General features: G+C 45.5%; 192 protein-coding genes (2 of these 192 cut by a window edge). 96 read left to right on the top strand and 96 right to left on the bottom strand.

Annotated features, from left to right (window positions below; genetic code table 11):
- Together L0660_RS03770 and L0660_RS03765 are read left to right on the top strand one after the other, a co-directional pair.
- Positions 1–1,227: the 3' portion of an ABC transporter permease gene (locus tag L0660_RS03770; protein ID WP_235158240.1), read on the top strand. It extends 1,167 nt beyond the left edge of the window; the window shows 1,227 of its 2,394 coding nt (coding positions 1,168–2,394); the start codon falls outside the window, past its left edge; the stop codon is at positions 1,225–1,227.
- Between the two features lie 122 nt (positions 1,228–1,349).
- On the top strand, positions 1,350–3,755 hold the full coding sequence (locus L0660_RS03765) for an ABC transporter permease (RefSeq protein WP_235158239.1): 2,406 nt from the start codon (positions 1,350–1,352) through the stop codon (positions 3,753–3,755).
- Here the strand turns inward: L0660_RS03765 and L0660_RS03760 are convergent.
- The 4 genes from L0660_RS03760 to L0660_RS03745 all read right to left on the bottom strand — a co-directional run bounded on the left by L0660_RS03760 (position 3,720) and on the right by L0660_RS03745 (position 5,962).
- Positions 3,720–3,992, bottom strand: a complete 273-nt coding sequence (locus tag L0660_RS03760; RefSeq protein WP_235158238.1) for a hypothetical protein — start codon at positions 3,990–3,992, stop codon at positions 3,720–3,722. The genes L0660_RS03765 and L0660_RS03760 overlap by 36 nt on opposite strands.
- A gap of 99 nt (positions 3,993–4,091) precedes the next feature.
- Positions 4,092–4,436, bottom strand: a complete 345-nt coding sequence (locus L0660_RS03755; protein ID WP_235158237.1) for a DUF5615 family PIN-like protein — start codon at positions 4,434–4,436, stop codon at positions 4,092–4,094.
- Entirely contained in the window at positions 4,433–4,663 is a 231-nt protein-coding gene (locus L0660_RS03750) for a DUF433 domain-containing protein (protein ID WP_233795624.1), read from the bottom strand. The genes L0660_RS03755 and L0660_RS03750 overlap by 4 nt, the downstream gene beginning before the upstream one ends.
- 54 nt (positions 4,664–4,717) lie before the next feature.
- Entirely contained in the window at positions 4,718–5,962 is a 1,245-nt protein-coding gene (locus tag L0660_RS03745) for an MFS transporter (RefSeq protein ID WP_235158236.1), read from the bottom strand.
- A gap of 143 nt (positions 5,963–6,105) precedes the next feature.
- Between L0660_RS03745 and L0660_RS03740 the strand changes: the two genes are divergently transcribed.
- From L0660_RS03740 to L0660_RS03695, 10 genes are all read left to right on the top strand, one after another.
- Positions 6,106–6,567 (top strand): hypothetical protein, encoded by a 462-nt coding sequence (locus L0660_RS03740; protein WP_235158235.1) that lies wholly within the window; start codon positions 6,106–6,108, stop codon positions 6,565–6,567.
- 85 nt (positions 6,568–6,652) lie between these two features.
- Positions 6,653–7,537, top strand: coding sequence for a winged helix-turn-helix domain-containing protein (locus L0660_RS03735; protein WP_235158234.1), 885 nt, complete (start codon positions 6,653–6,655; stop codon positions 7,535–7,537).
- Positions 7,538–7,581: 44 nt separating this feature from the next.
- Positions 7,582–7,929, top strand: a complete 348-nt coding sequence (locus L0660_RS03730) for a hypothetical protein (protein ID WP_235158233.1) — start codon at positions 7,582–7,584, stop codon at positions 7,927–7,929.
- Positions 7,923–9,062: an ABC transporter permease gene (locus L0660_RS03725; RefSeq protein ID WP_235158232.1), complete on the top strand. Its 1,140-nt coding sequence runs from the start codon at positions 7,923–7,925 to the stop codon at positions 9,060–9,062. Before L0660_RS03730 ends, L0660_RS03725 begins: the two co-directional genes overlap by 7 nt.
- 232 nt (positions 9,063–9,294) lie before the next feature.
- Positions 9,295–9,957 carry an ABC transporter ATP-binding protein gene (locus L0660_RS03720; RefSeq protein ID WP_233795619.1) on the top strand — a complete coding sequence of 221 codons (663 nt, stop codon included), beginning with the start codon at positions 9,295–9,297 and terminating at the stop codon, positions 9,955–9,957.
- Positions 9,958–9,972: 15 nt separating this feature from the next.
- Entirely contained in the window at positions 9,973–11,283 is a 1,311-nt protein-coding gene (locus tag L0660_RS03715) for a TolC family protein (protein ID WP_235158231.1), read from the top strand.
- Positions 11,284–11,442: 159 nt separating this feature from the next.
- Positions 11,443–12,096, top strand: a complete 654-nt coding sequence (locus L0660_RS03710) for an outer membrane beta-barrel protein (protein WP_235158230.1) — start codon at positions 11,443–11,445, stop codon at positions 12,094–12,096.
- An 8-nt stretch (positions 12,097–12,104) separates the two neighbouring features.
- Positions 12,105–12,785: an outer membrane beta-barrel protein gene (locus L0660_RS03705; RefSeq protein WP_235158229.1), complete on the top strand. Its 681-nt coding sequence runs from the start codon at positions 12,105–12,107 to the stop codon at positions 12,783–12,785.
- An 89-nt stretch (positions 12,786–12,874) separates the two neighbouring features.
- Positions 12,875–13,570, top strand: a complete 696-nt coding sequence (locus L0660_RS03700; protein ID WP_235158228.1) for a GDSL-type esterase/lipase family protein — start codon at positions 12,875–12,877, stop codon at positions 13,568–13,570.
- Between the two features lie 131 nt (positions 13,571–13,701).
- A complete protein-coding gene (locus tag L0660_RS03695) occupies positions 13,702–15,048 on the top strand; it encodes an FGGY-family carbohydrate kinase (protein WP_235158227.1) in 1,347 nt (448 codons plus the stop codon).
- Between the two features lie 4 nt (positions 15,049–15,052).
- Here L0660_RS03695 and recG read toward each other — a convergent pair whose 3' ends face one another.
- On the bottom strand, positions 15,053–17,173 hold the full coding sequence (gene recG / locus L0660_RS03690; protein ID WP_235158226.1) for an ATP-dependent DNA helicase RecG: 2,121 nt from the start codon (positions 17,171–17,173) through the stop codon (positions 15,053–15,055).
- A 180-nt stretch (positions 17,174–17,353) separates the two neighbouring features.
- Here recG and L0660_RS03685 point away from each other — a divergent pair, with 180 nt between their 5' ends.
- Positions 17,354–17,854, top strand: coding sequence for a DUF2911 domain-containing protein (locus L0660_RS03685; RefSeq protein ID WP_233795612.1), 501 nt, complete (start codon positions 17,354–17,356; stop codon positions 17,852–17,854).
- A 102-nt stretch (positions 17,855–17,956) separates the two neighbouring features.
- Here L0660_RS03685 and L0660_RS03680 read toward each other — a convergent pair whose 3' ends face one another.
- The 6 genes from L0660_RS03680 to L0660_RS03655 all read right to left on the bottom strand — a co-directional run bounded on the left by L0660_RS03680 (position 17,957) and on the right by L0660_RS03655 (position 22,696).
- Complete coding sequence (locus tag L0660_RS03680; RefSeq protein WP_235158225.1) at positions 17,957–18,946, bottom strand: hypothetical protein; 990 nt, start codon at positions 18,944–18,946, stop codon at positions 17,957–17,959.
- A 220-nt stretch (positions 18,947–19,166) separates the two neighbouring features.
- Entirely contained in the window at positions 19,167–19,463 is a 297-nt protein-coding gene (locus L0660_RS03675) for a transcriptional regulator (RefSeq protein WP_235158224.1), read from the bottom strand.
- A 38-nt stretch (positions 19,464–19,501) separates the two neighbouring features.
- A complete protein-coding gene (locus L0660_RS26190; RefSeq protein WP_310589621.1) occupies positions 19,502–20,617 on the bottom strand; it encodes a hypothetical protein in 1,116 nt (371 codons plus the stop codon).
- Between the two features lie 24 nt (positions 20,618–20,641).
- A complete protein-coding gene (locus L0660_RS03665) occupies positions 20,642–21,016 on the bottom strand; it encodes a diacylglycerol kinase family protein (protein WP_233795610.1) in 375 nt (124 codons plus the stop codon).
- 107 nt (positions 21,017–21,123) lie between these two features.
- Positions 21,124–22,032, bottom strand: coding sequence for an SMP-30/gluconolactonase/LRE family protein (locus tag L0660_RS03660; RefSeq protein WP_235158223.1), 909 nt, complete (start codon positions 22,030–22,032; stop codon positions 21,124–21,126).
- Between the two features lie 19 nt (positions 22,033–22,051).
- The gene (locus L0660_RS03655; RefSeq protein ID WP_235158222.1) at positions 22,052–22,696 is read right to left on the bottom strand and encodes a thioredoxin family protein; all 645 of its coding nucleotides are present in this window, start codon (positions 22,694–22,696) and stop codon (positions 22,052–22,054) included.
- Between the two features lie 268 nt (positions 22,697–22,964).
- Here L0660_RS03655 and rplU point away from each other — a divergent pair, with 268 nt between their 5' ends.
- From rplU to L0660_RS03625, 6 genes are all read left to right on the top strand, one after another.
- On the top strand, positions 22,965–23,276 hold the full coding sequence (rplU, locus tag L0660_RS03650; protein WP_026632321.1) for a 50S ribosomal protein L21: 312 nt from the start codon (positions 22,965–22,967) through the stop codon (positions 23,274–23,276).
- A gap of 42 nt (positions 23,277–23,318) precedes the next feature.
- Positions 23,319–23,612: a 50S ribosomal protein L27 gene (rpmA, locus tag L0660_RS03645; protein WP_233795607.1), complete on the top strand. Its 294-nt coding sequence runs from the start codon at positions 23,319–23,321 to the stop codon at positions 23,610–23,612.
- A 157-nt stretch (positions 23,613–23,769) separates the two neighbouring features.
- Entirely contained in the window at positions 23,770–24,366 is a 597-nt protein-coding gene (locus L0660_RS03640) for a NifU family protein (protein WP_026632319.1), read from the top strand.
- Positions 24,367–24,446: 80 nt separating this feature from the next.
- Positions 24,447–25,538: a hypothetical protein gene (locus tag L0660_RS03635; protein ID WP_235158221.1), complete on the top strand. Its 1,092-nt coding sequence runs from the start codon at positions 24,447–24,449 to the stop codon at positions 25,536–25,538.
- 30 nt (positions 25,539–25,568) lie between these two features.
- Positions 25,569–26,615 carry a ferredoxin--NADP reductase gene (locus L0660_RS03630; RefSeq protein WP_235158220.1) on the top strand — a complete coding sequence of 349 codons (1,047 nt, stop codon included), beginning with the start codon at positions 25,569–25,571 and terminating at the stop codon, positions 26,613–26,615.
- 443 nt (positions 26,616–27,058) lie between these two features.
- A complete protein-coding gene (locus L0660_RS03625) occupies positions 27,059–28,120 on the top strand; it encodes a LacI family DNA-binding transcriptional regulator (RefSeq protein WP_026632316.1) in 1,062 nt (353 codons plus the stop codon).
- A gap of 39 nt (positions 28,121–28,159) precedes the next feature.
- On the opposite strand, the gene L0660_RS03620 is transcribed toward L0660_RS03625, so the two are convergent.
- Genes L0660_RS03620 through rbfA form a run of 3 tightly spaced genes read right to left on the bottom strand, consistent with a single transcriptional unit; the run spans position 28,160 to position 32,455 of the window.
- On the bottom strand, positions 28,160–30,937 hold the full coding sequence (locus tag L0660_RS03620) for a M1 family metallopeptidase (protein ID WP_235158219.1): 2,778 nt from the start codon (positions 30,935–30,937) through the stop codon (positions 28,160–28,162).
- Positions 30,829–32,055, bottom strand: coding sequence for an FtsX-like permease family protein (locus tag L0660_RS03615; RefSeq protein ID WP_233795602.1), 1,227 nt, complete (start codon positions 32,053–32,055; stop codon positions 30,829–30,831). Before L0660_RS03615 ends, L0660_RS03620 begins: the two co-directional genes overlap by 109 nt.
- Positions 32,056–32,071: 16 nt before the next feature.
- Positions 32,072–32,455 (bottom strand): 30S ribosome-binding factor RbfA, encoded by a 384-nt coding sequence (gene rbfA / locus L0660_RS03610; RefSeq protein WP_026632313.1) that lies wholly within the window; start codon positions 32,453–32,455, stop codon positions 32,072–32,074.
- A 101-nt stretch (positions 32,456–32,556) separates the two neighbouring features.
- On the opposite strand from rbfA, the gene L0660_RS03605 reads away from it, so the two are divergent.
- Entirely contained in the window at positions 32,557–33,969 is a 1,413-nt protein-coding gene (locus L0660_RS03605) for a hypothetical protein (protein WP_235158218.1), read from the top strand.
- On the opposite strand, the gene rpiB is transcribed toward L0660_RS03605, so the two are convergent.
- Complete coding sequence (rpiB, locus tag L0660_RS03600) at positions 33,966–34,397, bottom strand: ribose 5-phosphate isomerase B (RefSeq protein ID WP_235158217.1); 432 nt, start codon at positions 34,395–34,397, stop codon at positions 33,966–33,968. The two genes, L0660_RS03605 and rpiB, sit on opposite strands and share 4 nt — an antisense overlap.
- Positions 34,398–34,532: 135 nt before the next feature.
- On the opposite strand from rpiB, the gene L0660_RS03595 reads away from it, so the two are divergent.
- The gene (locus L0660_RS03595) at positions 34,533–35,252 is read left to right on the top strand and encodes a TIGR00730 family Rossman fold protein (RefSeq protein ID WP_235158502.1); all 720 of its coding nucleotides are present in this window, start codon (positions 34,533–34,535) and stop codon (positions 35,250–35,252) included.
- A 33-nt stretch (positions 35,253–35,285) separates the two neighbouring features.
- On the opposite strand, the gene L0660_RS03590 is transcribed toward L0660_RS03595, so the two are convergent.
- The 3 genes from L0660_RS03590 to L0660_RS03580 all read right to left on the bottom strand — a co-directional run bounded on the left by L0660_RS03590 (position 35,286) and on the right by L0660_RS03580 (position 37,410).
- On the bottom strand, positions 35,286–36,263 hold the full coding sequence (locus L0660_RS03590) for a ComEA family DNA-binding protein (RefSeq protein WP_235158216.1): 978 nt from the start codon (positions 36,261–36,263) through the stop codon (positions 35,286–35,288).
- 104 nt (positions 36,264–36,367) lie between these two features.
- Positions 36,368–36,928, bottom strand: coding sequence for a DUF4097 family beta strand repeat-containing protein (locus L0660_RS03585; RefSeq protein WP_235158215.1), 561 nt, complete (start codon positions 36,926–36,928; stop codon positions 36,368–36,370).
- Positions 36,925–37,410 (bottom strand): hypothetical protein, encoded by a 486-nt coding sequence (locus L0660_RS03580; protein ID WP_235158214.1) that lies wholly within the window; start codon positions 37,408–37,410, stop codon positions 36,925–36,927. The genes L0660_RS03585 and L0660_RS03580 overlap by 4 nt, the downstream gene beginning before the upstream one ends.
- 103 nt (positions 37,411–37,513) lie before the next feature.
- Here L0660_RS03580 and L0660_RS03575 point away from each other — a divergent pair, with 103 nt between their 5' ends.
- Positions 37,514–37,744, top strand: a complete 231-nt coding sequence (locus L0660_RS03575; RefSeq protein WP_235158213.1) for a hypothetical protein — start codon at positions 37,514–37,516, stop codon at positions 37,742–37,744.
- Between the two features lie 26 nt (positions 37,745–37,770).
- On the opposite strand, the gene L0660_RS03570 is transcribed toward L0660_RS03575, so the two are convergent.
- From L0660_RS03570 to L0660_RS03560, 3 genes are all read right to left on the bottom strand, one after another.
- Positions 37,771–39,120, bottom strand: a complete 1,350-nt coding sequence (locus tag L0660_RS03570; protein WP_235158212.1) for a GH1 family beta-glucosidase — start codon at positions 39,118–39,120, stop codon at positions 37,771–37,773.
- 101 nt (positions 39,121–39,221) lie between these two features.
- Complete coding sequence (locus L0660_RS03565; RefSeq protein WP_235158211.1) at positions 39,222–41,201, bottom strand: T9SS type A sorting domain-containing protein; 1,980 nt, start codon at positions 41,199–41,201, stop codon at positions 39,222–39,224.
- Positions 41,202–42,088: 887 nt separating this feature from the next.
- The gene (locus L0660_RS03560; protein ID WP_233795595.1) at positions 42,089–42,658 is read right to left on the bottom strand and encodes an RNA polymerase sigma factor; all 570 of its coding nucleotides are present in this window, start codon (positions 42,656–42,658) and stop codon (positions 42,089–42,091) included.
- 175 nt (positions 42,659–42,833) lie between these two features.
- Between L0660_RS03560 and L0660_RS03555 the strand changes: the two genes are divergently transcribed.
- Positions 42,834–44,123 carry a hypothetical protein gene (locus L0660_RS03555; protein WP_235158210.1) on the top strand — a complete coding sequence of 430 codons (1,290 nt, stop codon included), beginning with the start codon at positions 42,834–42,836 and terminating at the stop codon, positions 44,121–44,123.
- Positions 44,124–44,182: 59 nt separating this feature from the next.
- Here the strand turns inward: L0660_RS03555 and L0660_RS03550 are convergent, their stop codons facing one another.
- From L0660_RS03550 to L0660_RS03435, 25 genes are all read right to left on the bottom strand, one after another.
- Positions 44,183–45,391 (bottom strand): hypothetical protein, encoded by a 1,209-nt coding sequence (locus L0660_RS03550; protein WP_235158209.1) that lies wholly within the window; start codon positions 45,389–45,391, stop codon positions 44,183–44,185.
- Positions 45,392–45,499: 108 nt separating this feature from the next.
- The gene (locus L0660_RS03545) at positions 45,500–45,787 is read right to left on the bottom strand and encodes a hypothetical protein (protein WP_026632302.1); all 288 of its coding nucleotides are present in this window, start codon (positions 45,785–45,787) and stop codon (positions 45,500–45,502) included.
- A 57-nt stretch (positions 45,788–45,844) separates the two neighbouring features.
- Positions 45,845–48,244, bottom strand: coding sequence for an ABC transporter permease (locus L0660_RS03540; RefSeq protein WP_235158208.1), 2,400 nt, complete (start codon positions 48,242–48,244; stop codon positions 45,845–45,847).
- Positions 48,245–48,393: 149 nt separating this feature from the next.
- Complete coding sequence (locus L0660_RS03535; protein WP_235158207.1) at positions 48,394–49,896, bottom strand: capsule assembly Wzi family protein; 1,503 nt, start codon at positions 49,894–49,896, stop codon at positions 48,394–48,396.
- A 100-nt stretch (positions 49,897–49,996) separates the two neighbouring features.
- Positions 49,997–52,411 (bottom strand): ABC transporter permease, encoded by a 2,415-nt coding sequence (locus tag L0660_RS03530; protein WP_235158206.1) that lies wholly within the window; start codon positions 52,409–52,411, stop codon positions 49,997–49,999.
- A gap of 33 nt (positions 52,412–52,444) precedes the next feature.
- On the bottom strand, positions 52,445–54,823 hold the full coding sequence (locus L0660_RS03525; protein ID WP_235158205.1) for an FtsX-like permease family protein: 2,379 nt from the start codon (positions 54,821–54,823) through the stop codon (positions 52,445–52,447).
- Positions 54,824–54,866: 43 nt separating this feature from the next.
- Positions 54,867–57,248 carry an ABC transporter permease gene (locus tag L0660_RS03520; protein ID WP_235158204.1) on the bottom strand — a complete coding sequence of 794 codons (2,382 nt, stop codon included), beginning with the start codon at positions 57,246–57,248 and terminating at the stop codon, positions 54,867–54,869.
- Between the two features lie 184 nt (positions 57,249–57,432).
- Positions 57,433–57,843 (bottom strand): hypothetical protein, encoded by a 411-nt coding sequence (locus tag L0660_RS03515; RefSeq protein ID WP_235158203.1) that lies wholly within the window; start codon positions 57,841–57,843, stop codon positions 57,433–57,435.
- A gap of 116 nt (positions 57,844–57,959) precedes the next feature.
- Positions 57,960–60,392 carry an ABC transporter permease gene (locus tag L0660_RS03510; RefSeq protein WP_235158202.1) on the bottom strand — a complete coding sequence of 811 codons (2,433 nt, stop codon included), beginning with the start codon at positions 60,390–60,392 and terminating at the stop codon, positions 57,960–57,962.
- 27 nt (positions 60,393–60,419) lie between these two features.
- Positions 60,420–62,795, bottom strand: coding sequence for an ABC transporter permease (locus L0660_RS03505; RefSeq protein ID WP_235158201.1), 2,376 nt, complete (start codon positions 62,793–62,795; stop codon positions 60,420–60,422).
- Between the two features lie 12 nt (positions 62,796–62,807).
- Positions 62,808–65,219, bottom strand: a complete 2,412-nt coding sequence (locus tag L0660_RS03500; protein ID WP_235158200.1) for an ABC transporter permease — start codon at positions 65,217–65,219, stop codon at positions 62,808–62,810.
- A gap of 28 nt (positions 65,220–65,247) precedes the next feature.
- Positions 65,248–67,650 carry an ABC transporter permease gene (locus L0660_RS03495; RefSeq protein WP_235158199.1) on the bottom strand — a complete coding sequence of 801 codons (2,403 nt, stop codon included), beginning with the start codon at positions 67,648–67,650 and terminating at the stop codon, positions 65,248–65,250.
- Positions 67,651–67,821: 171 nt separating this feature from the next.
- Positions 67,822–70,257 carry an outer membrane beta-barrel family protein gene (locus L0660_RS03490; RefSeq protein ID WP_235158198.1) on the bottom strand — a complete coding sequence of 812 codons (2,436 nt, stop codon included), beginning with the start codon at positions 70,255–70,257 and terminating at the stop codon, positions 67,822–67,824.
- 318 nt (positions 70,258–70,575) lie between these two features.
- A complete protein-coding gene (locus L0660_RS03485) occupies positions 70,576–70,947 on the bottom strand; it encodes a hypothetical protein (protein WP_233795582.1) in 372 nt (123 codons plus the stop codon).
- Positions 70,948–71,265: 318 nt separating this feature from the next.
- Positions 71,266–73,644, bottom strand: coding sequence for an ABC transporter permease (locus tag L0660_RS03480; RefSeq protein WP_235158197.1), 2,379 nt, complete (start codon positions 73,642–73,644; stop codon positions 71,266–71,268).
- Between the two features lie 25 nt (positions 73,645–73,669).
- Positions 73,670–76,084, bottom strand: coding sequence for an ABC transporter permease (locus L0660_RS03475; protein WP_235158196.1), 2,415 nt, complete (start codon positions 76,082–76,084; stop codon positions 73,670–73,672).
- A 53-nt stretch (positions 76,085–76,137) separates the two neighbouring features.
- Positions 76,138–78,558, bottom strand: a complete 2,421-nt coding sequence (locus L0660_RS03470; RefSeq protein WP_235158195.1) for an ABC transporter permease — start codon at positions 78,556–78,558, stop codon at positions 76,138–76,140.
- A 25-nt stretch (positions 78,559–78,583) separates the two neighbouring features.
- Positions 78,584–81,040, bottom strand: coding sequence for an ABC transporter permease (locus L0660_RS03465; protein WP_235158194.1), 2,457 nt, complete (start codon positions 81,038–81,040; stop codon positions 78,584–78,586).
- Between the two features lie 242 nt (positions 81,041–81,282).
- Positions 81,283–81,633, bottom strand: a complete 351-nt coding sequence (locus tag L0660_RS26275; RefSeq protein WP_409013382.1) for a DUF5615 family PIN-like protein — start codon at positions 81,631–81,633, stop codon at positions 81,283–81,285.
- Positions 81,634–81,647: 14 nt separating this feature from the next.
- A complete protein-coding gene (locus tag L0660_RS03460; protein WP_233795576.1) occupies positions 81,648–81,875 on the bottom strand; it encodes a DUF433 domain-containing protein in 228 nt (75 codons plus the stop codon).
- Between the two features lie 64 nt (positions 81,876–81,939).
- Positions 81,940–84,324 (bottom strand): ABC transporter permease, encoded by a 2,385-nt coding sequence (locus L0660_RS03455; protein ID WP_235158193.1) that lies wholly within the window; start codon positions 84,322–84,324, stop codon positions 81,940–81,942.
- A gap of 42 nt (positions 84,325–84,366) precedes the next feature.
- Positions 84,367–86,796, bottom strand: coding sequence for an ABC transporter permease (locus L0660_RS03450; RefSeq protein WP_235158192.1), 2,430 nt, complete (start codon positions 86,794–86,796; stop codon positions 84,367–84,369).
- Between the two features lie 11 nt (positions 86,797–86,807).
- Positions 86,808–87,221: a DUF1129 domain-containing protein gene (locus L0660_RS03445; protein ID WP_235158190.1), complete on the bottom strand. Its 414-nt coding sequence runs from the start codon at positions 87,219–87,221 to the stop codon at positions 86,808–86,810.
- A gap of 10 nt (positions 87,222–87,231) precedes the next feature.
- Entirely contained in the window at positions 87,232–87,909 is a 678-nt protein-coding gene (locus L0660_RS03440) for an ABC transporter ATP-binding protein (RefSeq protein ID WP_026632278.1), read from the bottom strand.
- 87 nt (positions 87,910–87,996) lie between these two features.
- Positions 87,997–89,244 (bottom strand): efflux RND transporter periplasmic adaptor subunit, encoded by a 1,248-nt coding sequence (locus tag L0660_RS03435; RefSeq protein ID WP_233796328.1) that lies wholly within the window; start codon positions 89,242–89,244, stop codon positions 87,997–87,999.
- Between the two features lie 361 nt (positions 89,245–89,605).
- Between L0660_RS03435 and L0660_RS03430 the strand changes: the two genes are divergently transcribed.
- Both L0660_RS03430 and L0660_RS03425 read left to right on the top strand, forming a co-directional pair.
- On the top strand, positions 89,606–90,973 hold the full coding sequence (locus L0660_RS03430; protein ID WP_235158188.1) for a sigma-54 dependent transcriptional regulator: 1,368 nt from the start codon (positions 89,606–89,608) through the stop codon (positions 90,971–90,973).
- A gap of 63 nt (positions 90,974–91,036) precedes the next feature.
- Positions 91,037–92,986, top strand: coding sequence for a glycoside hydrolase family 127 protein (locus L0660_RS03425; protein WP_235158180.1), 1,950 nt, complete (start codon positions 91,037–91,039; stop codon positions 92,984–92,986).
- 76 nt (positions 92,987–93,062) lie between these two features.
- On the opposite strand, the gene L0660_RS03420 is transcribed toward L0660_RS03425, so the two are convergent.
- Positions 93,063–93,986 carry an LEA type 2 family protein gene (locus tag L0660_RS03420; RefSeq protein WP_233795570.1) on the bottom strand — a complete coding sequence of 308 codons (924 nt, stop codon included), beginning with the start codon at positions 93,984–93,986 and terminating at the stop codon, positions 93,063–93,065.
- Between the two features lie 256 nt (positions 93,987–94,242).
- Between L0660_RS03420 and L0660_RS03415 the strand changes: the two genes are divergently transcribed.
- Positions 94,243–94,782 carry a ferritin-like domain-containing protein gene (locus L0660_RS03415; protein WP_233795569.1) on the top strand — a complete coding sequence of 180 codons (540 nt, stop codon included), beginning with the start codon at positions 94,243–94,245 and terminating at the stop codon, positions 94,780–94,782.
- A gap of 113 nt (positions 94,783–94,895) precedes the next feature.
- Here L0660_RS03415 and L0660_RS03410 read toward each other — a convergent pair whose 3' ends face one another.
- The 4 genes from L0660_RS03410 to thiD all read right to left on the bottom strand — a co-directional run bounded on the left by L0660_RS03410 (position 94,896) and on the right by thiD (position 99,279).
- On the bottom strand, positions 94,896–95,396 hold the full coding sequence (locus L0660_RS03410) for a pyridoxamine 5'-phosphate oxidase family protein (RefSeq protein ID WP_233795568.1): 501 nt from the start codon (positions 95,394–95,396) through the stop codon (positions 94,896–94,898).
- A gap of 67 nt (positions 95,397–95,463) precedes the next feature.
- The gene (locus tag L0660_RS03405; protein WP_233795567.1) at positions 95,464–95,739 is read right to left on the bottom strand and encodes a 2TM domain-containing protein; all 276 of its coding nucleotides are present in this window, start codon (positions 95,737–95,739) and stop codon (positions 95,464–95,466) included.
- Positions 95,740–95,902: 163 nt separating this feature from the next.
- On the bottom strand, positions 95,903–98,221 hold the full coding sequence (locus L0660_RS03400; protein WP_235158179.1) for a TonB-dependent receptor: 2,319 nt from the start codon (positions 98,219–98,221) through the stop codon (positions 95,903–95,905).
- Between the two features lie 194 nt (positions 98,222–98,415).
- On the bottom strand, positions 98,416–99,279 hold the full coding sequence (gene thiD / locus L0660_RS03395) for a bifunctional hydroxymethylpyrimidine kinase/phosphomethylpyrimidine kinase (RefSeq protein ID WP_235158177.1): 864 nt from the start codon (positions 99,277–99,279) through the stop codon (positions 98,416–98,418).
- Positions 99,280–99,359: 80 nt separating this feature from the next.
- Between thiD and hxpB the strand changes: the two genes are divergently transcribed.
- Positions 99,360–100,034 (top strand): hexitol phosphatase HxpB, encoded by a 675-nt coding sequence (hxpB, locus tag L0660_RS03390; protein WP_233795562.1) that lies wholly within the window; start codon positions 99,360–99,362, stop codon positions 100,032–100,034.
- A 27-nt stretch (positions 100,035–100,061) separates the two neighbouring features.
- Positions 100,062–101,402: a PAS domain-containing sensor histidine kinase gene (locus L0660_RS03385; protein ID WP_235158163.1), complete on the top strand. Its 1,341-nt coding sequence runs from the start codon at positions 100,062–100,064 to the stop codon at positions 101,400–101,402.
- On the opposite strand, the gene L0660_RS03380 is transcribed toward L0660_RS03385, so the two are convergent.
- Positions 101,399–103,084 carry an amino acid permease gene (locus L0660_RS03380; protein WP_235158148.1) on the bottom strand — a complete coding sequence of 562 codons (1,686 nt, stop codon included), beginning with the start codon at positions 103,082–103,084 and terminating at the stop codon, positions 101,399–101,401. The genes L0660_RS03385 and L0660_RS03380 overlap by 4 nt on opposite strands.
- A 206-nt stretch (positions 103,085–103,290) precedes the next feature.
- On the opposite strand from L0660_RS03380, the gene L0660_RS03375 reads away from it, so the two are divergent.
- The 7 genes from L0660_RS03375 to L0660_RS03345 all read left to right on the top strand — a co-directional run bounded on the left by L0660_RS03375 (position 103,291) and on the right by L0660_RS03345 (position 109,766).
- Positions 103,291–104,076, top strand: a complete 786-nt coding sequence (locus L0660_RS03375) for a phosphatidylinositol-specific phospholipase C/glycerophosphodiester phosphodiesterase family protein (protein ID WP_233795559.1) — start codon at positions 103,291–103,293, stop codon at positions 104,074–104,076.
- A gap of 109 nt (positions 104,077–104,185) precedes the next feature.
- Complete coding sequence (eat, locus tag L0660_RS03370; protein ID WP_235158146.1) at positions 104,186–105,520, top strand: ethanolamine permease; 1,335 nt, start codon at positions 104,186–104,188, stop codon at positions 105,518–105,520.
- 193 nt (positions 105,521–105,713) lie between these two features.
- Positions 105,714–106,448, top strand: coding sequence for a LytTR family DNA-binding domain-containing protein (locus L0660_RS03365; RefSeq protein ID WP_233795557.1), 735 nt, complete (start codon positions 105,714–105,716; stop codon positions 106,446–106,448).
- 422 nt (positions 106,449–106,870) lie between these two features.
- Positions 106,871–107,359, top strand: a complete 489-nt coding sequence (locus L0660_RS03360) for a DinB family protein (RefSeq protein WP_235158144.1) — start codon at positions 106,871–106,873, stop codon at positions 107,357–107,359.
- Positions 107,347–108,048 carry an NRDE family protein gene (locus L0660_RS03355; protein WP_235158141.1) on the top strand — a complete coding sequence of 234 codons (702 nt, stop codon included), beginning with the start codon at positions 107,347–107,349 and terminating at the stop codon, positions 108,046–108,048. Before L0660_RS03360 ends, L0660_RS03355 begins: the two co-directional genes overlap by 13 nt.
- Positions 108,049–108,066: 18 nt before the next feature.
- Positions 108,067–109,110: a hypothetical protein gene (locus tag L0660_RS03350; protein WP_235158133.1), complete on the top strand. Its 1,044-nt coding sequence runs from the start codon at positions 108,067–108,069 to the stop codon at positions 109,108–109,110.
- A gap of 5 nt (positions 109,111–109,115) precedes the next feature.
- Complete coding sequence (locus L0660_RS03345) at positions 109,116–109,766, top strand: hypothetical protein (RefSeq protein WP_235158131.1); 651 nt, start codon at positions 109,116–109,118, stop codon at positions 109,764–109,766.
- On the opposite strand, the gene L0660_RS03340 is transcribed toward L0660_RS03345, so the two are convergent.
- From L0660_RS03340 to greA, 5 genes are all read right to left on the bottom strand, one after another.
- Positions 109,757–111,025, bottom strand: a complete 1,269-nt coding sequence (locus L0660_RS03340) for an exo-beta-N-acetylmuramidase NamZ domain-containing protein (protein ID WP_235158130.1) — start codon at positions 111,023–111,025, stop codon at positions 109,757–109,759. The two genes, L0660_RS03345 and L0660_RS03340, sit on opposite strands and share 10 nt — an antisense overlap.
- Positions 111,026–111,042: 17 nt before the next feature.
- On the bottom strand, positions 111,043–112,095 hold the full coding sequence (locus tag L0660_RS03335) for a PA0069 family radical SAM protein (RefSeq protein ID WP_235158128.1): 1,053 nt from the start codon (positions 112,093–112,095) through the stop codon (positions 111,043–111,045).
- A gap of 59 nt (positions 112,096–112,154) precedes the next feature.
- Positions 112,155–113,225 carry a M20/M25/M40 family metallo-hydrolase gene (locus L0660_RS03330; protein ID WP_235158119.1) on the bottom strand — a complete coding sequence of 357 codons (1,071 nt, stop codon included), beginning with the start codon at positions 113,223–113,225 and terminating at the stop codon, positions 112,155–112,157.
- Between the two features lie 54 nt (positions 113,226–113,279).
- Positions 113,280–113,612: a hypothetical protein gene (locus tag L0660_RS03325; protein ID WP_235158112.1), complete on the bottom strand. Its 333-nt coding sequence runs from the start codon at positions 113,610–113,612 to the stop codon at positions 113,280–113,282.
- A gap of 97 nt (positions 113,613–113,709) precedes the next feature.
- Positions 113,710–114,192: a transcription elongation factor GreA gene (gene greA / locus L0660_RS03320; protein WP_026630790.1), complete on the bottom strand. Its 483-nt coding sequence runs from the start codon at positions 114,190–114,192 to the stop codon at positions 113,710–113,712.
- A gap of 232 nt (positions 114,193–114,424) precedes the next feature.
- Here greA and fmt point away from each other — a divergent pair, with 232 nt between their 5' ends.
- From fmt to L0660_RS03300, 4 genes are all read left to right on the top strand, one after another.
- Positions 114,425–115,345, top strand: coding sequence for a methionyl-tRNA formyltransferase (gene fmt, locus L0660_RS03315; protein WP_255712137.1), 921 nt, complete (start codon positions 114,425–114,427; stop codon positions 115,343–115,345).
- A gap of 45 nt (positions 115,346–115,390) precedes the next feature.
- Positions 115,391–115,852, top strand: a complete 462-nt coding sequence (tnpA, locus tag L0660_RS03310) for an IS200/IS605 family transposase (RefSeq protein WP_235158108.1) — start codon at positions 115,391–115,393, stop codon at positions 115,850–115,852.
- A gap of 653 nt (positions 115,853–116,505) precedes the next feature.
- On the top strand, positions 116,506–117,003 hold the full coding sequence (locus L0660_RS03305; protein ID WP_235158090.1) for a dihydrofolate reductase: 498 nt from the start codon (positions 116,506–116,508) through the stop codon (positions 117,001–117,003).
- Positions 117,004–117,044: 41 nt separating this feature from the next.
- Positions 117,045–117,833, top strand: a complete 789-nt coding sequence (locus tag L0660_RS03300; protein ID WP_084439634.1) for an alpha/beta hydrolase — start codon at positions 117,045–117,047, stop codon at positions 117,831–117,833.
- A gap of 93 nt (positions 117,834–117,926) precedes the next feature.
- On the opposite strand, the gene hslU is transcribed toward L0660_RS03300, so the two are convergent.
- Positions 117,927–119,324 carry an ATP-dependent protease ATPase subunit HslU gene (gene hslU / locus L0660_RS03295; RefSeq protein ID WP_233795546.1) on the bottom strand — a complete coding sequence of 466 codons (1,398 nt, stop codon included), beginning with the start codon at positions 119,322–119,324 and terminating at the stop codon, positions 117,927–117,929.
- Between the two features lie 222 nt (positions 119,325–119,546).
- Between hslU and L0660_RS03290 the strand changes: the two genes are divergently transcribed.
- From L0660_RS03290 to L0660_RS03270, 5 genes are all read left to right on the top strand, one after another.
- A complete protein-coding gene (locus tag L0660_RS03290; RefSeq protein ID WP_235158088.1) occupies positions 119,547–121,829 on the top strand; it encodes a GH92 family glycosyl hydrolase in 2,283 nt (760 codons plus the stop codon).
- A 124-nt stretch (positions 121,830–121,953) separates the two neighbouring features.
- Positions 121,954–122,949 (top strand): aldo/keto reductase, encoded by a 996-nt coding sequence (locus tag L0660_RS03285; protein ID WP_235158080.1) that lies wholly within the window; start codon positions 121,954–121,956, stop codon positions 122,947–122,949.
- Positions 122,950–123,031: 82 nt separating this feature from the next.
- The gene (locus L0660_RS03280; RefSeq protein ID WP_235158071.1) at positions 123,032–124,198 is read left to right on the top strand and encodes a PQQ-dependent sugar dehydrogenase; all 1,167 of its coding nucleotides are present in this window, start codon (positions 123,032–123,034) and stop codon (positions 124,196–124,198) included.
- Positions 124,198–124,605, top strand: coding sequence for a cytochrome c (locus L0660_RS03275; RefSeq protein ID WP_233795542.1), 408 nt, complete (start codon positions 124,198–124,200; stop codon positions 124,603–124,605). The genes L0660_RS03280 and L0660_RS03275 overlap by 1 nt, the downstream gene beginning before the upstream one ends.
- A gap of 193 nt (positions 124,606–124,798) precedes the next feature.
- Positions 124,799–127,177 (top strand): TonB-dependent siderophore receptor, encoded by a 2,379-nt coding sequence (locus L0660_RS03270; protein WP_235158069.1) that lies wholly within the window; start codon positions 124,799–124,801, stop codon positions 127,175–127,177.
- A gap of 65 nt (positions 127,178–127,242) precedes the next feature.
- Here L0660_RS03270 and L0660_RS03265 read toward each other — a convergent pair whose 3' ends face one another.
- Positions 127,243–128,703, bottom strand: coding sequence for a gluconokinase (locus tag L0660_RS03265; protein ID WP_235158067.1), 1,461 nt, complete (start codon positions 128,701–128,703; stop codon positions 127,243–127,245).
- Positions 128,704–128,861: 158 nt separating this feature from the next.
- On the opposite strand from L0660_RS03265, the gene L0660_RS03260 reads away from it, so the two are divergent.
- A complete protein-coding gene (locus L0660_RS03260) occupies positions 128,862–129,053 on the top strand; it encodes a hypothetical protein (protein ID WP_235158064.1) in 192 nt (63 codons plus the stop codon).
- Between the two features lie 55 nt (positions 129,054–129,108).
- Here the strand turns inward: L0660_RS03260 and L0660_RS03255 are convergent, their stop codons facing one another.
- A complete protein-coding gene (locus L0660_RS03255; RefSeq protein ID WP_235158061.1) occupies positions 129,109–130,338 on the bottom strand; it encodes a metallophosphoesterase in 1,230 nt (409 codons plus the stop codon).
- A gap of 92 nt (positions 130,339–130,430) precedes the next feature.
- On the opposite strand from L0660_RS03255, the gene L0660_RS03250 reads away from it, so the two are divergent.
- Positions 130,431–130,946, top strand: a complete 516-nt coding sequence (locus tag L0660_RS03250) for a DinB family protein (protein WP_233795537.1) — start codon at positions 130,431–130,433, stop codon at positions 130,944–130,946.
- 42 nt (positions 130,947–130,988) lie between these two features.
- Here the strand turns inward: L0660_RS03250 and L0660_RS03245 are convergent, their stop codons facing one another.
- Complete coding sequence (locus L0660_RS03245) at positions 130,989–131,975, bottom strand: glycosyltransferase family 2 protein (protein WP_235158059.1); 987 nt, start codon at positions 131,973–131,975, stop codon at positions 130,989–130,991.
- Positions 131,976–132,185: 210 nt separating this feature from the next.
- Here L0660_RS03245 and pgeF point away from each other — a divergent pair, with 210 nt between their 5' ends.
- Complete coding sequence (gene pgeF / locus L0660_RS03240) at positions 132,186–132,962, top strand: peptidoglycan editing factor PgeF (RefSeq protein WP_235158056.1); 777 nt, start codon at positions 132,186–132,188, stop codon at positions 132,960–132,962.
- Positions 132,963–133,016: 54 nt separating this feature from the next.
- Here pgeF and L0660_RS03235 read toward each other — a convergent pair whose 3' ends face one another.
- The 3 genes from L0660_RS03235 to L0660_RS03225 all read right to left on the bottom strand — a co-directional run bounded on the left by L0660_RS03235 (position 133,017) and on the right by L0660_RS03225 (position 134,847).
- Positions 133,017–133,442 carry a histone H1/H5 family protein, HCT subfamily gene (locus L0660_RS03235; RefSeq protein WP_235158034.1) on the bottom strand — a complete coding sequence of 142 codons (426 nt, stop codon included), beginning with the start codon at positions 133,440–133,442 and terminating at the stop codon, positions 133,017–133,019.
- Between the two features lie 138 nt (positions 133,443–133,580).
- The gene (locus L0660_RS03230) at positions 133,581–134,123 is read right to left on the bottom strand and encodes an RNA methyltransferase (protein WP_235158024.1); all 543 of its coding nucleotides are present in this window, start codon (positions 134,121–134,123) and stop codon (positions 133,581–133,583) included.
- A 103-nt stretch (positions 134,124–134,226) separates the two neighbouring features.
- Positions 134,227–134,847, bottom strand: a complete 621-nt coding sequence (locus L0660_RS03225; protein ID WP_233795532.1) for a response regulator transcription factor — start codon at positions 134,845–134,847, stop codon at positions 134,227–134,229.
- Between the two features lie 595 nt (positions 134,848–135,442).
- Here L0660_RS03225 and L0660_RS03220 point away from each other — a divergent pair.
- Positions 135,443–135,700, top strand: a complete 258-nt coding sequence (locus L0660_RS03220) for a hypothetical protein (protein WP_235158017.1) — start codon at positions 135,443–135,445, stop codon at positions 135,698–135,700.
- A 20-nt stretch (positions 135,701–135,720) separates the two neighbouring features.
- Positions 135,721–136,047: a GNAT family N-acetyltransferase gene (locus tag L0660_RS03215; RefSeq protein WP_235158015.1), complete on the top strand. Its 327-nt coding sequence runs from the start codon at positions 135,721–135,723 to the stop codon at positions 136,045–136,047.
- Here the strand turns inward: L0660_RS03215 and L0660_RS03210 are convergent, their stop codons facing one another.
- Entirely contained in the window at positions 136,048–136,692 is a 645-nt protein-coding gene (locus L0660_RS03210) for an FkbM family methyltransferase (protein WP_235158013.1), read from the bottom strand. It abuts the gene before it with no gap.
- Positions 136,689–137,822, bottom strand: coding sequence for a non-hydrolyzing UDP-N-acetylglucosamine 2-epimerase (gene wecB, locus L0660_RS03205; protein ID WP_235158011.1), 1,134 nt, complete (start codon positions 137,820–137,822; stop codon positions 136,689–136,691). The genes L0660_RS03210 and wecB overlap by 4 nt, the downstream gene beginning before the upstream one ends.
- A 124-nt stretch (positions 137,823–137,946) precedes the next feature.
- Here wecB and L0660_RS03200 point away from each other — a divergent pair, with 124 nt between their 5' ends.
- The 5 genes from L0660_RS03200 (at position 137,947) to L0660_RS03180 (ending at position 142,450) form a co-directional block, all read left to right on the top strand.
- Entirely contained in the window at positions 137,947–139,467 is a 1,521-nt protein-coding gene (locus L0660_RS03200; protein WP_235158009.1) for a lipopolysaccharide biosynthesis protein, read from the top strand.
- A gap of 41 nt (positions 139,468–139,508) precedes the next feature.
- Complete coding sequence (locus tag L0660_RS03195; RefSeq protein WP_235158007.1) at positions 139,509–140,123, top strand: methyltransferase domain-containing protein; 615 nt, start codon at positions 139,509–139,511, stop codon at positions 140,121–140,123.
- A 2-nt stretch (positions 140,124–140,125) separates the two neighbouring features.
- Entirely contained in the window at positions 140,126–141,028 is a 903-nt protein-coding gene (locus L0660_RS03190; RefSeq protein WP_235158005.1) for a glycosyltransferase, read from the top strand.
- A gap of 15 nt (positions 141,029–141,043) precedes the next feature.
- Complete coding sequence (locus tag L0660_RS03185) at positions 141,044–141,850, top strand: FkbM family methyltransferase (RefSeq protein WP_235158003.1); 807 nt, start codon at positions 141,044–141,046, stop codon at positions 141,848–141,850.
- A gap of 99 nt (positions 141,851–141,949) precedes the next feature.
- Positions 141,950–142,450: an ORF6N domain-containing protein gene (locus L0660_RS03180; protein WP_235157996.1), complete on the top strand. Its 501-nt coding sequence runs from the start codon at positions 141,950–141,952 to the stop codon at positions 142,448–142,450.
- A 5-nt stretch (positions 142,451–142,455) separates the two neighbouring features.
- Here L0660_RS03180 and L0660_RS03175 read toward each other — a convergent pair whose 3' ends face one another.
- Entirely contained in the window at positions 142,456–143,364 is a 909-nt protein-coding gene (locus L0660_RS03175) for a class I SAM-dependent methyltransferase (protein ID WP_235157988.1), read from the bottom strand.
- Positions 143,365–143,499: 135 nt separating this feature from the next.
- On the opposite strand from L0660_RS03175, the gene L0660_RS03170 reads away from it, so the two are divergent.
- From L0660_RS03170 to L0660_RS03155, 4 genes are all read left to right on the top strand, one after another.
- Positions 143,500–144,753: a glycosyltransferase family 4 protein gene (locus L0660_RS03170; protein WP_235157980.1), complete on the top strand. Its 1,254-nt coding sequence runs from the start codon at positions 143,500–143,502 to the stop codon at positions 144,751–144,753.
- Positions 144,746–145,522 carry a glycosyltransferase family 2 protein gene (locus L0660_RS03165; protein WP_235157978.1) on the top strand — a complete coding sequence of 259 codons (777 nt, stop codon included), beginning with the start codon at positions 144,746–144,748 and terminating at the stop codon, positions 145,520–145,522. The genes L0660_RS03170 and L0660_RS03165 overlap by 8 nt, the downstream gene beginning before the upstream one ends.
- A gap of 130 nt (positions 145,523–145,652) precedes the next feature.
- Entirely contained in the window at positions 145,653–148,745 is a 3,093-nt protein-coding gene (locus tag L0660_RS03160; protein WP_235157976.1) for a TonB-dependent receptor, read from the top strand.
- 28 nt (positions 148,746–148,773) lie between these two features.
- On the top strand, positions 148,774–150,150 hold the full coding sequence (locus tag L0660_RS03155; protein WP_235157973.1) for a RagB/SusD family nutrient uptake outer membrane protein: 1,377 nt from the start codon (positions 148,774–148,776) through the stop codon (positions 150,148–150,150).
- Positions 150,151–150,249: 99 nt separating this feature from the next.
- Here the strand turns inward: L0660_RS03155 and L0660_RS03150 are convergent, their stop codons facing one another.
- The 5 genes from L0660_RS03150 to L0660_RS03130 form a co-directional block, all read right to left on the bottom strand.
- Positions 150,250–151,554 carry a DUF4302 domain-containing protein gene (locus L0660_RS03150; protein ID WP_233795519.1) on the bottom strand — a complete coding sequence of 435 codons (1,305 nt, stop codon included), beginning with the start codon at positions 151,552–151,554 and terminating at the stop codon, positions 150,250–150,252.
- A 22-nt stretch (positions 151,555–151,576) separates the two neighbouring features.
- The gene (locus tag L0660_RS03145) at positions 151,577–152,503 is read right to left on the bottom strand and encodes a putative zinc-binding metallopeptidase (RefSeq protein ID WP_235157968.1); all 927 of its coding nucleotides are present in this window, start codon (positions 152,501–152,503) and stop codon (positions 151,577–151,579) included.
- Between the two features lie 18 nt (positions 152,504–152,521).
- Complete coding sequence (locus L0660_RS03140; protein WP_235157966.1) at positions 152,522–153,994, bottom strand: RagB/SusD family nutrient uptake outer membrane protein; 1,473 nt, start codon at positions 153,992–153,994, stop codon at positions 152,522–152,524.
- A 44-nt stretch (positions 153,995–154,038) separates the two neighbouring features.
- Positions 154,039–157,395, bottom strand: coding sequence for a SusC/RagA family TonB-linked outer membrane protein (locus L0660_RS03135; RefSeq protein WP_235157954.1), 3,357 nt, complete (start codon positions 157,393–157,395; stop codon positions 154,039–154,041).
- Between the two features lie 194 nt (positions 157,396–157,589).
- The gene (locus tag L0660_RS03130; RefSeq protein WP_235157939.1) at positions 157,590–158,168 is read right to left on the bottom strand and encodes a bifunctional precorrin-2 dehydrogenase/sirohydrochlorin ferrochelatase; all 579 of its coding nucleotides are present in this window, start codon (positions 158,166–158,168) and stop codon (positions 157,590–157,592) included.
- Between the two features lie 108 nt (positions 158,169–158,276).
- On the opposite strand from L0660_RS03130, the gene L0660_RS03125 reads away from it, so the two are divergent.
- A complete protein-coding gene (locus L0660_RS03125) occupies positions 158,277–160,232 on the top strand; it encodes an ABC-F family ATP-binding cassette domain-containing protein (RefSeq protein WP_235157936.1) in 1,956 nt (651 codons plus the stop codon).
- Between the two features lie 50 nt (positions 160,233–160,282).
- Here the strand turns inward: L0660_RS03125 and L0660_RS03120 are convergent, their stop codons facing one another.
- The gene (locus L0660_RS03120; RefSeq protein ID WP_235157933.1) at positions 160,283–160,876 is read right to left on the bottom strand and encodes a Uma2 family endonuclease; all 594 of its coding nucleotides are present in this window, start codon (positions 160,874–160,876) and stop codon (positions 160,283–160,285) included.
- Positions 160,877–161,054: 178 nt separating this feature from the next.
- Between L0660_RS03120 and L0660_RS03115 the strand changes: the two genes are divergently transcribed.
- Positions 161,055–162,263 carry a DUF5103 domain-containing protein gene (locus L0660_RS03115; protein ID WP_235157930.1) on the top strand — a complete coding sequence of 403 codons (1,209 nt, stop codon included), beginning with the start codon at positions 161,055–161,057 and terminating at the stop codon, positions 162,261–162,263.
- A gap of 56 nt (positions 162,264–162,319) precedes the next feature.
- Here the strand turns inward: L0660_RS03115 and ychF are convergent, their stop codons facing one another.
- Positions 162,320–163,420, bottom strand: coding sequence for a redox-regulated ATPase YchF (gene ychF, locus L0660_RS03110; RefSeq protein ID WP_235157928.1), 1,101 nt, complete (start codon positions 163,418–163,420; stop codon positions 162,320–162,322).
- 158 nt (positions 163,421–163,578) lie between these two features.
- A complete protein-coding gene (locus tag L0660_RS03105; protein WP_082213641.1) occupies positions 163,579–163,926 on the bottom strand; it encodes a DUF3276 family protein in 348 nt (115 codons plus the stop codon).
- 239 nt (positions 163,927–164,165) lie between these two features.
- Here L0660_RS03105 and L0660_RS03100 point away from each other — a divergent pair, with 239 nt between their 5' ends.
- Genes L0660_RS03100 through L0660_RS03090 form a run of 3 tightly spaced genes read left to right on the top strand, consistent with a single transcriptional unit; the run spans position 164,166 to position 166,742 of the window.
- Positions 164,166–164,618, top strand: a complete 453-nt coding sequence (locus tag L0660_RS03100) for a septal ring lytic transglycosylase RlpA family protein (protein ID WP_235157919.1) — start codon at positions 164,166–164,168, stop codon at positions 164,616–164,618.
- A gap of 12 nt (positions 164,619–164,630) precedes the next feature.
- A complete protein-coding gene (locus tag L0660_RS03095; RefSeq protein ID WP_233795509.1) occupies positions 164,631–165,545 on the top strand; it encodes a DUF58 domain-containing protein in 915 nt (304 codons plus the stop codon).
- A 48-nt stretch (positions 165,546–165,593) separates the two neighbouring features.
- Positions 165,594–166,742 (top strand): hypothetical protein, encoded by a 1,149-nt coding sequence (locus tag L0660_RS03090; RefSeq protein ID WP_235157909.1) that lies wholly within the window; start codon positions 165,594–165,596, stop codon positions 166,740–166,742.
- Between the two features lie 24 nt (positions 166,743–166,766).
- Here L0660_RS03090 and radA read toward each other — a convergent pair whose 3' ends face one another.
- Entirely contained in the window at positions 166,767–168,140 is a 1,374-nt protein-coding gene (gene radA / locus L0660_RS03085; RefSeq protein WP_082213645.1) for a DNA repair protein RadA, read from the bottom strand.
- Between the two features lie 167 nt (positions 168,141–168,307).
- On the opposite strand from radA, the gene L0660_RS03080 reads away from it, so the two are divergent.
- The gene (locus L0660_RS03080) at positions 168,308–169,027 is read left to right on the top strand and encodes a porin family protein (protein ID WP_235157898.1); all 720 of its coding nucleotides are present in this window, start codon (positions 168,308–168,310) and stop codon (positions 169,025–169,027) included.
- A gap of 189 nt (positions 169,028–169,216) precedes the next feature.
- Here the strand turns inward: L0660_RS03080 and L0660_RS03075 are convergent, their stop codons facing one another.
- Positions 169,217–169,615, bottom strand: coding sequence for a LytTR family DNA-binding domain-containing protein (locus L0660_RS03075; RefSeq protein ID WP_233795505.1), 399 nt, complete (start codon positions 169,613–169,615; stop codon positions 169,217–169,219).
- A 298-nt stretch (positions 169,616–169,913) separates the two neighbouring features.
- Here L0660_RS03075 and pheS point away from each other — a divergent pair, with 298 nt between their 5' ends.
- On the top strand, positions 169,914–170,954 hold the full coding sequence (gene pheS / locus L0660_RS03070; RefSeq protein ID WP_235157894.1) for a phenylalanine--tRNA ligase subunit alpha: 1,041 nt from the start codon (positions 169,914–169,916) through the stop codon (positions 170,952–170,954).
- 73 nt (positions 170,955–171,027) lie between these two features.
- On the opposite strand, the gene L0660_RS03065 is transcribed toward pheS, so the two are convergent.
- On the bottom strand, positions 171,028–171,759 hold the full coding sequence (locus L0660_RS03065) for an esterase family protein (RefSeq protein WP_235157873.1): 732 nt from the start codon (positions 171,757–171,759) through the stop codon (positions 171,028–171,030).
- A 117-nt stretch (positions 171,760–171,876) separates the two neighbouring features.
- Positions 171,877–173,307: a circularly permuted type 2 ATP-grasp protein gene (locus tag L0660_RS03060; RefSeq protein WP_233795502.1), complete on the bottom strand. Its 1,431-nt coding sequence runs from the start codon at positions 173,305–173,307 to the stop codon at positions 171,877–171,879.
- A gap of 234 nt (positions 173,308–173,541) precedes the next feature.
- Here L0660_RS03060 and L0660_RS03055 point away from each other — a divergent pair, with 234 nt between their 5' ends.
- The 3 genes from L0660_RS03055 (at position 173,542) to L0660_RS03045 (ending at position 178,196) form a co-directional block, all read left to right on the top strand.
- Positions 173,542–175,089, top strand: a complete 1,548-nt coding sequence (locus L0660_RS03055; protein ID WP_235157870.1) for a DUF5723 family protein — start codon at positions 173,542–173,544, stop codon at positions 175,087–175,089.
- A gap of 73 nt (positions 175,090–175,162) precedes the next feature.
- Positions 175,163–175,555 (top strand): peptide-methionine (R)-S-oxide reductase MsrB, encoded by a 393-nt coding sequence (gene msrB / locus L0660_RS03050; RefSeq protein ID WP_233795500.1) that lies wholly within the window; start codon positions 175,163–175,165, stop codon positions 175,553–175,555.
- An 82-nt stretch (positions 175,556–175,637) separates the two neighbouring features.
- Complete coding sequence (locus L0660_RS03045; RefSeq protein ID WP_409013379.1) at positions 175,638–178,196, top strand: penicillin-binding protein 1A; 2,559 nt, start codon at positions 175,638–175,640, stop codon at positions 178,194–178,196.
- Between the two features lie 55 nt (positions 178,197–178,251).
- On the opposite strand, the gene L0660_RS03040 is transcribed toward L0660_RS03045, so the two are convergent.
- A complete protein-coding gene (locus L0660_RS03040; protein WP_235157849.1) occupies positions 178,252–180,030 on the bottom strand; it encodes an ABC transporter ATP-binding protein in 1,779 nt (592 codons plus the stop codon).
- A 168-nt stretch (positions 180,031–180,198) separates the two neighbouring features.
- Here L0660_RS03040 and L0660_RS03035 point away from each other — a divergent pair, with 168 nt between their 5' ends.
- The 20 genes from L0660_RS03035 (at position 180,199) to L0660_RS02940 (ending at position 199,866) form a co-directional block, all read left to right on the top strand.
- Positions 180,199–181,122 carry an AraC family transcriptional regulator gene (locus tag L0660_RS03035; RefSeq protein ID WP_235157847.1) on the top strand — a complete coding sequence of 308 codons (924 nt, stop codon included), beginning with the start codon at positions 180,199–180,201 and terminating at the stop codon, positions 181,120–181,122.
- 92 nt (positions 181,123–181,214) lie between these two features.
- Positions 181,215–182,597, top strand: coding sequence for a glycosyl hydrolase (locus L0660_RS03030; protein WP_235157845.1), 1,383 nt, complete (start codon positions 181,215–181,217; stop codon positions 182,595–182,597).
- A gap of 6 nt (positions 182,598–182,603) precedes the next feature.
- Complete coding sequence (locus L0660_RS03025; RefSeq protein ID WP_235157842.1) at positions 182,604–183,428, top strand: sugar phosphate isomerase/epimerase; 825 nt, start codon at positions 182,604–182,606, stop codon at positions 183,426–183,428.
- A 9-nt stretch (positions 183,429–183,437) separates the two neighbouring features.
- The gene (locus tag L0660_RS03020; protein ID WP_233795494.1) at positions 183,438–184,583 is read left to right on the top strand and encodes a Gfo/Idh/MocA family protein; all 1,146 of its coding nucleotides are present in this window, start codon (positions 183,438–183,440) and stop codon (positions 184,581–184,583) included.
- Entirely contained in the window at positions 184,580–185,350 is a 771-nt protein-coding gene (locus tag L0660_RS03015; RefSeq protein ID WP_235157834.1) for a 3-ketoacyl-ACP reductase, read from the top strand. The genes L0660_RS03020 and L0660_RS03015 overlap by 4 nt, the downstream gene beginning before the upstream one ends.
- A 24-nt stretch (positions 185,351–185,374) precedes the next feature.
- A complete protein-coding gene (locus L0660_RS03010) occupies positions 185,375–186,616 on the top strand; it encodes an MFS transporter (protein WP_235157832.1) in 1,242 nt (413 codons plus the stop codon).
- A gap of 285 nt (positions 186,617–186,901) precedes the next feature.
- Positions 186,902–187,282 (top strand): hypothetical protein, encoded by a 381-nt coding sequence (locus L0660_RS03005; RefSeq protein WP_233795491.1) that lies wholly within the window; start codon positions 186,902–186,904, stop codon positions 187,280–187,282.
- Between the two features lie 167 nt (positions 187,283–187,449).
- The gene (locus tag L0660_RS03000; RefSeq protein ID WP_235157831.1) at positions 187,450–187,791 is read left to right on the top strand and encodes a type II toxin-antitoxin system HigB family toxin; all 342 of its coding nucleotides are present in this window, start codon (positions 187,450–187,452) and stop codon (positions 187,789–187,791) included.
- Positions 187,761–188,363 (top strand): transcriptional regulator, encoded by a 603-nt coding sequence (locus L0660_RS02995; protein WP_233795489.1) that lies wholly within the window; start codon positions 187,761–187,763, stop codon positions 188,361–188,363. Before L0660_RS03000 ends, L0660_RS02995 begins: the two co-directional genes overlap by 31 nt.
- 105 nt (positions 188,364–188,468) lie before the next feature.
- Complete coding sequence (locus L0660_RS02990; RefSeq protein WP_235157829.1) at positions 188,469–189,581, top strand: Gfo/Idh/MocA family protein; 1,113 nt, start codon at positions 188,469–188,471, stop codon at positions 189,579–189,581.
- A 21-nt stretch (positions 189,582–189,602) separates the two neighbouring features.
- Positions 189,603–190,598, top strand: coding sequence for a glycosyl hydrolase family 18 protein (locus tag L0660_RS02985; RefSeq protein WP_235157826.1), 996 nt, complete (start codon positions 189,603–189,605; stop codon positions 190,596–190,598).
- A 49-nt stretch (positions 190,599–190,647) separates the two neighbouring features.
- Positions 190,648–190,986, top strand: a complete 339-nt coding sequence (locus tag L0660_RS02980; protein ID WP_235157818.1) for a type II toxin-antitoxin system RelE/ParE family toxin — start codon at positions 190,648–190,650, stop codon at positions 190,984–190,986.
- 1 nt (position 190,987) lies between these two features.
- Positions 190,988–191,287 (top strand): helix-turn-helix domain-containing protein, encoded by a 300-nt coding sequence (locus L0660_RS02975; protein WP_233795485.1) that lies wholly within the window; start codon positions 190,988–190,990, stop codon positions 191,285–191,287.
- 50 nt (positions 191,288–191,337) lie between these two features.
- Positions 191,338–192,258 carry an SMP-30/gluconolactonase/LRE family protein gene (locus L0660_RS02970; protein ID WP_235157816.1) on the top strand — a complete coding sequence of 307 codons (921 nt, stop codon included), beginning with the start codon at positions 191,338–191,340 and terminating at the stop codon, positions 192,256–192,258.
- 70 nt (positions 192,259–192,328) lie between these two features.
- Complete coding sequence (locus L0660_RS02965; protein WP_235157814.1) at positions 192,329–194,383, top strand: M3 family metallopeptidase; 2,055 nt, start codon at positions 192,329–192,331, stop codon at positions 194,381–194,383.
- A 136-nt stretch (positions 194,384–194,519) separates the two neighbouring features.
- On the top strand, positions 194,520–196,928 hold the full coding sequence (locus L0660_RS02960; protein WP_233796327.1) for a TonB-dependent receptor: 2,409 nt from the start codon (positions 194,520–194,522) through the stop codon (positions 196,926–196,928).
- Between the two features lie 10 nt (positions 196,929–196,938).
- Positions 196,939–197,889 (top strand): DUF4249 domain-containing protein, encoded by a 951-nt coding sequence (locus L0660_RS02955; protein ID WP_235157812.1) that lies wholly within the window; start codon positions 196,939–196,941, stop codon positions 197,887–197,889.
- 302 nt (positions 197,890–198,191) lie between these two features.
- Complete coding sequence (locus tag L0660_RS02950) at positions 198,192–198,605, top strand: hypothetical protein (RefSeq protein ID WP_233795481.1); 414 nt, start codon at positions 198,192–198,194, stop codon at positions 198,603–198,605.
- 96 nt (positions 198,606–198,701) lie between these two features.
- Positions 198,702–199,394 (top strand): DUF421 domain-containing protein, encoded by a 693-nt coding sequence (locus L0660_RS02945; protein ID WP_235157810.1) that lies wholly within the window; start codon positions 198,702–198,704, stop codon positions 199,392–199,394.
- Positions 199,395–199,464: 70 nt separating this feature from the next.
- The gene (locus L0660_RS02940) at positions 199,465–199,866 is read left to right on the top strand and encodes a DUF1398 family protein (RefSeq protein WP_233795479.1); all 402 of its coding nucleotides are present in this window, start codon (positions 199,465–199,467) and stop codon (positions 199,864–199,866) included.
- Here the strand turns inward: L0660_RS02940 and L0660_RS02935 are convergent.
- Positions 199,863–200,882 carry a low specificity L-threonine aldolase gene (locus L0660_RS02935; RefSeq protein WP_235157807.1) on the bottom strand — a complete coding sequence of 340 codons (1,020 nt, stop codon included), beginning with the start codon at positions 200,880–200,882 and terminating at the stop codon, positions 199,863–199,865. The two genes, L0660_RS02940 and L0660_RS02935, sit on opposite strands and share 4 nt — an antisense overlap.
- 34 nt (positions 200,883–200,916) lie before the next feature.
- Between L0660_RS02935 and L0660_RS02930 the strand changes: the two genes are divergently transcribed.
- The gene (locus tag L0660_RS02930) at positions 200,917–201,144 is read left to right on the top strand and encodes a hypothetical protein (protein WP_310589620.1); all 228 of its coding nucleotides are present in this window, start codon (positions 200,917–200,919) and stop codon (positions 201,142–201,144) included.
- Between the two features lies 1 nt (position 201,145).
- On the opposite strand, the gene L0660_RS02925 is transcribed toward L0660_RS02930, so the two are convergent.
- Positions 201,146–202,294, bottom strand: a complete 1,149-nt coding sequence (locus L0660_RS02925; RefSeq protein ID WP_233795476.1) for an FAD-dependent oxidoreductase — start codon at positions 202,292–202,294, stop codon at positions 201,146–201,148.
- Positions 202,295–202,511: 217 nt separating this feature from the next.
- Between L0660_RS02925 and L0660_RS02920 the strand changes: the two genes are divergently transcribed.
- The gene (locus L0660_RS02920) at positions 202,512–203,357 is read left to right on the top strand and encodes an MBL fold metallo-hydrolase (protein ID WP_235157803.1); all 846 of its coding nucleotides are present in this window, start codon (positions 202,512–202,514) and stop codon (positions 203,355–203,357) included.
- Between the two features lie 4 nt (positions 203,358–203,361).
- Positions 203,362–204,120: a patatin-like phospholipase family protein gene (locus L0660_RS02915; protein ID WP_235157800.1), complete on the top strand. Its 759-nt coding sequence runs from the start codon at positions 203,362–203,364 to the stop codon at positions 204,118–204,120.
- A gap of 4 nt (positions 204,121–204,124) precedes the next feature.
- On the opposite strand, the gene L0660_RS02910 is transcribed toward L0660_RS02915, so the two are convergent.
- The 4 genes from L0660_RS02910 to L0660_RS02895 all read right to left on the bottom strand — a co-directional run bounded on the left by L0660_RS02910 (position 204,125) and on the right by L0660_RS02895 (position 214,027).
- The gene (locus L0660_RS02910; RefSeq protein ID WP_235157798.1) at positions 204,125–205,429 is read right to left on the bottom strand and encodes a vanadium-dependent haloperoxidase; all 1,305 of its coding nucleotides are present in this window, start codon (positions 205,427–205,429) and stop codon (positions 204,125–204,127) included.
- Positions 205,413–208,799, bottom strand: a complete 3,387-nt coding sequence (locus L0660_RS02905; protein ID WP_235157796.1) for a VCBS repeat-containing protein — start codon at positions 208,797–208,799, stop codon at positions 205,413–205,415. Before L0660_RS02905 ends, L0660_RS02910 begins: the two co-directional genes overlap by 17 nt.
- 96 nt (positions 208,800–208,895) lie before the next feature.
- Complete coding sequence (locus L0660_RS02900; protein ID WP_235157794.1) at positions 208,896–210,779, bottom strand: RagB/SusD family nutrient uptake outer membrane protein; 1,884 nt, start codon at positions 210,777–210,779, stop codon at positions 208,896–208,898.
- 11 nt (positions 210,780–210,790) lie between these two features.
- The gene (locus L0660_RS02895; RefSeq protein ID WP_233795470.1) at positions 210,791–214,027 is read right to left on the bottom strand and encodes a TonB-dependent receptor; all 3,237 of its coding nucleotides are present in this window, start codon (positions 214,025–214,027) and stop codon (positions 210,791–210,793) included.
- A 485-nt stretch (positions 214,028–214,512) separates the two neighbouring features.
- Between L0660_RS02895 and L0660_RS02890 the strand changes: the two genes are divergently transcribed.
- Positions 214,513–215,862, top strand: a complete 1,350-nt coding sequence (locus L0660_RS02890) for a vanadium-dependent haloperoxidase (protein ID WP_235157785.1) — start codon at positions 214,513–214,515, stop codon at positions 215,860–215,862.
- A 52-nt stretch (positions 215,863–215,914) separates the two neighbouring features.
- Here L0660_RS02890 and nadB read toward each other — a convergent pair whose 3' ends face one another.
- From nadB to L0660_RS02860, 6 genes are all read right to left on the bottom strand, one after another.
- Positions 215,915–217,492: an L-aspartate oxidase gene (gene nadB, locus L0660_RS02885; protein ID WP_235157777.1), complete on the bottom strand. Its 1,578-nt coding sequence runs from the start codon at positions 217,490–217,492 to the stop codon at positions 215,915–215,917.
- Positions 217,493–217,566: 74 nt separating this feature from the next.
- Positions 217,567–218,562 carry a quinolinate synthase NadA gene (gene nadA / locus L0660_RS02880; protein WP_235157775.1) on the bottom strand — a complete coding sequence of 332 codons (996 nt, stop codon included), beginning with the start codon at positions 218,560–218,562 and terminating at the stop codon, positions 217,567–217,569.
- A 156-nt stretch (positions 218,563–218,718) separates the two neighbouring features.
- Positions 218,719–220,140: an inorganic phosphate transporter gene (locus L0660_RS02875; protein ID WP_233795466.1), complete on the bottom strand. Its 1,422-nt coding sequence runs from the start codon at positions 220,138–220,140 to the stop codon at positions 218,719–218,721.
- Positions 220,141–220,244: 104 nt separating this feature from the next.
- Positions 220,245–221,297 (bottom strand): 23S rRNA (adenine(2503)-C(2))-methyltransferase RlmN, encoded by a 1,053-nt coding sequence (gene rlmN / locus L0660_RS02870; protein WP_235157773.1) that lies wholly within the window; start codon positions 221,295–221,297, stop codon positions 220,245–220,247.
- Between the two features lie 130 nt (positions 221,298–221,427).
- Complete coding sequence (locus L0660_RS02865; RefSeq protein WP_233795464.1) at positions 221,428–221,991, bottom strand: CvpA family protein; 564 nt, start codon at positions 221,989–221,991, stop codon at positions 221,428–221,430.
- On the bottom strand, positions 221,988–222,437 hold the full coding sequence (locus L0660_RS02860) for a GatB/YqeY domain-containing protein (protein WP_082213687.1): 450 nt from the start codon (positions 222,435–222,437) through the stop codon (positions 221,988–221,990). The genes L0660_RS02865 and L0660_RS02860 overlap by 4 nt, the downstream gene beginning before the upstream one ends.
- Positions 222,438–222,740: 303 nt before the next feature.
- On the opposite strand from L0660_RS02860, the gene L0660_RS02855 reads away from it, so the two are divergent.
- Complete coding sequence (locus L0660_RS02855) at positions 222,741–223,511, top strand: pyridoxine 5'-phosphate synthase (protein ID WP_235157762.1); 771 nt, start codon at positions 222,741–222,743, stop codon at positions 223,509–223,511.
- A gap of 49 nt (positions 223,512–223,560) precedes the next feature.
- Here L0660_RS02855 and L0660_RS02850 read toward each other — a convergent pair whose 3' ends face one another.
- On the bottom strand, positions 223,561–225,015 hold the full coding sequence (locus L0660_RS02850) for a Gfo/Idh/MocA family protein (RefSeq protein ID WP_235157759.1): 1,455 nt from the start codon (positions 225,013–225,015) through the stop codon (positions 223,561–223,563).
- A gap of 72 nt (positions 225,016–225,087) precedes the next feature.
- Positions 225,088–225,390 (bottom strand): SCP2 sterol-binding domain-containing protein, encoded by a 303-nt coding sequence (locus L0660_RS02845; protein WP_233795461.1) that lies wholly within the window; start codon positions 225,388–225,390, stop codon positions 225,088–225,090.
- Positions 225,391–225,546: 156 nt separating this feature from the next.
- Between L0660_RS02845 and L0660_RS02840 the strand changes: the two genes are divergently transcribed.
- From L0660_RS02840 to xylA, 3 genes are all read left to right on the top strand, one after another.
- Positions 225,547–226,035: a hypothetical protein gene (locus L0660_RS02840; RefSeq protein WP_233795460.1), complete on the top strand. Its 489-nt coding sequence runs from the start codon at positions 225,547–225,549 to the stop codon at positions 226,033–226,035.
- Between the two features lie 57 nt (positions 226,036–226,092).
- The gene (locus L0660_RS02835) at positions 226,093–228,210 is read left to right on the top strand and encodes a SurA N-terminal domain-containing protein (protein WP_235157743.1); all 2,118 of its coding nucleotides are present in this window, start codon (positions 226,093–226,095) and stop codon (positions 228,208–228,210) included.
- A gap of 144 nt (positions 228,211–228,354) precedes the next feature.
- Entirely contained in the window at positions 228,355–229,683 is a 1,329-nt protein-coding gene (gene xylA / locus L0660_RS02830; protein ID WP_233795458.1) for a xylose isomerase, read from the top strand.
- A 208-nt stretch (positions 229,684–229,891) separates the two neighbouring features.
- On the opposite strand, the gene L0660_RS02825 is transcribed toward xylA, so the two are convergent.
- Together L0660_RS02825 and L0660_RS02820 are read right to left on the bottom strand one after the other, a co-directional pair.
- A complete protein-coding gene (locus L0660_RS02825; RefSeq protein ID WP_235157732.1) occupies positions 229,892–230,392 on the bottom strand; it encodes a hypothetical protein in 501 nt (166 codons plus the stop codon).
- A gap of 145 nt (positions 230,393–230,537) precedes the next feature.
- Positions 230,538–230,686 carry the end of a RagB/SusD family nutrient uptake outer membrane protein gene (locus L0660_RS02820; RefSeq protein ID WP_235157729.1) on the bottom strand. The gene runs 1,357 nt beyond the window's last position, so 149 of the gene's 1,506 nt are visible here — the last part of the coding sequence; its start codon lies beyond the right edge, outside the window — the gene reads right to left on this strand; its stop codon occupies positions 230,538–230,540.

Below are 230,686 nucleotides of genomic sequence, written 5' to 3'. Positions count from 1 at the left end.
TACCCTGCCTTTATGCTGTCCGGATTTAGGCCGGTTATTGCTTTAAAAGGTCAGTTGGGCAGCCAGATCGGCGGTGCTCAGTTTCGTAAATCGCTGGTGGTTTTCCAATTTGCCGTAACCGTGATCATGATCGCTTGTTCCGGCATTGTATACCGACAATTGTATTATGTTAATCATAAAGATCTGGGGTTCAATAAGGACCAGGTTTTGACATTTCATATCGATCGCGAAGAAACCAGGAGCCAGATCAACGCGATTAAGCAGAAACTAAACCAGAGCCCGCTTATCGAAAGCGTTGCTGCTGCAAGCAATCCGTTAGGGAACAATGGGTTAAGTTCCGGCGGTTTGTTTATAGAAACCGAATCTGGTGAAATGCCCGGTTCGCCACAGGTAATCAAGCGATTTTCGGCAGATGGCGATTTTGTTAAAACATTGGAAATTAAACTTTTGCAAGGCAGAAGTTTTCACGACAACTCCCCGGCTGACCAAACCGACGCACTGCTGGTGAATGAAGCTCTGGTAAAAAAACAAGGCTGGAATGATCCGGTCGGCAAAAGGATCAGATACTTTATTGATGACAAAGGCACAACGAGGGAAGCAAAAGTGATTGGTGTGGTCGCCGATTTTCACACCTATTCTTTACAGCACAAGATTGAACCGCTGGCGATCCAGCTCCCGGCGCCATCGGACAAAGACAATGTTTACGTGCGTATCCAACGCGGAAAAACGCAGGAAGCGTTGGCTTATATCAGCAATGCTTACAAGCCTTTCGATCCCGAAGCAAAGCTTGATTTTCACTTTATCGACGAAAATTTTTCCAAACAATATCGGGCAGAACAAAAGCAGGGAAGCGTTTTGCTATCATTTGCAGTGTTGGCTGTTGTTATTGCTTGCCTGGGTTTGTTCGGGCTTGCAGCATTTGCCGCGGAAGCCAGAACTAAGGAAATTGGCGTCAGAAAAGTCCTGGGTGCCAGCGTGCAAAACGTCGTCTTGCTCCTATCGGGCGACTTCTTAAAATTGGTCGTCATCGCCATTATAATCAGCATTCCTGTGGCAGTTTATGCCATGAACGAATGGCTGAAAAGCTTTGAATATCAGGCTGGTTTATCGTGGTGGGTGTTTGCCTCGGCTGGTTTTATCGCATTGGTCATTGCGCTGCTCACAGTGAGTTTCCAGGCGCTCCGGGCTGCGCTGGTTAGTCCGGTTGAATCATTAAAAAGCGAATAACATCCGGATTAAGGGCTGGGCGGCAACCGCTGGGCGGCAAACCGCTGGGCAGCAAACCGTTAAAAATAGTTAAACGGCACCTCAGCGAAAATCAGCGCCCGAAAATTTGGCTAGTTTTGGGAATGATCCAAAATTACTTCAAAATCGCCTGGCGTAACCTGCTCAAACGCAAGTTCTATTCACTGGTAATGATCTTCGGACTGTCGGTCGGGATGACATTTACATTCCTCATTATGAGCTACGTATGGGGTGAAATGAGGGTCAACGGCGACTTGCGAAATGCGGACAATCAATACATTGTCCGCAGCAAATGGAAAAACCCGGATATGGGCATCGATATGGCGACCCTGGGTCCGCTTGGTGCAACATTAAAAGCTGATTACCCTGGTTTGGTGGCGAATTTCTACCGTTACGACGGCATTACAGTTGCCGTTTCCAAAAACGATAAACATTTCCGTGAGGAGGTGCAGACGGGTGATTCAACATTGCTTGCCATGTATGGTTTCCCGCTGTTACACGGCGATGCCAAAACTGCATTGAACCGTAGCAATTCGGTGGCCATAACCGAGGAAAAAGCATTAAAATATTTTGGCAGAACAGATGTTTTGGGTGAAACATTAACCTTGCACAATTTCATCGGCGGTAAGCAGGAATTCCAGGTTACTGCCGTTTTGAAAACGCTTGGTAATAATTCTGTGAACAATCTGTTGCCGAAGCCTGTAGAAATTTTTATTCCGCTAAGTAGCTTGGATGGCCGAAAGGGCGCCGAAGATAATTGGGATTTCCCCTACATGATCACCTATATTGAGCTGCAAAACGGCATAACGCCGAAAGACCTTCAAAAGCCTGTTGCTCAAACTCTTGCAACGCATGGATCTGCAAATACAAAGGCCAATCTGGAAGTTTATCTCACGCCTCTCAAAGAATATTACCTCGACGCAAACAATGGATTAGTTCGGAAAATGATCTACACACTTTCCGGTGTGACGCTTTTTATTTTGCTGATGGCCATTGTCAATTTCGTCAACATTTCCATTGGTAAATCCTCCTCTCGTTTGAAAGAAATTGGTGTTAGAAAAGTGCTGGGCAGCCAGAAAATACAGCTAGTCGGTCAATTTCTTGCTGAATCCGTTATTCTTGCATTAATAGCCATGCTTCTTTCGATCTTATTTTACGAAATCTCGCGCGGAGCGTTTTCGGATATTTTGGGAAAACCATTGCCGTCTTCATTGGTATTGTTCCCCTATTCACTTGTTATGCCATTGTTTTGCGCATTGATAATCGGCTTAATGGCAGGCATTTACCCGGCTTTTATACTTTCAGGCATCTCTTCAATCGACTCCATGAAGGGCAAGCTCAAATCGATCAGGGAAAATGTGCTGTTGCGACGGGGGCTTGTTGCGTCACAGTTTGTTATAGCCCTGTTTGTGTTTGCGGGCGCAGTCGTCATCGCTAAACAGGTCGATTATTTTTTCGACGAAAATCTGGGTTATAACAAAGAATCGCTTGTTTCCATTGCCGTTCCCCGCGATTGGACGCCAGAGGGGTTAGCAAAAATGGAAGCCATCCGGGACCAGCTTTCGCAATTAAAGGAAGTAAGTAATGTGAGTCTGTCCTACGAAATCCCAAACGGAAACAACGGCGGTCACACCGGGCTATACAAGTCCGGCCAGGATTCGACACAGGCCATTCACACCCAATTTGTAAGCACAGACGAAAAATATGCCGACACTTACCAGATCAAAATCCTGGCTGGAAAGTTCTTTAATGCCAAACAAGGTGCATTTCAGGCCAACCGGATCGTGCTGAACCAGACTGCTGCGAAAGCCCTGGGTTTCGCAAATCCTCAAGACGCAGTTGGCCAGCAGGTAAGGGTCCATAATGTGCCTGGCATACTGACTATTGACGGCGTTTCGGCGGATTTCAATTTCGCGTCTATGCATCAGGTTATCAAGCCATTGGGATTTTTTCACGTAAAAGAAGGAAACGCGTTCCGCTTCCTCACATTCCGCCTCAACCCGTCTAATTTGGGTGAATCCATGGCTGTTATTGAAAACAAATGGCGGGAGCTGATGCCCGATGCGCCGTTCGAATATGCATTTATGGATGACACGCTTCAAAAACTGTATCAATCCGAAATGCAGCTTAAAAAGGCATCGCAAATAGCGACCACTCTCTCTGTGGTGATTGTTTTACTCGGCGTCCTCGGCATGGTTTCACTCAATGTCGCCCGCCGAACGCGCGAACTGGGCATCCGCAAAGTCCTCGGCGCCTCGGAAATAGGCATTATCATGCTTTTTCTCAAAGAATTTTTGCTGGTAATGGCATTAGCCATGCTCATCTCCTTCCCCCTGGCATTCCTGACAATGAAACGCTGGCTGGAAACCTACGCCTACCGCATCCAGGTCGGCTGGGAACCGTTCGCCCTGGTCGGAACCGGATTTTGTCTGATTATCATTATCCTAGTCTGCCTGCAAACCACAAAAGCAGCATTAATGAATCCTGTTAAGAGCCTGCGGAGCGAGTGATGCGGGTTGGGGATTATCATCCGAAAGCATCTTATGATAATCCTGAGTTGAGTATTTTTTCTTGTCTAACACTTCTTTCAATTCTTTTTGCAATCCCTGATCAAAATAATCCATCAACATCTTCCTAACTTCAAGTTCCTCTGACTCACTAATGCCCTGTTCGAAAAGCCTTAATAAGCTAATCTGCATATCATTAAGCTTGCTACTTCCACGAAATTGTTCCGATGTTGACACCATTTCCATCCTGATTTTACCAATGCAATTTACTAAATATCGCGATTTACTGAAACAAATTTAATCCTGCTTAAAACTAATAATGGTGTGGTAATGTAATTACTAAACAGATTTAAAAACCTCATAAAGAACATATTCATCACTTTCTACAAACTCATGAATGGATTGAGTTTTTGACAGTAATATCTCAGCTAGTGCGGAGGTTGAACAGTTTCCGGTTCTTATCCAGATCACTTTGGGAGGAATGGAAAAAAGATGAAGAAGGCGGACAAAATCGTCATCAATGGTAAGAACTGCATCATAGTTATTTTCACGGGCAAACATGAAAATTTTATGATCATCTGCATTAATCAGATCCAAACTCTTCACATGCTGAACCTCACTATAACCTTCTGAAATAAGAGGCAGTAACCGATGCGAAATGTTCTGATCTACTAATAACTTCATGCAGCAACATCGTAAAAGATTTTCTTCTGCTGGTTCGCGGAGAATTCTAATGCAACCATAATATCCTCCTTTGTCAACTCCGGAAAGTCAGCAATAATATCTTCGAATGACATTCCAGAAGCGAGCCAGAGTAAAATATCCTCTACTGTAATCCGCATTTCACGGATGCACGGCTTTCCACTTCTTTTGCCTTCATCTATGCTGATAATGTTCTTATAGATATACATAACAGGATTTTATATGTTAAACAAAAATAGCAAATCTTTCCATTAGACAGCGCCCTAACTCAACCGCACCGAGAACAGATCCTTGGACCGCATATAAATGTAGCTGACGACGATGATGGTGAGGATGCCGCCGGCCATGACGGATGGGACTGTGCCGAATGCTTTGGCCATAACTCCCGATTCGAACGCGCCGAGTTCGTTGGAGGAACTTACGAAAATGCCGTTTACGGCGGCTACGCGTCCGCGCATTTCGTCCGGAGGATAAATGAGCAGGATTGTTTGTCGGACGATTACACTTACACTGTCGAAGACACCGGTGGCGAACAGGGCGGCGCAGGATAACATAAAATTGGTCGATAAGGAAAAAATAATGGTGCAAACCCCAAAACCGGCCACGGCAATGAGCATATTTCGCCAGGCATTGTGCGTAGGCGGATAGTAAGCCATGGCAAACATTGTGAGCAGCGAGCCAATGGAAGGAGCCGCCCTGAGCAATCCCAACCCTTGCGGCCCGACTTTCAAAATATCCTCTGCAAAAACGGGCAACATAGCCACCACACCGCCAAAAAGCACCGAAAAAAGATCCAGCGAAATCGCATATAACACAATCCTGGTGCGGAAAACAAACCGGAAACCTTCTTTCAGACTCTCTATAATAGGCGTAACAATCTTAGGAAATTCGGGGCGTGTTTTAATCATCCCTAACAAGATCCAGCAGACTACGAAGTTGCCGATCACAATCAGTAATGTGTTCGTAAGACCCATGTAAGCGTAAAGAAAACCGGCTATGGCCGGACCGGTAATAGATCCAGCCTGTGAAAACGAACTGCTCCAGGTGGATGAATTGTGATAGATCACCCTGGGCACCAAAAACGGTTTCAGCGAACTCGAAGCTGGTGAGTAAAAGCCTTTTGCAAAACCTATTAAGGCAAAAACAGCATATATGACGATCAAATGCTGCGTCTCCGAAAGCCTGTCATAAATAAATGGTTGAAAGGCCATGTAAAGGATCACAGAACCCAGCAGAATCACCACCAAACTAATATGCATGATCGTGATCTTGTTCTTTTGATCGGCTACATAACCCCCGAAAATGGAAGTTATAACAAAAGGAATTACCTGCGCGAGCCCAATCAATCCAAGCGCCAGCGGATCGTGGGTAAGTTTGTAAAGTTCATACGCGACAATGACTTCCTGGATTAGGATGGACGCGGAAAAGAGAAATGAATTGGATATAAAAAACCGGAAGTCGGAATACCGGAGCGCTGCGTAGGGATCTTGGGAAGAAACTGTTTTCAATTCGTTAATTAGGTGTTCATTTTGGGTAACACGAATCTTTTACATTTCGTTTACAATGTTTTACAGGCCTTTTACGGCGTCTCTTTCAGGTTGCCCTACATTTGGTTTAATCAAAAAACAGCCAACCTTTTAAGTCAAATGTTATGAAAAACAATCTCTGGAAAATCGTCGCGGCGCTGACCGTCATGTTTTCGCTTCCGCCCTCTGTTGCGTTGCCCAAGGAAACGGTGGATGGTTTTTACTGGAACCCGGTTCTGCTGAATGGCCGATCGGCAAGTTCTGCGCAACTGGCTGCCGCAAGTTCAGGTAAATTGTCGCTTGTAAAGTTTGATTCCCAATCCAGCCGGGTTACCAAAGTGCCGTTCATCATTTACCTGAAAAGAGGCGGAAGGGTCATCAATAATGATGCATATGCGCACAATAATGCGGTTCTGGAAGGTGACATTTACGAAGTTCTGAAACCCGCACAAGCCGGCGATCAGCTGATCATTGATCCCGTCGATAAAGAGGCTCAGATCGATCGGCGCGTGATCACCGTGCGCAGCGGTCAGTTGACACCGCAATTCAAATGGTTTGGTTTTTACAAAAAAGGCGATGGCTGCTGATTCGTGATGGATTATGTTAAATTTGTTTATCCTCTTTAATTCCCTTTCAATGCAACCGTTCCGAATTGCTCTGTTTCAGAATTGCATGGATTTCAGGAAAATTGTTTTCCTGGTGCTGTTCATTGAACTATGCTTTTCGGGAAATGGGGTTTTCGCAAATAATGAGCAATTCCGGTTTGCTGAAAAAGCCAATCTGGCCCTTCGGCGCACGGCGCATTTGCTGTTACTAAAAAACGGCGATTCACTGTCAACCATCCCGCCCGTAAAGCAAACTGACCCGAACACATTCTCAATCCGGATGGAGCATTTTTTTGATTATGAGGAACTTCCGGCGTTACTGAAACAGTCGCTTGAAATGCAAAACGTTAGTCGCGGCTATAATGTAATGGTGCTGAATTGTGCGGACGGAGAAGTCAAGCTCGGCTATAATTTCCTTGAACTTAACCAAAAAGACGGCGTTGCCTGCGGTGGCAGAAGACTGGAAAAAGGCTGTTACCAACTGAAAGTCAGCTTCATTCCTGAAAACAATGAGACTAAAACCGCAAGCGGAAACTGGTGGCTGCTGCCGTTTGGAAGCGCGCTGGCCGGTCTGGGTTTTATGGTTTGGAACAAAACCAGGCACAAAAAGGATTTGAGGCCCACTTCACCCGCCGCCAACATTACTATTGATACCCGGACACGCATCGGCGCTTCGCTTTTCGACATTAGTAATCAAACATTGATTTCCGGCGATGCCACACACCAGCTTACATTCCGCGAAGCGAAACTGCTCGCATTGTTTGCCAAAAACCAGAACCAGGTCCTGGATCGCGACTTTATTCTCAAATCTGTCTGGGAAGATGAAGGCGTAATCGTGGGCCGCAGCGTAGATGTGTTCGTTTCCCGGCTCCGCAAAATGCTCGCCAGCGATCCTGCTGTGAAGATTACCGCCGTCCACGGTGTTGGATACAAAATGGAGGTCTTTTCCTAAAATTCCATGTTCAAAACTTTCCTGAAAATTGCCTGCCGCCATCTGTGGCAGACGAAATTGTACGCCCTGATCAATGTCACAGGCCTGGCGATCGGCACGGCTTGTGTGTTATTAGCTGTGATTTACCTTCGATCCAGTTTGATATCGTTTCGCCTTTTCAATTTCTGCAAGTTTCATTTGATGACAAAAGCTGGCTGAATGCTTATCTGGGAACATTTGTCGTGCTTCATCCGCAGGCAAATCCGGACGAAGTGATCGGAAAATTCATCCGTATCCATGAGCTGAATGCTAAAAGCGACAAAACGGTGACGTACGGCTTGCAACGAATTACCGACATACACCTGAACCCACAGGAAATCTCGGATCAAATCCGGGAAGCGGGCATGTGCTGAATAACCGTCAGAAATTATCTTCTAATAATGTCTGGGGACGCGGCTTACTTGTGTTTCAATTCGCGATGGCTGTGGCGCTTGGCATTGCCACGGTGGTTTTTTACCGGCAAATGCAATTTATCCAAACCAAAAATCTGGGCTATAATCCGAATCAGGTTATTAAAATCGGCATCTCGGGCGTGCGGGACGTGCAGAAGATTACGCGCAGTTTTCGATTTTATTTAAAAGAAAACACTTTGATAAAAAGCATATCGCTCGCTGGCGAATTCGGTTTTCGCGACATACAGGTGAATGATCGCAAACTGCTCAGCTATATGCGCACAATCGACGAAAAATACATTGATCTCATGCAGATCAGGATTGCAAAGGGCAGGAATTTCTCAGATCAGTTCCGCTCCGATAGTGCATTTGGCGTTCTGGTGAATGAATCATTTGTGAAAGCCTCGGGCTTCAAAGATGCCGTTGGCATGCAGATCACGTCCGAACCAAATGCTGCCGAAAAGCTAACGATTGTGGGCGTTGTCAAAGACTTTCATTACGGATCATTGAAACAACGCATTCAGCCCATGGTTATGCCCATGAGCGGCCATTCCGGCGGTGACGCGCTCTGGGTCAAGGTAGAGACAGCGCAACAGACAGAAGCATTGGCCTTACTGGAACGAACATTCCAGAAAGTATTACCGGGCGCGGTTCTCAATTACCAGTTTTTGGATCAGCAAAATGCGCTGGAATATGAAACGGAAACACGCTGGCAGCAGATCATTGGTTATGCAACCGCCATTTCTATGGCTATATGCTGCATTGGATTGTTCGGACTCACGCACTTAGCAACTGCCAGACGGGCGAAAGAAATAGCGGTCCGGGTCGTTCTGGGCGCAACGGCTTCACATATAGCCCTGCTTTTTTCAGGCGATTTCCTGCGGATTGTCATCATTGCCATCCTGCTCGCCTGCCCCGTCAGCGCCTATTTACTGAACATTTGGTTGAGCGATTTTGCCTACCGGATCCACATTTCCTGGTGGATGTTTGCGGCTGTGGGAGGTGTTGCATTTGTGCTTACGCTGCTTACGGTTTCGTCCCAGGCGTTCATCTCGGCGCTCAAAAATCCGGTTCGCTCTTTACGCGCAGAGTAAACTTTTAAGGTCTTTGGAAATGCGGCGTTGGCCACGTCCGATACCGTACACATTTGTACGAATTCGGACGGTTCGGCTATATAATCAAAAATGAAACTTCTTACTATCAACAAGTTAACCTTTTGGCAAGCCTTTTTTTAGTAGGATTGGCATAAGAGACGGAGGTATATGCATTTGTTTTTAAATGTGCTTGTCTGTAATTATACCAAAAATCTCAAACCCAACATTTTTTATGATTAAGTTAGAAAAGATATCCAAATATTACCCGGCAGGTTTTGGCAAAACGTATGTGTTGCGCCACATTGATTTACACATTAAAGAAGGCGAGTTTGTATCGATCATGGGACCTTCCGGTTCCGGAAAATCGACATTACTGCATATTTTAGGGTTACTCGAAGAACCATCCGAGGGCGAATATCTTTTCCTGGACGAACCCGTTCAGAAACTGTCTGAGAAAAAGCGGACTGAACTGCACCGCCACCACATAGGATTTGTTTTCCAGGCTTATCACCTCATCGACGAACTGACTGTTTATGAGAACATTGAAACACCATTACTGTACAAAGGAACGCCAGGATCGGAGCGTAAAAGCAGGGTTGCAGAATTGCTCGACCGCTTCAATATGGTTGCCAAAAAAGACCTTTTCCCCCACCAGCTTTCCGGTGGACAGCAGCAACTAGTAGGCGTTGCCCGTGCTATTGTGCATAACCCGAAAGTGATTTTTGCAGACGAACCAACCGGCAACCTGCATTCTGAGCAATCAATCGAGATTATGGAATTATTTCAAAAACTTAACCAGGAAGATAAAGTTACCATCGTTCAGGTAACCCACTCGGAAGTCAATGCCGGTTATGGAAACCGGATTGTACGCTTAAAAGACGGGTGGTTAGCCTAGCATTATCTATTAGCCATGAAACATTTAATTTTACTTTTCTGCCTTTTACCGGTTTTCGGGAAAGCGCAATCTACGCTCAGCCTCGCTGAATGTGTGGATCTGTTGATCAAAAACAACCTTACCTACAAACAAGGAAGCCTTCAAGCGGAAGCTGCTCAGGCTCAATTGCGCCAAACGCGGTCGCAGATCCTGCCGCAAATTTCAATCACCGCGGATCAGAGCTTGAATATCGGTCGCAGCATTGACCAATATACCAATACGTATATAGACCAGGTTTATGGTTATAATGCGATTGGAACGGGTGTTAGCATTCCCATTTTTCAGGGTTTTAAATTACAAAATCAAATCCGCCAGGGAACATTGCTTAAAGAATCGGCAGTAGAGAACCGCACCGCCGTTTTGAATGCGCAAACCGTTCTTTTAATGCAGGGTTATGTGAATGTTTTGGCAACCAATGCATTGCTGGACGCTGCTAACCAGCAGGTTGAATCATCGGCTCAGCAAGTTGACCGTGTAAGCAAGCAAGTAGATGCCGGAATTATTGGATCCAACCTCTTATTTGAAATTAAAGCGCAGCTTGCCAATGACAAATTTGCCCAGGTAACAGCGCTTAACAACTACCGTACAGCCCGTCTCGCATTGTTTCAGCGGATCAACATTAGTCCTGATGATAAAGTCCAGTTCGAGGCATTGACCCCGAAAGAAACCATTCCCCAGGCAGATAACGCGACTGCTATTTATGAAGATGCGCAAAAGACATTTCCGGAGCTCCGGAGTGCGGAGTTATATCGCCAAAGCTTTGCATATCAGGTCAAAAGCATTAAAGCAGACAATTACCCATCCCTGAGTTTGGGCGGCAATATGCGGGCTTTTTATGCTTCCACCAATGCTAATCTTGATTATTTCAAACAATTGAATGCGACTCGCAACGGCTCCATTGGCGTGAGCCTGAACATCCCGATCATGGGTCGCTGGGTAACGCGTCCGCGTGTTGAGTATGCAAAAGTACAGGAACGCCTGGCGCAGAACACATTGGATGTAACCAACCAGCAACTCAGACAAGCCATTGAACTCGCCGTGCTCAATCTCAATGCCATGGCAGATAAATATGCAGCAGCAACCGGACAGGTGGAATCCTTGACCGCCAGCTTTGCAGTGGTAGAAAGTAAGCTGAATGCTGGGATTGCCAACATCTTCGAGTATTCACTTGCCAAGGCCAATCTTGCCAAAGCACAGGCCAATGCCATCCAGGCAAAATATGATTATGTCATGCAGCAGAGATTATTGCAATACTATCGTCAGGGCAACTGGACGGGCGTATTTTAAGATATAAAAGAATGTTAGGTTAAATTTGGTATCGGTAATCTTTAAGAGGCAGTGACATTCTCACTGCCTCTTTTTTTGTACTATTTGCTTAAATTAAGTTAAATAACTAATTGGTTACATAAACATTATTATCTTGCTTCAACTAACTAAACATCAGCTATGAGAAAACTTATCCTCTTCTCGTCCCTCGGGATTTTATGCCTGGTTGCCGAGGTCCGGGCGCAACTTCCGAAAGGCACCCGATATTGGGGCGCTACAATTACTTCCAATGGAGAAGCCACCACCCAGAAATCCAATGCTTACAAAGCAGATGCAAAACTCGCAAACATTTATCCGTCCCTGAGGACCGGGTGGGTTTTCAAAGAGAATACCATCTTCGGCATTGACCTGAGCCCGTCTATCAGCCTGTCGAGAACTAAAAACGATTTCTCTGGAACTGAAAGCAAATATAAATACGACGGACTGGCCGTGAATCTGACTCCTTATCTCAGAAAATACAAATCATTGAGCCCCAAATGGTTGCTATATGTTCATTCGGGAGTAAGCCTTAGTTATGTGAGAACCAAAAATACCGGTGACGAAGAATCCAGGATTAAAAATGGCTATGGTGCGGGAATCAACATTGTGCCCGGCGTTGCGTATCGGCTGACGCCGCGTTTCTGGATTGAGTCGGACGTGAGCGTTTTCAATCTTAACCTTTCGTACGTGAACTTCAACGATAGCAACAACATCAATTTTGGAACAGGGTTAAGGTCTGAAATTCAGCAGTATTTTACGTTACGCGCTGCATGGTATATCCAAAAATCTAACTAACCGACGCCATGAAAAAGCAAATATTAATCATATTGTTACTGCAAACTTTCCTCGCAACGGCAGCAATGGCCCAGCTTGAAGGAAGGAGGTTCCTGTCGGGCGGCATAGGCGTGAATTTCACGAATAACAATCCCGATTTGACCGAAGCCACGAATAATTACGGCGGAAATGTCAACATTGGCGTCGGAAAATTCACTACGCAGAATAAAGCAGTTGGCTGGAACCTGACCGGTTATCTCGGCGGAGCCAAGACCTTACGCTATGTCAACGGTCAAAATGAGTCCCATAGCGGGATCAACCAATATGGAATTGGTGTGGGGCGGTTCTGGCAGTTTTATAAGCATTTCAACGAAAAAATCGGCATCTATGTAGGCCCGAACGTAAGCGCCAACTACAATTACAGAAAAGAACGGATTGACGAACAGAACGATGTCAATGATAAAAAAACCCATGAGACAACGCTCGCATTAGGCGTGGGTGCTGGTGTATATTACAGGTTGTCGGAAAGATGGTGGCTGGATGCAAGTCTTGGATTTGCCACCCCGTTTTCGTTGGGCTACACCAAGATCAACAATGATTTTATCGGATCCAATACGAGCTCAACATCAAGTCAATTCACTTATAACCTGTCGCCGTCCTTCACTTTCCCAAGCGTCGGATTGGGGTTGCGTTATTTTTTAGCTCATTAAAAAGCTGCCCGATTTCTAACTTTTAAGACTTTTTACATTAAAAACATTGTGGATATGCCTTCTCTGGTATATCCACATTTTTTATATTAATGAAAAAATATACCCTGTTTCTCATTCTCGTTTGGCTGAGCGCTTGTCACAAGCCCAACACTGCTAACTTAGCAGAACCCTGGCAGCCCGATTACGACGTAAAAAGATCTGAGTCGTCGATTGAAGCATATGAGAAGAAGGATGCCATAAAAATGCCTGCGACCGGTGGGATCGTTTTTACCGGAAGCTCGTCATTTACCAAGTGGCAGAATGCAGCCGAAGACCTTGCACCGCTGCCTATTATCAACCGCGGTTTCGGCGGATCAACATTCCCCGAGGTAATTTATTACGCGCCCCGCAACGTATTGAAATACAATCCCAAAACAATTGTGACCTACTGCGAGAACGATATGTTCGGCAAAAAACCCAAGACGCCTGAACAGGTCAGGGACGAATACGTTACGTTTGTAAAACTCGTACGCGGCAAACTGCCTGATGTGCAGCTATATTTTGTTTCACTAAAACCTTCTCCGTCCCGGTGGGCGAAAAAGGACGATGTGATCAAGGCCAATCAGCTGATACAGGAATACATTAAGAAAGACAAAAAACACCATTATATAGATGTCTGGCCGGTAATGTTGAAAAACGGCCGGCCGGACGGGAGCATATTTGTCGGCGACAGCCTGCACATGAATGATGAGGGTTACCGCCGTTGGACTAAGGTTTTTAAGCCGATTCTGGAAAAGGCATTGTAGCGAAAATGTCTGGCCTGGCAGCTAAATCCAAAGATTTTAAAAGAACAGTAAGGGTATTGGTTTTAACGTAAAGTCACTATATTAACCGAAAAATACATTTCCGGGTAAAAAAGTGATATCGCATTCAAATAATGAAAGTAACAGCGGTTTTTGACATTGGCAGGACCAATAAGAAGTATGTACTTTTTGATGAAAAGTATCAGATTATAGATGAATTTTCAGAGTCACTTCGGGAGACAACGGACGAAGACGGGTTCCCGACCGAGGATATTGAACTGCTAACCAAGTGGGTGCAGGATCGCTGGACAGCTTTACTCGAAGATCCGAGATATGATATCAAGGCAGTAAACGTCGCCGCATATGGTGCCAGTCTGGTGCATCTGGATGCTTCTAATAAGCCGCTTACGCCATTATATTCGTATTTAAAGCCTTTTCCTGAGGATCTTTTAAAGCAATTTTACAGCAAATACGGCGACCCGACGCGGCTTTCCCTGCAAACGGGTTCTCCGGCGATGGGCATGTTAAATTCGGGCATGCAGCTCTACTGGCTCAAATACACTTACCCCGACATTTACAAGCAGATCGCTTCAACATTACATTTACCACAATACATTCTCTATCTGCTCACAGGCCGTAAAGTGAGCGATTACACTTCATTAGGCTGTCATACAGCACTCTGGAGTTTCGAAATGTGGGATTACCACGAGTGGGTGAAAGAAGAAGGAATTCACAAAAAGCTCGCGCCCGTTTTGGCGTCCTCTTCATTTATATACAGGCATAATGACAAAGGCATTCAGTCGGGATTTGGATTGCATGATAGTTCTTCTGCGTTGATTCCTTACCGCATGGCTGTTAAGAAGCCATTTGTGTTGCTGTCAACCGGAACCTGGTGTATTAATTTCAATTCATTCGCTTCCAAGCCGATGACTTCCTATCAGCTCGAACGCGATTGCATGAACTACCTGACGCCCGAGGGCAGCGGAGTGACAGCATCTCGATTGTTCTTGGGCAGGGAGCACGATTATCAGGTTGCGCGCATTGCCGAATATTTCCGCGTAGAGCCGGATTTTTACAAAACTGTTGCCTTTGATGAAGCAATCTTGAAACAAGATACGCCTCCTTTTTATACCGCTTGCATGGTCGGAAACGGGCCTTCACCTGAGCCAAGCCCACAAGACTGGCAGATCAGCGCATTTGCTTCAGCTGAAAGCGCCTATCATCATTTGATCAAAGGACTTACAGAATTGCTGTTCAAATCACTCGATCTGATCGGGATCAATGATGTACAGGCCATCTATATTGACGGGGGTTTTGCAAGAAATGAGATTTTCACGAAGCTTATCGCGCGCAATTACCCGAATCACACCGTTTACGCGACGGACCTTCCTTATGCAACGTCCTTAGGCGCTGCATTGCACGTGACAAGGCCACAGACATTCGATTTTTCAAAAGAAATTTACGAGATAGAAGCACAATGACTCACTAACTGATCCTGCTCCAATTGGTCGCCTCCTTGCCCATATGCTCAATATGCGCGCGAATGGGTTGGTTTACAGGTTGGAGCAGGTCAGGATCTGCATTCAGGATTTCCTCTGCTGATATTCTCGCTGCCTTCAAAATTTCCCCGTCCTGGGCCAGGTTGGCAACCAAAAGATCCAGAAGCCCGCTCTGCTGCGTCCCGGACAAGTCGCCCGGTCCGCGTAATTGAAGATCCACTTCCGCAATTTCAAAACCATCATTTGTCCTGCACATTGTTTCAATGCGCAGCTTGGTTTCCTTGCTGATTTTATAATCGGTGATCAGAATGCAATAGGACTGTTCAGCACCCCTTCCTACCCTGCCGCGTAACTGGTGCAATTGGGATAATCCAAATCTTTCCGCATTCTCAATGACCATTACGGATGCATTGGGCACATTAACGCCAACCTCAATCACCGTCGTCGCGACCATGATCTTTGTTTCCCCACGCACAAACCGCGCCATTTCATAATCTTTATCGGCGGATTTCATCTTCCCGTGCAGAATGCTGAGCGGCACGTCGGGAAATGCCCTTGAAACGCTTTCATAACCATCCATAAGGTCTTTCAAATCCATTTTTTCGGATTCTTCAATCAATGGATAAACCATATAGATCTGCCTTCCTTTTGCAATTTCATCTTTCAGAAAACCAAAAACAGATAACCGGTGCGCATCATAGCGGTGAACGGTCTTGATCGGTTTCCTGCCCGCCGGGAGCTCATTAATGGCTGAAATATCAAGATCGCCGTACAATGTCATTGCCAATGTCCGGGGAATGGGCGTTGCGGTCATAACAAGCATATGCGGGTTAATGCGGCTGTTCTTAGCCCATAACTTCGCACGCTGTGCCACGCCGAAACGGTGCTGCTCGTCGATAATGCACAATCCCAGGTTCTTGAATTGCACAATGTCTTCTATAAGGGCGTGCGTACCTACAATAATGTGCATCGAGCCGTCCAGCAATTGCTTGTGGATAAGCTCCCTTTCCTTCTTTTTGGTGGATCCCGTAAGCTTGCAAATGTTGACGCCTAGCGCGTCAGCGAATTTCTTTAAACCCTGATAATGCTGATCTGCCAGGATTTCCGTCGGGGCCATTAAGCACGCCTGAGCATCATTATCCAGCGCGAAAAGCATGGAAATGAATGCGACAATGGTCTTACCGGAACCCACATCGCCCTGCAAAAGGCGGTTCATTTGCCTGCCGGTTTTCAGGTCCTCATGAATTTCTGAGAGAACCCGGATCTGTGCATTGGTTAATGTAAAGGGCAAATGATTCTCGTAAAACTGCTTTACCAGATTAGTATGGCCGAAAATCATCCCGGGATATTCCGTTTTATGCAGCAGCTTGTTTTTGATCAACCGAAATTGATTGTAAAAAAGCTCCTCAAATTTCAGTCTCCTCTGGGCCTGATGCAGCCACTGTGCATTTTGCGGCAGGTGAAAGTTCCAAAGTGCATCAGCCTTCGAGACCAATCTGTATTTCTGAACGAGCGTTTCGGGAAGCGTTTCACGGATGTGCGACCTGGAAACTTCCAGCAGCGATTTCATCATCCGGCTTATCGTCCGGCTGTCGACGAATTTCCTTCGAAGCTTTTCGGTAAGCGGATAAATGGGCTGCCAAAAACCGCCACTTTCGTTTTCCGGCGTGATCAGGTCGAGCTCCGGATGAGTGATGCTCCATCTGCCGCCAAATGCAACGGGTTTTCCAAAAACAATATATTCTGTATTCGGGCGAAGATTTTTTTCGTACCAGGCAATGCTTTGAAACCAAACGAGTTCCAGTATCCCTGTGCCATCCGTAAAGTATGCCACGAGCCGCTTTTTGTTTCCTTCGCCGGTGAGGGTCCACTCGCGGAGCCTGCCCTTGATCTGCGCAGCCGGAAGCTGATCATTCAGGTTTTTAATCTGATGAAAAACGGTTCTGTCCTCATGTCGGAAGGGATAATGTTGGATGAGGTCACCAAACGTAAAAATGCCCAGTTCCTGATTCAGGAGAGCCGCTTTTTGCGGACCTACACCTTTCAAAAACTCGATTTTTGTATCAAAGAAGCGTGTTCTTACTGTTTGGTTTGCATCAGAAGTCATTATTCAAATATAGCGCGAATTCGTAAAAAACAAAGATCAGGGCTTTCGGATATGTTAATCAAAGTTAATGTGCCCGTTTCGCAACAGTTTTTGCACTACGTGGTTTGGTTCACAACTTTTGAATGGCGTATTTCGTTGGATTATTAATTTTTATCCACCTAAAATCAATTTTAATCATTTATGAAAACCACATTTTTAACGCTTTTCCTGACATTAGTTTCATTGACATGGGCAGCTGCACAAAGTCCGAGAGTGACAACCGACGGCCCTAATGTCAGCATTGCTTACGGCCAGCCTTCGAAAAAAGGAAGGGTCCTTTTTGGAAAAGAGGGAAGTGAAAGCTTGGAAAAATATGGCAAAGTATGGAGAACCGGCGCAAATGCTTCTACTGAAATCACTTTCAAAAAAGACGGCATGTTTGCCGGCAAAGCTGTGAAAGCAGGCACTTACAGCTTGTTCACAATTCCGGGAGAAAAAGAATGGTCTGTTATCCTTAACAGCGTTCTGGGCCAGTCTGGTGCTTACGACTACGAAAAAAATAAAGACAAAGATGTTTTGAAAGTGACTGTACCAAGCAAAACATATCCTACATCAGAAGAAAAACTCACCTTCAAAGTAAGCGCAACCTCGCTTGATTTTCAATGGGATAAGTCAGGGTTTTCTGTTCCTTTGAAGTTTTAATGTTTTATAGGCCTAAATAAAGATCGGGCAACTTTCAATGGAAAGTTGCCCGATCTTTATTATTCATTCCTTGCAGATAAGAATACAAGGGAATAGCTGAGTTTAATTTAACAGTTTTTCCAAAAATATCGCAGAACCCTGAGACTGATATGGTGTCTTCAATACACGCTGCTTATTATTAATCCAATAGCAAACATTAGAATAATTTTCTTTGCCAACAAGATGATTCCTCGATCCCAGCACATATTCATCTCTTCCGTTGAAAGCGATGTCGTTAGCTTGCGATAATGAATGCCCTCCATCTAGGATTGTAGTCTCACTACCCCGAATGACAACTGCTTTTTCATCTTCACCACCTAGGTATTTACTTCCTAGTAGATAAACCACATTTTCCCTAACACCGAAATTGAGTATATATGCAGTATTCCCCGTCGGTGAAATAAAGATGCCATTCTTCCAATAACCAGCTAAAAAGTACCCACCATTGGTAGGGCGGTATTCTCCAACGACATATACATCAAAAGCCGTAGTCTCAATTCCATACCCGTGGCCAAATTTATCTGATAAGAATGTCCTCTCTCCATTTTTCCAAAAGCAGGGCTTTTCTGAATCCATTCCGGAGATAAAAATATCATTTCCGCGAAACGAAATGTCGCTTGCATAACCCTTATGGTTATTTAGGAACGTCATCACGCCGTCCTTCCAAACAAATGCCCTGAAATTATCGTTATCTTCATACACTGACCCAACAAGATATAACTTGCCGTTGTACGACCCAATGGCTTGGACTTTGCCATTTCTTTTGTTATCAATTACATTGAGATTTCCATCTTCCCAGTAGCAAGGTTTTCCTTCATGTTCACCAGCAACGATTATCTTGCTATCGTGCTTCGACAAATCATATGCTATTGAATGCTTCTGATCTAGGTTATGTAATGTGTCATTTTTCCAATAGCAAGCATTCCATTTATTATTAGCGACATTGATCGCTCCGGCAATAAAGACGCTCAAGGAATCCGTGGTGACGGATTCCTCTGTACTGTTGGCCACAGAGACCGAATCTGCTTGCTTGTCAAATCTCGGAACTTTCATTTCTGAAAGTTCCTGCTTGCAAGAGTAAAAGCAAACCGAAAGACAGGCATAATACATGATGGATTTACAAGTTAACATAGCAATGTTGAAAAAGGAAAACTCAGAGATGACACCCTGTCACAGTTCCCAAGAAATACATTTTTGCTATGCAATCTAAATCCGTTTTCCCATCGGTGACTTTTAGAAAACGAACGGTAATAGAGGATAATAAATAGTATTGCTACAAATTCCCCTTAATCATATTTTCTAGTACCTGTAAATGATCCGTAAATGCTTTTTGCCCTGCTTCTGTGGCTTTATAGGTTGTCAGGGGCTTCCTGCCCAGGAACTGCTTCTGGAATTCAATGTATTTTGTTTCTTCCAATGCTTTCAAATGTGAGGCGAGATTGCCGTCCGTTAGCTGCAAAAGTTCTTTTAATTCATTGAAACTGAGCGAATCATTCACCACAAGCACAGACATCAGCCCAAGCCTAATTTTACTCTCAAAAACTTTATTAAACTTCTCTAACCACTCCATTTGTTACGGGCCTAAGGCCCCATTCTTGGCGACAAATTTTATCTGTTAAGCTCCATAAACAGCATTGCATCCCGGTTTCGAAGCCAAACTGCCTGGTCACGCTGATTGTTTGCACGCGTTGTCAGCAGCGTCGAAACAAATCCGGTGCCTAATGATATCCAAAAAAAGGTTTTCACATTATTTCTATTTCCCGAAACAAGCGAGTTCACCGACCCTATGACGCCTGCCAGGGATAAAACATAAGCAATGTTTCTTGTCCGGCGGGAGCTTTTGTAAAGTTGAAGCCCGCCTTGTGAGATGATAAACTCCTGTTTAAGCGCCCTTTGTCCTCTGTACAATACATTGTTTTTCACAAAACTATTTCCGCTTTGCAGATAAATGGTCTCCTTATCATACCATTTTTTAGCCATTACCACGGCGCTGTCGGAAACAGACTGGCCGTTGCTAACAAAGGAAAACAACAATAACGCCACGCAGATGAGGCCATTGGCAACCGTTTTGTTGCTGCTTAACTTTTCCCTTTCGTAACGGTTATACATTGTAAGGCCATAAATAATGTGAAGTACGCCAAATCCCAGCGCCCAAAAAAGCAGGGAATAGTTGGTCATGAAAAGCGTAAGGCTGCCGAGTGCGATTTCGCAGATGCCCATGTAAAAGAGCTCCGGGTAAGTGAATTTGCTCGCATTAACCAGTGCAATGCCGTAAAAAATCAATGTTGCCGGAAATACGATCCATAACATGCGATGGTAAAGTAGCATGGCCAGGCAAAAGATCCCACCTGTTAAAAGTGGTACAAGCATGCCGATCAACAATCTTTTAGAACTGCCATTCCAGACAGTTAACCCTCTTTTTCTGCCTTTACGTACAGTCAAAATAACGCCGGCAGCCAGCGACAGGATCAGGACACAAATGCCATCGGCAATCAAAAAGCGGGCAACATCTTGCTGGCTGTTATCGCCGTAAGGTGCAGCCGGTGACGCGACGGCAACGAGCCAATCGGTTTTGAATTTCACATAGCCTACCCCGGCCCCGATCAGCGCAAAAACACCAATAAACACACCGCTTAACCCGCTTAGCGACAAGAACTTTGATGACCGCTCCATCAGGTTGCGGATCTCATTCAGGGTGTGCAGAGAGTCCTCGTTCGTATTCATAGAACAGATTGTAAAAGCGTTAAATCAAAAAAGGAGCAAAAATTTCGGGACAAAAATAATCAGGCCGACCAGCACCGCGGAGATAGCCAGAAGCAGGACCGCCGCAGCAGCCGTGTCTTTTACAACCTTAATAACAGGGTGATAATCAGGCATAACGAGGTCTGCCAATTTTTCAATCGACGTGTTAAACGCCTCAGCAGCCAGCACCAGCGCAATTTGAATGATAATAATGGTCCATTCGACGGACGAAATATCGAAAAACACACCGGCTACTAAAACCAGTATGCAGGCCATTAAATGGATGCGTGCATTGTTCTCGTAGCGAAATAGATTGTAAATCCCCACACCCGCGAAGCGAAAACTGCGTGCGGCTTTAAGAAAATCTATGGGTCCGTTCATTTTGTTTGATTTCTGCGAAAATATGGAACGCAAAGTACAACAACATCAGCACGAACGAAAACGTCAATGCGTGTTTTGTGCCTTCCCTTTTGCAAAAATAAGCTCGATTATTTCTTATTAACCTCCTCAAAAGCCTTCATCATCGCCCATTCCCTTCCCGCTGTGTTTGCTTTGAAAGTTTCCAGGCAGCCACGGTCTTGCAGGGTAATGTAGCATGTTTTGCCATTTTTACCGCCGAAGCAAATGTTGGAAACCTTCTTACCAATGGTGGTAATGGTCTGGATTACTTTGCCTTCGGGAGATAGCACGGCAACTTCGCCTTTTCCATGCCTTGCAATGTAAAGATTGCCTTCAATGTCGCAGCGCATGCCGTCCATTCCGCCGTCTTCAAACTTGTGAAGGAGCTTTTTGTTAGATAAAGATCCATCTGGTGCCAGGTCGAAAACCCACACATTCCTTTGCACACTTTCGTTCACATACAACTTCTTTTCATCCGGGCTGACGTCTATTCCGTTGGTAGTCCCCATATTTTCGGCTACCAACCGCGTTTTGCCTTCGGGTGAAACGTGCCAGATCTGGCCCGTCCCCTCTTTCCAGTTCGGGTCGGAACAAAAAATGTGACCTTTTGCGGTGATAGCAAGGTCATTGGGCTGGTTCATTTTCGGTTCGTTGGCAAAGACCGAAATGTCCTTTGTGAGCAGGTTGACTTTCAGCACATTATGCCCTGTAAAATCTGCTACGAAAAAAGTGTTTTTATCCGCAAACCGGATGCCGTTGCCTGTGCTGCCCTTGGGAAGGGTTACGAAAAAGCTTGCACTTCCTTTTTTACTCATAATAGCAACTGTCCCGTCACGGGCGAAATTCACTGCATATACGTTTCCTTCACTGTCAACCGCGGGGCCTTCACAGTTGCTTGTGAATTCACCTTCGTTGGAGAATTTTTTGCTTTTCGTTTGTGCAAAAGATGTCTGAGCAAAAACGGTGCAGGAAATCAGGAGGAGCAAAAATTTATTCATGATCAAGAATTTCAAGGCACTAATTTTTCCATTTGATCGCGCAACCAACCGGCTTGGTAATGGTCGTAACGACGGGTTTTCCGGTCAAAAGATTGCTAACCGCTTCATCCGCATATAACTTGGTAACCCCGGCAGGGTCCTGCGGATTATCGTCGATCATACCAATGTAACGAACCGTGAATTTGGAGCCGTTTTTTTGTAAAATATAAACCTGCGGCGTGCGCCCTGCACCAAACGCTTTGGCAACCTGCTGCGATTCATCCACCAGGTAAGGATAACCATATCCTTTCGAGGCTGCACGCTCTTTCATTTTCTCAAATGTATCGTCCTGATGCGTTCCGGGATCGCTCGGGTTAATGGCGATGACAGGAAAGCCCTGTGCGGCAAACTTATTGTTCAATGCAATAATCCGGTCTTCGTAAGCTTTGGCAAAAGGGCAATGGTTGCTTGTAAAAATCACAATGACGCCCTTAGCATTATTGAAATCACTCAGCGAAACCATGTTGCCGTCCGTATTTTTCAATCGGAAGCTTGCTGCCGCGTCGCCTACCTGATAGCCAGCGGATTGTTTCACTTCAATGAGTGCGATTTTTTCCTCAGATGCATTTGCATCGGACGCAAATCCTACACCTAAAAACATTGCAACCCATAACCAAATTTTCATTTTCCTGTTTTTTATACGCATGCTATCATTAAGACACAAAATATGGAATAAAGTAACAGATCGGATTGTTAAGTTTTGTTAATTCAACGATTCAACGCCATGAAGGCTGGTAATCATATAAAGGTAACGGTTTGTCAAACTTTAACTATACGCACTGAAATATTTGCCGGGAAATCAGGTAACATTTGCGTTAATGCATTGTAATTCTGTACGCAAGTGTCTATCTTTGCACCTCATTTTAGAAATCAGTTTTACATAATTTATTAACATGTACGCAATCGTAGAAATCGCAGGTCAGCAATTTAAGGTTGAAAAGGGTCTCGAAATCTTCACGCATAGGCTTGAAGGTGACGTGAACGCTGCTCTTGTGTTTGACAAAGTCCTTCTGGTTGACACCGCAGGCACAGTACAGGTAGGTCTTCCAACAGTTGCAGGCGCTTCTGTTAAGGCAACTGTCCTTGAACACCTTAAAGGTGAAAAAGTGATCGTCTTCAAAAAGAAAAGACGTAAAGGTTACAAAGTTAAGAATGGTCACCGTCAGTATCTGACGAAGATCAGCATTGACGAGATCGTAGCTTAATCAGTTTTAAATAAAGAAATTATAATTAATAGTTAAGATATCATGGCACATAAGAAAGGTGTAGGTAGCTCGAGAAACGGACGTGAATCGGAAAGCAAGCGTCTGGGAGTAAAATTATTCGGTGGCCAGGTTGCCAAAGCAGGAAATATCCTGGTTCGTCAGCGTGGAACCAAGCACAATCCTGGTAACAATGTAGGCATCGGCCGTGACCATACTTTATTTGCATTGGTTGAAGGTAATGTAGTTTTCCGTAAGACGCGTCAAAACAAGTCATACGTTCACATTGAACCGCTTGCTGTTGCAGCAACTGAGGCTCCTGTTACAGCAGAAGCATAGTCAGCAAAGGTCAAGAATCTGGCATTGAAAGAACCCGAAGGATATTTAGTCCTTTGGGTTTTTTTATGTTTAAAGGAAGGCATCAAACCAAAACCCCGATTTGCTTGTTTAACCTACACAAAGTCATTTACCCGTTTAAAACATACTTACCAAGCCAATGCTAACACGCCCGGTTTTTGTATATACAGAATTAAGTCCGAACCCTAACTCGATGAAGTTTGTGCTCAACTTTGAGCTGGTGCCCGATGGACTTTCGTTTGACTATCCTTCATTGGAAGCAGCTCTGGAAGAAGGAAAAGCTTCACCACTAGCGTCTGATCTCTTTCAGTTTCCGCATGTAAAAAGAGTTTTTATCGCCAGCAATTTTGTCACGATCACCAAGGACGATGCCATAGCATGGGAAGAGGTTCTGCGTGATACAAAGCAGTTTATCAAGATATATTTCGAAGAAAACCATCCCGTTTTTGAACAACAGACAATTGATAAAAATACATTGATCGTCGATGAAAGGGATTCTGACACAGTGCAGAAAATCAAGGCAGCATTGGATCAGTATGTTCGTCCGGCTGTGGAATCGGATGGCGGCGCTATTAATTTCCATTCGTTTAATGAGGATTCGGGTGTTGTGAAGGTGTTGTTACAAGGATCCTGCAGCGGCTGCCCTTCTTCTACCCTGACATTGAAAGCGGGCATTGAAAACCTGCTTACGCGTATGGTTCCGGATGTGAAGGAAGTGGTTGCCGAAGGCGTTTAAGAACGTGAAACCCATATATAGAAACCCTGTCATTCACTGGCAGGGTTTCTTTTTTTGTGCCGTTTCACTAGTTTCGGCGTATGAAGCAAACGCTGCAAAAATTTTTGGATCAAATTGAAAGTCTGCAATCCAATGGCACCCGCTATTTTCCTGACGGGATATTTCCCGCGCACAGGGAGAATAAACTGATAGGTTACCACCGGCCGGATACGACCATCTTCTTTTCCGCGATCTCTTGCTTCACATTACAATCCATTGCGAAATATGCCGACCCGGAACTGCAAAAAACCATCGAACGGATCTGTAAGAATGTAATCAAAAATTACCCAGATTTCCAGAACAAAGACGGCCTCAAAACTTACAACTTCTGGAAAACCAGGCCGTCACGACACTTCCCGAATGGCCACATTTTTCATCGTTTTGAACATTTCCGTATTCCTGACGATGTGGATGATACAGCATTCATTTACCTCACAACCAGCCCTACAGCTAATGAACTAGCCTGGCTGAAAGAGAAACTCAAACTGCACGCCAACGGAACGAAGTTAAGCGTTCGCAATACATTTGAGGAATATAAAAGCCTAAAAGCCTACTCCACATGGTTTGGCAAAAACATGTATGTGGAATTTGACGTTTGCGTCCTCAGTAATTTAATGTATTGCATTCTCCAATACGATCTGCCTCTGAATGAGCATGATGAAGATAGCTTGCATTACATCCGCTCGGTTATAGAAACCGATCGATACATTACTATGCCGTTCCGCTGCGCGCATCAGTATCCGCGGACGCCGCTGATTATTTACCACGTCGCGCGACTGATAGCGGCCTTTGATCCGCCTGCGCTGCAGCCGGTTAAGAGCAAATTTATTGCCGATGCACAGCGAATTTTAAAAACCACCAATCACCCGATGGACAAGGTGATCATCTCTTCTTCGCTCATCCGGCTTGGTGTAAAAACCGAGCGCATTGGCATTGAAAATTTTACCAAAACCGATTTTAACGGCTTCTTTTTCTTTATAGCCGGCCTCCTTACCGCGTACGAGCACCCGATCCTTTACAAGCTCGCTATCAATCCGTTATTTCATATGCATTGGATCTGCGAAGCCCATTGCTGGACACTTCTCGCAGAATATGAGACACTTTGGAACAACACCGCACAAAATATGCGTTAAACTTTCATTCCATAACCGACGAATAACGCAATGTCCGAAGCCACGATTTCTTTGCAGGTAAAACACATTATCCAGGAAGCAACCGATACAAAGACATTCGTTTTTGAAAGAACGAACAAGCAGCCATTCACCTACAAAGCCGGCCAGTTCCTTACATTCCTGATTCCCATGCACGGGCAAGAAACCAGGCGTTCGTATTCAATGAGTTCTGCGCCTGATGTGGATGAAGACCCGGCCATAACTGTGAAGCGCGTTCCCAATGGTGAAGTATCGCGCTTCTGGATTGATACGGTTAAAGTGGGCGACCAGTTTAATGTATTGCCGGCTTCGGGCAGGTTTGTATTGGAAGAGTCCTTCGGAACGCCGCGCGACATTGTGCTCATAGCAGCTGGAAGTGGCATCACACCACTTTTTTCTATTTTAAAACAAGCCCTGGTCCAGGAAAAGGAAAGCAACATTACATTGCTATATGCCAGCAGGAACGTGCGGCATGCGCTGTTTCATGACCAGATCCGGCAATGGCAGGAAAAATTTCCGGAACGGCTGAATGTCGTCCACATTCACAGTCAGCCGCTGGACGACTGGAATGGGCTGCGCGGGCGAATTAACAACACCAGGCTCGAACAGCTGGTCAGCAAATCATTGCGTTTCCAGCCCAGGAACGCACGTTTCTTCATTTGCGGCCCTTATGAGCTGATGCGCTCGGTGGAAATAACATTGCATTTCATGGGCTTTTCGTCTTTACAGATCAGGAAGGAGAATTTCATAATTCCTGCTGTACCACCGCCCCCGCCTGTCTCCTACCCGCATGTGATCAAACTCAATTTTCGGGGTGAGGCGCATGATCTTTTTGTTCCTGCCCATACCACCGTACTGGATGCGGCCCTGGCGGCGAATATTAAGCTGCCTTACAGCTGCAAAGGCGGAAGATGTTCGACTTGTGCCGGGATATGCAGGTCCGGAAAGCTGCATATGAGTGTGAACGAAGTGCTCACAGACCGTGATTTGGAGCAAGGATGGGTCCTAACTTGCTCAGCTTATGTGGATTCCGCAGATGTTTCAATTGACATTATCTAAACCATTTCAAGCAAAAAGCGTACGAATGTGATTTCGTACGCTTTATTATGGATTTAGGATTAGCAGAAAAATGGGTAATTCTGGAAAAGGTTAAAGGTTAGGTTCTTTCAAGTGTTAAGGACGAGGAACGTAGAATATTATTTTATTTGAGATCTTCCTGACAAAATTAATTGTAAAAATGGTTAATCCAATTAAAAATCGAAAAAGTGTTCGAGCACACACGCAAAATGTGTTCTCGGGATCGTACCCGAAAGCGCAGATGTAAATGCATTTGCACTGCGTAAAACTAAACTCTATTCAGGACAATCTCAAATTTATTATAAATAAAATTTGAAAAGTATTGTGCTGGATACATTAGTTTGTTCTAAACTATTTATCCTTCAAATAAAAATTTGATATTCGTCCTGGCAACCGAAAGTGATGGATACAGACACCCCAAGAAAGTGAAAAAGAGAATCGTCAGAATAAAAGACATAGCAGAAAAGGCCCAAACGTCAAAAGGAACCGTAGACCGTGTATTGCACAACCGAGGCAGGGTTGCCGATGATGTGCGTGAGCGTATTTTGAGCATTATCAAAGAGCTTAACTATGAGCCGAATTTCATAGCACAATCACTAAAATCCCAGAAGACTTACAATTTGGCCGTCCTTATCCCCGACCCAGATGCGGATTCGTACTGGGAAGCACCGAAAATCGGGCTTGAAAAGGCGGAAAAAGAATTACGGCAATATGGCGTATACATTACCCTGTTCATTTTCAATTCGCATGAGGAACAGTCATTTATCGCAAAGGCTAAGGAAGTTTCCAAAGAGCATCCCGACGGACTTTTGATCGCACCGGTTTTTTACAAAGAAGCATTGCCTTTTTTCGAAGAATGGGCGAATCTGAATATTCCTTATGTGCTTTTTAATACGCAGATTGAGCATGTTAACCCGCTTTGCTACATTGGACAGGACTCATATAGAAGTGGCTCGCTGGCGGCAAAAATCCTGAGTTTCGGCTTGCAGTCGCCTGGGACCGTTTTGGTGGCGCACGTGAATGAAGACATTTCGAACTCTGCCCATTTGATTACAAAAGAGGCTGGATTCCGCGATTATTTCAAGGCCAGTGACGACGCTGCTTACAAGGTGATCAGCAAGGAGATCAATTTCCCGGATGGAGAAACGCTCGATGACCAGCTGGATGCGATCCTTACAGATGAACCTGAACTGAAGGCCGTTTATGTCACCAATTCCAAAGCATTCGAAGTGGCTTCCTACCTGGAAAAAAAGGCTTTAAAGCACATTAAACTGGTGGGTTATGACTTGTTAAAGCCGAACCTCAACTTCCTGGAAAAAGAGATCATTAACTTTCTGATCAACCAAAATCCGCTTGGACAAGGTTACTGGGGAATTCATCAGCTGGCCAACTTCCTTGTGTTTAAAAAGGACATTCAGCCTATCAAATTCCTGCCGCTGGACATTATCACCAAGGAAAACCTGGATTATTACCTGGATCCCCAATAAGGTTTCTCGGATCCGCAGGGTTTTGCATAGTCATGCTGCTTACAAATCGCCGAACTGGCTGTACATCTCTTTCAGCTTGGGTTCGGTTTCTTTGGCTCGGATATCCTTGCGCAAAGCCGCTACACCTTGAATGTCTGTTAGTAAGCCCAAAGCCTGGAATGCGCCAAATCTGACGAAATAAGAAGGGTTTTCGCGCGCCAGCCCTTCCAGAACCGGAATGCTTTTGCGCTGCACATCCTGCTTGGATTTGATCAGATACTTTCCAAAAACCTGCAAGAAATTATACTTCTCAGTAGGCTTCATTGCCTTCATCTTTTCTAAAAACCAGTCGAACCGCTCCGGCTGGGCGAGTCCTGCGTAATAGTTACCAACCGACGTGACAATGGCATCATTGGGACTGTTTTCAAATTGTGCCGCTATTTCATTCGCATCGGTCGGTTGCGCCATCAGATATTTTTCTATCGCCACCGAAACGACCTGGTAAGAGCTGTCACTCAATGCTTCCCTGAAAATCGAATCGCTGTTGTTATCACCGAAAGAAGCCAGTGTGATCATCGCTTCCGAACGCACTTGCGGATGTGCGTCCTGCCTTGCAGCGCTCTGGATCACCTTCTCAATGTCAGCAAAACCGTCCCCGTCATATTCCGAGAAATTACTGATCGCCATCTGACGGAATTTCCAGAAAGGATCCGTCATCGCTTTTACCAGAATTGCCCTTGCTAATGTGTCAGTAAGGTTTCCTTCCAACGAAGCCAGCGCTTCATATTTATGTAAAAACCGGTCGCTATGCGTGTATTGGAACTCCATCTCGCGTCTGTTCTTTTCATGCTCCACAACGCCGAGCAACTGCGCTTCCGCATCGAAAACAACCAGATCAGGCTTTTTAGCAGCTGGGAATTCGAGTGTTTGGTTTACCTTGTCGACTAGCACATTATACTGGCTTTTCTTACCATTGACCCAGACATCCACTTTCAGCGGAAGTCTGTAAACCGTTGTGGCCAGCGTGTCCTGGGTTTGTTTTAATTTCAAAAGAACCTTTCCCGTTGCCGCCGCGTATTCCTGCTGGATTTTAATGTTTGGGTGCCCCGGCTTATGAAACCATTGGTCAAAAAACCAGTTCAGATCTTCTCCCGTAACTTTTTCGAAAGACATTCTCAGATCATCTATCTCAGCGGTCCCGAATGCGTGGCTTTTCAAATACTGCTGAAGGGAAGCAAAAAAAGCATCATCGCCTACATAGTTGCGCAACATATGCAGGATACGGCCACCTTTGGCGTAGGAATGGCTGTCGAACATATTTTCACGATCCTTATAAAAATAGCGGATCATCGGCACTTGCTTTGTTTCGGATTCAGCCAGATATGCTTTCATTTCCTGCAAGTTCTGCCAGTCTGCTTCGTACTTTCCGTTGTTATACTCACTCCAAAGATATTCGGAGTAATTTGCAAATGACTCATTCAAAGGAAGTTGCCCCCACTCTTCGGCGGTAACATAATCCCCAAACCAGTGATGCGCCAATTCATGGGCAATAACAGCGTCCGAGTTTCCGTCCACAAGCGACCGGGCGTCATTTTGAACGCCTTCTTCATGAACCGTTGCGGTTGTATTTTCCATTGCGCCCGCCACAAAGTCCCTTACGGCAATCTGTGCGTATTTTTCCCAGGGATATTCTATTCCGAAAACGTTGGCAAAAAAGCCCATCATTTCAGGCGTACGGCCAAAGATTGCGTGTGCATTCTGTCCGTATTTTGGCTCAACGTAGTAACTCAGTTCCAATCCGTTTGGCATCATATCCTTGGCAACGACAAAGTCACCCACGGCCAGCATAGTAAGGTAAGGCGCATGTGGAAGCGTTTGTTTCCAATGGTCGGTCCGCAAACCGTTTTTGCCTTCATTCTGAGCAACTAACAAACCATTTGATAACGTTTTATAGGTGCTGTCTACAGTAATGTAAATGTCCTGGGTAAATTTTTGATTAGGTGCGTCAATGGTAGGAAACCAGCAGCTGCTTCCTTCGGTCTCACCTTGCGTCCAGATCTGTTTCGGTTTGCCTTCATCCATACCATCCGCATTGATAAAATAAAGCCCTTTGTCTGATGCGCTGTCTCCCGGCTTGTCACGCGGAACGTCATTCGGACGCGCTATGTAATCTATTTTAACAAAAACGGTGTCTTTTCTGGTGTAGCTCTGGTCCAGCTTGATCAGCAATTTTCGCTTATCATAAGTGTATTCCAGCTTTTTCTTGACTTTTCCCTGAATCTCTTCCGTGGACAATGATCCATAATCTCCGACCGTGTCCATGAGGGCGATGCCTTTTATATCAAAGCCCTTAGCATCCAGTTCCAGTATGTTTTGCGGATAAAAATGCGGCTTGAACATGAGAACGGCCGACGCCGGAACCTGCTGTTTTTCCCAGTCGAATGCGACATCAAGGCGTGTATAAAGAATATCACTTTTCCTTGGCCGCTCCGGACGGTAAGCACCCTGTGAGGAAACTGTTCCCGGATTCCTTCTTCTCAGCGTATCTGCCACCTCGGCAGCCTGTGAAGGAACGGAGAACAATAGCAATGCTGTGCAGATAACAAAGATCAAACGGCCCAAAAAAAGCCCCCTATCGTGGCTGGTAACGTCTCTTTTCAAGATGATTGTGTGGATGTATGTCAAAATGTTTTTGTTAGTATTTTTTGTTCTTTTGCTCAAATAAAATATCAGGTCGGCAGGATTCTCCCTGCTTCTGCTGCTCTCCTGGCAGGAATATACGACACCAGCATTGTTATGATAACGACGATAACGCCCGTATAGAGTATATCTTCCCATATTAATTTAACGGGATAGGCATCCACCAGTGACGTTGCCATTCCCATTGAAACAAATCCATATTTCAATTGTAATACGCATAGTAAAATTCCCCCACCCAGCCCAGCCAGCGCACCAGACAGAGCCACAATTGCTCCTTCTGCAAGAAAAATTCTCCGGATCAACCCCGGCGTGGCGCCTAATGCATAGAGCATGGAAACGTCTTTCTTTTTCTCAATAGCCAGCATGCTGAGCGAAAAGAAAATGTTGATCGCAGCTACTAAAATAATGAAAGACAAGGTTATAGCCACAAAAAGTTTTTCCAGACGGATCGCACGAAGCAAGTCTGAGTTAAGCGAATCCCTGTCTCTGACCACAAACCGGTCACCCAATTGATCCGCAATCCTCCTGCTTACCTTTCCTTCCTTGTAACCTGGCATAACCTGCACTTCCAGCGAAGATCTTTCACCTTCATATCCCATCAGCTTTTCAACCAATGCGATTGGTGCGATCACGTAATCGTCGTAACGTGTCTCTATAAAAAATATGCCGCCGGGCCTCAGCAGAAGGTGGTTAAATGCTTCTGAAGAGGTCAGGTTTAATGTTTTGGAGCCGGTTTTGGGATACATTAATTGTAATGGCGTAATAATGTCTTCCAAAGAAATGGATAAAGCATTCCTGACGCCTTCCGCGATGATGCCATACGGCGTGCCGCCCTGGCCATAAAGTTTTAATGTTCCTTCAATGATCGCCGTATCGAGCTGGCCCTGCCGCTGAAATGTGCTGTCAACGCCTTTAAGGCGCACAATGATCTGCTGGTTACCATACTGGGCAAGCGCGTTGTCTTCCACAACCTGCGTAACCAGCCTGACGCCTTCAACGGATCTGACCTTTTGAATCAACGCATTATCTGTTTTAAACCTTTTGCCTTCTGCGGGCGTGATCTTAACGTCCGCATCGAAGGTTTTGAAGATTTTCCGGTTCAGGTCCTCCATTCCATTGAAAACAGAAAGCACGACGACCATAGCCATGGTTCCAACTGCTACACCAGCCATAGCGATGCGGGCTATGACGCTGATGAAGCTGCGTTTGTTCCGGGAAAAAAAATAGCGGACAGCGATCCTGTACGAAAGATGCATTAGGCAGGAGCTTTAATCAATTGGATTCGTCGTCCTCGTCCGGTTGAGCTGGTGGAATAACAATATCCGAGAATAGCAGGTCCATTTTGGCTGCATACTCGGCAGTATCGTCCATATAGAATTGAAGATGAGGCACAATCCGAAGCTGGTGACGCACCCTTTCGCCCAGTTTCTGACGAATGAATTTGGTGTTTTCCTGAATCGTTTCCAGTAATATCGACTTATTTTTATCGGGCAAAAAACTCAGGTATGCTCTTGCAATGCTCAGATCGGGCGTGACACGCACGGCTGTAATGGTAACAAAAGAGCCATTCGTCAAATGATGTGCGTCCTTTTGAAATATCTCCCCAAGATCCTTCTGAATCTGCCTCCCTACTTTTTGTTGTCTTTTAGATTCCATGTTTCAAAAGTACAAATATCCGGACTTATTTTGTTTTTGTAGAATGCGGAGTTGTAATTTCGTGAAAGTTATTCTGATAAGATACATAATCCGCATACTTCTTGTTAAGTTTTTTTCGCGTTAACGCACGGTATCAGAGCATCAGTCTGGTCGTATTTTTCCTGCTGCTCCGGCTTCCATTTTTCCTGGGGGGTGCGCCGCTGCTTATCCCGGAACTGAGCTGGATGCTGGTAGGCGAGCAAATGGGCCGTGGATTTATGCTTTACCGCGACGTGTGGGACAATGTAAGCCCTTTTTCGGGCCTTACTTACTGGCTTATCGACACGCTTTTCGGCCGCACGCAATGGGTTTATCAGCTCGCCGCGATCACGGTTTCAGTCGTGCAGATCCTTTATTTCAACTACGTTATACATTCCCGGGAAGTTTTCCCCGAACGCACGTTCCTTCCAGGTGCTTTATATGCATTGTTCCTGAACATTTCCTTTGATATGGGCACGCTCTCGCCCATGCTGATGGCTAATACATTCCTGCTTTTCGCCTTCGGTGCCATTGTCAAGATCCTGGTAAGAAGGGAAGTAACGACCCAGGTTTTTGAAATGGGGCTTTATATCGGGATTGCCACATTGTTTTATCTGCCGGCTTCATTGTTCATGATCTGGGCATTTTTGGCGCTGTTGTTTTATACAGGTTCCACCGTGCGTCACCATTTGCTGGGGTTGTTCGGATCTTTATTCCCGTTGCTGATGGTCGTGCTGTTCTTTTATATGAACAATGGCATTGAAAGTCTTAACAGGAACCTGCTGACTTCTGTTTTTCAGGTAAAACAATATAACCTCAATGATTTTTCCTCACTGATCGCGTCGCTGTTGCTGCCGCTGGGCTTTGGGGTGATGGGTTTTATGCGGATCTTCACCACGTTGCGCTTTGTCAATTATCAAACTCGGATCCAGCAGGTGATGGCCCTCTGGTTTATCATTGCGGTGTTCACCATTCCGCTCATGCAGTTTATGGCGCCGATGCAGTTTGTGATCTTCATCCCGCCTGCTGCGTTTTTTGCAACACATTATTTTCAGAGTTTCAGAAAAAAAAGCTGGGCCGACGAGTTTCAGTTTATCACAATGGGCGCTGTGATCCTGATGATCCAATATCAGGGTTTACGCGGCATTATACCCGGAATATCCATGGGTAAGCTCGAAAATCTGCGTGCAAAACAAGCAGCGCTTCCGGAACAGATCCAGAATAAGCGCGTACTGGTGCTGGGGCAGCATTCAGGGGAATATATCAATAATTACACGGCCACGCCTTACCTCAACTGGGAACTCGCCAGCTATGATTTGCGCAACCTGGATAATTTTGACAGCGTGATACACGTCTACGACAACTTCAAAAAGGATCCGCCGGACTACGTTATCGACAAAGTGAACATTATGCCGAAACTGCTTTACCGCGTTCCGGCATTAAGAAGCCAATATGAATTAAGTCCCTGGAAAGGGATTTATCAGCGTAAGATCTAGCAGGCGATCTTATCCACCCGGGTCTGGTGACGACCACCTTCAAATTCCGTCGCCAGGAATGCGCCTACGCTTGCCAGTGCCGTTTCCAGTTCGATAAATCGAACGGGTATGCAAATAATATTTGCATCGTTATGCTGGCGGGCTAATGCTGCTAGTGGCAGGTCCCAAACCAGCGCTGCACGAATTCCCTGATGCTTGTTGGCCGTAATGCAAACGCCCTGGCCGCTGCCGCAAAGCAACACGCCTTTCTCGAACTCGCCGCTTTCAACGCCGTTAGCCACGGGATGGGCAAAATCTGCATAGTCAGCAGAATCGGCGCTGTATGTGCCGAAATCCTTCACTTCAAAACCATTCGTCGTTAACCAGTTGATAACCGGCTCCTTATATGGAAAACCCGCGTGATCCGAACCGATAGCAATTTTTCTCATTAGTTTTTTGTTAATTGTAACATTTAATGATGGTCCTACAAAGTTACGATTATCTACTTCAACAACTAAATTGAATATCTGAATATGAGTGAAGAAGCAAAGCCAACCAATGCGGAATTAATAGACGTCTCCCTGATGAACCCCGCGGTTCCCGAAGATGAAAAGCGGATCAAGGAAGCATTTGAAGACCGGAATTGGAATGAGATAAAAAGTGCAGATTCCTGGGTTGTGTTTAAAGTAATGGCCGAGTTTGTCGAAGGGTTTGACAAGCTGGCGAAGATCGGGCCTTGCGTTTCTATATTCGGGTCGGCGCGGACGCTATCCAGCAATCCGCATTACAAAACAGCCGAAGATATTGCAGCCAAGCTCGTAAGACATGGATATGGCGTAATTACGGGCGGTGGGCCCGGGATTATGGAGGCGGGTAACAAAGGTGCGCTTGAGCAAGGCGGAAAGTCGGTTGGATTAAATATAAAACTCCCTTTTGAGCAGCATAGCAACATTTATATCGATCCTGACAAGAACATTAACTTCGATTTTTTCTTTGTACGAAAGGTAATGTTTGTTAAATATTCGCAGGGATTTATTGTCATGCCGGGAGGATTTGGAACGCTGGACGAAATGTTTGAAGCGATGACGCTGATCCAGACCAAGAAGATCGGACGCTTTCCCATCGTGCTTGTAGGAAGCAGTTACTGGACCGGTCTGCTCGACTGGATTAAGGGAACAATGCTGACCGAGGGCAACATTAATCCCGAAGACATGAAACTGATCAGTGTTGTAGACACGCCGGATGAAGCCGTAAAAGTGATCGACAACTTCTACAATAAATATATGTTGAAGCCAAACTTCTAAGCACACAAGTCGCAATATTGCCAGAGCCGTATCCTATTCAAAACGAAGATACGGCTCTATTTTTTTGATCATGGCTTCATCCACAACCCGCACTTTCCGCAAATCATCCACATTCCTGAACGGCCCGTGCTGATTTCGGTAATTGATAATGATGGCAGTGACTTTCTTGTTTTTGAAATACGAATGCTTACCCAAGTCCTCGGCACTCACGCTATTGAGATTAATCTTTTTCACTGCGCTGCTGACCTTTCCATAACGGTGCAGCTCAGCCAGCGCCACAGAGTCCAGCCCGAAAATCTCTTCGTATTGATCCGCAGAATGGAATCCGCCCAGCGCATCACGGAATTTGAGGATGCGTAACGAAAGCTTGCTTCCAATCCCGCGCAGTTTCACAAGTTCGGTTGTATCCGCGGTGTTCATGTCAAATGCCGTTATGACCGTTTTCGAAGGTTTACTAAATGCTGAATAAGGTGCCTTATCGTTTCCAATATGCTTTTTTGTTCCGGCAGTGTTGTTTTCAAATGTTGGCTGAGCCGTAAAAACAATGTATTTTTCGAGCTTATGGAACAGTTCTGACGGAAGATCGTAGATATTAAGCAGGTCGTTTTTCTTTCGGAACTTGCCTCCTTTGCTTCGAAAATTTTCAATTCTTTTAGCAAGAAATGCGGGAATGCCAAGCGTTTCAAGTTGGTCAACGGAGGCCACATTAGGATCAAAATCAGACAGCTTAACCGGCTTCCCGGGTTTGCGGGCTAATGTTTTTTTAGGATAGGGTTTAAAAGACTTGCTCTTAGCCTGGCTTGCCTTCTCCAACACAACGGCCAGACTATCGAGTATTTTCACATTAACCGGCCGCTCGTTGATGTGCAGCTCAGGCAACAGGAACCTCCGGAAAAAGAAGGGTAACCACAGCAAAAGCAGGCAGAGCACCATGAGGACCAGCGCACCCCTGGCTTCTTTTCTTGAAATACCAAAATACGATTGCAGCAGAAACGCGATTTTACGAAACATTTGTCGGGACATTAATTTCCCTTTAGACGCAGCTTTCGTTTTTGGTCACAAAAAAAACTGCGAAGATGTTTTTTACACCTTCGCAGCTCTCATTTACAATATAATTACTGATTCACAGAAACACTTCCGGCGCTGGCTGAGAGCGTAACCGGAATGCCGCCGCCATTCATTTTTCCACGTACACGATCTTTTGCTGCTTCCCCATCAAAGTTTTTCAGGGCAATGTTTACTTTGTTTCCTTTCAGGTCCAGGTCTACGCCCTTATCCATCGGCATGGTCACGCGAACGCTTCCCGCTGAGCTCGACAGATCCACATAATCGCCTAGTTTAGCCATTTCCACCTCAATACTTCCCGCACTGGTGCTGGCCCGCAAGCTTCCCGATACATTAGCAAGCCTTACCGAACCGCCCGATGTGCCCGTATTCAATGTGCCTTTAATGCCATCGCCTTTTACGCTTCCGCCGCTCGTGCGTGCTTCAATGTCGCCTTCAAGGCCATTCAATGCAATGCTGCCGCCGGAGGTTTTGAGCTGGATTTTACCGGTCAATTCGGTTGCTTTAATGCTTCCTCCGCTTGTATGGAGGTCGATGTCCTTTTTGCAATTCATGACATCGATGCTGCCGCCCGAAGTCCGTCCGCGGATCAAACCGTCGAGGTCACTCACTTTCTGCTTCCGCCGCTTGTCTCGAAATTCTGCTCACCGCTTAGCGACGCTATGTGGATGCTGCCGCCGCTGGTTTTTAAGTTTGTTTGTGTATTTCTTGGGGCTGAAACTTTGAAACCAATGGAAATGCTTTTTTTATCATTCCATTTCACATTGTTTTTCCGTTTTGCAGTCGCAACAACACGGTTTCCTTCTGTCCCGATAAGAATGTCGTAGTCTTCCAGGCGGTCTTCGATGTCTTCCTTGGTCAGTTCGCTCTTGCCATTCCAATTATTGGGTCTGACATACATTTCGACTTTGAATCCGCTGTTCTGGCCGCCATTTACGGTTATTGAGCCGCCGGATGTTTCTACGGCAAGTTCTTTCAGGTTTGCGCTGCTGAAATTTTTGGTAACATAGGGCTTATCGCTATCAACCTGGGCAGAAACGGCCCCTGCTGTGAAAAGCGCAAACATTATTAAAAGTAGTTTTCTGTTTCTCATGTCTAATATGATTAGGTTTTTCTGAATGATGCTGAATCTGGCTGCAAGGTTGCATCGCCGGTATGGTTTTTGAAATAATATATTTAAATACAAAAAGACTACTATGAAAACCTTTCACATTGAAGTGGCGAATGACTCGGAAGAAGAATTGATCACTAAAATCCTCGAAAATTTACAGCAAAAAGGAATGATCCATTTCAGCGAAATTCCTGAGCATGAATCCGCTGCCAGGTCTATGCGGGCATCCGAAGACCAGGTTCACGAGATCATTGACGAAGCAGAGCTTGGCCCCTACTATTCCGAAAAGGAAGCCAAAGACATTCTAAATCTATAAGTTATGCGACCACTCCTGGTCGCATTTCACATTTTCAGAAAAGAGGCAAACCATTTGCCCGAATCCTTAACAGTGCGTTTCTGGGTCTTAAAATCCACATGCACCAGCCCAAATCGGGCTGCGTAGCCTTCTGCCCATTCAAAATTGTCCATCATTGTCCAGGCAAGGTAACCTTTCACTTTCACTCCTTCATTTTTAGCTTTCAATATAGCCGCCAGATATTCCTGATAGAATGATGTTCGCTCAGGATCTTGAACATTTTCTCCCTCAACCTCATCGTGAAAAGCGGCACCATTTTCCGAAACAATGATCTCCCGGATTCCGTCGTACGCGTCAAATTGTTTCAAAATGTGATACATTCCATCACTGCTCACTTCCCAGCCCATAGCTGTTACCGGCACATTCCTGAGTTTTGCAGGGACTTCTTTTAGCCAAACCACCGGTGCGAAATAAGAATGCTTCACCACCACACTGAAATAATTTTGTATACCAATAAAATCAAAGTCAAATTTGAGCCTTTCGGCATCGCCGGGTTGCATGTAACGTTTAATATTTCCTAAAAAACGGAACGCATCTGCCGGGTAACCCATTCCCAATGCGGGCTCAATAAAGAGTCGGTTCATCAATGCGTCGGCGCGTTTGGCAGCGCGTACGTCCCGGAAGCTCGCACTCGCCGGGTATACATATGAACATGAAATGGCTGTTCCAATGTAAGCATCTGCAACATTGCGCCTGATCACTTCCCCACCGATCGCCTGGCACATGGCCAAATGATGCACAACGGGCAAAAAGTTGCTGATACTTTTCCTTCCCGGCGCATGCAATCCCGTGGTGTAACCTAGTCCTGCAACAGCCATCGGCTCGTTGAGCACAATCCATTTTTTGACCCTGTCGCCAAATGCATTTGCACATATCGTGGCGTAGGACTCAAACCATTCCAGAATCCGTCGGTTTTTCCACCCGCCGAGATCTTCAAGTGCTTGCGGAAGGTCCCAGTGATAGAGCGTAATCCATGGAACGATATCAAGTGACAAGCATTTGTCTATCAATTTATTATAAAATAAAATCCCGGCCTCGTTCACTTCGCCGTGACCTTTCGGCAAAATGCGTGACCAGGAAATCGAAAACCTGAATTCCTTGAAACCCAATGCATGGACCAGCTCGATATCGCTTTCGAAACGGTTATAAAAATCACAAGCTATGCGTGCATCATCCCCGTTTTTAATCTTGCCTTTTATCATTGCAAATTTATCCCAGACGCACGGGCCACGGCCATCCACATCCACCGCCCCTTCGATCTGGTAAGCTGCCGTAGCGACTCCCCAGCTGAAATCCGCACCAAAATCCTGCTTATTGAAATGAATATCCGTCGTCACTGCTGCCTTTTTATATGCCGGAAAGTTAGAAACATATTACAAAAGAAAAGCCCTCCACCCGATAATTACGGATGAAGGGCTCTCAAAATATCAAGCGGCTGTTACCTCACGATCAGGATTTTGCGCGTCAGGGTTCCGTCATTGATTTTGACAAAGTATGTTCCCTGATTCAGTTTTCTAACGTCGATCGCATTAGATGCGTCAGGTAATGTGTTCAGAACCAGCACGCCACGCTGATCATAGAACTTAACACTTGAAATGGCCTGGCTGCTGTTCAATACGATGCGGTCTACCGTCGGGTTTGGATACACGCTCAATTGTGCGTCACCATCAAATTTCAGGCTTTTGATCGAACTGAAAGAGAATGTGCCATCCTGATCAACCATTCTTAACCGGTAAAGGTTGGTAGCCAGAGGGTTAGTGTGAGTATAGCTGTATGGAACCAATGATTTGCTTTCGCCTTGTGCTGCCACTATATCAAGGACCGCCCATTTCTTACCGTCACCGCTGTGCTGAACTTCAAAATGATCAGAGTTCGTTTCAGAAGTTGTTGACCAGGATAATGTGGCAACAGCCCCTTCTTTTTTCACATTAAAGGCAGACAATGTTACCGGAAGCGGAGGACCTGAGAAAGTTAAGCAACCTCCGTCAACCGCCAGATAATCTTCTGATCCGGAGCCCTGAATGCGGATTATTGTTGTACCTGATGGAATCGCACCGGCAAGAATGTATTTTTGCAAGCCATAAGGATCGCTGGTCACCAATTTATCGACCTGCTGCGTCAATGTTCCCAGCACTTTATTGGAGCCATTAAGGAAGATCATTTCGATTTTCTGATCCCTGTTCTCTTTTACCGCTGCCCAAATGCTCAATGTAACAGAATTTCCAAGGGATGATTCAAAGGCGAAATCCTGATGGAACGAACCGTTACCTGCTAAGATCAGGCTTTTCGAGCCGCAAACGGCAATGGTAGCATCTGCAAATACGTGTCCTACTGTTGTCCAGTTGGCCGTTCCTTCTTCAAAGCTGGCGTTAACCAATTTATTATCGTTACAAGTCTCGCATTGCGGTGTTGTTGGCGGCGTAAGGGTCATACACACCACGTCGAATTTGAAATAGTTACCTCCGGAAATTACATTGATCCGTACTTTGGTAGCTCCCACTGGTGCCGTTTCGGATAGGTTATATTGCTGTAACTTGTGCTCCTGCGTTACCTGATAGTTCATATGAACCAGGTTTTGAGGTGTTTCGGCAACTGGGATCAATTCGCCTGCGCTGTTATAAAATTCCAGTTTGAACTTGTGGTCCTGATTTGTGTCATGCGTTCCGCCATATACGCTTACATTTACTCTGGTTCCTGAGGTCAGGGTTACATCCTGGTAAACAGTTGCTGCACCCTCGATCAAACCGTTTTTGCTACCGCAGATGCTGTATGGATCATCCTGTCTGAAATTTCCGTTTCCGAATTTCTGCCAATCATTCGTTCCGTTTTCGAAACTTCCGTTTTTCACTGCGTTTTCAGAATCCTTGCAGCAATCAGCAGTTACCGGAGGAGGCGTGATCGACATACAGGCAACATCCACTTTGAAATATGCCCCGCTGGCGTAAAATCTGAACTGAACCTTCACAGCATTTGCAGGAACAACATCCTTCTTTAATGTGAATTTTTTCAGCTTGCCATTTCCGGTAACCTGGTAGTCCATATCAACGGTTACACGCTCATTTTCTATCTCGTTGTTGTTTTTGTCATAGAAACGAAGATAGAATTTATGCGTCTGCCTCACATCGTGCGTACCACCATACACAGTCATATTGATGGCGCTTCCACCTTGCACAGGCACATTTTGATACACATATCCCGACTGATCGATCAAGCCGTTCTTACTGCCGCATTGGTTGTATGCATTGTCAAGACGGAAATTTGTACCGTCTGACTTTTGCCAGTGGTCCAATGATTCAAAATTTCCGTTTTTAAGCGCATTATCGGAATCACTGCAGCCACAATCGCCTGTGGCATAGGCATTTCCGGCAAGTCCGAAGGTTAACAGGAGGGAACAAATGAGTAAAGTAAAATTTTTCATAACATAATTGATTTGTAGTTAATTGGCTGTAATAGCTAGACGTTTAAGTAAAATCTACGGTGCAAATGTATAGTTCAGATCAACTAAAAATATAACTTTTTTTATATTACACTGCACTTAAACTTATGTCTAGTGGGTTTTTTAAATTATTTCTATCAACCTAGGAGCAAGTATTATTACAGTGAATTTTTCAATAATTCACTTCTGATCAGCGATTTACTTTTTATACATATCAACAAGTGGTTGGAACCACACTCACTTACAGTGACGGAGCCATATATAACTATTTCAATTCTAGTCTAATTTAAACGGTATGTACTACACGTTGTCAAGAAGAGCCGATTAGAATGTGAATTAAATGTGTATAGCGGTTACAACTCCCGAGAAGCAGTTTAGTGATCCCAAAAACTTAGAATCAGGAACTAATTGACTGGCTTATAGGAGACGAACCGTTTCTACAAGAAAGGAATTGGATCGTGAGAAAAATTTCTAGTACGCGCGTTCGTAAAGGAGTCTGGAGAGAATGTGAAGCTTGTATGAGACTTGTAGCAGAAGCTAAAAATGCATTGAGAAAATTCGACAAAAAAAATTTGCGTAATTTTTTGAGTTCTACAAAATTCCCTGCCCACTTATGCCGTGTAGAATATAATGTAACGGCTAAGACAGCAAACCAGCAATGTGCCGTTAAAAAATTAACGAAGGAGATAAACAAAAGATTATGAAGCCAGTGCACTTAGATTGCTGACCGCAGGCTCATTTAAAGACATACACCAGACTTACGTCGATCCACCGCAAAATGCAGAAAATTGCATATTTACCAACCGCACACGTATTCAGGAAATTAAAAGTATAAAGCAGCGTAATGTAGAAATACTGTGAGCTTGATATTAAGCAAAGATGGGCTTCGGAGCGCAGACCTCGAAAATCTCACGCAGTTCTTGCAAAGCTTTCCGGATTCTTGACTTTACAGTTCCCAAAGGCAGGCTAAGCCGTTCTGAAACTTCTTCGTGCGTATATCCTTGGAAATAAACCATTTCAATAAGCACTTTACGCTCAGGAAGCAGGCGCTCTACGATTGAGCGAAGATCCATTGTTGCCGGAAGCGGGTTAAAAATCGTAGAGGAAATAAGATCGCCATCGCGGACAAGTTCCAGCTGGATAACGCGTTCCTTTTTCAATTCTACACGCAGCTTGTCAATGGCAGTATTACGCGCAATGTTCAGGATCCAGGTGAAAAGGGTTCCCTTCTCAGAATTGTAGTGGCCGATATTTTTCCAAATTTTCAGAAAGGTATCTTGCATCGCATCACAGGCACGTTCCTCGTCTTTCACAATCTTGACAATGATACCATATAACGCCGAAGAGTAATTATCATACAAATATTCAAAGGCACTACGATCGTTAGATTTCAGAAGGGATACAAGCGTTGCTTCTGTGTAGGTATACTTGGCATTCATGTAGATAGCTTTTTGTCTGGGTTCATGTCCGGCTATATCCGGCTCTTGTGATTTTATTAATATTGTTCCAGTTCCGTTTCCAATCAATCTGTGTAATTTACACCCAATGTGGGATCGGGACTTTACCTAACTATTCACTGCAATGACCTTAAATAGCCTTTTCATATTTGTTTTTATGTGTATAATTCTCGCCTGTTCGTCCGAAAAGCAATCGGTGAATGATGAGGAAAAGCTGCAACAAATCGGTCGGGAATATGTAACACTGGGCCTTACCATTGGCCAGTATGACCCCGATTTTGTAGATGCATATTACGGGCCGGATTCCCGGCGACCGGCAGTGGCAAAGGACACGGCTGATTTCCCGAAAGACAGTTTGACCCTCAGGATCACAGAGCTTAAAAGTCGTGTTACTGACCTGCTAACCAATACAAAAAACGACACAATTCACCACCGCGCTGAGTGGTTGGGCTCACAGCTTACGGCCTTTGAACGCCGGGTAAAGATCGTTGCTGGGGAGCGTGATGCATTTGATACAGAATCCCGGGACCTGTTTGACGCCGTTGCACCGATTTACAATGAAAAACATTTTCAGGACCTGATTGCACAAATGGACAGCATTTTGCCGGGCAAGGGTGCGCTTCCGGACCGGTTTCAGAAGTTAGCTGCGAGGTTTTTGATCCCAAAAGATAAGATTGACACGGTTTTTCAGGTTGCCATTGCGGAAGCGAGGCGACGAACCCTGCAACATTACACATTACCTGCAGGCGAGAATTTCAAGCTCGAATACGTGACGGACAAGCCCTGGTCGGGATATAACTGGTATAAGGGCAATTACCAAAGCGTGATTCAGATCAATATCAGTCAGCCTATCTTTATCCAGAGGGCCATTGACCTTGCCTGCCATGAAGGCTATCCGGGGCATCACGTGTTCAATGTGCTTTTGGAAAAAAATGTTTATTACGATCAGGGTTCGCAGGAAATTTCACTGTATCCGCTGTTCAGTCCGCAGTCGCTCATTGCCGAGGGAAGTGCTAACTATGGCATTTCCATCGCATTTCCCGGCGACTCTCAGGAACAATATTGCAAACAGATTCTGATGCCTTTGGCGAATATTGACACCACCGGCGCGCATCTTTACTTCGAAGCGCTTAAAATAAGCTCTGCCCTGAATTATGCCCGGAATGAAGTTGCCAGAGGACTTATCAATAAATCCATGAATGACAAAGATGCATTGCGCTGGTTAACAGACTATTGCCTGCTGACCGAAAAGGGTGCAACGGATTATTTGAGATTCATCAGAAAATACGGAAGCTATGTGATCAACTACAATTATGGGCAGGACCTGGTCAAAAACTACATTGAGAAAACGTCCGGCCAGGACCAGGAAAAACGCTGGAAAGCATTTGAGAAGTTATTAAGTAATCCGATGAGAGCCAGTGATCTGGTGGCGGCCGACAAAAAATAAATCAAAAGATTGCTTGTAAACCTTCCGGGTCATTATTACCCGAAAGGTTTTTATCATGGCTAGTGACTTTCGTCTGACTCAATGCCCAGGATACTCAAACGATATGGTGTTGCTGAAACTTTGATTTTCTCAACTTTGGAAAAATCTTCGGTATTGATCCGCAGCAATTCTCCGTTTTTCGGTTGGGTAATGTAGATAAACCGCGTTGTTGCTTCAAGCTGCGGCTTTTGGGTTTCATCTTTGGCAGTTGCAGGAATGACCGATCCGGTTTTCTTAACTGTATTAGTTTTTAAGTCAAAAATCTGCACTTCGCCGCTGTGCAGCAGGATCACGAGATTGATCCCTGCATAATCCACTTTTGCCTGCATAATGTCTGTAGTGGCAAGAATGGGCGTTACTGTGTTAGCAGTGATATCAATCAGATAAGCACCTTTCGCGGCAGTGTAACCGATGAATTTTCCGGCTCCCTTCGCTTCCAGTATCGAACCAAACCATGCGTCACCAAAGTCCGCAGGATGTGCAATGAGCCTTTGTTTTCCACTTGGTTCTACAACCAAAATACCACTCGAAGAGCCAAACAAGGACACCGAACCGTTAGTGGCGTTGCCGTGAATGCCTTTCGTTGCCAGCGTTGAAGCAAAAAGCGTTTTACCGGAAGCGTCGATGATTTTCACACGCTCAGGCAATGTGCCCGCTACCGAGCCGTCTTTTACTGTAATGGCATAAGTGCCGTTATCAAACTTCGTCATTGCGCCGTGGTGCGCAACATTTCCTGCATTGACAATCGTCATTTTAGCACCCGGCGTGTGGAAGTCTGCCTCTTTCGCAATGGCCAGTGTGCCGTCCCCGTCATTGAAAGTGATGACCTCATCGCTTTTGCTCTTGAAGTGCGTCGGCTTATTTCCTGTTCCGGTCAAGGCGCCGAACTTAGGGGTTCCTTTCACATCCACATGATCTCCGTGGCCTTCAAAACCAGTATCAAAAAACTGGACATAATTATTGGCACCATTAACCAAAGCACCGAAACGACCTGCCTGCGTTCCATACAAGGCTGATTTAGGAAACTGCGCTTCAAATTTTTCGACAGTCAGCTTAACAGGATCTACCAGTGAGATTTCCTTGCTGCTCTCATCATTGACCAGGATACGGATGAATTTGAATTCGCTTTGCGCGGCGGGAGTAACCGGATTTTCGTCATCCTTATCGCAGGAAGCGAGTGCGAAAACCAGTCCGATTGTGAAGAGTGTTTTGAATAAATGCTTTTTCATAAAAAAAATCTTTAAATGCAACATTGATGCAAATATAGAATCATAGGATTGAATATTGCAACAATGATGCAAATAAAGATTTTAAATATTAATTGCTTAGTTCAAGATCTATGCAATCGCCTCTCTAAGCAGGTTACGGCTCTCTTTTTTCACGAAAGTAATGGGAACGAAATCATCATTGGGAGCGCCTATATAGTAAACCGTCCAATCCGGATCGTGATGTGAAAGCATTTCGCTAATGCAGTCCGCACGATGCGCGACAGGATTTGAGCAGTCTTCCCAATAAAAAAGCTCAACACGATAAAACAAATTTTGCTTGATACCATTAATTGTTACTTCAACTTTAATCTCCTGCTTTCCTTGAAGCGGCGGGATTGGGATAGCGATATGGCTCATGATTGTTTAAGGTTAGAAATGCAACATAGCTGAGTCGTTTAGCAATGAAATTATGGGTTACTCACTTCGTAAAGACTTCACAGGGTTTGTTAATGCCGCCTTAATGCTCTGGAAACTGATCGTTAACAGCGCTACCACCACTGAAAGCGCGCCAGCCAGCGCGAAAATCCACCATTCAATGTCAATCCGATAAGCGAAGTCTTTTAACCAGGTGCTTACGGCCCACCAGGCGATGGGCGAAGCGATCAGAATGGAAGCAATAACGAGTTTTAGAAAATCCTTAGATAGCAGTGCGACGATGCCGGCCACCGAAGCGCCCATCACTTTTCGTACGCCGATCTCTTTAAACCGGCGTTCAGCCGAGTAGGAAGCAAGCCCGAACAAGCCCAGGCAGGAAACGAAAACCGCCAGTGCAGCAAGGATGCCGACAATTTCACTAACCTGGCTATCAGCCTTATATAATGTTGCGAAATGGTCGTCGAGGAAAGAATACTTAAATTCCTGCTGCGGCACAATGTTGCTCCAAATCCCTTGAATGCCCGCAATAGCACGCTTGGCATCATTGCCTTTTATACGCACCGACATCTCTCCATAACCCCAATTCTTTTGGTTAAAAAGACAAAGCGTTTCTATCTTATGGTGCAGTGAATTGAAATTAAAATCCTTCGCTACGCCAACGATCACACCCGCGGAATCCATGCCCGAGAAGCCGAAATGCTTTCCTACCAGTGTTTGAAGCGTCAGTTTAGGCTGGTCTTTTAAAAGTTCTTTGGCCAGGGACTCGTTAACAATGTAAGCCTTTGCATTATCGCCTTCATCATCCCGGAAATTCCGGCCGGCAATGATCTTGATTTTATATAAAGACAAATAATCCGGGTCAACGACCACTTGCGAAGATGCGATCTGTTTTTCCGGCCCGTCGCCATGAAAAGTTACGCCGGTCTGATGTAAATTATTGCCCAGGCGTTGCTGCGAACCGGTTACACCCGACACAAATGAGCTGGCGAGCAACTCCTGTTTGAGAGCCTGATATTTGGGCCCCGACTTGGAATCGAGCGGAATGATCACAACTTGCTCCCTGTCAAACCCCGGGTCTTTTTGCTGCATGTAACGCAATTGCTTCACGGCGAAGCCAGTGGCAATGATGAGAAAGATGGCACTCGAAAACTGTGCGATAACGAGCAGATTCCTGAAATTCGCCTTCCCGGTCCTTAATGTGCCTTTCAAAACCGCGATAGGCTGAAACGAAGACAAGAATACAGCTGGATACAAGCCGGAAAATATGCCAATCACAATGGTTCCGAGCAGGATGCCGCCCAGCAATGAAGGATTGGTAAAAAACGCGAAGTCAAGATCGCGCTGACTAAAATTACTTACGACCGGAATCAGCAACTTCACCATCGCAACTGCCAGCACCAAAGCCATAAATGTCAGCAAAATCGATTCTCCGATAAATTGGCCGGCAAGCTGAAACCGCTGCGCGCCAATGGATTTTCTGATCCCGACCTCCTTTGCTCGGCCTGTAGAGCGGGCCGTGGACAAGTTCATAAAGTTGACGCACGCTATCACGAGCACAATGATGCCTATTACAGAAAATATATACGTGTAACTACGGTCGAATTTCTGATAATTGATATAATCATGGGTGATATCTGTAGATTTGGCGTGGACATCGGAAAGCGGCTGCAAGAAAAGCTCATAATCGCTGGCGCCTTCTTTGCTCATGTGCCTGCCCAGGTAAGCAGGGAATTTCTTTTCTAATGCTGCTATATCTGCACCGGGAGCCAGTTCCAGATAGGTTACCAGCCAGTTACCACCCCAATTGTTCATGTAATCCGGACGCGTGATGGTGCTGAATGAAAATAAGGCATCGAATTGCAGGTGCGAAGTAGCCGGAACATTTTCCATGATGCCGGTTACTTTGAAGGTCAATGTATCCCCGCCATAATGGATTACCGACTTCCCGATCGGGTTTTGTTTTCCAAACAAGCTGGCAGCGCTTTTCTCGGAGAGAACCACTGTATTGGGTTCTTTCAGCACGCTTTGCTTCTGCCCTTCAAGCAGTTTAAAATCAAACATTTCCAGAAAATTAGCATCTACCCACAGTGCTTTGGGAAGCTCTGTCTTCTTTTCCTGATACAGCAATGGAACATTATCGAACTTACTGATGCGGACAAAATCCTTTATCTCGGGATATTCATTTTTGAGTGTGGGGCCCATCGGGAACATTGAAAGCGCCACTTTCTGAGGTGCCACCATGCCTTTGAACTTCTGGACTTCATCGAGCCGGTAAATGTTTTTGGAGTGGATTTTATCAAAACTAAACTCGTAAAAAACAAAAACCATAATGAGCATGCAAGCAGCCATCCCAATGGCGAGGCCGACAATGTTGATCCCGGAAAAAACCTTGTTTTTCCAGATATTGCGAAAAGCAATTTTCAGGTAGTTTTTAAGCATAGCAGAGATAGGGATAAGATTATGTCAGCAACAAACTTATGCCAAAAATTAACCAGTTGGTTATCAAATCCTTACATACAAAAAGGCGAACAAATTTGTCCGATTTCGGACAACTTTGTTCGCCTTTGAACAGCCCCTCAAATGGCCTCTTACCAGGTTCTTTTAATGCCAAAATAACCGCCCGCAGAATCGACAAACAAACTGCCGTTATCAAGTCCGAATTTTGCTGTCAGACTGGTTTTTTTCAAATGTGGAAATGCGTATTCACCAGCTAAATAGGTGGATAATTGCCCGCGAACCGGCTTGAAATTTTCGCCCGGCATCCCGAAATTCTGGCTGTACGAGACCTTCAATGTAAGCGCAAGCATATTCCCCCAGCCTCCCTGCACGCCTGCATACCAAACATTCACACGGTTGCTGGGAAAATAGCGTGAACTCGTCTTCCTTGACTGGTCCATATCCTTACCAGGCACAATAAACGGCGTGCCCACGGTCCGGTCGAAATAAGACCAGCCTTTGGAATATTGAGAATGGTTGAAATAATTATCAGCACCCTGGTAAGTGCTTCCGGGAATATAAAATGTAGATCCCGACTGGTCTTTTGTGGAAAGGAACTCGAATGTTACGCGTGACAGAGCAAAACCTGCACTATTTTGTAATGCATTCATTTTCATATTAATACCGTACAAACCATCCGGCACATTCTTAAAAAGCATACTCGATACATCTTCGAACGGATGCTGATGATACACAAACAGCTGCTTGTCGCCAACCTTAGTTTCAAACGCAAAATCATAGCTTCCCAAATGATTACCTAAACGGTAACTGTCAAAAGAACCGTAACCGTTTTTGGTAAACCAGTTTTTGGAAGTGTAAGCAAGCACCACATTGGGATAGAACTTCCAGGACGATGGCAATTCGCCGTTCACTGCCAGTTCAGGATGTTTTTTGAGCTCCTCGGAATGCCCGGCCCAAAGAACATTGTGGTTTAAACCGAAATAAAATTTACTTTTTGATGTAGGCTTTCCCAGTCGCAGATACATAAACTTCTGATGGAGCCTCACGCCCTTTATATAATCCGTATCAAACCAGCCATGCGAGAAGCCGGCGTGGACAGCGATAAAATTGCGTGTAAATTTCAAGGGAACGAACGTGATGGTTCCGATCTGAACCTTTGGAATAGGAAGGGCATTACCCGAGCCTGCATAAAACCCGGATGATAATGTCGTATCGCCCAGTCCCATCACCTCACGCCTTCTTCCCGCATAAATTTCCAGCATTTTGAACCTCGCCTTCACATGCGCTTCCGGCAACAGAACCTTAAACTGATCCTGTTCATTGTAGTTGAGGACAGGATTTACAGCAAATCCCCAATCTGTTTTTTGCGGACGGTTGGAAAGGCTGTCAAAAAATACATAGTCTTTTCGAATCGTACCCTGGATTTGTCCCGCAGGGCCGGTGTTGGGCACAATGCCGAATTGGTTGGTGCGCAGCCAAAATGGAGTCGTTTCGGGCGAGGAAATGTATGCACCGGCTTCAAGCCCTGCTTTCAAACCTAAGGGCAAAGCATTTCCGTTTTGCGCGTTCACCCGCAGACATTGAAATGTAAAAAGGCAGATTGCAATGTAAAAAATAGCCTTAAACCTGAGCATAACGCAATTATATGAAGGATTACCTTGCAAGATAAAGACGTTTGCACTAAACCTTTCTACCCAAAAATTATTTCAATGTTATTAAACGGCGTTCCCGACCCTACTCACTTTTCAATGTTTGCACCGGATCAAGCAATGCTGCGCGAATAGCCTGGTAACTAACAGTTAATAGCGTGATCACCAATGCTCCTGCGCCTGTTCCGGCAAATATCCACCCCGAAATTTCAGTGCGATAAGCATATTTCATCAACCATTCCTGCATCGCATACCGGGCAACCGGCGTAGCAATTAGAACCGAAATAATCACAAGCCGTACAAAATCCTGTGACAACATTTGCCAGAGGTTACTGACGGAAGCACCCAAAACTTTGCGGATCCCGATTTCTTTTGTCCGCTGTTCGGCCACGAAAGATGCCAGCCCAAAAAGCCCGAGGCAGGAGATAAATATTGCAAGCGATGCAAAGAAACCCGCCAGCTTGCCCATACGCTCTTCTGACCGGAATTTGGCATCGTATTCCTGGTCTGCAAATTTGTATTCAAATGGTACCGTCGGGGTCAGCTTCCTGAAAACCGCTTCGATTTTCGGTAAGGCAGTGCTGGCGCTGGCTTGATCGTTCAGCCTGATATTGACCCAATTTGGAGATCCAAACAAGAAAAAGACGCTAGGCGCCACTTTCTGGAACGGCGATTCCATTACCATGTCCTCCACAACTCCTAAAATCCTGAAATTCTTTTTGACATTACCGGTCATCCATTGGCTCTGCCAGCTTACAGTCTTCCCGACAGGCTGTCTAAAACCAAGTAACCTGGCAGCTGTCTCGTTGATAATGAAACCGGCAGAATCCGAAGCCATATTGGAAAAATTACGGCCTGCAACAAATTTCCAGTTCACAACATCTGCGTACTCGTGTGATACAGTCAACGTACTGAATCCAGGCGGGTTTTCCATTGCCATACCCTCCCAGCTGAAACCTCCGTTTGCTGACCAGACATCGGTAACCGGGCTTTGCGACAGCGCCACTTCCTTCACAACACCCGTCTGTTTCAACTCGGCGCTGATAAGTGTGGATTTTGCATAAAAATCATCTGACTTCATCTCAATCATCAGCAATCCGTCACGTGCGTACCCTACCGGACGGTTCCTGGCAAACCTTATCTGGCTATAAATGATGATGGTGCAGATCACAAGCGCTATTGAAACAGTGAACTGAATAACAACAAGCACTTTACGGGGTATGGAGGCAAATCGGCCAACGTGTATAGTGCTTCCCTTTAACACTTTCATAGGCTGGAAAGAAGCGAGGTAGAATGCGGGATAACTTCCTGCCAAAATGCCTGTTATGAGGATAAATGCAACGCTCATCAACCAAAAATAGGAGCTGCTAAATGGCAGAGCCATTGCCTTGGCAGACAGATCGTTAAACCAGGACAACGACAAATGCAACAAGAGCAGCGCTATCCCAAATGCAAGCATTACAACCAAAAACGACTCCGTAAAAAACTGGCCGATCAATTGCAAACGCAGTGAACCGATCGCCTTGCGAACGCCTACTTCTTTTGCTCGCTTTTCCGAGCGGGCCGTGCTCAGATTCATAAAATTTATACATGCTAGAAAAAGAACGAAAAAGCCGATTACGCCCACCAGCCATACAAATTGTACCGGCCCCAAGTTTACTTCGCCATTCTTAAAAGTGGAATACAAATGCCAGTCGCTCATAGGGAGTATCCACATCTGCGGGTTGGTGGCCACCTCGTTCTTCATGTTATCCATGTGCCGGATGACATTTAATTCCGAATACCTGATCGCCGCCGAAGCCTTTGCAAAATCTGTCCCTGGCTTGATTTGCACATACATCGTCAAAGCATGGTTATCCCACTGCTTTTCACTCATATAGCTGTTTCTAGCAATAAAATAATCCCAGCTTCCCAAAAACTGAACATCGTGAAACTGTGAATTAGCAGGAAAATCTGCATAAATGCCCGAGACTTTTAAAAGCAAGTCAGCATCAACCATAACCACCTTGTTCACCGGATCTTTTGCTCCAAAAAGCGCTTTCGCCGCCGACGCCGATAATATGACCGACTGCCGGTCCTGCAAGCCAGCCCGGGAGCCGCTGAGCATATCTAGGGACAACATTTCGGGACCTGCCGCAGCAATGAACTGGCCTTTTTTGCTCAGCTTCGTTTCACCCACGGTGAGAATATGCTCACTGGTATGCGTGGATGGCACAATGAACCTAAAACTCTCACTATAATTGCTCTTTAATTCTGCTACCAATGGGTAGGGCACCGATTTGGACTTTTGCAATTCACCTGCAAAAGTCTGATCTACGACAACCATACCAATGCGATCATAATTCTTGTGGTTTTTATTAAATGATAATTCATCATAGATCCACAGCCCGGCGAGCATGGCAACCGCCATCCCGATAGCCAATCCGCCTATGTTGATTGCTGAGTAACCTTTATTTTTCAGCAGATTCCTCAGTGCGATTTTCAGATAGTTTCGTAGCATGAAAGGCCTGTTTAGTGATAATCATTTCATTTATTATCTCAATGTTTGCACTGGATTCGCAAGCGCGGCTTTGATGGACTGATAGCCGACAGTAAGGCAAGCGATGGCGACGGCCATTAGTGCGGACACAGCAAAGATCCACCATTCAATGTCGATCCTGAATGCGAAATCCTGCAACCATTTGTTCATAAAATAATAGGACACCGGGCTCGCTATAATGATCGCTATGCCCACCAGGCGCAAAAAATCCATGGATAACAAGGTGGTTATGCTGGCAATGGATGCGCCCAATACTTTGCGAATCCCAATTTCTTTGGTGCGTTGTTCAATGGAGAACAGCGCCAGCCCGAAAAGTCCGAGGCAGGACAGAAATACGGATAAAAGCGCAAACATGGAGGTAAGATTGGAGGCTAACTCTTCTCTTTTGTAAAATCCTGCTATCTCTTCGTCGTAAAAACTATATTGGAACACATATTCCGGAAAGTGTTTCTGCCAGACTTTCATAATGTCCGAAATCGTCGAAGCACTTAAATTTTGCAGCTTGATCCCGGCGCTGCGGTAATGTTTTTTAGATGCGTAAATGACGGTTGGGTCAATGTTGGAATATAGATCTGCGTTGTTGAAATCGGATAAAACACCAACGATCACGCCCGTTTTATTGTCCATGTCACCCACCACCAGACGCTTGTTCAACGCTTCATCAGGCGATTTCAGCCCCAATGCTTTCACTAACTTATTATTAATCAGCAATTCATGAAGCGTATCCGATTGGATCGGGTTGCGACCTGCAATAAGCTTCAATCCGTAAGTTGCCACATAATGGTTATCCGCGCTTCTGGACCGGGCCACAAACTTTTCCCAATCTCGGTTTTCAAATTTAATGCTGCCGCCATTGCCTGCCTGCGATGAAGGCGGATTTCTAAAAAATGAGATGCTGGCGACTTCCTTGATCCTGGGAATTTCGTTGCTTAGGGCTGCAATTTTAGTAGTTCCTGTGTCGGGCAGTCCTACATGCAGTATCAGCTCTTTGTTTAAGCCCAAATCTTTATTTTTCAAATATCTGGATTGCAGAATGATCACCATTGAAACGGCGATCAAAACAAAGGAAATGCTGAATTGCACTACGACAAGCGACTTTCTCACGGAAAACGAACCCCGGTCGTTAGCAACCGCCAGACCCTTGATCGCCCGGACCGGATTAAAATTTGAGATAACAAATGCGGGATAAATGCCCGCTGCGCACACGACAAAAATTAATAGCACAAAGCTGAATGCGAGCAGCTGAAAATCGGCAAACACATTGATATCTAAATTGATTTCCAGCCAGTTACTGATCATTGGCATCAGCAACTTGGAAAGCAGAATGGCCAGAATGAATGATATGCCCGTAAACAAAGCGGCTTCATGAATAAAAAGCCAGAACACTTGCCATTGCGAAACGCCAAGCACCTTCCGGATCCCTACTTCCTTGCTTCTTTTTAAAGATTGGGCGGTTGTAATGTTAATGAAGTTGAAACAAGCAATGAGTATCAGCAGCAAACCAACTGTTGCAAGCATTATAATGGTGTAGTATTTGATTTTACCACCATAATGCATGTTGAAATGGACGTCCGAAAGTGGCTGCAAGTGATAATGGAACACATTGCTGTCCGCACCGTGAATCTTTTTCGCGAATGCGATCAGCTGTCGTTCCAAAGCTTCCTTATCCTCTTCGGAACGCAGGCTCACATACGTTTCCCGGTTGCTATCGATCCAGCCCCAGTCTTCATAGCCATATTCGGGAATCAGCTTCTTTAATGTAGGAAGTGAAACGAAGATGTCTTTTTTAAAATCAGTTTGCTCTGGAAAATCCTTGATAACGCCGGCAACTGTAACATTTTCAGCATTATTGATCCGGATCAGGCGGCCCATCGGATTTGATTTCCCAAAGTATTTTCTTGCGTAACGCTCTGTCAGGACAGCCTGTCCCGGGAGGTTCAAAACTGTTGCATTACCGGCAATAAACTGATAATCAAATATTTTAAAGAATTCAGAATCCGTGAAAGCCGCGGATGATTTTTCAAAAAACTTCCTTGAATTGTTGGCCTCCTCCATGCTGAGCGTTAATTCACGCTGAGCCAGGTAAGCGGCATGCGAAACATTTGCAAACTCCTTCCTGAGCGCTGTATGCAAAGGAAAAGCCGAGCCCTTCTCATGCTCCACGGAACCATCCTCCAAATGCAGATCAACCACCATACGGAAGATCTTATCCGCCTGCCGATGATGCTTATCAACACCTAAATGATAGGAAACCAGCTGAAAAATAATGATCGCCCCAGCCATACCAATCCCCAGACCGGTCATATTGATAGCCGAGTAAACCTTATTCTTCACCAAATTCCGCCAGGCAATGCTAAAATAATTCCGAAGCATAATAAATTAAATTCACTCATTCACTCATTCACTCATTGAATAATCATTCACTCCGAAGACTTTTCACCGGATTCATCAGCGCCGCCCTGATACTCTGGAAACTCACAGTGGCGAATGCGATGGCCGCTGATAAAAAGGCTGCAACTGCAAAGATCCACCAGTAAATGTCGGTCTTATAAGCAAAGTTTTCCAACCAGCGGTACATTCCGTAATATGCTATTGGCGAAGCGATCACAAATGCAATGAGCACCAATTTCAAAAAGTCTTTGGATAATAACCCTACAATGCTGCCGGTTGAGGCTCCCATTACTTTCCGCACGCCGATTTCCTTTGTGCGCTGCATGGTGCTGTAAGAGGCCAAGCCAAGCAATCCAAGGCATGAAATAAAGATGGCGAGGATGGCAAAATTGAAGAAAAGCTTTTCAAAACGCTCTTCACTCCTGTACTGCCGGTCGAAGAACTCGTCCATAAAATAGTAACTAAACGGACGGTTTGGCATGACCGTCTTCCATTTTTGCTCCACAGCTGCAACGGTTTCCTTAATGTTGCCTCCATCGATTTTGATGGAAACCAGCTCGCTGCCGCGTGGCTCGATGCGCATGGTCAATGGCTTAATCGTTTCCTGCAAAGACCGGAAGTGAAAATCTTTGACAACCCCCACAATCTTGCCCTCACGGCCCCATTGCTTAAACCTGCGACCAATGGCTTCTTCCGGCGAGCTGTAACCAAACAACTTTACGGCGGCTTCGTTCATCACCATTGCCTGCGTCGTATCGGTTCCAAAATCCCTTGAAAACGGACGTCCGGCAGCCATTTTCAGGCCAAATTGCGCGATATAATCAAAGTCAACGAAATACAGGTCCAGGTTTGCGATCTGTAAATCCCCGCTTTTGTTCTCAATTTCTGAGTATGCGCCCGGATTACCGCTGCCCGGCACGCTGGAAGATGTCGCTGTGGACTTTACGCCGGTAAGATCTGCCAGCGATTGCTTGAATGCATCTTTTTTGGGATCGCCCTGGGAGTTTACGATCATCATCTGGTCTTTACTAAACCCAAGATCGCGGTTTCGCATGAAATCCATCTGGATGTAAACCACAATGGTCGCAATGATCAATGCGATCGATATTGCAAATTGAATGGTTACCAACGATTTTCTTAACAAAATCCCCTTCACACTTGTCGTAAAACGACCTTTCAGTACAACTACGGGCTCGAATGAAGACAAAACCAAAGCCGGATATATCCCTGCTACGATCCCGATAATCACCGCAGCAACGAACATTCCAGCCACAAAAGGCAGGTTATCAAGAATTCCGGTGCTGATAATTTTACCGGAAAGGTTATTGAAAAGTGGGATCAATGCAGTGGAGAGCACGACGGCGAAGACAAATGCGATCAAGCACAAAAGAATGGACTCGCTGATAAACTGCCTCGCTACGAGCATCTTAGGAGCACCTACGACTTTGCGAATCCCCACTTCCTTCGCCCGCTCCACCGAACGCGCCGTAGTAAGATTCACAAAATTAATGCAGGCAATCAGCAAAATAAAGATGGCCACAACCGAGAATACGTAAACATTATTCATGCTGCCCGACTCTTCGGCGTCCCTGGTCGATTTGAGGTAAACATCGCGCAGCGGCTCCAGGAAAAGCTTATAATACATTTGCGACTCTTTCATTGTTTTCCCAGCGCGCCGTTCAAGGAATGCAGGAAACTTGCTTTCAAGCGCCGTTTTTGTCGCACCGGGCGTGAGTAACAAATAGGTTGTTGCACCAAAGTTGCCCCATTGATCGTCCAGTCCTTTATTGAAGCGCTGCGTCATGGTTGTCATCGAGAGGATCATGTCGCCTTTGATCTGCGAATTTTCGGGAATATCCTTCATTACGCCCGTTACCTTAGCTGGCAGACCCTCGCCCGAAAGCAACAATGTCTGGCCAATGGGGTCTGCGTCTCCGAAATATTTTTTGGCCGCTTTTTCTGTAAAAACAATGCTTAATTGTTCCTTTAGAGCAGTTTTAGGATCTCCTTTGATTAGTTTAAAATCAAAAACCTGGAACAGGGTTGAATCGGCGAAAAGCGTTTTTTCTTCCTGGAATTTAATATCCCCTTTTCTTACTAAAAAGCTGCCGCTGCTCACCCGCGTAAAAGCTTCCACTTCGGGGAAATCACTTTTAATGTTCGGCGCAAACGCCCACGATGTAATACCCGCATTAATAGTCTCCGAAGGCGTTTTGATATCAGTTACCAGCCTGTAAATGCGATCAGACTTGGTATTGAACGCGTCATAACTCAGTTCGAAATTCACGTAAAGAAATATCAGGAAACAGGCCGACATCCCGACCGTAAGTCCCATGATATTGATAAAAGAGAACACTTTGTGCTTCCACAAATTCCGAAAGGCAATTTTAAGGTAGTTTCTGAGCATGGTTATGGGTCGAAAAAAATTATAGAGGAAGCGCCCGCTGAGCGCTCTGAGCACAATCAAAACATATGTGCCAAATTTTACATCGAATACAACTAACTGACTAATAAATGATTATCCTTTAAAACAAAAAAATTAGCTGTCCGAAATCGGACAGCTAATTTTTAACCTGAACACAGGAAAAATCTTAGTTATAGTTGAATGCTATTTCATTTCCATAGACCACCGAGTTGTCTTCTAAAATAGCATAAGCACGGTAATAAACATTACCTCCACAAACTTCTCCGGATAACTTATGCTTAGGCCCGGGAAGAAATGGCATCGGAAAAACTTCTTTCATATCACTCTCAACAACAGGATTACCTACGCGGGGATTACCAACTCCTGTTGTAGTGTAAACGATTCCATACTCTTTCACTGTCTTCGTGCCCACATCCTTAATGTCCAGATTAAAAGTGTAACTACACTTCCAACCGTTACCCGAAGTCCATTTCAGCGTTTCCAACTGAGGCGGATTTCCAGGGAGCTCGTGATCCACACAAGCTTGCGTGAAAAGCATTAATGCAAAAATCAGGGAATAATAGAGCGTACGGCGCATATAAATAGTTGTTTGAGATAATTAAATATGACCATAATACAACAAATATTACTAAATATTGGCCAAAACTTCAATACTAAGTCCCACAGAATTATTAATCGGTCTGCAATATACGTTTAGTCACTCTTTAACGACTTAACAGGGTTCATCAATGCAGCCTTAATGCTCTGAAAACTTACCGTCGTGAATGCGATGAAAATGGCCGTTACAGCGCTGATGGCAAACATCCACCAGCTTATAGTAATCTTATATTCAAAGTCTTGCAGCCATTTATTCATAAAATACCAGGCAACGGGCGACGCAAGCACAATGGCGATAAATACCAGCAACAGGAAGTCTCTGGAAAGCAATGCGACAATGCTGGATACAGATGCACCAAGCACCTTTCGAACGCCGATTTCCTTCATGCGCTGCTGGGCCATAAATGTGGCTAGCCCAAATAATCCAAGGCATGCGATGAAGATGGAAAGCCCCGCGAAAATCTGATAGAGTAAGCTCAATTGCCGGTCCTGATTGTAAAACTCCTCAATGCTCTGATCAAAAAATTTCCCTTGTAAAGTCACCTCCGGAAACACGCGCGCATATATCTTTTCGATCTCACCAACTGCCCTTGACACGTTTTTGGTCTGGATCTTGATTCCCGCGAGCCAGTAAAATTTTGGCACAGGCATGATCATGATCGGCTTGGCGGCATCCCTTGCTGAATTAGCCTTAAAATCCTTTACGACACCAACGATAGGCTGCCATTCTCCGCCACCCATACGGATATTTTTTCCAATGGCCTCTTGCGGATCTTTAATCCCGACCTTATGCAGAAATGTTTCATTCACAACGCAGGAACCGATGGAATCGCCTGCCTGATAGGGCCCGCCAGCCGCGAATTCCATCCCGTAAGCCTGGAAATAATGATGGTCGGCAAATTTGTTGAAAACCTGAAAATCCTCGTCTTTTCCCTTATTGTCAAAAGCAAAATTGCCGGACCAGTTATCATCAGAAGAAGGAACATCGGATGAGAAGCTGACGGAAGAGATGTCAGGACTTTGCAGGAGTTCATTTCTTAATGTTTCAAAACGGGTTTGATATGCTTCGTCCAGATTCACGGAATAGACTCCTTCTTTGACAAATCCAAGATCGAGGTTGCCGATGTATTTCATCTGCGCAATGGTCACAATGGTGCCTACGACCAGAATCTGAGAAATGCCAAATTGAATGATAATAAGCGCTTTTTGTAAGGAAACACCACCCAGCGACCGGTTTGCGATCTTACTCTTAATCGCTTCTATCGGCCGGAAACCCGACATCACCACCGCCGGATAGAATCCCGCGACAAAGCTTACGATAATAGTGAGAGCGCCAATAAAAAGCCAAAGCTGCGGATTTTTTACGACGGGAAGGTCCGCAGGAACACGTGATATTTTACCAAGTAAAGGCATGCTAAGCATGGCAATAAATACTCCAAGTACGACCGCAAAACCAACTATGAGGACAGTTTCGCTTAAAAACTGCCGTATCAGTTCTGAGCGACCGCTTCCAAGCACCTTCCGCACACCAACCTCTTTTGAACGACGGACAGATTGGACAGTAGCCAGGTTGATGAAATTAATACAAGCCATTGAAATAATAAGAATTCCAATCACTACAAGCGTCCAGAGCACGTCCTTACCCATGATATGGTCGGAATAATTGACAAAACGGTCGTCATAATGCTGGTCTGCGAGCGGGCTGAGGAAGTGCTTTATCTTGAAATTATCCTTCTTGCTATTGTAATGTTTAGAAACAAATTTTACCAAAAGCTTGTCAATGCTGGCCGGTGCGACATTCTCAGGCAGAAGCACAAAAAGCTGATCATTGCTGCTTGTACCGCCCCAACTTTCGAAGCCCCCGAAGCCAAATAGCTGTGGCTGCTGTCTTTTGGATTCATAGGAAACCACCATGTCAATGGGGAAATCCGTGTTAATCGGCGGATTGGCCAGGATCCCGCCTACTTTCATCACTGTCTTGTTATTAATCTTAACGAATTGTCCTATGGCCTCTTGCCAGTTGCCAAAGTATTTTTCGGCACGCCGCTGAGAAAGCACGATCACATTCGGGTCTTTCAAAACCGATTTCGAGCCTGCTAAGAATGGAAAGTCAAAGACATCAAAGAACTCTGGAACAGTAAGTAAACCGTCATCATCCTCGTAATATTTTTTTTCGGAAGTTTGATTATTAGCATCCTTGCCTAGCACCGTGACCTGCGGTTCAAGCGTGCCATAGACCGGCACCAGCTTTTCAAATTGCGGCACGTCCACTTTTAATGCTGCGTAAAATGGCAACGGACTTCCGGGTGTATAATCGGTTTGTCCGGTGACGTAATCCGTTTGCTTTACAATCCGGTAAATGCGGTCGTATTTGCTGTGAAATTTGTCAAATCCCGACTCATAGGAATATACGACGTAAAGCAACAAACAGGCGGCCACACCCACAGACAAGCCCAAGACATTGAGAATGGTGTAGTTGCGATAACGCAGAATGGTCCGCAATGCAACTTTGAGATGATTTTTAAGCATAAGTTCCGGTTTTTGGCCAAGGCCTGCTCACTCATTTTTTAAAGATTCGACCGGGTTCATCAATGCGGCCCGGATACTTTGGAAACTAATGGTAATCAATGCAATGACAATGGCAAGGCTGCCTGCTGCTGCGAATATCCAGACAGGCATCTGAATTTTATAAGTAAAATCCTGCAACCATTTATCCATGAAGTAATAGGCAACCGGCACGGCCAGAACAATTGCAATCACAACCAGTTTTACAAAATCTTTGGACAGCAATGCGACTATTGCCGAAACGGAGGCACCGAGCACCTTACGAATGCCGATTTCCTTGGTACGGGTTTCAGCCGTAAAGGTTACCAGACCAAACAGGCCCATACAGGCAATAAAAATCGCCAATCCTGTAAAGACAGAGAACATTGTCGACATCCGGATCTCCGTTTTAAATGTCTCATTGAAAGCTTCATCCAGGAAATAATATTCGAATGGCTTTTCGTGGTCGTATTTTTTAAAAATCTTCCCTATCAATGCTACTTTATCCTGAATGTTCGCAGCCGGATCCAGGCGGGCATAGAGCACACCGTTCGACCCCGGAAAATTGAGAATGTTCGTGGTGTCGCTCACGACGATCAATTCCATGGCTTTAATGCTGTTCTGCAAGGAAGTGAAATGAAAATCCTGCACAATGCCAGCGATTTCATCCGTTTCGCCAAGCATCTGGCCGATCGGATTCCCCTTGATACCGAGCTCCTTGATAGCAGTTTCGTTCAGTAATACGTGTTTGCGGTTTTTCATCACCCCGGCCGCCGGTTCCGTTTTCCATTTCAGGCCAAGCGTTTTTACAAATTGATTATCAGTGACCATGTTCGCCAGCCCGACATCTATTTTTGTGGTGAAGTTTTTGACAAACCACATATTATAGCCCTTGAAAAGACCGGCATTGGTTACGGTAACATTCTGGACACCAACTTGTTGTTTTATTTCATCCCGCAGCGGAAAGTAACTTTTTGCAACCGTTGCCGAAAGCGGAATGCTCAGGATCTGATCTTTATATAAACCCAGCTTTTTGTTTTGCATAAATGTCAGCTGGTTTTTTACAACCAAACTGCAAATGATCAGCGCTATGGAAACCGTGAATTGAAAGACCATAAAAAACTTGCGTAAGGTAGCGCCATTATGGTTTCCTCCAAATCTTCCTTTCAAGACATCCAAAGGTGCAAACCCGGATAAAATCAACGCAGGATAACTTCCGGCCATCAATGCTGAAAATAATAACAGGATCACCAAAAAGCCTAAAAATGAAGGAGAGACAAGAAATGAGGCATCTATTTGGAGGTTAAGCAGGTCGTAAAAAGGCTGTTGCAACAGATACACAAAGATGAAGGCAAGCAAAAATGCAAGCACGCAAACCAGGACCGATTCGGCATAAAATTGACGAACGAGGCCACTCCTACCCGCGCCTATCACCTTGCGAACGCCTACTTCTTTTGCGCGCAAAGTGGCTCGGGCGGTGGTAAGGCTCATGTAGTTGAAAAGCGCCAGTGACAGGATCAGCAAAGCGACGCCTGCAAAAATGGAGATCAGTTTCGAATTGCCGGATTCATTGAAATTGTTTCCCAGATGCGTTGTAGTGAAGCTTTCCAGCACGTAAGTGGCCTCATTGTCAAATGCACCTGTGCGCATGCCTTCCCGTTTGATATTTTTCTCCACCGCCGCCACCGACTGCTCAGAATCCAGGAGCAGATAAGTGTTGAATGCACCCGCATTGTCCCAGGCGTTTTTATTATGATCATTCAGCGCAGGAAATGTCAGCGACGAGAGTATGAAATCAAAATTAAAAGTGGAGTTGGAAGGCGGATTTTCGGCAACGGCGGTGATACGCAACGGATGTTTTCCTTCGTAAATCAGTGCTTTGCCGATCGGGTCTGTTGCTCCGAAATACTTTTCAGCAGCACGCTCCGAGATGACCACGTCGAAGGGATTTTCCAGCACCGCTTTTGGATTTCCTTCTTTTAGTTTGAATGTAAAAACCCGCAGAAATGAGGGATCAGCGAACATTACATTATGCTCAAAAAAGACTTGTGACGGATTTTCTGGATTTTTAATAACCACCTTATCCACAATGGTTTTAACGCGTGCATAATCCTTTACTTGTGGATTATACTCCTTTAAAAACGGACCGAGTTTTGTCGAAAACGAATTGAACTGCAGGTCCGTGTCGCCCATTTTCACCCGCGCCAGGATCCGGTAAATTCGGTCGTGATTTGTATGAAATTTATCAAAACTAAATTCATGCATTACAAACATAAGGATCAGCACGGAAACGGCCATTCCGCCCGCCAGTCCAAAAATGTTGATAAAAGAGTAAGTCTTGTTTCTGGCAAGATTCCTCAGGGCAATTTTGAGATAGTTTTGAAGCATTGGCTTTTATATTTAGTCACTCTTCAACGATTTTACCGGGTTCATCAAAGCGGCCTTGATGCTTTGGAAACTAGTTGTGAGCAAGGCGATTGCTATGGTTGCAAGCCCAACATATACAAATGTGAAAGGACTGATTTTGATTTGGTAAGCGAAGTCAGAGAGCCATTTATTCATACCATACCAAGCAGCCGGAACCGCTATTGCGATGGCTATCAGCATTAGTTTCACAAAATCTTTCGAAAGCAACAGGACAATGCTTGCAACCGAAGCGCCCAGCACTTTTCTGACACCGATTTCCTTGGTTCTTTGCTCTGAGATAAAAGCAATTAATGCGAACAATCCCAGACATGCTATGAAAATGGTAATGCCAGAAAATAATGCAAGAATTGAAGAAATACGGTTTTCTGCCTTATACATATCATCAAATTCCTGGTCCAGGAAGTGATATTCAAATGGGCGCATCGGGAAGTTTTCTTTCCAGCTTTTCCTGAGCAGTTCTACGGCCTGCGTTGATTCGTTACCCGCAATTTTCACCATTATTTTTCCAAAATAATTGTATTCCGGAATGATGGCGATGGGACCTATTTTTTCGTGTAATGATCTGAAATGAAAGTCTTTGGCAACCGCTTTCACTGCTCCCTCCCTGCCATTCATGCTGACTAATTTGCCAATGGCCGTTTCTGCAGTCCAGCCCAGCGCTTTTACTGCGGACTCATTGAGTATAAATGCAAATTTCCTTAACGCCGCCGAATCCGCTGTTGCCTGTAAAATATCGGTGTCGTTGAAATTCTGACCGGCAACGAGCTGCATTCCGAGTGTTGGCACAAAATCCTTTTCTACCGGAATGGCAGTAATGTTCAACTGGAAATTCTGCGGTTTATCGCTGGCAGTGATGGTATAGCCACCCTGCACATTCAGCGGTGAATCATAAGAGGCGGTAACCGACTCAACAATGGGATTATTGAGCAATTCGTTTTTTATCGTCGTCAATTTCCCGGTGGAAATGCCGGTGCCCATGTTCACAACAATGATTTGCGAAGGATTCAAACCCAGATTTCTGTTCTGAATGAACTGAAGTTGCTGATTGGCAATGATCGTCCCGATGATGAAAAGGACCGAAACGGTGAACTGGAAAACAACGAGCGAGCTGCGCAAGCCGGAGCCACTATTGGTTGCAAGGATTTTCCCTTTCAGCACCTTAATAGGCTCAAAGCCGGAAAGCACCGCGGCCGGATAAAGCCCCGACAACAAAGTCACAACAACAGCCAAGCCGATCATCAGCAGGATGACGGAATAAGCCGGCCAGATGCCCAACCCCAATGCGCTTTCTGTGAGATTGCTGAGAATTGGAAAACCCAGAAAGGAAATAAGCAACCCTATCACAATCGCAAGGATCGTAATGAGGCCGCATTCAAATAAATATTGACGAAAAACCTGCATTCTGTCTGCCCCCATCACTTTCCGAACACCTACTTCCCGGGCGCGAACGACAGACCTGGCTGTAACGAGATTGATAAAATTAATGCAGGCAATAACCAGGATCAGCAAGCCGACGCCGGAAAGGATATAAACGTATTTGTAATTGCCCGAGGCCTCCAAGCCCGCAGAGACGTTGGAATAAAGGTGAATGCGGTTAAATGCTTCCAGTTCAAACCTTAGCTTTGTAGAAGGGTCCTGCGGATTATTCAGGTTTTTGGCAACATACTGATCCACCTTGGCCTGCAATGCTCCCACGTTCGCCTGTCGTTGCAGCTGCAAATAAGTGTACTCATTGGCAGCATCAAATGTTTCCGTTTTGGAGCGGGGCAATGTGCTGTAACTGCCTAACCAATTCCATTTTATATGTGAATAAGACGGAATGTCGGCAATAACGCCGGTTACCTGCATGGTCAGATTTTCGTTCATCAACACCGACTTGCCGATCGCGCTCTCATCACCAAAATATTTCCTGGCAGTGGTTTGATCTATAACCACCGAATTAGGCTGCGCCAGCGCCGTAGCCTGATCGCCTTCGGTAAATTCGGAAGGAAAAATTTTGAAATAGGAGGCGTCCGCAAAAAGGACTTTCTTCTCATTAAAGAGCTTATCATCATATTTGACAGCCACTGCTCCCCCACCGCTGTAAGGATAAAGCCGGACCGCTTCTTTGATCTCACCGAACTCGCGCGCAAAAACAGGCGCCACCGCCGTGGGTGTGACTGCAACATTCACCGGCTCGCTGTCACCGGATTGATAAAACAAATTCACCCTTACTATATCAGCACTATTGACCTGAAAGCGGTCATAACGGACTTCGTGCAGGACATAGGTGGCCAGCAAAAGGAAACAACCAATCCCCAGTGAAAGCCCTATGATGCTGACAAGAGAGTTGGTTTTGTATTTCCAGAGATTTCGAACGGCAATTTTGAAATAATTCTTAAGCATGTGTTATGTATATGATCAGGTTTAAATTTTACTCACTTTTTAATGACTTGACCGGGTTCATCAACGCGGCCTTTATGCTTTGAAAACTGATGGTAAACAGGGCAATCGCGACAGAAATAACAGCGGCAAATGCAAATACGCCCCAATGAATATTTGTATGATAAGCAAAGTCCTGCAACCAGGAATTCATGGCATACCAAGCTATGGGTGAAGCAATTACAATGGCAACCAACACCAATTTCAGAAAATCGTTGGATAGCAAAATCACAAGACTGGTGACTGACGCGCCAAGCACTTTTCGCACACCAATCTCCTTCGTCCGGATTTCCGCCATGAAGATCGACAAACCCAGTAAGCCCATGCAGGAAATGAAGATCGCTATGCCCGAAAATATACCAAAAAGCAGCTGCTGGGTTTGTTCTGTTGCGTACAAAACGCCGAATTTTTGATCCAGAAACTCATATTCAAATGGCCGGTCAGGAAACTGTTTCTGCCAAACGGACTCAATGTGAGCCAAAGCTTCTTTGATATTACCACCAGAAATATGCACCGACATCCAGCCCAACCGGTCTGTTTGTGCAAACATGGCAATAGGAGCCACTTTTTGGTGAAGTGATTCGAAATGATAATCCTTGGTAACGCCCACGATCTGGCCGCGGATCTCGCCGTAACCAAAGCGGGCACCAACAGCGTCGGCAGGATTTTTCCAGCCTAACTGCTTTACGGCAGTCTCATTCAAAATAAAACCGTTGGTCTTATCTGTCGAAAAAGCTTTCGAAAAATTCCGTCCGGCTGCCATTTCTATTTCATATGCCGGAATAAAATCTTCATCCACAGACAATGATTTCACGCCAATATCTGCCGGTGCCATGGAATCGCCTTTCATAACATAGGCCTCCCAGGAATCCAGCAAACGGCCCGAAGGAATGCGTGATGATCGTCCCACCTCCACAATGTTGCTGTTTGCCTTTAACTGCTGCTTAATGCTCTCATAGTTAATAACCGAATCACTTCCGGCACGCAATAGCACCATTTGATCTTTGGAATAGCCCAGTTTGTAATTTTTTACATATTTCATCTGATTATAAACCACCGCCGTACAAATGATCAGCACAACGGCAATCGCAAATTGTGTCACCACAAGGCCCTGACGCAGTTTTCCATTTTTCAATGCAGATGCAATGCGGCCTTTGAAAACACTTAGCGGCTGAAATGAAGTCATGAAGAATGCCGGATAACTTCCTGCTATCACGCCCGTGAATAAGGTGATAGCCAGCACAATGCTCAGGAATACAGGATCCAATAATGCATCGAAAGAAAGTTGTTTTTGTGTAAAGTCATTCAAAAACGGGAGACACATGACGACCAGCACAATGGCAAAAAACAACGACACAACGACCAGCAAAATTGATTCACTCAAAAACTGCCGCACCAGCTGGTGCCTTACCGCACCAATCACCTTCCGCATGCCCACTTCCTTGGCCCGCGTAGCGGAACGCGCGGTGGCAAGGTTCATATAGTTAATGCAGGCAATGACCAGGATGAAAATCGCGATGGCTGAAAACAGGTAAACATATTGGATATCACCATTGGATTCAATTTCTGAATCAAGGTGCGAGCGCAAATGTATGTCTGTAAGTTTTGTCAGGTTAAGAACCGAGTAAGTGGACGCTTTGGGATCAATATGGCGGTTCTGGAATGCCGGAAATGCTTTTACCAGCTTTTGGGGATCGTAATTTTTAGGTAAAAGCAAAAATGTCGAGAACGAATTATTCCCCCAGTTTGACCTTAAACCCTCAGCTCCATAAACCCGGTCGTCATTCAGTGTAGAAAAGGAAATCAATGCTTCGGGATGAAAGTGAGATTGAGATGGCAAAGACTCAAAAACACCCGTTACAGTGCAGTTAAACTGGTGTTCCAGCTTAACAGTCTTTCCGATCGGGTTTTCTTTGCCAAAATATTTCTCCGCCATCTTTTTGGAAAACATGATGGAGAAAGGATTTTCAAGCGCTTTGTCGGGGTTACCCTGGATTACCTTGAAAGAGAAAAGCTTAAAAATGTTGGCCTCGGCTGCGAAAACGTCATTTTCATTGTAAATATTCTCACCGTACTCAATCAACCCGCCCATTTCAAGCAACCGCACAACCTGCTCAACCTCAGGAAAATCCTGCTTCACCAAAGGAGCAAATGGCGGTGCTGCATGTCCCAAACGAAGCGATTCGGTGCCATCTTTGGAAAGGAATGTCCGGTTCAGGCGATAAATGCGTTCGGCATTTGCATGGAAACGGTCGTAGCTCAGCTCGTCTTTAACATAAAGAGATAAAAGCAAAAAACAAGCAAGTCCAATGGCAACTCCAGATATATTGATAAAACTGAATGTCTTGTGTTTCAGTAAGTTCCGGAGTGCGATTTTAAGATAGTTTTGAAACATGGCTATTGGGCGTTTGACCTGCACGTCAATAAATGTATGCCATCCACATAAAGTGCTGATTGTCAAAAATTTAAAGCGAAAGCAATTGTCCGATAACGGACATGGTTGTTCGCCTGTGCGCCGAGACAGACTTCTGGCTTATATCTCGGAAGTCTGTCTCAGTCAGCCACATCAATTCTGAACATCGTCGTTTCTGATGCTGCGCTTGTTTTTCTTGATGGCTTCTTTCAACCGGCCAAACTTATAATTAAGGCTTACATTGAAGTAGCGGAAGTAATCTCTCCGGTCATTAAAGGATGTAAAATTCGGCCCGGATGTTTCCGTATGGTATTTTCTGAATTTTGTAAATGGGTTGTTTGCGGCGGCGGAAAACGAGAGTTTATCCTTTATAATGTCCTTATTCACACTGAACGAGGGGCTGATCATAGAATTGGACGTGCCTTGCAAATTCACGCTTGGCCCCATACTTACCAGATTTGCATTGATACGCCAGTCTTTTTCTAACTTATAACCCGTTGAAGCTGACAGCTGATACATTACTCCGCTGTTAGTAATGGTCGCGCCGTTCACGACGCCCGTCACTTTTCCGTGTGCAATGCGCAGGTTCGCGCTGAAATTCCATTTTTTGGTGATCGGATAGTTCATATTTAAATTTCCATTAATGAGCCTGGCCCGGCCTGTATTTCCGTACGATGTGCGGGTGATTTCGGTCTCCGGATTGTACACGGCAACCGCAAAAATCAGGTCTTTAAATTGTGTAAAACCCACACCAAAATTGATAGATCCTTTTTTGGATTTGCTATAACCCAATTGCAGATCATGCACGAACGCAGGCCGGAGATCCGGATTTCCTGTTCTTTCGAAACTCGGATTGGTGCGGTCGACAAATGGATTGAGCTGATAAATACCGGGACGCTGAATGCGTTGGGTATAGCCAAAATTCACACCGACATTATCCTTAAATTTCCTGTTGATCGAAACCGAAGGAATCACATTGAAATAATTTTGCTTCACTTTCGAATCGGTAGAAACAAAGTCGGCATTGATGACGGTTTGCTCAATCCTTGCGCCTGCCTTAACGCCCCAGTTTTTGAAACTGTATTGATACGTGTTATAAGCCCCAAAAACATTCTGCGTGTTATTGAACATATTACTCATGGCGGTATTTACCACAAATGTCTTACGCTCAGCGTCGTAGGTGCTATATTGAAAATCACTCTTGTTATCCCGCATAATGCCTTTCAGGCCAGCTTCAATGTTCAGTTTTTTAATAGGATACACATAATCCACCTGAAATGTCTGCTCTGAGAAGCTCTGATCGTTGATCTGACGGTAATCGGGTGTGTCATAATTAATCCTTTCGGAGATCAGCAGGTTGCTGTTTTGGTCATTATCAAAACCATAGTAGCGATAAGACAATGTCAAAAGCCTATTTTTATCTGCTTTAAAGCCTTTTTGATAATTCAGTGCTGCGTCCATTCCCTTTCCACGACCGTCATTGAAATTTCTCACACGATAACCCTCCACCACTTCCTCATTCACGTTGATTACCGAAGTCTGATTGCCCGACCCATCAGATTTACTCCCATTGAAATTCACCTGGGCACTTAATAAATTGAGACTATCTGCCTCATAACTAATCTCATATCCGACATACCCGTTCTTATTTCCTGACCGTGTAAAATTCTCCTGAAACAAGTCTGATGGTTCCGTTCCCAATGCGGTCCGCCCCACCTGTGTACGTGTCAGCGGCGTGTCGTAGATGCTGCCGCCGGCCAGGGCTGTCATCCCAAATTTGCCCAGCTTTGCAGAAAATGTCCCGCCAAAACCAGGCCCGCCAACGCGGAAACGTTCGCTTACATTCAATGTACCATTGTAACCATTATCCAGTTTTTTGTTTGTGATAATGTTGATAATCCCTGCCAATCCTTCCGCATCGTATTTTGCTGGCGGTGTTGTGATCACTTCAATGCGTTCGATGGAAGAGGCTGGCATGCTTCGCAACACTTCTTTATAGCTGCGTTCGACCATACTGGACGGTTTCCCGTTGATCAGAATTTTGAAGTCCGCATTGCCTTTCAGGTAAATGTTCTCATCGCCATCCACTGACAGGAAAGGGACCTTACGCATCATTTCGAGCACACTGTAAACTTTGCTTTCGGGATCGGCCTGCAAATCGTAAGTAATGCGGTCAATCTCCTGTTTTACAATGGGTTTAAAAGCCGTAACCGTTACTTCTTTCAAGCCAACAGTAGCAGGGCTAATTGCTATCAATCCTAAGTCAATTGTATTTTTTAAGCTGTCGGAAAGATCAGCGGTCAGGGTTTTTGAGTGATAACCTACGCCCACAAGGACTACTGAATATTTTCCTGGTTTCAGTTTCTCAAAAGCGAAGGACCCATCGGTTTTTGTAAAATCAGCTTTCACCGCGGCATTTCCTTGCATCAGATTAACGGTTACAAAATCAAGCGGCTTTCCGCTTGCCGAGTCGGATACCGCACCGGAAATTTTACCGCCAGGTGGCAAGGACTGACCAAGAGCAGCGGAACCAGTGCACACGAGCCCGTAGATGAGGGCTGCAAGAATAGTTGAGAATAAAGTTTTCATGGCTAATTGATTATGGCTAACAGATAAAAAAAGGCATAGAAATTCCGGTAAGAGCTTTCACTCTTTTAAAATTGCCGGCACTAAATGATTTTGAAATTTGCCCTTGGCGCGCTTGACTTAATGCACACCAGGCGACACAACAAATGTATACAAAGGTACTTTGCGATGCAAGGTACTATGCTAAATTAATTTTTAGTCGTATAAAGTTGTCGTCTAGCTACTGAATTGGGATTGCCTGAAAACAAAAAGACTTGCTAAATCTCGAAGAAACAGCGTCCTTCAAAACTTAGCAAGTCAAAAAAATCAGGTAAGGTTTGATTAACCTCTTCGGTTGTAACGTCCGTTATTGTAGCTGTTCTGGTACGCAAACAGGCGTTGGCGTTGCACGGGTGTCAGCACTTCGAGGATGTCTTTTTGTTTAGCTTTTTCCAGTCTTTTTGCATTCTGAAAACTGCTGTATCGTCTGTTAGACATCAGCTCATCATAGTGGTTTTCGATCTTTTTGATCTTGTTTTCCTGCTTGCGGGTCAGCTTTACAATCTGGTCCAGCTTGTTGATTTGGTATTCCTCCAAAGCATTGTCTCCGCGCGAATTGTTCACAGCTGGAACTTCATGGCGGTAACGTTGTGCGAAGCTGTTACCAATGGTCAATGTTACTATTGTTGCGATTGCTAAGATGGTCTTTTTCATGGTTTCTAATATTAAATTGTTTGTTTATGTAGGTTAGAGGCCTATTTTCCACAAACGTTTAACGCACCAGAAAAGCAATCTGCAAACTGTAACAATTACCAGATCATCTGCCCATCCGCACCGATGAATTGCTTTTATATATTTATAAAAGCCGGGTTGAAACCCGGCGCCAGGAAATCTTTCGTGCCTGACGGCACTCGTCCTGACAAGTGCCGTCAGGCACGTACATTTTTAACCCCGGGTTTCAACCCGGGGAGGAGAGGCAGAGGCAGAGGCAGAGGCAGAGAGAGAGAGACAGAAAGAGAGAAAAAAAGAACCCTACTCGCTCCTCAGCGACTTCACGGGATTCATTAATGCGGCTTTGATGGCTTGGAAACTTACGGTCAGTAATGTGATCAGGATGGCAGTGATGGCCGAGACGGCAAAAACGACCCAGCTTAGCTCAATGTGATATTCATACTTTTTCAGCCAGTCGCTCAGGAAATACAATGCGATGGGTGATGCGATGGCGCAGGAAACGATGACCAGATAGACGAATTCTTTGGAGAGCATTGCCCACATCTGTGCAACGCTTGCGCCGAGCGCCTTTCTGATACCGATTTCCTTGGTTCTCTGCTCAGCCGTATAAGCGGCCAGACCGAATAAACCTAAGCAGGATATGAACACAGCCAGCACCGCAAAAACTCTCGCCAACTTCCCGATCCGTTCCTCAGCGCGGAATTTAGCTTCATATTCCTCGTCAGCAAACTTGAATTCAAATGGCGAATCCGGATCGTGCTTCCTGAATATGGCCTCTACTTTTTTGAGAGACTTTTCTATGGGAGCGCCAGGCAATAGCTTCACATTGATCAGGTTAGCCCATTCGTAATCCATTAAAAAGACAGTCGGGACGGCAGGCTCATAGGGAGATTGCATAACCATATCCTTAACAACGCCCACCACTTGTCTCGGTTTTCCATTAAAGCGGATCGTTTTACCAATAATATCCTTTATACCCGTCAGCTTAACAGCCGATTCATTTAATACAAATGCTGCTGTGTCTGTCGAGAATTCTCTCGAAAAATCGCGGCCTTCAATGATTTTCCAGCCAATTGTTTTTCCAAAATCATGCGTACAAGCAATGGTCCCGAACAAAGGAACAGAACCTTCTTCCATCCCTTCCCACTCAAAACCGATCTGATTGGAATAAATGCCGGTCGTAGGACTTGACGATTCACTCATTTCGTATACCACGCCGGATTTCAGCAGATCGTCACGCAATGGATAATATTTGCCAAAAAGATTTGGCGAAATATTGATCTGTAAAAGCCCTTGTCTGTCATAACCGACCGGCCTGTTTTTGGCATGCTGGATTTGCTGGAAAACGATGATCGTTCCGATAATTAATGTGATAGAAACTGTAAACTGCATTACAACCATCACTTTACGCGGCACGGCTGACCACTTACCCACTTTAAATGTGCCTTTCAAAACGGCAAGCGGATTGAACGATGACAAATAAAAGGCCGGATAACTGCCTGATATCAGGCCCGTGAATAATGAGAAAATGACCAGCATCAACCAGAACTGAATGTACTGCCAAGGAAAACTCACGTGCTTGCCGGACAAATCATTGAACGCAGGAAGCGCAACCAAAACAATAAGAATAGCGAGGATCAATGCGAAGGAAACCACCAGAAACGATTCGCTCAGGAATTGGAAGATCAGCTGGCTGCGCAATGATCCGATAGACTTTCTAATACCAACTTCTTTCGCACGTTTTTCGGACCTTGCGGTGCTTAGATTCATAAAATTGATGCAGGCCAGCAGCAGCACAAAGACGCCGATAATGCTGAATAGCCACACAAACTGGATGCCACCACCTACATTTTTGCCATTTTTAAAATCCGAATACAGGTGCCAGCGGCTCATCGGATGCAGAAAATATTGTGGTTTATCCGTTTTCGAAAAAGCATGCGGCAGTTCCACATCCCGTATTTTTAAGGACACCTTTTCAATATCTGCATGGTCCGCAACCTGCGCATAAAACTGGAAAGAATGGTTTCCCCATTGCGTTTGAGCTTCTTTTACCCAATTCTCGGCAAGCAGATAATCATTCCAGGGCAGCAGCAAGTTGAGCTCATTAAACTCAGAGTTGAAGGGAATGTCTTCATAAACGCCAGTCACTTTTACATCCTTCTTAATGTCCAGTTTAAGTGTTTTGTTCAAAGGATCTTCCTTACCAAAAAGTGCCTTCGCAACCGATTCTGAGATAACAACCGAGCCTGGCTCTTTCAATGCTGTTTTCAAATCGCCTTTCAGCATTTTCAAAGAAAGCATTTCGGGAAGGGCTGGTTGCGCCCACATACCTGGTTTGTTGATTTTTTTATCACCATTGGCCAGCAAATGCCCGAAATTCCACGATGCCATGGAGGTGTTTTTAAAATCTGCGGAGTATCTGTTGGCCATTTCCGCCACCGCCGGCAGCGACACGGCCCTTCCGCTCCCCGTTTGGCCATTAAACGTTTGACTAATGTACGCTTGCGTAAGCCGGTCGTAGTTTTTGTGATATTTATTAAATGACAGCTCATCCCATACCCAAAGTCCGATCAGCATTGCGACCGCGATGCCTACGGCCAGCCCGGCAATGTTGATGAATGAATAGATCTTGTTTTTTGAGAGATTCCGGAATGCGATTTTCAAATAGTTCTTGATCATTGCCTGTGCAGTTTTGGGTGAATCGTTACTCGCTTCTTAATGATGTAACTGGGTTCACTAAAGCTGCTTTGATGCTCTGAAAACTTATTGTTACCAATGCAATAATGACCGCCCCGATGCCAGCCACGACATATAACCAGGCACTGATCTCCACTTGATACGTATAATCTTCCAGCCAACCCTTCATTACATACCATGCAATAGGAGACGCAATGACCAATGCGATTAAGACCAATTTTATAAAATCGACCGAAAACAAACTGAAAATATTAAATGCCGACGCACCTATCGCCTTGCGAATGCCCATTTCCTTGGTGCGCGATTCAGCCATAAAAGCCACGACGCCGTATAAGCCCAGACAACCGATAAAAATGGCGATTCCTGTAAGGATTTTGAACAGGTCAAACAATTTGGACTCCTTTTCGTAAAAACTGTTCAGCGTTTCATCCAGGAATGTATAGCTGAATAAATAATCCGGGAATGTGGCTGACCAAACTTTTTCAATCCTTTCGATTTGCTTCGCATCCGCATTTTCCGACAGCTTGATGCCTAATGTGCGGTAATTGCCTCGATCGCTGGTAAGCACGCAGGGAATAATTTCACGGTGCAGACTATATGTATTAAAGTTTTTAACCACACCAACAATCGGCAGCTTATGCTCCGATCCACCGATTGTAAGCCGCTTTCCGATCGCCTCAGCCGGATTTTTGAAACCTAATTTTTTCACAAATGCCTCATTCACCACATATTCCCGCATAGTGTCCGCCGGCAAATACATGCGACCGGCAATGAGCTTCAAACCATAAGTTTTCACATAAGCCGTATCCGCAGGCCGCATAACAATCTCGTAATCAAGAAATTCAGCATCATTCTCATATTTAAAACCCGTCTGCCAATTGCTCCTCGACATCGGTGTAAAGGCACTGAAACTCATGGATTTAATCCCCGGTTCATTTGCCAGCTTAGCATACAAACCTTCCATAACGCCCGGATCCTGGCTTGGAATCTGCATACAGATAATTTCGTCTTTCTGAAAACCAAGGTCCAGTGTACGGAAGTATTTCATCTGACTGTAAGCAATCAATGTTCCGACGAGCACGATCTGAGAAATGGTAAATTGCAACACAATAAGTCCCGAACGCAAATTCGCCTGTCCGCTTCCCACCGTCCGCATTTTGCCTTTTAATGCAAGGATAGGCTGGTAACCCGACACCACCATTGCAGGATAGAAACCGGCGAGAACGGTCGTTATGATAGTCAGCACAACCAAAAATGTCATAACCGAAGCATCTGTAACGAAAACAACGCCTTCCGCCTTGATGTTCAGGATGTTGGCAACGTTGGGCAGCACAACCTGCGCCACGATCAGCGCGAGGATAACAGACAGAAAGGTAATGACCGCAGTTTCTGAAAAATATTGTCTTAATAACTGCCCCTTGGTGCTGCCTAACACTTTTCTTACGCCCACCTCTCTGGCACGTCTGAGCGCCTGCGCGGTCGCAAGATTTATGAAATTTACACAAGCCGTAATTAAAATAAACAACCCTACCAGAACCATTGCCCAGATCATTCCTTTGCTGATGGTTCTGCCGGTGTAATTGGAGGTTTTTGTATCAAAATGAATATCATTAACAGGTTGCAGGATAAACTCTTCGGTCGCCGCATCCTTTGGTTCTCTGTATTTTTTGACAAATAAAACCAGCTGCTGCTCCATTTTTTCTTCGCTCACATTTTCCGGCAGCATCATATACATTTGCCCACCGCCGTAAGTGCTTTGCCAGTCGTCCCAGTTCGTAAATGAGCCGTAATCTTTCAGCGACGCGAACGACAGCATGGTTGTGAAAGGGAAGTTTGTCGTCGCAGGCGGGTCCTGGATAATGCCGGTAACAATAAAATTCTTATGGTTTTCGACCCGGATGGTTCTTCCCATCGGATCCGCATTCCCAAAATACTTTTTCGCCTGGTTCTCAGAAAGCACCACTGTGCCCGGATTGTTCAGCGAAGTGGCAGCAGAACCTTTTAACCATTTGCAATCGAATATTTTGAAATATTCGGGATCGATAAATGAAACCGCATTATTATCCTCAGGATACTTTTTCCTGTTTGGCCCTTCGCCAATCGTTACCAGTGCGCCGCGTAAGGCATATGTGCAGGAAACCTGATTTCGGATCTCTGGAAAATCATTCCGTAGTGCTGCCAAAGCCGGAAGCGGCATTCCTGTGTTATAACCCTTGTCTACCTCCCCTTTCGTATGTTTCAGGATACGGTAAATGCGGTCCACATGCTTATGATGCCGATCAAAACTAAGCTCATACCGGACGGTAAAGAAGATCAGCAAACAACAAGCCAGCCCTAATGTAAGTCCGGTAATGTTGATCAAAGTGAAATTCCAGTTGCGCCGTAAATTTCTGAAAGAGGTGATGAGATAGTTCCTGATCATGGCTGTGTTAATGCTTTTTCAATGGAGAATGTTAAAATGCGCTATATCCTGCATCACTCGCTTTTCAGCGACTTCACCGGGTTCATCAATGCGGCTTTGATGCTTTGGAAACCTACTGTTGCCACGGCGACCATTATTGCTGCCAGACCTACTAAAACGAAGATTAATGGGTTGATTTCAATGCGATAGGCGTAATTATCAAGCCATTTCTGCATGAAGAACCAGGCCAGCGGCGTGGCAATGACAATTGCGATCAAAACCAGCTTGACGAAATCTTTGGACAACACAAAAACCAGACTCGCAATGCTGGCACCCAGCACTTTACGCACACCAATCTCCTTGGTCCGCTGCTCCATCACGATCAATGCGACGGCGAAAAGTCCCAGGCAGGAAAGAACAATTGCGATGCCCGAAGCAAGGCTGAAAACTTTCGACAAATGTCCTTCCTCGCGATACCAGGAATTGGTGTTTTCGTCCACAAATGTTCCAGTGAATTCTGTTTCGGGTGCGACTTCATTCCAAACACTTTTCAACTTATCCATGGCCATGCGCACACTCTGCGGAGTAACCCTGACCAAAATATAATTCACAGACCCCGAGCCGCCCAAATGCATGGTAATAGGCTTTTTCTCATTCTTGGAAGAATAGAGCGTAAAGTCCGGAATTACACCGATGATCTGATATTTAACACCGGCCGTATCAGTCTGAAAGTATTTGCCGACCGGATCCTTTTCCTGGATCATTTTGGCCATACTTTCCGTAATAATCACCCTATCCAGCGAGTCACTTGGAACGGCCGGGCTAAATTCACGCCCTGCCAGCAAATTGATATTTAGCACTTTGAGATAATCATAATCAACGGGGAGCCAGTCAGTTGTGACCTCTTTTTCTTTATAGGTAAATCCAATTACGCTCCTGGACGTGCTTCTGTCCTTGCCCACACCCAAGTTCACTGCGCTTCCGCTGATAGCAAGCACATTAGGATCTCCTTCAAGCTCATTACGCAGCCTCCGCAGGACTTTATTGCCATTGATCTTATTACCAACAGGAATGCTGATCACCTGCTCCTTATCAAATCCGAGCGGTTGAGTCCGCAAATGGTTAACCTGCTGAACGGCAATTATTGTGCTGCAAATCAGTAAGCTTGATAATGTAAATTGCGCGATAATCAATGAATTCCGAAGCACGCCGGGCTTTTTCAATGTTACCTTGCCCTTCAGTACTTCCACCGCATTGAACTTGGACATTTGCCAGGCCGGATAACCGCCTGCAATCAATGTTACCAGGATAAACAGTCCCAAAAGCAGCGCAATTTTGTCCGGTTCCAGCATGTAATCCAGGCTTAGCTTGCTTTGGAAAGTGGCATTGAAGGTTGGCAACAATAAAACAGCAAGTATCACACCGGTTAGGAAGCCAAAAAAGCAGATCACGGCAGCTTCTCCCCAGATCTGGAAAAACAGTTGGTTTTTCAATGCGCCAAGCGATTTGCGGACACCCACTTCCCTCGCGCGGATGAATGACCGGGCGACATTCAAGTTGATAAAATTGATACAAGCGATCAGAAGAATAAAAAAACCGATTCCCATCAGCGCATATACAAGCGCAATCGGCGCCGCCCCTCCGCCTGATATCCTTGAATCGAAACGAAGGTTTTTCAGGCTCTGGATCCTGATTGCAAAAATGTCACCCCTTTCGTCCGGCTTTGCACCCTTTCTTTTTAAACTGGTAATATTATCTGCGAAGTATTTTTCTGCAAATGGTTTCAGCCGCTTTTCAAACGCTGCCTGATCTGCATTAGGAGTCAATTTTAAATATACCCTGTGTGAATGCGCGTCCCACTGCTCCTTCGACTGTTGATATCCCCGGTCGTTTTCTGTTCGCACAAATGCATCGTACTTGATTGTCGAGTTTTCAGGGAAGTCTTTCAAAACGCCTGTAACCACATATTCTCTACGATTTTCATCCAAACCAACTTTCAACGACTTGCCCATCGGATCTTCTTTTCCAAATATGGCCTTAGCCATGTTTTCGCTGATGACAATGCTGCTCAAATCTTGCAGCGCCGTTTCCGTCGTCCCTTTTTCAAGTGGGAAAGTGAATATCTTCAGAAAATCCGGGTCCGCAAACATTACTTGTTTATCAAAATATTTCCCTTTGTATTCAAGCACATCACTGCCGTTCACCACTCTCGTAATGCTTTCTATTTCCGGAAATTCCGCTTTCAACGCGGGTGTTAGCGGAAAAGGCATCGAGCCGGAAGCCTGCGCTTTTTCCGGATCATTGGACATAAAATAGGTTTGATAAATGCGCTCTTTGTCTTTATGAAAATTATCAAATGACAACTGGAAGTAAGCCGTCAGGAACAGGAAAGCGCTGATGCAGAATGCTACGGACAAGCCTACAATATTAATAAACGCGTAACCCTTGCTTTTCCAAAGGTTACGCAGCGCGATTTTGAGATAATTTTTGAACATTTGATTATCAGGCTAATATTTATTTCTATTCACTTTTTAACGATTTAATCGGATTGGTAACTGCTGCCTTTATCGCCTGTGTGCTCACAGTGATCAAAGCGATAACAACTGCCAATGCACCTGCTGCCACAAACATCCACCACTGAATGCTAATTTTGTAAGCAAAATCCTGCAACCATTGATTCATAATGTACCAGGTCAGCGGCGTTGCAATCAGCATGGAAATGATCACCAATTTGATAAAATCACTTGAAAGCAACCCGACAATACTGCCGATTGAAGCGCCCAAAACCTTCCTTACACCAATTTCCTTGATCCTTTGCTGCGCCGCAAAAGCCGCCAAACCGAACAAACCGAGACAGGAAATCAGAATGGAAATAATCGTAAAAGAATTCACAATCCTGGCTGTACGTGCATCAGCAGCATAATTACTTTCAAAATCCTGGTCAAGGAATGTATATGTAAATGGCTCACCAGGCACAAGCGACTTCCATTTGGCTTCCATAAAGGGCAGAACCCGGCTTACATCTTTCGTGTTGACGTGGGCGATAATGTAATTATGATTTGCATCGGCACTTAAAAAAAAGGCATACGGCTCAATGGCTTTATGCAGGTCCTGATAATGAAAATCTTTCACTACACCTACAATTTCGAGCGAACTGATTGCATTATTGCCCGAATTAAAGTCCAGGTGCTGCCCAACTGCCTTTTCCAGCGGGATCGCAAACTTCCGCAATGTAGCTTCATTCACTACAATCTTATAATTGGTATCGCCCGGAAATGCGGCAGAAAACATTCGGCCTGCCGCCATTTTGAAACCCATGGTTTCCATGAAGTCGGGAGACACCCAGTTTGTTTTCACTAATCCATCTTCATTTACACTTTGTCCAGGCAGAAAAACAGACATATCACTCGGATTGAGAATACCCGGATAATAGGCTGTTCCCGAAGCGGCGGTAATTTGATTATTCTCTAAAATCTCGTTACGGAGGGCAGTATACGCTTTACGCGATTCCTCACTTCTGAACGAAATTACAATTTGTTGTTCTTTGGTAAAACCTAATGGCTGCTCCTGCATAAATTTGATTTGCCCCTGAATAACCATCGTGGCAACAACAAGGCCAATTGAGATCACAAACTGGAACACAACCAGCCCTCTACGCAATGCAGTAGCGGACACCGAATTGACAAATTTTCCCTTGATGACATCCAGCGGGTTGAAAACGGAAAGATAAAAAGCTGGATAACTCCCGGCCAGCAAGCCGGTAATGAATGCCAGAACCACAAATGAGGCAATGATTTCAGGCTTGAAGAGTTCCGATAAAGACAATGCTTTATCCGCAAGCTGATTAAAAATAGGAAGAAAGAGAACCACAAAAACAGCCGCAACAATGAGCGCGAGGAATGTGAGTACCAGGGATTCACCCAAAAACTGACCGATCAAGCCACTTTTTCCTGCACCCATTACTTTTCTCATTCCCACTTCTGCGGCACGCTTTGCCGAGCGCGCGGTCGCGAGATTCATGAAATTGATGCAGGCGATCAGCAATGTAAAGATCGCTATCGAAGCAAGGACATACAGGTAAGTGGTGCTCGTGGTGCTGGTAACAATCTTATCTATCCTGCTGAACAGGTGAATGTCTTTCACCGGAAGTAATGCAAGCTTTTTATCAAAACCAGCGATTTTCAAATCCTTACGTGCATATTTTTCGATAAATGAAGGAAGTTTCTGACTAAATTTTTCTGCGCTGGTGCCAGGCTTCAAACGCAGATAATGGTAAAACATATTGTTACTTGTAAAATTCAGATCTGGCTGCCGCAGGTAATCGCCCACCCAGCCCACTTGGAGCGAGACAAAATAATTTGCATCAATGTGCGACTTCCCTTCCTGACTTTTAAAAACGCCGGTTACCTTGAAATTCTCATTATTCCCTGACTTCCCGCCAATTTTAACCGTCTTGTTCAGCGCAGGCCCACTTCCAAAAAGCCTATGGGCAGCAGCTTCCGAAAGGACCATAGAATGCGCATCTTTCAACGACGTGTGCGGATCGCCTTCGACAAATTCGTAGGTAAAAACATCAAAGAATGTAGAGTCTGCATGAATTCCCTTGGTTTCGTAGAATGACTTTTCGCCTTGCCCCGGCTGGTTTACAGTAAATAGCGACTTGTCTTCCAGGAAATTCTGCCAAAGTCTGGTGACCTGCACCACTTCCGGAAATTCCATTTTCATAGCCTGTGCGTATGGTGCCGGACCGCGCGGGTTATCCATTTTCTCACCACTGGATTGGACATTTTCGCTGCGCAGGAGATACAGGTCGTCAATGTGTTCGTGCTGTTTGTCAAACGAAATTTCACTTTGGATGTATAGGAGCAGCAGCATGCAGCATGTCATCCCAACGGATAGTCCAAACACATTAATGGCGGAAAAGAGCTTACTTTTAAGCACATTCCGCCAGGCAATTTTCAAATAATTTTTAATCATGGCTAGTTTTCCTTAATTAATCTTGACCCCGCAAACGCGCTCATTTTCATGAGGCGAAGAGGATATTTTATTTTTCATAGCTAAATAGATATTTGAGTCTATTGAATAATTATACCACGAGTCGGATAGGCGTCGTATTACACTCATTATCAATTCATTGTATCTAATTTAAAGCAACAAAAGTGTCCGGTTTCGGACACTTTTGTTCGGTAATGGACTGGTTGGAATGTTATTATAAAAAGTCAGGCACGAAGAGGTAGGATCCGAACTTTCGCCCGCTGTTCATACAGTGTTACCAAACTGCCTTCTTCCAGGTAGAGGGAATATTGGGATAAGCACGCTACTACTGTCTCCCCAATCAAATGTGGCAGTAAACTTTGACTTCTGACTTGAAAAACACTCGGACTTGTGGCATTAGTCGCGGCTAATATCGATCCGAAATCCAGATCATTTGTAAAGACAATGTAACCGTTCAGCCGAGCATATTCAAAAATGATTTCGTCCTGATCTGTCGCTTTTCCGACCGCCGACCAATGGACTGCATGAACTTGCTTACCAGCAAAGAATTCAACCCAGTGTGGCGACAAGTTCATGTCAATCAAGATCTTCATGCAGCTTGAAAAGGCATTTCGATTTCCTCCGACCGCCAGGCTGCATACGATAATGCTTGTTTAATATCTTCGATCTCTATGTAAGGGTAAGCCTGCAAAATGTTATCAAAAGTGCTCCCCGAGGCTACAAGGCCCACGAGCGTTCCAACCGTAACCCGCATTCCGCGGATGCAAGGCTTCCCCCCCATCATGTTCGGATCAAATGTTATTCGGTCTAAGATCATAAGCTTTGAATTCAGTTCTTCTCAAAATTAACCAATATTCCAAAATTTGCCTAATCCCAAACCTCTACTCATTCTTCAAACTCTCAACCGGATTAATCAATGCTGTTCTGATGCTTTGATAGCCTACGGTTAACAGGGCGACGGTGATGGCTAATAGGGCAGCGACGGCGAAATACCACCAGGAAATGGCAATGCGGTAAGGGAAATCCTGTAACCAGGTGTCTGCCGCGTAATAGGAAAAGGGCAAGGCAACGACTATGGCAACCAGCACAAGTTTGATGAAATCAGAAGATAGCAATGCTGCTATGCTGGCGGCGGACGCTCCCAGCACTTTTCTGATGCCGATTTCCTTCACCCGCGTTTCCGCGTTGAACGTCGCCAGGCCAAATAGCCCGATGCAGGAAACAAAAATGGACAGCATGGCCGCTAATGTGATCATTTCCTTCCACTTCGCTTCCGATTCGTAGCGTTTCAGGTTTTTCGCATCTTCAAATTGATATTCAAACGGCATAAACGGCACGTATTTGCGAAATATTTTTTCAACCGTTTTTACGGTTTCCACAGTGTTCCCATTGCTCAGTTTGAGAAATAAGGTGCTTAACCCATAATTAGGATCCTGCGTCATCAACAGCGGCTGGATTGTGTCTTTCAGCGAGGCATAATGATAATTTTTGACTACGCCGATGACCGTCAATTTTTGATTCTTCCATTCAAAATTAATTTGCTTCCCAATTGGATTCTGCCATCCGGCCTTTTTCACAAATGCTTCATTCACAACCGCAGACTGCACAGGATCAGAAGGAAAGCTTTTGGAAAAATTACGTCCCCTAACGATCGGAATTCCCAAGGTTTTAAGAAAATTATCGTCCACGCCGATGTATCCAAAATTCATTTTCCCGGTTTCGATATTGGCCAGTGTTCCGTTATAATTGCCGTTAAATGCTGCAACCTCTTCTATGCCTGCAATGCTTTCAAGTTCTTCTTTCACCACAGCCAGATACTTCTCACCGGATTGGCCCCGACCAAGGCTGAAACTCATCAGATTTTTGTCGTTATAACCTAAGTCCTTATTTGTCAAATATTTAAATTGTGAATAAATAACAATCGTCCCGATGACAAGACAAACGGACAACGCAAACTGAAAAACGACCAGGCCTTTGGTCAGATAGTTTTTCTGTGTCAGCCTGGTCCGGTTGTATAATGTCTGCGCCGGGCTGAATCCGGAGAGCACCAATGCGGGATAAAAGCCCGCCACTGCCCCGGTTACGAGGAACAATGCAAAATATCCGGAAACCAGCTTGCTATCCAGTAAATATGACAATGCCAATTGTTTATTGGCCAGCTCATTGAACGTAGGCAAAACAGCAAGCGTCAGAACAATTGCAAAGACAAATGCCACAAACGAAAGAAAAAATGATTCACCCAGAAACTGGTAAATCAATTGCTTCCGCTGACTTCCCACAACCTTCCTGATGCCGATTTCCTTGGCTCTTTTCAGGGAACGGGCAACAGTTAGATTTACAAAATTAATGCATGCGATCAGCAGGATGAAAATGGCTATGCCAGATAAGATATAACTGTAAATAGCGCTGCTGCCGCGTCCGAGGCCATTGCGCAAGTCGCTTACTTCGCTGTCGAGATGGATATCCAGGAACGGTTGCAGACTAAAATTGATCTTTTGATCAAAGTCCTTGATCTTGCTGATTTCCTCGGCTGATTTGCTTTTGAAAACCTGATTTAGTTTAGGAATAACGGCCTGGTAACTGGCTTTATCATGCAACAAAACGAATGTGTTCATATAAAAACCCAGCCAATCTTTGTCCGTCCAGCCTCTCACGACCTGCAACTCAAATGGGATCACAGCACCAAACTGCACTGAAGAATTCTGCGGGCACTTTTTGGCCACGCCGGATACAACCAGCTTCTCAAAAGTATCGCCGATTTTCAACTCCATTGTCTTGCCAACCGCATCCGTTGTATTGAAGTATTTCTCAGCTATTTCTTCTGTCAGAACTATCGAATTGACATTGGACAGCACCGTTCCAGGGTCGCCTGCAACCAGCGGTATCGAAAAAACTGTGAAGAAATTGTTATCAGCAAACAGCACATCTTCGCTCAGCAGCTCATTGCCTTTCCTCGTCACAAACGTGTTGCTCTGCGCCCTCACAATCTCCTTAATCTCCGGAATCTCCGCTTTAAAGCTCGGTCCGTGAATGGCATTTGTACTGCCGAGCGTCCGTGTCTCACGGCTGTCCGACAGGGTTACCTTTATGCGGAAAAGCTGATCCTTATGCGCCTGAAACCGGTCAAAACTGACTTCATCCTTGGTATATAGCACAATAAGCATGCAGCAAGTGAGCCCGAGCGAAAGCCCGGCAATATTGATAAAGGAGAAAATTTTATTCCTCATCAAACTCCGAACGGCAATTTTCAGATAGTTTTTGATCATGGCTTTTGGGTATGAATGTTGACTTACCTCTCTAAGCGCCCCCTACTCGCTCCGCAGGCTCCTCACCGGGTTCATAAGTGCGGCCTTAATGCTTTGAAAACTAACCGTTAGCAACGCAATGGTGATAGCAATCGCCCCGGCTGCCAGGAACATCCACCACTCCAGGTCTACGTGATAGGCGAAATCGTTGAGCCATTGGTTCATCCCAAACCAGGCGATAGGGATGCCGATCAGGATCGCGATAATGATCAGCCTTAAAAATTCTTTTGAAAGCAAAGCCACAATGTTGGCAACGCTCGCACCAAGCACCTTTCTCACACCGATTTCCTTTGTGCGCCGCTCAGCCGTGTAAGCCGACAAACCGAACAATCCCAGGCAGCCGATAATGATCGAAATCGTTGCGAATGTGATGAAGATCTGCCCTACGCGCTGCTCGCTGCGGTAAACATTGTTGAAATCTTCGTCCATAAACCGGTAGCTGAACGGCTGCCCCGGAGCCATTTTCTTCCAGAGTTGCTCCACCTGATCAACGGTTTGGGCTACAGCGCCGCCATTCAATTTGAAAACGACTGTTCCGATGCTGCGCGAAAGCACCAGGCTCAATGCACCGATATTTTTCTTTAATGATTCAAAATGAAAGTTCTTTACAACGCCAATGATCGTATAATCAATGCGTTGTTTCATCTCCTGATCTGCATATCCGAATATCTTCTTCCCAATGGGCTGAGCATACCCGAGCACTTTTGCAGCGGCCTCGTTGATAATAATGCCAGATGAATCCGAAGGGAATTCTTCCTGGAATGGTCGACCGTTCGCCATTTGCAATCCCATAGTATTTATAAAATCATAATCAACGGCCCAGTTCTGCATACTAATGCCCTTGTCTTGCTGCATTTGGCCAGCCGGAAAAAATGTATTATCTGTACGTGACGATGGCGTTGGCAGGAAACTTGTTACCGTGGCATTTTCCACATTCGGAAGTCGCATTACCTGTTCCTTGAATGCTGTAACCTGCTTATTGAGAGCATAAGCATCATTCACGATCAACATCTGATCCTTATTAAAGCCCAGTTTTTTAGTTTGTATAAAATTTAGCTGACGATAAATAACACCGGTGCCGACAATCAGCATGACCGAGATCACAAATTGAAAAACAACGAGTGCATTGCGCAGATAGCCTCCCTTTCCTTGCAGCTCTACGCTGTTTTTCAAAACTTTCAGTGGATTGAAGGCCGACAGGAAAAATGCAGGATAGCTCCCTGCAAGAACACCCACAACACCACCCGTAATCAATAATATTATCCAAAATCCAACCTCGCCAATCGGAAATTTAACTTGCTTGCCTGCCAGATTATTGAAAAGCGGAAGAGCGAAATATGCCAGCGAAACAGCCAATGCCAGTGAAAAAAAGCTAAGCATGACCGATTCCGTAAGAAACTGGTTGACCAGCGAAGATCTCTCAGAACCCAGCGCTTTGCGGACGCCGACTTCTTTTGCCCGGTTTGAGGAGCGGGCCGTTGCCAGGTTCATAAAATTGACACAAGCAATGGTCAGGAGGAACAAAGCAACAACCGCGAATATATATACGTATTGAATATTGCCATTCACATTAATCTCAGCCGTACGGTCTGAATGCAAATGGATTTCAGTCAGCGGAATAAGCGAGTAACGCAAGTAACTACCCGACTTGCGAATCTCATCCAGCGATGCACCCATGAAGCTTACCAGCCATTTGGCTGTGTATTTTTGCAAAACAGTTTCGAAGTTCTTTTCGAACTGCCTGGGATCGACACCTTCTTTAAGCAATAAATAAGTGTTAAAATTATGGCTTCCCCAGCCATTCAGCCTACTTTCAGGATTGGAGCTCATGGACAGCAGCATATTCATGTCCCGCAAATGCGACTGCGCAGGAATGTCCTGCATCACGCCTGTTACCGTGTAAGTCTGGTCATTATCAATTGTTAAGCCCTTACCCATCGGATTTTCTTTCCCAAAATATTTGAGCACATTGCTTTCCGAGATTACCACAGTATAGGGATCTTTCAAGGCCTTTTCCTGATCACCCATGATTAACGGAAGAGAAAATACCTTGAAAAATGTAGAATCTGCGAAGCATACCTGATCTTCTTTCAGGTTCTCAGTGCCCTCGGACCGGCGTACAAGCTGACTTCCATTCTCACGAAGCCGCACAACCTGTTCAATCTGTGGATAATCCTTTTTTAATGTAAATGCGAGCGGATCGGGCGCAACGGCAAGCGCCATATCTGCCCCACCAAAACGAATGTCTGCATTGACCCTGTGAATGCGGTCTGCGTGTTCAAAAGACTTATCAAAACTGAGCTCATCCGATACATAAAGCGTAATCAGCAAACAGCTTGCAAGGCCGAGTGCCAATCCGAAAATGTTCAGGAATGAATAAAACTTATGCTTACGCAGGTTCCGCCACGCGATCTTAATGTAATTCTGCAGCATGTCCGTTGTTTTTAAATGCCCCGTCCGGGAAGCTCTATTTCAATCTCGAAGTGGTCAATGATCTGCTGGCGTTCTTCTTCTGATTTCTCCGCCGCATTCACCGTTTTTTCGTAAATGAATTCTTCATTCCGTTTGCTGAATTTGTATTGCAAAAACAGCTCTCCCGATTCCTTATTGAACCTCACTTGTTTTGAATACCCATTGTCGTCAATGATCGTAGCGTGCTGCTGGTTTTCATCGTCGGAGATCCAGATTTGCGCTTTGGCATCTGCGGAAGAATAAAGAACCGGCGCGTGAGGTGCAGCCGGAGCGGAAGGCGCAACAGGCGCAGGCGGAGCTGAAAGCACGTGGCTATGGCTCATTCTCTTTTGTGCGATCGCCAGCGTACTTACGCCGGCGAGGAGGATTGTAAGGATTCTTTTCATGGCGCCTGATCTAAACGTGCACTTTTTCGGTCACGATCTTGCCGTCGAACAAGTTGACGATACGGTGTGCGAAACCGGCATCATATGGTGAGTGCGTTACCATTAGAATGGTGGTCCCTGCTGCATTCAGCTGGCTCAGGAGGTTCATTACTTCTTCCCCGTTTTTGGAGTCGAGATTACCCGTAGGCTCATCCGCAAGGATTGTTTTTGGTGTGGCCACAACGGCGCGGGCGATGGCCGTACGTTGCTGCTGCCCCCCGGAAAGTTGCTGTGGAAAGTGATTGCGGCGGTGCATCATGTTCATGCGGGTTAATGCTGCTTCTACTTTCTCCTTGCGTTCGGCTGGCGGTGTTTTCAGATAAAGCAATGGAAGTTCAACGTTCTCATAAACAGTCAGTTCATCGATGAGGTTAAAACTCTGGAATACAAATCCAATGTTACCTTTACGGATTTGCGCACGCTGCCTTTCCGACATCTTGGCTACTTCTGTGCCGTAGAATTCGTAGGAGCCTTCACTAGGGTTGTCAAGCAGGCCGAGAATGTTCAGTAAGGTAGATTTACCACAACCGGATGGCCCCATGATAGCGACAAACTCGCCGTCTTTTACATCCATGTCAATGCCGTTCAGGGCAGTGGTTTCTACTTCCTCGGTAGAAAAGATCTTATGAAGGTTGCTAATTTTGATCATTGGGTTTTCTTTGGCTATCGGCTTTCAGCTGAGGGCTATGGGCCTTTTATGATTGATTGAATTGATTACTAATAGAGTCTCTGATTCTTAAAATTCCAGCACTTCATTGTCCCCGAAGTTCTCGTATGAGCTTGTGATCACTTTCTCACCTGGCTGCAAACCTTCCAGAACCTCGAAATACTCAGGGTTTTTGCGGCCCAATGTAATTTTACGTTTCGAAGCACGCTTGCCGTCCTCACCCACCACATATACCCAGTTTCCGCCAGTTTCGGAGAAGAATCCACCCACCGGAAGCAACGTTGCTTGTGAAGGTTGTCCCAATTGCAGACGAATCGGAGCCGACTGGCCTCTCTTGATCAATTCAGGAGCGCCTTTATCAAATTGCATGTCCACTTCAAATCTTCCGCTCAAAACCTCCGGATAGATTTTGATGATCTTCAATCCGTAATCTTTTCCATTGAATTCCATCGAACCCATCAAGCCAGCAAAGATCCTCGAAATATAATGTTCATCCACGCTTACACGCATCTTGAAACCGTTCAGGTCATCGATTTGTCCAATGTTCTGACCCTGGTTAATGTTCGATCCCACTTCCACATTCATGGAAGAAAGTAAGCCGGAAACGGGTGCCTTAACCGAAAGGTTTTCAAGCGTTTGTCTCCAAAGGTTCACGTTTTTCTGCGTGCTGGCCAATGTTCCTTCCAGCTGCGCGATCTGCATTTTGGAGTTTTCTTCCTGATATTTCTGTGATTCAACTTCAATCTCGCGCTGTTTGGTCAGGCGGTCAAATTCTCTTTTTGTTTTCAAATAATCTGCATCCGGAATCACTTTATCCTTGTAAAGCTTAGCATTCCGCTCATGTGCATCCTTCGCCTGATCGATCTGAAAATCAAGCTCGCTTAATGTCTTTTGCAGGTTAAACCGGGCAATACGCAAGCTCTGGCGTGTATTCTGAAGATCATTTACCAGTCGGCTCGCCTCCGTTTCTGATTGTAGAAAGCTTAGTTTCAGGTTTTGGTTTTCCAATCTTAAAAGTACATCGCCTTGTTTTACCATGTTACCGCCTTCAATAAGTTTCTCGGTAACATATCCGCCTACAATAGCATCCAATTGAATAGTTTTCAATGGCTGCACCACGCCGGTTACCACAATGAATTCGTCGAATTTGCCTTGCTTAACCGTTGAAACTGTCAGTTTATCTTGCTCAACATTAAGCTTGCTGCGTTTATCGGCAAAGAAAAATTGATATACTAAAAAGGCAATCAGCAGCGTGCTGCCGGCGATTATGCCAATGCGTTGTGTGTTCCAGAATTTCTTTGGTTTGATTTTATCCATGGTCGAGCCCCCGGTGAAACCGTTGTTACTGGTGCTGGATGAGTTAGGTGTTTTGACTTCCATTATATTGTTGGTGATTGGATTCGCTGTTAAACTTTGATCTATTCTATCCAATCCCTATGCCAAAGGAGCCATAGCCATACAAAACACTAAATATCAATCCCTTAACCTTATTTAAAACCATTTTGAATGTCCGATAACGGACAATTTTGTTCGGGTGCGGACAAGCCATTTTTATGCTTATTAGGGTAAAATACTGACTTTTTAACGGGTTATAAAATTAAATTTCAAAATGCTTCTGCTATCTTTCCAAACAATAGCCAATAAAGGGATTTAGCCCTTAGCAACTCCAAAACCAGCCATGCAACTCTCTGAAGCAAAAATCCTGATCATCGATGACGATGTCGACGTATTAAGTGCGGCCAAACTCCTCTTGAAGCGCCACGCCAAAGCGGTGGACATTGAAAAAAATCCGCAAAAACTGCCATTCCTTGTTACCAACGGCGATTATAACCTGATCCTGCTGGACATGAACTTCACCCGCGACGTGAACAGCGGCCGCGAGGGCTTTCATTGGCTGGATCGCATTCTGGACATTAAGCCAGCTTCTAAAGTGATCATGATCACGGCATACGGAGACATTGAAATGGCCATTCGCGCGATCAAGGCCGGTGCCACGGATTTCGTGCTGAAGCCCTGGGAAAATGATAAGCTCCTAACCACGATCAGCGGCGCACTTGAAGGGGGCAATGATAAAATACAGGTTGTTGCGGAGGAAAAAAGCAAGGACGACGGCAAAAAAAGCAAGTCAACCGTCGAAGCTATAGTAGCGTCAAGTGATTCAATGAAACAAGTGCTGGCCACCGCAGAACGCGTAGCCGCCACAGATGCTAATGTCCTGATTCTGGGCGAGAACGGGACGGGTAAAACACAGCTGGCCAAGCATATACATCAGCATTCAAAGCGCGCCGACAAGCCGTTCGTGGTTGTGGATTTGGGTGCATTGAGTGAGAGTCTGTTCGAAAGCGAGCTTTTCGGTCATGTTAAGGGTGCATTTACGGATGCAAAAGAAGACCGTGCAGGGCGATTTGAAGAGGCCAAAGGCGGAACCATCTTTCTGGATGAAATAGGAAACCTTACGCTGGCATTACAAGCGAAGTTGCTGACTGTCATTCAGGAAAGGCGCGTTACGCGGGTGGGATCAAATAAACCCATTTCTCTGGACGTGAGGCTGTTATGCGCTACGAATATGAATATTGAAAAAATGGTGACTGAAAAAACATTCCGCCAGGATTTGCTTTACAGGATTAACACCATTGAACTGGACTTGCCTCCATTGCGTGAGCGTCCGGAGGACATCAGCGCATTGGCCGAATATTATCTTAAACAATACGGCAAGAAATACAACCGCCCGGTTAACGACATCAGCAGTGCATTGATCAAGAAAATGCAGCAGTACAACTGGCCGGGAAACATCCGCGAATTGCAGCACGCGATTGAACGCGCTGTGATTCTTTCGCAGGAAAAAACATTGCAGCCCGACGACCTTTTCCTGAAAAGCTCCGGCGGCACGCCAACTACCGCCACCGGCTTCGACCTGGAAGATATGGAGAAGACTTTGATCGTGAAAGCGATGAAACGTTTTAACGGAAATATTACAGATGCAGCGCGTGAGCTCGGTCTCAGCCGCGCGGCACTTTACCGGAGAATGGAGAAGTACGGCCTTTAATTGGCATGTTTTTTGGGTCATATCGAATAAAGTTTCTCAGGTTAATCTCAATTTATTCATATAATGACCAAATATTTCTTGCTGTTCTCCCTGCTGTTTTGCTATCAGTTGTCTTTTGCGCAAAACAGCAAAATCAACGCTGTTCCGCTTAAAAATGTAAAAACCAAACAAGGTTTCTGGCACACACGCGTGGAAGCTGCACGTGAAGTGACCGTTCCGCATGCTTTGCAACAATGCGAAGAATCGGGCCGGATCGACAATTTTGCGGTGGCTGGCGGGCTCAAAAAGGGAAAATTCGAAGGCGTACGCTTCAATGATTCTGACGTTTTTAAGGTTGTGGAAGGCGCGTCCTATGTGCTGCAAAACCAATATGATCCCAAGCTGGACCATTATCTGGATAGCCTGATCACGCTTTTTGCAGCCGCACAGGAGCCGGATGGCTATTTATATACAATCCGGACCATCAATAAAGACACCACCGGTTCTTACGACTGGATTGCCGGCCCTTACCGCTACGGATTCGAAAACGGCAGCCACGAACTCTACAATGTGGGGCACCTTTATGAAGCGGCCATTGCCCATTACGAAGCCACGGGCAAGAAAACACTGCTCGATGTTGCCACCAAAAATGCAGATCACCTCGTCAAGACTTTTGGCACCAAACCTGGCCAGCTGTTAGTCGTTCCCGGACACCAGGAGATTGAAATTGCATTGATCAAACTTTACCGGACTACTGGAAAAAAGGAATATCTGGATCTTTCCAAATTCTTCATTGATATGCGTGGTCGCTCGGATAAGCGTGCTTTGTATCTGGACGAGCACAAACTTGGCCCTGCATATTTCCAGGACCAGGTTCCGTTTGTGAGACAAAAAGAAGCGGTCGGTCATGCGGTTCGTGCGCAATACTTATACACAGCCGTTGCGGACATGCTGACGATCGAGGACGAACCTGAACACAGCCATGCTATTCACACAATATGGAACAATGCCACGGAGAAAAAGCAGTATGTCACCGGCGGCGTAGGCGCGCGCGAGGATGGCGAAGCTTTTGACAAACCTTACGTCCTACCGAATGACAACGCGTATGCCGAAACTTGCGCGGCGATTGCCAACATGCTTTGGAACCATAAAATGTATCTGTATACGGGTGAATCCAAATACATTGATGTCTTCGAGCGTGTACTTTATAATGGTTTTTTGGGTGGCATGTCGGTCAAGGGAGATAAGTTTTTTTATGTAAACCCCATGGCTTCCAATGGTGTCAATGATTTTAACAAGGGCTCTGGCGCTGAAAGACAAGCCTGGTTTGGAACGGCATGCTGCCCTACCAATGTATCCCGGTTCTTGCCATCAATGCCTGCCTATATTTATGCAACAAAAGGCAACGAGCTGATCGTCAATCTTTTTGCAGATAATGAAGCGACATTAACAGTAAATAATAATGCTGTTAAACTGGCGCAGCAAACCAATTATCCTTGGGACGGGAATGTCAAAATACTGGTCGATCCGGAAAAGGCAGGAAACTTCACGTTGTCGGTGCGGATTCCGGGCTGGGCAACGGGCGAGGCGATTCCCGGTAACTTGTATGCGTATACCAACAAAGATTCCAAGCCCGTAACATTGCGGGTTAATGGCAAAAACATGCCTGCAACGATTGAAAAAGGTTATATAAAGCTGGCTCGTAACTGGAAAAAAGGGGACCAGTTGGAGCTGGCATTGGATATGCCGGTCAGAAAGATCATTTCCAACGAAAACATTACGGCTAATAAAGATAAAATAGCCATCGAGCGGGGACCTGTTTTGTATTGCGCAGAAGGCCATGACAACAACGGAAAGGCACTGGATATACCTATCTCGGAAAGCCAGAACTTCGCTGCGAGTTATCAGCAAAGCTTGCTGGGCGGCATTAATGTTCTGAAAGCCGAAGCCGGTAATGTAACGCTCATTCCTTATTACGCCTGGGCTAACCGCGGCCCGAATGAAATGGTGATCTGGTTTAACAAAGCGCGGTAACCTGCGAGTAACAGCCAGGTAACTAGCCAATATCTGATAAGCTTTTTTCAGTATAGGAAACCTTTCGAAGTCCAGTCTACTTCGAAAGGTTTTTTTGTACCGTTTCCAGATCCTTTAATGTTCCGTTGACGATAATGTTGACGTCACTGTTTTTAAAGATGTCGTTTTCTGAGACCAGTTTACTTTTGAAATACAAAACAAATGGTAACTGTTTCCCTTTTGAAACAAGTTGACCTGCCGCTTTGAGAACTTTGCCCATATCAATGGCGAGCGGAATTTCGTAGATCTCGCTGCTCTTCCCTTTCACCTTGGTAACGCCCTTAACGCTCCCTTCGGCCAGGCGGTCCTGCTTACCCAGGTCAACAACGTATGCAGGATTTTCAAACTGAACGGGAAACGGATTCTGATTAGAGAATTTCAGTTTTAAGACAATTTCAGATTTACCCAGACTGAATTTTTTCATGTCATAATCTACAATTTCAACTTTGGGAAGCCTGTAAAGCGGCAGCCTTTTGTCCATATCAAGCACAATGCTGTCTTTTCCTAAAATCGGCTTCTTCAAATGAAAATGGCCTTCGAAATGATAATCGGCGCTATCTTCTCCCGCAGCATTTTCCGAATCTCCTTCCTTTTTTAGCTTCGCGATCTTCAACTTCGCTGGAATGGTAACCATTGTGCTGTCGCGCGGGTTAATTGTTAACGGTTTAGCATATTCGTCCTCTACAATGGTCACTCCGTTCATCTGCACAAAATAACTGAAGCGCTCTACGTCCACACCTACGGGCAGGGGATTGTCCACCAAAAGTTTCAGTGATAAATCAATAGTACTGTCCGTAATGTTGCTGATTTGCCCGATTCCCATTTCTACGCGCGGTTTCAGTCCCGAAACGGGATTGGCGTTTTCATTTTTATATTTTTTGAAAAGGAACCAGCCTATGGCACCGGCTGCAATGAAGACAAAAACAATAAGTACGATTTTCAGCGATCGGTTGGACTGCATAGATAAATGAGGGTTCAAATGGATAATGGGAATGCTCAAAAATCATTCCAAAAAATATCCCGCACGCACGCAATGCCATGAAAACTTCCCCAAAACTGGATTTTACGCAGCTATATGTGTACTTAAATCTTCATAGAAACCTGACAACCAGCATTGGGCCATGGGCAAAACGCTGGTACGGTTTTTACCAATGGTGGGGGCAAGGACGATAACAAGATCCTTCACAGACAACAATAAACTATTAAAACTACGAATCATGAAAGCGACTAAAAGTAAAACCGTTAACCAGATTACAGGAACAGACAGCGAAAAGCTAAAAGAACTATTTGTAGATGGTCTTAAAGACATTTACTGGGCAGAAAAACACCTTGCAAAAGCATTGACAAAAATGTCTAAAAATGCTACTTCGGAAGAACTGAAAGCAGCTTTTGAACAACATACAACTGAAACAGAAGAACACGCTGCGAGATTGGAAGAAGTTTTCGGTCTGATCGGCGAGAAAGCACAAGCTAAGAAATGTGCGGCCATGGAAGGACTTATCGAAGAAGCAGAAGAAATTATCAGCAGCACCGATAAAGGAACAATGGTTCGCGATTGCGGATTGATCATGGCTGCTCAGAAAGTTGAGCATTATGAAATCGCATCTTACGGAACATTGAGAAACATTGCGAGAACACTAGGCCACAGCGACGTAGCAGATTTACTGCAACAAACGCTTGACCAGGAAGGCGAAACAGACCATAAATTGACAGAGCTAGCTGAAACGTATGTGAACGAAGAAGCCAGCGCTGAATAAGCTATTACACTTCATCATCAGATTAAAGAGAAAGGGTTGACCATATGGCCAACCCTTTTCAGCTATTGGTAATTCAAAAATCCTGTCAGGAATTTAGGGCGGAAATCAGCCGCTTATGCCAAATTCAACTTTCCATGATCGCCGCCATCCGGCGTGGTGCCTGTAAGCACGGCTTTTACCATAGAAAAGAAAACCACCATTTTGGATGACGTCGCATCCCAGTAAGCAGCTTCTCCCGTTGTCACTTTTAAAAGCACCAGGTTTGGATCTTCTTTGCCTTCAGGAAACCAGGCTTTTGCCATCGGATTCCATAATTCCTCTTTTTTCGCTTCATCTTCAACAATTTCAGCCTTTCCGGAAACGCTGATATAGGTGTTATTTTGGGGTTCTGAATAAATCAATGTAACCGGTTCGCCCTGATTCGAGCCGTCGCCAATGTCTGTGTTTCTATTTGTAAAAAACCAAACGTTACCGTTCTCATCAATCTGTTGCGTAGTCATAGGCCGCGATTCGATTTTCTCGTTGGCGTATGTCGTATACATGCAGAACCGGATATCCTCGGCCATTGATTTTAATTTTTCTATCGCTTCCTTATTTTGAAGGTCCTTTTCCATAATTATTTTTGTTTGAATCTCTGATCTTATTTATCAGGGATTGTAAAACAACTATTCCAAGGGCTGGCTAGCTGCGCATTAATTTTTCATATTCCCGCTCTGCCATTTCCTTTTCGCCGAGATTACCGTATGCGGTGATATAATGAGAGGCAAGTCCTATGCCCCACCCCAGCATTGGAAATATCGGCCATGGCATATGATCATTGCCAAAGTGCGGAAAAGCGGTTACAGCCCACAGCAGCCATAAACCCCCATTCACAACCATATAAGTGCTCAGATGAACTTTGAACGATGCTCTCTTTTTCGCTTTTCTCCAGATAAATTCGTTACGCGGCGTTTCCATATTTGTATCGGTTTAGAATGTAAGGTTTCGCTTCAATGAACTGCTTTTTGACATTGATACAACCAAATTATAACACCACTATCCGTACGAAAAGCGAATACAGATGGAGTCCAGCATTTCCACGACGAAGAAACAGATTAGCCGGATGAACCGACTGGCCCTATTAGAATTCCAGACGATAGTTCAGCACCGGGATCAGCCCGGTCTGCGTTGTGTTTCTTATTTCCTTGTTGGTAGGGTCGTAAGTTTGCTCATATGCATTCAAACGATTGGTCACATTCTGGATGTCCAGTGAGATCGTGGATGCCGTGCGCCTTTTATTCTTTGTATAACTTACCCGAACGTCCGAGCGGAAATAATGCGGCAGCTGCTCCGAATATGCCTTTGTCCAGTCGCGCTCCGTTTTTCCTGTTTGTTTCGATTTTTCAAGGTCAACAGGTGTTACGCGGTTTCCGCCCGACGCGAGCAGCTTAATGTTCGCCGCAAATACATTGGTTTTGTTTTTTCCCACTTTCCACTCTTTTCCCGCCAGAACATTCTGAACAAACTGACCATTAAACCTGCTGTCGCGCTCAATGCCGTCCCGACCAGTGTATTTGGCCTGATATAGCGATGTTGTACTCATCAGGTAAATGCCGCCCGTCAGCGATTTTTCAACAGTCAGTTCCACGCCATAACTGCGTCCGGTTCCGTCACTTGTTAGGGAATCATTGGCAAAGCCGCTGATCTCATTGATTTGTGAATTATGCAAAAGATATGGTTTGGTCGCGTTCGGTGAACCGATTGGCACATGGTAATGATGCTGATAATAAGTTTCGGTAAGGATACGCCAGCTGCTGGTCGGGCGGAACTCGTAGCCAGCCACAAAATGCGCCGATTTCATCAGTTTAAGATCCTTATTAGCAGCGGCCGTTTTTCCACTTTCTGCATTCACCTGTGCGAAATAAGTTGAGATCGATTCTGTTTTGCTATGCAGCCCGGCCCCGAAACTAACGGTTGATCGGGATGCGACGGCCCATTTCATCCCTAACCGCGGTTCGAGAGAAAACTGGTTATTAAGTCCCAATAACATGCCGTGAACACCCGCATTGATCGTAACTGTCGGCGATATACGCGATTTAAGCTGACCATATGCCTGATAAAGCTGAGTACTGCCCTTTTGATCCAGAAAAACACGAACAGGACCATTTTCATTATTCCGGTCGAAAAGGTTGAAATCCAAATGATTGATGATGAACCCGCCCCGGAAGGTATTTCTTGCATTCAATTTGTAGTTGAGAAGGGAAGAAATCCTGAGGGTCTGATTAATGAAGCTCTGGTGATACGAGATTTGCTTTCCAAGGTCATCGGAGTCGTCCGTAACCTTGGTACCAGCGTATGAAATGATGCTTTCCACGTAAGCCTTGTTGCTGATATAGCGCAGATAATTGATGCCCAATATGCCTCTGTTTGACGTAAAAACTTCATTTTCCTGCGGCGTACGCTCCTTGGAAGTGCTGATCCCGCCAATTCCCCAAACCGTCACCACCGACCGATCATCCGAAGGAACGTGGATTTTAAAAGCGCCATCCTGGAAGTCCGTGGATGCATCGCCCTGAATGTTCAATCCCAATTTGTCAAGAACGGATAAGGTGGAATAGCGATAATTGGCCAGGTAGGAAGCGCCGCCTTTTACACCGATTGGTCCTTCCGCGGCAAAATCGAGGCCCAAAACGCCGGCTTGCAGCGCATACTCGCGCTTTTCATTGTTTCCGTTTCTTAATTTTAAGTCAAAGACCCCGGAAGTAGCATTGCCATATTCCGCAGGAAAAGCACCGGTCAGAAAATCAGAATTCCCTAAAACGTTGGCACTTAATGCACTTATCCCGCCGCCGCTGGATCCTTCCTCACCGAAATGGTTGGGATTAGGAATTTCAACGCCTTCCATTCTCCACAACATTCCTTTCGGGCTGTTACCGCGTATAATGATCTGGTTACCACCATCATCGTTGGTTGCAACGCCTGCGAAAGACAGTGCCATCCGCGCCGGATCATTCACCGAAGCCGCAAACCTTTTGGTTTGATCCACCGTAAATGATCGTCCGCTAACGCTTACCATATCATTCAGCGGAGCACCGTTCTCCTTCTGCGCCTTCACCACCACTTCATCCAACGATTTAAAAGATTCCGCCAATTTGATCGTCAGCTCTACTTCCTTGCCCGAACCGACAGCGATTTCCTGCAAAAAAGCGTCGTCATAGCCAATGCTCGTGATCTTAATGGAATGCCGTCCGACCGGCACATGCTCGATTCGAAATCCGCCTTCTGCATCCGTCGCGCCGCCCATGATCGGGTTAAGCGTAGTAATGATCACATTAGCACCGATCACAGGCTGAAGCGATTCAGCATCAATGACATGGCCCTTCACAAGTTGTGCAGGCTGCTGGGCATAAGCCAGCGAAAAGACCGCCATCGCGATCAGCGAAAGAATATATTTTTTCATAGCTAATAGTTTTCCTTCCAGACAACCTAGCTATGTCTTACCCTAAATTTTTTTGAAAAATTTTATTGAAGGCTCTAATCGCGGAGCGATGCGACATTGGTAGCTTAATGTTATGTATTTGAATATCGAAATCCCGGAGAGATACAACATCGTGCAGGTCGTTACATCCCTCCGGGATTATCAATCATTGGAATTCAATTACTACCGATATTATATCCCGCTGGGATTAAAGTACATTCACAATATCCCCGCATTGGTACGGGATCAAAAAAGTGATTTAAAGGGCCGTTGCCAGTTCCGGTTTTGGCGTCTTTACCGGCTGCGATGGCGGCCGAGATGTATTCTTTTGCGAAAATAATGGCTTCGGGGAGGGAGTTGCCTAGGGCTTTGAAAGTGGCGATGGCGGAGGATAATGTGCAGCCGGTTCCGTGGAGATTAGGACTGGGGATGAACGCGGATTCAAAAACCAACACTTCCTGGCCTTCCTGGGCTAAAACGTCAAATAATTGCTCGGAAACGAGATGTCCGCCTTTAAGTAAGATGGCCCGGCAACCTTTGGCAATCATTTCCGAAGCGGCTTCCTGCATGGATTCAAGGCAATTGATTTCCTGGCCCAACAGCAACTTTGCCTCATCAATGTTAGGCGTAACCAAATCTGCAAGCGGAAATAACTTTTCCCAAAATACATTGATCATCTCAGCGGTGGCGAGCCTGGTCCCGCTGGATGATGCCAGAACCGGATCTATGACCACGAATCCCGGCTTAAACTGCGCAATAATGTCGGCGATAACCCATGCATTCTCAACGGTCCCGATCATGCCGATCTTGATCGCATCCACTTGAATATCTTCCAGAACGGCGAGCAATTGCTCTTTCAAAAAATCAGCCGGAACCGGAAATACAGATCGTACTTCCACTGTATTCTGGGCCGTAAGCGCGGTAATTGCGGATAAGCCGTTCCCTCCCAGTGACCCGATCGTCTTCAAGTCTGCCTGAATTCCTGCGCCGCCGCCGCTGTCTGATCCCGCAATGGTAAGTATGGTTGGATATCGGTTCATGAATGGTCCGCGATTTGTAAATACTTATCGGTGAAAGTAGTAGTTTTGAATAGTTTTAAAAAAAACAGACCCACTTAATAATGATTAAAGCTGCCATATTTGACATGGACGGATTGCTGATAGATTCCGAGCCAATCTGGACAGATGCTGCCCGTAAGGTAATGCAAAGAGTAAATTTCACGATTTCCGACGCGCTGAAAAATCAGACAACCGGCCTTTCTATCAAACTTTTTCTTGAATATTGTCACAAAATCCAGCCCTGGAACACGCCTTCTTTCGAGGAATTGGAACGGGAGATACTGGAATATGCCCATGAAAATATCCTGGCTCACGCGGTGGCTATGCCAGGCGCAATTGAATTGGTAAAAAACCTGAAAGCGCAGGGTTTGAAACTAGCCGTAGCTTCGGCTTCGCATATGGACCTTATCGAGGGCGTGCTGAAAAGGCTCGAAATTATTGATTACTTTGACACCTGGCATTCTGGCGAGCTCGAAGAATTCACAAAACCCCATCCGGCGGTTTACCTGACAACGGCGGCTAAACTGGGATTACGCCCTGACGAATGCATTGCTTTTGAAGATTCGCATGCAGGTCTCCGATCGGCCCATGCGGCAGGAATGATCACGATTTCGGTGCCGGCGATGGAAGTTTTTGACGATGCCAAGTTTGATATGGCACATTATAAGATCAATTCCCTTGAAAAATATATATTGAGCGAAATGTCCGGCGTGCCGCAAAGCGCGATTGAAAATTAAAACCCAAATCTTCTATCTCATTCATTAATGATCGGATTAAGACATTTCAGCATTGTGATCATGATCCGGATAGTGGTCATTATCCTGAGCGTCATCGCGGTTGCATGGCTTGCGTCCAAGCACACGAACGAGGTGCTCGTATATGTGCTTGGGACCATTTTCATCTTTGTCCAGGGATCATTATTGTATCAATATGTTACCAATGTCAACCGCAAGCTGACCTACTTCCTCGAATCGGTCCGCTATTCTGATTTTACGATCAATTTCCGTTCGGACAATAAGATGGGCCGGACATTCAAGGAACTCAACCAGCAGTTCAATGAAGTGCTTCACGCATTCCGGCAGGCGCGGGCAGAAAAAGAGGCTAACGTGCAATATCTGAACACAATTGTGCAACATATCGGGACCGGGCTGATCACTTTTGACAGCAACGGACAGGTTAACCTCATTAATAACGCTGCTTTGCGTATGCTGGGAATTTACCGGCTGCATCAGCTGAGCGAGCTTAAAGACAAGCATCCAAGACTGTACGAACTCCTTTCTACACTCGACAGCGGCGTACGCGAGCTTTACCGGACGCCTTCGGATCAGCCGCTTGCCTTGCAGGGTGCTGCGATCCAGCTCCGGGGAATGTGGGTCAGGATCGTGGTTTTACAGAATATCCAAACGGAACTTCAACAGCAGGAAGTAGAATCGTGGCAAAACCTGACGCGCGTTTTAAGGCACGAGATCATGAACTCGATGACACCGATCGTTTCGCTCGTCGGCACAATGCGACTGATTGTAAATGAGGACATTGAGAAGTCAACCAGCGATCAGGAGGCAGTAAATGACTTGAAAGAAGCATTGCATACGCTTGAAAAACGCAGTAAGGGCATGATGCAATTTGTGAATGCTTACCGCGATTTTACCACATTACCAAAGCCGGTGTTTGCTAATCTTAGCGTTGCGGAGTTGTTTCAGGAAGTAATCCAATTATTACAAACGGACCTTACCGGCTCAGGGGTTTTATGGAAAATTTCTGTCAAACCTGAAACGCTTACCGTAAAGGCCGACGCCAGCCAGATCCAGCAAGTGCTGATTAACCTGGTAAAAAACGCCTCCGAAGCATTCTCAACCCAAACAAACAGACTGATCACATTGAGCGCGTATCAATCTGACAGCGTGACCATTATCGATGTTGAAGACAATGGTGACGGCATTGAACCTGAGGCAATTGAGAATATTTTTATCCCTTTTTACACCACCAAAAAAACCGGTTCCGGAATCGGGCTCAGCCTCTCGCGACAGATCTTACAACAGCACAATGGTCAGCTGAATGTTTCCTCGGAAGTAGGAAAAGGAACCGTTTTTACCTTAATTATTTAGGCTAGTTTGCTCTTCCTGTAACCGTAGCTGAAATAGATCACAAGCCCGATCGCCAGCCAGATCACGAAGATCAGCCAGTTTGAAGATCCCAGTTCGGTCATCAGATAAAGGTTTGTCAGAATGCCCGCAACAGGTAAAACCGAGAAATTATATTTGTAGCCCATTACAGCCAGAATGCACCATGTGATCCAGAAAATGATCGTTAAGAGCTTATGCTCGACGATTTCCATCGCAGACATTGCTTTCCATTCATCAATCACACTTTGTCCGTAAATAGTAATTCCCGCAATGGCCAGGATCAGTGCTAAACCGATCAAATATTTCCCGTTCAGGTAAGGAACGCGGAATTTGGATTGTGCTGAAATGCCCGTATGATCCAAATAAAGAACGCCGCCGCAAACAAGGATGAACGCAAAAAACGTCCCGACGCTGGTCAGATCCACGAAGAAATCCATCTTGAAAAACAATGCAGGAATGCCGACCACAAAGCCCGTAACAATGGTTGCGAACGATGGCGTCTGGTATTTGGGATGAATTTTCGAGAATTTTTTCCAAAGCAAACCGTCGCGGCTCATCGTCATCCAGATACGCGGTTGGCCAAGCTGATAAACCAGCAAAGCGCTCGTAATGGCAATTACGGAGCTCACGGAAATAACGCCAGCCATGAAATCAAGGCCATTTTTCTCGAAAACAAATGCCAGCGGATCGCTCACTTTCAGTTCTGTATAATTGACCATCCCGGTAAGCACCAGCGTGATGAGCACATACAGGACCGTACAGATTATAAGGCAGTAAATCATCGCCTTTGGCATATCGCGCTGCGGATTTTTGCATTCCTCGGCGGTTGTTGATATAGAATCAAAACCAATGAATGCGAAGAAAACGGAGGCAACCCCGCCCATAACGCCCTTGATGCCATTGGGTGCAAATGGTGACCAGTTTTCGGGTTTTACATAAAATGCACCGGCTAAAATTACCAGCAGAACAACCCCGATCTTTAAAACCACCATAATGTTGCTGGCAGTCCTGGATTCGCGTATACCGATGTAAACCAGCGCGGTAATGAGCAATGTAACAAGCCCGGCGGGCAGATTGAGCATAATGTGCAGGTCACCAATGACGGGAGATGTTTCGTAGGCGGCAGCCGCAAATCGCTCATAGGTGCTCATTTCCGCTGCTGCGGCGCTGTGTAATTTTGCAAAGGCATCGGAAGCCGTTTCATAGTTGACAGTAAGCCATCCCGGCAGCACTATCCCGAAACCTTTGAGCATCCCCGTAAAATATTCCGACCAGGAAATGGCTACGACCATATTCGAAACCGCATATTCGAGAATCAATGACCAGCCTATGATCCACGCAAACAATTCCCCGAAGGCAACATAGGCATACGTGTACGCACTACCGGATACCGGCACTGTGCTCGCAAACTGCGCATAGGACAATGCCGTGAAAACACACGCAATGGCCGTAAATACAAACAACAGTGAGACCGCGGGCCCGCCGTTATAACTCGCAACGCCTATCGTACTAAAAATCCCAGCTCCAACAATCGCCGCGATGCCCAGGGAAACCAGGTCCCTTACGCCGAGGATCTTGGCTAGTCCGCCGTTTTCAGCTGAGTCGGCGTCCCTGAGTATTTGGCTAACTGTTTTTTTACGAAAGAGAGAAGAATTTTGTTTCATGCAAGCGCTGATTGGCAATGTCTTGTTGTGTTAATAAGTCGGCTAAAATAATGATATTCTCAACGCATCCTGCCAACGGTTGAAATTTTGTTCAATAAAATGCAGGTTTCCAGTAGAAAATTCGCCGGCATGAAATCAAACGCCAAAACAATGTGTTTGTGACTATAAATTACCTAATTTTCCGACTGGCAACCCCACCACATTCCATGAAAAAAATCGTTACGCTACTTGTACTCATTCTGCTTTGTGCCAGGATGTTGGACGCTCAGGACATTAAAGCTTACACCACAGCGCAGGCGCATTCCCACAATGATTACGAACGAAGAGGCGCATTTTATGACGCAATCGATCAGCAGTTCGGCTCGATTGAAGCGGACTTATTTTTGGTAAATGATACGCTCTTCGTGGCGCATAATCTCAAAGACATTCATCCCAAAAGAACATTAAACACGCTTTACATTCAGCCTATATTGACTAAAATAGAAAAGAATGGCGGCAGCATTTATCCGCAAAAAGACGTTCCCCTTCAATTTCTGATCGATCTGAAAACCAGCGCTACGGAAACGCTGGCTGCACTGGTCAAAGAACTGGAACCGCATAAGCACATTTTAGCGCCTGACGGCAACCTCACAATCGTGGTCAGCGGCAACACGCCCGATCCCGCCAATTTCAATAAATATCCCGATTTCATATTTTTTGATGGCCGTCCTGAGATCACCTACACGCCGGAGCAGCTCAAACGCATTGGCCTGATCAGTCAGGGATTTGCGAAATATTCGAAATGGAACGGAGAAGGCCCATTACCGGAAAAAGACAAGAAAGCGATTCAGAAAGTGATTAAGCAAACGCACGATCTTGGAAAAAAAATGCGGCTGTGGGCAACACCCGACAACATTAATTCATGGAAAATCATGATGACTTTGGGTGTAGATTATCTTAATACCGATAAAGTGAAAGAAATGGGAGATTACCTCAGAACTGCACCACGCTGACATTTCAAAATAAAATTCAGGCAACTTTACAATATTCAATAGTATTGAATGGCGTTCGGGGAGTTATAGGTTATATTGTATTGTTTTTTAACCTACCAACCTTTCCTGCATGTCATCCGATCAAAACGCTGCGCTTAAAAAAGTTTTAAAACCAATACATCTCTGGGCCATCGCCGTCGGGCTGGTTATTTCGGGTGAATATTTTGGCTGGAACTATGGCTGGGGCGTTTCAGGCACAGTGGGTTTTCTGATCGCAACCCTGGTAGTGACGCTAATGTACGTCACATTCATTTTCAGTTTTACCGAACTGACCACTTCCATCCCGCAAGCTGGCGGGCCTTTTTCATATTCACAACGGGCTTTTGGCTGGCTGGGCGGCCTCGTCGCAGGTTACGCCACCCTCGTGGAATTCCTGGTAACGCCGCCTGCTATTGCGTTCGCGCTGGGAAGTTATACGCATTTCCTTTATCCGTCACTTGAAGTGCTGGACGTTGCTTTTGCGTGTTATGTGATTTTTATTCTGATTAATTTACTTGGGATTAAAGAGTCGGCCATGTTTTCCCTCGTGGTAACATTGCTTGCCGTGGGCGAGCTGCTGATATACATTGGCATCGTAGCGCCCCATTTCTCGTACGAAACCTTTGTTACCGAGCCGATGCCATTCGGGTGGCCGGGCGTTTTTGCTGCGTTGCCGTTTGCCATCTGGTTTTATCTTGCCATTGAAGGCGTAGCGATGGTGGCCGAAGAGGTGGAGGATCCCAAGCGGACCATTTCACGCGGCTACATTTATGGGATACTTACATTGGTTGTGCTGGCGCTTTCAGTGATGATTTTCACCGGCGGCGTCGCACACTGGCGGCTGCTCAGCGAGATCGACTATCCCCTTCCCGCTGCGCTAGGCGTCGTGCTGGGACGCGACAGTGCGCTTACACAGCTTTTTGCCAGTCTGGGACTATTCGGGCTGATCGCGTCTTTTCACGGGACGATCATCGGTTACTCACGGCAAATCTTTGCATTGGCCAGGGCGGGCTTGTTGCCGTCATTTTTAGGGAACGTCAATGCCAGGTTTCAGACCCCACACTGGGCTTTGATCGCGGGCGGCCTCGCCGGCTGCGTGGCACTGAAACTCGGAACCACGGACCAGGTGATTATTCTGGCCGCACTGGGAGCCGTTGTGATGTACATTATTAGCATGGCCGCACTTTTTGCACTTCGCCGCAAAGAACCCGGACTTGAACGCCCTTTCACAGTGCCGGCTTACCCTTATTTTCCACTGATCGCACTTGTTCTATCCATCGTGTGCCTTATCGCGATCGTTTATTACAATGTTCTGCTGAGCCTATGGTTTTTTGCCGGATTGATATTAGTGACCATTCTGTATATGGCAACCGGCAGGCATAAGTTGGTCGAAAACGGCATGGCGGGAACCGAACATTTAAAATAAAAATCTTCGTTTAGCATCTACCGGTTACTAAATAGTTTCATCAAAATGGTCGCAACGCTTAACTAATTCGTATATTAAACTGGAATTCTTACTCAACGGTTATCTCAAATTTGAAACATCATAAAAACATTAACATTGCCCTTGCGCTAAAGCCCTGATTTTTAAAGCGCGGGTCTCCATTTTATAGTCAAGAATGAACATTTTAATTGTTGAGGACGATCTGGTTGTTGCAAAACATCTTCAATATCTTCTTAATGGCTTCGGTTATGAGGCGAATGACGTTGCAACAGACTACAATTCGGCCGTCGAGTTGCTGAATACCAAAGTTTTTCATCTTGCGGTTCTTGATATCAGTATCAATGGTTACCAAACCGGGATCGATCTTGCGCATTACATCCGGGAAAATTTTAAAATCCCGTTTCTGTTCCTTTCAAGTCATGAAGACATTGCGATTGTAAACGCCGCTTTGCAGGCTTCCCCGCACGCATTTCTTCAAAAGCCCTGTCAAAAAATCACTGTTTACACGGCGGTAAAGCTGGCGTTGAAAAACTATCGCCTTGCAGCCTTGGCAGGTGAATCCAACGAGGAAGAAAAGCAGGATTCTACGGTCATTAAGGATGCGCTTTTCATCAAGGAGAAGCACATGTTTACCAAAATCCTGCTTGCAGACATCCTATATATCCGCAGCGACGACAATTATCTCGAATTGCATACCAAGAAAAAGAAATATACGATCCGGGAAACATTGAAAAACATGCTGCAGCAATTGCCTGCAAATTACTTCTTCAGGGTTCATAAGTCGTTTATTATCAACCTCAATGCCATTACATCCATCAATTACATTCATGTAATGATCAATGACATCGAGATCCCGATCACGAACGATAACAGGAACGAGCTGCTGAGCCGCGTGAAGACATTCTCATGATTTCCGACTTTCACCCCGGAAAATGACTGCTTCACCCCATTATTTTGCCTGCAAGCTCACTACGAATTATTATTACACCACGTAAGAACCCTCTTCTATTTTAACTATTAGTAGTTACCAGCAGCCTGAACTTCAACCTTTAATAAAAAAATTTTGAAGTTCAGGCATCCAATTGATTTACAAAAACGTAAATGGTGTTAACTGAGATTTTTCTGCATAGCATCGACCATGATGCGCCGACATAACCTAAACTAAATCATTACCATTAGTTTTTTTTATTTTAATATCGTTGAGAATAATTAGACATCCCCGGGAATACATTCCCTGGGATGTTTTGTTTTAATCTTATTTTAATGCGTGGAATAATATTTTAGGAGGATTTTTCAAAGGTCCTATTCCTAATTTTAACTCCGCTTTTCAATATGCTCATCCAGGCAGTACGACACACTTTGGACGAAATCGATCATTTTCTCAGTCAAGTTTCAGCCGATCAGTACAATTATCCTTGCCCCCAACTCAGCGGTTCTACGATCGGGCAGCATACCAGGCACATTATCGAGCTGTTTGAATGCCTGATCAATCAATATGACGAGGGCACGATCAATTACGACAACCGTTGCCGGAACCCGCTCACCGAAACTTTGCCGGATTACGCCAGGGAATGTGTAGAAATGGTCAGGAAGTCGATCAATAAGCCGGATAAGCAGCTTATGTTGGCGCAACGGATAGCGGGTGAGCACATTACACTTCAATCCAATTACCATCGGGAGCTGCTTTATAATCTCGAACATTGCATTCATCACCAGGCACTAATTAAAGTCGCTACCGTTGGTATGCGCGATTTGCAAGTTCACGAGAATTTTGGTGTAGCACCTTCCACTATTGAATTCAAAAAGCAATGTGCACAGTAACATACATTTGGGCGAATCGCAGGGCAATCATTACGTCCAACCGAGACGAACACGTGAACCGTCCTGCTTCCCTATCGCCGCAGTCCTACATAGTTCACGGTAAGCGGCTCACTTTCCCGAAAGATCCGCAAGCAGGCGGGACCTGGTTTGTCACGGACGAGGCTGCCAATGTGGGCGTTTTGCTCAATGGCGCAGCAATGCGGCACATTTCAAGAGGCAGTTATGTAAAAAGCCGGGGGCTGGTTTTGCTCGATATCATTGCCGGATCTTCGCCGATCGAAACATGGCATGCTTATAATCTGACGGGTATAGAGCCATTTACCATCATCTTGATGCAACAGGGAAAACTGTATCAGCTTCGCTGGGATTTTATACAAAAAGAGACCCTTGAACTCGATCCGACTGAGAATCATATCTGGTCATCCTCAACACTTTATTCAAAAGAAATTCAAGAAGAAAGGAAAGAATGGCTTGCCGCTTTCGTGGCCGGTAAGGAGGACATTGATGCCGAGGATATGAAGCATTTTCATATGTACGCGGGCAATGGAAATGAAGAAAACGGATTGATCATCAACAGAAACGATATCATGAAAACGTTCAGCATTACGCAAACGGTCATTGAACAAAATAAAGCAGCGCTCTTTCATTACGATTTGCTGGAAGAAGCGTCATTTCCAACCCATTTGTAATTATTTAACCGTTCTTTTTTGAAAAAATTAGCACTCCTGCTTCATAAAGTAACGCATTGGGAATACTGGCCATTCGGCATCGTTTACATTCCGATGCATTTCGTCTGGTTCTATTACTCCTTCCGAGCCAGGTCTTTCTTTTTCTTCAATGCATCAAATCCGACCATCAAAAATGGTGGTTTCCTAATGGAATCGAAAAAGGAAATTTATGATATCCTTCCCGCGCAGTATTATCCAAAAACCATGCTGGTAAGGCTTGGTGATATATTTGAGACGGTTGCAGAAGAATGTGTCCGGGTCGGGTTACATTATCCGCTGATCGCTAAACCGGATATCGGAATGCGCGGAATGGCTGTGCAAAAGTTGGAAACGGATGCAGATCTTGCAATGTATTTCAAAAAGGCTGACTTTAACTTTCTGATCCAGGAGTTTGTAGACTTGCCCAACGAAGTAGGGATTTTTTATGTCCGCGAGCCGGATCAAAGCCAGGGAAAAATTACCGGGATAGTTGCCAAAGAATATCTCATCGTGACTGGTGACGGAAAATCGAGTTTGAGAAACCTTGTTGAAAGCAATCCGCGTTACCATTTACAATTGGGTGCGCTTTCCAGAATGTATGGTGAAAAATTGCTCGACATTCCGGCACGCGGTGAACTGGTTAATCTGGTCCCTTATGGTAACCATGCGCGGGGTTCCAGGTTTATCAATGCAACGCATCTCGCAACGGACCGGCTCACCGAAACCATCAACAGGCTCTGCACGCAGGTGCCGCATTTCTATTATGGGAGGCTGGATATCAAATATAACACATGGGAAGAACTTGAAAATGGACAAAACATTTCCATCATTGAGCTCAATGGCGCAGGGAGTGAACCCACACACATTTACGATCCCGGACAATCCATTTTCGTAGCCTGGAAGGAAATTAGCAGACATTTTGGAATGCTTTTCAGGATCAGCATGCAGAATTACAAAAAAGGATTTCCTTTTCTGACGTTTCAGGAAGGTCTGGAAATGTTCAGGCAAAACAGCCTGCACGTGCGGAAATTAGAGAACTTTTGAAATAAATGAGAAGTCTGAAAAATCTGGGCGTCGGATTCCTGGTCAGCTTAGTAGGCTCATTACCAATGGGCTATATCAACATTGTAGCACTTAAAGTGTTTGATACGCAAGGCTTACCTGCGCTGATCTCCTTTTTGCTGGGCGTGGTGACCATTGAATTTTTCCTCATCCTGCTAACGCTTAGAGGCGCGCAATGGCTGCTTAATCATGAAAAAATCGTCAAAGCGGCGGAATTACTTTCCATCGTATTCATTGTGCTGATCGCACTATCCTTTTACACTGAGCCAGCGAATGCTGCCACGGGCGACAACATTTCAAGCCATTTCCTGGTTGCTTATCCCCCGCTGGCGCTTGGGCTTTTTCTCAATGCGATTAATTTTGTTCAGGTTCCATTCTGGACTGGCTGGAATGTATATCTGATCAACGCAGCACTGATCAATGTAAAAGGCAAACGAAAGTATGCTTACGTAACCGGCACATCGGTCGGAACATTCAGTGGCATCTTGGTTTTTGTCTTGTTTTTCCAACAGCTTTTTCAAAAAGCCTCGGGGTTCAGTTCGCAGCTGGCTTACCACTTTTTTCCAGCCATAATGCTGCTGCTGGCTGCTTTTCAGGCATTTAAGTTTTATAAAAAACATTACCAAACTCAGGGATAGATCAGATATTTCTTGCGCATATCCTTGTAATTGCCCAGGCCGGGCTCCCAGCTTTTGCGAATCTCTTCCTCGGAAACACCAGCAATAATCTGCTTTTTTAAATTTTCGGTGCCAGCCAATTTGTCGAAATTGCCCATTTGCTTGCTTTGGCTCATGTCAAAAAACCTGTCTTTGTCGGGATAGGCTTTGTACATATCCATGATCCATGCGAGATTCAGTTTCCCTGATTTTTCGAGTTTAGCAATGTCGTATTTCCGCAGATCGAGCCCGTAGCACTCCTGATCCATGTGCAATGGCGATTCGCTCATGCCTTTGATGCTTTTCGGCTCAAAAACGAAATCGTATTTTCCTTTCAGTAACGGTGCGCCTAAAACGGTAAAGGGCATGTAAGTCCCGCGTCCCTGACTGATAATGGTGCCTTCAAACATGCAGATATGCGGGTAAAGCATTACAGACTGCTGTGTGTTCAAGTTTGGCGACGGCATGACCGGCAATGTATATGGCGTTTTGTGGTCATAGTTGGCCACTTTAATGATCTTTAATTTGCATTGCATTTTGTTTGGCAGCCAGCCTTCGCCATTGATCATCTGCGCAAATTCGGCGATGGTCAAGCCATGCGAAACGGGAATTTTATACATCCCGATGCCCGAACGCAAATGATCTTCCAGGATCGGACCGTCCACCAGGAAACCGTTCGGGTTAGGGCGGTCCAGGATGAGCATTTCCTTGTTTGTCTCGGCGCACGCCTCCATCACATGTCCTAATGTGTTGATATACGTATAAAAACGAGCCCCAACGTCCTGAATGTCAAAGATCATCAGGTCTATGCCGGCCATTTGTTCCTTAGTAGGCTTCTTTTGCTTGCCATAGAGCGAAATCGCAGGGATGCCCGTTTTAGGATCCACGCTGTCGCTCACTTTATCGCCGTTGCTGGCCGTTCCCCGAAAACCATGTTCCGGACCGAATATCATCACCACATTGACACCTAATGCTACCAGGCTGTCTACAATCGGCGTTTTCCCAATGATGGAAGTCTGGTTAACTAATATCCCGATTTTTTTGCCTTTCAGATAACCCAGATACTCCGAAACCTGATCTGCTCCTGTAACCGGCGACTTGGCAGATGCCACCGGGTTTTTACCAACACTTAAAGAATCGCCTTCCGTTATGGCAGGCGTCTTTTGTGAGGAAGAATTAACGCAGTTGCTGAACAAGCAGATGCATAGTGTGAGGCATAGTAAGGTGGAAATTGATTTCATTGGATTTAGGATTAATTTTAAAATAAGCGCATTTGTCCGGCCCGCATAAATTGCGTCGTATCAAGGCCTGGCAACACGCTGTCCTTGAAATATTTACGGCAGGCATGCGCGTGAAGTTGCCTTATATTTTCTGCAAAGTTACCTTCGCCAACCATTCTGCGACCAAATCGAGAGTCATTCAAATTGCCTCCGTGACATTCCGAGATCTGGTTCAGGACTTTCGCCGCGCGGTCAGGAAAGTGGTGATGGATCCATTCTTCAAACAAAGTGGAAATGGCACCATTCAGCCTCACAATCGTATAATTGGCCCATAATGCGCCGTTTTCAGCAGCCGCCTGCACAATTGCAGGAATTTCGTGATCATTTAATCCCGGAATGATCGGCGCGGTCATTACGCCCATTGGCACACCCGCTTCGTGCAGGGCTTTCACAACCTGTAACCTGCGTTTTCCCGTCACAGTCCTCGGTTCCAATGCGCCGCGCAGATCTTCATTTAATGATGTGATGGAAATAGCGCCGTGTACCAGATTCAGTTTTGCCAGCTTTTCCAACACGTCCAAATCCCTGAGTACCAAAGCATTTTTGGTCAAAACACTCACCGGATTGCGATATCTGAGGCAGATTTCCAGCATTTGCCTGGTTAAGCGATATTTTTTCTCGCCAGGCTGGTAGCAATCCGTGTTTCCTGAAAAATGAATGACCTTAGGCTCCCAATTTTTTGAATTGAAAAGCTTTTCAAGCAACTGAGGGGCGTTTTTCTTGACAATGATCTTCGTTTCGAAATCCAGCCCGGCAGAATAGCCCCAGTATTCGTGGGAATTGCGTGCGTAGCAATAAATACACCCGTGTTCGCAGCCCCGGTAAGGATTAATGGAATGAAAATGACCCAGATCCGGGCTATCCGTAACGCTGAGCAATGTTTTGGAATGCTCTTCGATAAACTGCGTTTTCGGGTTCACCGCCGGTTCTTCCCACTGCTGCCAATCCTCCGATGTGTATTCTATTTCATGCTTAAAAAATTTGTTGTGGGTGTTAATAGCAGCCCCCCGGCCCCTAGCCCTGTTGTCCATGTTTGGTTGATGAAGATGAAGTGTAATTTTGAATGAGTGACCCGGTCACTCATTCAAAACTATTTTATATAACGAAAGTCCTCGTCGCCTTTTAGCGACAGCAATACGTCGTACATGAGTTGGATTACATTCTGAACGTCCTCTTTATGAACCATTTCCACGGTGGTGTGCATGTATTTTAAAGGAAGTGATATCAATGCCGAGGCGATGCCTTCGGTTGAGTAGGCAAATGAATCCGTATCGGTTCCTGTCGAACGGCTTACTGCCTGGCGCTGGAACGGGATCTTTTTCTCGTCGGCAATGCGGATCAGCATATCGCGCACATTGTTTTGCACAGCAGGTCCGTAGCAAATAACCGGCCCGCCGCCGCTTTTCAGATCGCCCTGCTCCTTCTTGTTGTACATGGGCGACTGCGTGTCGTGCGTTACATCTGTAACGATGGCCAGATTAGGCTTTAAACGGCGCGCGATCATTTCCGCTCCGCGTAATCCGATCTCTTCCTGCACGGCATTCACCACATATAATGTAAAGGGCAATCGAACATTATTCTCATGCAGCATCCGCGCCACTTCGGCTATCATGAAACCGCCCATTCTGTTGTCCAGTGCGCGTCCCAGGTAATACTTGTCATTCAATTCATCCAGCCCGTCTGCAAATGTGGCAACCGTTCCCACGTGAATACCCATTTCGAAAACTTCGTCCTTTTTGGAGGCACCCACGTCGATGAACAATTCATGCACTTTGGGAACGGCATCCTTGGCGACGTCCCTGACGTGGATCGCAGGCCAGCCGAAAACGCCTTTTACAACGCCTTTTGCGGTATGCAAATTCACGCGCATGGAAGGTGCAATGATCGCATCCGAGCCTCCGTTGCGGCGCACATGAATGTAACCGTCATCTGTAATGTAGTTCACAAACCACGAAATCTCATCCGAATGTGCTTCGATTACAACTTTGTAGTCCTGGCCTCCGCCGATCACGCCCACAGCCGTTCCGTAGACGTCCACAATGGTGTCTTCAATGTAAGGCTTGATGTAATCCAGCCATATCTGCTGACCATTTGCTTCGAAGCCGGTCGGCGATGCATTGTTCAGGTATTTATAAAGAAACTCTCTGCTTTGGTCTGACATATTTATCAAAATTACTTACTAAAAAATGCTGTTAAACAACGCCTTAGTCAGCGCTTAATGTTGTTTCAAATAGCCCCAGAAAGCCCATAACCGTCTTTTTTTAAGATAATCCAGATCGGCCTGATGCTGATATGCCTCCCGCTCGAAAGAAATGTGGAGATAGGCGAGATAATGCTTTTTGTACTGGATCAGGCGGACTAAATATTCGGCAAAATACCAAATATAAAAGAGAATCAAACCCAATTCAAGCTGTTGCCGCAAATGGATTTGCTCGTGGTTGATCAGGAAGCGGCTGCATGGTTTTCTTTTAACCAAAATGAATGGAAACAACGCCATACCCTCCACCCAAAGGAAAGAAACATTCAATAAAAATCCTTTGAATTTCATAGCGGCGACCGTGATCCAAACCAATTTAAAACAAAAATGTTGGATTGCGAATGATCTAACATTCTCCAATCCAACATCCTATTTATGTCTTATGAAATTACTCGCTGAACCTGCTGATATCCAGGACTTCAAATTCCATCAATCCCGCAGGGACCTTAATTTCCGTTGTATCTCCTACTTTTTTACCCAGCAAACCTTTCCCGATCGGCGATCCTACCGAGATCTTGCCTGTTTTCAGGTCCGCCTCTTCTTCTGAAACCAAAGTATATGTCACTTCCATTCCATTTTTCCGGTTTTTGATCTTCACTTTGGAAAGCACCGCAACCTGCGAAGTGTCAATCGATGATTCATCGATCACCCGCGCGTTGGACATGATCTCTTCAAGCTTGGCTATTTTCATTTCATGCATTCCCTGCGCATCCTTCGCCGCGTCATATTCTGCATTCTCGCTCAAATCGCCCTTATCCCGCGCTTCTGCAATCTGTTTTGCAATCTCCGTGCGGCCTTTTGTTTTCATATCATTCAGCTCATTCCTCAGCTTATTTAATCCTTCTTCCGTATAGTATGAAATTTTAGCCATGACCTTAAATTGGTTTACAATCCTTTAAATTTTTGAAAGTTTGAATAAAAAAAAAGAACGGCTCTAAGACCGCTCTACAAGAGTTACAACACTCGTAGTAGAAGGCTAGAAAACCTTATCTTTTCGGTTCGTATATGATTTCGTCTGTATCATAATTTTCTGTTAAGAACGACAAAAATAACAATATTTGTAAATGGTATCACCATTTTTTATCCAAAAGCGGTAACAAACTATGTCAACCCCGTTAAGAATAATTTTCATGGGAACGCCCGAATTTGCGGTCCCGAGTTTAAAAAGTCTGGTCGAAAGCAATTCTAATGTTGTGGCTGTCATAACTGTTCCCGACAAGCCCGCAGGCCGCGGACAGAAGCAAACCGCATCGCCTGTTAAGCTATACGCAGAAGCACAGGGCATTGCCGTTTTACAACCCGAAAAATTGAAAAATCCTGAGTTCCTTGAAGAACTCAGGTCCTATAAAGCAGACTTGCAGGTCGTGGTCGCATTTCGCATGCTGCCCGAAGTCGTATGGAGCATGCCACCGAAAGGAACATTCAATTTACACAGTTCACTCCTGCCGCAATATCGCGGCGCGGCGCCCATTAACTGGGCCGTCATCAACGGGGAAACCGAAACCGGCGTCACAACATTCTTTATTGAAAAAGACATTGATACCGGAAAGATTATTTTCCAGGACAAGGAACCCATCCACCGGGAAGATGACGCGGGCTCTTTATATGAACGATTGATGGAAAAAGGCGCGAGACTAGTTGTAAAGACTGTAAAAGCCCTCGAAGCAGGCAATTATCCTCAGGAACCGCAGGAAGAGCCCGCCGAAATCCGCCCCGCCCCCAAAATTTTCCGGGAAACCTGCGAAATCGACTGGCAAAAACCCGCAACAGCAATCCATAACTTCATTCGCGGCCTTTCTCCTTACCCCGCCGCCTGGACAACCCTTAACGGACTGTCGTGCAAAATCTTCAAATCGAGCATCGTCGAGTTCGAAGCCAACGACACCCCAGGCCAGTTCCGGACAGACAGCAAATCCTATCTCTACTTTAAAACCGGCGACGGCTGGCTATCCATCGAAGTTTTGCAACTGGAAGGAAAGAAACGGATGGAGATCGGGGATTTTTTAAGAGGAAACAGGCTTTGAATAAGCAGTCTCCAAGCATTCATTACACACTATAACTTTATCAAAATGGCGGACACTTTTTCACAAGTTCATTTACATTTCGTTTTTTCACCCAAATTCCGGGCATCCCTTATCCATACTTCCTGGGAAGCTGATTTGCACAAATACATTACCGGCATCACCAGAAAGAATGCGCATAAAATGCTTGCAATCAATGGCATAGAAGACCATGTGCACATGCTGGTAGGATTTCAGACTACGCAATCCATCGCAGCATTCATGCAGGACGTCAAAGCCGACTCGTCGCAATGGATTAATAACAACAGGTTTTGCAAAACAAGATTCGAATGGCAGGCAGGATATGGCGTTTTCTCATATAGCAAGTCCAGCGTTGACTCCGTCATCCAATACATTTTAAATCAAAAAGAGCATCACCGGAAGGTGAGTTTTCTTGACGAGTATAAGTTGATGTTGGAAAAATTCGGAGTGGATTATAAGGAAGAATACCTTTTCAAAGCCCCGGAATAACAAAGGTAATCCCGGAGGGATGTAATATCGGTAGAAACGATCATCAACAATAGGCAATCCCAGAGGGATACAATATCGGTAGCAAAATAGTTAGGACGGAAATAATAAATCCCGGAGGGATGTCACGAGACACTCTATGTTACATCCCTCCGGGATTGCCGTATAATTCGCATATTTTAATGCTACCGATATTACATCCCTCCGGGATTTACGTGCGATACGCATATTTGATTGCTACCGATGTTGCATCCCTCCGGGATTTACGTCGATGCACATACTTGATTGCTACTGATATTGCATCCCTCCGGGATTTACGTGCGATACGCATATTTGATTGCTACCGATATTACATCCCTCCGGGATTTACGTCGATGCACATATTTGATTGCTACCGATATTGCATCCCTCCGGGATTTTCATGCGATACGCATATTTCGTTGCTACCGATATTGCATCCCGCCGGGATTTACATGCGATACACATATTTGAATGCTACCGATATTGCATCCCGCCAGGATTTTGCTAATGCATTTTTTTTGGCGTTTTTCTACCGATATCTCGCCACTCAAAGATTCTGACGTTGCGTCAATGTTATCTTTGCTGCTCCCGTAATATCCTTTGGATCGTTTTATACATTCATATTCTTAATTAAAATGCAAATTTCAATCATCGTAGCCGTATCGGAAAACGGCGTTATAGGAAAGGATAATCAACTTCTCTGGCGGTTGCCGGATGATTTGAAACACTTCAAGCAGCTCACGTTGGGGCATCCGATGATCATGGGGCGGAAGACGTTTGAATCCATCGGCAAACCTTTGCCCGGGCGGACGTCTATTGTAATTACGAGCCAGAAGGATTTTAATGCGGAAGGCATTCTGGTTGCGCATTCACTGGATGAGGCACTGGATGTTGCCAGGAGTCTGGAAGAATCGGAAGCATTTGTGATCGGTGGGGGCGAAATTTATAAGCAGTCGATGCCGCTTGCAGACCGGCTATATGTAACCGAAGTCAAAACAATTATCGATGGCGACACTTACTTTGAAATCACCGATCCGGGCGCGTGGAAAGAAACGGAGCGGATTGTGCGTGAGGTAGATGAGCGGCATAAATGGAAATTTGAATTTGTAAATTACATTAAACAAAAATTTTAATAAGTACCTTTGGGGCATAACCCACAGTGATTATCAGCGCAATGCAAGTTTTAGAAGAAAAAACAGCACTATCACCTATTATTGAGGTGCTTTCGGAGACATTTGAAATTCCTCAGCTCAAAAAAAAGCGGCGTGTTCACGTTTTGCTTCCCCACGATTACTACGAAAACCAGGAGCAGCGTTATCCGGTCCTATATATGACGGATGCGCAGAACCTTTTTGGTGAAGGCTCGCCTTACGGCAACTGGGAAATCGATAAAAGCCTGGCTGAACTGGCCAGGGAAAATAAAGCAGGCGTAATTATCGTGGCGATTGACCATGGGGATGAAGAACGCATCAATGAATTTTCTCCTTACGACAACCCCCGGCTGGGAAAAGGACTTGGCTCTTTATTTTTGCGCTTCGTTGCTGAAACGCTTAAACCACACGTAGATGCCCATTACCGCACCAAGCCCGAGCGCTTGAACACGGGCATGGGTGGAAGTTCGGTGGGCGGATTGCTCAGCATTTATGCGGCGCTGATGTTCCCACATGTTTTCGGACGCCTGATGATCTTTTCGCCGTCGCTGTGGATTTCGCAGAAGGTTTATTTTGACGCAATTCACTTTTTCGAGCCGTTTGAAACACGGATTTACTTATACGCCGGTGGCAAGGAAGGCGCTAATATGTTACCCAACTTTGAAAAATTACATAAGACGCTTGAAAACCAAGGCTTTGGTTATAAGCGTGTAAAAATTAAAAGTTCGGTCGATCCCGAGGGAGAGCATGAGGAGAAACAATGGAGCAAAGAATTCCCGACGGCTTTGAGATGGCTGTTTTTTGAAGAATAAAACCCTTGATCACATTGATTTTGATCGCATTAATATAGAAAAGGGAGAGCGGCGCATTGGCCAGCTCTCCCTTTTTCATTTCTCGATAAGCTATTATAAGATATATTGGCTCAGGTCCCTGTTCTTCACCAGGGCAGAAAGCTTTTCTGAAACCAGTTCCGCTGTCACAACAATGTGTGAATCGGCGCCGATAACGTCCGGAATGTCGAACATGAAATCATTGAGTAACAAGCTCATTACAGTTTGCAAACGACGCGCGCCAATGTTTTCAACCTCGCTGTTCACTTCAAAAGCGATCCTTGCGATCTCTTTCAATGCGCTATCTTCAAACTCCAATTCAACGCCTTCTGACTCCATCATGGCCACATACTGTTTGGTAAGGGCGTTTTTCGGGGTTTTCAGGATTTGGTAAAAATCGGCTTCGGTAAGGCTGTTCAGTTCCACGCGGATGGGGAAACGTCCTTGTAATTCAGGGATAAGGTCCGAAGGCTTTGCAACGTGGAATGCACCGGCTGCAACGAACAGAATGTGGTCCGTGTTGATCACGCCGTGTTTCGTATTTACGGCACTTCCTTCTACGATCGGAAGCAAGTCGCGCTGAACGCCTTCGCGGCTTACATCCGGGCCGCCGCCTCCGCCTGATCTGCTGGATGCTACTTTGTCAATTTCATCTATAAAAATAATCCCCAGGTTCTCCGCTTTCTTGATCGCCTCCATTTTCACCTCATCCATATCGATCAGCTTGGAAGCTTCTTCGTCCAAAAGGATTTTTCTGGCTTCTTCGACGGTCACTTTGCGTTTTTTGCCTCGGCGCGGCATCATGTTACCGATCATTTCCTGAATGTTCATCATAGAAACATCGTCCATTGCGCCGCCGATCATGCCTACATTAGGCGCCTGGTTCTGCTGCACTTCAATGTCGATCTTCCGGCTGTCGAGCTCGCCGTTGCGGATCTTTTCACGGAAACGTTCCCTGGTCCGCTGGTTAAGCTCCGCATCGTTCTCGGGCATTACTTCGGACGTGTTGTTGTCCGGTTGGATTTTAACTGAACTCGAACCATGAACGGGCGGGATCAGTGCATCAAGGATAATGTCCTCCACAGCCTGCTCGGCTTTGAGCTTTACTTCTTCTTTTTTCTGCGTCCGTACCATGCCCACAGCCTGCTCCACCAGGTCACGGACCATGCTTTCAACGTCCCGGCCTACATAACCTACTTCGGTAAATTTGGATGCTTCCACCTTTACAAATGGCGCATCTGCGATTTTGGCAAGGCGGCGTGCAATCTCTGTTTTGCCCACACCCGTTGCGCCGATCATTAATATATTGTTGGGAATAATTTCCTTTTGTATATCCTCGGGACTATTCATTCGCCTCCAACGGTTCCTCAATGCGATCGCAACATTGCGCTTCGCGTCATTTTGTCCGATGATGTATTGGTCAAGCTCGAAAACGATCTGACGCGGGGTTAGGCGATTTAAGTGTTCAGTCATGTGATTTAATATCGATAGGTATTATTATTGGTTTTACTCAAAAATGGCCATGTTTTCCGAAGAAAGAGGCCATGCTTTTCAAGATTGCTGAAAAGAACTATGCCGGTACAAAATGTCATGCTGGCGTGTTTCGGGAAATCTTTTGCGCGTTTACATTTTGTACATAGCCTTCCATTACCTTTGTTTTCTCTTCAAGTTTCTGTAAAAAGATTTGTTTATAATATGAAAAAAATCCTGCAAGCCCTTTACATTCTGGTTGCAAGCACTCCTCTCCTTTTCGCGCAGACTCCGGCTGATAACAATCCCGTGGACCTGGTGAACCCGCTGATGGGAACGCAGTCCAAATTCAGCCTTTCGTCCGGTAACACCTATCCTGCCATAGCCCTGCCCTGGGGAATGAATTTCTGGATGCCGCAAACGGGCAAAATGGGCGATGGTTGGGCGTATATGTATGACGCTGAGAAAATCCGCGGTTTCAAACAAACCCACCAGCCAAGTCCCTGGATCAATGATTACGGCCAGTTTTCGATCATGCCTGTCACGGGAAAGTTGAAAATTGACGAGGAAAGCCGCGCAAGCTGGTTTTCACACAAGGCCGAAGTGGCAAAGCCCCATTACTACAAGGTTTACCTGGCCGATCACGACGTAACGACGGAGATCGCGCCCACGGAAAGAGCGGCGCAATTCCGTTTTACCTTTCCACAAGCCGACAGCTCATTTGTGCTGATCGATGCATTTGACAGGGGTTCTTACATAAAAATCATCCCTGCTGAACGCAAGATCATTGGCTACACCACCAAAAACAGTGGAGGCGTGCCGGCTAACTTCAAAAACTATTTCGTAGTCGTTTTTGACAAAGCATTTACATTCTCCTCGGCATTTCATGGCAAGACATTAGCCAAAGACACTTTGGAACTGAAAGCGGGCCACGTAGGTGCGGTTGTTGGTTTCAAAACAAAAAAAGGCGAACAAGTTGGACTGAAGGTAGCTTCTTCGTTCATCAGTCCGGAGCAGGCAGAGCTTAATTTGCAGCGCGAGATTGCGGGTGACAACTTTGAGGCCACCAAAGAAAAAGGGCGCAAGGCGTGGAACGCGGAGCTGTCGCGTATACAGGTGGAGGGTGATAACAAAGACCAGATCCGCACTTTCTATTCGTGCCTGTATCGTGTGCTTTTGTTCCCAAGGAAGTTTTATGAGTTTGATAAAGCCAACAAGATCGTACATTACAGCCCGTACAGCGGCGAGGTGAAGCCAGGTTATATGTTTACGGATAACGGCTTCTGGGATACATTCCGGGCGGTTTTCCCATTCTTCACATTGATGTACCCAACGCTTAATGCGCACATTATGGAAGGTTTGGCCAACGCCTATGACGAAAGCGGTTACCTGCCGGAATGGGCAAGCCCAGGCCACCGCGATTGTATGATCGGTTCCAATTCTGCATCGTTGATCGCAGATTCCTACATTAAGGGAATCCGCGGTTATGACATTAATAAGCTGTACGAAGCCGTAATCAAAAACACCGAGAATGCTGGCCCGGTGAGTTCAGTAGGCCGTTTTGGTCATGAATATTATAATGAACTGGGTTATGTGCCTTACGATGTAAAAGTGAATGAGAACGTAGCGCGTACGCTGGAATATGCTTATGCAGATTTTTGTATAGCCCAATTGGGAACAGCTTTGAAAAAGCCTCAGAAAGAAGTTGATCTATTTCTGAAAAGAAGCCAGAATTACCGGAATGTATTTGACCCGGAAACGAAGTGGATGCGCGGAAAAATGAAGGATGGACAATTTCAAAAGCCATTTAACCCGTTCAAATGGGGCGATGCATTCACCGAAGGAAACAGCATTCACTACACCTGGTCTGTTTTTCAGGATGTTAAGGGCTTAATTGGTTTGGTTGGCGGCAGAGAAGCTTTTGTTCAGAAACTGGATACGGTTTTTACATTGCCCCCTATTTTTGACGATAGTTATTACGGATTCCCCATTCACGAAATCCGCGAAATGCAGATCATGAACATGGGTAATTACGCGCATGGAAACCAGCCGATCCAGCATATGATTTACCTTTATAACTATGCAGGAGCACCTTATAAGGCTCAATATTGGCTGCGCCAGGTGATGAACAAGCTTTATCAGGCAGCGCCGGACGGTTACTGCGGGGATGAAGACAATGGTCAGACTTCGGCCTGGTATGTGTTCTCTTCGCTGGGCTTTTATCCGGTAACACCCGGAACAACGCAGTATGTGATCGGCTCGCCGCTTTTCAAAAAAGCCACATTAACGATGGAAGACGGTAAGAAATTCATAGTCCAAGCTCCGGCTTCGAATGATGCCAATTTGTACATTCAGGGCGCTTCGCTGAATGGTAAAACATATGGCAAGACCTTCCTGGAACATGCCGACATTCAAAAAGGCGGAACGGTTCAGTTCAATATGGGCGCTCAGCCTTCCAAAACCTGGGGCGTAGCCGCGGATGCAGCGCCATTTTCGCTGACCAAATAGAAGTTATTGCTTTATAATCTGGTCATGCACCAGGACAATTTCCAATTATTCCACTTTTTAGGTCAGGCAAACCGGGAAGTGGAATAATTATTTGACACAAACCAAAAAACTAAATCAATTAACAATGCAATACAGGAAACTAGGAAACTCTGACCTGGAAGTTTCGGTGATCACTTTTGGTGCCTGGGCAGCCGGCGGCTGGATGTGGGGCGGAACCGAACGAAGCGAAGCTGTAAAGGCCATCCAGGCTTCATACCATGCCGGGGTTACCTCCATAGATACGGCGCCTGTTTATGGGCAGGGATTAAGTGAAGAAATTGTTGGTGAGGCGATCAAGGATCTGCCCAGGGACAAAGTTCAGATCCTGACCAAATACGGGATGCGCTGGGACCTTACGAAAGGGGATTTTGCCATGCATAGCAAAAACAATGCAGGTGAGGATATCGACATTTATAAATACGCAGCCAAAGACAGCATTATTAAGGAATGTGAAGACAGCCTGAAACGCCTAGGAACGGATTACATTGACCTTTATCAAATCCACTGGCACGATAAGACCACGCCGATCGAGGAAACTATGGAGGCTGTTTCTCAGCTCATCCAGCAAGGCAAAGTGCGGCATGCGGGCGTTTGTAATTATGACGCAGCACTCATGCGCGAAGCAGCGCAATACATTGATCTCGTTTCGGACCAGGTTCCGTACAGCATGGTGAAGCGTGAAATTGAGAAAGAATTGGTGCCTTACTGCATTGAAAACAACAAATCCATATTGGCTTACAGTCCTTTGGAACGCGGATTACTAACCGGAAAGATGAAGCCGGGCCACAAATTCGCTGCGGACGATCACCGGGCTTCCATTCATTTTTATAAAGATGAAAATCTGGAACGTGTTAATGCATTCCTGGATAAGATCAAGCCCATTGCCGAAACAAAAAACGCAACACTTGGCCAGCTTGTGCTGCGATGGACGGTAGAACAGCCGGGCATCAGCATTGCGCTCGTTGGTGCGCGGGATGCCACTCAGGCATTGCAGAATGCGGCTGCGATCGACATTTTGCTGAGTGCGGAAGAGATTAATACGATCACGGCAGAATTGGATAAACTCCAATTAGTTAAATAAGGATGGAAGGCCGCAAGGCCTTTCTTTTCGCTATCTTTGACATGTTCACCACGAATTAAATCAGGCATATTTATCCAACATTATGAACAAAAACATTCCTTTCCTTAAAAAATATCTTCCCGTCGCATTGGGAGGTTTACTGCTTACCGCCTCAATCGGATTAATGAGTAACAGCGGTCTTGAACCCGGCAAACTTTCGGAAGCTAACCTGAAAGTCGACACGGTTGCATCAGGACTTACCATGCCATGGGCTTCTGCCTTGTTGCCAAACGGTGATATGCTGGTTACTGAGCGCGGCGGAAAATTGCGGCTGGTAACAGGCGGAAAGCTTGATCCCCAGGAAATCACAGGCGTTCCCGAAGTCTTTTACAAAGGACAAGGCGGCTTGCTGGACGTTGCATTGCATCCCGACTACAAAAACAATGGCTGGATTTACATCAGCTATTCTTCCCCAAAAGCAGCGGGTGAAGAAGGTGAAGACGGCGGCGCCAACACTGCCTTGATGCGTGCAAAATTGAAAGACCATGCATTAACCGACATCCAGCCATTGTTCAAGGCCATCCCGAATGTGAAGGGAAGCCCGCACTATGGCGGACGCATTGTATTTGATAAAAAAGGTTACGTTTTCCTTTCCCTGGGCGAGCGCGGACAAAAACAAAATGCGCAGGATCTTGGAAAAGATCAGGGCAAAGTGATCCGCTTGCATGAAGACGGCAAAATTCCCACCGACAATCCCTTCGTAAAAACGGCTGGTGCAAGACCCGAAATCTGGACTTACGGCCACCGCAACCCGCAAGGAATGGTTATTCACCCGACTACGGGCGTGATTTGGGAGCATGAACACGGTCCGCAGGGAGGTGACGAGCTTAATATCATTGAAAAAGGCAAAAATTACGGCTGGCCGCTGATCACTTTCGGGATCGATTATGATAACAGCATTATTTCAAAAGACACCGCACGTGCAGGTCTTGAACAGCCGGTTGTTTATTGGAAACCGTCCATAGCGCCTTGTGGAATGACATTCGTTACGAGCGATAAATTCAAGGATTGGAATGGCGATCTGCTGGTTGGCTCCCTCAAATTCATGTATCTGCAACATTTGGTAGTTAAAGGAAATAAAGTGATCAGCCGCGAAATTATTTTTGATAAAATAGGTCGTGTGCGGGATGTGCGCCAGGCATGGGACGGTAATATTTATGTGGTGCTTGAAAATTCAGGCAAAGTTGTCCGCATCAGCCCAAAATCATAATGAAGAGTGTTTTCGCATTACTAACGGTCGCGGTTTTCTGCTCGGCCATGTTGCCGCAGGACGATGAGCTTGCCAAAAGCATTGAGCGGGGTAAAATGGTGTATTCCGAAAACTGCATAAGCTGCCACATGGGCACCGGCGAAGGCGTAACGGCCACATTTCCGCCCTTGGCAAAATCGGATTATCTGATGAAAACGCCGGAACTGGCGATCAAAGCGATCAAATATGGGCTGATCGGTAAGATTAAGGTGAATGATGTGGACTATGATAACATGATGCCGAACCCGGGTTTGGGCAATGACGAAATTGCCGATGTTACGAACTACATTATGAACACCTGGGGCAACTCGTCCGAAAAGAAAATGATAACGGAGAAAATGGTTGACGAAATCAAGGAGAAGAAATAAGTTAACCAAAAGCTTGATATAGAACAGGATCGCCATAAACGATCCTGTTTTTTTCTTTTTATATAAAACCAAATGCCTGCAACATAGCCACCAACTTCACTATTTGAAATAAATCTAAATAAACGCTTGGTTCGAAAAAATTGCCGAACGATATTTGCCAGCCAAAATATTATTTAGACCAATTTTAAATACAATGCAAAGATTTTACGCTTTTATCCTGTTTATACTTTGTGCAACTGCTGCATTCGCACAAAACGGCAGAATTACAGGCCAGATACTCAGCTCTGACGGCCAACCTGCGGAACAGGTTTCGGTCGGCATTAAGGGAAATTCCAAAGGCTCTGTTTCCGATGCAGAAGGAAAATTTGTGATCGAAAGAGTGAAACCAGGCAGTTACACCCTGCTGGTAAGCTTCGTAGGACTGGAAACGCAGGAAAAATCGGTGGAAGTGGTTGCCGGCGAAACGGTGAATGTTGCATTCACGCTTTCGGAAAGTGATAACCAACTGTCGGAAGTGATTGTAAAAGGTGGAAACCCTTACAAATCTGACCAGGTCTCTTCGAGCTTGAAATTGCTTACTCCTATTTTGGAAACACCTCAGAATGTACAGGTTGTAACCTCCAAAGTTTTGGCGGATCAGCAGATCATCAGCATGAGCGACGGTTTGATCCGGAATGTAAGCGGCGCTACCCGCCTGGAACACTGGGGCGATCTGTATGCCAACATTACCATGCGCGGCTCGCAGATCCAGGCTTTTCGCAACGGGTTTAATGTTGTCAGCTCATTCTGGGGACCGCTTACCGAGGATATGAGCTTTGTGGACCACATTGAATTTGTAAAAGGCCCTGCTGGATTTATGTTGGCAAATGGTGATCCTAGCGGCCTTTATAATGTGGTTACCAAAAAACCAACTGGTGAAACAAAAGGTGAAGTGTCGCTGACAATGGGCAGCTTTGACTTTTACCGCGCAACATTGGACCTGGACGGGAAACTGGATAAAAGCGGAAAACTGCTTTACCGCCTGAACCTGGCCGGACAGAACAAAAATTCGCACCGCCCTTACGAATACAACAACCGTTACAGCATCGCGCCGGTCATTTCCTACCAGATCGATGATAAGACGAAACTGACGGCGGAATACACCATGCAGTATGCAAAAATGTCGGATGTCGGCTCCTATTACGCGTTCACGACAGACGGCTACGCGACATTGCCAAGAAATTTCACGGCTATGCCTCCGGGACTGGATCCCACGAAAATCAAAGATCAAAGCCTTTTTGTAAACCTGCAACACCAGATTAACAGCGACTGGAAACTGACAGCGCAAGTCGGTTATTTCAACTATAATCAAAAAGGGTCCAGCATGTGGCCGGATTCCATCAGCGAGGATGCACGAATGGTAAGGAGCGTGGGGATATGGGATGCAAAAAGCGAAATGACACTTGCACAAACATTTATTAATGGTTCGGTAACGACCGGCGGCGTGCAGCACCGCATATTGGGCGGGATCGACATCGGGACAAAAAACTATTTTGCAGACTGGTCGCAGACGCACGCGCTGGATACACTAGGCGCGCTGTTTGACCCAAAAAACCCATATTATTCAACGCCCAACAATGGTTACCCGGTGTGGGACCGCTCGCTGAACCTGGAAGCGAGAGCTGTAAATGGTGGTGGAACCATGGACCAGAAGTATACCGGGATCTACTTGCAGGATGAACTTGGTTTTATTGATAACAAGATAAGGCTGACATTGGCCGGGCGTTACACGCACGTGAGCCAGTCGTCGTGGGGCGGTGCGCCGGATAAAGCCAGCCATTTTACGCCGAGAGTTGGATTAAGTATTTCAATTGATAAAAACACTTCGGTGTATGCGTTATATGATGAAGCATTTTTACCGCAATCCGGAAGGATCAGAGGTGGCGGCAATGCCAAACCCATTACCGGAAGCAACCGTGAGCTTGGGGTGAAAAGAGATTGGGCGGAGGGTCGCTGGAACACGACGGTCTCGGTTTACCGGATTGTAAAAAGCAATGAGCTGACACCTGATCCATTCAGCCCGAACAACTCTGGAATTAGTGTTGTATTTGGTCAAAAGCGTGCGCAGGGTGTAGAATTTGACCTTCGCGGATCCATTGTAAAAGGACTTAATCTGACAGCAAACTACGCCTATACCAATTCGGAAGTATCGAAAGTGAACGAGGGCGTCCAGACATTTACTGTTGGCGACGTAATCCCGGGGTTTGCCAAGCACACGGCAAACGGCTGGCTTAGCTACACATTACAACAAGGCGCAGCTAAAGGGCTCGGCGTGTCCGGTGGTTTTACATATCTGGCCGACCGCGCTACGGCTACATGGAGCCTCACGAATGACAAACAAAACCTGCCGAATTACTTCAAGCTGGACGGTGGACTTTTCTGGGAGAAAGACAAAATCAGACTGACATTGAACGTGTTTAATGTGCTTGATAAATATCTGTACAGCGGAAGTTTCGAGAGTTATATCAATGCCTACTACACACAGTCAGAAGCGCCAAGGAACTATCGTTTGGGGCTAGCTTATAAGTTCTGAGAACATTTTATTCAACATGCTATTCGGGCATTCAGCGATCATATGCTGAATGCCTTTTTTTGTTTTCAGACGGCATGCGCCAGCATTAACCTTGCCCCTTTTTTAAATTTATCACTCAGCACTTCATAAGTTTGATGCACTTTTGCATTTGGATCAAACTCCTGCCCGACAGTTGTGAAAGCCTTCATATCGGCATAATGTTCGAAGATGCCAAGCGCTTTAAGCCCCATCATTGCAGCACCCACCGCACCGGTTTCGACTGTTTCATTCAATTTTACTTCCTTTCCAAAAATATCCGAAAGCATTTGCACCCAGATCGGGCTGCGCGCAAAACCGCCGTTGGCGTAGATCACATTAACCTTTTGCATTTCCATCAGGATTTTGCCAATTCCGAAGAGATTGAGTAGAATGCCTTCCATAACCGCCTTGGCGAAATGTGACCGCGTGTGCTGAATATCGAGTCCGGTGAACCCGCCGCGCACGGTAGAACTCCAAAGCGGCGCGCGCTCGCCCAGCAGATAAGGGTAGAAAAGCAGTCCGTTAGCGCCTGCATCTATCTTCGAAGCTTCTTCAAAAACCGTGTCAAATTCCTCTTTTGGGAAAAATGTATTCATTAACCATTCAAAAATGACAGCCCCATTATTGGAAGGACCTCCTATAATGAATGTATGCTCATCCAGGACATAGCAGAAAGTCTGCATCTGGGGATCTGAGTAGGGTTTATCAAAACAAATTCTTACTGCTGCGCTAGTGCCGATAGTAACGGCCATAGAGCCGGTCTGAACCGCTCCGCTGCCCAGGTTGGCCAGGCAGCCATCGCTGGCGCCCATGATCAGCGCTGTTCCTCCTGGTAAACCCGCATCGTTTTTCGCGGGCGTTTCTTCAATGTGATACGGAGAAACTGCGGTGGATAATTTCTCAGCCGTCAAACCCAGCTTTTTGAGTGTGTAAGCATCCCATTGCAATTCCCGGATATTGAACATTCCCGTGGCAGAAGCGACCGAGTAGTCAATAACAAATTTGCCCGTCAACCGATAAATAATGTATTCCTTAATGCCGACAAAACGGTTTGCCTTTTTATAGATTTGCGGCTCATGCTTTTTGAGCCAGAGTAACTTACACACCGGCGCCATGGCGTGAACAGGCGTTCCGTTGTTGTAATAGATTTTTTTTCCGACTCTGGAAGTGCGTAGTTTGAGCGCAATGTCGGAGCTGCGGTTATCGGCCCAAATGATGAGCTGCGTAAGCTGCTTTCCGTCCTTATCCAATGCCAGCACGCCATGCATGGCTGCACTGAAACTGATGCCCAGCAATTTGTGCCGCCCCGCGCAAGCTTTCACAACGGTTTTAATGGTTTTGCAGGCCGCATCATAAATTTCATCCGGGTTCTGCTCACTCCAGTCCGGGTGCGGATGGTACATTTCATAACTTTCACTGTGTGAGGCCAGAATGTTGCCTTTCACGGAATCGAAAGCGACGCATTTTACATTTGTTGTACCAATATCACAACCTATGATGTAGGGCATTTTGTTAAATTTAGAAGGCATTGACGGGCTAAAACCCAGTCAGGCAGCCCGATTATTTAATTAAAACAAATCAAAAAATCTGAAATCTTGCCAACAACTTGGCACGGATTTGTTATTTTCGCAGAAATAAACGCATTAAGATTTTTATACATCCGACCATGTCCGATACAACACATAACGAATCCAGTTCACTTTCCAGCGGAGTTTACGTTGCAGCATTTATCATTCTGTTCCTGGTGCTGGCTGTACTTGCTGATCTGTTTACCTTTATTTTGGGAACAATCGGACTTGTTATAACATTCGCAGCTTTTTACAGAGATAACAGCCACCAAGGCGACGATCACCACTGATATTTCTGAGCTGATCAATCGCTGATTCAAGCTGATTAATCGTTTCAAAAACGTTTCAACGAACGGCCATTTCGGGCATGGATTGTAATATTTTCCATTCCAACTGGCCGTTTGTCATGTCCGACGTCCAGGATTCTTCAAACACACATTGATCCTCCAAGTCGCGATAGTCTGCGGTAACGACATTGCCTTTCAGCAGCAATCGGACAAAGCCATTGTAACCGATCTGATGTCTTTTTATCACTTTCCGCACCCTGCGGTCATAATAACCTATTTTTTCGAGGTCTTTCCCGACAGGCATCGCCGTTTCAACGGGTAAGCCACCGTGACCGATGCAACGCCCATAAGCCTGGGGACCTTTTCCGTTGGTACCAACATTGTACACAACCAGCCTGTGATCATGCCCCCAGAACCACACAACCGGACGTGTTACATTACCCATCAGCTCCCGGATCTGTTCGCCAGGCTTCGCATAATCTTCCCTGAATGATGATATATAAGGATGATGGCTCAGGAAAATGATCCCGCGCTTGTCCTCCGGGTTACCCAGCTGAACAACATCCCTGAGCCACGCCACCTGTTCATCTTTCAAATGACAATCGGGCGGTGAAAGGATCTCTACAAACGGCCTGCCGACGGAAGTATAACCCGTATCAATCCCTATGATGCGCCAATGTTCGTTTTCGAGACAAAAGAACCCGGCTTGTTGCGATTTTTTCACATCGCCTTCCTGAATGTACATAGCAGGCAGCAGGTGCTGGAAAAAGGCATTTCCATTGGAATACATCTCATGATTGCCCGATAAAGCCAAACTTCCCGACGCCCCATAATACCAGGAAGCGTGCGGAGCGGTAAAATTATCTTCAATCTCTTTTGGCGCACCTACGAAGTAAATATCGCCCATATGTATCGTATAATCAGGCGCGTAGCGGGCAACCAAATGCGCGACTGCATCTGACTCCGCCGTATCGCTGGCCCAATCGGACAGCAATGCAATGCTTATTTCATCCCTCGACGGAATAGAAGAATTTAACTTGTAAACGCCCGTATCACCATTCCTCGGATAAGCCTGGTAAGGATGCCGCGGCCCGAAACGACTTTTCAGATAATGCCAGGCAAAACCCAGCAGATTGGTTTTGAAGAAGTTAGAAACAACATTGGTTGCACTGGATGTATCCTTAACGTGCTTTTCGTAAAGTTCAAGTTGGGTTTTTGCATGATTTTCGGCTTCGCTGTGACCAAGGTCCAGATACTTTTTGGTTCGGTCTTCTGCTGACTCGGGCATATGTAATTCGATATTCGGATGTTAACCGGTAAATAAAATGATTATTGATTACCTTTCCCAAAAAAATTAAACCACCATAAACACAGACTCAAATGAAAAAATTGACTTTTACTCTTATGTTCTTTTTTGCGGCGAGTGCTGCATTTGCACAAACGATGATCGCCAAGCAGGTTGCTGACTGGGAAAGAGCAAAAAAATACACCCAACAATATCTGGATGCAATGCCGGAAGAAGGTTATGCTTTCAAGCCCACACCTGAAATCCGCTCATTTGCGGCCCAGATGGACCATATTGCAGATGCTAACTTTGCATTTGTTTCGGCCGCATCCGGTAAAAAAAGTCCGTTTGAGGGTTCAGCAGAAAAAATGACAGATCAATCCAAAGCTGCTGTTTCTAAGGCGGTTATGGAAAGCTATGATTTTGTTATCAACACATTGAAAGGCATGACCGAAGCAGACCTTGCGAAAGACGTGAAAGTATTCGGGATGGATATGAAAGCCGGTGTTGCATTCGAGAAAGCATTCGAACACCAGACACACCACCGCGGGCAGACAACGCCTTACATTCGCATGAAAGGCGCGACGCCTCCAAAAGAAATGTTATTCTAATCAACAAAAATGGGATCGACGAGATCCCATTTTTGTTTTGCTTCAAGCCTTTGCTTTTGACTTGATATTATAAAGGTTCAATGCAAAAAAGCTGTATAATTTCATGAACGCGGGTGGTATAACAAAGTCGCGGATCACTTCCTTCCTTCGCTGCGGTGAAGGATCTCCATCAGCCAGATATTTCAGCGCATACTTCAATCTTGGCCAGTAAGTTTTGCCATATTCTTTCGAAAACAGCAACTTATAATAGTAAGTGGCAATGTTCTTCTTCAACTTATCATCGTATTTATAGCCCAGCTCCTTATTAATGTTGGAATAAAGCTGAATACGGTTGAAAAGGAAATCGGCGCCATAATGGTTATCCGCAAAGCTTGCCCCTCCCCTGTTTTTCCTGTAAACCGACATCACTTCGTCGATATAACCAATCGGGCCACGGGTGGCAAACATGATATTTCTGGGAATATCGCCGCTGGTTGAAAGGTTGGTCCACTCAGGATCAGGATGTTTGGCAAAATCCTCCCGACGGAACATTAAGCTGGAAGTCGCGATGAAACAAAGCTCGTCCTCTCCTACCAGGTCCTCCACGGTTATTTCCGGTTTTGAAAGCGTATTTACCAGATAAGGCGGCGCTGCATTGTCGTCAAAAATAACGCGGGCATTATGGTAACAAGCCGAGTAATGCGGATTTGCGTCCATCATTTCCACTTGTTTTTGAAGCTTATGCGGAGAAATCAGGTAATCGTCGCCGTCAAATTGCGCTATGTATTCGCCTTTGGCGGCTGCAAATGTGGCAAGTGCATTGAATTTACCATTAAGCCCCATGTTTTTCGGATGCAGCAAAAGCCTGATCTTATCTGGAAACCGTTGCTGGTAATCCTTTAATATAGCGGCCGTATTATCCTTGGAGCAATCGTCCCCTACAACAATCTCAAAAGGAAATGTAGTCTGCTGCATTAAGATCGAATCCAGCATTTGGGCTACAAACTTTTCGTGGTTGTAAGTGACAACACACACACTCACTTTTATCATATTCATTAGTCAATTGATGCACGTCTGGCTGTAAATTTAATTTTTTATTCCCGTTTTACCCGAATCATGATATTTTCCGGCCGGGATTGCCACTGTTTCAGCTCGTCAGTACAGACACTAAACTTATAACCCGGTGAAATAAATTCCGTTACCCAACATTAATTTGCTATAATCTACATTTGTGAAAGTTTGACCACGACCATTTTCTTCATGTCTTCAACAGAAACCAACATTAGCAAGCCACTTTTTAGGGCTCCGCATATATTTTCCCGATTCGCCGGCCTTATCGCTGCGGAAAGCACCAGGCACGGTGGCATAAGCAAAGCACCATATGCGTCATTGAACCTGGGCGGCTCGCAAGACGATCCTGCGGACGTGCTGGAAAACAACATTCGCTTTTTCAATGCATTAAATGTTCCGTTTGAAACCGTCGCCAAGTCGCATCAGGTGCATGATGATAAAATTTTAAATGTCGAAAATCCAGGCCGGTTTGATGGTTACGATGCGCTTATTACCAACAAAACGAACATTCAGCTAGCAGTAACGATCGCGGACTGCACCCCGATCCTGATCTTTGATCCGGTAACCAGGAGTGTTGCTGCTGTCCATGCAGGCTGGCGCGGAACCGTAAAGGGCATTGCAGCTAAAACCATCGCTATGCTCGAAGCAGAGTTCGGCGCAGACCCGGCAAATTGCGTCGCTTACATTGGCACATGCATCGATGAGTGTTCATTTGAAGTCGGCGAAGACGTTTCTGAACATTTTGAAGGAAAATATAAACGCTATGATTCTGAAAAACAGAAATATTTCGTGGATTTGAAGGCGAGCAACCGCGACCAGCTCCTGGCATCTGGGCTGTCTGAGGAGAACATAGAAGTCTCCCCTTTCTCGACGGTGCTCAACAACGAAGATTACTTTTCCTACCGCTTGGAAAAAGGTTTTACAGGAAGGTTACTGGCAACGATCGGGATGACCGACCGAGGCTAAAAAGCAGAAAGACAGCATCCTGGGATGCTGTCTTTCTTTTACTTCCATGTATTTTTATTGAGCTGGTGTTTCTACAACCGGATTTTCCTTTTCCGATGAAGATTGGGTAGCTGGTCGCGAAGCGGCGCGGCCAACGGCTGGTTTAGCATTGGTTGCTTTTACAGCGATCGGTTTAGCGGGAGCGGCAACAGCAGCTTTTGTGGATGCAGCGGCAACGAGCGCAGCAACCTTAGCAGCCTTTTCTTTCTTGCCTTCCTTTTTACCTTTGTCTTTCGATTTCAGCTTTTTCTCTTCATTCTTAGCATCCTTAGCCTGTTTTTTGGCAGTTTCTTTCTCAAACTTTGCTACTTTCTTAGCCAGTTTTTCAGCCGCCTTTTCGATAGACTTCTTTATTTTCTTGGAACCTGCAGAAACTGCAGCGATTTTGCCGGAAAGCGTTTCTGCAATTTCGGTCGATAATTTTTTTGTAGCAGATTTCATAATGTAGTTTTAAATTCTGGTAAAGTTTCTACCCGGTTGAACTAGCAAACGGCGTGTGAACGTGAGGATATATCATTGCATTTATAACCTGCAATTAATGCTTATTAAGCGATAAACACCAAATATCTCGTATTATATTTATGTTATCTTTTTGCTTACAAATTCCCAGAGTACGATTCCAGCGGATACGGACACATTAAAGGAATGCTTTGTTCCAAACTGCGGGATTTCCAGGCAGCCGTCAGCAGCGGCAATAACATTATCCGCGACGCCTTCCACCTCATTTCCAAACACAAATGCGCACGGCTTCTCCATGTTCGGAGCAAAATTTTGCAACATTACGCTCCCTTCCGCCTGCTCCACACACCACACTTCATAACCCTGAGCCTTCAACTGTTTCACCGCATCCTCGGCGCTATCGTTCTTTTCCCAATCCACCGACAATTCGGCACCAATGGCACTCCTGGTAATTTCCCTGTGGGGGGGACTTTGGGTATAACCACATAAAATGATCTTCTGAGCCCGAAAAGCATCTGCTGTTCTAAAAAAGGAGCCAATGTTGGCCAGGCTCCTGATGTTATCAAGGACAATAACAAATGGGAATTTCTCCGATTCCTTAAATTCTTCAACCGTCAACCGGCCCATTTCTTCAATCTGCAACTTGCGCATCCGCGTTTTCATTGATGTTTCGGCAAACGTACGGGAAAGAAGCAAATTAATTTTTCAAACCCCGCAAAAAAACCCCGCACGGCCAAGTGCAGGGTTCAATCTTTTCCTGAGTCAATTATTTGATCTTCGTGATCAGTTCAACGATATTTTTAACACCCAGTTTCTCAAAAATCCTAGCTTTGTAAGTACTAACGGTTGAGAGCTGTAGGTTGAGTTTTTCAGCAATTTTAGCGGTTCCTAATCCTTCTTTCAAAAGATTCATTACGTCCGTTTCCCGTGGCGAAAGACTTACGATCGGGTCTGGAAGAAACTCTCTTGGATTGATGAGCCTATTGATATTCATTTGCTGCATATCTTCGCTCATGTATTTTTTATTGTTCAAAACGCTCATAACGGCCGTTTTAAACTCTTCCTCAGGCGCGTCCTTCGATAAATAACCGTCCGCACCGGCTTGGAGATACATCAAACCGTATTGCTGTTCGTCATAGCTTGAAAACATCAATATCCTTATGCCGGGAGATTTTTGACGGATGGTTTCAACCATTTTCGTCGTGTTCCCGCCAGGAATGTTGATATCGAGGATCAGAAGATCGTACGATTTCACTTCAATCTCCTGAAGTATCTTGTCAAAATCGTCGACGTCCGAAATAGTTGAGTCCGGTATCAGTGATTTGAGGAGGTGTTTGGTGCCTATTCTCACTACTGCATGATCTTCGGCAATAAGTATGTGTTTCATGTACGGGTTTGAGTCCAATTAATTAAAAAAATGCAGGTGCCAGTCTATAAAAACCAGGGAATCAACAAAAATAGCAATCAGCATTGTATTAAACATAAAAAATATCAAATTAGTATCTCAATTTTTAACAATTTTGAATAAAATAGTCTCCCAAGGGCATACTTTAAAGTAAACCATCAGTTACATACTACTAATTAGTCGTTTAGCTTTCAGATTATTTCTCACAACACACACTATTTAGGAAAAACAGATAAACTGGAAGTTTGTCTGGATATTGGAAAAAGCCACTTTTCAAAGACATTGGCTTTTCTCCCTTTTTTATACCTGGAACCGGAGCATTTATCAACCCAGACTGCCGGTCCGATATATGCGTTCTCTCTGCTCCGCCAAGATCCTCAGCATGTCATAGCCATTTTTCAATGTGTAGAAATGCCTGATAGCAGCTGGATTTCGCCTCCTAACGCTCCATTTGGCGGCATTCAATGCGGTACGGATTGCCGGGAAAGCGAGATTGTCTTTTTTATAAATTGTATTAAAAAGTGGATCAATGATCGCTCAGGAAAACTGCTGACGATTAAAACTGCTCCATGCTGCTATGAACCTGATCAACAACGCTTATTACACGACGCTTATCTATATACTGGACTTATCCCCGTTCAGGCCTGCGTTAATAGTTATATTGATGTGGATGGCGATGACTTCATTGCTCACATCAGGCCGGCGGAAAAACGAAAATTCAAAAAAGCTGTTTTTGCTGGATTCAGAGCTGGGCCAGCGCATGAAATTTCATCCCAGGTTACTTGTGAATTCCTGGCACACTGCCGTGAAAGTAATGGTTACCGCATGCCGTTAACATTATCTCAAATTGACATATTGAGACACAAATTTCCCGAAGCATATCAGATCTTTAAGGTTGTTGACCAGGAAAAGATCATCGCCCTTACCATGACGGTGCGGGTTAACGATCACATACTTTATAACTTTTTGTGCGGGGATTTACCTGAATACCGCGTTTACAGCCCGGTAGTCATGTTAATGGATCGCGTTTATCAACATTGTCAGCGGGAAAACATCAGGATATTAGACCTGGGCATTTCGCTGGATGGCAATGGGGTCCACAAGCCTTCGCTTAGCAGGTTCAAGAAAAATATTGGTGGAAAAGAATGTTTGAAAATGACTTATGAAATAACTTTCCGCTGATCAGATGCCCAAACAGTTACCATCCCGGTAAAACACGCTCGTGCACGTTTCGATGCCTACAATTGGCGCCATACCAATGAAATCCAGTCTTCGGAAACCTCTTTCTTTCAAATATTCCTTCGCTTTCTGATACCACTCACGTTCCGAATTGTCCAGGATCAGGACACCATCATTGGTCAGATAATCGACTGCAAAATTGGCACATTTCACCCTGTTGCGTCCGTCAACAATGATAATGTTATAATGCTCACCAGCATCCTTAACCGCCTGAATGTAAGAATCGCCCAGCGGTTTTTCGATAACTTTTGCATTGCTCGGAAGCTTTGGCTTTATAAGCTTGATCCATTCCGCATCGTGTTCCACAGCCGTAATTTGCTTCACGCGGGCACCATACCAGCGGGTAGAATTTCCGGAACCATATTCAAAAACCACGAAATCAGGCTTCAAACGCGGTTTCAAAAACAATATAAATGGATATGTATACCAGGGAAGCGGATCACCATTTGCGTCAACGGATTGTTTGGTATGAAAACTTCTGAACCAGCCGTACTGCTTCAAAGCACCGTCCAGAAAAAGCTGCACACTCCCACCCAGGCCGATTCCATTAAGCAGATCCCAGGTGTTGTTTTTTATTTTTTTAATCATTTCAAATCCGACGGTTGACGCTTACCGGCACAAACGTACGAATTAATGTACTTTTCTCGCAGAATTGTCACGATGCGATCTGCTGCGCAACCATCCCATAATTCCGGGATCTGTCCTTTTTTACAATGTCCCCCCATTATCTTTCTGGCCATTTCCACCACGGATTGCGCATTCCAGTCGGGCAGCAGATAATTTGTACCGGCTTCAACAGTGACCGGACGCTCGGTGCTTTCTCTTAATGTAATGCAAGGCACTTTCAGAAACGTGGTTTCCTCCTGAATGCCGCCCGAATCGGTGATGACAAGAGACGCGTTTTTAATCAATGTTAAAAACTCCCTGTAACCCTGAGGTTCAGTAATTTCCAGATTTTTGATTTTTTTCAAATCATGCAATAATCCTTGCGCTTCAAGGCTCTTCAATGTACGCGGGTGGATCGGGAAGATAATGGGATGCAATGCCGATAACCTCCTGATCATGTTTGCGATTTCGAGCATTACCACCGCATTATCCACATTAGCTGGTCTGTGCATGGTCATTAGGATATATTCGTTTTGCCTTACAGGTTGCCGCGCATCGTCGGTAACCTGATTCAAACAGTGCAGCAGCGAGTCGATCATTACATTGCCGACAAAGTGAATCTTTTCAGGCGAAATATTTTCTTTTAAAAGATTACAAACCGCCGACTTCTCCGTTACAAAAACCTGATCTGCAATGGCATCGGTGAGAATCCGGTTAATCTCTTCGGGCATTTTCCTGTCGCCGCTCCTTAGCCCGGCTTCCACATGCACTAGGGGAATGTGCATTTTTACCGCCACCAGTGCGCAAGCCAGCGTGGAATTAACATCGCCCACGACCAGCACGATGTCCGGCTTTTCGATAAGGAGCACCTTTTCAAATGCAACCATTATAGCTGCCGTTTGCTGCGCGTGCGAACCATTGCTTACGCCTAAAAAATAATCCGGTTCGGGAAGTTGAAGCTGTTCGAAAAAGATGCCGGACATCCGGAAATCATAATGCTGGCCGGTGTGGACGATCAGGGAATTGATATCCTGATAACGTGTGAAAGCGCGGTGCAGCGGCGCGACTTTCATAAAATTGGGACGTGCCCCAACGATATTGATTACTTTCAAGAAATAGTGTGTTTAATTAAGGAAGCAAAGTTATCACAAACATTCAGAGGAACTAATCGGGCTCCGCGGTTAGGCTATCTTCTGGTTTTTGTCTTAATTTTGCCTTGTTAATCATTGCACCTTCATGGGGATAATTGTACGTCAGGGTTTTAAAAGTTCAATCGTTTCTTACGTCGGGGTTGTCATCGGCATTTTTAACATCCTCATCCTCTATAACCAGTTTCTGACCCAGGAACAATTGGGTTTGTACGCTTCCACCCTGCTGACTTTCCCAGTTATTTACATGTCTTTTGCGCTTTTGGGCGTTCCGTCGGTTGCCGTGCGGTTTCATAGCCGGTTCCAGGATCACGAGTCACGGAGGCAGCTTTTTACATTTATCATCATTACGCCATTGGTCGGTCTGGCCGCTTTTGTGGTGCTCTATCTGCTTTTCAAGCCGCTTTATCTCAAATTTTACCTTGACCATTCTCCTATGCTGGTCAAGTATTACTACGTTTTTATCCCGCTCACCGTGGGAATGGTTTATCTGCTCGCGTTGGAATCTTATTCAAGAATAAACTTACGTATAGCGGTTCCTTCCCTCATCCGCGAGGTTGGGTTACGGCTTTTTAACAGCGCGGTGGTCATCATGTTTGGTTATAAAATCATCACTTTTGACACGATGGTGAACCTTACCGTGCTGAGCTACGGACTTGCCATTGCGGCCATGCTGATCTATCTGCACCTGCAAAAACGCCTTTATACCAGGCTGGATTTTGGCTTTGTAAAACACCCTGCGTTCAAGGAAATGTATCGTTACGGGCTCTGGGTTTTGCTTGGCGGGGCCAGTGCCGCATTGCTTCCGCATATTGAAAAAGTCCTTTTACCCGCATTCAAAGGCGGTCTGGGCAGCACTGCCATTTTCGACATTGCCTCGCGGATCGCACTGGTCATTTCCATTCCCAGAAATGCCATTGTGATGATCAGCGCGCCGATTATTTCAGAAGCTTATACGCGCAACGACATTGCGCACATTGACACGATCTATAAAAAATCCTCGCTTAACCTCTTCATTATCGGCTCCTTCCTGTTCCTGGGCATATGGACCAACATTGATGCTATTTTTGGTATTATTCCAAAATCAGATATTTACTCACAAGGCAAATGGGTTGTGTTAATGGTCGGCATTTCCCGAATCGTTGATATGATGACCGGCCTGAATACGGAAATCCTGACCAATTCGAAATACTATCGCTACGACATTGTTTTCATGTTGTTTTTCACGATCCTGATCTTATTCAGCAGCCAGTTCCTGATCCCGCTTTACGGCTTCAATGGTGCGGCTGCCGCTGCGCTTTTCTCCACGGTCATTTATAATTTTGTCAAATTGTTTTTTATAAGACAAAAACTTGGCATTCAACCCTTTACACTGGGAACATTCAAGGTAATATTGCTGGGGACTGTTGCCTATCTGGTCGCTCACTACATGCCGTTTCCCGAATCTGATGACCTGATTTCCACCGTAATGATCATTTTGGCCCGTTCGGTTATTGTTACAGTGATTTTTGGTGGCGGAATCCTGCTCTGGAATGTATCAGAGGACATTTCGGCGGGCTTCGGAAGTGGCTGGAAATTAATTAAGACAAGTATTCTGAGGATAAAATAAGAGACCGCTATCTTTGAAGCATTAAAACAGATCCATTTCTGATGTCGTTAAAGGAAAAAATAATTGCCGGCGTTCTCAAACAGCCATATAGTTTATATCAATTGACCACCTACGATCCGACCAAACCGGTCAATATGGTCGTGGGAAGCATGTACTCGCTTTACAAAGGCTGGATACATTCTGATATTGAGACACTTAACTTGCTAAAAGAAAGTGATTGGCAAAAATATTTTAACGAAAATTCAATTGATAAAATCCTGGCCGAACACGTTTGGGAACATTTGACACTGGAAGAAGGACAACTCGCATTCAAACATTGCCATACGTATCTCAAACCCGGTGGTTTTCTGAGAGTTGCGGTTCCGGATGGTTTTAATCCCAGCGAAGAATACATCAATTATGTAAAGCCCGGCGGCACGGGAAACGGGGCAGATGACCATAAGCTGCTCTACAATTACCAAATCATGTCGCGCTCACTCGAAGCTGTTGGTTTTACAGTAAAATTGCTCGAATATTTTGATGAAGAAGGTCGGTTTCACAAGTCGCCCTGGAAGCCCGAAGATGGCATGATCAGGCGCTCGGCGGACCACGACAGCCGTAATGCTGGCGGAATACTGGGTTATACTTCTTTGATCATCGATGCTTATAAAAGCTAACAATGAGTTTGCCCGCCAGTCTTGCCCCTATCGTGTTGTTTTGTTTCAATCGCCCTGCGCATTTGCAGCAAACGATCGAGGCGCTGCAACAGAACATGCTGGCAACGGAAAGCGAGCTGATTATTTTTTCAGACGGGCCCCGGAATAAGTCCGATGAAACCCCAGTAGCGGATGTAAGGACTTATATAGCCTCAATTACTGGTTTCAAGCACATTAAGATCCATCATTCAGAGCAAAATAAGGGCTTGGCGGCTTCTGTGATCCGAGGCGTTACCGAAGTGCTGAACCAGTTTGAAAAGGTGATTGTGCTGGAAGATGACATGCTTACCGCGCCGGATTTCCTGGTTTTTATGAATGAGGCGTTAACTGCATTCGAATCGCGGAAAGACGTTTTTTCAGTAACGTCTTACGGCCCGCCGATCTCGTTCCCGGCACATTATAAGGAAGACCTTTATCTCGCACCGCGCGCAAGTTCGTGGGGCTGGGGAACCTGGCTGAGCAAATGGAATAAGGCCGATTGGGAAGTTACAGCGTTTGACGAGCTGGAAAAGGATAAAACTAAAAGAAATCAGTTTAAATCAGGCGGAGAAGATCTTTGGCCCATGCTGGTAAAGCAACAGCGAAAAGTAATCGATTCCTGGGCGATCCGCTGGACTTACAGCCAGTTTCTGAATGATGCATATGGCGTATATCCGGTGCATTCGAAAATCAGGAACATTGGCACAGATGGCAGCGGGACGAATTTTACATTTAAAACGGGCTATTATGGCTCGGAAGTGAGCGACAGCAAAATCCGGATCGACCCGAACATTGTGCCTGATCATCACGTTATTCAGGCATTTGCGGATTATTACAAACTTCCGCTTGCATTAAAGATCAAGAACCGGATCAAATACCGGATCTGACGAAACAGAAATTATATGTATTGGCTGCGCTATTTACTGAAAGAACCTTTCAACGCCTTGCGGACTTCAACCAACCGTGAGTTTATGGGTCTGCTATTGAAATATGGCAACAGTCGCAGGCATACGCGGACGCAGGTTGAATTTGGAAATTCAAAACTGACCGTGCCCGATACAATGTCGTTTCTCTGGCAGCATAAGGAGATTTTTGCTGATGAGTTTTATTTTTTTGAGTCAAAAAATCCTGAGCCGGTCATTTTCGATTGTGGGGCCAATGTTGGGATGAGTGTTTTATATTTCAAAAAGCTTTTCCCAAAATCACACATTACGGCCTTCGAAGCGGAGCCTGAAATCGCCGCATTGCTTCGTGATAACCTGAGGAATAACAGCATTAATGATGTTAAGATCATTGATAAGGCCGTCTGGATGAATGATGAGGGCATTTGGTTTGGGAGCGAATCGGCAGATTCTTCCTCCATTTATTCCAGTGCTGAAAAGAAAAAAATTGCTTCAATCCGTTTAAAGGACTTTCTCCTGGCCGAAAAGCGCATTGATTTTCTGAAAATCGACATTGAAGGCGCTGAGAAAGAAGTGCTCAATGACTGCCGCGACGCCCTGGGCCATGTTCAGAATTTATTTGTCGAATTCCACTCCTACATTGGCAATCCGCAGGGACTGGCAGAAATCATCCGCATCTTCGAAGAAAACAACTTCCGTTATTACATCGACACCAACCAGCATCGCCTCAAACCCTTCACCAACTACCGCTACCGAGGCAACGACGTGATGGATTTACAGCTAAATATTTTCGGCTGGCGGGAGTAAGGGTTTTATAAAAACGTCAGAAAAAAAATTCTGCTACTTCGGTGACCAATCCTAAAACCCACCGTACTGTATACAATGACCAAATCAAATTGTATACATATGGAATTGTCACTCATTCAAAGCAAAGTTTTTTCGATACGCGGACAAAGGGTCTTGCTTGACTCTGATCTCGCGGCATTATATCAGGTTGAGAATAAAGCATTAAAACAAGCTGTAAGACGAAATCTTTCCCGATTCCCACCGGACTTTATGTTTGAACTAACTAGTGAAGAACTGGAAAACTTGAGGTCACAAATTGTGACCTCAAGTTCAGGAGGCAACAGATATTTACCATTTGCTTTCACTGAACAGGGCGTCGCCATGTTATCGAGTGTTTTACGTAGCGAAAAGGCTGTTCAAGTGAACATTATGATTATGCGCGCCTTTGTAATGATAAGGCAGTATCACACGGACTATAAAGATATCACAGACAGGCTTGACAGCTTAGAGAAAGAAATGAATGTCAAGTTCAGCGACGTAAATGATGCATTGAACTTCCTGATCAGCCCCGAAGGCCGCCGAAGAGCTTTGATTGGTTTTAACCGGGAAGAGGCTGAATAGTCAACCTACCTAGCGTACGGATTCGGCGGAAAAATGTGTATTTGGAAACCTTCACGTTTCATTGCATCCATTACTTTTTGTGAAGGTAATTTCTTGAAAATCACGGCGCATAGCACCTGTGAGGGCATGAGCGAGAATTTGGTCAGGAAGTCGTGCAATGCCAGTTTCCGTTTGATTTTTCGAAATGCGGGGGACGAATCGTCCGCTTTGTCTTTGGCGTAGGATGGGTGGTAATAGTTGTTGTTGATGCCTTTGAATGCGACGGCTGGCAGGCCCATTCCGTTCGCTAGTTTATCCATTTCCCGCTCCGAAAGCTTGAAAACATAGTTGCCTACTTCCTCAAAAGAATAGCGGTTCTTCCAATATTTTTGAAGCAGCTTCGTATCAAAACGATCAAAAATGTTCCGTAATGCCAACAAAAACGGCATTTTTGAGATCGGATCATGTGGCTCTACCAGGACGACTGCTTCCCTGGCGACCCGCAACATTTCATAAACCCCCAGATAAGGCCTTGGAAAATGGTGATAGGCTTCCTTGCAAAAGATGTAATCGTAAGTGTCGTCGCCAAAGCTCAGTTTCTCAACATTCTCGACCGAATAATGGTCAAAAAAGCCCCTGGCTTGGGATAATGGCAGGAATGTGCCGGAAATGTCTGTGGCAGTGGTGTCCAGGCCCTGGCGGAAAAAGTAGTTGGCATCGAAACCATACCCATCGCCGATGGTAAGCCAGGATTTTTTTTCCAGGGTAAATGGCGCAGTTAATTCCAGCTGCCTGCGGTGGATCCAGTGATTGATCGTTTTGTGCTGTTCGTCGTACTCCCAGTTTTCAATCGCCTTGTCTTTTGCCTCCTGAGTAGCATACTGCACCTCATACCAACCTGAATGCGCCTCATGGCTTTGCTTTTCCGTAGACATTTTAACTTGATTACTATTTTTTGATAAAGATACTTTTAAGCATAAAATTTATTTAACCACAGAACTATTTAATTTTACCCTCTTACAATTGCAGGGCATTCAATTCTTATAACTCTCAAACAACGATCGCAGTAAATGGTGCTTCACCTCAGCAATTTTCACCTGGAAGGAGGAGCAGGCGTTGCCGCCACGCGATTGCACCGGGCGCTACTGAAATCAGGCACAGAATCGAGGTTACTGGTGTCTGGTTTGTCGGCCGAAGAGCCGGGTGTTTCCGGACTTTCAAGCACAGCATTGCAGTCAAAACTTACCTGGGCGCGGTTTGTTGGCGAGAGGCTTAATTTTTATCCGCAGGAGCGCGATGCATCTGTGCGATTTGCGTTCTCACCGGCTGAGATTGGTGCCAACATCAGCAACAATCCTTGGGTGCAGGAAGCGGATATCATTCATTTACACTGGATTAACTTCGGATTTCTGTCCCTGGATTCGCTTGACAAGCTTTTTGCGTTGGGTAAACCAATCGTCTGGACGTTGCATGATATGTGGACATTTACAGGCGGATGTCATTACAGCCGGGGCTGCGAAAACTTCCTGACGCATTGTCATTACTGCCCTTATCTGGCTAAACCAGACGCATACGACATATCTTTCGCGCAGTTTGAGCGGAAGCGCTCCATTTATAAAAAAGCCCGGATGGCACTGGTTTCCCCAAGCCAGTGGCTGGATTCTCTGGTAAAAAACGCCGCATTAACGGGAGCTAAAAAATCATTGAGCATTCCTAACTGCATTGATACGGAATTGTTCAGGCCTTTTGACAAACTTGCTATCAGAAGAAAACTCAACCTGCCTGAATCAAAAAAGCTGATCTTATTTGCCGGTGCCAACATTGGTGACCCGCGAAAAGGCTTTACGTTTTTCAGACAAGCTTTGGAAAAAAAAGGCTTGCCGACCGGCGATATCGAAATACTGGTGCTTGGAAAAGCAAATCCCGATTTGATGGCTTCGTTTCCTGTGTCGGTCCATTATCTGGGGAAAATTTCGGATCCTAATGCCATGGTGGAAGCCTATAATGCGGCTGATATGATCGTGGTGCCTTCCCTGGAAGACAACTTGCCCAATACGATCATGGAGGCTATGTCCTGCGGCACGCCGGCTCTGGGATTTGCCACTGGTGGCATCCCTGAAATGATCGACCATCAAGACAACGGATACATTGCATTGCAAGCCTCGGCACAGTCGCTTTCGGAAGGAATCGAGTGGATTTTGAATCCTGAAAACAATGCTGAATTGCCCGGTAAGGCACGTTCCAAAGTTTTGCAAACATATAGCGAGCGCGTCGTAGCGGATCAATACCAACAATTATATCACACACTGCTCGCAAATGAATGATTTCCCGCTGCTCACGATCGTTACGATCACATACAATGCCGGACCATTTCTTGAACGCACCCTCCAAAGTGCCCGGCACGCGCTGAGCAACATGGCCGCTCCGGAGGCTGTGGAGTATCTGATCATTGACGGGAAATCCAATGATACTACGCTGCAAATCGCTGATAAACATTCATTTATATCCAAAATTGTTTCGGAGCCTGACCGCGGCTTGTATGATGCCATGAACAAAGGCCTTGCACTGGCCAGCGGAAAATATGTCTGGTTCTTAAATGCAGGGGATGAAATTTATGATGCTAATGTTCTGAAAAACCTCTTTTCTGCATTCGGATCAGATGCTGATGTCTATTATAGCGATGCAATGCTGGTTCGCGAAAATGGCGTTGAAATAGGTCTGCGGAGCGAATTCACACCGCATTCGCTGCCTCGCAAACTGAAATGGCAGGATTTTGCATTGGGTATGAAAGTTTGCCATCAGGCGTTTATCGCCAAAAAGTCCATTGCCCCACCCTATGACATTAACAACCTCAGCGCAGACATTGATTGGGAAATTGAATGTTTGAAGCGGGCAGAGCGGATTCAGTTCATTGAAAACCCACTTTGCCGCTATCTGGTTGGCGGGCTATCCGTACAAAATCACCGCCGTTCACTAATTGACCGATTTTATGTTTTACGAAAACATTTCGGTCTGGCCGCATCTCTGTATAATCATATCCGCATTTTTGTGCGTGGAACGCAGTTTGCCCGGTCTAAAGGCAAATATTGGTAGGCGTTTCCTCCTCTTTTGAACAAGAATAAATAGTGTCGTTTCTGAGCCACACCAGTTACAATATTTTGTTATTGTACTGAAAACCATATTTTTGTTTCGATGTTTTCTATTCTAATTATTTCTAGTAATCATGAAAAAAAATCTACTATTAGCCATGTTATGCTTGCTGAGCACGTGGATGTCCGTCTATGGGCAGAGTGTTCAGATTACCGGTAAAGTTACAACGGACAGTGACGATGCACCGCTGCCGGGCGCAACGGTTCAGATCAAAGGATCGACCATTGGAACACAAACCGACGCTGATGGAAACTACACGATCAGCGCGCCTTCGTCGAGTTCTGTTATCATTTTCAGTTTTGTGGGGTTAACTGCGCAGGAAGTTACTGTCGGCAGCCGAAGTGTGATCGATGTAAAGCTGTCAACCGACACCCGCAGTTTGAGCGAAGTGGTCGTGACGGGTTTCGGATCACAGATCAAGCGCGATCTGACGGGTAACATTGCGCAGGTGAAAGGCACGGAAATACAGAATATGCCTGTTGCGAGCGTGGATGCGGCGTTGCAGGGACGTGCGGCGGGTGTTTATGTCAATAGCGGCTCGGGAAAGTTAGGCCAGGCGATCAATGTCCGTATCCGCGGAAATTCATCAATCAGCGCAAGCAGCCAGCCATTGTATGTGGTGGATGGCATGCCCATTACAACGTCCGATCTGAGTAGCAGCACTGGTGGCGCCACCAACCCGCTGTCCGACATTAATTCCAACGACATCGAATCCATAGAAATCCTGAAAGATGCTTCTGCGGGCTCTATTTACGGTTCCCGGGCTGCTAATGGGGTTGTTTTGATCACAACCAAGCGTGGTAAGGCGGGAAAAACGAATGTTAGTATCAATTATCAGCAGGGATCTTCGGAAGCAACACGACGCGTGCAGTTTTTGAATGCAGATGAGTACGTAAGGTTCTACACGGCCGCAGCCCTTAACAGCGACCGGATAGATGAATACGACCCCAGCGATCCGGAGTCGAATACGGCCTATTTCCTGGATAACCTAAACCGTTATAGTTTGGGAACTGCCAACACACCTCAGCAGAAAAACTACCCCTGGCAGGATCAGGCCTTCACCAAAGGCGGCATGCAGCAGCTTGATTTCCAGCTGAATGGAGGAAATGATAAGACGAAATTTTTCCTTTCAGGTCAATATCTGGATCAGAAAGGAACCATCATCGGCAATGAGCTGGACAGGCTTTCAACACGCATGAACCTGGATCACCAGGCGTCCAACTGGTTGCAGGTCGGCTTATCAATGGGTTTGGCGAGAACGGTGAACAAGCGCTTGCCGGGTGACAATTCATTCTCGAATCCGCTTCAAATGTCTGCATTAACGCCATTAACCCCATTTACAGATCCGGAAACGGGTTTGCCGATTGGTACGCCGCCGGGAGATGTGAACCTGCCCCTATATTTCAACCCGATGATCTCGGTTAAATATTCGAACTTCACGGCCACATCATTCCGGAACCTTACCAATGCTTATGCACAGATCAACATTCTGCCTTCGCTGAAATTCCGGACCGAGCTGGGTGTTGATTTATTAAATCAAAATGAAGAGAGCTATTACCAAAGCCAGAACCTGCGTAATGTGGACGAGGCGGTGAATGGATTGGGCGAAAACTTCGGCACGTTTGTGACCAACTACAACACCAATAATTTCTTCACTTTCGACAAAGTATTTGACATCCATAGCATTAGCGCAACATTGGGTATGTCCTATCAAGATTCCCAAACGAAAGAAAACTTCATTGCAGGAACACAGTTTCCCTCGAACTCATACAAAAAGATCGCGAGTGCGGCCACGAAGTCGGACGGAAGTTCTACCGAAACCAATTATCGTTTCCTATCCTACTTCTTACGCTTCAATTATAAGTTATCTGAAAGATATCTTCTCGCTGCCAGCGCCCGTATCGACGGTTCTTCGCGATTTGGAGCGAATTCGCGTTATGGGTTTTTCCCTTCTGTATCCGCAGGCTGGGTGCTGACGGAGGAGAACTTTTTGAAAGAAAATAATACGCTGAGCTTCCTTAAACTGAGAGGAAGCTATGGTTCGACAGGAAACTCAGAAATCGGTGATTTCCCGCAACTCGGATTGTTTTCAGGAGATGCGGGTTATGGCGGTGCAGCCGGGCAGCGGCCTTCACAGCTGGCTAACCCTAATTTGAAATGGGAAACAACGAAGCAGGCTGATATAGGTCTTGATTTCGGCTTGTTCAACAACCGTATCAATGGTGAAATTGATTATTATATCAAAAAAACCAATGGTCTGTTACTGGAAGTGAATGTTCCAGCAACTTCGGGCTTTGCTATCCAGGTTGCCAATGTAGGCAAGCTGGAAAACAAGGGCTTCGAATTCGTGCTGAATACACAGAACATTGTGGGTGCATTCAAATGGACCACTTCATTTAACATTGCCAATAACAAAAACAAGGTCACAAATATCCAGAAACAAATCATTGAAGGCGGGATTTCCAATATGAGCCGGGTGATGGAAGGTGAGGCTGTGGGTGTGTTTTACACCGTAGAATATGCTGGTGTCGACAAAGCAAACGGCGATGCGCTATTCTACAAAAACACGGAAGAAGCCAATGGCAACATTGACAGATCAACAACCTCTTCCTACAACAGCGCACGTCGGGTAGTTGCGGGTAATCCAAACCCTAAATTCGTAGGCGGGATCACCAACACATTCTCTTACAAAGGATTAGACCTGACAGTTTTCCTGAATGGTGTTGCCGGAAATAAAATCAATTTTTATGGTGTTGGCCAATATGCTTCTGCCAACGGGATCTATGAAGACAACCAGACAGTGGATCAGCTTAATTCCTGGACTCCGCAAAACACCGATACAAATGTACCGGAGGCGCGTTTTTACAAAGGAAATGGTAACGAGGCATCTACGCGTTACATCTATGACGGCTCATACCTACGCTTGCGAACCATGACATTGGGATACAATCTACCTTCCAACATTGTGAGCCGGATCAAGATGGACCGTGTCCGTGTGTATGTATCCGCCATGAACCTGGCCACCTGGACCAATTACAAAGGCTGGGACCCCGAAGTAAGCACGGATGATATTCCCGTAAGAGATTTGAAATTCGCACTTGGAAACGACTTTTATACACCGCCTCAGCCACGCACGTTGCTCTTCGGTGTTAACATTGGTTTCTAATTGCATTCAGCCATTTATTCTAAAAATCATGAAAAGAAAAATATTCATATATAATGTGGCATTAGCCGCCGGGTTGTTTTTGACGAGTGCCTGCGATAGCAAACTGGACGTTGACCCAACACAAAGTATCGACGAAACGGCCGCATTAAGCACATCGAAAGACGTAGAAGTGACGCTGATCGGCTGTTACGACGCTTTGCAGGATGTTGACGTTTATGGTGGCGCTTTTCAATACGCTTCCGAGCTTCTGGGCAATAATGATGAAATCGCCTTCGGCGGGACATTCAGGAATATGCTCGAAATATCTGCCAGACAGCTTACGACACAAAACCTGACTGCCGAATTGATCTGGCGCGACTCCTATATTGCGATCAACCGCTGCAACAATGTGCTGTCAGCGCTGAGCATTGTGGACGAAGAAAAGCGGGCACGCATCGAAGGCGAGGCGAGATTTATCCGTGGTTCGTTGTATTTCGACCTTGTAAGATTGTATGCTAAAACCTGGGGAGACGGAGATAACGCAACGAATCCAGGCGTTCCGCTCGTGCTCAAACCAACACGCGTTGTGACTGAGGAAGATAAGCTGGCGAGAAACTCGGTGGCCGAAGTGTACGCGCAGGTTTTGGAAGATTTGAATGCTGCAAAATCGCTGCTACCCGAATCCAACACCATTTACGCGACAAAATATGCCGCATCGGCTCAGCTTTCGAGGGTTTATTTACAGCAAAGCAATTTCGCTTTGGCACGCGATGAGGCTAATGCCGTAATTGCATCAGGCAAATACACCCTGAACAGCGACTTTGAATCACTATTCTACACCTTCTTAAACAATGGTGGCGCCAATCCTGCTGAATATATTTTCGCGATGATTGTGACCCAACAGGACGGTGTAAATGATTTAAACACATTTTTCGGAACTACCATTGATGACATTCCGGGAACTGGCGGACGCGGTGATATCCGTATTCTGAATAAGCACAGGGCACTTTATGAAGCAGGCGACAAGCGCGGCGAATTTTTCCTGACGCCAACCAACAATACATATACGCAAAAGCATCTTGACAATTTGGGCAATGTATTGCAGTTCCGTTTGGCCGAAATGTATCTCACACGGGCGGAAGCAAACTTCCGGCTCGGAACTGTCGTAGGCGCGACGCCGCTAGCCGACATTAACCGCATCAGGGCCAGAGCAGGACTGAAAGCGACAACGGCTGTAACATTGGCTTCCATCCTGAAAGAGCGCCACTTAGAACTTGCTTTTGAAGGCCTGGCGCTCCATGATGCAAAACGGAATAAGCAAAACATCAGCACAATCCCCTATAATTCGCCCAGACTGATCTTCCCTATCCCGCAACGCGAGATCGATGTAAATCAGAAACTGGTTCAGAATGAGGGCTATAATTAAGGGATTTGACAAAAGGTCATTTCGAGAATAATAAAAAAACCACTTCTGCCTGGAAGTGGTTTTTTTAGTGCCTTGTACAAAAACAAATGTATGATGTTATTACTGCCAGCTGATCCACGATTTGGCATCCTTTGCGCTGACCATATCATACGTTGATGAAGAAGTTTGGATAAGATAATAGCCGCTCGGTTCATATAGCAACTTAGCAGTTTCTACTGCCGGGCCTGTTGCAGGAGCCTTACCTAACGTTCCTGCATCACGGAAAATGATACGGCCATCGCTGGCAAAAGTCGGTGTATCGGGCGCAAAACCGTAAATAAGTCTTAGCGCATCATCTTTAAAAAATATTGGACCAAAAAGGTCATAAGTTGCATCATATCCAGGCTGGTAAATGACAAAAGCGTATTGCGCTCCATCTTCTGTTAGGTCTTGTATTTTAAATGCATCGTCGACGCCATTTACATGAAATCCTTGCAGTGAACGCCAGTCTCCGCCGGATTCAATCGGCTCTTGCCACCATCTTCTGGATGCCGCCAGATCCACGGATAGCGGCTTGGTGGCACTTACTACGGTTCCCTTCAAACCAGCCCCGGTAACCCCGACCTGGCCCGCATTAGCATTCCATGTTACATTTGTAAACCCGTTGATGGTTTGTGAACCATTGACCAACGGCGAGGAGAATGCCACACCTGCCTCTGTAAAGTAATAATTGCTGGTAAAAACTTTCGGAATGTTTCCATCCAGCCACGTCATTTTAATGGTGCGCGTACTTGGGCTTAATGTAATTTCATAGGTCACATTTCCCAAAGTAACCCTTTTGAAATAGGCCTGATACTTTGTGATATTATTGAACAAAGCGCCTTTTGCCAGATTACCCGCCGCATATGATGCTGCCTGCGCCTGGGTTGCTTTGGTCAAAACAAGTCTGCTATTATTTTTCCTGCCAACAAGTGTAATCGATTCCGATTTAACCGAATCCGGAAAGATGCTGAACTCGAAATCAGACAACAGCCCGTCGCCGCGCACACCGCCATTTACCTCCTCGTCCGGATCAGACAGAATGTGGAGATAGGAATAGGTATCAAAGATCAGAACCGGCGTTTGCACTGCTTTCAGGCGGTAACTGCTTTCCTTTGGTTTGGCAGCAGACTCATCGGAAAAATCGGAGTACATGGTGACGCGGTTCTTAGCATCAAATTTGAAATGAAAACCGTAAGTCCCGCCACCGCCAGGATAAATGACTGCATTCCAGCCATATGGAGACTCCACAAGTTGCTTTTCGTAGGATGTCAGCGCTGCGTTCAGTCGCGCATCGGCTGTTTCTTCAAACAATGTGTCGTCGTTATTTTCACAAGCCGTGAGAGAGACGCATAAAAACAGCAGATATAAAATGGATTTTTTCATCCGGAAATATTTTGAAATACAATTAAAAAAGCTTGTTCATTGATCCCCTAACCCTGTTTTGCAGGCTGTAAAAATCAATTTTCCAGGTGTTTTTATAATAAGCGACCACAATCGCTTCCTTTTGTCTTAATGCCGCTTGTGCCTGCGCTTTGGTCGTCCCCCGCGGGCTGGTGCCTTCGGGAATAGCATTTACAATTTTGTCAAAACCGGCTTTCCCTTCCGTCAGCATCATGGCGATCATTTCCACAAAATCCTCATCGAAATTCAGCGAACTGTAAGCCGTAATGAAGCCATCCCGGCGCGCATCGTTATCCGACCAGTTGATCCAGTTTCCGCCTTGGTATAATGATCTTGAAACGGCCTTATATTCAACAGGGTAAAGAACAGTCTGATGCAAAATGTGACCAAATTCGTGATGGATCGTATGTAAAAACCAGTCTTTTACAAAGGACGAATCCCGGGCCGCATCATATCCTGCCATTCCCTTTATCTTGAAAAGATTAACACCGAATAATACAACCTTACGGCCGCCCTCTGCCGTTCCAAGCGTGACCGACCCTTCTGCATTATACTCGTTACTGCCGGATAAAATGAAGAATTTGGGCGAAAATTTGTTATAAAAAACTTTCCCTGCTTCCTGCACATACGGCATAGTCCAGGCTTTTTTGATGGTGCTCAGCAGCGGCACAACCTGTGACTCGTCCGGCGGAACGAGCGTTTTGGTAATGTTACCAAATTCAAACTGGTCCCATTTGTACTTGGCCGAAATGTTATAAGGTGTTACAAGACTGTCCAGGATCCATTTGTCGATCGGTCCCTGCACCCATTCGTCACCTCCGAGGCCTGGAATATCTTCCGCCTCCCCTATTTCCTCCTCCTTGCAGCTGCTTAATCCCACCGTCAGGAACAATGCTGCGAAGAATAATTTATGTAACTGTTTTATCATCATATCATTATATGCTTAGGATCATCGCTTGTTTTGTTCAATGCCTGCCAGTGTTGCGGATTGTGGAATTTGTAAAATTCGTCTCGGATCATTGGCCTGAACCGTGAGCGTGCCGCCATTAACCGTTTGGTGGGTCACGGGCAGCGCATAGCGCTGCAAATCGAACCAGCGCATGCCTTCCTGGACGAATTCGACGCGTTTGAAAGACAAGATTGTACTAATGATCCCGTCCCGGAGATTGACCGGCCCAAAAAACCTGCGGATACTCGCGGCTGTAACAGTATGCTTAGCAGGCTGATAGCCGCCGACACGCTTGCTCACAAATAAATTCAGATCCGCCAGGGAAGCGGCGGTATTTCCCAGGAATGCATTGGCCTCGGCGCGGTTGAAAAGGACTTCCTCCGCCGTGAAAATCGGCAACATGACATAGGGCTGCCCAATTTCCGCATTGACGGATTCTCTTACAAAATATTCATTCAGTTTAGGGATCAGATAATTGTTATCTCCCTGGGAATACAATGGATAAGACCATCCCGGCGAATCATTGATAATGTTTTCACTTGCTGAAATTTCCTGCCATTTCTGGAAATTCATTCCAAAACGATAACGCGCAACATGTCTTCCGAAAAGGGAAGCAGTTTCTACGAGCATCAGGTTAGCATTCTGACTTGCTCTTGAATAAGTGTTGTAAAGTTCCTGTGGCGAAAGACTGGAATAGGTTGTGTTCCAGGGGCGGAGGTTATCCACAATGCTGCTGCCCGGAAAAACCGCATTGGCATACTGCACCACTTTGGGATAATCCCTTTTTACCAGATAAAAACGCGCCGCAAATGCATTCGCTGCTGCCCGGTTGAAATGGTATTTCGGAATGGTGTATGAACCGTCACTGATCAGCGGCAAACCTTCAACCAAATCCTGCTCAATTTTTTGATACACACTGGAAACGGTGCCTCTTTCGTATTTTTTCAAAACAACCGTTTCAGGTTCAGTAACATAGGGAACGCCCGGCTCTGTATTCGGCTGGCTGGGATCGAAAAATTTGCTGAAAAAATTGACCAGCATGAAATGTGCATAAGCCCGCGCCACTAATGCTTCACCTCGCTGGGCATCATATTGCGACGGATTTGAAGATTTACTGATAATGTCCAGCGCCTGATTAGCAACAGAAATGGCGCGGTAACATTCAGCCCAGTACTGATCAGGGGAATCCTGTTCATCGACCGTGGCCTCCACTTCTTCAAAAAGAAAAGATGCGCGGTTCGTCTTATCATCTTCGCCAATGCCCTTGTCTGCAACATTATCGCTCATAGACTCCGCAAAAACAACATAACCTCCTTGCGGATAAGCTGTTGTAAGCAACTGAGAAACCTGTTGCGGCGTGTTGATCGTGGCCCTGGTACTATCCGGTTCTGTTGAAAGAAATTCTTCGCAACCCGCCAGCATAAAGAGCGGCAGAACGAAAAGTATCTTTTTAAAAATTTTAGTCTTGCTCATATTTAAAAACTTAAAATCATCCATACTGATTACCCCCTTCACGATCATAATGTTAGTTTGAGTGCCACCGTGAATTGCTTCTGGATCGGCTGGGCCACACCACCCGAGTTGAAAAACTCAGGATCCTGTCCTTTCAATTTTTTATCCGCATAAATCAACCATGGATTGATAGATGAAAGCTGAATGCTCGCTCCTTTGAAACCGTATCTTGCAGCAACGACCAACGGGACTTTATATGCCAGTGAGACTGATTTCAATCTGATAAAATCCCCTCTGGCAACGCGCTCGGTTGAATAATTATAGATGTTATAGGGATATGTTCCTGACAGATATTGTTTTTCAAGCATATCGCTGATGGATGGAACAGTTGTTACGCTTTCATCACCTGCCATTACCCACCTATCTAGGAATTCTCTCGGCATGGCATCCAGATCACTGAATGTGTCCTTGTAAAGCGGGTTGAGGCGAATTTTGTTTCCGGCCTGATACGTTATAAACACATTCAGCGACAGATCTTTATAAGTTAATGTGTTATTAAAACCGCCTGTAAATGGTGGGTCAACCGGCCCTTCATATTTGAGGTAACCTACATTCTGATCTTGCAGATAAACATCCGAACTGACTTCACCATTTTCGTTCAAAAAGATAGGCACGCCCGTTGTCGGATTCAGTGCGTCATATTTAATCGAGAATAAACTCCGAACGGGTCTTCCTTTTACATTGGCGCCTTCTGCTTTGACAAGGTCAAAGATGCCGGGGCTGTTATCCACATTCGTGATCTGTGTACGGGCATAACCCACCGTCACACGCGAGCGGAAATCCCAGTCTTTGTTTTTAAATAAAACCCCATCCAACGAAAAATCCACACCATAGGATTGCATATCGGCGTAGTTGGCCACTTTATAAATCTGCCCCCCTATTCCCGACGTCTTGATTTGATCGATCAGGCCGAAGCTGTTGCGAATGTAACCGTCCACGCTCAGGTTTATGCGATTAGCCAGAAAGCCAAGATCCAATCCCACGTTTCCGCTGTAAAGCTTCTCCCAGGTAAGTTCTGTGTTTTCGAGAGAAGCAAGCTGTATAGCAGACTCTTTTTCATCACCATAAGGGCGTCTGGTAATGATGCTCTGGAACAATGCTGCTGAGTTTGTTGCCGGGCCAGTGTCCGCAGAAAGTCCATAACTCGCGCGCAACCGACCCATACTGAGCCATTTAAACCTTTTGATAAAATTCTCACGGTCAAAATTCCAGGAACCTGCTACAGTGTACGTTGGCAGCCAGCGTGCTATGGCCGACTTTCCGAAGCCGTTGGAACCATCGTAGCGGACATAACCTGTGAAATTGTACTTGTCGTCTAATGTATAACCGGCGCTTCCGTAAAATGCAGCGAAACGCTCGTAATCCATCCGCATGCCGTAATATTGGAAATTGGCCTCAATGGTCTGTTTCAAGATCCGGTAATCCACAAACGGCGTCCCACCCTGCCCATATTGAAAGCCGTAACCGGTGTTATTGGAATTTTGCCGGTTAGTATATTTAATCTCCTGCCCTGCCAGCACATTGACAGCGTGCCTTTCATTAAATGTTTTATTGTATCTGATGTTGTTACGAATGTTATAAAACAACATCTGATCCTCGTTCCGGTTGTAGAAACCACCGCTAGGGAGCACAACCACAGGATATGCATTGGGCACATCGGGATCGGTGTAGAGATATTTGTTTGCTAATGCAATCGTCGAGTTATCCGCCGCGCGATATGCATTGGCCATATTGGAATTTTCGGTGATAATGTGCTCGCGGCCCGTTTGAATGTAGCGCAACGCACCTATAAAATCATAGGTAATGTTATCCGTGATTTTATAGGAAAAATCACCCTGCAATTTGATATCGGCCAGATTAAGCTTGATCCGGTTGTTTTCCAGCTCCGATACGATGTTGAATGGTGCGAAGTTTCTTCTGAAAAATTCAAGGTTTCCATTTTCGTCATAAGCAGTCAGCGTCCTGCTCGTATTGAGCGCGTAGCTGAAAGGATTAATGTCGAAATCCCTGTCAAACTTGCCTTCGACCGGATTGCTTCTCCGGCTCAGCGAACCAGGCGCTTCCTGTCTTCTTACGGAAGCAAGCGTCAGCAGCCCGAGCGTAATTCTCGGTGAAAGCTGGTAATTGTTTTTAAAGTTTAATGTGTATCGCTTGACCTTATCAGCAATTGTCCAGCCATTATCATCGAGATAACTGGTTGATACATAAGATTGTGATTTGTCTGTCCCGAATGATACGCTTACAGAATGTTCCTGAATGAAGTTTTGCTTGAAAAGGACATCAAACCAGTCGGTGTTGGTCCGGGCGTATCCCAGCAAGAAATTCCGCTTCGCTTCCTGCGTATTGGCGAGGGGAAAATTTCCCTGGTCGTCGCCTGCGAGGGAATTGTAATATTTGCCATAAACACCATAATCGGGTTTGGACAGGACGCTGGAAGTAAGGAATCCTTTTCTTTCGAGCTCACCCAGCACGGACATTTGCTGAGCGGAGTTCATAATGTTGAAATTCCTGTAACTAGGAGTCAGCTGCGTGCTAAAATTCCCGGAATACGTAATGACAGGCTTGCCGCTTTTCCCTTTTTTCGTAGTGATCACGATTACACCGTTCATGGCTCGCGCACCATAGAGCGCGGCGGCGGCAGCGTCTTTAAGAATATCAAATGTCTCAATATCAGCCGGGTTAACCCCTGCCACTGCGGAGCCCAGCAATGTTGTGGGATCGCCGCTTGAAAGCTGATCATTGGAAATGTTCACAATATCTTCCTGCACGACACCGTCAATCACCCATAGTGGCTTGTTATCGCCATTCAATGAAGTTGCACCGCGAATCCGCACTTTGGGCGCAGCGCCGAATGTTCCGGAAACGTTTTGGACAGAAACCCCCGCTGCACGTCCTTCGAGCATCCGGCTAACATCGGGCAGACCGTCGATTTTGACATCGTCCGTTTTTAATGTTACAGCCGATCCTGTAAATTTATTTTTATCAATTTGCTGAAAACCAGTTACTACCACATCCTGCAAGCCCACTGCATCCTCGGCGAGTTCGATAGAAACACTTCGCGCAGCTTTCACTTCTTTGGGCAAAAATCCGATCATTGTTACAACCAGCGTGGCACCCTCATTCACTCCTTGCAGCACAAACTCACCTTTTTCGTTCGTTACCGTGCCTTTTTGCGTTCCTTTCACCCGGACTGTCGACCCAACCAACGTTTCTCCGGTCGCGCTTTTGACAACGCCCTTAATGTCAATATCCGCAGTGGATATTGTATTTGAAAAAACAGAAATTGAACTGGAAAGGAAAACGAAGAATGCAAGCAAAAATGAAAGCCGACTCAGGCCACTGATCCGATAGAGAACATTCATATAAAACAAAGTATAAGTCTAACGCAAATTAATGGGTTTCCGCCAGGACGGATTTAATGATTAATTATCTCAATAATACGCAGAAAAACGGAACGATACGGAGGGGTGGCGCTAAACTTTCGCTTTGCAATTAATAAAACTTTCTGTACTCAAATTTATTGTGATGTAACCGGGCGTTGTAGGCCTTTTTTTGACTATTTTTTTTTCTCTGTCAAAACGGAAGTAATGCGGTTCAATTCTTCAACTTTAAAGGCAAAATCGCCCTTTAACATATCCCTAACTGCCTTTAACTGCTCCATTGCCGTTTCCAGATTATCGGGCAAGGCTTCGCCTAAAACCTCCTTCAAACGCTTGGCGAGCGTTGGGGACATTCCATTTGTGGAAATCGCCACTTTCAAATTCCCTTTCCTCACCACCGAAGAAAGATAAAAATCGCAGATTGCGGGCGTATCGGCCACATTGACAAGCATGTTCCGCGACCTGGCTACGCCGGCGATCCGGGCGTTTTCCAGCTTATCATTGGTTGCGACAATAACCATGTCTTTCGTGTCAAGATCCGCGTCCTCAAACCTGCGTTCAATTAAACTTATCCGGGAATTCAGGTTTGCTATATCGCGTATTTCCTGGCGGATGTCGGGGGAAACGAGCGTAACATTGGCAAGGGGCGAATTGTCCAGCACCGCTGTGATTTTTTCCAGTCCTACATATCCTCCACCCACGATAAGCGTATGCAGGTTTTCGAGTTTGAGGAAGATCGGGAAGAGATTGTTCATGGTCAAATTTACATTAAATCTGACAATAACGTGGTTATGCGCGGGCTTTTATAACTATTCCAACAAATCCACTTTTTCTATCTCCCACTTTCGCCGTACCTTTGCGGCATGATCGCGATTACCAACCTCAGTTACTTTCTTGGCGACCGGGCACTCTACGACAGTGCTTCGCTGCATATCAAGCCCAAACAAAAGATCGGCCTTATCGGTCTGAATGGCACAGGAAAGTCAACATTGCTTAGAATGATAAACGGGGAGTTCCAGCCGGACGGCGGAAATATCTCCAAATCGGGCGACTGTACCATCGGTTTCCTGAACCAGGATTTGCTTTCTTACCAGAGCGATGATTCCATTTTGTCGGTAGCCATGCAGGCTTTTGAACGGCAAAATGTGTTGCAGATCCAGATGGACAAGATCCTGCACGACATGGAGCACAATTATACAGATGCACTGGTCGATAAGCTGGCGCGGGTCCAGGAAGAATTTGAAGCATTGGACGGGTACACCATTCAATCCAAGGCAGAAGCGATCCTGGAAGGCCTGGGTTTTGTTACAGATGATCTACACAGACCATTGAAATTGTTTTCCGGGGGTTGGAGAATGCGGGTTATGCTGGCAAAGTTGCTCTTGCAAAAACCATCATTACTCATGCTCGATGAGCCAACCAACCACTTGGACTTACCTTCTATTCAGTGGGTTGAGAAATATGTTCAGAGTTATGAAGGCGCTGTAATCGTGGTTTCCCACGACAGGCAATTTCTGGATAACACCATTGATACAACGGTTGAAGTTGCCAATGGAAAGCTGAATTACTACGCCGGAAACTATTCCTACTATATGGAGGAAAAAGAGGAACGCAACGAAATTCAGCGCGGTGCTTATGAAAACCAGCAGGCCAAAATTCGCCAGACAGAACGATTTATCGAGCGTTTTAAAGCCAAAGCAACCAAATCGCGTCAGGTTCAGAGCCGTGTGAAGGCATTGGATAAAATGGATGTTGTGGACCAGGTGATCGACGAGAATGCGAAAGTGCATTTCCGTTTCCAATTTACTACGCAACCGGGAAGACACGTTTTCCAGCTTGAAGATGCTTCCAAAGCTTATGGCGATAAGGTCATTCTGGACAGCACCAACATTAGCATGGAACGCGGTGATAAAATTGCATTGATCGGAGCGAACGGACGCGGAAAATCAACAGTGCTTCGTGTTGTAGCTGGAACAGAGCCGATTGAAGGAAAAAGAAGATTAGGGCACAATGTTTCTTTTACATTCTACGCACAGCACCAGCTGGAATCGCTGAATGTGAACCATAACCTCATTGAAGAGCTTAAATACGCTAATCCTAACAAAACCGAGACGGAGTTACGGACGGTTTTGGGATGTTTTTTATTCACCGGGGATGATGTTTTTAAGAAAATAAAAGTCCTTTCGGGAGGTGAGAAATCACGGGTTGCATTGGCCAAGGTTTTGCTTTCACAAGCCAACTTTCTGCTGCTCGATGAGCCTACCAACCACTTGGACATGCAGTCGGTGAACATTCTGATCCAGGCTTTGCAGCAATATGAAGGCAGTTACATTGTGGTTTCCCACGATAGATATTTTGTTGAAAACATTGCGAACAAGATCTGGTACATTGAAGATCACCAGATTAAGGAATATCCAGGCACATATCAGGAATATGAAGTGTGGGTTGAAGAGCGTGGTTTGCAATCGGCTGTGAGTGACAAAGCAACGGTTAGCAGCGCACCGCCACAGAAGGCAGCTCCGCAACCTGCGTCCAACGGAAATGCCTCCAAAAATAACGGCAAGCCTGTTTCCAACGAAGATTCGCAAAAAATAAAGAAAGCACAGAAGCAGATCGAAGAACTTGAAGCTACTATCAACAATCTGGAAATCAAGAAAACAGAAACAGAAGTTAAGCTAGCGAACCCGGAAATTTACAACGATTCAAAAGCACTTGCTGATTTAAACCGATTCTATACAGACATTAAGCAGAAGCTGGATCAAAGCACGGAGACCTGGGAGAATCTGATGCTGGAAGTGGATGCGCTGGCTGGGAAGTGAGGATTTGAATATTATAAAAGCAGAAAGGGAAATCGTTTGATTTCCCTTTTTTATGTCATCTCGGGCTTAATTAATCCGCTTGTCTGCGCATAAATATCACGCAATCTTAATTGTACATTAATAGCAGATATAGGAATGTGATCTTCAATATTCTCGGTTTCTGATGCTAAATACCAAGCTCCGTTGTCATTTTTCCGCCAAACCTCGACGGAAATAGATAAGGAATCTATCAGAATATATTCCAGTAATGTCGGAATAGATCTGTAAAGCCGAAATTTGTCGCCTCTATCATAAGCGCTGGTTGATTTGGATAGCACTTCAATGATAATAGAAGGATTAACTAACGTTTCGCTGTCCTGTTCTGCAAACTCCAACCTGCCGCAAGCCACGATAAAGTCCGGATAAGTATAAAGCCCATTTTCAGGGATGTGCAGGCGCATGTCACGTGAGAAACTTTGACAGGATTTACCTTTTAAATAGCCGCCAATCTCGATGGACAAGTTCTCCACAATCCGATTATGATTGCGTCCAGCCCCGGCCATCGCAAATATTTCCCCGCGGTAATATTCGCTTTTGTACTCGGCTTCTCTTTCCAGCTCCAAATATTCTTGTTCTGAATACATTTTAATAGTCTGTGCGATCATGTTGATTATGTAAGTTAAAAAATAGTTGCCAGCGTGCAAAACACGTTTGGCTATTCAGACGTACATTACATAAAAAGTCACAGGATAATTTTAATGATTTATTATGAGGTTGATTTCGCTTTTTTTGTGGTTTGGGTTGACGTATGGAAATGCGAATGCTCAATCTCAAAACATCAGATTGGAAGATTTTATATATAATGATAAAATAAAAACCGTGCTGCTTGCACCAGCATTGGAAAACCCCGAAAACCCAACGCGCCTGCTAACGCCTGCCATTAAGCCGCTAACGAGTCCTGCCCCGCTTGTTTTAGAATTTGATGATCTTTCGGGTCAATTTGAGGGTTACCGTGCTAAAATCATCCATTGCAATGCCGATTGGACCAAATCAAACCTGAACGACATTGAATTTACATTTGAATTCAACGAATATCCGATCAATAATTATCAGCAGGCATTCAGTACGAAAGTGCCTTATTTTCACTACAAACTCGATTTGCCTAAACTCAAATTATCAGGAAATTATGTCATTTATGTTTATTCCGATCGGGATAGAAAGCCTGTGCTAAGCCGCCGTTTCATGCTTTATGAATCACGCGTGAACATTGATGCGAAAGCGCGTTTTTCACAAGGGATTCAGCAGCAGTTCTCGGACCAGCAGATTGACTTTGTAGTTGATTATAAAGGATATCCATTGAATGCGCCGCAAACAGACCTGAAAGTGGTCCTCAGGAAAAACTTCCGTTTCAATGAAATAAGGACCAATTTTAAACCGACCAATGTCAGGCCTTTTGATCAGATTTTGGAGTACACATTCTTTGATCTGGAAAACACTTTTCCCGGCGGAAACGAATTTCGCTATTTTGATAGCCGAAGCCTGACAGGCAGGGGTTTTGGCGTTAATGAAATCGAGCGGTCGGACGAATTTACAAGGCTGATGTTATTCCCTGACAAGTCCCGGGCTAACAATGCATACATTCAAACAGATGATTTTAATGGTCAATACATTGTAGATCAACGTGAATCAGGGAACGGCAGTGTCGAAGCTGACTATACGCCTGTCCTGTTCACATTAAGAACCCAACAAGACCCCGAGGCTACATTTTACGTGAATGGTGCCTTCAATCTTTGGCAACTTACGGATGCCAATAAGATGACTTACAATGCGGCAACCAATGCTTATGAAGTTGAAATGATGATCAAACAAGGCGTCATCAATTACAATTACACAATGGTTAAGGCGGGACAAACACCCGATGAGGGATATATTGAAGGCAATTATGGCGCGACAGAGAATGATTATGACATCCTCATTTACCATCGCCCGCAAGCCGGAAGAGCCGATCTGCTGATTGGTTACCGCACCGTAGAATGGAACAGACGGCGCTAAAAGGCACAAAAAAAGGAGCGACCATTAGCCGCTCCTTCATCATTGAAATATTTTTATTATACATTGAAACGGAAGTGCATAATGTCACCATCCGCAACAACGTATTCCTTGCCTTCAACGGCCATTTTACCAACCTCTTTCACGCCTGCTTCCGTTTTATATTGCTCGTAATCAGCAATTTTAATCACTTCCGCACGGATGAAGCCTTTTTCAAAATCACTGTGAATCACACCCGCAGCTTGTGGCGCTTTCCAGCCTTTTTCAATCGTCCAGGCTCTTACTTCCTTCACACCGGCTGTGAAATAAGTGATCAGGTTCAGCAGTGAATAAGAAGCTTTGATCAATTTACTCAAACCGGATTCTTTCAAACCATATTCTCCCAGGAACATTTCATGCTCTTCCGGATCTTCAATTTCCGAAATCTGTGATTCCATGGCTGCGCAAAGCACAATTACGTCCGCTCCTTCATGTTTCACAGCCTCACGCAGTTTTTCAGAATATTCATTGCCGGTTAGCATTGAGTTTTCATCCACATTGGCAACATAAAGCACCGGCTTGGCAGTCAGCAATTGCAAATCACCGATTACGGCTTCTTTGGTTTCTGCATCAATCACGACACTGCGGGCATTCTTTCCCTCTTCGAGCGTTGCTTTGTATTTTTTCAACCATTCCAGCTCTGCTTTTGCTTTCGCATCACCGGCACGGGCTCCTTTTTCTGTTTTCTGAATTTTTTTCTCAACAGATTCGAGGTCTTTCATCTGTAATTCAATGTCGATGATCTCTTTATCGAAAACAGGATCCACGCGACCTTCCACGTGAACGACATTTTCATCCTGAAAGCATCTTACAACATGCACAATGGCATCAACTTCCCGGATATTGGCAAGAAATTTATTCCCTAACCCTGCCCCCTGGCTTGCGCCTTTCACAAGGCCGGCAATATCAACGAATTCTATGATAGTTGGTATAACCTTCTGCGGACTTACCAGCTTTGTAAGAACATCCAGACGCTCGTCAGGCACGGTTACCACGCCAACGTTGGGTTCGATTGTACAGAAAGGATAATTGGCGGCTTCGGCTTTACCGGTTGAAATGGCATTAAAAAGAGTGGATTTCCCTACGTTCGGCAATCCCACGATCCCACATTGAAGACTCATGTTATAATTTATGCAGTTAAAAGCAGGTAGTTTTCCATGCAACAATGCAAAGAGCTCCTGTCTGCCAGATGATAATTTACAAAATTACCACTTAGCGAGTAGAAAAACCAAAAGCCTTCGTAATAGATTGCGAAGGCTTTTTCATTCTGTTAATTTTTTTAATCCCACTTAAGGTCCGACTCTCCAACTACGTCCACCTCATCTGCCTTGGCTTCGAACTGAGAAAAGTCAACTTCCGGCATCAACTCTGTTTTCACATGATCCACGGCATCCTTCAAAGCATCAACGAACTTATCAAAATCCTCTTTGTATAAAAACATCTTGTGTTTTTCATACGTAAAACCGTCTCCCTGTGGATGGCGGCGGCTTTCTGTGATGGTAAGATAATAATCGTTGGATCGCGTCGAGCGAACATCGAAGAAGTAAGTCCTTTTTCCTGCCCTGACCCTTTTGGAGTAGATTTGCTCTCTGTCTTCCACTATGTTAAGTTTTAAATAGGTTTTCAAACGCTAAAATATAAAGTTTATTGCTGCTAACAAAAAAACAAGAGCATATTAGCAATTTGTTAGTATTGACTAGTACATTTTTCATGTAGCGCTTTCACTTTTGCTTTCGGAATTGCTCTTTTTTAAAAAGTTTTTATTAGTTTTGAAATTCGTGGGTTTCCAATTTCTCGGCAAACTCCAAATAAATGGTATGAAATAAGGGCTTTTACCTTATTTATGTTTCACCTAAAACCACAGATATGACTTATAATCGTATCCTGATTCTTATCCTGTTAGCTTTCGCTTTCACGCCTGAAACCATCGCACAGGTTAAACTTGGCAAAACTGAAACTGGTCACGCATCTTATTATGCAACCCGGTTCAATGGCAAAAAAACCTCCTTTGGAGAAGTGCATAAAAGCACAGAATTGTCAGCAGCTCACAGAAGCTACCCGCTTAATACGATGCTCGAAGTAACGAATCTGGAAAACGACGAAAAAGTAATTGTAAGAGTTAACGATCGCGGACCTTTCGCAAAAAACCGATTGGTCGATCTTAGCAACGAGGCCGCCAGATTACTTGGCATAATTGCAAAAGGTGTTGCCAATGTCTCCATACGCGTAGTAGGCATGGAAGGAATGGTGCTCCTTGATCCTAATGAACAAATTGACGCCAGATCGGGAAAAGTAGTCGCTATGCGCGGCAACAGATAATGTAATTTCAGAATGAACAGCCGGCAACTTGATCTAGCAAAAGTAAGGGAGTTTGGCAATCTGGAATTTCTGGCAAAACAACTTGTGGAAGGCTTTATCACAGGCCTCCACAAATCCCCGTTTCACGGTTTCTCCGTTGAATTTGCTGAGCATCAGCTCTATAACACAGGAGAATCCACCCGTAACATTGATTGGAAGGTCTACGCCAAAACAGACCGCCTTTATGTAAAACGTTACGAAGAAGAAACAAACCTCCGCTGCCATTTACTGCTCGACACTTCCTCTTCAATGTATTACCCCGAAGAAAGTTACGGCAAAATGACTTTCAGCGTCATGGCAGCAGCAAGCCTTACTTATCTTTTACAAAGACAAAAAGACGCAGTAAGCCTTTGCACATTCTCCGAAAATATCGAAATCCAGACAGCTGTAAAATCTACGCCGTCTCACGTGCACAAGATTATCCTGGAACTGGACAATGTGCTGCAAAGCAAGCGGCCGCTAACAAAAACCTCCGTCGCCACCGTTTTGCACCAGATCGCGGAGAAAATCCATAAGCGCTCGCTTGTTGTTATTTTTAGCGATATGTTCGATAACCTGGAAGAAGCTGATAAAATTTTCTCTGCATTGCAGCATTTAAGACATAATCTGCATGAAGTGCTCCTATTCCACGTTACCGATCGTCAAACCGAGGAGCTGTTCGCTTTCGAAAACCGCCCTTATGAATTTATCGACCTCGAATCCGGCGACAGGGTTAAGGTCCAACCGGATCAGGTAAGGGAATCTTACAAAGAATTTGTAGGCGATTTTTACCAAAAGCTTAAACTGAAATGCGGCCAGTATAAGATCGACTTTATTGAGGCGGACATTGCAAAAGGCTTCGATCCTATCCTGATGGCGTATTTGGTGAAACACGCTAAAATGAGGTAATTTTTTCAGAAATTTGAAAGCAGATTCCTTCCCTATTTGCTGTCAGATATGAAAAAACATTTTACCCGCTTCTTCTATTTTACCTTCATTTTATTTTCGCTGGCAGGGTGTAAATCTGCTGAGAAATCGCTTAAAAAGGGTGATTTTGATGAATCTGTCATCCGGGCGGTTGATAAGCTGAATAATAATGCCACGCACAGTTCCTCCATCGAAGCGCTAAAACAAGCCTATCCCCTCGCGCTCGAACAACATTTGAATGATATCAAGCAGAATAAAGAGTCGGATGACCTGTTTAAATGGGAAGCTGAATTGCAATCCTACGTTAAACTAAACAGACTCTTTCAGGCGATTGATCAATGTAGTTCGTGTGCTAAACTGGTTACCGCCCAGAATTTCGAAAAAGAGGAGAAACTGGCAAGGCATAATGCTGCAAATGTCCGTTACAAAGAGGGGCAAACATTGCTGGCGATAGGCGACCGCGAAAACGCGCGAAAGGCTTATGAGCATTTTGAAGTGGTCAATAACCTGATCCCGAATTTCAATGATGTGAAGAAAAAGCTGGATCTGGCTTATGAGGTTGCTTCTTTCAAAGTGGTCGTGGAGCAGGTTTTGGTTACTTCCAGGACTTACCAGCTGAGTAATGAATATTTTCAGGAAAGGGTCAATGAATATCTGCAGACCAATAAGCGGCTGAATAAATTCGTGCGATTTTATATGCCCGAAGAAGCGGCAAACCTCAAACTCGAACCCGACCACATTATCAGACTGCAATTCGATGATTTCGTCGTGGGAAACACGCTTGTTGAAAAAAATACGGAAGTTGTGATTAGTAAAGACAGCGTAAAAGTGGGTGAGGTCCAGGTGGGCAGGATCAAAAAGCCTGTGTTTAATAAAGTTACAGCCAAACTGACGCAAAGCCGTAAAACTGTTCTTTCTGCCGGATTGCTCGATATGCAAATTATGGATTTCAAGACAAAACGAGTAGTAACCCAGGAAAAATTTAATGGTGAGTACAATTGGATGTGCGAATGGGCTTCCTTCAATGGCGACGAACGGGCGCTCACACCGGCTCAGCTTCGGAAATGTAAAAGCCAGGAGTTAATGCCGCCTGCGCCGCAGCAACTATTCATAGAATTCAGCAAACCGATTTACGAACGCCTTACCAGCAAGCTGCAAAGTTATTATGCAAAATACTGACAAGGCGATTCATTAAATTCTGTACTAAGTATTTAAAAAGAGTGACATAAATAGCTCGTCCAGGCTTGCCACCGCGATCACTTCGATCCTGAATTTTTTCAAGTCCAATCCTCTGCTGTTGTATTTGGAAATGTAAACTTTTTTGAAACCCAATTTTTCAGCCTCAAAAATCCGGTTCTCGATCCTGCTGACTGCCCTTACTTCACCGCCAAGCCCTACTTCCGCCGCGAAACAAACTGACGGCGGGATGAATTTATCTTCATAGGAAGAAACAATGGAAGCGATCACAGCCAGGTCAATCGCAGGATCTTCCACTTTTAATCCGCCAGCCACATTTAAAAAAACATCCTGGACGCCTAACCGAAAACCGCCCCGCTTTTCCAGAACTGCGAGCAGCATTTGAAGCCGTTTTCCGTCAAATCCTGTGCTGCTTCGTTGGGGCGTTCCATAATTGGCGACGCTTACAAGGGATTGTATTTCAATCAATAATGGTCGGTTACCTTCCATCATGGAGCCTATGGCAATGCCGCTAACAGGCTCATCGCGCTGCGAAATGAGAATTTCGGATGGGTTACTGACCTGCCGCAGACCGGAACCGTGCATTTCGTAAATACCAAGTTCAGAAGTGCTTCCGAAGCGATTTTTGACTGTTCTGAGAATGCGATAGGTGTTATGCCGGTCGCCTTCGAATTGTAAAACGGTGTCCACCATATGTTCCAGCACTTTCGGCCCTGCCAGCGAACCATCTTTGGTAATGTGGCCAATAAGAAAAACCGGGACGCCCATTTCTTTGGCGTATTTCATAAATTCGGCCGTACATTCCCTCACTTGCGAAACGCTGCCTGCGCCCGACTCAATGTAAGTGGATTGCATCGTCTGGATGGAGTCGATGATCAGGATCTCGGGTTGGAAATCTTCTATTTGCCGGAAAATATTTTGCGTATGCGTTTCGGTGAGAATGAAGCAATTGTCGCTTTTAGAATCCATCCGCTCCGCCCGCATCTTAATCTGCTGATCGGATTCCTCTCCCGAAACGTACAAAACCTTCTTATTGGACAGCGTAAGTGCAATTTGCAGCATTAATGTTGACTTCCCGATTCCCGGCTCGCCACCGATCAGAACCAGCGAACCTTGTACAATCCCGCCTCCCAGCACGCGGTTGAGTTCTCCGTCAAATGTTGTGATCCTCGGCTCATTCTGATATTCAATTTCAGCAATAGAACGTGGCCTGCTGGCCAGATTGACGCCTTTCCAGGCGACGGCTGTCTTCTTATCTTCTTTTTCAATAACTTCCTGAACAAAAGTATTCCATTCGCCGCACGACGGGCAGCGACCCACCCATTTGGGTGAATTATACCCACATTCCTGACAAAAATAAGCTGTCTTGGCTTTGGCCATAAGTAGAAAAGTAATATTTATATATCCTTAAAGACTAACACGATTTACCCAATAATTATCTAAATATTTGTACGTTTCAATCACAAAATCAAAAAAAATATGGGTTGGGTATAGTTTTTTATTTTTTGGCGTTATTAACCGGTTTTACTTAAAAAATTATATTATCCATGAACATCCTGAAAAAAGTAGCTTGCCTATGCCTGTTATGCTTGATTGCCATAACATCCGCGCAAGCACAGAAAAAAGGTTTTGCGTTCGGTATTAAGGGTGGTGTGAATTTGTCACGCCTGACGATGGGAAATGTTTTTACAACGAGATACGACGCTGCAGGGAATCCCTACCTGGGATATGATGGCAAGGAAGTGAAGGATAATCTGAAACAAAGTTTTGATACAAGAACCGGTGCAGTAGGCGGGATTTATGCAAGATTCGGCCGTACATTATTCATTCAGCCCGAAGTGCTCGTTTCCACCAAAGGCGGATCATTTGAAATCGTTAAGAATGATCTTGAAACACCTGTAACAGAAAGAATTAATGTTAAATACAGCAACATTGATGTGCCTTTGCTCATCGGTTTTAAAGGCGGTCCGTTAAGAATTTTGGCGGGACCCGTAACTTCATTCAGAATTGGCGATAATCAGCGGTTAAGAGATGCTTTTGAACATTATACGTCGGACCTGAACAATGCAATGTCCGAGGCAACATTCGGATATCAGCTGGGTGCTGGCCTGGATATCGGCAGTTTTAGCCTGGATGTGAGAAGGGAAGGTTCATTTACCAATCTTGCATCGTTCCAGGTGAATGGACAAAATGTTGGAAACGGCAATGAGTCTGTGAAGCAAAAGATTAAATCGTGGCAGGTAACGCTTGGATTGAAGATTTTTTAATGAGTGAATGAGCGAGTGAGTGAATGAGCGAATATTCTTAATCAGCATTTATTAATCATTCACTCATTCACTCATTCACTCATTCAATCATTCAATCACTCACTCATTAAAACAAAACAAGCAGCCTTCGATCTATGCGATGGCTGCTGTTTTTATGAATAACCCACTAATTTAATTCACCAAAATCGCTTATGCGGAAATGCGCAGGTTGGTATGATCCAACATTCCGGAAACCTCTTTAATTTTCCTGCGCGAAACCACCACTTCTTTGCCGCAAGACAGTTTCAGCATGCGATCGTCTTCAAGGCGTGCAACCACGTAATCCGAATTTACCAGGTAAGATTTGTGCACACGCATGAAGTTTTGATTTAATTGACCGGCCAGTGATTTCAAAGTCTTGGAAACCAGATATTTCTTGCCAGTGTTCGTATATATAAAAGTGTAATTGCCTTCGCCTTCCAGGAAAGTAATTACCTCAGGAGCTAAGTAAACGGTCCGTCCCATTGATTGTACGGAGATGAAAGCGGCACTGCCATTGATTGATTTTGATGACAGGTTGCGGTGTGTAAAGCTTGAAAAATTTTTCATGGTAATAGAGACTAATATGTTTTGTTTTCTTGTATTCAAAATTAGTACATAGCGTATATTCAGAAAATACGTAGAAGTACGTATGCGTTTCTAACTAATTCATATACAATAATTTAACATTAGCAGAAAACGGAAAAGACGTAACTAAACTTAGTTAAATGCGTAATTTTACCTACTCCCGAAATCTTAGCCGCAATCAATTCACATCACTAGGCCGAACTTTAATTATCTTTGCACCGCTTTTGGTGTGAATCCTGATACATACCAGCCTCCAATCATTTGATAACAACAATAGTTTATGGTTACCGAACGCGTTAAAGAATTAATTTCGGAAATAGAGCAAGCCACAGTCAACAGCAAAGACCAGCTGGAAGCTTTCCGCCTCAGATATATCAGTAAAAAAGGTGTCGTATCAGAATTATTCGACGGGTTGAAAAACATTCCTCAGGAAGACCGTCGCGCGGTTGGTCAGGAGCTCAACACGCTTAAAAATCTTGCGCAGGACCGGTTTCAGGAATTTAATGCAGCCATTGAAAACGCTGTCGACACGAATCCCGAAATGGTTTTTGACCTGACTTTACCCGTCGTTCCTAACCAGCAGGGAAGCCTGCACCCATTGACCATTGTAAGAAGACGGATCATTGAAATTTTCGAAAGAATGGGTTTCAATGTTTCCTATGGACCTGAAATTGAGAAAGATTGGTATAATTTCAGTGCTCTGAATTTTGCAGATAACCACCCTGCGCGTGAGATGCAGGATACGTTCTTCATTTCAAAAAGCCAGGGTGAAGTGAAGGACGATGTGCTTTTGCGTACGCACACTTCCAATGTGCAGGTGCGGTTGATGGAAAGACAAAAACCGCCGATCCGGTCTATTATGCCCGGACGTGTTTTCAGGAATGAGGCAATTTCGGCCCGTGCACATTGTGTTTTTCACCAGGTGGAAGGGTTATATGTGGATCGGAATGTGAGTTTCAAGGATTTGAAAGACACATTATATCATTTTGCCAAAGAAATGTTTGGTAAGGAATCAAAAATTCGCCTGCGTCCCTCCTACTTCCCGTTCACGGAACCCAGCGCGGAAATTGATGTGACGTGTTTTATATGTAAAGGAAAAGGCTGTAACATTTGTAAATATTCCGGCTGGGTAGAAATCGCTGGCTCAGGAATGGTGGATCCTAATGTGCTTACAAACTGCGGGATCGACAGCGAAGAATATACAGGTTTCGCATTCGGAATGGGAATTGAGCGGATTACAATGCTCCGTTACGGAATAAATGATCTGCGTCTGTTTACTGAAAACGATGTGCGGTTTTTAAGACAATTTGAAGGTGCTTAATTAGATAGAGTTAAACAAAAAAAGCTCAAAGTTGCTGGACGCTGTGTCTGCCACTTTGAGCTTTTTTCTTTTACTAAAACCTCGTTTCCAGATAGTAAGGAAGCATTCTTTTCCAAACCCACCATTCATGCGGCATATCCGGCCCCCAGATGTCCAGCTCGTGCGGAACATTCTTTGAAGTCAGGATCGATGAGATGGCCCTGGAATATTCGGGCACCTCATATGCACCTGAACCTGTGACGAAATGGATGTGGCGGCTATCGCGATACATCGAAAGATGCCACTCGGCTTTCAATTGCGGCAAATAATGCACCGGTGAATTGAAATACACATTATCATCGTAATAACCGTCCGTATACTGGCTCAGATCGTAACATCCGCTCATGGCAATGATGCCGTGGATATAATCCGGATGCTTGAAAAACAGGTTAGCAGCATGCATTGCCCCAAAAGAGGCGCCTACTGCTATGATTTCATTGTCCTGGCTTGAAGTATCCTTGATAAATGGGATCACTTCTTTAATTACATAATCATTGAACAGCTGGTGCCGCACGGCCTTATCGTAGCCATGCATATACGGGTTCATCCAGCTTTCCGAATTGATACTGTTAATGCAATAAACTTTAACTTTTCCTGCATCAATAAAAGGTGCAATGCTCTCTATTAGTCCATTTTGTTCATATTCCAAATAATCCGAAGCTGCTGTGGGAATCATCAACAAGGCTACTCCATAATGTCCGTAGACGGCAATATCCATATTCTCATTCAGCGCCGGACTATACCAACCGGTTACTTCACGTTGCATTGTTCAATCATTTAAGTTGCGTTATATACTGATAAAATCAGGCAGTTAACAATTTTGGTTTAAAGAATAAAATAAACCAACATCATTAACAGCCTGCCAGCAACTGTTAATGATAAATTAATACAACACCCACGTATCCTTGCCCCCTCCGCCTTGTGACGAATTTACGACCAGAGAACCTTTACGCAAGGCCACCCGCGTTAAACCACCCGGGATAACACTGATGTCGTCACCATATAATATGTAAGGGCGCAAGTCCACGTGCCGGCCTTCCGCATGTCCGTCCACCATGCAAGGCACACGCGATAGTGAAATCGTGGGCTGCGCAATGTAGTTCCTCGGGTTATCACGTATTTTTTGCCTGAACAGCTCGTGTTCTTCTTCCGTTGCTTTGGGGCCGATGAGCATGCCATAACCTCCTGCTTCATTTGCTTCCTTTACCACGAGCTGAGAAATATTTTCGAGCACATAATCGAAGTCTTCCTGCTCCCCGCAGATGTAGGTTTTCACATTAGGAATGATTGCCTCTTCTCCCAGATAATACTTGATAATTCGCGGAACGTACGCATACACAACCTTATCATCGGCCACACCAGTTCCCGGCGCGTTCGCTAATGCTACACGGCCTTTTTTATAAACCTCAAAAATCCCAGGAATTCCAATCAGAGAATCGGCATAAAATGATTCGGGATCCAGGAAAGTGTCGTCGATCCGGCGGTAAATAACGTCCACAATTTGCAGTCCGTTGGTCGTCCGCATCTTTACGTATCCATCCGAAACCACCAGGTCGCGCGCATCCACCAGCTCGACGCCCATTTGCTGCGCCAGATAAGAATGTTCAAAATACGCAGAGTTGTAAATTCCGGGTGTAAGCACAGCCACAGTCGGATTAGGACGGTCGGCCAGATGCTGTAACATTTGCAGCAATCGGGTAGGATAATCTGACACGGGCCTTACGCCGGTCCTGGCCAGCACGTCCGGGAAAATCTGCTTGGACAACTCCCTGTTTTCCAACATATAAGATACACCGGAAGGACAACGCAGGTTATCTTCCAAAACCATAAATGTCCCGTCATCGCCTTTGATGAGGTCGGTGCCTGTAATGTGGCACCAGATTCCTTTTGGCGGTTTCAGGCCGATACAAGGTTTCAAAAAGCATTTACTTGACTCAATCAGCTCTCTCGGCACAACGCCGTCGTTCAGGATATTCTGTTCATTATAAACATCATCAATGAACATGTTCAATGCCTTAATACGCTGTTTCAGACCGGTTTCGAGCCACTCCCATTCTGCATTGGAAAGCACGCGCGGAATGATATCGATGGGCATGATCCGCTCCGTTCCTTCGCCTTCGGAATATACATTGAAAGTTATCCCCATTGAAAGCAATGCACGCTCGGTAGCCAGCTGGCGGTTGGTAAGGTCGTCGTGTGTGAGGTTTTCAAATTTGTTCTTTAAATGTTCGTAACCTGGCCTTATCTCCCCATCAGCTGTGAACATTTCATCGAAGAAATTTTCGCTTTGATAATCAGAAAATGAAAAATTCATACAATACAAAATTTGAATAAGTATATATCAGTTGTTTACAAAACAATATATGGTCAATCTTTCAACTAACAAACAAATAAACTGATAAATACGAGGTTATGCTAAATATTAAAATCATGCCGTTCGTTTAATGCAAACATTATTTTTCCAATCAATAAACATTGGTTGCAAGTCCGTGCAGTTAGGCTTTTCTTTGCAAGCGAATTGGCCCCGCATCAACGTCTTCTTAATAATATGTTTAAATATAGTTTACCTGCAATTGCACTTATCCTGGGATTGGCGCAGGCTGCCAAAGCCCAGCATTTGCCAGGTGTTGCAATGGGTAACTATGCTGGAACCAATGCATTATATCACAATCCGGCCTTTGTTGCAGACAGTCGTTACAGCTTCTATGTCAATGTGGTCGGCACTCAGTTTTACACGGCCAACAATCACGTCAGATACGAAGCACCCTACTCGTTTTTGAGCCTGGTTACCAACACCGTCTCCGACGAATACCGTAACGAAAGAGGCGTTTTACAGTTTCCGCGTTCCTATCTGGGGGAAAAATTGAATGGAAATCAGAAATATCTGAACGCCGGTGGAGACGCCCGACTGCCTTCTGTAATGTTCAATTTGTTCAAAGGAAAGATCGGCGTAGGCATTTCAACGCGTGTAAGATACATGCTGAACACATCCGGCGTCACGGAGCCGCTCGCCAGATTGATCAGTAAAACCACCCAGCTGGAAGAATTGCAAGGCCCTTTCTTCGATAACCAGGCAGGCAGGCTGCATTTGAATGGGATGGGGGAAGTTGCGTTCACGCTTGGCGGGACGGTGTATGATAATGAAACGGATTTTTTGAAAGTCGGATTTACAGTGAAAAGGCTGATAGGACTTTATAACGCGCATGCGATCATTGACAATTCTTCATATGACATTCAGCCCGACGAAACCTGGGAGAACAAACGCCAGTTTATCCGCGTGGAAGAAATTAATATGCGTTACGGGATAACCCGTGATGAGGGTTTTCAAAACATAAAACCTTCACCAGCATGGCTGATAGGCGGCGCACCTCCGGGAAGCGGCTGGGGTTTTGACCTCGGTGCTGTTTATGAATACAGGCCGGATATTAACAAATTTTCCTACACGGAAAAAGGCGAAAGAAAGCGTGACGCATCCAAAAACAAGTATCTGTATCGCGTAGCCGTTTCGCTAACAGACATTGGCCGGGTTCATTTCAAAAATCCAGCTTATGTTCTGCAACAGGAAATTCATACAACCAACAAGGAACTCCGTTATGATTCATTCCAAAAGCTGGAAGGTTCCGAGGGGATTTTCAATGCGATCAACAGTTCTCTGGACGGTGGAGCGCCGCTGGCACCCAATTTTAAGTCGGTGTTACCAACGGCTTTTCAGGCAAGTGTTGATTATCATGTGCAGCCGCGGGTTTATGTAAGCGGGTTATGGGTTCAAAATCTGATTCCTCAAAGTGCATTTGGCATGAAAGCCGAATCTGCTATTTCGGTAACACCGCGCTACGAGCATAAATGGTATGAAATTTCCGTTCCTTTAACATTGATGAACCGTTACAGATCGCCCGCCATTGGCCTCGCAGGTCGCATCGGTCCTTTGTGGCTAGGAACGGATCATTTAACGGGATTACTGAATATTGGCAATCCAAAATCCTTTAACTTGTATTTTGGGATTTCGGCAGGACTTTTCCGCCGCCCGCCCGAATCACAAAATCAATGCTGGCCACCAGAAGATTCGTGGATAAGACGCATTTTTAGCAAACGATAAATACGCCTTGCGCGTTTAATATTGATATGGCACAATTTCTATTGATGCTATGATCTTTAAAACACAAACTGAAATGAGAGAAGTAGAAAAAACAAAAGAAGAATGGCAAAAAGAGCTAACCGGACAACAATGCTTCGTGCTCTTCGAAAAAGGGACAGAAAGGCCTTTTTCACACCCATATAATGACAATAAGGAAGAAGGCACCTATGTATGCGCTGCCTGCGGCACACCATTGTTCAGCTCGGAGACCAAATATGAATCCGGTTCGGGATGGCCGAGTTTCTTCCAGCCGATCTCATCCGGAAATGTGGAAGAGATCGTGGACAAAGGCCATGGCATGATCCGCACAGAAGTCGTTTGCAGGACTTGCGGCGGGCATCTTGGACATGTTTTTAATGACGGGCCCAAACCAACAGGTCTCAGATATTGCATGAATGGCGCGGCGTTGAAGTTCAACAAAGCCTGATCAAATAGTTCATAAAAAGCCGGACGAACTCAAAAATGTCCGGCTTTTCTTATCTTTGAATTCTTACGAACCTTACCGTTTGATGGAAGTTATCAGATCGTTTTTTAATAAAATAAGGGCAATGTTCCAATTCATTGGGGCACAGCTTTCAACATTCATCAACCGTGTTGCATACAAGTTAACTTCGCTAGTTACGGGTAAGAATCGCGCCGATGCTTATTTTCAATCCTACCGAAACAAGAAAAGATCAATTCGCGAATGGTGGCATGACACTATAGACGTGAATGCGGCTTATTACAGGCCGGTAATGATCCTCTGGAAAACATTCGTATACGGTTTCGTTACATTCGCCCTTTACATTTTTTGCGTGGAAACCAACTTCCTGTGGCTCATGGGAAGTATGCCGAGCGTAGAAGACCTTCAGAACCCGAAAGTGGCTCAATCTTCCGAAATTTATACGTCGGACGGTGTCATGATCGGCAAGTTTTATACAGAAAACAGGACGCCGGTTACAGCCAAAATGATCTCTCCCAACCTCGTGAAAGCATTGATTGCGACGGAGGATGTACGTTTTTACAAACATTCAGGGATTGACTACAAAGCTATGGCGAGCGTAGCCGTTGGCATTATCACAGGCGCAACAGACCGCGGAGGCGGCAGCACGATCACACAGCAATTAGCCAAAAAACTTTTTAAAACCCGTAAAACCGGCGCTCGCGGCTTGCTCGGTTCCATTCCTGGTTTCAGTACATTAATTTATAAGACCAAAGAATGGCTCACCGCCATTAAGCTCGAAAGGAATTTTACCAAAGAAGAGATCCTGACCATGTATTTTAACACGGTGGATTATGGTAACAACACGTACGGGATCAACACGGCGGCACAATCCTATTTCAGTAAATCCCCGGACAGCCTTAACATTCAGGAATCGGCCGTTTTGGTTGGTTTACAGAAAGCTACGACAACCTATAACCCGATCCGTAACATGAAACGGTCGCTGGAAAGGCGTAATGTGGTGATTAATCAAATGCAGAAATATGGCTATATCTCGGCCAAGCAGGCGGATTCCATCAGTGCGTTACCGATTGTTTTAAAGACAAAGTTCGAGACGCCATACGATGGAAATGCCAATTATTTCAAGAATGCAGTAGTTGATTTTGTGAGAAAATGGGGTGAAGAAAACGGTTATGACCTTTATACGGATGGATTGAAGATTTACACCACGATCGACTCCCGCATGCAGGAAGCTGCCGAAGAGGCTATGGTGCAGAAAATGAAGCAATTGCAGCGCGTTTTCGAAGATCACTGGCGCAACCAGAATCCATGGCGCGATGAGCAGGGAAAAGAGATTACGGACTTCCTGGACAATGTTGTAAAACGCACCAGCAAATACAAATCACTCGCCGCCAAGTTTCCAAACCAGCCGGACAGTATTAAATATTATCTGAACAAAAAGGATACTATGACTGTGTATGACTGGAAAAACAGCGGTGAAATGACGCAGTATTGGAGTTCAATGGACTCTTTGGAATACTATAAGCGGATTTTGCGCGCGGGAATGATGGCCATGCACCCGCAATCGGGCCAGATTAAGGCCTGGGTAGGCGGTTTGGACTATAATTATTTCAAATACGATGCAGTAAAGCAAGGCAAAAGACAGCCCGGATCCACATTCAAGCCATTTGTATACACTACGGCCATTGACGATTCGACATTCAATATGTCACCGTGTGATCAGATCGTGGACAAGCCATTTGAAAAAATATACATGGAAGACGGCGAGCAAAAGGAATGGAGGCCGCGGAATGCAACGGGTACATTCTCTTATGCAAATATGACATTGCGCCGCGCATTGGCACAATCCATCAACTCGGTGACTGCTGAACTCACGGATCAGGTCGGACCTGCAAATGTGGCACGCTATGCCAAGAAAATGGGGATTACCACACCGTTAAAACCTTTGCCTTCCATCGGGCTTGGGCCATTTGACGTTTCGCTTTATGATATGGTGGCCGCTTATGGCGTTTTTGTTAATAACGGAACTTACACGCAGCCGATCCTGGTAACCAAAATTGAAGATAGCAACGGAAAAGTGATCGAAGAATTTCAGCCGGAACACCGCCAGGCCATTAGCGAAGAATCCGCGTTTTTAATGGTTCAAATGCTTAAAGGCGGCGTGGAAGAGCCGGGAGGAACTTCGGGGAGCATTCGCTGGAAGTTTGATGTGACCCGTAATGGTAACGAGCTGGGCGGCAAAACGGGAACGACTTCCAACAACTCCGACGGCTGGTTTATGTGCATCACGCGCGACCTGGTTGTAGGTGCCTGGGTTGGCGGCGACGACCGCAGCATTCACTTTCGATCCACCGATCTGGGGGAAGGCGCTAAAACAGCCTTACCGATCGTAGGAAGCTTTTTGGAGAAAATTTACAGGGATAAATCGCTGGCATTGGAGCCCGGACCATTCCCTAAGCCCACATTCAAAATCTCTAAAAATTATAACTGCCCGACGCAGTGGGCGCCAGCTGCGAATGATTCGCTAGGCATTGGCGGTGACAGCACACCAGCCAAACGGAATGATGAAGATGACTTCCTGATCGGCCCGCCACCGATTCCGCTGGATACGGGAGGAAGAAATTAGAAAAAATAATTGAATTCAAAAGACATTCTGGTTTAACCCGGAATGTCTTTTCTTTTTATAAATCCGTTCCGATCTTCAACACTTCCTTATACTGCATGCGATAAAGGTTAGCATAGAAACCTTCTTTTTCAAGCAATTGCTCGTGGTTACCTTCCTCAACGATCTCACCTTTATCCACAACAATGATCTTATCCGCTTCCTGGATTGTGGACAACCTGTGCGCAATCACAACAGCCGTGCGGCCTTTCATTAATTTTTCAATTGCCTTTTGAATCAATTCCTCCGTTTCACTGTCAACGGACGATGTTGCCTCATCCAGCACGATGATTTCCGGCTCATGAACCATGGCGCGCACAAACGAAATCAGCTGCCGCTGCCCTACCGAAAGCGTGGCGCCGCGCTCCATTACATTATAACTGTAACCACCTGGCAATCTTTCAATAAAATCATGAACGCCAACCAGTTTAGCTGCTTCAACGATTTTTTCGTGGGTAATGCTGCTGTCGCCCAGCCTGATGTTATTTTCGATCGTATCCGAAAACAGGAAAACATCCTGCAGAACAACGCCAATGTGCTTGCGGAGTGCATTGAGATCATAGTCATGAACTTCCACGCCGTCAATATAAATGTTCCCTTTGTTAATGTCGTAAAAGCGCGTTAAGAGGTTGATAATAGATGACTTACCTGCACCAGTTGCACCTACGAAGGCAATGGTCTGCCCGGAATTGACGCTGAAATTGATATTTTTCAACACATATTCTTCTTCATTATAGGCAAACCAAACGTCCTTGAAAGTCACATTTCCCTTAATGGATTCTGGTGCAAATGTGCCTTCGTTGGAAGTATATTCGTCACTATCAAGCACTTTCAGGATTCTGTCGGTGCTCACGATGCCCATTTGAAGTGTATTAAAACGGTCGGCAAGCTGACGAATCGGTCTGAAAAACAAGTTGATAAACATAACGAATGCGGTTACCGTCCCGAATGTGACTTCTGCATTCAAAATCTGTTTGGAACCATACCAAACCACCAGACCCGTTCCCGCAGCCGCTATAACGTCCGCAACAGGAAAGTAAATGGAATAATACAGGATAGACCGGATGTTCGCGTCGCGGTGGACCTTGTTGATTTCCCTGAACTTTTTAAACTCAATGTCTTCGCTGCTAAAAATCTGCACGATACCAATGCCCGTCAAATGTTCCTGGACAAAGGAATTGAGGTTGGAAACAGCCGCACGCACCTCGTTAAAAGAATCCTTGATCTTCTCCTTGAAAATGTAAGTGCAAATCAGCATCAATGGAATGGTTGATAAGCTGATGATCGACAGTTTCCAATCGGTGTAAAACATCACCGCAATGATAAGGACCAACTGCAAAATGTCCCCGGCAATAGCCGCCATACCATCACTGAAAACGTTGGAAAGCGTTTCCACATCCGAAATGGTGCGGGTTACAAGCCTTCCTATGGGCGTGTTATCAAAAAATTTAAGCCTTAAACCAATGATTTTCTGATACAGCTGGACCCGGATGTCTTTGATAATATGCTGCCCCAGCCAGCCGGACATGTAAGTATTCCAAAACTGCGCGAAGCCCTGCAGAATGGTTACGACGATCATAATGCCCAGCATAACAGTCAATTGCGCATAATCTCCGTTCGCAATGGGCGTGTCAATGGTATATTTGATCAGCAGTGGCGTCAGCGGTGCAAGTAATGCATTGAGTAAGATGATGACAATCAGCAGATAGAACTGCTTTTCATACGGACGCACAAATGTATATAAGCGCCGTAATGTAGGAAGATCGAATATCTGGCCGCTTTTGGTTTCCTGATTCACCTGCTGAAATTAAATTGACAAAGTTTGTGACTGTGTTATTGACCAACAATGTAAAAGTAAAAAATGTCACCCGGGGATTAAAAATTCTGGCATTATAGTCGGTAAGGTGGTAGTTCTCTTGGTTTTCCGGCTTTTATGAGGGTTATTGAGTCAGCAAAATCATAGTCCATGGCTTTCGTTCCCGATGCAATTCCAGTACATTCCTTACCCAAAACACCTAGCCAGGTTCCTGCATTAAAGATCTTTCGTTTCAAAAACAGCGAAGGAAAATTAAGGGAATCGCCTGTTTCCCTGCCCATTACGCCCTTACCTACCGACACACCGCACCGTCACACTTACTATGAGATCCTTTTTATAGAAGAAGGCGCTGGCTTTCACGAGATCGATTTCCATTCTTACAACATTCAGGGAGCCGGATTGCACTTCTTAACGCCCGGACAAGTGCATTTGCTCACATTTTCAACCTCATTCCAAGGTTACATTGTTGCCTTTTCCGAAGATTTTTACACTTTTTATAATCCCGTAAGCCCATCGCTTTCACAGCTTCCCTTTTTCCAGCCCGCACGCAAGCAGCCCATCATTACGCTTTCTGAGGCCGAGAAAGGCTATTTTCATAACATTCTGGAAAACATGGTTTCCGATCATCTGGCATCCCAAACGGATCAGACGATGATTGGAAAGTATTTGGGTCTTATTCTGCAAAAATGTGCTTTCCTCGCGCCAAAAAACATTCAGCCTGCCGAATCTGCTGTGCAAACCGTGCCGGAATTGGTAGGAAGATTTCAGGAGTTGGTTGAGAAAAATTTTCGTCAAATGCATGAGGTTCAGCAGTATGCGCAGGAACTTTCTGTTTCGCCGGACTATTTAAGCAAGATCATTAAGAAATATCTCGGTACGCCCTCACAGGAATACATTCTGGACAAACTGCTATTGGAAGCCAAAAGGCTGCTTGTATTTACCAACCTGAGCAGCAAGGAAATAGGTTACCACATTCACATGGACGATCCTTCCTATTTCAGCCGGATCTTCAAAAAGAAAACCGGGCTTACGCCCAACGAGTATCGCGATCATGTTCGGAAAAGTACCATTTAATAGCAAAAATGTACCTTGCCCCCGCCTGTATGGGCGGATATCTTTGTATTATCCAAAAATAAAATGGCTAAATAATACTATCGATATTCACTATGCAGATTCGCAACGATCTTACCGCCGCTTCGCTTCAGCCTAAAATTGACAAGCTCTGGCAGCTTTCCGCCGAGAAAATCAACCTTATTTCACGGGAATACGATAATTCAAAAGGAACGCCCGTTTTCACAGTCAATGGAAAATACACATTGCGCGGCTGGACGGAATGGACACAAGGTTTCCAATATGGCGCGGAGGTTTTGCAGTTCGATGCAACGGGCGAAACGCAGTTTTTGGAAAGTGCCCGTAAAAACACGGTAAGCAGCATGGCTTCGCATGTTGGCCATTTCGGGGTGCATGACCATGGTTTCAATAATGTGAGCACTTACGGCAACTTATTAAGATTGATGAACGAAGGCCGCATTGAAGAAAACGAGTGGGAACGCAACTTTTACGAGATCGCCCTGAAAATATCCGGCGCAGTCCAGGCTAAAAGATGGACGACCACAAAAGACGGACAAGGTTTTATCCATTCCTTCAATGGCCCGCACTCTCTATTTGTAGATACGATACGTTCGGTGCGTGCGCTGATGGTTTCGCACTTGCTAGGGCATAGCTTAATGGGTGAAAATGATGTTAAAACAAGCCTGTTCGAACGCGGCACATTGCATTCTATCGCCACTGCCAAATATGCCGTTTACTATGGCGAAGGCCGGGATAGTTATGACATTTGGGGCCGCACGGCACATGAAAGCGTTTTTAACACCAACGACGGCAATTACCGCTGCCCCAATTCCCAGCAAGGTTTCTCCGGTTTCACCACCTGGACACGCGGACTTGCGTGGGCCATGGCGGGTTTCGCAGAACAATTGGAATCGCTTTCCAGCTTTTCTGACGACGAACTGGCGCAACTGGGCGGCAGAGCAGAAATCGAGAAAATATATTTAAAAGGTGCAAAAGCCACCTGCGACTTCTACATTGATAACACCGCCTCCGACGGCATTCCTTACTGGGACACCGGCGCGCCGCAACTTTATAAATTAGGCGATTACACGTCTAGAACTTCCGATCCTTACAATGAATTTGAGCCCATAGACAGCTCCGCGGCAGCCATAGGCGCGCAAGGCTTGCTTCGTTTGGGAAAATATCTGAATGATAAGGGCGAAACGGAACAAGGAAAAAAATACTGGCAGGCAGGCTTAACCGCACTAGATTCGCTGTTTGCAGAACCTTATTTATCAACCGACCCAACGCATCAGGGCTTGATCCTGCATTCGATCTACCACCGTCCGAATGGCTGGGACAACATTCCGGCAGGGCAAAAAATCCCTTGCGGCGAATCAAGTATGTGGGGCGATTACCACGCCCGCGAAGTGGCGCTTTATGTAGACCGCATTAATAAAAACCTGCCTTACTACACTTATCTGGGCGCTGTTAAGTAATCGAAAATGGAAAATATAACATTAGACCGTTGCTGCATACACACCATTACGACGAAGCCCTGGGAGCTTTCGGAGGCGGTGGAAAACTATGCGGCAGCTGGTGTGAAAGGAATAAGTGTCTGGCAGAATGCAACCGAACGGATCGGCCCTCACCGTGCCGGAGAGCTGATCCGGTCTGCCGGGCTTGAAATCGTCTCTTACGTTCGCGGGGGATTTTTCCCGCATACGAGCAGCGCGGGACGTGCACAGGCCATTGATCACAACCGGAAGTTACTCGAAGAAGCCGCAGCTTTGGGTGCTCCCATGATCGTGCTCGTATGCGGCGCATCGCCCGATCAGTCCATGGAAAAGTCCCGCGAACAGATCAAGGAAGGCATTGCAGCAATTTTACCATTGGCCGAAAAACTGAAAGTGAAGTTGGCTATTGAGCCGCTGCATCCGATGTATGCAGCTGATCGATCAGCAATTAACACATTGGCACAGGCGAATGATATGGCCGAATATTTCAATTCACCTTATGTAGGCGTGGCGGTAGATGTGTATCATTTGTGGTGGGACGGCGACCTGGAAAAGGAAATCGCCCGTTGCGGTGCAAACGGAAACTTGCTGGCTTACCACGTTTGCGACTGGAAGGTCAACACCATTGATCTGCTCAACGACCGCGGGTTAATGGGCGAAGGCTGCATTGATCTTAAAAAGATCCGCGGATGGGTGGAAGCGACTGGTTTCAATGGCTTTTGTGAGGTGGAGATTTTCTCCAACATTCACTGGGCCAAGGATCAGCATTTGTTTTTGGGAGAAATTACAGAGGCATTTTTAAAAACTGTTTAAAATAAAAACATGACTACACATAACATTGGCATTATCATGAACGGCGTGACGGGCCGTATGGGAACGAATCAGCATTTATTAAGGTCTATCAAAGCCATTATCGAGCAAGGCGGGGTGAAAATCTCGGCAGACGAAGTGATTATGCCGGATCCAATCCTGGTTGGTCGCAACGAAAGCAAGCTGCAATCGCTTTGCAAACAGTCCGGAATAGCGAAATACACAACGGATCTGGATTCTGTAATGTCTGATCCGCAGTATCAGATTTATTTTGATGCCCAGGTTACGGGTCGCCGCGCGGCTGCTGTGAAAAAAGCTATTCTTGCCGGGAAACACATTTATTGTGAAAAACCAACAGGCACAACGACCGAAGAAGCGCTTGAACTTTATGAATTGGCAACGGCCGCTGGTTTGAAAAACGGCGTTGTTCAAGATAAGCTCTGGCTGCCTGGAATGCTGAAATTGAAGCGTCTAATGGAAAATGGTTTTTTTGGAAAAATCCTTTCCGTACGCGGAGAATTTGGTTACTGGGTTTTCGAAGGTCATAGCATTCCGGCGCAGCGGCCTTCCTGGAATTACCGGAAAGAAGACGATGGCGGCATTATCGTGGATATGCTTTGCCACTGGCGCTATGTTCTGGACAACCTTTTTGGCAAAGTAAAAGCTGTTTCCTGCCTCGGCGCCACGCACATTCCCGAGCGCATCGATGAAAATGGAAACCCATACAAAGCAACAGCCGATGACGCGTGCTACGCTACGTTCGAGCTTGAAGATGACGTCATTGCGCAGTTCAACTCATCCTGGACCGTCCGCGTCCGCCGCGACGACTTGCTGACATTGCAAGTGGACGGGACGCACGGTTCCGCAGTCGCTGGCCTACGGGATTGCTACACGCAACATTACGGAAACACGCCAAAGCCCGTCTGGAACCCGGATATTCCACAACCGATCCCGTTTTTTGAAGGTTGGGCAAAAGTGCCTGAGCAGGAAATTTTTGACAATGCATTCAAAGCGCAGTGGGAGCTTTTCTTGAAACACATTGTAAAAGACACGCCATTCCCATGGGATTTGAAAGCAGGGGCACGCGGTGTGCAACTGGCTGAAAAAGGCATTGAAAGCTGGGAAAAACGTCAGTGGGTTAACATTGAGGAATTATGAAAAACACGGCGTTAATCACCGGCGGAAGTCGTGGCATCGGCTTTGGGATCGCCAAAGCCCTTGCCAACGAAGGCTATAACCTCGCCATCAACGGCGTACGCGACGAAGCTGGCGCAGCAGAAGCCCTGAACGAACTTAGAGAATTGGGTGCGGAAGTGGCTTACTGCCAGGGAAATATTGCCAATGCAGCCGATCGCGAGGCGATTATCGAGAAAGCCTATTCGGTTTTTGGACAAATTAATATTCTCGTAAATAATGCAGGAATCGCTCCGCGGGAACGACTGGATATCCTGGAAACGACTCCCGAAAATTTTCAGGAGGTTATGCAAACCAACCTCGAAGGGCCATTTTTCCTGACGCAGGCCATTGCAAAACGAATGGCACATGCGAAGCAAAACAACCACGCGTTTGAAGCGACGATCGTTTTCGTGACTTCCATTTCGGCAACGGTTGCGTCAATAAACAGGGGTGAATATTGTATTTCAAAATCGGGTCTGGCGATGACAAATCTGCTTTTTGCAGTTCGTATGGCAGAGTTTAACATTCCCGTTTTCGAGATACGGCCAGGTATTATTGCCACGGATATGACTTCCAAAGTGCAGGAAAAATATGATAACCTGTTCCAGAGCGGCATCGCCTTGCAGCCACGCTGGGGAACGCCTGAGGACGTAGGAAAGGCCGTTGCATCGCTCACAAGAGGTGATTTCCCCTACTCCACCGGCCAGGTCATTGGCGTGGATGGCGGAATGTTGATTGATAGATTATAGCTTTCAAAGTAAACCAAATCACTTATGTCCGAACATTCCACTCCTCGCCCTAGCTTACTCTCACAATTGCTTCAAGTGCCGGTCATTGTGGCTGCGCTGGGCTATCTGGTCGACATGTACGACCTCTTCTTGTTCAGCGTGGTGCGCGTTCCAAGTTTGAAAGCATTGAATGTGCCGGCAGATCAGTTGCTCGGCGAGGGCATCCGGCTGCTCAATTATCAAATGGCCGGAATGCTCATTGGTGGCGTTTTATGGGGCATTATTGCAGACAAAAAAGGACGGCTTTCAGTGCTTTTCGGATCTATTATCATGTATTCGCTTGCCAATATCGGGAACGGCTTTGTTACTTCGCTGGATCAGTATGCGTTGCTCCGTTTCATTGCGGGTGTGGGCCTTGCGGGAGAACTGGGAGCGGGAATCACATTGGTAACCGAGGTTTTACCCAAAGAAATACGCGGTTACGGCACTACATTGGTTGCAACATTAGGCGTTCTCGGCGCTATCCTTGCCTATTTTGTGGCGGATATGTTCGCGTGGCGGATTTCCTATTTTGTTGGCGGTGGAATGGGCTTGCTATTGCTAGTTTTGAGGTTCAATGTATTTGAATCGGGAATGTTCAAGCAGGTTAAGGAGCGAACTGTAGACCGCGGCAACGTTATGATGATTCTGACGAATGGGAAGCGTTTTGCCAAATATATGATGGCTATCCTGGTGGGGCTGCCCATCTGGTTTGTGGTCGGTATCCTGATCACATTCTCCCCCGAATTTGGCGCTGCAAAGGGAATTGAAGGAATCAATGCGGGAAAGGCAGTTATGCTGGCGTTTTCCGGACAAGTTTTCGGGGACATTTTCAGTGGTTTGTTAAGCCAATATCTGAAAAGCAGAAAGCGGGTGATCGGCTTGTTCATCATTCTTTCACTAACCATGATGATTGGTTATCTGATGATCCCGTCGCTTGATCTGTTTACATTCTATCTGATGTGCGCATTGTTAGGATTTTGCAACGGTTACTGGACCTTATTTATCACCATCGCCGCAGAACTTTTCGGAACCAACCTGCGCGCCACTGTGGCGACAACTGTTCCTAATTTTGTAAGAGGCGCTACCATCCCGCTGGCTGCATTGTTTGTCAGCTTCAAACCGGACCTCGGCGTCATCCAGAGTGCCCTGCTCATTGGTGTGGCCACGTCGCTGGTTGCATTGCTAGCCTTATATTTTTTAGAAGAAACATTTACGAAGGATATGGATTACGTAGAAAAGGAATAGTTCATACTCTTAATTGATTTTGCTAAAACGGCTCCTGCATTGCAGCGAGCCGTTTTTTTTAACACTTATTAACAGATTAGTAAGCAACATATGCTTCGTTCAAACCATCATTGAACCGAATTTAAGAAACCATTTAATTACTCATGAAAGATATAAACCACTCATTCACGTAAAGTTTCCATTCCTGTACTTTGTATTACATAGTACCGGGATTTGCGCCACCTTTGTTATGTCCTCAGAGACAAAAAAGTAAATAAAATATTAGCCATAAAAATAAAATAAGTCATGAAAACTACAATCAAAACCTTCGCATTTGCCTTAGCATTAATCGCATCTTCATTTGCTGCCAACGCAGAAGACAAGGAAACCAAGAAAGCTTCAACATTCGGAACAGGAATTTACCCAACTAAAAGCGGTAAGATCAATGTTCTGGTCAACAAGGCAAACAACAACGCCAACACAGTGATTTTACTTAAAAACGAAGCTGGAAACGTTGTTTACCGCGAAACTGTCAGCAAAGACAACCAAAAATTCGGTCGCACATTAAACATGGACCAGATGGACGCAGGGAAATACGAACTGGACGTCATCAGCGGCAAAGAAATCCAATCCAAATCTTTCGAACTCTCGGAACAAAAATTGGAACGCTCTTTAACCGTAAAATAATTAGAACGTAAACCTTAAATTTTCAAGGCCTCCGGAAACCCGGAGGCCTTTTTTGTTTCCAAATGTCCGGTAACCGTTACTTTTTTAGAAGAATAGCGTCCTAAGGTTAAAATCCATTTTGATAGTTCTACTTTTTGTAGAACTTTTTAATTAAATTTAACTTCGCGATGCAGTTAGACGAAAAAAGAATCTTAACTAAGTGGCAACAAAAAAACCGCGGCAATCGCAGACTATTAGATGCAATTGACAAACTGATTTTTGATTTAGAGAATTCTGAATATGCTTCTTACACGCATCTACTGAAAGAACGTAAAGATGCGGATCAGGTGCATACTAAGGGCATTTTCTTCTTCAATGTTGAGAATGACCGTGTGCTGGTTGCGATCAAATTTGAGAAGAATCGAGCGATAGCGCTATGGATAGGCACACATAGCAGTTATGAAAAACTATTTAGGAACAACAAAACTACGATTGAAAAATGGCTAAGATCAAAGGGGCACATACGCTGAAAGAAACAGATATAAAATCAATGATTCGCAAAGGAGAGATCTCTTCCGAGTTAGAATTAGAACGCGCTTCACTTGCCGCCAGATTTCTCAGGCTTCAAGGTGAGGACCAACCAGAATTGGCTGCGCTAGAGCAACAATTAAGCACTTTAATTCGTGATTATGAATCGAAAAACTGGGCCGATTTTAAGCTGGTCACAGAAAAACAAGTGAAAGAAAGTAACCTGGCTGAGAAGCTCGCAGCTAGGGAGTTTAAGTTTTATAAACAAAGGCGCGAGCTGATCATCCAAACATTGAAACAAAATGGGCTCAATCAAAATGACCTGTCGGCAATACTGGCACACAGCAAATCGTACACTTCCGAGCTTCTGAATGGGATCAGGTCTTTTTCAATGAATGACTTGGTCATTATCCATAAGCTCTTCAAAATAAAGTTGGAGGATCTTATTTTCACGGAGATAACTCCGGATGTGGAACTGAGGATAAGGGAAACATTTGAAAAAGCTGCCGAAAATACTTCAAAATCAAAAAAACCAGCACAGGTAACTTCTTTAATGAAAGCGCTTTATTCCTAAACACAATCTTGTGAAACATCTGCCTGTCTAAAGACATGATCCAAATCAACGTCACTTACGAACCGGTTTGCAAAAATATTTATCAATAACTATTCACTCATTACTATGGACTCACGTCGAGATTTTCTTCAAAAATTAACTCTCGGAATCGGCGCAACCGCGCTAACCGACCTGCCCGCTGCTGCACGAGAGCTTTATGCCGGCCCAAAAGCAGACAAACAACTACGCGTCGCCATTATGGGACTTGGCAGTTATGGAACGCGGGTTGCGGATGCCATGAAAGATTGTAAAATGGCAACACTTGTGGGAGCCGTTTCGGGCACACCAGCCAAGATCGAAGATTGGAAAAAGAAATACAACATTCCTGAGAAGAACACTTACAATTACGATACGGTCAGTAAGATCAAGGACAATCCGGATATTGATCTCGTGTACATTACAACGCCTAACTCACTGCATCACAAACATGTTTTGCAAATTGCCGCTGCCGGCAAACATGTTCTTTGTGAAAAACCGGTGGCTGACAATGCGAAACAGACGCGTGAAATGATTGCAGCTTGTGAAAAGGCCGGGGTGAAATTTTACATTGGTTACCGCATGCATTTTGAACCGCACACCCGCGAACTGATCCGCATGCGTGAGGCTGGCGAGCTGGGCAAGATTATGCATGTAAACAATTATATGGGTTTCAAATCCGGCGATCCGAATCAATGGAGACTGAAAAAAGCGCTGGCTGGCGGCGGCGCGATGATGGACGTGGGCATTTACGCACTGAACGGCGCACGATATGCAACAGGTGAAGAGCCGATCTGGGTGACGGCACAGGAAACGAAAACCGATCCGGTGAAATTCAAGGAAGTGGACGAAACGATCATGTTCCAGCTAGGTTTCCCCAGCGGCGTGGTAGCGAGTTGCGGTACGACCTACAATTTCAATAATTACGAAAGACTTTATGTAATTGGTGAAAAAGGCTTTGTGGAACTAAGCCCGGCATTCAGCTACGGTCCGATCAAAGGCCGGACGCACAACGGCCCAATGAATCAGCCCATAGTCACGCACCAGACGTTGCAAATGGATGGCATTGCCGACATTATCCTCAACAACAAGCCCGACCCCAATGTAAGCGGAGCCGAAGGATTAAAGGATATGATCGTTGTTGACGCTGTTTACGAATCAATCCGCAAAGGCGGTGCAAAAATCATGTTAGCAGGCAAATAGACATTCATAATCAGGATCACCATGATAGTTTCGAAGTTGTTAAAGCAATGCATCTCCGTTCTCATGGTGATTCTTGCATTAAATACCAGTTGTAGCAAAAAAAGCATCACCGCTTCCGGCAGCGGCGATATGGATAATCGGTTCAAAGTTATCGGCTATCTGCCAAACCGAACCGATCTTCTGGCGTCTGCCAAACAAATCGATTTTGGCAAAATCACCCACTTATACATTGCCTTCATTAATCCCGATTCCCTGGGAAATCTCACAGGAACTGGGAATCTCAAAGAAGTTGCCGCCCTGGCCCATTCCAAAAACGTCAGGATTATGGCATCTATCGGTGGCGGCGGCGCTCCGGAATATTATCCTTCTTTTTTAACAGGAGAAAAGAAAACAAAACTCATCAATGACCTTGTAAACCTGGCAGTTGATAACAACCTCGACGGCATTGACGTAGATCTGGAAGGCGCATTAATTGACGCCAATTACGAAAGCTTTGTAACCGATCTCGCAGCCCCTTTAAAACAAAAAAACAAACTCATCACAGCCGCCATCGCCACCGTTTACAAGGATCAATTTACAGACAAAGCATTAGCCCAGTTCGATTTCGTCAACATCATGTCCTACGATCGCACCGGTCCATGGCGCCCCGACGAACCCGGCCCGCACGCCCCCTACTCCATGGCTGAGGAAGACCTCCAATACTGGCTCGAAACGCGCAAAATCCCAAAAAATCAACTCACCCTGGGCGTTCCATTCTACGGCTACGGCTTCGGCGGCACCGCCCCGGAAAGCATGTCCTACAAAAACATCCTCCGACAATATCCCGACTCCGTTAATCAGGATCAGATGCATTTGAATGGTGGGATGGTTTACTACAATGGCCTAGCGACGATTCGGAAGAAGACGGAGCTGGCGAAGCAGAAGGTTAGTGGGGTGATGATCTGGCAATTGTTGCAGGATTCGACTGGGGTGAAGTCGCTGCTTGGGGAGATTGACGGGGTTGTGAAGCGGAAGTGAATTTGCTGAATGTTACATTTTAAGTTAACTTTACATAACACACTATTAAATGGAGCAAATACGAAAGGTCGTATTTTATGGTAATTATTTTGACAATTTCTATCAAAAGCAAAATGCAAAAGTCAGGGACAAAATCGACTATGTGATTTATCTTTTAATGCATTTGGATCGGGTTCCTGAGAAATTCTTGAAACACATTGAAGGTCAGAAAGGCTTGTATGAGCTGCGGATTGAAGCCGGCAGTAACATTTTCAGGGTCTTCTGTTGCTTTGACAAAGATAAAATTGTCGTCCTGTTAAATGGCTTTCAAAAGAAAAGCCAAAAGACTCCGACCGACGAACTTCAACTTGCTGTAAAACTCATGAATGAATACTTGAATAAGAATTGATATGAAAGAAGACCTCGAAATTACTTCTGCGGAAGACCATTTTACCCACTATCATGGGGCACCAGGCGCAAAAGAGCGGATTGAATTTGAATTAAAAGCGAAAGCATTTCTGATAGGAGAAATCATTAAAGAAGAGCGAAGACTTGCGAAACTCACTCAGGAGCAGCTTGCTAATAAAATCGGGGCAAAAAAAAGCTTTATTTCCAGAATAGAAAATGGCCATACGGACATTCAACTTTCCACGCTTTATCGAATTTTGGAAATAGGATTAGGAAAGAAACTTGAACTATCAGTTCATTAATATTAAAAAAAACGCAACCCCGGGCTAACTTCATCCGGCATTATTTTGATATGAAAAAGTCAGCAGGTATTTATTCAATTTTTTCCGGGTTGGCAGCGTTGCTGTTCCCGGCATTACTTTCAGCACAGATGATGGATTCAAAATCGATAGTAGCGCCCGGCGCACAGGTTGAGAAACTCGGCGACGGTTACAAATTTACAGAAGGCCCGGTTGCCGATCAGAATGGTAATGTGTTTTTCACAGATCAGCCCAACAATAAAATCATTCGCTGGGACGCAGAAACAAATAAATTCTCCGTTTTCTCGGACAATGCAGGTCGTGCGAACGGCATGTATTTTGATAAAAAAGGAAACCTGGTGGCGTGTTCGGATGAAGACAATCAGGTTTGGTCCTTTGATAAAAACGGTAAGCCTACGGTGTTGGTAAAAGATTTCGAAGGCAAGCTTTTGAATGGCCCTAATGACCTTTGGATCGATCCGCAGGGAGGCATTTATCTGACAGACCCTTTATATAAAAGAGATTACTGGAAGCGCGATCCGAAAATGCAGCAAGACGGCGAGCACGTGTATTATCTTGATCCGAAAGGAAAAAACCTGATCAAAGTTGATGCCAACATTAAAAAACCAAACGGGATCATCGGCACGAAAGATGGCAAGACGTTGTATGTGGCAGACATTGGCGACAACAAGACCTACAAATACGACATTCAAAAAGACGGAACGTTAACCAACCGGACGCTTTTTGTGCCAAAAGGATCTGATGGAATGATCCTCGACGCGGAAGGAAATCTTTACATTACGGGCAAGGGTGTTACCGTTTTCGATAAAAAAGGTGAACAAATCGCTCATTTCCCGATTCACAATGGTTGGACCGCAAATTTGTGTTTTGGCGGAAAAGACAATGATCTTCTTTTTGTAACGGCAGAAACAGCAGTTTACGGATTGAAAATGAAGGTCAAGGGTGTGAAATAATCTTGCAAACTACTTTGCAGGCGCTTTATTGAAACCATAACTTGCATGCTGAAAAACATTTGATACCAATATGTCTCAGCAAGCCAATAACCCGTTTTTAACGCCATATAACACCCCATTTCAGGTTCCGCCTTTTGACAAGGTGGAACCTGAACATTTTTTACTGGCTTTCGAGCAAGGCATGGCCAAGCAGCAAAATAGCATTGCGGCCATCCATTCCAATGAAGCGGAACCGACTTTTGAGAACACTATTTTAGCATTGGAACGCACCGGCGAGCTGCTCAACAGGATGAGTTCCGTGTTTTTCAATCTGGCATCCGCCCATACAAATCCGGAGATCGAAGCGCTTTCAAAAGACATTGCGCCGCAATTATCTAAGCATAGCGATGATATTTTCCTGAATGCCGCGCTTTTTCAGCGTGTTAAAAAAATCAACGACACTCGCGATACGCTAAACCTGGATGCAGCCAGCAAGCGCTTGCTGGAGAAAACCTACAAAGCCTTTGTGCGGAGCGGCGCAAACCTGAGCGATGCGGATCAGGCCGAAATGCGGGACATTAACAAGCAATTATCCGTGCTAACTGTCCGTTTCGCCCAGAATTTGCTGGCTGAAACCAACAAATTTGAACTGATAATTCACGATGAAACGCAGCTTTCTGGCTTGCCGGAGTTTCTCAAACTGAATGCTGCACAACTGGCTAAGGAGGCGGGCAAAGAAGGAAGCTGGAAGTTTACATTGCATCAACCCAGCGTGATGCCTTTTCTGCAATATGCTGATAACCGGGCACTTCGGGAGGAAATGTACAAAGCTTATACAAGTCGCTGCAACCACGACGACGACCTTGATAATAAGGATATCATTGTACAAATTACATCCCTGCGTGCCAAAAGGGCGAACTTACTCGGCTACCCGAATCACGCAGCCTATGTTTTGGAAGAAAGTATGGCCAAAATGACCTCTAATGTTTTCGATCTGCTGGATGGATTATGGAAAGCTGCATTGCCGGTGGCCAAATCCGAAGCATTGCAGATGCAGGCACTAATGAATAAGGAAGGAAACTCCGATGAACTGGAAGCGTGGGACTGGGCCTACTATGCAGATAAGGTCCGGAAGGAAAAGTATAATTACGACGCCGAAACCCTGAAACCTTACTTCCAACTCGCTAACGTCCGTGACGGCATTTTTCAGGTTGTGAAAAACCTGTATGGACTTACATTCACTGAAATCACCGACATTCCGAAGTATCACGAAGATGTTACTGCCTATGAAGTAAGAGAAGCAAATGGCGATCTTACGGGTATTTTTTACATGGATTTCTTTACACGAAATTCCAAAAGAGGCGGTGCCTGGATGACTTCTTATCGCAAACAAAGCGTGAAGGACGGCCAGCGCGTTGCCCCTATTGTGTCCATTGTTTGCAACTATGCCAAGCCAACCGGTGAAAATCCCGTTCTGTTGACCGCAGAGGAAGTCGAAACCTTCTTCCACGAATTCGGCCATGCGCTGCACGGTCTGCTTTCCAATGTTGAATTTGAATCATTATCCGGCACTTCGGTCCCCCGTGACTTTGTGGAATTGCCCTCCCAGATCATGGAACATTGGGCCTTCGAACCGGAAGTCCTCAAATTTTACGCAAAACATTACCAAACCGGCGAAACGATCCCTGACGAAGCAGTGGAAAAGATGAAAAATGCTTCGAAATTTAACCAGGGCTTTGCTACGGTGGAATATCTTGCAGCTTCCATGCTGGACCTTTCTTATCACAGTATCAGCCCCGACAAGCCCATCGACCCTGACAGATTTGAACAACAACGGATGAAAGACGCAGGTCTGATCAGGCAGATTGCACCGCGTTACCGGAGCACATATTTTCAGCACATTTTTGCAGGCGGCTACTCTGCGGGCTATTACAGCTACATCTGGTCGGAAGTGCTGGACAGCGATGCGTTTGCAGCTTTCAAGGAAACAGGCAACATTTTCGATCCGGTTACGGCGCTTTCATTCCGAAAAAATATTCTGGAAAAAGGCGGCACGGAAGAGCCTGCGACGCTTTACAAATCCTTCCGCGGAAGAATGGCTGACGAAAAATATCTGCTGGAAAACAGGGGACTGGTAAAAGCATAAGCGCACATTGATCCAACGTGCACAAAAAGGAGTATATACGGCTAAGCGGAGGTTTGCTCAGGCCATTTTACCCTTTACTATGATCCATACTTTATTATCGGAAGTGTTGTTACAAAAATCAACCAGCCCGCTTGCTATGCGCTTCATTTTTGTCGTCTCATTACTGCTGTTTTCTATGGCCGTTTCCGCTCAGGAACGCGTAACGATCAGCGGTTTTGTGAAGGAAAAAGGCAGCCAGGAGCAGTTGCCGGGGGTTAATGTGTACATTGAAGGCACACCCTACGGAGCAGTTACCAACACGTATGGCTTTTATTCCCTGACCGTGCCGGCAGGCGACAGCGCAATGCTTTCCTTTTCATTTGTTGGTTATGAAAAAACGGATTTACGCGTCAGTCTGACTAAAAATCAGGAATTGAGTATTTTCCTGGCGACCATTAATCAACTGGAAGAAGTGGTCGTTTCGGCGCGTCGGCAGGAGGATTATGTGAGCCGGTCTGTACAGATGAGCCAGATTGAGATTCCGATTGCGCAGTTGAAGAAAGTCCCTGCCTTTTTTGGCGAAAAAGACGTCTTACGCGTGCTCCAACTCATGCCCGGCGTTCAAAAAGGGACCGAGGGACAGACTGGTTTGTATGTGCGTGGCGGCGGGCCCGACCAGAACCTCATTATTCTCGACGATGCGGTTGTTTACAATGCCAATCACCTTTTCGGCTTCTTTTCCATTTTCAATAGTGATGCATTAAAAAGTGTGGAGCTCACCAAAGGCGGATTTCCGGCTCGCTATGGCGGCAGGCTCTCCTCGGTTTTGGAAATGAACATGAAAGAAGGAAGCAAGGATAAGCTGCACGGCGAAGGCGGGATCGGGCTTATATCGTCCAGACTTACACTGGAAGGACCCATTTCAAAAGGAAAATCTTCATTCCTGATCTCAGGACGCAGGACTTACATTGATTTGCTGGCTTCTCCATTTATTAAGCAGTCTCAAAAGGGCGATGAAAGCCAGGTAAGGCCAGGTTATTATTTTTATGATCTTAATGCAAAGATGAACTATGATCTCGGCCCTAAAGACAAGCTTTATGTAAGCGGATATTTTGGCAGGGATAAATTTTATGTAGAAGAAAAAAGCCCTGATTCCGAAACCCGGGCTGGCCTGGACTGGGGCAATGCAACGGCAACCATGCGCTGGAACCATCTGCTGAGCCAGAAACTCTTTGTTAACACATCATTCATTTTCAGCAATTTCAATTTCGGCGTTTCCAGTTATTCCAAGGACATTAACGGCGATGGAACGGTGCAGGATGAGTTTAGTCTGGAATACGATTCACGGATCAGGGATTTCGGCTTAAAAACCGATTTTGATTTTTATCCGTCTGCCAAGCACGCGATCAAGTTTGGAGCACAGGTTACGCAGCATAAATTTATCCCTTCGGCGCTAGCAATTGAGGGCTCTTTTATTGATAATCCAATTGAAAGATCTGCAAAACCGATCAATACATTTGAGGCCGGTGCTTACGTGGAAGACACCTGGCAGCCGTTTGAATCACTGAAAATGAACGCCGGCTTCCGGTTAAGTGCATTTCAAACCCAAACAAAAACCTACATCCGCCCCGAACCACGGTTTTCGGCGGCATTAAGGCTTGCAAAGGACTTTTCCGTAAAGGCCTCGTATGCCCAGATGAACCAATACGTTCATTTGCTTTCCAACACCGGATTGGGCCTGCCAACGGACCTTTGGGTGCCCACAACCGACCGCGTTGCCCCACAGCAGTCGCAGCAGGTCGCGTTTGGTTTTGCCAAGGATCTGGAACGGCCCGCGCTTACCTTGACGTTGGAAGGCTATTATAAAGACATGAACCACATCCTTAATTACAAGGAAGGATCTTCGTTTTTGAGCATTAATGGTGAAAATGCCAATGAGCTGAGCTGGGAAGACAATGTTACAGCTGGAAAAGGCTGGTCGTACGGAGGTGAATTTTTAATTCAGAAAAAAACAGGCAGACTTTCGGGCTGGGTAGGATATACATTGTCGTGGACCTACTGGAAATTCCCTGAACTAAATTTTGGTAAAACATTTTTCCCACGTTACGACCGCCGCCACGACCTTTCGGTGGTTGGGATCTATGAGCTGACCAAGCGCATAACCATCTCTTCCACATGGGTTTACGGCACTGGGAATGCACTAACATTGCCTATTGCAACTTACACAGGCGTGAGTGACAATTTCATCACCCGGATAAACCCGAACGGCAAACCGGCCATCGGCTGGAACGGCCCTATGGTAAGCGAATACGGCGCAAAAAACAGTTTCCGTGCAGAGCCTTTTCACCGGATGGATTTTGCCATTCAATTCCGCAAACAGAAAAAACGGCATGAAAGGACGTGGGAGTTTGGTGTGTACAATGTTTACAATCGCAGAAACCCGTTTTTCTATGATATAGATAACGACGACGCGGATACAGGAACCAGCACCAACAACAAAAACACGCTCAAACGCTATTCACTGTTTCCGGTCCTTCCCTATTTCAGCTATAATTTCAAGTTCTAATTGCGCCGCCATGAGACTGCATTCTATCATTATTATACTCATTTCAATTTGCTTCTCAGCCTGCGAATCGCTGATTACGGACATTCCTGCGGATAAGCTGCCGAGAACAGAATCCAAGCTTGTTGTACAATCATTCATTTCACCGCAATCGCCGCGCATTAATGTGGTGGTTACGGAATCTGTTCCGCTCTTTACGGATTCAGGGAATAAGGGAGGCGTTGTAAGAAATGCATTGGTAAAAATTTCAGACGGGACCAAAGAAGTGGCCATTCCTTTTGATTCCGCCAGCACATTATACAGCATTGACACATCAGTTTTTCCCATTATATCAGGGAAAACTTATTCACTTTTTGTATCTGACGGCAACCGCGTAGCTACCGGCGTCTGTACAGTTCCTGCGGGCCAGGTGCTGGCCACTTCTTATAAGCTGGACACTTCCTTTTCGAGCAATATTTTTGAACAGGACACCGTGTTGACCGTCCAAATGAGCTGGACCGACGCTCCCCGGGATACCAATTATTATCGGGTAAGAAGCTCAGTTGACCTGGAGTATAGTGTTGTTGAAGGCACAAGCGCGGAAACATTTAAAGAAAGGCGGGTGAAGAACCGTTTCAATTTTAATTGGGATGAAACCATTGGCCGTAATGATTACCAAAGCGATGCGAACCTGGATGGGGCTGAATTCACTTCACCCTTAGGCCGCACTGTCTTGCCGAATGTGATCGTTTACGATTATGGAAACGGCAATAAATTCACGTTGTATCCCAAGGCGAAGATTGCGATGGTAATGCTCGAAATCTATAACACCGACGTCCACTATTTCAAATATCACCGGTCGCTGGAAATGCGCGGCACTTCGGATAATCCGTTTATTGAGCCATCGTTGATTTACAGCAATATCAGCGGCGGCCTTGGTTGCTTTGCCGCCTACAATTCCGGGCAGGTTACTTATCGTCCCTGATCCGGGAAACGCGCTGCATTCTACATTTTTGGCAAATTGAGGTCAAAGCACCTCAAAATGTTCATCCTTTTTTTACAACAATTACAGGAAATCTGTGCATTAATTAAAGCAGGCGCAATTTACCGGGAGTGACGCTGCAAGGCATACTTTTTTCGTGCGTCTGATTCAAAAAGCACCACTATGCGTTTCTGCCGTTTTGAGGCAGCTGCCTTGCGGGCAGTAATATTTGACTTTCAAACAGTAAAATTATCGATGTCAATTGTTGGCATTGGAAAGAAATACTAACCTTAAACCACTTTGTTATGGACTTGCAAGGCTCAGATCAAGATAAAGAACAAAAAAGACATCCGTCCAATAAAAACATGGACGAACCGGATACGCTTATTGAAACGCTCGAAGACTTACAGGCAGAGGGTTATACCTACGATTTCAATATGACCGCACACGCATTGGAATTGCATAAAGAGGACGGCATTTGCCTGACCCTTTCACCGGAGGACTTCGATATTATCAAGGTTTACCGTTTTGAGGGAATGACCAATCCATCTGATATGTCGATCCTCTATGCCATCGAATCGAAAGATGGGTTAAAAGGCACATTGGTAAGCAGTTATGGTGTTTATGCAGATGCAATGTCCAATGAGATGATCAAGAAACTCGATACACGCAGCTCGTTGATCGTGCATCATCCGGAGGAAGATGACATGGCGCATTAAGCCCATTTTCGGCCGTTTAGACCATTAGTTCAGATTAAGATGTTACTTTGCCATAGAGATGGCCGGGTAGCATCTTTTTTTGTAGACCAGCATTGCATGAAAGAGATTTTTGAGTTGGAAAGGTTTCTGATGAACGACCTGCCTTACAAGTTCCTGGCAGAAGTGGTTGTGCGTTCAACGATCATGTTCGTAATTCTCCTGACCGCGCTTCGGGTCACCGGAAAGCGGGGCGTAAGACAGCTTTCGGTCTTTGAAACCGTCATTATCATTGCGTTGGGTTCCGCAGCCGGAGACCCGATGTTTTATGAAGATGTGGGTGTAATTCCTGCCCTTGTTGTATTTACGACCATTATCCTGCTTTACAGGTTTGTAACCTGGCTTACAGGGAAAAGTGTTTGGTTTGAAAAACTGATTGAAGGCAAAACGGTTTGCCTGATCCACGAAGGCCGGTTTTCCATCAGCGCATTTAAGAAAGAAACATTGGCACAAGATGAATTTTTCTCGGAATTGCGCGTGAAAAGTATCTCGCATTTAGGACAGGTTTGCAGCGCTTATCTCGAACCCTCGGGAGAAGTCAGCGTCTTCTTTTATCCTGATAATGAAGTGAAATACGGATTGCCGCTGCTGCCCGACCTTTATAATGCGAAGAGCAAGAAGATCTTCAAAGATGGATTTCATGCCTGCGCGTTTTGTGGAAATGTTGAAAAATTGACCGTAGGGGCAGCCGTTTGTCCGGTATGTGAAAGAGAAGAATGGGTTTTTGCCATTAAGACATCCAGATTAAGTTAGTAAAAACAGCCCTGTGAGCTGGCACGGGTATTTAATCATGTTTAACAAAAAAATTTAAACGCATACTATTATGCATATGGTAGAATTGACCGACGACTTAATAAAATCTGCCGAGGAGCGATCTGCCGGGCAGGCTTACCCTTATTTCGTCAAAAACCTGAAAGCCATCGGTGTTGACAATTATGAAATTAAGGTAGGAAACCACAGACGTACTTATACATCCGTTATTGGTGATAAGCTGGTGATTGAAGGTGACATTCCGGAGTTTGAATGTGCAGAAACATTCGAGCTGGAAGCTGTGAAAACGGCCATCAAACGCAATCAGGAGGGAGTTACCGACTATCCCACATTCCTGCGCGAAATAGGCGCTGCGGGCATACACACATATGTGGCTGACCTGGCAGGAATGAAGGTTATCTATCAGGGACCCAATTCGGAATATGAGTATGAAGAAGCGATTCCGGAAGTTTAAACGGATTTGATACGCTTGTTCATTTCGTGTAAATGATCGTCCGTGAAATCCAGGTGGGTAACAAAGCGGACGAGGTTTTTCCCAAAAGTCACAGCCAGGATTCCCTGCTGCGCCATTTTATTTACATAGTCAATCTCTGAAATGCCTTCGCCGAGCCGGATAATGACAATGTTGGTGTCAACAGGAAAAATCTCTTCCACTTCGGGCAAATGCCGGAACATTTCACCGATAGCCCTGGCCCGTGCGTGATCTTCTTTGAGCCTTTCAACATGATGATCCAGCGCATAAATCCCCGCCGCTGCCAGGAATCCTGCCTGACGCCAGCCACCGCCCATTACTTTGCGGAAACGTCTTGCCTTTTTGATCACTTCATGTGTCCCCAAAAGGAGCGATCCAACCGGGCAACCAAATCCTTTTGAAAGACAAATACTAATGCTGTCAAAGACCTGACCATATTGCAAAGGGCTTTCACCCGTTTCAACCAATGCATTGAAAAGCCGTGCTCCGTCCAGATGCAGGGGAATGTTTTTATCCTGACAAACCCTCTTGATGGCTTCAATTTCGACTAAATCATAATAACAGCCGCCGCCCTTGTTCATCGTATTTTCCAGTGAAACGAGGCGGGTTACCGTTGAATGAATGTCGTGCTCGGGGCTTATCGCTCCTGCAACTTGCTGTGCTGTGAGCCTGCCACGATCGCCGTCCAGCAGTTTCACGGACGACAGCGCATTAAGCATGATACCGCCGCCCTCGTATAAGTAAATATGCGAATATTTGTCACAGATCACATCACTGCCCGGTTGCGTATGCACGCGGATCGCCAGCTGATTAGTCATTGTTCCGGAGGGACAGAAAAGTGCTTCTTCCATGCCAAAAAGCTTTGCTGCCTTTTCCTGCAAGGCATTCACCGTTGGATCATCGCCCAATACATCGTCACCCACTTCGGCCGCCCACATGGCTTGCTGCATTTCCTTCGTTGGCTTCGTGACTGTATCGCTGCGCAGGTCAATTTTCATATTCGGACTCAGATTTTAAATAATATGCAAAAGTATGCGCATATATTGCGAAAAAATCGGGATAATGGAGTTTGAAGCTTATTTAAGGTTAAAAAAAATTGATCCGCAAACATTCAGCACGGTAGACCCCGACCGGTATGCGGAATGGAAAGCGCTGTTTATCACCATGCATCCCGAAAGTTTTACCGCGCAAAAAAAATTCCTGGTCAACGAAATCCGGAGACGCTATCATTTGAAAGAAGACGTTTCGAAGCCGCAATAGCTTAGCCTTTCATATCTTCCATCAGCTTCATTAATATCCCAACTGTTTTTTCGGTTTGTTCCTTACTCGGCGTCGTATCCCAATTCCCGACGATCCCATTGCTGCCAATGTAAATGCCGTCTTTCCGGGAAATGAAGTTTGCACCCTGTGTATACAACTTGTAATTCACGTCACTTTGCGGGATCAAACAAGAAAGCTGGCCGGAAACCGGCGTCAATTCCTGATCATTGAATACGGGTTTTGCACCGAGCCCCATGCAGTTTACCACCACTTTTTCGGGTAATGCATCAATATCTTCCAGTTTTTTGATCTCGTGGATTTTGACTTTGCCGCCGAACATGACAAAATCTTCCAGCTGATGCCGTAGATAACTCGGAATGTTAAACATTAAATTCGTCCGTCTGGTAACGTGGTCCGCTTTGAACGGATGTTCTTTTGCTTCGAGCTTTACGCGTTCAGGGATCAGACCGTGTATTTCAAAATCCTCTCCGCCGGCGCCGGGTGTGTAGACGGGCATTTGTTTAAAAACCCCATATTCTTCTGCCCAGCAAGCAATGTCATTCAATCCCAGAAAGAACTGAAACCGGCGGAACGAAAAGCGTGTTGCCTCTTCCCAAACCGCCTTGAACTCGGGCTTAGCCACCTTTACATCGCAAACCCGCGAAGCAGGCGACCATGTTCCGGTTGCCAGGTTACTGGTAATGTTTGGGGGAACGTCCTTCGTATAAATGGTTACTTCGCAACCGCTTTCCTGCAAGAGACGCGCCGTTGCAATGCCCACTGTTCCGCAGCCTATTACGGCCACTTTCTTTTCGTTGGTTGCGAGCACATTATTCCGCGCAATGTTCCCTGTTCCCCACGAAAGTGACCAGCCGCTGCCGCCATGCCCGTAGTTATGGACAATGGTTTTACTGCCCAATTGCTCCACGTCCAATCGCGGCCCCGACGCCCTGAATGGCCGCAGACCAACCGTTTCCTTCACAATGCGATCCATTGAAAGCCGTAATTTTGGAATCTGATGATAACCGCGGCCAATGTGGAAATGCTTGTCCGGGTAATATAGCTGGGTTTTGGGTGCACAGGATGAGGAAATGGTGCCTAATGCAAAACTGGCGGGAATAGCTTTCTCGAAAAAATTTCTGCGGTTCATTAAGGATGGAATAGAAGGTGATACACTTGAAAAATAGCGAGGAACATTAGTTTTTACAAATATTCTATTGAACCATTTACTTTAACCCAAACATTATTGCAGCTATTACAGATTAATACAATTATAACGCACCATTGTCATACGCAACATTCCATATCGAGCGCGGATTAAGGCGCTGAAAATTTTGAAGTGTGTTCGATTTAGGTAACTTTCCGATATGAACATTCACATTATAGACACTGGCTTCTTCAAACTGGACGGCGGCGCAATGTTCGGCGTGGTGCCCAAATCGCTTTGGAACAGGCATAATCCGGCTGATGAAAAAAATCTTTGCACCTGGGCCATGCGCTGCCTGCTCATTGAAGACGGTGGAAAACTGATTTTGATCGATACCGGACTCGGGAACAAACAAGATCAAAAGTTTTTCGGACATTACGACCTGCACGGAGACGCCAGCCTTATTGGCTCCATCAAAAACTGCGGCTACGACGTTACTGACATTACAGATGTTGTCCTGACGCATTTGCATTTCGATCATGTAGGCGGTGCCTTGCGATACAACCCCGACGGGTCGCAATTGCTTCCGACATTTCCGAATGCCGTTTACTGGTCCAATGAAGCACATTGGGAATGGGCTGTCGACCCTAATCCGCGCGAGAAAGCTTCGTTTTTAAAAGAGAACATTCTTCCTTTGCAGGAATCCGGTCAGTTGAAATTTATTGAGAAAGACCAATCCCCTTTTTCCAACATTGCATTTATCCACGTGGATGGTCACACCGAGCAAATGATGCTGCCAGTGATTCAATACAAGGACCAAAAGATCATTTACGCTGCGGATCTGTTGCCATCTTCTTACCACATTCCGCTTGCCTGGATCATGAGTTATGACATGCGGCCACTCGTTACGATGCAGGAAAAACAGGAAGTTCTGCAAAATGCAGCAGCAGAAAAGCACATCATATTATTTGAGCACGATCCCGTTTTTGAAGCAGCCGTAGTGGAGCAGACAGAAAAAGGAATTGCGATTCGTGAGCGCGGTGCATTGAGCACATTTATCAGCTAATGTTATGAAAGTCGGTTTGGTTTTGTCCGGTGGCGGAGCACGTGGTATTGCACACATTGGTGCAATAAAAGCATTAATGGAGCATGGAATTAGGCCCGACGTGATCAGCGGGACAAGCTCCGGCGCGTTTATTGGTGCTATGCTGGCGCACGGTTACACGCCCGACGAGATCATTGAAATGATCATCCAGACCAGCTTTTACCCCTATATCCGCTTCGGCTTCGGCGCGAACGGGCTTTTGCATATGAACAAGCTGGAAGCAGTACTTCGCAAATACATTCCCGAAAACACATTCGAATCCCTGAAAATCCCGCTTGTTGTAACAGCAACCGACATTGTTTCCGGAGAAGAATTGCAGTTCCGAAACGGCGAACTAGCCATTCCGGTGCTAGCTTCATGCTGCATCCCGGGCCTGTTCAGCCCTATCCGCTTTCAAGGCCGCGAACTGGTGGACGGTGGCGTGCTGAACAACCTCCCAGTCGAGCCCATTATGGAAGAAGCCGACTTCATCATCGGCATACACTGCAACCCATTTACGCTGGACAAGCCGCTTAAAAAAACCACAGAGCTTGTCTACCGCAGCCTTATCCTGGCCATGCACAGCAAGACCAAGGAACGCTTCAGAAAATGCAACCTCCTCATCGAACCCCCGGAACTAAGTAAGTTCAGCATTTTCGACTTCCGAAAAGCCGGGCAGTTGTTTGATGTGGGTTATGGTTATACGAAGCGGTTATTAGAAGAAACCGAGCTTGAAATTGAATAAAAATCTAATCTCCAAGCTTCCTAACAACCCATTCACCCACCTGAACGCCTTGCTTTTGTCCGTTTTCTATGGCGTCCATGAAGTGGATTCCTCCGTAGAAGCGTGACATGCCGGATTCTTCGGCGGCTGCTATGAATGAGGGGAATTTGCGGGCTTTCAGGCCGAAACGTTCTTCGACCGTGTCGGTGTATTCAAATTGGTTGCCGAAATAATGGGTTAACACAATGGCCGAGGCGGATGAGATGACGGAATGGCCGCTGAGATATTCCGGGAAAGGTGGTGTTTGTAAAAATGGTGTCCAGGTTGGATCGATGTATTTTCGGATGGCTGTTTCGGGGCGTATGCGGTTGCTGCGGAATTTTTCTTCCCAGCAGGTCATAAAGCCATCCATTAATGCAATGGCGACGGAAGTGTTTACCAGCATTGTCTTGGAAAAATCGGCCTTTGCTTGTTTGCAGGCAATGTTGGTAATCCCCATCCAGTGCGCCCCGGGCGAAATTTTCTTCATCCCTACCAGCAAATGTCCCTTATTCTCCAAGGCAAATGGGTTACAATCCCAAAACGCTGCCATAACCCTGTGCTCAGGCTCCTTTTTATCGTCGTAATTAAGCTTCATCAGTTTGAAAAAAGCAGAATTCTTGTCCTCCGAAAACGCAACGGGCGGCTGGGGACGGAACTGTGCGGCAGAATCGAGCGTAAATGGCCTTACGGTCTCAAAATAAGGCTCCACCGGCGGAAAGTAGCCCGGAGGCGTCGGATACCAGGCTCCCGGCGTTTGGCTTGGTTCGTATCGGGGAAAATTGCTGATCAGATTGTACTTGTCTGCTTTGGCATATTTCAAAATCTGCTTGCTGATAGCCACTGCATACTCCTGCGAGCCGGCGATCATTTCTTCACTAACCCCTTCATTCCTGCACGAATCGAGCAGCCCGGCTTGATATGTCTGCAAAAGTGAACCGGAAGGCTGCATTTTCTTCGCTGTTTCGAGCATCGCCAGCATGGCACTGAGCTGGTAAGAAAACGCGGCTACCGCAGGCTTTTCCATTTTCGGGTAATCGTTCAAAACGCCATGCATGCTTTTGTAAGCGGTGTCATTTTGCGAAACGACTTCGTATCCTGCCAGGCACGCATATGCGAAAAACCGGGCGCTAAGCGGCGGATTGGTCACATCATGGATCATGACGTCCGTCATTTGCAAGGTCATATTTCCGATCTCATCCGGACTGATGTTGGCCGGCGCATCCTTCTTGCAGCTTGCAAAAAAGCAGATGATGACAATGATCAGCCAGCCCTTAATTAACTTTGCCAATTTGATATGCTTTAATTTCTTGTTGATTTATTCCAAACAACAGCTTGTCACCTATCGGCAGCACGCTTCTTACATCTCCTTTTAAATTGAAGCCGGACTTATCTTGTTTAATGTAAGCAAACTGGCCTTTGCCATTTCCTTTTAACAAAACACCGAAATTCGCGTCATACTTACCAAACCGCAGCCTAGCCTTGCTCACATTGCCGCAAAGGAGCAAATCCTTGTTCCCGTCTTTGTCAAAATCAACAGCCGTAATGGTGTACACGGGAGAAATCTGGGATTGGAAGGGCAGCTGCTTTTCGGTGAACTTGCCATTCCTGCCTTGTTCGAAATAGGCGGTTTTCAGGTAATTGGCTTTCAATTCCTTTGCTCCCGCAAGTTCGTCCGCTGTAAATATTTCTTTCGTTGTTGCATCAGCGTAGCCTTTGTAGTCCTGAAAACGCGTTCGCATAATGCTCATTTGGTCCAGCATTTCGTCACGCGTTACATAGGGATAGCTTTTGCCCTGAATGTAAAAACTCATGATCGGATCTACGGAACCGTTGTCGTCAAAATCTTTGTAAATCATTTCAACGGGTTCGTCGTCACTAGCTTTACATTGGCTGTTCAGGCCTAAATTTCCGATTACCAGGTCTTCCTTACCATCGCCATTTAAGTCGGTGAGCAATATTTTGTTCCACCAGCCGCTGTATTGTTTATCAAAATAACTGGTCGTTTTGTTTTCCAGTTTACCATTGACATTGATATAAACCGTTACCGGCATCCATTCGCCTACCACGATCAGATCTGGTTTTTTATCAGCATTCATATCTGTCCAAACCGCATCCGTCACCAAACCAATGTTTGCCAGTTCGGCAGACACGCTGGCTGTCTTGTCGGAAAATTTGCCTGAGCCGTCATTGATCAGCACGTAACTTTTTGGTGTTTCGGGATAACGGCCCGGGATCACGCGACCGCCCACGAAAAGATCGGGTTTCCCGTCACCATTAATATCTGCAACGCGCACACAGCTTGTGCTGGTGATCATTTTGGGCAATGCGCCTGCGCTTTTGGTAAAGTTACCTTTGCCATCATTTAAATATAAACGGCTTTGCAGCAACGGATCTTCGGGCATGAAGGCGGCATAACCTCCGCTGCAAACGAACAAATCCTGAAAACCATCGCCATTCGCGTCGAAGAACGCCGCATCCGTGTCGTCACTTTGTTCGTCGGATTCAAAAGCCGCCACTGGTTTACTGGTAAAAGAACCACCTTTTTGCTGTAAATAGAGCTTTCCGGCGTCCCCCGAACCTCCGCCTGCGTAAATATCCTCCAAACCGTCACCATTTACATCGCCTTTGACCAGGCAAGGGCCCGAAAAAGAAATCGGGTTAATCAGCAACGGCTGTCGTTTAAAATCATTCGTATTACTGGCCTTTCCACTATATGCGATCGGTGACTGAACAACATTGTAGAGCGGGCTGGCAGATTCCGCATTGGGTTTGGCCATTTTTGCATTTGTTTCATTCAATGTCAAAAGCGCATTCACCTTAGGTTTAAGCACGCTTTCGCGCTTGCCGCTAAGCCATACAATTTGCAGGGAATCAATGCTTTCTTTGCCCAAACCAAAATGCAGAACCGGCGAAACGCTCGACTGGTAACCGCGTGTGGGCATTTGTTCGAGATATTGTTTTTGGCCTTTGCTATAAATGGTCACCTTCGCTCCTATGCCCAGCTTATTGGCCTTCTCACCTTCCAGTTTGATCTTCAAATAGTTGTTTTTCAAAAGCTTATCACCATCATTCTGATAGATGAAGGCGGGCTTGTTAATGTTGTTGACGATCAGGTCCAGGTCGCCGTCATTGTCCAGATCGGCATAAGCTGCGCCAGCGCTGTTTGAAATTTCTCGTAATCCCCAGTTGTCGGCAACATTGGTGAATGTCAGGTCTTTTTTGTTTTGGAAAAGATAATTCTTCATGTTGGAGGACGGCATTTGATACACCATATTGAGCACATCCTCACGCTTCACCTGGCCTTCGATACGCTTCAAATGATCGCCCATGAACTTAACAAAGTCCATATTCGTAAAATCACGAAGGTTACCGTTAGTTATAAAAATGTCTTTCCAGCCATCATTATCGTAATCCGCAAACAGCGATGCCCAGCTCCAGTCGGTGTTGGAAACCCCGGATAATTGCCCTACTTCCGAGAAAACAGGCAGTTTGCTTTTTCCACCCTGCCCCTGGTTGAGTTGCAGCATATTGCGCATATACTGGTGATTAAAACCCATCTTGACATTGAAATCAAACAACTCATAATTATCCAGACCAGCTAGTAACTTCTGTCTGCGGTTGTCCTCAGGCAACATATCGAGCGTAAAAATGTCGGGTAAACCATCATTATTGAAGTCTGCAATGTCATTGCCCATGGAGGAATGGGACGTGTGGCCGATGGATGCATTCAGCACGTCGGTAAATGTGCCGTTTTTGTTGTTGATATATAAAAAATCAGGAACCGAATAGTCGTTCGAAATATACATATCCTGCCATCCGTCCTGATTTACATCGGCTACTCCAATGCCCAGGCCGTAAGTAAGGGGCGAACTTTGTATGCCTGTTTTCTTGGTAATGTCTGTAAAGTAAGGTGTTCCGTCTGCTTTGGGGTCATTCCTGAAAAACCGCACACCTGTAACCGGATCGTCCTTTTTAAGTAAATCGGCTGTGCTGGCTTCATCCAGGATCGGAAGTGATTTGGGATTGTGATTTAATAAGAACAAATCCATATCACCATCTTTGTCAAAATCGAAAAAGGCGGCTTGGGTGCTGTTACTAGGCGCACCCAAACCATATTTTTCAGCCGATTCTTCAAACTGCGGAATGCCGTTTGCATCATTTCCTGTATTTATAAAAAGCTGTCCTTTAAGACTTTCCGGCGAGACGTTCCCTGAATAACAAATGTAAATATCCAGCTTGCCATCACCGTTCACATCCGCCATGGTAACGCCCGTTTTCCACGGACGCTCCCTGCCTCCTACGCCCGCGAGTGCAGTAATATCTTCAAAAACCATCCGGCCTTTGTTAAGATAAAGCTTATTGGGCACCATGTTGCCGGTGAAGTAAATGTCGTCAAGCCCGTCACCATTGAGGTCGCCTGCTGCCACTCCGCCACCATTATAAAAATATTCGTACATCAACACATTGGTATTCAGTCCTTCTGTTAATGTATTGGCAAAATCGATTTTTGTTTTTTCGGCAGGTAAGAGGGTAAACAAAGGTTTCTGGCTTGTGCCATCTTTGGGCTTATCGGAATCTGCGGATTTATCACATCCCACAAAACCAAGACTCATTGCCAGCAACATCATTCCTGGGGTCCAGGATTTTATTCGCTTCATAATAGGACCACGAAGGTTGAACTGTATAGAAAAAAGAAACTATGCCTTCATAACGAAGACATAGTTCCACAAATTTACTAATAAAGCGAGGACTAACTATTTATCATATCCCGGATTCTGCACCAGTTTTGCATTTCTGTTGATCTCATCACGACTGAACGGACGGAAGTACATTTTATCAGCCCATGTACGGTTTTCATGCGATTTCTCGACAATCGGCGTATAAGTGTAAGTATATACATCTGTATCGTAATGATAAGGCTCCTTCATCGATTTGCCTGGTTTGAATTTGCCGAGCACGTTGATGTATTCCAATGGACGGCCTAATGTTTCTTTGGCGATCATCCAGCGGCGTGCATCATGGTAACGTTGCTCTTCATAAGCCATTTCAATTCTTCTTTCGTGACGGTAAGCCTCTTTCAGCGCAGCACCTGACACTTTCAGTGCAGGCATACCGGCACGGAAACGGATCTTGTTCAACCAAGCCAGTGCTTCTGCATCCTGACCCAATTCAATGCTCGCTTCAATGTAATTGAAAACGGACTCCGTAATACGGATGAATGGCCATGGAATGTTCTGACGATCGGTGTTGTCGTACAATGCAGGGTTTGGATCTATAAACTTGCGCATGTAGTAACCCGTGCGGCTTCCGTTCCAGTCTTCGATAGAGCTGCTGCGGGTATCCAATCCTTTGCGGTTGATTAATGCGCCTTTGTCGTCCAGAAGGTCGTAAGCACCGGTCTGGATCTGGTTTGCAGGATCCTTTGCATCAGAAGGGCGTGGTTTCCAGCCTGCGCCATCATACATTACAGTAGCGTAGAAACGGGGGTCACGGTTGTTGTAAGGAGCCGCAGCATGCGCTGGATTGGTCCATTTAAATGCCGTTCCGTCCATCAGTTCGTAGTCATCCACCAATGTTCCGATCGGCGTGTTTCCAGCCCAGTTGTGGTAACCGTTCGGTCCGTTGTTCAAGCCTGTCTGACGCGCGCCTTCACCCAAACTTGGTGTGAAATAACGGCCGAAAAGGATTTCACTCGCAGCAGAAGGATCGAGCGTTTTATCCGCACTTGCACCCGCCATTGCGATAGAAATGTAGTTCAGCTTTCCTGCCGCAGCCGACACGGGAGCAGTCAGGTTCAGCTTGTAAGCATTCCCTGCACCTGCATCAACAACAGCTTTTGCAGCAGCTTGTGCAGCCGTCCAGCGCGCCTTACGGTCGCCGGAAATATATCCCAAAAATTCAGGGTTCGGATAAGCAGCAATCACAGCTGACTTTGCCTTTGCCGTTGGAATGTCGTGCAGATCACTTGCAGCGTACAACAACACGCGGGATTTCAACGCCTGAGCAGCAATTTTAGAAGCGCGGCCTTTTACAAGGGTTTTGCCATCCAAAAGCAGTGCTGCACTGTCACAGTCACTTACAATAGCCTGGATGCATTCGTCCCAGGTGTTGCGGGGAACGCTGTAATCTTCGTTCAGCGCATATACTTTCTTGATCAACGGCACAGCACCATAGTAGCGCGCCAATTGCTGATAGTAATATGCTCTCAGAAAATAAGCCTCTCCTTTTAAGCGCGCCTTCAGCGTCTCATCCGTAAATGTTGAAGTTTGCAGGTTGGCAATTGCAAGGTTAGCAGCCCGGATACGTGTATACATGGGTCCCCAGCCATAAGTGTCGTCCACCCAGCCTAGGTTGGACGGGCTCAAACTGCCTTCGTTCACGGTGTTAATGTTCCGGCCTGTGTGGGTGAACACGGCTTCATCTGTCAGCGAAGCAAGCATTTGCTCGCTAAATCCGCCTTGTTGAAGTCCCGCGTAAATGCCCGTTACAAAACCTTCTGCAAGCGCACCATCCTTCCAGACTTCGTCGGCCTGGATTTCAGTAGGAGGCGTTACATCCAGAAACTCAGTGTCGCAAGACGATAATCCAGTCGCCGTAAGCAACGCAATTAAGATTATACTTTTATATTTCAATTTCATATTCGTTGTCTTTAAAATGCTACACGTAGACCGGCATTGATAATTCTTGCCTGTGGATAGTACTGGCCGCTGTTGGTAGTGGATTCAGGATCCCAAACCTTGATCTTGTCAAAAGTGAACAAGTTCAATCCGTTTACGTAGATGCGGAATTTGCTCAGACCGATTTTGCTTCCCAATTCTGATGGCAGGTTGTATCCGATCTCAACGTTCTTCACACGCAGGTAATTATTGCTTTTCAGGAAGTAGTTGTTGATACCAGCTTGCCCTGTGTTGGTATAATACCGGTTGTTACGGTTCGTCAAACGTGGATACTCACTTGTTGGGTTGTCAATTGTCCAGCGGTGATCGTAATCGTATTTCAGATAGTTACCAATGTCTCCTGATTCCGTAAGACCTACGATCTGCAAACCTCCCAATGTTCCCTGCATCAATACAGAAAGATCGAATGCTTTGTAGCCAAGGTTGATTGACGCACCACCTGTGAAATATGGACGCTGTACTTTCTCAGTTCTCAAACGGTCGTCAGCACTGATTTTCCCATCTCCATTCACGTCTTTGAACTTCATGTCACCAGGTCTCAGGTTGCCCGTGATCGGCGTGTAGTCCAGCTTGTTTCCATCGATCTCACCCTGATCTTTAAATACTCCGTCGAACTGATACACAAGGAATGAGTTATAAGGCATTCCGGTCGAACGCTGATATGAAGGTGCGCCCGGTGTTTCATCCCAGTATTTGATCCTGTTTTTGGCATAACCACCATTCACACTTACAGAATATCTGAAATCGTCACCCGAATTGCCGTCGTAGCTCAACTTGAACTCCCATCCTTTGTTTTGCAGTTTTCCAAGGTTTTGAGGAGGAAGCTTTCCATCGATACCCGCAGAAGAAGGCGTTGAACCCGCTTTCGGGATCAGAATGTTAGAACGGTTGTTTACGAAGTAATCAAATTCAAATGCAAGCTTGTCGTTCAGCAATGTTCCTTCAATCCCGAAGTTAGAGTTATTGGCAACCTCCCAGGTGAAGTTCCTGTTGGCAACACGTGCTTCCAGCAGAGATTTAGCCACCTGATCATTGATAATGTAGCTACCAAAGCCCATTGTGGACAGATACTGATATTCAGCAAGCGTTTCTGTTCCAAGGAAATAAGGCTCAGCACCCATTTGTCCCCACGATGCACGCAGCTTTACGTTATCAACAACTTGCGAAATGCTGTTTTTCCAGAAACTTTCTTCCGAAACTCTCCAACCCGCAGAAACTCCCGGGAAGAAACCGAAACGGCCTTCTTTTGGAAATACATAAGATCCATCTACGCGCCAAAGGAATTCAGCAAGATACTTTTCCTTGAAGTTGTAACCTGCACGACCAAAATAGCTCAAACGGGCACGTGAGAACAAGTCGCCATTGTTTGTCCCTGAGTTTCCAATGTTCTGCTCAGGCGTTCCACCAGCAAACAGCTGATCCACAACCGGCGAAATGTAGTAGCGACGGAATGCAAAGAAACCATCAGCATCCACTTTTTCGCGCTGCACACCCGCCATTACATTGAAGTTATGCGAGCCGATTGATTTCTCGTAAGACATCTGGCCTGTCAGCTGGATAGACAATTCTTGGTAGGAGCCTTCTGTCAAACGCGGATCTTTGAAAGTAGAACGAACTGTTCCTGTAAGCAATGGTGAAGTGCCATCCGCTTCATAGGTTTTCTTATCCCAGAAATACAATGTCCAGGGCGTTTCGAAGTTTTTCTGACGGCGGATTTGCTTATCCAATGCTGCCATGGTGTTGATTTTCAACCCTGGTACACCTGGAATCAGTATTTCAAGACCTCCGTTTGTTTGGATATAATCTCTTCTGTCGCGCTCGTAACCAGTTGTGTTGGTTGTGATAACCGCTGGGTTTTGACCATTTTCAATGTCAGGACCTGCTTTTCCATTAGGCCAGATCGCGATTTCAGTTGGCTTACCGCGCATCAGCATCCGGAAGATCGGACCTGCATCGTTACCACCGCTTGGATAGTTACGATCTTCTTCACGCAATGTAAGGCCCACGTTTGCAGAAATGTATTTGTTGATTTTTGTATCCAAATTGATACGCATATCATACTGCTTGTAAGCGGTCGCCGTGTTTTTGTAGTAACCTTCCTGATTGATATAACCCAAAGAAGCCAGATATTTAATGTTCTCGCTACCACCTGTCAATTGCAGATTGTGACGCTGCTGCGGTGCCCATTTGCGGATTACCGAGCCGTACCAGTCTGTGTTGGGATGAAGCAAAGGATCGCTTCCGTCATTAAACTTCTTCATGTCATCCGGGTTAAAAACCGCATTGATGACGTTTCCGTTGTCTTGTCTTTTATAAGAACCCGTCGTGTTAAAGCCTGTCAAAGCGTTTCCCCACTCTCCTACCTGGAGGTTATCATAGATCTGCAATTCGTTACGGATCGTAGCGTATTCAGAAGCGTTAGCCATTTCAGGTGTTCTTGTTGGCTGTGAAGCACCGAAGTTCATGTCATAGGATAACTGCGGCTTGCCTGTTTTTCCACGTTTGGTGGTAATCAGGATTACCCCGTTACCCGCACGTGAACCGTAAATCGCAGCCGCAGCATCTTTCAGAACCGAAATGCTTTCAATGTCCGCAGGGTTGATACGGTCCAAACCACCACTCCGGTTAGGAACGCCGTCCACAACGATGAGTGCATTGCTGTTACCCAGCGAGTTTGTACCGCGGATACGGATGGCAGAACCATCATTTCCAGGCTCACCGCTTGCTTGTACAGCCGAAATACCAGGCAGACGACCGCCCAGTGTGTTGGATAAGTTTGCGGCAGGCGCTTTTTCAAGCTCAGCTCCCTTTACTGCTGTTACAGAACCGGTTAGGGTTGCTTTTTTGGCAGTACCATAACCTACAACCACAACCTCGGTTAATGCTTTGGTGTCAGAAACAAGTTTGACATCGATATTTGATTTGCTGCCGACCGGTAATTCCTGTGTCAGATAGCCGATGAAAGAGAAGACCAATGTGCCTTGCTTGTCGGCTGCCACAGAGTAAACGCCCTCATTGTCAGTGACCGTTCCGGCTGTGGTCCCTTTCACCACCACGCTCACGCCCGGCAAGGCCACTCCTTGATCATCTTTGACTGTTCCCTTCACCACATTCTGGGCGTAAGCCCCTACTACTGCGATCAGAGCCAGTAAAAGAGAAAAAACACATCGCGATGCAGCACGAGATGTCCATCCAGTAGAAATTCTCATAGATTGAAATTTTGATTAAATAGTGGAATTAAAAAAAGTTGCTTAACCGTATAAGCACGGAACGTAGAGACAGCCACCGGCTTACATGAAGAAACCGGACATTAGAAGTAATAAGATTCAGATCGGAAAGTATTTACATAGGTTAGCGATGATTGTTTGGGTGAGTTAGAGAAGTTATCAGTCAGTTTTATCCAGCGTGTATTTTGTACACAATTCGACGCGTGATCCTGGGAAAGCGCATTGGATAAGCCGCTGGATTTTTGTTTTGCTCGTTCGTTTGTACAAAAAGATATTAAATATTTTACAAAAGAAAACATTCTGTCTTTTAACATATGCATTCTATGAAAATAACAATTTTATCCACTTCAAATTCGAATAATTATAGAATTGTATACCAAAAGTTACATATTTTGCGTCCAAAATGTGACGGATGTTTACTAACTTCGCCTTATAGTATTCTTGTATTTGTTACCATTGTTTACATAATGAAATTCCGTTTACTCTCCCTGATATGTATGTCGTTTGCATTCGGCTGCACCAAAAATGTGTCACCGGACGAATACAATGCCAAAGCAGCTGACCCGAAAATATTCCATGAAACAGCGACGCACCTGACGGATGTGATCATCCATGACATTTTCAAACCGCCGGTTGCCAGCCGTATTTACAGTTATTCTTTCCTTGCTGCCTACGAGGCACTCGTGCCAGCATATCCTGAATATCAGTCACTTGGCGGACAACTCGTCAAATTTACATCACCTCAAAAACCAGATTCTTCCCTTGCGTATTGCTATCCGCTTGCCAGTATAAAGGCATTTGCAACGGTGGGCCGCACGCTTACGTTTTCCGGGAATATGTGGGACGATTATGAGAAGGATCTTTTTCAAAAATATCGCGATATGGGCATTCCGGACGATGTTTTTGAACGCTCCACTGCATACGGTGACTCTGTTGCCAAGCATGTGCTCGCCTATTCTGCAAAAGATCATTACAAAGAGATTCGCGGTTATCGCTATACGGTGACAAATGCGCCCGGAACCTGGGTGCCTACGCCGCCTGCATATGCGGATGCCTGCGAGCCTATGTGGAACACCGTTAGGACTTTTGCATTGGATTCCGTGACGCAGTTCCGGTGTCCGCCGCCAGCCAAATATGATCTTGACAAGAAAAGCAAGTTCATGGAACTGGCGATGGAAGTTTACAATATAGGCAAAACAATTACCGAGGAACAGAAGGCAACGGCTTACTTTTGGGATGATAATGCGTTTGTAACCAATGTGGTAGGCCATGCCATGTTTGCAAACAAAAAAATGACTCCGGCCGGACATTGGCTGGCAATTATCAGGACCGTAGCCACAGACAAGAAACTCGATCTGATGCGTTCGACCGAAGCTTATACATTAGGAGCATTATCCCTTTTCGATGCATTTTCGGCTTGCTGGGATGAGAAATACCGGACAGTTCGGATCCGCCCGGAAACTGTGATCAACAACAACTGGGACCCTAACTGGCGGCCATTTTTGGAAACCCCTGCATTCCCGGAATATGTGAGCGGCCACAGCGCTATTTCAGCCGCCTGCGGAACTGTACTCACGCATCTGATTGGCGACAATGTGGCCTTCACCGATACGACCGAAAAGAAATACGGCCATGGTATCAAATCATTTAAATCCTTTGAAGAGGCGTATTGGGATGCCTCCATAAGCCGGGTCTACGGCGGGATACATTACCGCGACGGTGTCGAGCAAGGAACTTATCTGGGTCAGAAGGTAGGTGAAAATGTCTGGAAACGTGCCGTTACCAAAAAAGGCCGGCACGAAATCGCTGCGAAATAATGCAAGCTGATCCAGTCAAAAAAACGATTTCCCGGATCAGCCGAAGCTAATCTTATTTCACATGATCTGAATTGTAATGCAGCCCGATGTTCTCGCGTCGCGCCATTGCCATTTTAATGATCAGATAGGAAACCGAAATCATGTTCCGTAGCTCGCAAATGGCTACGGAAACTTTGGACTCCCGGTAAAGCTGTTCGTGCTCTTCGTGAAGCAATTCCAGGCGGTCATAGGCCCGTTTCATACGACGGTTTGTGCGCACAATGCCAACATAATTGGACATAATGCTATTCAATTCCCGCGTCATTTCTGTCACCAAAACCTGTTCTTCGGGATGCGTGGTGCCCGTATCGTCCCATTCCGGAATGTTGTCGGGCGTGACTGCATCATTAAAACTGTCTACCGTACTTTCATAAGCCCTGTGCCCGAACACAACAGCTTCAAGCAATGAGTTGGAAGCCAGGCGATTGGAACCATGCAGACCTGTGCAGGAACATTCTCCCACTGCGTAAAGGAAGTTGATGTTGGTTTTGCCCCATTCATTAACCTTAATCCCTCCGCACATATAATGCTGCGCAGGAACAACCGGAATCATGTCTTTTCTGACGTCAATGCCGGATTTAAGGCAGTATTCGGTAATGTTGGGGAAATGCTCCAAAAATTTCTCATAATCCAGGTGGCGCACATCCAGATACACATGATCTACACCATTCTTTTTCATTTCGGAGTCGATGGCCCTGGCTACAATGTCGCGCGGGGCGAGCGAAAGCCGGTCGTCGTAAAGCTCCATGAAAGTACTGCCATCCGCGCGTTTTAAAATCCCTCCAAATCCTCTCACCGCTTCCGATATCAGAAATGAGGGTTTTTGCCCTAGCTGATAAAAACTGGTGGGATGAAACTGGATAAACTCCATATTGTCGCACAGGCCTTTGGCGCGATAAGCCATGGCAATGCCGTCGCCGGTTGCAATGGTAGGATTGGTTGTGCTTTGATAAATGTTGCCGATTCCTCCGGTGGCTAACATGGTTGTTTTAGCCACAAATTTCTCCACTTCGCCGGTCTGGCGGTTCAGCACGTAAGCGCCGTAACACTGGATATCTTCCCGGTAACGATAAACGGTTTCACCCAAATGATGCTGCGTAATGAGCTCTACGGCATAGTAATGTGTAAAAACCTGAATGCTCTTGTGCCTGTTTACCTCTTCTAGTAACGCGCGCTCGATCTCCGCGCCGGTAATGTCTTTGAAATGCAGGATCCGGTGGTCCGAATGTCCGCCTTCTTTGGCCAAATCGTATTCCCCGCCCTTTTCCCTGTCAAATCGTGTTCCGTAATCGATCAGTTCCTGTATGCGCTGGGGCGCTTCCCGCACTACAATTTCGACAATGTTACGCTTGTTAACCTCATCGCCCGCATCCATGGTGTCCTGAATGTGCTTTTCGAACGAATCCGATTCGGCCCAAACCACCGCAATTCCGCCTTGCGCGTATTTGGTGTTGGTTTCATCTGCCTGGACTTTGGTAATGACCGCAATGGAAATTTCCTGTTGTAATTCGTCAAAATGTCTCGCCAGCTTGGCTGCATAACTTAATCCGGCAATCCCGGAACCGATAATCAGGAAATCGAATTGGGGCATTTGTTTCAGGTTAATGTTTGGGCAATGTGTCCGGCTTTCGGCAGTCGGTTAAGCGCTGACTGCCGGAAGCTGTTCTAAATTCCTCTGCTTAATTCCAGCATCCGGGCAACGGATTTGTATGCTTTCAGCCGGATATCTTCCGGAACAAAAATCTCCGGTTGTTCATACAAAAGGGCATTGTACACTTTCTCTAATGTGTTCATTTTCATATAAGGACATTCGGAGCAGGCGCAGGTGTTATTGTCTGAGCCGGGAGCCGGGATCAATTTCTTGTCCGGAACCGATTGTTTCATTTTATGCAAAATTCCCGCTTCTGTCGCAACGATGAATTTCTGATGCGGTGATGCCTTTACAAAAGTCAACAAGCCGGTAGTTGAGCTCACAAAATCGGCTTGCATTAAGATGTCTTCCTTGCATTCGGGATGCGCAATAAGCAATGCATCCGGATGTTCCTCCCGGAGTTGTTTTAATTTTTCTCTTGAAATATCAATGTGAACGATGCAGGCGCCATCCCAAAGAACCATTTCACGGCCCGTTTTTTGCGCCACGTATCTTCCCAGATTAGCGTCGGGAGCAAAAATAATTTTCTGATCAGGCGGCAAACTGTTAACAATCTGCAATGCGTTTGAAGAGGTGCAGACAATGTCCGTCAAGGCTTTGATTTCAGCCGAACAGTTGATGTAACTGATCACAATATGATCAGGATATTGTGCCTTGAATGCAGCGAACTTATCAGCCGGAGCAGAATCCGCCAGGGAGCAGCCTGCATTCAGATCGGGAATGACAACTTTTTTACTCGGACTTAAAACCTTTGCCGTTTCACCCATGAAATGCACACCGCAGAATACGATCATATCAGCTTCTGTGGCCGCGGCTTGCTGCGAAAGGCCCAGACTATCACCGATATAGTCTGCAAGATCCTGGATTTCGGCGTCTACATAATAGTGCGCCAGGATCACGGCATTCTTTTCTTTTTTCAATCGATTGATTTCAGCAATTAAATCAATATCATCAGCAACAGCCTCGGTAACATAACCGTAACGGTTGACCTGCTCTTCAATAGTTGTCATTATGGTGAATAATTGGCTTTTAGTTGATCATAAAAATCCAACCCGAATTTACACTAATAAACCAATGAAAAGCAAAGAAAGTGCATTGGTATAAAAATGAAAGGCCGCCGGAAATGTTTCCAGCGGCCTTTTTAAAGGTTTGTTTGATGTCTGCTATTATAATATCCAGCGGAAGAAAACGTAAAGTGTTCCAGATAACAGCATGGTAACAGGCAATGTCAGCACCCATGCGATCACGATATTCCGGATCGTGCCGCCCTGCAAGTTCTTAACGCCCTTACTCGCCACCATGGAACCTGCAATCCCGGAAGAAAGCACGTGCGTGGTGCTTACAGGAAGTCCTAAATATGAAGAAACGCCGATGGTGCTGGCTGCCACTAGTTCGGCAGACGCCCCCTGTGCGTAGGTTAAATGTTGCTTACCGATCTTTTCACCGATAGTAACCACAATCCGTTTCCAGCCCACCATTGTGCCGAGTCCCAGAGAAAGTGAAATCATCAAGATCACCCAATCCGGCGCATAATCTGTATATCTTCTGATCCCGCCTTCGCTTCCCGACTGCATTTTAAGGAATGCCTTATCGTCCGTATTCAGGTTAGCATGGCCGTTATCCAGAATCGTTTTCAGGTTACGGCTGATCAGCAGCAATGAGCGACGGGCATTCATCCGGTCTTCCAAAGGCAGCTTGTGATCTACCAGCGGCTTCTGGATCTGCGCATTGAGTGTATCAATTTCCGACTGGATGGTGAAAAGATGGTGACGGTCAGAAACAGAGAGTCTGGATGAATCAATAGTGCTAACTGCACGTTCAATGCCGGCTAAATCCGCCTTCATGCCGGCCGGATCAATGCTGTTGTCAAGTGCAAAATGTGCAGGAACAATGCCGATCAGGATCAGCATAACAAGGCCCACACCTTTTTGTCCGTCATTTGATCCGTGAAAAAAGCTTACCAAAGTACAGGTTGTGATTAAAATAGCACGTATCCAGAGCGGAGGCGGCTGATTTTTCTTTGGTTCACTAAAAACAATTTCGCGAAGCGGCTTGGAAAGCATTCTGCGCAAAATGAACATAATGATGATCGCCAGCGCAAAACCGAAGATCGGCGATGTAAGCAATGAAGTGAAAAGCTCCTGTGCTTTGGTCCAGTTCACACCGGCGCCTTCTGAATTTTCAGGCATGAATGTAAATGCCAGACCAACACCCAGAATGGAGCCGATCAATGTATGTGAGCTTGAACTCGGAAGACCAAAATACCAGGTTCCAAGGTTCCAGATAATGGCGCTGATCAGCAATGAAAAAACCATAGCGGCGCTATGGTAGACATTCTGATCAATCAATAATTCAACGGGAAGCAGGTTGACAATCCCCATCGCAACGGCAATCCCGCCCAGGAACACACCGCAAAAATTCATAAAACCTGACCAGATTACGGCCACATTGGGTTTTAATGAATTGGTATAAATAACTGTCGCAACTGCGTTGGCTGTATCGTGGAAACCATTTACAAACTCGAATGCACAAGCCGCTAAAATACTGAGAGCGAGGAGGATAAAAATGTCGGTTTCAAGACCAAACATAAAAGAAGAATATAGGTTTATTTAATAGGAGACAAAACTACTTATTCCTTACCGTTGCAATATTACCAAATTGTTAATTCAGGTTTCAGAATAAGTATCGGAGATTATGCTGCTTCTTTATTGGCCAACTGGCCGCAAGCTGCATCAATGTCCTTGCCGCGACTCCTGCGAACATGCACAGAAACGCCCCTGTCTTCGAGATATGCGGCAAATTTGTCCAGTCTGTCTGCTTCGGTGTTCTTAAAATCGGCCTCAGCAATCGGATTGTACTCTATAATGTTCACCCGCGCCGGAACACGTTTTGTAAACTCCCACAATTCCTTCGCGTCCTGCAAAGTGTCATTGAAGTTGTTAAAAACAATGTATTCGAATGTAATGCGGTTACCTGTTTTCTTATAAAAGTAGTTCAAAGCCTCCGCCAGGTTATCCAGTGAATTGGACTCATTGATAGGCATTATCTGATTTCTCTTCTCGTCATTGGCAGCATGCAATGACAATGCCAGTCTGAACTTAACCTCATCATCCCCAAGCTTTTTGATCATCTTGGCGATGCCAGCTGTGGAAACCGTAATGCGCCGGGGCGACATATTGAGGCCTTCGGGAGAAGTAATGTGTGCGATGGATTCCAGCACATTGGCATAATTAAGCAAAGGTTCGCCCATGCCCATGTATACAATGTTGGTCAATGGTGCCTTGAAACTTCCTTCCGCCTGTCTTGCGATCGCTACAACCTGATCGTAAATTTCTCCTGCTTCCAGGTTGCGTTTGCGGTCCATATAACCTGTTGCGCAGAACTTGCAGGTTAATGAACAACCCACCTGGCTGCTTACGCAAGCCGTCATGCGGTCGGCCGCAGGAATCAGAACGCCTTCAACCAGGTTGCCGTCAAACAGTTTGAATGCAGATTTTATAGTCCCGTCATTGCTTTGCTGCTGCTTGGCGATGTCGAGTGAGTGGATCAGGAAGTGCTCGTTGAGCAACTGGCGTGTTGCGAGCGACAAATTGGTCATTTCATCAAATGAATGTGCCGATTTTTTCCAGATCCATTCAAAAATCTGTTTGGCGCGAAAACCCTTCTCTCCATGCGTGGCCAGCCAGCTTTTAAGCTGTTCAACGTCCATTTTCCGGATATCCTGCCGCTTATTAATTTCAATCATTATTTTCTTTCTATTAGCCCGGTGCGTGAAGCATCCGGACGATTTGATTCGCAAAGTTACTGAAACTCAATCAGGGAACGTAACCTTTGCTGAATTTTGAAAGTTCAAATCATGGTGATTTTTGTACAAATCACAGATCCTCCTGCGAAACTTCCTCCTTTTCATCATCCAGATATTCCCGCTTCCATTCTTTAATCAGCTCGGTTCCAGACGGCATCCAGGTGAGTGCTTTTGTAATGAGGTTTGGCGCAACGGGCACCACAATTGGATAAAGATAAGTATCGTCCGTCCTGTGCGCAGGGATTTTTACGCCAATCGCATTTACAAGCCAAAAGAAAACGCTGATCCCGAAAACCCAGGTCAGCACGCCCACCATGCCGCCCGCGAGGCTATCAAATGTTCCCAGCATGGAAAAGCGGAGCGATCTGCGGATAGAATAGCCAAATTGGTTTAAAAGAAAAATAGTAGGAAAGAAAATGGCCGAAAACCCAACATAAGGAAGGATTTTCTTGGCCACACTATCACTGAAATAAGGTGTGAGAATTTCCATTCCCAGCCCTAAAAATTTGAAACCCAATACCATGGCTATCACAAGTCCGGCAATGCCGATAATTTCAATTAAAAGTCCTTTGCGATAACCATGCAATGCCCCCCAAAGGAGGGGAAGGAGGATGAGAACATCCAATAATTTCATGCTAACAAGCTCTTTACCAAAGTAGAAACCACACGTCCGTCTGCCTGTCCAGCCAATTCTTTGGTTGCCACGCCCATCACTTTACCCATATCCGCAGGTGACGACGCTCCTACCCGGGCGATAATGTCCTGCAATTTGGCCTTAACCTCATCTTCTGTAAGCTGTTTCGGAAGGAATTGCTCGATAATCGCCAGCTCTGCTTCTTCCTTTTCCAGAAGGTCAGGACGGTTTTGGGTTTTGTAAATATCGGCCGATTCGCGACGTTGTTTTGCTGCCTTGGTGAGCAGTTTAAGTTCGTCATCAGCAGTGAGTTCACCCGTAGCGCCGCCTTTTGTTTCTTCCAGAAGGATAAGTGACTTAATCGCGCGCAAAGCCCGCAATGTATCCTGATCTTTCGCCCGCATGGCATCCTTAATGCCTGATTCAACTTGCGTTTTTAGTGACATGGTATTATAATTTTGAATGAGTGAATGAGTGAATGACTGAATGATTTCTAATTTTGAATGATTGAATGAGCGGGCGCCGTTGCGCTGAATGACTGAATGTATTTTTAAATTTGAATATCAAAGGTTGAATTAAAATCGGCCAATGGGGCTGCAAAGTTAAAGGAAAGCTTATAAATTGTCCTATTCCACGTAACCACTCATTCAATCATTCACACACATTCAATCATTCAATCATTCAATCATTCAGTCATTCAGCGCAACGGCGCCCGCTCATTCACTCATTCACTCATTCACTCATTGCCTATGACACGTCTAAGCGTTAACATCAACAAGATAGCAACCCTGCGTAATTCACGCGGGGGCGATAATCCCAATGTGCTTAAAGTGGCGCTGGATTGTGAGCGGTTTGGGGCACAAGGCATTACGGTCCATCCCCGCCCCGACGAACGTCATATTCGTTACCAGGATGTTTATGACCTGAAGGAAGTTGTGACTACGGAATTTAACATCGAGGGAAATCCTTCTGAAAAAAAATTCGTGGAGCTGGTGCTGGCGAACAAACCAGACCAGGTAACATTGGTGCCGGATGCATTGCATGCCATCACTTCCAATGCAGGCTGGGATACGGTTACCAACAGAAGCGAGCTGACTGATCTGATCCAGACATTCAAATCCGCTGGAATCCGTGTTTCGGTTTTTGTAGATCCGGACGAAAGAATGGTCGAAGGCGCAAAAATCTGCGGCGCCGACCGTGTGGAGCTTTACACAGAGCCCTATGCCGCACAGTATTTCGAAAACCGCCAAAAAGCGGTGTTACCATTCGTTTTGGCTGCTGAAAAAGCAAGGGAGGTTGGATTAGGATTGAATGCAGGACATGATCTCAGTCTTGATAACCTTCACTTTTTGAAACAAAGCATTCCCTGGATGGATGAAGTTTCCATAGGGCACGCTTTGATTTCGGATGCATTGTATTTGGTTTTGGAAATTACGATCCATCTGTATGTCGGGGCGTTGGAGGTGTTGTGTAGCGTAGCGGTCCTCCACTTCGGCTCCGCTCAGTGTGACAGGCAATAAGTCTGTCACACTGAGCGGAGCCGAAGTGGAGGACCCCAACGCCGAAGTGCTACCACCCCGTCCTATACTCCCTCTTCACAAACCGGTTAGCCACATCAAAATTCGTTATCTTCATATTAGCACCATCCCAGATCAGCTTCTGCCTTCCTGGGAAGTTGGAGCCGCCTTTTCCGTCTGCTTTGGGTTCGCGGTGGAGGTAGGAACGTACGGCCAGGTTTCCCATTAAGACGATTTCGGTTAATGGTCCGGATTCCTCGAATGCGGAACTGGTGTATGTGCCGTGGCCCTTTTTGCAAGCTTGTACAAATTGCTGCTGATGCCCTTCCGATCCGCCCGGGACTAATGCACGGGGTTTAATGTTCGGTCTTACTGTTTCAAATTTCTTTTCAGGCCATAAGCGTGGATTGTTACCGAACATTTCGGCGCTCAGGATTCCCTTGGTGCCGGTGAAGAGCATGCCGCCGTCAACACTTCCGAAAACGGTTTTGTAGTCACAGCCTTCGGGCAGCTGCGGGCGCATTCCGCCGTCGTACCAGGAGAAATTAATGTCCTTACCCGGCGTTTTGGAAGCAAATTTCATGTGGATGGAAGCCGATGGCGGGGCTACGTCATCGAAAAATGCCTGCTTAAAAAAGTCGGCATACACGGATCCTACGCTGCATTCCACCGATGTGGGGTAGCCCAGTTTCAATGCCCGGAACGGCACGTCGATGAAATGGCAGCCCATGTCGCCCAATGCGCCCGTGCCAAAATCCCAGTAACCGCGCCATCTGAATGGCATATAGGCTTCGTGGTAATCGCGTTTCGGAGCGGTGCCCAGCCACAGATCCCAGTCCACACCTTGCGGAATGGGTTGTGACTCTCCTTTATCTTTGGGTGATTGCACGCCTTGCGGCCACACGGGCCGGTCTGTCCAGACTTCAATTTTATGCACGTCCCCGATAATGCCGGACTGGACCAATGCTTCTGTTTGCCGGGTCCCATCGCTGCTGCTTCCCTGGTTGCCCATTTGGGTTACCACTTTATATTTTTTTGCGGCAATGGTGAGGTTACGCGCTTCCCAAATGTCCTTGGTCAGGGGTTTTTCCACATACACATGTTTTCCAAGCTCCATTGCGGCCATCGCAATCGGGCAATGCATGTGATCGGGCGTGGTAACGATCACGGCATCCATGTTTTTGGCTTCCTTTTCAAACATTTTCCGGTAATCCTTATAATAAGGTGCATTCGGAAATTGCTTGCGGTATTTCTCCGACTGACGGTCATCGACGTCGCATAACGCGACAATGTTTTCCGCACCATTATTATAAGCCAGCCTGATATTAACATCCGCTTTTCCACCGCAGCCCACTGCCGCAATGTTCAGCTTATCGCTGGGCGGGATAAAGCCTCTGCCTAAAACATGCCTTGGAACAATCATGAAAGTCCCGGCGGTCAGCGCGCCGGCTTTTAAGAAATCCCTGCGCCTGATCTCATTTTTCCCGGACTCATTTTGCTGTTCCATAACACGTCATGATTTAGGTTTTGAATAAATATTAACCGTCAAAAATGAAAAGGAATTGGCTGCGGAAGACTACTAACGTCCCCCGAAAGTTTCGGCGATGCGCATCGCTACGCCCATATCACCGTCGATTTTAAGCTTGCCTGTCATATACGCCATCATGGCATTCAGGTCGCCGTCGATGAGTTTGAGCGCATTCTTGGTAGAAACTTCAAATGTGCAATCTGCTTCCAGGTCATCATTGGAAACCGTGTTAGGCACTGATTTGCTGTCTATAAATACGTTTCCTTCTTCGGTTTTAAACTTAACGGTTGCATTAAGGCCGCTGTCGGTTCCCAGGATATTTTTAACACGGTCGGTCAGAATTTGTAGGCTCATAAAAGCTGGTCTTTCGGTTGTTGAATTATTTTCGGACTAAAAATGACAAATGTATGTTCCCTTATAAGAATATTCAAATGGCTTTGGTGTTTTCAGCTAAAACCACAAATTTTACACGCATCATCAGAAAATCCTGCTGATATTATTTACTACCCAATGAGTGAACCAGTAATCCGTCCTACATTTCTTACCATATTATGTATCCTGACTTTTATGAGCTCCGTGTCCGGCCTCTGGACACAATCCGAAAGGTTATGGAACCCCGAAATCATGGCTGACAAGACACGTGAAACATTTGAAGGCGTGCGTGAAAACCTTGAAAATCAGGCAACGACTGCGGATACGGAGACCATGGACAAAATGTTCGAGGCGGTGATCGAGCAAACTACTGCCGGGTCCATTAAAACGGGAGCGATCATTATGCTGATTTTTGAATCGCTGTCCTTGTTTGCGGCTTATTTAATGTGGAACCTGGATAAAAGGGGCTTCTTCTTATATATGGGCGGAATCGCCGTTGCTTTTCTTTTGCCGCTGTTTCTGATCGGTGGTTGGTTAGGAGTTATTACATCCATGGCTGGGGTCTTCTTCAGTATTTTTATGCTAATTATGTATGCTTTCAATTTGAAACACATGCATTCGGCATAACCTCTTGCATTCCACGAAGAAAAGATTTTATTTTGCGGACTAATTTGAATCGAGAAAATGGCTTTAATTACAAAAATCAGAGAAAAATCCGGGATCGCTGTGACGGTTATCGCGATCAGTTTAATTCTTTTTATGGTGGGGGGCGACTTAATGGGCCCAAATTCCATGCTTGGAGGGGGAAATGATCAGACTGTTGGTGAAATCGCCGGCAAAGAAATCAACATTAAAGACTTCCAGTCACGCGTGGACGGCTTTCGTCAGAATTACGAAGCACAGTCAGGACGCAGCCTGAACGAAAATGAGCTGGCGTCGCTGAGAGATCAGGCCTGGAACCAGTTTGTAGTCGACATTGCCTACAAAAAAGAATTTGAAGATCTTGGACTCACTGTTACCGACCAGGAATTGGTCGAAATGGTTCAGGGTAACCACATCAGCCCATCGATTCTACAAGCTTTTTCTGATCCTACCACTGGTAAATTTGATAAAAACGCCGTTGTTAACTATCTGAAAAATCTTAAAACACTTCCTGTTGAACAACAAAAATCCTGGGAGAATTTTGAGAAAAGCCTTCGTGAAGAGCGCACACGTGCCAAATATGAAAACATGCTCAGACTTTCAACTTACATTCCGAAAGCACTGGCTGAAAAAGAATATGTGGCGCAAAACAGCAAAGCAACACTGCGTTACTTGTATGTCCCTTATTTCTCGGTTGTGGACACCACAATTAAAGTTACAGACAAGCAACTTGAAGATTATCTGAGCGCGCACCGCTCGGAATACAAAGGAACCGATACGCGTTCAATCGAATACGTTACTTTCCCGATCCAGCCTGCCAAAGACGACAGCGCTGCTTTATACAGCGAAATTAAAGAACTTGCCCGCGGCCTGGCCACTGCGCAGAACGATTCATCTTTCGCAGCTATGAACTCAGACATTCCTTTGCCAATCAATATGTCATTGGGAACCATGTCCGATCAGTTGAAAGAAGCCGTAAAAACATTCGTTCCGGGTGGCGTTTATGGCCCTTACCGCGAAGGCAACACTTATTATATATACAAATATGGCGGAACGCGCGTGGATACGGTTGCTTCTGCAAGAGCCAGCCACATCCTGATCCGTGCTGAAAACCAGTCTGACTCTGCAAAAGCTGCGGCCCGTACCAAGGCGGAAGGCATTCTTGCCCAAATCCGTGCGGGTGCTAATTTCGAAGCATTGGCAGCAACAACTAGCGCTGACCCGCAGTCTGCACAGCGTGGTGGTGACCTGAGCTATTTCCAGAATAATGGTCAAATGGTGAAGCCTTTCGAAGAAGCTGTGTTCTCTGCAACTGCTCCGGGCCTGATCCCAAGATTGGTTGAGAGCCAGTTTGGTTTCCACATTATCAAGGTTACTGATCCAAAATCAAACACATTGTACCGCATTGCAGCCATCGGAAAAACGATTGCCCCAAGCCAGGCAACACGTGATGAGGCTTACAGAAAAGCGGATGAGTTTGCAAACACGGTTAAAACGAAAACTGACTTTGACGAAGCGGTTAAGAAAAACAAAGCATTGGTTGTAGCCAACGCAAACCGCATCCCTGAATCTGCAACGAACATTAACGCCATTCAAAACGGCCGTGATATCGTAAGATGGGCATTTAAAGATGATTCAGACATTAACGAGGTTTCTCCTGTTTTTGAAACTGAGGAACAATATATCGTAGCTGTGCTGGTTGGCAAGTCTGACGCGAAGGATGTAAAAGTTGCTGACTTCCGCGATGAGCTTACTACTAAGGTTCGTAACCAGATCAAAGCAGAACAAATCACTGCAAAGCTGAAAGGTGCAACAGGCGACCTTCCTGCTATCGCTGCCAAATACGGCGCAGGTGCATTGGTTGAAAACGCAACGGATATTTCACTTGCAACAGGATTTTTAACCAGCGCAGGATTTGATCCGATCGCATTGGGTAAAGCATTCGGCTTGAAGCCAGGTCAGAAATCAGATGTTTTCACGGGTGAGAATGGTGTTTTCATTATGGAACTGGTTAGCAAAACAGAGGCGCCTAGGGTTGCGGATTACACGCAATACAAAACGCAGCTGACGCAATCACTGGAAAGCCGCATGTCTTATCTTGTAAACGAAGCGATCCGCGAGAACGCTAAAATCGAAGATCGCCGCGCGAAATTCTTTTGATTAGATTCAAAAAATTCTTAAAAAAGAGGAGCAGAAATCATTTCTGCTCCTCTTTTTATTTTCACTGCAAAAAATTCAGAAAAAAGTGATAGTATTGCAGCATGAAATGTCAATGTTACACTTATTAATAAAGAACAAATCACAATGAGCATCTTACTCGGAGAACAGGAGTATTTCAAAGGAATCGGGAAAATCGCATTTGAAGGTCCTGAATCAGACAATCCACTGGCTTATCGTTTCTACGACGAAAACCGGATCATAGCAGGCAAAAGCATGAAAGATCACCTTCGCTTTGCTGTTGCTTACTGGCATACATTCTGCGGTTCAGGCCTTGACCCATTTGGCGGACCTACCCTTTTTTACCCATGGGACAAAAAAGCAGATGCCGTTGACCGCGCGAAAGACAAAGCAGATGCTGCATTTGAATTTATTACCAAATTAGGTGTCCCTTACTACTGCTTCCACGATCTGGACGTTGTTGATTATGAGGACGATGTGAAGACAAACGAACAGCGTTTGCAAGCATTGACAGCCTATTTGGGTCAGAAACAAAAGGAATCCGGCGTTAAATTGCTTTGGGGAACTGCTAACCTGTTCAGCCATCACCGTTACATGAACGGCGCTTCTACCAACCCTGATTTCGATGTGGTTACACACGCAGGCGCTCAGGTAAAAATGGCTTTGGACGCTACAATCGCGCTAGGCGGAGAAAATTATGTGTTCTGGGGCGGTCGCGAAGGTTATATGACTTTGCTGAATACAGACATGAAACGTGAGCAGGAGCACTTTGCGCAGATGCTTAAAATGTCTGTGGCTTATGCACGTGCAAATGGTTTCAAAGGTAAATTCTTCATCGAACCAAAACCTTGCGAGCCTACAAAACACCAGTATGACTATGATGCAGCAACCGTAATCGGTTTCCTTCGTCAGCACGACTTGCTAGGCGACTTTGCATTGAACCTGGAAGTAAACCACGCTACATTGGCGGGACATACATTCGAGCACGAGCTACAAGTTGCTGTTGACGCAGGAATTTTGGGATCGATCGACGCTAACCGTGGTGATTACCAAAACGGATGGGATACAGACCAATTCCCGAACGACCTCGCTGAATGGACCAAAGCATTGCTGGTAATCCTGAAAGGCGGCGGATTGCAAGGCGGCGGAATCAACTTCGATGCAAAACGTCGCCGTAACTCAACCGATGTAGAGGACGTTTTCCACGCACACATCGGCGGTATCGACACAGTAGCAAGAGCATTGATCGTTGCCGACAAGATCATCCAAAACGGAGAATACGACAAAATCCGCACCGACCGCTACGCAAGCTTCGACGGAGGAAAAGGCGCTGACTTCGAAAAAGGACAACTGAAACTGGAAGATCTGTTTGATCTGGCTGCCGGTAAAGGCGAGCCTGCAACGATTTCTGGCAAGCAGGAATATTTGGAGAACTTGATTAATCGGTTTATCTAAGGATGAGGGCTGGGCTATGACCCTGTCAGCTTACACCGTATAAGCCCTGTCAGCCTGAGCGGAGACGAAGGCGCGCTACTACTTGGTAACGTGCTTCGGCTCCGCTCAGCATGACAGTGTTAATGGGCGCTCAGCATGACAGTGTTAATGGGCGCTCAGGTTGACAAGCTACATGACAGGCTAAATGGCTTCCGTCCTACCTAACATCTCACTCCTCACTCAGCTCCTTATTAATAGCAACGATCCGTTGCTGAATCTCTTTCTGCACTGTCTCCAATCTTTTATCTTCCATAGGCTTTGCCATTTCCAGGATATTAGCCTGTAACAGGTCGCGCTCTTTTACTGCTTTATCCATTTTTGCTGTGAGGCGTTTTTTGGCGTCTCCATCGGCGGACTTTATTTTATCATTGAGCTTGGCAATGCGCTCCTGTAAGCTGGATTCTTCTTTTTTGAGCGATGCCATGTAATCGCGCTGCTTCTCGTTTAATTTATCATTCGCTTCCAGCAGATCTTCCTTAGCATCGGCCATGTCGGTTGTATCCGAAGTGTTGGCTATTTCCTGACTGGCTTCGTCGGCGGTTTCCAGGGCTTTTTCTTCGGCGTTTGCCAATTCTTTTCTGTCTTTATCAGCTCCTGAGTTGCAACCTACCAGCAAAGCGCCAGCGGCTATTGCAAAATTTGCGAAAACGATTCTTGTTAACTTCTTCATATCAGATCAAATTTGGTGATGATAGTCCAAACGGATAAAATACAATGCCAGCAACAAAGAAGCCGCTGAAAAATTTCCAGCGGCTTGCACCTTTAATATGCTTAACTATTAACCTAAATACACGAATTGTAACGTTTCTGACTGCTTAATATCCGTTGTTCTGGCGCAGATTTGTGTTGTTACGGATTTCGGCGGTGGGGATCGGGAACAGCAGTTCGCGTTCTGTTACCGTAGGTCCATAAGTAAATTTGTGGCCTACGTAATTTTCAAACGTCTTGGTTTTAACATTGAATG

Origin of the sequence: Dyadobacter sp. CY351 (genome assembly GCF_021502625.1) — a bacterium.
Lineage (GTDB): Bacteria > Bacteroidota > Bacteroidia > Cytophagales > Spirosomataceae > Dyadobacter > Dyadobacter chenhuakuii.
This window is presented reverse-complemented; position numbering and strand designations above follow the sequence as displayed.

Coding starts and splice junctions, on each gene's coding strand:
- L0660_RS03765 (WP_235158239.1), top strand. CDS start 1,350: ATGATCCAAAATTACTTCAAAATCGCCTGGCGTAACCTGCTCAAACGC.
- L0660_RS03760 (WP_235158238.1), bottom strand. CDS start 3,992: ATGGTGTCAACATCGGAACAATTTCGTGGAAGTAGCAAGCTTAATGAT.
- L0660_RS03755 (WP_235158237.1), bottom strand. CDS start 4,436: ATGAAGTTATTAGTAGATCAGAACATTTCGCATCGGTTACTGCCTCTT.
- L0660_RS03750 (WP_233795624.1), bottom strand. CDS start 4,663: ATGTATATCTATAAGAACATTATCAGCATAGATGAAGGCAAAAGAAGT.
- L0660_RS03740 (WP_235158235.1), top strand. CDS start 6,106: ATGAAAAACAATCTCTGGAAAATCGTCGCGGCGCTGACCGTCATGTTT.
- L0660_RS03735 (WP_235158234.1), top strand. CDS start 6,653: ATGGATTTCAGGAAAATTGTTTTCCTGGTGCTGTTCATTGAACTATGC.
- L0660_RS03720 (WP_233795619.1), top strand. CDS start 9,295: ATGATTAAGTTAGAAAAGATATCCAAATATTACCCGGCAGGTTTTGGC.
- L0660_RS03715 (WP_235158231.1), top strand. CDS start 9,973: ATGAAACATTTAATTTTACTTTTCTGCCTTTTACCGGTTTTCGGGAAA.
- L0660_RS03710 (WP_235158230.1), top strand. CDS start 11,443: ATGAGAAAACTTATCCTCTTCTCGTCCCTCGGGATTTTATGCCTGGTT.
- L0660_RS03705 (WP_235158229.1), top strand. CDS start 12,105: ATGAAAAAGCAAATATTAATCATATTGTTACTGCAAACTTTCCTCGCA.
- L0660_RS03700 (WP_235158228.1), top strand. CDS start 12,875: ATGAAAAAATATACCCTGTTTCTCATTCTCGTTTGGCTGAGCGCTTGT.
- L0660_RS03695 (WP_235158227.1), top strand. CDS start 13,702: ATGAAAGTAACAGCGGTTTTTGACATTGGCAGGACCAATAAGAAGTAT.
- recG (WP_235158226.1), bottom strand. CDS start 17,173: ATGACTTCTGATGCAAACCAAACAGTAAGAACACGCTTCTTTGATACA.
- L0660_RS03685 (WP_233795612.1), top strand. CDS start 17,354: ATGAAAACCACATTTTTAACGCTTTTCCTGACATTAGTTTCATTGACA.
- L0660_RS03680 (WP_235158225.1), bottom strand. CDS start 18,946: ATGAAAGTTCCGAGATTTGACAAGCAAGCAGATTCGGTCTCTGTGGCC.
- L0660_RS03675 (WP_235158224.1), bottom strand. CDS start 19,463: ATGGAGTGGTTAGAGAAGTTTAATAAAGTTTTTGAGAGTAAAATTAGG.
- L0660_RS26190 (WP_310589621.1), bottom strand. CDS start 20,617: ATGAATACGAACGAGGACTCTCTGCACACCCTGAATGAGATCCGCAAC.
- L0660_RS03665 (WP_233795610.1), bottom strand. CDS start 21,016: ATGAACGGACCCATAGATTTTCTTAAAGCCGCACGCAGTTTTCGCTTC.
- L0660_RS03660 (WP_235158223.1), bottom strand. CDS start 22,032: ATGAATAAATTTTTGCTCCTCCTGATTTCCTGCACCGTTTTTGCTCAG.
- L0660_RS03655 (WP_235158222.1), bottom strand. CDS start 22,696: ATGAAAATTTGGTTATGGGTTGCAATGTTTTTAGGTGTAGGATTTGCG.
- rplU (WP_026632321.1), top strand. CDS start 22,965: ATGTACGCAATCGTAGAAATCGCAGGTCAGCAATTTAAGGTTGAAAAG.
- rpmA (WP_233795607.1), top strand. CDS start 23,319: ATGGCACATAAGAAAGGTGTAGGTAGCTCGAGAAACGGACGTGAATCG.
- L0660_RS03640 (WP_026632319.1), top strand. CDS start 23,770: ATGCTAACACGCCCGGTTTTTGTATATACAGAATTAAGTCCGAACCCT.
- L0660_RS03635 (WP_235158221.1), top strand. CDS start 24,447: ATGAAGCAAACGCTGCAAAAATTTTTGGATCAAATTGAAAGTCTGCAA.
- L0660_RS03630 (WP_235158220.1), top strand. CDS start 25,569: ATGTCCGAAGCCACGATTTCTTTGCAGGTAAAACACATTATCCAGGAA.
- L0660_RS03620 (WP_235158219.1), bottom strand. CDS start 30,937: ATGGGAAGATATACTCTATACGGGCGTTATCGTCGTTATCATAACAAT.
- L0660_RS03615 (WP_233795602.1), bottom strand. CDS start 32,055: ATGCATCTTTCGTACAGGATCGCTGTCCGCTATTTTTTTTCCCGGAAC.
- rbfA (WP_026632313.1), bottom strand. CDS start 32,455: ATGGAATCTAAAAGACAACAAAAAGTAGGGAGGCAGATTCAGAAGGAT.
- rpiB (WP_235158217.1), bottom strand. CDS start 34,397: ATGAGAAAAATTGCTATCGGTTCGGATCACGCGGGTTTTCCATATAAG.
- L0660_RS03595 (WP_235158502.1), top strand. CDS start 34,533: ATGAACCCCGCGGTTCCCGAAGATGAAAAGCGGATCAAGGAAGCATTT.
- L0660_RS03590 (WP_235158216.1), bottom strand. CDS start 36,263: ATGTTTCGTAAAATCGCGTTTCTGCTGCAATCGTATTTTGGTATTTCA.
- L0660_RS03580 (WP_235158214.1), bottom strand. CDS start 37,410: ATGAGAAACAGAAAACTACTTTTAATAATGTTTGCGCTTTTCACAGCA.
- L0660_RS03575 (WP_235158213.1), top strand. CDS start 37,514: ATGAAAACCTTTCACATTGAAGTGGCGAATGACTCGGAAGAAGAATTG.
- L0660_RS03565 (WP_235158211.1), bottom strand. CDS start 41,201: ATGAAAAATTTTACTTTACTCATTTGTTCCCTCCTGTTAACCTTCGGA.
- L0660_RS03560 (WP_233795595.1), bottom strand. CDS start 42,658: ATGAATGCCAAGTATACCTACACAGAAGCAACGCTTGTATCCCTTCTG.
- L0660_RS03555 (WP_235158210.1), top strand. CDS start 42,834: ATGTGTATAATTCTCGCCTGTTCGTCCGAAAAGCAATCGGTGAATGAT.
- L0660_RS03550 (WP_235158209.1), bottom strand. CDS start 45,391: ATGAAAAAGCATTTATTCAAAACACTCTTCACAATCGGACTGGTTTTC.
- L0660_RS03545 (WP_026632302.1), bottom strand. CDS start 45,787: ATGAGCCATATCGCTATCCCAATCCCGCCGCTTCAAGGAAAGCAGGAG.
- L0660_RS03540 (WP_235158208.1), bottom strand. CDS start 48,244: ATGCTTAAAAACTACCTGAAAATTGCTTTTCGCAATATCTGGAAAAAC.
- L0660_RS03535 (WP_235158207.1), bottom strand. CDS start 49,896: ATGCTCAGGTTTAAGGCTATTTTTTACATTGCAATCTGCCTTTTTACA.
- L0660_RS03530 (WP_235158206.1), bottom strand. CDS start 52,411: ATGCTACGAAACTATCTGAAAATCGCACTGAGGAATCTGCTGAAAAAT.
- L0660_RS03525 (WP_235158205.1), bottom strand. CDS start 54,823: ATGCTTCGGAATTATTTTAGCATTGCCTGGCGGAATTTGGTGAAGAAT.
- L0660_RS03520 (WP_235158204.1), bottom strand. CDS start 57,248: ATGCTCAGAAACTACCTTAAAATTGCCTTTCGGAATTTGTGGAAGCAC.
- L0660_RS03515 (WP_235158203.1), bottom strand. CDS start 57,843: ATGCGCCGTACGCTCTATTATTCCCTGATTTTTGCATTAATGCTTTTC.
- L0660_RS03510 (WP_235158202.1), bottom strand. CDS start 60,392: ATGCTTAAAAATCATCTCAAAGTTGCATTGCGGACCATTCTGCGTTAT.
- L0660_RS03505 (WP_235158201.1), bottom strand. CDS start 62,795: ATGCTTCAAAACTATCTCAAAATTGCCCTGAGGAATCTTGCCAGAAAC.
- L0660_RS03500 (WP_235158200.1), bottom strand. CDS start 65,219: ATGCTTAAGAATTATTTCAAAATTGCCGTTCGAAATCTCTGGAAATAC.
- L0660_RS03495 (WP_235158199.1), bottom strand. CDS start 67,650: ATGTTTCAAAACTATCTTAAAATCGCACTCCGGAACTTACTGAAACAC.
- L0660_RS03490 (WP_235158198.1), bottom strand. CDS start 70,257: ATGAAAACTTTATTCTCAACTATTCTTGCAGCCCTCATCTACGGGCTC.
- L0660_RS03485 (WP_233795582.1), bottom strand. CDS start 70,947: ATGAAAAAGACCATCTTAGCAATCGCAACAATAGTAACATTGACCATT.
- L0660_RS03480 (WP_235158197.1), bottom strand. CDS start 73,644: ATGATCAAGAACTATTTGAAAATCGCATTCCGGAATCTCTCAAAAAAC.
- L0660_RS03475 (WP_235158196.1), bottom strand. CDS start 76,084: ATGATCAGGAACTATCTCATCACCTCTTTCAGAAATTTACGGCGCAAC.
- L0660_RS03470 (WP_235158195.1), bottom strand. CDS start 78,558: ATGTTCAAAAATTATCTCAAAATCGCGCTGCGTAACCTTTGGAAAAGC.
- L0660_RS03465 (WP_235158194.1), bottom strand. CDS start 81,040: ATGATTAAAAATTATTTGAAAATTGCCTGGCGGAATGTGCTTAAAAGT.
- L0660_RS26275 (WP_409013382.1), bottom strand. CDS start 81,633: ATGAACTTGTCGCCACACTGGGTTGAATTCTTTGCTGGTAAGCAAGTT.
- L0660_RS03460 (WP_233795576.1), bottom strand. CDS start 81,875: ATGATCTTAGACCGAATAACATTTGATCCGAACATGATGGGGGGGAAG.
- L0660_RS03455 (WP_235158193.1), bottom strand. CDS start 84,324: ATGATCAAAAACTATCTGAAAATTGCCGTTCGGAGTTTGATGAGGAAT.
- L0660_RS03450 (WP_235158192.1), bottom strand. CDS start 86,796: ATGCTGCAGAATTACATTAAGATCGCGTGGCGGAACCTGCGTAAGCAT.
- L0660_RS03445 (WP_235158190.1), bottom strand. CDS start 87,221: ATGAAAAGAATCCTTACAATCCTCCTCGCCGGCGTAAGTACGCTGGCG.
- L0660_RS03440 (WP_026632278.1), bottom strand. CDS start 87,909: ATGATCAAAATTAGCAACCTTCATAAGATCTTTTCTACCGAGGAAGTA.
- L0660_RS03435 (WP_233796328.1), bottom strand. CDS start 89,244: ATGGATAAAATCAAACCAAAGAAATTCTGGAACACACAACGCATTGGC.
- L0660_RS03430 (WP_235158188.1), top strand. CDS start 89,606: ATGCAACTCTCTGAAGCAAAAATCCTGATCATCGATGACGATGTCGAC.
- L0660_RS03425 (WP_235158180.1), top strand. CDS start 91,037: ATGACCAAATATTTCTTGCTGTTCTCCCTGCTGTTTTGCTATCAGTTG.
- L0660_RS03420 (WP_233795570.1), bottom strand. CDS start 93,986: ATGCAGTCCAACCGATCGCTGAAAATCGTACTTATTGTTTTTGTCTTC.
- L0660_RS03415 (WP_233795569.1), top strand. CDS start 94,243: ATGAAAGCGACTAAAAGTAAAACCGTTAACCAGATTACAGGAACAGAC.
- L0660_RS03410 (WP_233795568.1), bottom strand. CDS start 95,396: ATGGAAAAGGACCTTCAAAATAAGGAAGCGATAGAAAAATTAAAATCA.
- L0660_RS03405 (WP_233795567.1), bottom strand. CDS start 95,739: ATGGAAACGCCGCGTAACGAATTTATCTGGAGAAAAGCGAAAAAGAGA.
- L0660_RS03400 (WP_235158179.1), bottom strand. CDS start 98,221: ATGAAAAAATATATTCTTTCGCTGATCGCGATGGCGGTCTTTTCGCTG.
- thiD (WP_235158177.1), bottom strand. CDS start 99,279: ATGAACCGATATCCAACCATACTTACCATTGCGGGATCAGACAGCGGC.
- hxpB (WP_233795562.1), top strand. CDS start 99,360: ATGATTAAAGCTGCCATATTTGACATGGACGGATTGCTGATAGATTCC.
- L0660_RS03385 (WP_235158163.1), top strand. CDS start 100,062: ATGATCGGATTAAGACATTTCAGCATTGTGATCATGATCCGGATAGTG.
- L0660_RS03380 (WP_235158148.1), bottom strand. CDS start 103,084: ATGAAACAAAATTCTTCTCTCTTTCGTAAAAAAACAGTTAGCCAAATA.
- L0660_RS03375 (WP_233795559.1), top strand. CDS start 103,291: ATGAAAAAAATCGTTACGCTACTTGTACTCATTCTGCTTTGTGCCAGG.
- eat (WP_235158146.1), top strand. CDS start 104,186: ATGTCATCCGATCAAAACGCTGCGCTTAAAAAAGTTTTAAAACCAATA.
- L0660_RS03365 (WP_233795557.1), top strand. CDS start 105,714: ATGAACATTTTAATTGTTGAGGACGATCTGGTTGTTGCAAAACATCTT.
- L0660_RS03360 (WP_235158144.1), top strand. CDS start 106,871: ATGCTCATCCAGGCAGTACGACACACTTTGGACGAAATCGATCATTTT.
- L0660_RS03355 (WP_235158141.1), top strand. CDS start 107,347: ATGTGCACAGTAACATACATTTGGGCGAATCGCAGGGCAATCATTACG.
- L0660_RS03345 (WP_235158131.1), top strand. CDS start 109,116: ATGAGAAGTCTGAAAAATCTGGGCGTCGGATTCCTGGTCAGCTTAGTA.
- L0660_RS03340 (WP_235158130.1), bottom strand. CDS start 111,025: ATGAAATCAATTTCCACCTTACTATGCCTCACACTATGCATCTGCTTG.
- L0660_RS03335 (WP_235158128.1), bottom strand. CDS start 112,095: ATGGACAACAGGGCTAGGGGCCGGGGGGCTGCTATTAACACCCACAAC.
- L0660_RS03330 (WP_235158119.1), bottom strand. CDS start 113,225: ATGTCAGACCAAAGCAGAGAGTTTCTTTATAAATACCTGAACAATGCA.
- L0660_RS03325 (WP_235158112.1), bottom strand. CDS start 113,612: ATGAAATTCAAAGGATTTTTATTGAATGTTTCTTTCCTTTGGGTGGAG.
- greA (WP_026630790.1), bottom strand. CDS start 114,192: ATGGCTAAAATTTCATACTATACGGAAGAAGGATTAAATAAGCTGAGG.
- fmt (WP_255712137.1), top strand. CDS start 114,425: ATGTCAACCCCGTTAAGAATAATTTTCATGGGAACGCCCGAATTTGCG.
- tnpA (WP_235158108.1), top strand. CDS start 115,391: ATGGCGGACACTTTTTCACAAGTTCATTTACATTTCGTTTTTTCACCC.
- L0660_RS03305 (WP_235158090.1), top strand. CDS start 116,506: ATGCAAATTTCAATCATCGTAGCCGTATCGGAAAACGGCGTTATAGGA.
- L0660_RS03300 (WP_084439634.1), top strand. CDS start 117,045: ATGCAAGTTTTAGAAGAAAAAACAGCACTATCACCTATTATTGAGGTG.
- hslU (WP_233795546.1), bottom strand. CDS start 119,324: ATGACTGAACACTTAAATCGCCTAACCCCGCGTCAGATCGTTTTCGAG.
- L0660_RS03290 (WP_235158088.1), top strand. CDS start 119,547: ATGAAAAAAATCCTGCAAGCCCTTTACATTCTGGTTGCAAGCACTCCT.
- L0660_RS03285 (WP_235158080.1), top strand. CDS start 121,954: ATGCAATACAGGAAACTAGGAAACTCTGACCTGGAAGTTTCGGTGATC.
- L0660_RS03280 (WP_235158071.1), top strand. CDS start 123,032: ATGAACAAAAACATTCCTTTCCTTAAAAAATATCTTCCCGTCGCATTG.
- L0660_RS03275 (WP_233795542.1), top strand. CDS start 124,198: ATGAAGAGTGTTTTCGCATTACTAACGGTCGCGGTTTTCTGCTCGGCC.
- L0660_RS03270 (WP_235158069.1), top strand. CDS start 124,799: ATGCAAAGATTTTACGCTTTTATCCTGTTTATACTTTGTGCAACTGCT.
- L0660_RS03265 (WP_235158067.1), bottom strand. CDS start 128,703: ATGCCCTACATCATAGGTTGTGATATTGGTACAACAAATGTAAAATGC.
- L0660_RS03260 (WP_235158064.1), top strand. CDS start 128,862: ATGTCCGATACAACACATAACGAATCCAGTTCACTTTCCAGCGGAGTT.
- L0660_RS03255 (WP_235158061.1), bottom strand. CDS start 130,338: ATGCCCGAGTCAGCAGAAGACCGAACCAAAAAGTATCTGGACCTTGGT.
- L0660_RS03250 (WP_233795537.1), top strand. CDS start 130,431: ATGAAAAAATTGACTTTTACTCTTATGTTCTTTTTTGCGGCGAGTGCT.
- L0660_RS03245 (WP_235158059.1), bottom strand. CDS start 131,975: ATGATAAAAGTGAGTGTGTGTGTTGTCACTTACAACCACGAAAAGTTT.
- pgeF (WP_235158056.1), top strand. CDS start 132,186: ATGTCTTCAACAGAAACCAACATTAGCAAGCCACTTTTTAGGGCTCCG.
- L0660_RS03235 (WP_235158034.1), bottom strand. CDS start 133,442: ATGAAATCTGCTACAAAAAAATTATCGACCGAAATTGCAGAAACGCTT.
- L0660_RS03230 (WP_235158024.1), bottom strand. CDS start 134,123: ATGAAAACGCGGATGCGCAAGTTGCAGATTGAAGAAATGGGCCGGTTG.
- L0660_RS03225 (WP_233795532.1), bottom strand. CDS start 134,847: ATGAAACACATACTTATTGCCGAAGATCATGCAGTAGTGAGAATAGGC.
- L0660_RS03220 (WP_235158017.1), top strand. CDS start 135,443: ATGAACCTGATCAACAACGCTTATTACACGACGCTTATCTATATACTG.
- L0660_RS03210 (WP_235158013.1), bottom strand. CDS start 136,692: ATGATTAAAAAAATAAAAAACAACACCTGGGATCTGCTTAATGGAATC.
- L0660_RS03200 (WP_235158009.1), top strand. CDS start 137,947: ATGGGGATAATTGTACGTCAGGGTTTTAAAAGTTCAATCGTTTCTTAC.
- L0660_RS03195 (WP_235158007.1), top strand. CDS start 139,509: ATGTCGTTAAAGGAAAAAATAATTGCCGGCGTTCTCAAACAGCCATAT.
- L0660_RS03190 (WP_235158005.1), top strand. CDS start 140,126: ATGAGTTTGCCCGCCAGTCTTGCCCCTATCGTGTTGTTTTGTTTCAAT.
- L0660_RS03185 (WP_235158003.1), top strand. CDS start 141,044: ATGTATTGGCTGCGCTATTTACTGAAAGAACCTTTCAACGCCTTGCGG.
- L0660_RS03180 (WP_235157996.1), top strand. CDS start 141,950: ATGGAATTGTCACTCATTCAAAGCAAAGTTTTTTCGATACGCGGACAA.
- L0660_RS03175 (WP_235157988.1), bottom strand. CDS start 143,364: ATGTCTACGGAAAAGCAAAGCCATGAGGCGCATTCAGGTTGGTATGAG.
- L0660_RS03170 (WP_235157980.1), top strand. CDS start 143,500: ATGGTGCTTCACCTCAGCAATTTTCACCTGGAAGGAGGAGCAGGCGTT.
- L0660_RS03165 (WP_235157978.1), top strand. CDS start 144,746: ATGAATGATTTCCCGCTGCTCACGATCGTTACGATCACATACAATGCC.
- L0660_RS03160 (WP_235157976.1), top strand. CDS start 145,653: ATGAAAAAAAATCTACTATTAGCCATGTTATGCTTGCTGAGCACGTGG.
- L0660_RS03155 (WP_235157973.1), top strand. CDS start 148,774: ATGAAAAGAAAAATATTCATATATAATGTGGCATTAGCCGCCGGGTTG.
- L0660_RS03150 (WP_233795519.1), bottom strand. CDS start 151,554: ATGAAAAAATCCATTTTATATCTGCTGTTTTTATGCGTCTCTCTCACG.
- L0660_RS03145 (WP_235157968.1), bottom strand. CDS start 152,503: ATGATGATAAAACAGTTACATAAATTATTCTTCGCAGCATTGTTCCTG.
- L0660_RS03140 (WP_235157966.1), bottom strand. CDS start 153,994: ATGAGCAAGACTAAAATTTTTAAAAAGATACTTTTCGTTCTGCCGCTC.
- L0660_RS03135 (WP_235157954.1), bottom strand. CDS start 157,395: ATGAATGTTCTCTATCGGATCAGTGGCCTGAGTCGGCTTTCATTTTTG.
- L0660_RS03130 (WP_235157939.1), bottom strand. CDS start 158,168: ATGAACAATCTCTTCCCGATCTTCCTCAAACTCGAAAACCTGCATACG.
- L0660_RS03125 (WP_235157936.1), top strand. CDS start 158,277: ATGATCGCGATTACCAACCTCAGTTACTTTCTTGGCGACCGGGCACTC.
- L0660_RS03120 (WP_235157933.1), bottom strand. CDS start 160,876: ATGATCGCACAGACTATTAAAATGTATTCAGAACAAGAATATTTGGAG.
- ychF (WP_235157928.1), bottom strand. CDS start 163,420: ATGAGTCTTCAATGTGGGATCGTGGGATTGCCGAACGTAGGGAAATCC.
- L0660_RS03100 (WP_235157919.1), top strand. CDS start 164,166: ATGACTTATAATCGTATCCTGATTCTTATCCTGTTAGCTTTCGCTTTC.
- L0660_RS03095 (WP_233795509.1), top strand. CDS start 164,631: ATGAACAGCCGGCAACTTGATCTAGCAAAAGTAAGGGAGTTTGGCAAT.
- L0660_RS03090 (WP_235157909.1), top strand. CDS start 165,594: ATGAAAAAACATTTTACCCGCTTCTTCTATTTTACCTTCATTTTATTT.
- radA (WP_082213645.1), bottom strand. CDS start 168,140: ATGGCCAAAGCCAAGACAGCTTATTTTTGTCAGGAATGTGGGTATAAT.
- L0660_RS03080 (WP_235157898.1), top strand. CDS start 168,308: ATGAACATCCTGAAAAAAGTAGCTTGCCTATGCCTGTTATGCTTGATT.
- L0660_RS03075 (WP_233795505.1), bottom strand. CDS start 169,615: ATGAAAAATTTTTCAAGCTTTACACACCGCAACCTGTCATCAAAATCA.
- pheS (WP_235157894.1), top strand. CDS start 169,914: ATGGTTACCGAACGCGTTAAAGAATTAATTTCGGAAATAGAGCAAGCC.
- L0660_RS03065 (WP_235157873.1), bottom strand. CDS start 171,759: ATGCAACGTGAAGTAACCGGTTGGTATAGTCCGGCGCTGAATGAGAAT.
- L0660_RS03060 (WP_233795502.1), bottom strand. CDS start 173,307: ATGAATTTTTCATTTTCTGATTATCAAAGCGAAAATTTCTTCGATGAA.
- L0660_RS03055 (WP_235157870.1), top strand. CDS start 173,542: ATGTTTAAATATAGTTTACCTGCAATTGCACTTATCCTGGGATTGGCG.
- msrB (WP_233795500.1), top strand. CDS start 175,163: ATGAGAGAAGTAGAAAAAACAAAAGAAGAATGGCAAAAAGAGCTAACC.
- L0660_RS03045 (WP_409013379.1), top strand. CDS start 175,638: ATGGAAGTTATCAGATCGTTTTTTAATAAAATAAGGGCAATGTTCCAA.
- L0660_RS03035 (WP_235157847.1), top strand. CDS start 180,199: ATGGCTTTCGTTCCCGATGCAATTCCAGTACATTCCTTACCCAAAACA.
- L0660_RS03030 (WP_235157845.1), top strand. CDS start 181,215: ATGCAGATTCGCAACGATCTTACCGCCGCTTCGCTTCAGCCTAAAATT.
- L0660_RS03025 (WP_235157842.1), top strand. CDS start 182,604: ATGGAAAATATAACATTAGACCGTTGCTGCATACACACCATTACGACG.
- L0660_RS03020 (WP_233795494.1), top strand. CDS start 183,438: ATGACTACACATAACATTGGCATTATCATGAACGGCGTGACGGGCCGT.
- L0660_RS03015 (WP_235157834.1), top strand. CDS start 184,580: ATGAAAAACACGGCGTTAATCACCGGCGGAAGTCGTGGCATCGGCTTT.
- L0660_RS03010 (WP_235157832.1), top strand. CDS start 185,375: ATGTCCGAACATTCCACTCCTCGCCCTAGCTTACTCTCACAATTGCTT.
- L0660_RS03005 (WP_233795491.1), top strand. CDS start 186,902: ATGAAAACTACAATCAAAACCTTCGCATTTGCCTTAGCATTAATCGCA.
- L0660_RS03000 (WP_235157831.1), top strand. CDS start 187,450: ATGCAGTTAGACGAAAAAAGAATCTTAACTAAGTGGCAACAAAAAAAC.
- L0660_RS02995 (WP_233795489.1), top strand. CDS start 187,761: ATGGCTAAGATCAAAGGGGCACATACGCTGAAAGAAACAGATATAAAA.
- L0660_RS02990 (WP_235157829.1), top strand. CDS start 188,469: ATGGACTCACGTCGAGATTTTCTTCAAAAATTAACTCTCGGAATCGGC.
- L0660_RS02985 (WP_235157826.1), top strand. CDS start 189,603: ATGATAGTTTCGAAGTTGTTAAAGCAATGCATCTCCGTTCTCATGGTG.
- L0660_RS02980 (WP_235157818.1), top strand. CDS start 190,648: ATGGAGCAAATACGAAAGGTCGTATTTTATGGTAATTATTTTGACAAT.
- L0660_RS02975 (WP_233795485.1), top strand. CDS start 190,988: ATGAAAGAAGACCTCGAAATTACTTCTGCGGAAGACCATTTTACCCAC.
- L0660_RS02970 (WP_235157816.1), top strand. CDS start 191,338: ATGAAAAAGTCAGCAGGTATTTATTCAATTTTTTCCGGGTTGGCAGCG.
- L0660_RS02965 (WP_235157814.1), top strand. CDS start 192,329: ATGTCTCAGCAAGCCAATAACCCGTTTTTAACGCCATATAACACCCCA.
- L0660_RS02960 (WP_233796327.1), top strand. CDS start 194,520: ATGCGCTTCATTTTTGTCGTCTCATTACTGCTGTTTTCTATGGCCGTT.
- L0660_RS02955 (WP_235157812.1), top strand. CDS start 196,939: ATGAGACTGCATTCTATCATTATTATACTCATTTCAATTTGCTTCTCA.
- L0660_RS02950 (WP_233795481.1), top strand. CDS start 198,192: ATGGACTTGCAAGGCTCAGATCAAGATAAAGAACAAAAAAGACATCCG.
- L0660_RS02945 (WP_235157810.1), top strand. CDS start 198,702: ATGAAAGAGATTTTTGAGTTGGAAAGGTTTCTGATGAACGACCTGCCT.
- L0660_RS02940 (WP_233795479.1), top strand. CDS start 199,465: ATGCATATGGTAGAATTGACCGACGACTTAATAAAATCTGCCGAGGAG.
- L0660_RS02935 (WP_235157807.1), bottom strand. CDS start 200,882: ATGAAAATTGACCTGCGCAGCGATACAGTCACGAAGCCAACGAAGGAA.
- L0660_RS02930 (WP_310589620.1), top strand. CDS start 200,917: ATGCGCATATATTGCGAAAAAATCGGGATAATGGAGTTTGAAGCTTAT.
- L0660_RS02925 (WP_233795476.1), bottom strand. CDS start 202,294: ATGAACCGCAGAAATTTTTTCGAGAAAGCTATTCCCGCCAGTTTTGCA.
- L0660_RS02920 (WP_235157803.1), top strand. CDS start 202,512: ATGAACATTCACATTATAGACACTGGCTTCTTCAAACTGGACGGCGGC.
- L0660_RS02915 (WP_235157800.1), top strand. CDS start 203,362: ATGAAAGTCGGTTTGGTTTTGTCCGGTGGCGGAGCACGTGGTATTGCA.
- L0660_RS02905 (WP_235157796.1), bottom strand. CDS start 208,799: ATGAAGCGAATAAAATCCTGGACCCCAGGAATGATGTTGCTGGCAATG.
- L0660_RS02900 (WP_235157794.1), bottom strand. CDS start 210,779: ATGAAATTGAAATATAAAAGTATAATCTTAATTGCGTTGCTTACGGCG.
- L0660_RS02895 (WP_233795470.1), bottom strand. CDS start 214,027: ATGAGAATTTCTACTGGATGGACATCTCGTGCTGCATCGCGATGTGTT.
- L0660_RS02890 (WP_235157785.1), top strand. CDS start 214,513: ATGAAATTCCGTTTACTCTCCCTGATATGTATGTCGTTTGCATTCGGC.
- nadB (WP_235157777.1), bottom strand. CDS start 217,492: ATGCCCCAATTCGATTTCCTGATTATCGGTTCCGGGATTGCCGGATTA.
- nadA (WP_235157775.1), bottom strand. CDS start 218,562: ATGACAACTATTGAAGAGCAGGTCAACCGTTACGGTTATGTTACCGAG.
- L0660_RS02875 (WP_233795466.1), bottom strand. CDS start 220,140: ATGTTTGGTCTTGAAACCGACATTTTTATCCTCCTCGCTCTCAGTATT.
- rlmN (WP_235157773.1), bottom strand. CDS start 221,297: ATGATTGAAATTAATAAGCGGCAGGATATCCGGAAAATGGACGTTGAA.
- L0660_RS02865 (WP_233795464.1), bottom strand. CDS start 221,991: ATGAAATTATTGGATGTTCTCATCCTCCTTCCCCTCCTTTGGGGGGCA.
- L0660_RS02860 (WP_082213687.1), bottom strand. CDS start 222,437: ATGTCACTAAAAACGCAAGTTGAATCAGGCATTAAGGATGCCATGCGG.
- L0660_RS02855 (WP_235157762.1), top strand. CDS start 222,741: ATGACACGTCTAAGCGTTAACATCAACAAGATAGCAACCCTGCGTAAT.
- L0660_RS02850 (WP_235157759.1), bottom strand. CDS start 225,015: ATGGAACAGCAAAATGAGTCCGGGAAAAATGAGATCAGGCGCAGGGAT.
- L0660_RS02845 (WP_233795461.1), bottom strand. CDS start 225,390: ATGAGCCTACAAATTCTGACCGACCGTGTTAAAAATATCCTGGGAACC.
- L0660_RS02840 (WP_233795460.1), top strand. CDS start 225,547: ATGAGTGAACCAGTAATCCGTCCTACATTTCTTACCATATTATGTATC.
- L0660_RS02835 (WP_235157743.1), top strand. CDS start 226,093: ATGGCTTTAATTACAAAAATCAGAGAAAAATCCGGGATCGCTGTGACG.
- xylA (WP_233795458.1), top strand. CDS start 228,355: ATGAGCATCTTACTCGGAGAACAGGAGTATTTCAAAGGAATCGGGAAA.
- L0660_RS02825 (WP_235157732.1), bottom strand. CDS start 230,392: ATGAAGAAGTTAACAAGAATCGTTTTCGCAAATTTTGCAATAGCCGCT.